The following is a 167,760-nucleotide window of genomic DNA, read 5'->3' on the forward strand; positions in this document are numbered from 1 at the left end:
TGATGGCCGCTGAACGTGCTTTGAAGCCCGGCGGGCAACTGGCTGTTGTCACTTTCCACTCCATTGAAGACCGAATGGTGAAACGGTTTTTCCAGTCCCGCGCGGGCAAGACGGGGCGCGCGAACCGCTATGCGCCCGAGATTGAACAGGAACAGCCGCAATTCACACTGAAGACCCGCAAGGCGGTGGGGCCAGATGAACAGGAATTGCAGGAAAACCCGCGCGCGCGCTCGGCCAAACTGCGCGTGGCGATCCGAACCGATGCTCCGGCGGGGGAAATTGAAGCGCGGGCCATCGGCATGCCGCAACTGGGGGGAAGGGCAAGATGAAGAGTGTTTTGTATGTGTTGACTGCTCTGTCCGTGTTCGGGTTGGCGTTGTGGGCCTATCAGGAAAACTACCGAACCCAGCAAGTGGTAAAGGAAACCCAGTCTTTGCAGCGCGAGATCGGAATGGCACAGGTGCGCTTGGCCGTTCTGAACGCGGAATGGGCCTATCTGAACCGCCCGGACAGGCTGCGCGAACTGGCCGACCTGAACTTTGAACGCCTTGGCCTGCTGCCGTTGCGGGCCGAGCAGTTCGGACGCGCGGATCAGATCGCCTATGCCGAAGACCCGGACCTGCCCGTCGTTGATCCGATTGAATTGCAGGCCATCACCGACATTCAGGCTTTGGGCGAGGTGCAAATTCCATGACCCGCACCCCTCTGCGCCCCCTGGCCCGAATCCTGGATGCCCGAGCGCGGGGCGAAAACCCCAAGGCAATCGAGCGTGAGAACATCCGCAAGCGTCACGAGGATATGAAAGATCGCGCCCGCGCCCGTGCCGAAGGGCGTCTGCTGGTACTGGGCCTGTTCTTCTTCTGCGCTTTTTCCGTTGTCGGCTTCCGCATGGGCATGCTGGCGACCTCGGAAGCACAAGAGCCTCTGGCCAGCGCGCCGGGCGCAGCGATTGCCATGCAGCGCGCCAACATCGTCGATCGCGAAGGGCGCATACTGGCCACCAATCTGGACACCTATTCCGTTTACGCGCAGCCCCCTTTGATGATCGATCCCGTCGCCGCCGCAGAGCAGTTGGTTGCGATTTTTCCTGATCTGGACAAAGAGCGGCTGATCAAGGACTTCACCGGCAACCGCAAATTCCTGTGGATCAAGAAACGCATTTCGCCCGAGCAGAAGCAGGCCGTGCACGACATCGGTGATCCCGGCATTCTGTTCGGTCCGCGTGAAATGCGGCTTTACCCCAACGGGCGACTGGCCGCTCATATCCTGGGCGGGTCCGGTTTTGGTCGTGAAGGCGTCAGCGCCGCCGAAGTGATCGGCGTGGCTGGTGTGGAAAAGCAGTTCGACGATTATCTGCGCGATCCGGCCAACGGTAACAAGCCGCTGCAACTGTCGCTGGACCTGACGATTCAAGCCGCAGTTGAACAGGTTCTTTACGGCGGTATGAAGATCATGAATGCCAAGGGGGCCTCGGCCGTTCTGATGAACGCGCATACCGGCGAGGTTATTTCCGCTGCTTCGCTGCCTTCTTTTGATCCGAATGACCGTCCGCGCCCGCCGACATCGGGCTTTGACCCCTCGGACAGCCCGCTGTTCAACCGTTATGTGCAAGGCGTGTATGAACTGGGATCTGTTTTCAAGATTTTCACCGCGGCACAGGCCGTTGAACTTGGGTTGGTGAATTCTAACACCATCATCGATACGTCCGGGCCGATGAAGATCGGCCGCTTTCCAATCGGCGAATTCAACGGCAAGAATTACGGCAAGATCAGCGTGGCGGATGTGATCGTCCACAGCTCGAACCGAGGCACGGGGCGACTGGCCCTGCAAATCGGGGCCAAACGGCAGCAGGAGTTTCTGGACGCGCTTGGCATGTTCGATCCGACCCCATTCGAGATTGTCGAGGCCAAGGGCGGTGTGCCGCTGAAGCCGAAGAAATGGGGCGAGCTCAGTACCGTGACAATTTCCTATGGCCATGGCCTGTCGACCAGCCCGATGCATCTGGCCGCGGGATACGCGGCGATTGCCAATGGCGGGCATTACGTCAGCCCGACCATTCTGCGCCAGAACGGCCCGCAATACGGGCCCCGTGTCATGTCGCAGAACACTGCACGGCAAGCGCAAAAGATGCTGCGCAAAGTGGTAACGGACGGCACCGCCAGTTTCGCCGAGGTCAAGGGCTATGACGTGGCGGGCAAGACCGGTACGGCCGACAAGCCCAAACCGCGCGGCGGTTACTATGATGACAAGGTCATTGCCACCTTCGCGACGATCTTCCCGGCCTACGATCCGCAATACGTTCTGATCGTGACGTTGGACGAGCCTTCGATCGTGGCCTACGGTGAAAAACGCCGCACGGCCGGTTGGACCGCCGTGCCTGTTGCCGCCGAACTGATCGGACGCGTCGCACCGTTGTTGGGGTTGCGTCCCCGGCTTGAGCCTGAGGCGGGCGCTGCTATAACGCTGACCTCAAACTAGGCTGTCCGGCAAGAGGTGGGTCATGGGCACAAGGACGAAGAAACTCAGCCAGCTGGCCCTGACCGCAAGAGAGGGCGCAAACCCGGATATCACTGGTCTGGCCGTTGACAGCCGCGAGGTGAAAGAGGGCTTCCTGTTTGCCGCGCTGCCCGGGTCCCGTGTTCATGGCGCAGAGTTCATCCAGTTCGCCCTGCGCATGGGGGCCGCTGCGATCCTGACCGATGCCGAAGGGGCAGAGATCGCCGAGGCCGAACTGGCAGCCTCGGACGCAGCGCTGGCCGTGGTGGAAGACCCGCGACAGGCGCTGGCCGGTGCCGCGGCGCTGTGGTTCGGCGCGCAGCCGCAAACCATCGTGGCCGTTACGGGAACGAACGGCAAGACATCTGTTTCCACCTTCGTCCGGCAGATCTGGTCCGCGCTTGGCCACGCCGCCGTCAACCTCGGCACCACCGGCGTTGAAGGTGCGTGGACAGCGCCGCTGGCCCATACCACGCCCGAGCCGATCACCTTGCACCGCTGTCTGGCCGAGGCGGCCGAGAACGGCGTGACCCATGCCGCAATGGAGGCTTCGTCCCACGGCCTTGAACAGCGCCGCCTTGATGGCGTTCACCTGACCGCCGCCGGTTTCTCGAACTTCACGCAGGACCATCTGGATTACCACGAAACCTTCGAGGCCTATTTCAACGCAAAGGCCGGTCTGTTCGACCGGGTTTTGCCGCAGGATGGAACGGCCGTCGTCAACCTGAGCGATCCGAAAGGGGCCCAGGTCCGGCGGATCGCCGAGATGCGCGGCCAGTCGGTGCTGACGGTGGGGCTGGGCGATGCCGACCTGTGTCTGATCAACCAGCGGTTCGATACCACGGGGCAAGACCTGCGCTTTGCGTGGCAGGGCCGAACGTTCCAGACCCGCCTGAACCTGATCGGCGGGTTCCAGGCCGAAAACATCCTGCTGGCCTGTGGGCTGGTGATTGCTGCCGGGGACAGCCCTGAAAGCGTGTTCGAAACTCTGCCCCATCTGACGACGGTTCGCGGGCGGATGCAACTGGCAGCCACGCGTGACAATGGAGCGGCGGTGTTTGTGGATTATGCCCACACGCCTGATGCTGTTGCCACGGCACTCAAGGCGCTGCGCCCGCATGTGATGGGCCGTCTGATTGCCGTTATCGGTGCGGGCGGGGATCGCGACGCCAGCAAACGCCCCTTGATGGGTAGGGCGGCAGCCAACCATGCAGACGTGGTCTTTGTCACCGATGACAACCCGCGCAGCGAAGATCCCGCAGTCATCCGCGCGGCCGTAATGGCAGGCGCGTCAGAGGCAGCAGGTGACGCCAGCGTGACCGAAGTCGGCGACCGCGCCGAGGCCATCCTGCGCGGCATCGATGCGCTGCAACCCGGTGATGCGCTGCTGATCGCCGGAAAGGGGCATGAAACCGGTCAGATCGTGGGGGATCAGGTTCTGCCCTTCGACGATGTGGAACAGGCCAGCATTTCCGTTGCAGCGCTGGACGGGAGGGTCGCATGACGCTCTGGACTGCATCCGAAGCGGCCGCGGCGACGGGCGGTCAGGCGACGACCGACTGGACCGCAAATGGCGTATCCATCGACACCCGCACTCTTCGACCCGGCGATCTGTTCGTGGCGCTGAAAGCGGCACGGGACGGGCATGATTTCGTGGCACAGGCGATGGAAAAAGGGGCAGGCGCCGCACTGGTTTCCCGTGTTCCGGACGATGTGCCCGAAGGTGCCCCCCTGCTGATCGTCAAAGACGTTCAGGCGGGGCTAGAGGCCCTGGGGAAAGCAGCGCGGGCCCGAACGGATGCGCGCGTGGTCGGCGTGACAGGCAGTGTGGGTAAAACATCGACCAAGGAAATGCTGGCGACAATTCTGGAAACCCAAGGGAAAACCCACGCCAGCGTCGCCAGTTACAACAACCATTGGGGCGTGCCCCTGACCCTTGCGCGGATGCCTCGCGACATCGAATTTGCGGTGATCGAGATCGGCATGAATCATCCCGGTGAAATTGCCCCGCTCGCCGAACAGGCCCGCCCGCACGTGGCGCTGGTGACGACCGTGGCGGCAGTGCATCTGGAGGCTTTCGAGTCGGTGGCTGGTATTGCCCGGGAAAAAGCGGCGATCTTTGAAGGGCTTGAGCCTGGAGGGGCTGCGATCGTCAATGCAGATATCGACCACGCGGACATCCTGCGCCAGACAGCGCAGGCGCAGGGGGCCGGGATTGTTGATTTTGGGCGCAGCGCGGCGGATTACCGGCTGACCGATGTTCAACCCGAGTCCAACGCCGTGAAGGCCAGCGCATTGGTCGGTGATCAGGTGATCCAATTCAAGGTGAACTCCGCCGGCACGCATTTCGCGATGAACGCGCTTGGCGCTTTGGCGGCCTGCGTCGAATTGGGGGTCGATCTGGATCAGGCCATCGCGGGCCTGCCTGCGTGGTCACCCGTCAAGGGGCGTGGGGTACGCGAAAGCGTGCCATTGTCAGGGGGCGGGCAGATCGAGCTTTTGGATGACAGCTACAACGCCAACCCGACCTCGATGGAGGCTGCTCTGGATGTCTTGGCCGCCTCCAAAGGCACCCGCCGCATTGCGTTTCTGGGTGACATGAAGGAACTGGGCGCCCAGGAAGAGGCCATGCATGCCGCCATGGCGGATATCGAGGCGATGGCGCGGGTGGATCAGGTTCATTGCATCGGGCCGTTGATGCAGGCGATGCATCGCGCGCTGCCCGAGAAGAAACGTGGGCTCTGGTTCGCAACCAGTGCGGAAATGGCGGAACATCTGCCTGCCTTGATCCGGGATGGAGACACGGTGCTCGCCAAGGGCTCACTCAGCATGGCGTTGGCCGCGATTGTTGACGGTCTGCGCAAAATGGGGCAAGGGGGCGCGCTTGATGGGTGAACTTGCCCGCGCGTCTCGTGTGAGAAAGGTATTGTCATGCTGTACTGGTTGACCGCTCTGTCGGACGGAGGGGATTTCTGGAACCTCTTCCGGTATATCACCTTCCGCGCAGGCGGTGCCTTCATGACCGCGCTGATCTTTGGATTCATCTTCGGAAAACCCCTGATCAACGTGCTGCGCAAGAAACAGGGCAAAGGCCAGCCGATCCGTGACGACGGCCCCGAAGGGCATTTTTCCAAGGCAGGCACACCGACGATGGGCGGATTGCTGATCGTCGGAGCTCTGGTCACGTCAACCCTTGTCTGGGCGCGGTTGGACAACCCTTATGTCTGGATGGTTCTTTTTGTGACCTTGTCTTATGCGGCCATCGGGTTTGCGGACGACTATGCCAAGGTTTCAAAACAGAATACGCAAGGGGTCTCGGGCCGGATGCGTCTGGCGTTGGGCGTGATCATCGCCGTGCTGGCCTCGCTTTGGGCGACGTTGCACCATCCCGAAGCCTTGCAGAACCAGCTGGCTGTACCCGTCTTCAAGGACACGCTGGTCAATTTGGGCATCTTCTATATCCCCTTTGCGATTGTCGTGATCGTGGGGGCCGCCAATGCGGTGAACCTGACCGACGGTCTGGACGGGCTGGCCATCATGCCGGCGATGATCGCAGCCTCGACTCTGGGCGTGATCGCCTATGCGGTCGGTCGGGTCGACTTTACCGAATATCTCGATGTGCATTACGTGCCAGGTACCGGTGAGATCTTCATATTCACCTCCGCGTTGTTCGGGGCCGGCCTCGGGTTTCTCTGGTACAACGCCCCCCCGGCGGCGGTGTTCATGGGTGACACCGGATCGCTGGCCCTGGGCGGCGCGCTGGGTGCCATCGCCGTAGCCACCAAGCACGAGCTGGTTCTGGCCGTGGTCGGCGGCCTGTTCGTGGTCGAGGCGCTGAGCGTGATCATTCAGGTCCTCTACTTCAAGCGCACGGGCAAACGGGTCTTCCTGATGGCCCCGATCCATCATCATTACGAGAAAAAAGGCTGGGCCGAGCCGACCATCGTGATCCGCTTCTGGATCATCTCGCTGATCCTGGCGATGATCGGTTTGGCGACGTTGAAGGTAAGGTAGAGGAATACAAAAGATGCATTTTGACTTCACAGACTCGAGCACAAACTCAGGCCGGGTTGCAAATTTCGCTCGTGGATTTGGGGGAATGCTGGGGTTCGGCATAGCAACGCTTTGGTTTGCTGAAAAATTTGCCTTTTCTTTGTATGGTGCGGCTTGTGCGTTTGGCGCTTTTATTTGTTTTGCCGGTTTTCTTTTGAGCCTTGCCTATACTTATGATTCCGGTCTGAAAGTTTTGAGCAAAGGCGAGAGCTTAGAACTGCAATTCGTGAACTACATGGGGTGGAGGTCGCTCGCGATAGTAGTGTTTACTATTATTTCCATAGTAATCGTACTCGTCAGGTACTTCGGTGACTAACAAATGATCCCGGTCAAAGGCTTTTCAGGACAGAAAGTGGCCGTTCTGGGGCTGGGCCGGTCCGGTCTGGCCACTGCACGTGCGCTGCGCGCGGGCGGGGCGGAACCGGTGTGCTGGGATGACAACCCGGCCGCCCGTGAAACCGCCGAAGACGAGGGTTTCACCTGCGCCGACCTGCGCAAGCATGGGGCATTTGACGACATCGCCTCGCTGATCGTCTCACCGGGCATTCCGCATCTCTATCCTGAACCGAACCCCGTGGTGGCGGCAGCCCTGGATGCAGGCGTGCCGGTGGACAATGACATCGGCCTGTTCTTCCGCTCCTTTGCCGGACCGGAATGGAACAACTACGACACGCCTCCGCGCGTGATCGCGGTGACGGGCTCGAACGGCAAATCGACGACTGCCGCTTTGATCCATCATATCCTGACCGAGGCCGGGCGCGAGGCGCAGTTGGCGGGCAATATCGGGCGCGGGGTTCTGGATATCGATCCGGGCGGTGATGGTTCGGTCGTGGTGCTGGAGCTTTCCAGCTATCAGACCGAGCTGGCCCGCGCTCTGACCCCCGATGTGGCGGTGTTCACCAATCTGTCGCCCGATCATCTGGACCGCCACGGCGGCATGGGTGGATATTTCGCGGCCAAGCGGCGCCTCTTTGCCGAAGGCGGCCCGGATCGCGCGATCATTGGCGTCGACGAAACCGAAGGTGCGTTTTTGGCCGGGCAACTGTCCGAAGGGCCATCGGATGACCGGGTGATCCGTATCTCGGTGGCGCGGAAGCTGACCGGGCCGGGCTGGCAGGTCTTTGCGCGCAAAGGGTTCCTGTCGGAATACCGCAAGGGGCGGCAGGCGGGGTCTATCGACCTGCGCGCGATCAAAGGTTTGCCCGGTGCACACAACCACCAGAATGCCTGCGCGGCCTACGCGGCCTGCCGGTCGCTGGGCCTTGCGCCGCGCGTGATCGAAGATGCGCTGCATTCCTATCCGGGCCTGCCGCATCGCAGCCAGATCATCGCCGAGGCCGATGGGGTTACCTATGTCAACGACTCCAAGGCGACCAATGTCGACAGCGCCCTGAAAGCGCTTATGGCGTTCAAAAAGATCCGATGGATTTGCGGCGGTCTTGAGAAAGAGGGCGGCATATCAGCCGTGAACACGGCGACGGGCGAGGTCATCAAGGCATATGTCATCGGACGCGAAGCCGCGAGTTTTGCGATGCAGCTCGAGGCTGATACGCAGGTCTGTACGACGATGGAGGCCGCCGTGGCGCAGGCCATGGAAGATGCCGAGGCAGGCGACACTGTGCTGCTGGCCCCGGCTGCTGCCAGTTTCGACCAATATGACAATTTCGAACAGCGCGGCGAGGATTTTGCAGCGCAGGTCAAGCGCAGGCTGACAGAATAGCCATTTGCAATAGACCGCCGGCTGGGCCAAGCTTGGATGCTATCAGCTTGACGCGGCACCATTATTGGTTTTGCCTGCCAGCAGATTCAACACGAGGTTATGACCATGCCATTTCGTAGACTTTCTCTGATCCTGCCTGCCATTCTTGTTGCTGGGGCCTGTACGAACACGGGTGCCAACTATCAGCCCATCGTGGACGGCCCGGTCGGTCCGAACTACAACGTGGACCTGCAGCAATGCCAACAACTGGCGGCATCGCAGAGCAGCGTTGATGGCTCTACCGCAGGGAACGCAGCAATTGGCGCAGCGGGTGCCGCGGCCGTTACCGGGATCGTTCAGGACAGCAGCGACAATCTTGGTCGCGCGGCTGTGGCAGGTGCCCTGGTTGGCGCTGGCGCAGACGTCATCAATAAAAACCAGAACAAGGAAGTGATCGTGCGCAACTGCATGCGCGGGCGCGGCTACAACGTCGTAGGCTAACACCCTGCGGCAATTGCAACACCTGCGGCATGGCCTGACGACCATGCCCACTGGAAGTTGTAGCCGCCCAACCAGCCGGTGACATCCACCGCTTCACCAATCGCATAGAGGCCGGGGACATCCTTGGCCTCCATCGTTTTCGAGGACAAGTCATCCGTGTCGATCCCGCCCAAGGTGACTTCGGCGGTGCGATACCCTTCGGTTCCCGACGGCACCAGTTGCCACGCGGACAAGGCCGCGGTCAGCTCGGCCAGTTTCGCGTCCGACTGATCCGCCAGCTTCCCGGACATCGGAATGATCCGGCACAGGTGATCGACCAGCCGGGCCGGCAGATGCCGCGCCAGTTCAGTGGTCAGCGCCTTGCGCCCTGCGCTTTGCCGCTGTGTGCGCAACAGATCAAGCAGAGGCAGATCGGGGATCAGGTTCACCCGGATCGGCTCACCTTCGCGCCAGTAAGACGACAATTGCAACACTGACGGTCCGCTGAGGCCGCGATGGGTGAACAGCAGCGCCTCGTCGAAGCTGGCGCGATCATTCGACAGTCGCACGGGCAGTGAAACACCGGACAGGTCCTTGAACCGCCCGTCCGAGAAGGTGAACGGCACCAGCGCCGCCCGCGTCTCGGTCATCCGCAATCCGAACTGGCGCGCGATGTCATAGGCCAGCCCGGTTGCACCCATCTTGGGGATCGATTTTCCGCCCGTTGCCAGCACCAGATTGGTGCAGGTCAGGTGCAGCCTTTGCCCGTCACGCTCCACCTCCAGCGCAAAGCCGCTTTCGGTCTTGCGCAAATCGCGCAGCGAGGTTTGAACCCACAGCTCTGCTCCTGCACCGCTCATTTCATCCAGCAACATCCGGATGATCTGTTTCGAAGAGCCATCGCAGAACAACTGGCCCAGGGTTTTCTCATGCCAGGCGATGTTGTGACGTCCGACCAGATCGATGAAATCCCATTGGGTGTACCGTGCAAGGGCGGATTTGCAGAAATGCGGGTTTCGCGACAGGAAGTTGCCCGGCCCGGCATAAATGTTGGTGAAATTGCAGCGCCCCCCGCCCGAGATGCGGATTTTCTCGCCGGGTGCCTTGGCGTGGTCAATCACCAGCACGCGCCCACTGCAATGGGCCGCACACATCATGCCGGCAGCCCCGGCCCCAAGGATGATCGTGTCGTAGGTCATGCGCGGGGGATGGCGTGGATTAAACAAGATGGCAAGAGCCAATGCCGAAGTCGTGCGGCGCGCGCTCGCCGCGTTCTCGCAAATTCGAGGTCGGCTGACAGGGCGATTGCCAGAATTTCAGCGCACTGACATGCTGCGGCCATACCGCAAAGAGGTTTTGACAAGACAAACTGGCAAAAGGAACTCTGAATGCAATTCCCCGAATTTATTTCGTCATTTCCGAAACTGGATGTGCCTTTTCCTGAAGACGTGGTGCAGACGGCCGTCATTCGATCAGATGCAGGGCTGGTTGCTTTCTTCACTTTTCTCAAAGACATGGAGCTTCCCCTGCATTCGCATGGTGCCCAATGGGGGACGGTGGTTGTGGGTGAAATTGAACTCACGATCGGTGGCCAGACCCGCATCTACCGCCCCGGCGACAGCTACTCGATCCCAAGTGGAGTTGAGCACGGAGGGACCATCAAGGCGGGGTCCCGTGTCATTGACGTGTTTGAGGAACCCGACCGATATCCGATCAAGGAATAATGCATAGCGACCCGCCTTGTGGATCAACGCGCGCCACTCCGCTGAGCGGCGTGTCCAAAGCTGCAACAACCACAGGCCGCCACGTGCAGCCGGGGGTGCTTCGGGCATGGAAGGTCGATTTCTGCCTTGTGGCTTCATCCTACTAGCCCAAACACAAAAATCCCTGTAGAGTCTTAACCAGACCCCGAAAACGGGGCGTTGACGAGGCAGAGAGTGGCGGTATCTCATGACTGAGATGGTGTATGGCGCGGTCCAGGACCAGCGCGGAGAACCGATTCTACCGAAATGGTGGCGCACAATCGATCGCTGGACGATGTCCTGCGTTCTGATCCTGTTTGCCATCGGTCTTTTGCTGGGGCTGGCGTCTTCGCCACCGCTGGCCGGGCGAAACGGGTTCGATCCGTTCCATTATGTCGAACGTCAGGCCATCTTCGGCGGATTGGCGCTTATTGCGATGCTTCTGACCTCGATGATGTCGCCGACGCTGGTGCGCCGTTTGGCGGTGCTGGGTTTCCTGGGGGCCTTCGTGGCACTGGTTTTCCTGCCCGTGTTCGGGACCGATTTCGGCAAGGGTGCGGTGCGCTGGTATTCGCTGGGGTTCGCCTCGCTTCAGCCGTCCGAGTTTCTGAAGCCCGGCTTCATCGTCGTTGCTGCATGGCTGCTGGCGGCTTCACAAGAGATCAACGGCCCGCCGGGGCGGATCTGGTCGTTTGCCCTGTGCATGGCGATTGTCGGCATGCTGGTGATGCAACCTGATTTCGGTCAGGCCTGCCTGATCCTGTTCGGCTGGGGGGTGATGTATTTTGTCGCCGGGGCGCCGATGCTGCTGCTGGTCGGAATGGCCGGGTTTGTTGTTCTGGGCGGTATGTTCGCCTATTCCAATTCTGAACACTTTGCCCGCCGTATCGATGGCTTTCTGAATCAAGAGGTCGATCCGACCACCCAGTTGGGCTATGCCACCAACGCCATCCGCGAAGGGGGTCTGTTCGGCGTCGGTGTGGGTGAGGGGCAGGTCAAGTGGTCGCTGCCGGACGCACATACCGATTTCATCATCGCGGTCGCGGCCGAAGAATACGGCCTGATCCTGGTACTGATCATCATCGCGCTTTATTCGTTGGTCGTGGTACGCTCGTTGCTGCGCCTGATGCGGGAACGCGACATGTTCATCCGGCTGGCGGGCACCGGTCTGGCCTGCATGTTCGGCGTACAGGCGATGATCAACATGGGTGTTGCGGTACGTCTGTTGCCCGCGAAGGGCATGACGCTGCCTTTTGTCAGCTATGGCGGCTCATCCCTGATTGCAGGGGGTATTGCGATCGGAATGCTGCTGGCCTTCACCCGAACCCGCCCACAGGGCGAGCTTGGCGAAATTCTGCGCGGACGAGGATAATGGGGACTCCATACCTGTTGATTGCGGCTGGCGGTACCGGGGGGCACATGTTCCCGGCTCAGGCGCTGGCCGAGGCGATGCTGAACAAGGGCTGGCGTGTGCGCCTGTCTACCGACCCGCGCGGCGCCCGCTATACCGGTGGTTTCCCGCATTCGACCGAGATCGTAGAGGCATCATCGGCCACTTTCGCGCGTGGCGGTCTGGCGGCCAAGGCCATGGCCGGCCCCAAGATTGCCGGTGGCGTGGCTGGCATGGTGTTCCAGATGATGCGGGACAAGCCCGACGTCGTTGTCGGTTTCGGCGGGTATCCCTCGATCCCGGCGCTGAGCGCTGCGACCATGCTCAAAATCCCCCGCATGATCCACGAACAGAACGGGGTGCTGGGGCGTGTGAACCAGTTGTTCGCCACCCGTGTCGCGCAGGTGGCCTGCGGTGTGTGGCCCACGGACCTGCCCGAGGGCGCGCATGGCATCCACACCGGAAACCCGGTCCGGTCCGCCGTTCTGGACCGCGCCGCGGCCGGTTACATTCCGCCCGGTGATTATCCGATGTCGGTCCTTGTCATGGGCGGGTCGCAAGGCGCACGCATCCTCAGCGATGTGGTGCCCGGTGCCATCGCCGCACTGCCCGAAGAAATCCGCACTCACATCCGCGTGGCACATCAGGCCCGGGACGAGGATGGCGAGCGCGTCACAGCCTTCTACAACGAACACGGCATCCGCGCCGACGTGCAGCCCTTTTTTGATGATGTCCCCCGTCGCATGTCGGATGCCCAACTGGTGATCTCGCGGTCTGGCGCGTCCAGCGTCGCCGATATCTCGGTCATCGGGCGCCCGTCGATCCTGATCCCCTTTGCCGCCGCCGCCGGAGATCACCAGACGGCCAACGCACGGGGCTTGGTGCAGGCGGGCGGGGCCATCATGATCCCGGAAAAGGCTCTTGACGTTCCCGCGCTGACACAGCAAATCACCACGGTTCTCACGAACCCCGAAGCCGCACAGAAAATGGCCCATGCCGCCTTGTCCGTCGGGGCACCTGACGCCACCGAGCGTCTGACCGCTCTTGTCGAACAATTGGCGCAGAAGGAGACCACATGAACCCAGCAACCAAACTGCCGCAGGACGTAGGGCCGATTCACTTTGTGGGGATCGGCGGGATCGGAATGTCAGGTATCGCCGAGGTGCTGCTCAATCTGGGGTACCAGGTTCAGGGCTCGGACCTGAAGGCATCGAAGATCACCGACCGGCTGGCAGGTCTGGGGGCCGAAATCTTTGTCGGTCAGCGCGCGGAAAACCTTGAAAACGCGGCCGTTGTGGTGGTCTCGACCGCGATCAAACCGGGCAACCCCGAGCTTGACGGCGCCCGTGCCCGCGGCCTTCCGGTGGTGCGCCGGGCTGACATGCTGGCCGAACTGATGCGGCTGAAATCCAACATCGCCATCGCCGGGACTCACGGCAAGACCACCACGACCACGATGATGGCCGAACTGATGGTGGCGGGGGATTTTGACCCGACCGTGATCAATGGCGGCATCATCCATGCCTATGGCTCGAACGCCCGGATGGGGCAGGGCGAATGGATGGTGGTCGAGGCCGACGAATCTGACGGCTCGTTCAACCGCCTGCCCGCGACCATCGCTATCGTCACCAATATCGACCCCGAGCATATGGAGCATTGGGGCGATTTCGACAAATTGCGCGCGGGTTTCCATGAATTCGTCTCGAATATCCCCTTCTACGGGCTGGCTGTGTGTTGCACCGACCATGCCGAGGTGCAGACGCTTGTCGGCCGCATCACCGACCGCCGCGTGCGCACCTATGGCTTCAACGCGCAGGCCGATGTGCGGGCCGAGAACCTGACCTACAAGGGCGGCGTCGCGCATTTCGACATTCACCTGCAATACGAAGACAAGGTGATCGAAGGCTGCACCCTGCCGATGCCCGGCGACCACAACGTCTCGAACGCTTTGTCCGCCGTGGCTGTTGCCCGCCATCTGGGAATGAAAGCCTCGGAAATTCGCGACGCGCTGGCCAATTTCGGTGGCGTCAATCGCCGCTTTACCAAGGTCGGAGAAGTCGACGGTGTCACCATCATCGACGACTATGGCCACCACCCCGTTGAAATCACCGCAGTCCTGAAGGCCGCGCGACAGGCGACCGAAGGCCGCGTGATCGCCGTGCACCAGCCGCACCGCTATTCGCGCCTGTCCAACCTGTTTGACGATTTCTGCACCTGCTTCAATGACGCCGACGTCGTGGCCATCGCCGATATCTTCGCCGCCGGAGAGGACCCGATCGAAGGCGCATCGCGCGACGATCTGGTGCAGGGCCTGATCCGTCACGGCCACCGCCACGCCCGCGCGCTGTTTGACGAAAACGATCTTGAGCGGCTTGTGCGCGAGCAGGCCCGCCCAGGCGATATCGTCGTCTGCCTCGGGGCCGGTACAATCAGCGCCTGGGCCAATGGTCTGCCTGAGAGATTGCAACGAAAACAAGCTGTTTGACTTCTCTTCTGTTTGGTGCACAACCTGAAGGTGTAGCAAATGCCCGCAGCCGCCGCATGTCCTCGGAGGGGACAGATGGACTATTCGATGATCCTTGCCGCCCTTTGGGTGATCTGCGCCACGATCGTGGCGTTCTTGCCGATGCGAATGCAGTTTCCACCGGGCGTGACCCTGCTGATCTGCGCTCCGGTTCTGATCGTCTGGCTGGGTTATGATCACGGTTGGTTCTGGTCGGTTTTCGCCTTCGGCGGATTCGTTTCGATGTTCCGCAACCCCATCCGGTATTACTGGCGAAAATGGGTGCGTGGGGAGGTCATGGAATGAACTGGTCCATCGTTCTTGCCGGTCTGTGGGGTGTTTCCGCGAATCTGCTGGCAATGATCCCGAGCAAAGACAACCACTGGACACGCGCCTATATCCTGATCGCCGTGGGCATTCCGATTCTGGGGTATGTCACCTATCAGAACGGCCCGTGGATCGGCTTGCTGGTGCTGGCCATGGGTATGTCCGTGCTGCGCTGGCCCGTGATTTATCTGACCCGTTGGACAAAAATGAAAATGCAGGGCATGAAGGCGGCTGACGAATAACCGGCCAGTTTCAGGAGGTCCGCCATGGCGTCCGTCGCCACATTTGCCTATCTGCCAATTCTTTCTTTCCTGCTAGGTGCCGCCGCCGGTTTCACGGCGGGCCGTTGGCTGGGCCTGCGCGGCTTGTTGTGGCTGATCGGTCTGGCCTCGGCCGTCGGGCTGGCGTTGATCGTGGTGCTGGCCGGTATTGGCACCGACGAAGAAGAACAGGCGTTCGGCCCGCTGGTCTGGCTGACCGCCGGCGTTCTTCCCTTTCTGTTCGCTGCAATCATGGGCGGTGTGGGCGGACGTAGCCTGGCGGTGCGTGCAGACGCATGACAACGTTTCCCGTTCCGAAAGGTCGCCTGTCTCGGGCGCGGCCTCTCTCTGAGCTCACATGGCTTCGCGTTGGCGGCCCGGCCGATTACCTGTTCCAGCCTGCCGATATCGAAGACCTGCAAGCGTTCCTGCGGGAACTGCCGGCACAAACCTCGATCTTTCCGATGGGTGTCGGTTCGAACCTGATCGTTCGGGATGGGGGGCTGCGGGCCGTGGTGATCCGTCTGGGGCGCGGGTTCAATAATATCTCGGTCGAGGGCAACACAGTCACCGCAGGAGCCGCTGCGCTGGACGCGCATGTTGCGCGCAAGGCGGCGGATGCCGGTGTCGACCTGACCTTTCTGCGCACCATTCCGGGCTCGATCGGCGGCGCGGTGCGGATGAACGCGGGCTGTTACGGCAGCTACACGGCGGATGTTCTGCGCAAGGCCACGATTGTCACCCGGCAAGGCGAGCTTGTGGACCTGACACCCGAAGAGTTGAATTTTCGTTATCGCCAGACGGACCTGCCGGAAGGCGCAGTGCTGATTTCGGCTGTGTTCGAGGGCCCTTCAGGCAATCCCCAAGATCTCCATGCCCGTATGGCGGCGCAGTTGAAAAAGCGCGACGAAACCCAGCCGACCAAAGATCGCAGCGCGGGGTCGACCTTTCGCAATCCAGCCGGGTTTTCTTCGACCGGGCAGGCGGATGACGTGCATGATCTCAAGGCGTGGAAAGTGATCGACGACGCCGGAATGCGCGGCGCGACGCTTGGCGGTGCGCAGATGAGCCCGAAGCACTCGAATTTCCTGATCAATACCGGCGCGGCAACCGCTGCCGACCTCGAAGGTCTTGGCGAAGAGGTGCGAAAAAAGGTTTACGAAACAAGCGGCATCACGCTAGAGTGGGAAATCATGCGGGTCGGTGATCCGCTGACAGAATAAAGCCCCAACCGTCAGACCATAACAGGCAAATTCAGGCGACGGATCAAAGGCATAAACGCAGTACGGACCACGACATAAGGTCCGGGGACATTGAGGCGCACATTGGGTATGTCGAGCAGGACAAACCCCAAAGTGGCGGTATTGATGGGTGGACCCTCGGCGGAACGCGAGGTGTCTCTCAGCTCTGGGCGCGAATGCGCGGCCGCCCTTGTGGGAGAAGGCTTTGAAGTGGTCGAACTGGACGCAGGTCCCGACCTCTGCGCGCGCCTTGTGGACATCAAACCGGATGTGGTTTTCAACGCCCTTCATGGCCGCTGGGGCGAAGATGGCTGTGTGCAGGGCCTGCTGGAGTGGATGCGTATCCCTTACACCCATTCCGGTGTGCTGGCCTCGGCGCTGGCGATGGACAAGCAGCGCAGCAAAGAGATTTACCAGACCGAAGGGCTGCCCGTCGTACCGAGCGTGATCGTGCCCAAGGTCGAGGTGGTCGAAGCTCACGTGATGGAGCCACCCTATGTGGCCAAGCCGAACAACGAAGGCTCCAGCGTTGGGATTTACATCGTCCACGAAAATGCCAACGGCCCGCCGCAGCTGGACGAGGCGATGCCCGATCTGGTGATGGTCGAGAAATACGTGGCAGGCCGCGAGTTGACCGTGACCGTGATGGGCGACCGCGCCCTGACCGTGACTGAAATCATGACAGATGGCGGCTGGTACGACTATGACGCCAAGTACAAGCCCGGCGGCTCGTGGCATGTCCTGCCCGCCGACATCCCGCAGGACATTTTCGACCGCTGCATGGACTACGCTGTGCGGGCGCATAATGTGCTGGGGTGCAAGGGTGTGTCCCGCACGGATTACCGCTGGGATGACAGCAAGGGTGCCGATGGGTTGTTCCTGCTGGAAACCAATACCCAGCCCGGCATGACGCCAACCTCTCTGGTCCCGGAACAGGCCGCTCATCTTGGAATGACATTCGGCCAGCTCTGCGCCTGGATGGTGGAGGACGCCTCATGCGACCGCTGACCGCCAGCCGTTCACTGGAAATCCACCGCAGCAAACCACTTGCGGGACCGGATGCCGATTTCGCCTCGGCCGACACGGACTCGCACGAGGCCGAACCGCTTTTGCGCCTGCGCGGTGCGCGTGTGTTTTCCCGCTCCGCAAGACGCAGTGACCCTGCGCCGTCCCGTCTCAGCTATCGGCTGCAACGTTGGATGCTGACTCCGGGCATTCGCCTTGGTGTCAAGGTTGGCCTGCCGATCTGCGCCATCGCTGCGGCGCTTGGCATCTTCTTTGCCTCGCAGGACCGTCGCGACGCACTTGCCGCTTATATCGCCGATGTGCGCACTTCGATTCAGGAGCGCCCCGAATTCATGGTCAACCTGATGGCTATCGACGGGGCCGGAACCGACCTGTCCGAAGATATCCGCGAAATCGTGCCGCTGGATTTCCCGATCAGTTCCTGGGATCTGGATGTGGAACAGATCCGCGACACGATCACCGGGCTGGACCCGGTGAAATCCGCAACCGTCAGAATCCGCCCCGGAGGCATCCTGCAAGTCGATGTCGTCGAGCGTCAGCCGGTGATCGTCTGGCGAACGCGCGAGGGGCTTGAACTGCTGGATGAGACAGGCGCGCATGTCAAGGAAGCCACCTCTCGCAAGGATCACGCCGATCTGCCGCTGATCGCGGGGACGGGCGCCGACGATCACGTCGGAGAAGCACTGGAGCTTCTGCTGACTTCGCGCAGCCTGGGCAATCGCGTGCGCGGCTTGGTGCGCGTGGGAGAGCGGCGCTGGGATCTGGTGCTGGACCGTGGTCAGCGCATCATGCTGCCGACCGAACGCCCGGTGCGTGCGCTGGAACGCGTGCTTGCCGTGAACGAGGTGCAGGACCTTCTGGAACGTGACGTGGCCGTGGTCGACATGCGCCTAGGGCAGCGCCCGACCATCCGAATGACCAAAGCCGCCAGCGAAGACTGGTGGAACACAAAAGTGACAGTGAGTAACGGGCAGTAACGACCATGATGACCGATCTTTATCAGTCCCAACGCGCCATGCGTCAGATGCGGCGACAGGCTTTGCAACGCGGTGTGATTGCGATTCTGGATGTGGGCAGCTCGAAAATCGCCTGTCTTGTGCTGCGCTTTGACGGAACTGGTCGGCTGAGCGAAGACAATACCATCGGTTCCATGGCGGGGCAGACGGGCTTTCGCGTCATCGGTGCCGCGACCACCCGGTCGCGGGGTGTCCAGTTCGGCGAAGTCACAGCCATGCAGGAAACCGAACGTGCCATCCGCACCGCGCTTCAGGCCGCACAGAAGATGGCCGACATCCGCGTCGACCATGTGATCGCCTGTTTCTCGGGCGCGAACCCGCGCTCTTACGGGCTGGATGCGCAAGTCGATCTGGACGGTCAGATCGTGACCGAGGCCGAAGTGGGCCGGGTTCTGAACGCTTGCGACGTGCCGGATTATGGTGACGGGCGCGAAGTGCTGCATGCTCAACCGGTGAATTTTGCGCTCGACAACCGGTCTGGCCTGATCGACCCGCGCGGGCAGATGGGCCAGAGCCTTGCGGTCGACATGCATATGCTGACCGTGGATTCGTCAGCGATCCAGAACATCGTGCGCTGTATCAAGCGCTGCGATCTTGAACTCGCGGGTATTGCCAACTCGGCCTATGTCTCGGGCATCTCGGCGCTGGTCGAAGACGAGCAGGAACTGGGCGCGGCCTGTATCGACATGGGCGGCGGCACCACAAGCGTGTCGATCTTCATGAAAAAGCACATGATCTATGCCGATTGCGTGCGCATGGGCGGCGATCACGTGACCGCCGATATCTCGATGGGCCTGGGTGTGCCTGCCGCCGTGGCGGAACGGATCAAGACATTCAATGGTGGCGTTCATGCCACCGGGGCCGACGACAGGGATATGATTGATATCGGTGGTGATACCGGCGACTGGGAACACGACCGCCGCACCGTCAGCCGCGCTGAACTGATCGGCATCATGCGCCCGCGTGTCGAGGAAATTCTTGAAGAGGTCCGCGTCCGGCTGGACGCCGCCGGGTTTGAACATATGCCAAGCCAGCAGATCGTGTTGACCGGCGGCGGCAGCCAGATCATGGGGCTGGACGGGCTGGCCACGCGCATCCTCGGTCAACGCGTTCGCCTGGGCCGCCCCTTGCGAGTGCATGGGCTGCCGCAATCAGCCACCGGGCCCGGATTCTCGTCCGCTGTCGGCCTCAGCCTGTTTGCGGCCCATCCTCAGGATGAGTGGTGGGATTTTGAAATCCCGGTCGACACCTATGCCGCGCGCCCGTTCAAGCGCGCCGTACGGTGGTTCCGTGACAACTGGTAGAGTCCTGCGCGGGGGTGCTCTGTGCGCGGCGCTGCTGCCTTTCTGGGCCTCGGCCCAGACCATGATCACGCCCGAAGCGTTTCTGGACGCGGCGGTCGGCAAAACTCTGACATTCTACGAAATCCGCAGCGGTGGCCTGGTGGGAACCGAACAATTCCTGAACCGCCGCATGTCGGTCTGGCGCGAAGAGGGGCAGGGCTGTGTCTACGGGCAGATCACGACGCCGAACGGCCAGTTGTGTTTTCTGTACGACAATGACCCGGACGGCATTCCGGTCTGTTGGTGGCCGTTTTTGCATGAAGGTCGTTTGATGGTGCGGCTTGCTTCATTCGTCGATGGGGAAATACAGGAAGTGCGTTCCATGACTGACCGCGGCCTGGACTGTCCAAATGCACCGCTCAGCTGAAGAAACCGGTTGCAGCGTTTCGATTTATCCCGCAAGATATCCACAAGGCCCGAAAGAGGCCTCGCGGCAGGACCTGAGCAGTTTTCCGCAATGTAGATGACAGTCGATCAGAGCGCGATGAACGAATGTGTCCTCGCGTTCATGCCGGTTGTCTAGTGATGGTCGCCGTTGTTTCCGCTATATCTGGCATGGCCTGCGAAATGCCGCCGGTTTCTGCCTTATTTCCTCCATATTTTGTGGGAAAACGCGATTTTTGACGTGACCTTTTGGCATCAGGCCGTTAGAATCGTACAAGGATAGGTAAGAAAAACACCGCTTTGGCGGAACATAAATACAGGCGGACAGAGCATGACATTGAATCTTTCGATGCCCGGGCACGACGAACTGAAGCCTCGGATTACAGTATTTGGCGTTGGCGGTGCAGGCGGGAACGCCGTCAACAACATGATTGAAAAACAGTTGGACGGCGTTGATTTCGTGGTCGCCAACACCGACGCGCAGGCACTGCAACAAAGCCAGTCTTCGGCGCGGGTGCAGCTGGGCGTGAAAGTCACCGAAGGTCTGGGGGCAGGGGCCCGCCCGACCGTAGGCGCAGCCGCCGCCGAGGAAAGCATCGAACAGATCGTAGACCACCTTGCCGGCGCTCATATGTGCTTCATCACCGCCGGTATGGGCGGCGGTACCGGAACGGGGGCGGCTCCTATCATCGCGCAGGCCGCGCGTGAGCTGGGTGTTCTGACCGTCGGTGTCGTCACCAAGCCCTTCCAGTTCGAAGGTGCCAAGCGGATGCGCCAGGCCGAAGATGGCGTCGAGGCGCTGCAGCAGGTTGTCGACACGCTGATCATCATTCCCAACCAGAACCTGTTCCGCCTGGCCAATGAAAAGACCACCTTTACCGAGGCGTTCTCGATGGCTGACGACGTTCTGTATCAGGGCGTCAAAGGCGTGACCGACCTGATGGTGCGCCCCGGCCTGATCAACCTCGACTTTGCCGACGTTCGCGCCGTGATGGACGAGATGGGCAAGGCGATGATGGGCACCGGCGAGGCAACAGGCGAAGACCGGGCCATCCAGGCGGCGGAAAAGGCCATTGCAAACCCGCTGTTGGACGAAATCAGCCTCAAGGGCGCCAAAGGCGTGCTGATCAACATCACCGGGTCGCACGACTTGACCCTGTTCGAGCTGGACGAAGCCGCCAACCGCATCCGCGAGGAAGTGGATCCCGAGGCCAATATCATCGTCGGCTCGACGCTGGATACCGCCATGGAAGGCGGAATGCGCGTGTCGGTTGTTGCGACCGGCATCGACGCCAGCGAAAAAACGACCGAAGTCCCGGTGGCGCGCCGTTCGATGTCCGAACCGCTGACCCGCACGGTTTCGGCTGAAGAGCATGTTCAGGAAGAAGCCCGGGTGGTTGCCGACGCAGCAGAGCCTGCCCCGCAGCCGGAAGAAAACCGCGAACCTTCGCTGTTCGAAGCCGCCGAAGAACCGGCGCAGCCGCAATTCCAGCCGCGCGACGAGCGTGACGATGATGGCCTGCCGCCACCTGCTTATCAGCCGCGTGTGGCCGAATTCGAACCGCAGCCCGAGCATGTCGAGCCCGCGCCCGAGGCATTTGTGGCACCGCGCGGGCATGCTGCTGGCACCCCGTCGCCCGAAGCATTGCAGCGTTTGCAGGCCGCTGTGCAGAAGGTTCCGTCGGCGCCACAGCGACCGGCAGCGCCTCGCCAACCCGAAGCGGTTTCGCAACCGGAACCCGAGGAGCGGTCGCGTTTTGGCTTCAATCGTCTGATCGATCGGATGACCGGCCATGCCTCGGATACTCCGGCCCAACCGCCGCGGCAGCAGCCCGTTTTGCGACAGTCCGAGGCGACCGCGCCGCTTCAGGAAGAGGCCGATCCGGATCAGGACCGTATCGAAATTCCGGCCTTCCTGCGCCGTCAAGCCAACTGATCGCGGTAACAAAATCCACTCAAAGGGCTGCCATTTGGCGGCCCTTAATTGTTTATTAACAGTAACTTGCAACTATGTGAGCAGGGTTTTGCCGATCTGTTACATACATGTTTCAATCGGTTGCAAAGAGTGAGTTGAGCCTTGACGCGGGCTTCCTTAACTCAGTGTCCAACACGGCCCAAGCAGGCTGGACACTACTCACTGAGGCCCATTTTGCAACATACGCTCAAATCTCCGGTCACGTTTAAAGGCGTCGGGCTACACAGCGGCAAGCCGGCGACCATGGTCCTGAAACCGGCGGCGGCTGGTCATGGCATCTGGTTCAAGCGGACGGATATTCAACTGGGCGACGCGATGATCCCGGCGATCTACTATGCGGTTGAACGGACCCCGCTTTGTACGCGTCTGGTGAATGATGCCGGTGTATCGGTTTCCACCGTCGAACATATCATGGCTGCATTGGCCGGATGTGGCGTGCACAACGCGCTTGTCGAGATCGACGGCCCCGAAGTTCCGATCATGGACGGCTCTTCGATCGAATTTGTGCGTGGCATTATGGCCAGAGGCGTGCGCCGTCAGGCCAGCCCGGTATTGGCCTATGAGGTTCTGAAAACCGTCACCGCATCCCGCGAAGGCGCGAGCGCCAGCCTTGCGCCCGCTGACGGGCTGATCATCGACTTCCATATCGATTTCGAAGACGGTGCCATTGGCAGCCAGAGCAAAACGCTGGACATGCGCAACGGTTCCTTCGCGCGTGAACTCAGCGATTGTCGCACCTTCTGCCGTCGCACGGATGTCGAGGCGATGCGCGAAAACGGGTTGGCTTTGGGCGGCACGCTTGAAAATGCCGTGGTCGTTCAGGGCGTCGAAGTTCTGACACCGGGCGGTTTCCGCCGGGTCGACGAGGCGGTGCGCCACAAGATGCTGGACGCCTTGGGTGATCTCTATCTGGCTGGTGGGCCGATTTTGGGTCACTTCACCGGAAACAAGTCGGGTCATTCGCTGACCAACACATTGCTGCGCAACCTGTTCGAAACGCCGGGCGCCGTGCGCCCGGTGCTGTGCACACCGGAACAGGCCGCGCGCCTGCCGGGGCAGGGGCTTGTTGTCAACGAAATTCCCGAAGTTGCTTGATCAGATCAACTCTGACGACATTTGCGCCAGAAGTCGCATAAGGCGTTTTGCACCGGAATTTTCTGTGCTAGACCATGGCTCAAATCGGGGCAAACCCCATTAAGCAAGACGACAAGGATGGGCGGTATGGTTGGCAGCAAAGCGGCAGTCAGATTCGCGGGTGCGATTCTTCTGGCAGCAGTTTTGACGGCATGCGGCAACGCCGGCGGCCTTTTTGGCAACAAGGGCGCGGACCGTGAACAGAACCTGGAAGGGTTCACGCCGGAACAGATCTATACCCGAGGTGAATACGAACTGTCGCAGAATCGCTCGGACGACGCGGCGTGGTATTTCTCGGAAGTCGAACGTTTGTATCCATATTCGGATTGGGCCAAGCGCGCGCTGATCATGCAGGCGTTTTCGTTCCATTCGGACCAGAATTACGAAGAAAGCCGCGCGGCGGCGCAGCGCTATATCGACTTCTATCCGACGGATGAAGATGCTGCTTATGCGCAGTATCTGCTGGCGCTCAGCTATTATGATCAGATCGACGAAGTCGGGCGTGACCAGGGCCTGACCTTCCAGGCGCTGCAATCTCTGCGGACCGTGATCGAGGTCTATCCCGACAGCGAATACGCCACATCGGCGGTTCTGAAGTTCGATCTGGCCTTCGACCATCTGGCAGGCAAGGAAATGGAGATCGGGCGCTACTACCTGCGTCAGGATCACTATATCGCGGCGATCAACCGGTTCCGAGTTGTGGTCGAAGACTTTCAGACCACATCCCACACCGCCGAAGCACTGTATCGTCTGGTCGAGGCCTATCTGTCGCTTGGCCTGCTGGACGAGGCGCAGACCGCAGGTGCCATTCTTGGCTACAACTACCAGTCCTCGGAATGGTATGACGATGCGTACAAACTGTTGACCTCTCGCGGGCTTGATCTCAAGAGCCGCGGTAACAACTGGCTCAGCACGATTTATCGTCAGACCATCAAAGGTGAATGGTTGTAATCGCGATGGCCTTTGGTCCGGGACGCTGAAGACCACATGCTGCGCGCCCTTGATATCCGCGATATGCTGATCATCGACCGGCTGGAACTCAGCTTTCAGCCGGGCTTGAACGCCTTGACCGGCGAGACGGGTGCGGGCAAATCGATTCTGCTGGATTCGCTTGGCTTCGTGTTGGGCTGGCGAGGGCGCGCGGAACTGGTGCGGCAGGGGGCCGCGCAGGGTGAGGTCGTCGCCGAATTCGAACTCTCTGCCGATCATCCCGCACATGCGATTCTGGCCGAAGCCGGCCTGCCGGGGGGGCAGGAACTGATCCTGCGTCGCGTCAACACGGCCGAGGGCCGCAAGACCGCCTGGGTCAATGACCGCCGCTGCTCGGGCGAAGTTCTGCGGGCGCTGTCCGAGACCCTGGTCGAACTGCATGGTCAGCATGATGACCGCGGTTTGCTGAACCCACGTAGTCATCGGGCAATGCTGGACGAATTCGCACAGGTCACGGAGCTGCTGACAAAGGTGCGAACCGCCTGGGCCGCGATGTCCCGTACCCGCAAGGCGCTGGCCGAGACCGAGGCCGCTCTGGCTGCCGTCCGCAGCGAGGAAGAATTCCTGCGTCACGCGGTCGCCGAACTTGACCAGCTTGACCCGCAACCCGGTGAGGATGCCGAACTGGATGCCCGCCGCCGCATGATGCAAGGGGCCGAGCGGATTCGCGACGATGTTGCGCGTGCCTTTGCCCTGTTGTCCGGGGACGGGGCGGAAGGGGCCATGTCCGACGCCATCCGCTGGCTGGAAGGCGTCTCGGACAATGCGGGCGGCCAGTTGGAAGAACCGATAGCAGCGCTCGGGCGCGCGATGATCGAGTTGGGCGAGGCGCAGGATGGCGTGAATGCCTGCCTTCAGGCGCTGGACTTCAACCCGGTGGAATTGGAACAGGCCGAGGAACGCCTGTTTGCCATCCGTGCGCAGGCCCGCAAACATGACGTGGCCTCGGATGATCTGGGTTCGTTTGCCGAAACTCTGCGTGACCGGCTGAACCGGTTGGAGGCAGGGGATGCCGACCTGGCAGACAGGCGAGCAGCCGTGGACGCGGCGCAACGGGCCTATGACGCCGCCGCAGCCGACCTCAGCGCTGCGCGCAAGGCCGCCGCCGGGCGGCTTGACGCGGCCGTCATGGCGGAACTGGCCCCGCTCAAGATGGAACGTGCCGTATTCCAGACCGAGATCACCCCGGCTGAACCCGGCCCCGAAGGCACCGACGCGCTGGCCTTCACCGTGGCCACCAACCCTGGTGCGCCGGCGGGGCCGCTGAACAAGATCGCCTCGGGGGGTGAGCTCAGCCGCTTTCTGCTGGCCCTCAAGGTCTGCCTGTCTGGCGACGACAGTGCCCGGACGATGATCTTTGACGAAATCGATCGCGGTGTCGGTGGGGCAACAGCCGATGCCGTCGGGCGCAGGCTGGCCTCGCTGGCGCAGGGCGGGCAGGTTCTGGTTGTCACCCATTCCCCTCAAGTCGCCGCACGGGCGGCGCATCACTGGCGGGTGCAGAAACAGGTCACCGACGGACAAACCCTATCCACCGTCATTCCTCTGGCCGAACCGGATCGGGTGGACGAAATCGCGCGCATGGTGGCCGGCGACACCATCACCGAAGAAGCCCGAGCCGCCGCACGGGCTCTGTTGCAGGCCTGATGCGGCGATGGCGTGAATTGGTGCTCACACTGTCGCTATCTCACTTTTATATGGGCGCTCCGTGGCTTACTAAGGGTTAAGTGATGATCCCCGAGGGCCAATGACCCAATCGACCCGCACCGTTCTTCGCAACCAGTTCAATCAGGCTCTGGCCGCGATCAAGGATGCGTGGCGGGTCATGCTGCGCCGGGGGCCAAGCCAGATCCAGTTCTGGTTCATTGCGCTGGCCATCGGGATCGCGGCCGGTTTCATGGCGCTTGGCTTCCGCAAGGCCATCCGTGCGCTGCAAGCCTATCTTTACGATACCGATGACATCCTGCTGCTGCACAGCCACGCCGAGAAACTGCCATGGTTCATGGTTCTGATCATTCCCATCTTCGGTGGCCTGGTCGTCGGCATCATCCTGAACCGGTTCACCAATGACGGCCGAGTCCGGTCGGTTGCCGACGTGATCGAAGGTTCGGCCATCACCGACGGGCGGGTCGAGGTCAAGGCGGGCATCGCGTCGTTTTTTGCCTCGCTGATCACGCTCAGTTCGGGCGGATCGACAGGCCGAGAGGGGCCGGTGGTGCATATGGCCGGAGTGATTTCCACATGGGTCAGCAACCGCATACACGCGGATGGGATCACGGGACGTGACCTGTTGGGATGTGCCGTTGCCGCGGCCGTGTCGGCCAGCTTCAACGCCCCCATTGCGGGGGCCTTGTTCGCGCTCGAGGTCGTGCTGCGCCATTTCGCCGTTCACGCCTTTGCCCCGATCGTCATCGCCTCGGTCGCGGGAACGGTGATCAACCGGCTGGAATATGGCGACGTCACCGAGTTCACGCTGGAGACGCCGGGATCGCTGCAATTCTATGTCGAGCTTCCGGCCTTCCTGATCCTGGGCCTGATCTGCGGGCTTGTCGCGCTGCTGCTGATGCGGTCGATTTTCTTTGCCGAGGATATCGGCAGCCATATCCAGAACCGCCTGTCGATTCCGGCCTGGCTGCGCCCTGCGGTGTCCGGGGCGATGCTGGGGCTGATGGCCATCTGGTTTCCGCATATCATCGGCGTGGGGTACGAGACGACAATTCGCGCCCTGACCGGTGATCTTGTGCTGACCACAGCCATCCTGTTTGCGGTGATCAAAACGGTCGCGGTGGCGATTACCATGGGCGGGCGCATGGGCGGTGGGGTGTTCTCTCCGTCTCTGATGGTCGGCGCGTTGACCGGGCTGGCCTTCGGTCTGATCGCCACCGGGTTGCTGCCGGATGTGTCGGGCACGCATACGCTTTATGCCTTTGCCGGAATGGGCGCCGTGGCCGCGGCCGTGCTGGGCGCGCCCATCTCGACCACTTTGATCGTTTTTGAACTGACCGGCGATTGGCAGATCGGCCTTGCCGTGATGGTCAGCGTGTCCATGTCCACGGCCTTGGCCTCGAGACTTGTGGACCGGTCTTTCTTCCTGACGCAGCTGGAACGGCGTGATGTCCACCTGGCCGCGGGGCCGCAGGCTTATTTGCTGGCAATGCTTCGCGCCGGAGCGGTGATGCGCCCGCTTGGGGATCCGCGGTCGATCACGAAGGAAGAGGCGCAGGGGCTGATCGACCAGGGCCTGTGCATTCAGGCCAGCGCCACGCTGGAAGCCGCCATGCCCTATTTTGATCGTGACGACATCCCCTGCATTCCGGTTGTCATTCTGGAAAACGACGGCTCTGAAACACCGGTTGGGGCGCTCTATCACGTCGATGCGCTCAAGGCATATAACAGGGCGCTTGCGGCCACGGCTGCCGAAGAGCATTCCTGAGTTTCACTCACCAAAAACGCTGGCTGCGTCGCCCATGTAATTGTCCCACGCAAACCAGTACGATATATGCCCGGCGACCCGAGGCAAACGCGTGCCATCCGGCCCGATCAAAGCCTCTTCCGTGACGGTCCAACCATTCCCCGCGCTATCCTGCAATCCGTCTTGCGTCGCCCGGAACACATGAGATTTTCGTTCATAGGCCCGCACGCTGCGCTCTTTGGGATCGCCAATCAGAACCAGAGGTGTCTGGCCGATTGCATCGTTGATCACCGGTTTGCCCTTGAACGCATCCAGAGGCCAGGCGCGGGCGGCACCAAACTGGCGCACGGCAAAGATGTAATCCTTCTGCCGATGCCGGGACTGATCCACAGTGGCCGGGAACATCAGCTCGCTCGAGGCGAAATAGTCGCGATAAACCACCCCTGATCCGTAATTGCGCCGATGCCCGGTGTTCAGCGACAGAACACGGGTTTTGGGATGCGAGGTCCTCCAGCTGTCCCATGTCGTGATCACAACCGGGCGCTGTTTCAACGTGATGCCGCTGTTGGCCAAAGGCCCGACCACAGGCTTGCCGGTATACTGGTTCCACAGCGAATGCGTTTCGCGGTCAAACATCAGCTTGTTCGAGCGATAGAGGAAACCTGACGACCCGAAAATGAACGGCTTTCGCCGCCCCGCCACCTGAGTTTCAAACAGGATGCCCGACCCGCAAAGCGTGCAATAGGCCAGCGCCACGGGCACGCCTCCGATCACCTCGTTGAACATCTCGTGCCATCCCATGATCCGAAGGGGATAGGCGCGCTCATCGCCGTTGATGGCGACGCCGAACACCAGATCATCGCCCTTCAGATACCCCGCATTCGAAGCCGAGATCAGGGTTGGGTTGTCCAGCGACGGAATGCCATCCTTGTACACACCGCCCCAGGCGATCTCTTCCAGGCGGATCTTCATCCTGCCGCGTTGCAGATACTCAGACCGCAGGAACAGATCGAAATTCGGGTCGATCCCCAACAGAACTTCGCGCTTGAACGGGATCAGCGAAGGATGAGGGACAATCTGCGGGTTTCGTTCCTGCCACAGCATCCACGCGAACCAGTCGTTGCCATGACGCTGCCCGGTCAGGGCCTCCATCACCTCGACAATCTCATCCCGCCGCCTGTCGGCATAGCGCATCGCGGTCAGCAACCCGGCCACAACATCCGGCTGGCCGCGGTCCTTCAGATACGCCATCTGCGCCTCAAACGCGGTCCGACGCCCGTTCAGCGTGCTGCGCAACGCCTCCAGAACCGGATCCTGCTGCGCCCACAGCACACCGGGTGCCATTGCACCAGCCCCGATCATCCCAGCAAAACCGCGACGTGAAATCGACATGAAAGCCTCCGGTGTTACCCCGGAGCAAGTGTGCCGCAAATGCCGTTCACGTGCATGCCACAGCTGCGTGAGGTGGGCGCGGGGGGTGGTGTTAAATCTGCTCCACCTTTACCGATTCAGCCGGATAGAATGCCAGATGGTCCTTGATCTCGGCCACTGCCTGAATCGGATCCTCATAGCTCCAGACCGCGTTGTCTGTCACGGATGACTTGTTGACTATGGAAAAATGCGTCGCGTCGCCCTTGCCGGGGCAGTGGGTCACCTTGTCGGTCCGATCCAGAAACGCCATCGCAATATCGTTGCGCGGGAAATAGATCACGGGATCCTTGTCGCCTTCAAGCAGTTCCAGCGCGTTGTTCGTTTCGCCCAGGATCGCACCGCCCGAGCGGACAGTCCATTTGCCCGGCGCTTTCCGGATCGTGATCTCAGCCATTCCTCTTCCTTCCGTCGTCGTATCAGGGCCACCCCTCTGCCTGTTTTATGTAACAGACCAGTGTCAGATTGGGGCAGTTGCGGCATCCAACCACAGTTGTGCGTCATGTCCCAGCCTTGGGCGGATTTTTTCCGCAACGTCGCGGTGATAGGCATTCAGCCAGTCGCGTTCGTCGGTCGTCAACATATCGGCCATGATCAGTCTGCGGTCAATTGGTACATAGGTCAGCGTGCGCCAGTTCAGCATCGCGCGTTCGGCATCGCTATCGGGAAGCAGAGGAGCGTCTTCCACCACCACAAGGTTTTCGATGCGGATGCCAAAGGCGCCTTCCCGGTAATACCCGGGTTCGTTTGACAGGATCATGCCGGGTTGCAGCGGTACATGGCTGACTTTGGACAGCCGTTGCGGCCCTTCATGCACGCTCAGATAGGCGCCGACCCCATGTCCGACCCCATGGTTGAAATCCTGTCCCGCAGACCACAGCGGCACGCGGGCCACACATTCGATATCCCGCCCGGCAAGGCCCGCAGGCCAACGCAGCATTGACATGGCAATCATGCCCTTCAGCACCCGGGTGAAGCAGGTTTTTTCCTCGGTTCCGACGTCACCGATGGCGATGGTTCGGGTGATGTCGGTGGTGCCGTCCAGATACTGCCCGCCACTGTCCAGCACCAGAATATGGCCGTGTTCCAGGCGGCTGTCGGTCTCTTCCGTCACGCGGTAATGCATGATCGCACCGTTCGGACCCGTGCCTGCAATGGTATCGAACGAGATGTCCTGAAGCGCATTGTCCTTGCGCCGGTTTTCTTCCAGCCGGGTGACAACCTGTGTTTCGGTCACGCTGCCCGGGGCTTGCTGGTCCAGCCAGCATAACGTTTCGATGACCGCCACCGCATCGCGCAAATGCGCCTCGGCGCTGCCCGCGATTTCAGCCGCATTCTTGCAGGCTTTGGGCAGGGCGCAGGGATCGCCTCCATCCGTCATCGCGTCACCCAGCGCATCGGCCACGATCTGAGGTACCGAAGCGGCATCCACCTGCACCGGACCGGCCAGTGTCGCAACCGCATCCAAAAAATCGCCCACAGCGCGCAAGGTCACCTGAGAGCCCAGATGATCCCGTACCCCGGCCAGTTTTTCTGCCGCCATGAACAGATCGACCTGACCTCCTGCATGAAGAATGGCAAAGCCGTGGGCCACCGGGTTATAGGCGATATCCGACCCACGGATATTCAACAGCCACATGATGGAATCCGGCAGGGTGATCACCGCTGCCTTGTGCCCGGCCCGTCGAAGGTCTTCGGCCAGACGGGCGATCTTGCTGTCCGCACCTTCCCCGGCAAATTCGATCGGATGCGCCTTGACCGGGTTCATCGGCGGTGCCGGTTGATCGGCCCAGATCCGGTCCACAAGGTTTTCGCATCTCACCAGTTCGATGCCCGATCCATCCAGATCACTCAATGTGCCGGAAATCTGCCCCGCCGCGTGCAGCCACGGGTCAAATCCGATCTTGCCGCCGTTGGGCAATTGCTGTTTCAGCCAGGCGCTCAGGCTTACCTCGGGCCAGGGGACCGGGGTGAAATCTGCGGCAACTTGTGCCTTGACTTGGGTGCGATACCGCCCGTCGATGAAAACTCCGGCCACGTCGCGCAGGGCGGCGCAAAACCCGGCCGAGCCCGTGAACCCGGTCAGCCAAGCCAGACGTTCATCGCGCGCTGCGACATACTCTCCCTGATGCGCATCCGCCCGCGGGATCAGAAACCCGTCCAGCCCTTCTTGCACCATCTGTTCGCGCAAGGCGGCCAGCCGCGGTGGCCCCTGTTCCGGGCGGGCGGTCACTTCGAAGGATTGGAACATGGGCGGCCTCATTCACATCATTTGAGCGTGACCCTGAGGCGCATTTCAAAAAATGTCCAGACGGGAACACCCCGCCTGAACAAGCCGATGATCAGCAACGAAAAACACTTCGCCCTCGGGGAAATGCGCCCGCCGGGCAGAAGATCAGCCTCAGCCGGCCTTTCTCATCCCCATGACCCGCGCCCGCGCCCGCGGGTCACTGTCAAACAGAGCCGCCAGTTGTTCGGTCATCGCGCCGGCCAGTTGCTCTACATCGGTAATCGTCACCGCCCGGTCATAATACCGGGTCACGTCATGGCCGATCCCGATGGCCAAAAGTTCGACCATCTTGCGTTTTTCGACCATCGCGATCACGTCGCGCAGGTGTTTTTCCAGATAGTTGGCCGGGTTCACGCTCAGCGTCGAATCATCGACCGGCGCACCGTCCGAGATCACCATCAGGATCTTGCGTTGTTCGCGCCGTGCCAGCATCCGGCGATGAGCCCATTCCAGTGCTTCACCGTCGATGTTTTCTTTCAGCAGGCCCTCTTTCATCATCAGACCCAGATTGGGCCGCGCACGACGCCAAGGGGCGTCCGCGCCCTTGTAGATGATGTGGCGCAAATCGTTCAGGCGCCCGGGCTGTTGTGGGCGCCCGTCGTTCAGCCACGCTTCGCGCGCCTGACCGCCTTTCCACGCCCGCGTGGTAAAGCCCAGAATTTCGACCTTTACGTTGCACCGCTCCAGCGTCCGCGCCAGAACATCCGCGCAAATGGCGGCGATCGAAATCGGACGACCCCGCATCGACCCCGAATTGTCCAGCAGCAGCGTTACCACCGTGTCGCGGAACTCGGTGTCTTTCTCGACCTTGAAGCTCAGCGGAGTGGTGGGGTTCGCGACCACACGTGCCAATCGGCCCGCATCCAGAATGCCTTCCTCGCGATCGAATTCCCAGCTGCGGTTCTGCTGCGCCTGCAAGCGACGTTGCAGTTTGTTGGCCAGACGCGATACCGCGCCTTTCAAGGGCTCCAGCTGCTGATCCAGATAGGCCCGCAGACGTTCCAGCTCGGCCGGTTCGGCCAGATCCTCGGCGGCGATCTCTTCGTCATGGGTGTCCAGATAGACCTTGTAATCCGGGTCCGCTTCGGATGCCGGCGGTGGGGCAGGCGGCTCCAGAGGCGCCTCGCCATCCGGCATCTCAGCCTCGTCACCCATCTCGTCTTCGGCCATTTCGTCCATCGAGACCTGGGCCTGAGACTGATCCTGCTGCTCTTCCTGCGTCTGCTCAGGGGTCGCGTCGGCGTCCTGTTCGTCCTGATCATCCTGACCGGTGCTGTCCGGATCGGGCTGTTCCTCGGCGTCGTCCTCGGCCTGGTCTTCCTGCTCGTCGTCCAGCTCATCGGGGTCATCCCCAAGCTGGTCGCCATATCCCAGGTCCTTGATCACCTGACGGGCGAATTTGGCAAACTCCGCCTGATCCGAGAGAATCTCGTCCAGATTCTCCAACGTCCCACCCGCTTGCTCTTCGATGAACCCACGCCACAGGTTCATGATGTTTTCGGCGGCAGAGGGCATATCACGCCCGGTGGCCAGATGCCGGATCAGGTAGCCTGCCGCAACCGAAAGAGGAGCATCGGCGGGTTGCTTGCACTGATCATACCCACGCCGGATTGCTTCATGCCCGATCTTGACGTCAATATTGCTGGCGGTGCCCGGCATGTCCCGCGCGCCCATTGCCTCGCAGCGGGCGGTCTCCATCGCCTCGTACAGATCCCGCGCCATATCGCCCGGGGGCGCATAGCGCGCATGGGTCGCGTCGTCATGATACTTGCGATGCAATGCCAAGGCGTCTGCCGTGCCACGCGCCAACAGCACTTCTTCGCGCGTCATCCGACGCGAGACCTGAGGCAGCCGCATCGACTCGCCCGTCATGCCCGAAGGATCCACCGTATAGGTCACCGACAGTTCGGGATCATCGGCCATGACCTTGGTGGCCTCGGCCAAGGCCTTCTTGAACGGATCGGCGGGGTTGTCGTTCTTCTGTGCCATGTCCTTAAGCCCTCATAGTACTGGCCTACCCGGCGTCGAAAACAGTAACGGATCCGTCTTCATCTGGCCAAAAATATCCCCGCCGGAGGCATTGCGCCCGCTCCGGGCGCAATTCGGGTGCTTACCCCAAGCTTGCACTCGCGGCGCTTTCAGGCAACTCCTCATCGAAGCAGCGCTGATAGAACTCGGCCACGGTCTGGCGCTCCAGCTCATCGCATTTGTTCAGGAAGGACAGGCGGAACGCATAGCCCACGTTGCGGAAAATCTCGGCGTTCTGAGCCCAGTTGATCACGGTCCGCGGACTCATGACGGTGGACAGATCGCCATTCATGAAGGCGGTCCGTGTCAGGTCGGCGACGGTTACCATCTGGCTGACGGTCTTGCGTCCCTCGGCGGTGTTGTAATGCGGTGCCTTCGACAGAACGATCATCGTCTCGGCGTCGTGGCTCAGATAGTTCAGGGTCGACACCAGCGACCAGCGGTCCATCTGCGCCTGGTTGATCTGCTGCGTGCCGTGATATAGACCCGTGGTGTCGCCCAGACCGACCGTGTTGGCGGTGGCAAACAGGCGGAAGTTGGGGTTCGGGGTGATGATCTCGTTCTGATCCAGCAGGGTCAGCTTTCCGTCATGCTCCAACACACGTTGGATCACGAACATCACGTCTGCGCGGCCCGCATCGTATTCGTCGAACACGATGGCAACCGGGTTGCGCAACGCCCAGGGCAGGATGCCTTCGTGGAACTCGGTCACCTGCTTGCCGTCGCGCAGTTTGATCGCGTCCTTGCCGATCAGGTCGATCCGGCTGATATGGCTGTCGAGGTTCACACGCACGGCGGGCCAGTTCAGACGGGCAGCGACCTGTTCAATGTGGGTCGATTTGCCGGTGCCGTGATAGCCTTGGATCATCACGCGACGGTTATGGGAAAAGCCCGCCAGAATCGCCAGCGTGGTTTCCGGATCGAACTTGTAGGTATGATCGATCACCGGCACCCGGTCGCTGCGCTCGGCGAAACCCTTGACCGCCATGTCGCTGTCAATGCCGAACACGTCACGGACCGAGATATCCTCGGTAGGTTTTGCGTTGATATCGATCGATCCGTCAGCCATGCGCCTAGTCCTTATCCTTTGGCCCGTTCACCGGGTTTGAACCCGTGTGTGGTGCAACATATTGCGGGCAAGGGCAAGGGAAAGCGAAAGGTGCCCAGAGGTGCGCATGTTTTTCTTGCAAACTGGCCCTATCGTTGCGCGTGGGGTGTCATTCCAGAGTGATGACCCACGCTACGATTTGGCACCTCGCGTTAACAAGCTTTGAGGCCGATTGCGCATAACCCAGAAGTCCTCGGTGAAAGGCTGGCAACAACCTTTGTGCCTCGTTCAAATGCAAACATTAACATACTATCATTGAAATGCTGCTTCGGCGCGTTAACATGTCTTTTAGATGTGGTTTTTGGCGTTCTTTGTGAGTTTGTGAGGTCTGTGGTGTTCTGTTCAGTCAACACACGGAGGGAACTTGTTCGTTGCGAGTTCCCTTTTGGTCCAACCTGCTTGGCGGATACAACGTATGTCGTTTGATGTCTTACTTCATTCGGTCAACACAAGCGGGCAAGGCGACTTGATCGTCCAAAACATGACCGATCCAGCCACTGTCTCGGGTCAAACGATTTCGATCAACGGTGGTCCGTTCGTACCCTACACGTATCTCGGACAAGGTAACTACAGAGGTACCGGCGAATCTGGTGAATTTATTCAGGTTGGAACCGAAATCTATGCCTGGGACACCAACAACCCCACCGGGCCAATGACAACCGGAAACTGGCAAATCACAACCGGAGATCTTGATCCAAACAATCCGCCCTGTTTTGTTGCTGGAACCCTGATAGAGACCGAGGCCGGTCCACGCCCGGTCGAGAACCTGATGATCGGTGACAGAGTTTGCGTGTCAGGTGGGAAAACGCTGCCGATTTTGTGGATCGGGAAAAAAGTGCTGAGTGCACAAACACTGGCTTTGCAACCAAAATTTAGACCCGTTCGCATTCGGCGCGACGCGATTTGCAAGGGTCAACCCAACCAGGATGTTTTTGTGTCCCCGCAACATCGGATCATGCTGGAAGGCTGGCGCGCCGAGTTGTTGTTCGGACAAGATCGGGTCTTTGTTGCGGCAATCCACTTGGTGAATGACGGAACAATTCAGCAGGTGCATACAGGTGAAGACATCACATATTACCACATTGCCTGCTCTCGACACGCGGTACTGCACTCGCAGGGGCTACGTAGCGAAAGTCTTTTTCTGGGCGACACAGCGCTGAAGTCTTTCTGTCGTGGAGACGTCGAAGAACTGCTCGCACTGTTCCCCGAATTGCGTGACGGCACCGCAGAGTCGCAGCAAACTCGCTTAAGCTGTTTGAAGCGCCGGGAAGCAATTGCATTGCGAAGCTCATACCCGGACTAAAGCGCGAATAGTTGTAATCCGAACCGCCCCTGGTTTGATCCCTGGCCTCAACAAACCCCTTCAAATGTGTTCTCTCAGATCGGTTGCCATAGGCAATTTCTCAGTGCAGCACCGTTGTGATGGCCTCACACATCTGTGCCTTGGGTCAACCGTTGCTTGGCTATAGCGAAAACCAAAGCTCGTCTTTGCGAAAGCCACCTTTTACCAGACGATCCGCGTTCAACACATCCGGAAACTCGTCTACCCAATCCCGAAACCGGTCATTTGTGACGATGCGTGCCTGGCTATCCCGCGCCGCCTGCAATATCAGCGGGTCCGCAGATGTCCCTTTGGGGGCCACCATGACCTGCTTGGATCGTAGGCCCAGGGCGCGGCTCAGCTTCCGGTCGTCCATATAGTTGCCTTCGACTTTGTACCCGACATTCGCATCGAACATGACGCCCGGTTTGAACCCTGCGTGCTTCAAAGTCTCAAGGACCTTCTTCAACGTACCCAGATCCGGCGTGCCATCTTTCCAGTGCATGACGTTCGAGCCGTCCACGATGATCCATGTATTGGCCCGGCGCCACCTGAACCAGGCCCGTATGAACAGGATTGTGCTGGCCATCACGCAAATCAGCGCCAAAAGGAACAGCCAATCCGCGTCAGTCGGAATGAAACTGGCAGCGATGAGCCCGCTTAGCGAGACGAGCAACAGGCAAATGGATGTGCGCACGAAACTGATCCCTGGAAACTCCTGTCCCAAATCCTCCATCACTTTCGTGTGGAATGAAACAGGGTTCCATACGGAACTTGCGCAGTTTTTTCAGGTTGTGTCGTCTGCGGTACCCAACCATTCAGGCAGAGCGCGCCGCGAACGCAAAGCAGGGAAAGCCGTCCCCTTACTTGAAGTTCCGGCTGTCCTTGATCTGATCCCAGGCCCAGACAACTTCCTGCAACTGCTCTTCCTGCGAGCGGTCTCCGCCGTTCATGTCCGGATGCAGCACTTTGATCAGCTTCTTGTACGCTTTGCGAACCTCGGCCTTGGTCCAGCTGTCATTGGCCTCGAGAATCTCGATCGCACGGCGTTCGGTCGGCGGCAGGCGTCGTCCGCCGCCACCCGTCGTGCGGCCTTTGTTCTGCGTGCTGTTAGCACCAAGAACCTGATGCGGATCCTCGATCCCCAAACGGGCCCAGGCACGTGCTTCGGGGTCGCCCATCGGCTTGGTCTCGCGCTCCCAAACCTTGTCTTTCGAACGCTGTGCGTTCAGCTCGGCTTCGGTGGTGCCGTCAAAGAAATTCCACTTCTGATTATATTCCCGCACGTGTTGCTGGCAGAACCAGAAATAATCATCCAGGACATCCGGTGCTTTTGGCGCGCGGAACTTTCCCGGCTCTTCACATCCCTCGTGGTCACAGATCCGGACCGAGGTTTCAGAGGCACCCGACATGCCCCGGCGTCCCCGCGGATTCTTCTTTTTGGCGCTGGAAACGGACATATCGAATCCGAAGGGGTCTGATTTCGCCATGCTCTAATCCTCAAGAACGCGTCTTTTCGACTCGGAGGCAGCAGTTTAATCTAAGCAGCCGAAAGTAGAAGAGGGGTGCGGCAATATTTTTACCGCTAAGCAAAAAAATGAGTGTGACCGACGAGATCCGAACCCGCCTGCAAGCCGCCTTTGATCCGCGCGAGCTTGAAGTGATCGACGACAGCGAAAGCCATAGGGGCCATGCAGGATATCAGGAAGGTGGTGAAAGCCACTTCAACGTTCGTATCCGCGCCAGCGCATTCGAAGGCAAATCCCGCGTCGCCCGCCACCGTGCCGTGCACAAGGCGCTGGGCGACATCGTGCCGCGCATCCACGCGCTGGCCCTGGATATCGGCGTCTGAAGACCTTTACGTGTCAATCCGCCTCCATCTGCGCGGACGGCGTAGATGCCGAGATGGCGTATTCCTCTTGTGTCATGACCTCTTCGATTCCCTCGAACAGGGGGGTCGACAAGTATCGCTCGCCGGTGTCCGGCAACATGACCAGCATGACAGTGCCTGCCGGCGCGGATTCGGCCAGCTTCATGGCTACCGCAAAGGTCGATCCGCCCGAAATCCCGGTGAATATCCCTTCTTCGGCTGCAAGCCGGCGCGACCATGCGATCCCTTCGGGTCCGGGAATGGGGATCAACTCGTCATAGTATGAATTGTCGATGGCTTCCTGAAGAACCCAGGGGATGAAATCCGGTGTCCAGCCCTGAATCGGGTGGGGCTCGAAATCGGGGTGGCTTTCGGTCGGCTGATGGTCAGCGTTGCGCGTATTGACGTAACCTGATGATACGATTGCGGCATTTGCCGGTTCGGTCAGGATGATCCTGGTGTCGGGCCGCTCTTTCCGCAAGATACGCGAAACACCCGAAACGGTGCCACCGGTCCCATAGCCCGTCACCCAATAATCCAGCCGTTGCCCTTCGAAATCGGCAAGAATTTCCCGCGCCGTCGTGTTTTCGTGAATATCGGCGTTGGCAGAAGTTTCAAACTGGCTGGCAAGGAACCATCCGTTTTCCTCGGCCAATTCCTTGGCCTTGGTATACATGCCGAACCCTTTTTGCGCCTTGGGGGTCAGAACAACCTTGGCGCCCAGAAACCGCATCAGCTTTCGCCGTTCGACCGAGAAGCTCTCGGCCATTGTCACGACCAGAGGATATCCCTTGGCCGCACACACCATGGCCAGCCCGATCCCGGTGTTGCCGGATGTCGCTTCGACAACGGTTTGTCCGGGCTTCAGCCGCCCGTCACGTTCCGCCGCCTCGATGATGTTCAGCGCCAGTCTGTCCTTGACCGAGCCTGCCGGGTTGAAGGCCTCGAATTTCACATAGACGGTCACATGCTCGGGCGCGATCCGATTGACCCGAATGCAGGGCGTGTCACCGACCGTGTCTAGAATGCTGTCATACAGGCGTGTCCGCCCTTGTGTCTGCCGAATAGCCATTTCGATGTCCCTCCAGAATATCCGGCTAACATGCCACAGATTTCCCGAGGGTGTAGCCCTTATTGCTTTCCAATGTGGTTGGGTCGTCCCGGCTCGACTTGACGTATGTCAGAGCGAACACGGATGTCCTGCACAAGGCCACGGGGCATTTGCAATCGTTCTGGCGGTCGTACCAGCCCCCAAGCCTATGTTTTCGAAGGGCCGTTTTCATCAACGGCGTCATCAGACCGCTTCAACGACAAAGGCGGCTCGTCCGTCTCTGCAGCAATTGGTTTCGGGGCCTGTACCTCTTCGGGACCCGGAATCGGCTGGGCCAGCGGGGTGTCATCCATCTCAGGTACTGCGCCGACCCACGAGGCATCGATTTCCTCTTCCACCACGCGGCGGAACACCAGCACATTGCGCCAATTCGTGGTCGATCCGGTCAGACCCGAGCGTTCCTCGCTGGGCAACAGCTCGGCCCGCTGGTATTCCCAGCCATCCTGACCCATCTGATTCAGCAGTTGCTCGACCGAGACGGCAAAGCGGCCCTCGGCCGTTTTCACGCCTTTGGCTTTTACACCTTTTTGCGGGGCGGGGATGACCTTGTATTCGTAGCGCTTCATCTACTGTTCCTAAATGCGTTTCCGCGCCAACTTAACACGCTGCCCCCCGGGTGAAAGAGCCCTTGCCCATCCGGCGGAATTCAGCTCTGACCATTCGCTTCGGCCTGTGCCGCCTTGGCCACAACCGACAGACACAGTTCCGTCGCCAGCGCCATGTCCTGCACTGAAATCCATTCCAACGGGCCGTGAACGCATTGCATCCCGGTGAAGATGTTGGGGCAGGGGGTGCCGAATTCGGTCAGGCGGGATCCGTCCGTGCCGCCCCTGATCGGTACCGACAGCGGCTCAACCCCCAGTTCGCGACACGCATCCCGCGCCAGCTCGACCGGAGTCATGTCGTTTTCCAGCCAATACCGCATGTTGCGGTACTGGTGGCTGATGTCGCAGGTGATGGTCGCGCGCGGCTCCGTGGCCTGCACGGCGGCGCAGACCTGCCGCACGATGTTTCGTTGCGCCTCCAGCCCGTCCATCTCGAAATCACGCAGGATCAGCTTGATCTCCATCTCGGATGATCCGCCGTTCATGTCAGTGACATGGATGAAGCCGTCGCGCCCGTCCGTGGTTTCCGGCGTCATGGTGGCCTGAGGCAATGTCTGCACGATCTTTGCCGCCAGATGCGTGGCGTTCACCATCTTTTCCTTGGCCAGGCCGGGATGGATCGATACACCCTCGATCCGGATCACGGCGCGGTCGGCCGAGAAACTTTCATACTCGATCTCGCCCACTTGCTGCCCATCCAGCGTATAGGCAAAATCCACGCCCAGATCCTTGGGCAGTTGTTCCGTGACGCCCCGGCCGATCTCTTCATCCGGCGTAAACGCGATACGAATCGGGCCATGTGGAATGTCCTGATTTTCGATCAGGTGCCGCGCCATCGTCATCAGAATCGATACACCGGCCTTGTCGTCCGCGCCCAGCAGGGTTGTGCCCGACGCGGTGATCAGGTCGTGGCCGATCTTTTCGGCCAGATAGGGGTGGTCTTCCGGAGAAAGAACCAGATCCGGGTTGTCCGGAAAGGTAATGTCGCCACCGTTATACCCCTTGATCACCCGCGGCTTGACGCCGGTTGCGTTGAACTGAGGGGCCGTGTCGACATGGGCCAGAAAGCCCACGGTCGGCCCCGGCGCCGTTCCGGGAATGGTCGCGACGACAACACTGTCGCCCGTCATCTCAACATCCTGCGCGCCGATCTGGATCAGCTCATCGCGCAACAGGTTCAGCATGTCGAACTGGATCCGAGTGCTCGGGGTCGTCGGGGATGTCTCGTCACTTTGACTGTCGATGGCGGCATAGCGCACCAGCCGGTCTTCGAGTTCCTGATCAAATCTGCTTTGCATAATACCTCACCTCTCTGTGGCGGAGGAAAGGGCGCGAACAGCAGGAAGTCAAGCCGATGGCTTGACCCCAAGTCTTGAGATTTCGTGAGAAACCGGTTTGTACAAACCCGCCAAAGCTTGCCGGCAGGCTTGTACAAAACGAAAGGTTTACGAGCCCAGCTTCTTGCTGACCAGTTCGTTGACGGCTTTCGGGTTCGCCTTGCCGCCGGTGGCTTTCATGACCTGACCCACGAACCAGCCCGCCAGTTTCGGGTTCACCTTGGCCTTCGCGACCTGCGCCGGGTTGGCGGCGATGATCTCGTCCAGCGCGGCCTCGATCGCGCCGGTGTCGGTCACCTGCTTCATGCCGCGTTCCTCGACGATCTGCGCCGGGTCGCCGCCTTCGGTATAGACGATCTCGAACAGCTCCTTGGCGATCTTGCCCGAAATCGCGTCCGAGGCGATCAGGTCGATGATCCCGCCCAGCTGCGCGGGCGAAACCGGCGAGCCGGTGATGTCGCGGTCGTCTTTCTTCAGGCGGCCGAACAGCTCGTTGATGACCCAGTTCGCCGCCAGTTTTCCGTTGCGGCCCTTGGCCACTTCCTCGAAATAGGCGGCGGATTCGACCTCGGCGGTCAGCACAGATGCGTCATAGTCGGTCAGGCCGAAGTCATTGATGAAACGCGCCTTTTTCTCGTCGGGCAGCTCAGGCAACCTGGCGGCGATATCATCGACCCAGGCCTGCTCGATTTCCAGTGGCAGCAGGTCGGGGTCGGGGAAATAGCGGTAATCATGCGCTTCTTCCTTGGAACGCATCGAACGGGTTTCACCCTTGTCCGGGTCATAGAGGCGCGTTTCCTGCTCGACCTCGCCGCCGGCCTCGACGATGGCGATCTGACGACGGGCTTCGACCTCGATCGCTTGCTGGATGAAGCGCATCGAGTTCATGTTCTTGATCTCGCAGCGCGTGCCCAGATGCGAAAAATCCTGTGTTTCCTGATACTTCTCATAGGCGCCGGGCAAACAGATCGAGACGTTCACATCGGCCCGCAGGTTGCCGTTCTGCATGTTGCCGTCGCAGGTACCCAGATAACGCATGATCTGGCGCAGCTTGGCGATATAGGCCGCGGCCTCTTCCGGCCCGCGGATGTCGGGGCGGCTGACGATCTCCATCAGGCAGACACCGGTGCGGTTCAGGTCGACGAAGGACATATGCGGATCCATGTCGTGGATCGACTTACCCGCGTCCTGCTCCATGTGGATACGCTCGATCCGCACCTTTCGCGCGGTACCGTCGCCCAGTTCGACCAGCACTTCGCCTTCGCCCACGATGGGGTGGTAGAGCTGGGAAATCTGATACCCTTGCGGCAGGTCGGGGTAGAAATAATTCTTGCGGTCAAAGGCCGATTTCAGATTGATATCCGCCTTCAGGCCCAGTCCGGTGCGCACTGCCTGTTCCACGCAGTATTCATTGATCACCGGCAGCATCCCCGGCATCGCCGCGTCCACGAAGGCCACGTTTGAATTCGGCTCGGCCCCGAATTGGGTGGATGCACCCGAAAACAGCTTGGCATTGGATGAGACCTGAGCATGCACCTCCATCCCGATCACCAGTTCCCAATCGTGCTCGGCCCCAGCAATGGTTTTGGGTTTGGGCATTTCGTATGTCAGATCGAGCATGGCGCGCCTCATTTCCGCAGAAGTCTAAGCCTGCGTATTAGGCCCGGGAGGGCCTAGGGGCAAGGGGGAATCCTGTCGTGTTCAGTTCTGGGAAAACCGCAGGCCCGACGGTGTGAATGTCACATCCATACCGCTGCGCAGTTCTTCCCGGAACAGATCCGAGATGGCGCGCAAGGCATCGCGCTGACCGCGCGCTGCAAATCGTTCGGGAGAGTTTATGCGGACGGAATTGTTGAAACCGTTGGCCGCATGCGCCCAGATTAACGGGTGCAATTCCGTCAGGTGATCGCGTATAAGCCGGTTTGCCGTGTCACGCATCTGCGAACGGACAAGGTCGGCCTGATCGTTCAGGCCAAATCCGTTCTGGACAGTGATCGCGCAGTAGGATGACAGCATGTTGATCATCTGCTGATCGGGCCGCAGGCGCAGAATATCACGCAGACCTTCAAGGAAATACTCGATATCGACGCGGGCACAGGCCTCTTCGTCCAATGCGATGGCGTCGAACTGAACCCATGTGTATCCGCCCGCGCCCCAGATATCCTGTGTCCTGGCGGCTGTACGCAAGGCTTGCAACTCCAGCTCTTCGTAGCTGCCGAACCACCGGGGCAGAAGGTGGCTGCCCATCGCGCGCATGTGGCGCTGATTGCATGGATCCAGCGTGATCAGCCGTTCGTATTCTTCGGCCACCCGCGCGTTGGATTTGCGCTGACCAGCCAGCAGCGCACATCCGGTCGCTGCAATCAGGGGGCTGTCGGGAGCATCCTTTCTGCATTTGGGCAGGATTGCTGCGGCCCGGTCGAAATGCGCGGCGCAGCGTGACCGGTGCAAAGGTGGCAGCGTCGCGTCCGAGGCCGTTCCACGCCATGCCCAAGCCAGATCGATATGGGCAAGGGCAACGACGGTGGCGATCATCGGGTCATCAGGGTTGTCCGCCATCTCGCCTTCAAGTTCCGAGATGCCACCCAACAGGTCGTAATCCGAGATGGCCGCGCCATCCGAGAGCGCATGTTCAGCGGCCAGAACAACGTCAGATCTGGCACCGAACGCCAGCAGATCGGCCACCGGCATACCATCTGCAACGGCGGCGCGGTCCTGATCAGCCACGCGCATTTCCTGCGACAGCTCTGCCCAGCGGTCCTGCCGGGCGAGGTAGCGGCCATGTGCGATCGTGGAATGTCCGATCAGATCATCGCGGTCGGGTTTTGCAACGGGAATATTGAGCTGACCCTGCTCGGGCAAGGCGGCCGCAAGCGCGGATTTCGTCGCGCACAGGTCTGCTGAAGCAATTGTAGGAGTAGCTGTGGATGGGGCGAACAGTGCCCTTAGCGACCGAAACATGGCGATACTCAAAACTGTAAAAACGTATAACTGACACCAAAGTCTGGCGGGATATCGGGTTCAAATCAAGTAAATTGCCTATTAATTTCTTTCTTTTGTGTCCAATTCGCCCCTCAAAGGTCCAGTGTTTCAAAAAACAGTGAAATGATGCCGTTCTACGCGAAATCCGGCTTGTTTCAGAAGGGTTTCCAAATCCAGATGCGCCGGAAGCGACTCATCCGGCAGACGGATTCGTTTGCCGGAATGCAAAACAATCGACACTCGAACTGAGAAATCCCAACGGGTGTCAAACCGGAAATGGTCGATGTCGCGCAGCGCGACCTCTGCCTGCCGGTTCCCCGTGAACCAGCTTAGCGCATCCTGATCCAGTTGCATGCCCGCGCTGGTGTTCTGAACCACGTCCCAAAGCGCGGGCAGGGTGGCCAAAGACAGCAGCCCCGCGATCCACCAGGCCGCGTCAAACAGGACAACCAGCGCCAGCAACGCCGCATAAACACCGGCCAGGATGGCCAGCGTTCGCAAACTCCGGTTGCTGCGGGCAAAGCTGTAAGGCGTCATGCGCCGAGGATGCGGGACACCATTTCGGTCGTGTCCCGCGACAGGTTCGGTGTTTCCGCGATGCGGGAAAGCTGCGCACGCATCAGGGCCTGACGATCCGGATCATACCGTTTCCAGGTCTGGAACGCCGAGCACATTCGGGCCGTGGTCTGTGGGTTCACCGGGTCCAGACGGATCAGCCAGTCGGCCAGTAGGGCGTATCCGGCGCCATCCGGCTGGTGAAACCCTGCGTGGTTCATCGCCAAGGCCCCCATGACGGCGCGGAACCTGTTCGGGTTTTTCCAGTTGAAATCCGCATGCTCGGTCAGGGTCGCGGCAATCGCGGGCGTCGCCTCGGGCGCCGCCATCGCGACTTGCAGGCCAAACCACTTGTCCATGACCAGCCGGTCGTGCTGCCACTGGTCGGAGAAGGCATCCAGCTGCGCCTCGCCCTTGCGGGCGCGTAAAAGGCAAGACAGCGCCGTCAGTTGCAATGTCATGTTGTCTGCCTTGTCGTACTCCTCGGCCGCCATCGCCCCGCCGTCAAGACGAGAGGTCAGTGCCAGCGCAGCGCTGCCAAGTGCCCGTTTGCCGGACTGCTCGGCGTCCGGGCTGTAGGGGCCGTCCACCAAAGCCTCACTGTGCAGGCGGGGCAGCAAATCCTGTACGGTCTGGGCTGTTGCCTGCCGCAACGTTTCCACCGCGGCCCAGATCGCCATGGGGTCGGGCGTGTGGCCACGGTCATGCAGGGCCGCTGCCAATTCCGATTGTGTCGGCAATCCCAGCATCAACGCACGATAGGCCGGGTCCAGTTCGTCATTGCGCAGCACAGTCAACAATCCGTCAAGGTAATCGGTATCCGGTACCGCATCCTGAAGGATCATCCGCATCAGGGTGTCCTGCGCCAGATCCCGTCCTGCCTGCCAACGGTTGAACGGGTCCGTGTCATGCGCCAGTAGAAACGCGCGTTCCGCGTTCGACTGGTCATGTTCCAGAATGACAGGTGCCGAGAAATCGCGCAGGATCGATGCTGTGGGTTTCGCCGCCAGGCCAGTGAACGCAAAGCTCTGTTCGGCCTGCGTCAGTTCCAGCACTTCGGTCGCGCGAACCTCATCGCCGTTGGGCCCAAGCAGGCCGACTGCAACCGGGATGACCTGAGGCAGTTTCTCCTCCTGTCCCGGCGTGGGATCGGTTCGCTGTTTCAGCGTAAGCGTATAGGTGCCGTCGGCCCAGTCTTCCTGAACCCTGATGCGCGGAGTGCCCGAGTGGCTGTACCAACGTTTGAATTGTGTCAGATCGCGCCCGGTGGTGTCTTCGAAAACCTTCAGCCAGTCCTCGATCGTGCAGGCCTGACCGTCATGGCGTTCAAAATACAGATCAAGCGCCTTGGCATAGGCCGCATCCCCGACCAACCGTTTCAGCATGCCGATGACCTCGGCGCCCTTCTCATAGACGGTGGCGGTGTAGAAGTTGTTGATCTCCTGAAAGCTCTCGGGGCGCACTGGATGCGACAACGGACCGTTGTCCTCGGGGAACTGTCGGGCACGCAGGTCTATGGCATCGTGGATGCGCTTCACCGGGGCCGAGCGCATGTCCGAGGTGAATTGCGCATCCCGGAATACTGTCAGACCTTCCTTGAGGCACAGCTGGAACCAGTCGCGGCAGGTGATGCGGTTGCCGGTCCAGTTGTGGAAATACTCATGCGCAATGATCGCCTCGATCCGTTCGAAATTGGCGTCGGTCGAAGTTTCGGGGCTGGCCAGAACGGCCGACGAGTTGAAGATGTTCAGCCCCTTGTTTTCCATCGCGCCCATGTTGAAGTCATCGACGGCCACGATGTTGAAGACGTCCAGATCGTATTCACGGCCATAGACGTCCTCGTCCCATTTCATCGACTTCTTCAACGCCTCCATGCCGAATGCGCATTTCCCCTCGTCTCCGGGACGGACCCAGAGATTCAGTTCGACGGTGCGACCTGACCTGGTAGTGAACTGACCGGGATGTGCGATCAGGTCTCCGGCGACCAGAGCGAACAGATAGGCGGGTTTGGGCCATGGATCGACCCATTCGGCCCAGCCTTCACCCTTGCCCGACGGGTTGCCGTTCGACAGCAGAACCGGCAGGTCGCCGTTGATCCGAACGGTGAAGGTGGACATCACGTCCGGCCGGTCGGGGTAAAAGGTGATCTTGCGGAACCCCTCGGCCTCGCACTGGGTGCAGTACATGCCGTTCGACATGTACAGACCTTCCAGCGCAGTGTTGTTGCCGGGGTCGATTTCAACCTCGGCTTCCCACAGGAACGGCGCGTCCGGGACATCTGCGGTTAGTCCTTTGTCGGTCACGTCCGGCGTGATCTCGGCCCCGTCAATGGCGGCGCGGATCAGTTTCAGTTCTTCGCCGTGCAGAAAGAATGTGCGGTCAGTGGCGTCAGGATTGGGCCGGAACGCAATGCGCGAGGTGACGCGCGTGGCGTGCGTGTCCAGATCAAAGGTCAGGTGCACGCTGTCCACCAGATAGCCAAACGGTGTGTAGTCTTTCAGGTAGATCGTGGTGGGGGCAGCGTCGCGCATCTTGGGCCTCGTATCTGTTCGGGACTGGCGCGACGTTAGGGGCTTCGTTCGGGCGCTGCAACCGGCCCCGCCATTGCCTTGAGGTTTTTGAAACAGCTTCAAGCCGAAGCGAATGCCCCAAATGACGGGATGAAAGTTGCCTATCGGAAACTTTCCGCCTAAGTCACAATGCATACAATGGCGCACAATCGCAGGAGAGCAGGAATATGACGGACAGACAGACCCTGAGCGGACTGCAAATCGATCCGGTTTTGGCTGAGTTCATCGAGACGCAGGCGCTGCCGGGTACGGGCGTCTCTTCGCAGAAGTTCTGGGCCGGCATGGCGCGGATGGTGAACGAACTGGGGCCGAAAAACCGCGCGCTGCTGGCCAAACGGGCCGAGATCCAAAGCCGCATCGATGGGTGGCACATGTCCCGAAAGGGGCAGAACACCGATGCCGCTGAATATGAGGCTTTCCTGAAAGAGATCGGGTATCTGGTCGAAGAAGGCGACGAATTCCAGATTGAAACGGCCAATGTCGACCCCGAGATCGCCCTGACCCCGGGCCCGCAACTGGTTGTTCCGATTACCAATGCACGCTTTGCCCTGAACGCGGCCAACGCGCGCTGGGGCAGCCTTTATGATGCGCTGTACGGAACGGATGCAATGGGGGATCTGCCGGCAAGCGGTGGCTATGATGCGGCGCGCGGCGCGCGGGTGATCGCATGGGCCAAGGCGTTTCTGGATGATGCCGTGCCTCTGGCGTCGGGATCATGGGCGGATGTCACCGAATTGGGTATCACCGACGGTGCGCTGACCCCTGCGCTGGGCGATCCCGCCCAATTTGCCGGGTTTGGCGGTTCGGCGAACAAGCCCGATTTTGTGCTGTTGAAAAACAACGGTCTGCACATCCAGATCATGATCGACCCCACAAGCAACATAGGCGCGACCGATCCCGCGGGCATCGCGGATGTCCGGCTGGAATCCGCGCTGTCCACCATCATGGATTGCGAAGATTCGGTTGCCTGCGTCGATGCTGCCGACAAGGTCGTGGCCTATGGCAACTGGTTGGGCCTCATGAAAGGCGACCTGACCGAAGAGGTCACCAAGGGCGGCACAACGTTCACTCGGAAACTGGCCGAGGACCTGAGCTTTACCACTCCGTCGGGTGATCAGGCCAGGCTGAAAGGCCGGTCACTGATGCTGGTGCGCAACGTGGGTCACCTGATGACCAACCCGGCCGTGCTTGACGCAGAAGGGCGCGAGATCGGCGAAGGCCTTATGGATGCTCTGTGCACCACCCTGATCGCCATGCACGACCTGAAGCAAGACGGGGGCAATTCTGTCGAGGGCTCTGTCTATGTGGTGAAGCCCAAGATGCACGGACCCGAGGAAGTCGCGTTCTCGGTCGAGATATTCGACATGGTCGAAGACATTCTGGGCCTGCCGCGCAACACGGTGAAACTGGGCATCATGGATGAGGAACGCCGCACCTCGGTCAACCTCAAAGAGTGCATTCGCGCCGCAAAATCACGGGTCGCCTTTATCAATACGGGTTTCCTGGACAGGACAGGCGATGAAATTCATACCTCGATGGAGGCCGGTCCGATGCTGCCCAAGGGCGACATCAAGAATACGCCATGGATTGCGGCCTATGAAGATCGCAATGTCGATATTGGTCTGGCCTGTGGCCTGAAGGGCAAGGCGCAGATCGGCAAGGGCATGTGGGCCATGCCGGATCGTATGGGCGATATGCTTGAGGCCAAGATCGGCCACCCGATGGCCGGAGCGACATGTGCCTGGGTGCCGTCGCCCACGGCCGCGACCCTGCACGCAACGCATTACCACAAGGTCGATGTGCTGGCCCGTCAGGACGAGCTGGCCGCAGGCGGCGCACGTGGTACGTTGAAGGATCTGTTGACCATCCCCTTGCTGGCTGGGCGCAATCTGAGTGACGAGGAAATCACGCGTGAACTTGAAAACAATGCGCAGGGTATCCTCGGCTATGTCGTGCGTTGGGTCGATCAGGGCGTGGGCTGTTCCAAGGTGCCCGACATCAACGATGTCGGCCTGATGGAAGACCGCGCGACGTGCCGGATTTCGTCGCAGGCACTGGCCAACTGGCTGCATCACAGCATCGTGGATGAAGCTCAGGTCATGGCCGCACTGCAAAAGATGGCCGCCGTCGTAGATCGCCAGAATGTAGACGATCCGAATTACACACCGATGGCGCCGGGATTTGACGGTATCGCCTTTCAGGCGGCCTGCGATCTGGTGTTCAAGGGCCGGGTTCAGCCGTCGGGCTATACCGAGCCGGTCCTGCATGCGCGCCGTCTGGAATTGAAAGCCAGCCAAAGATAACACCGAAAAAAGCCCACAGACCGATCGTTTGTGGGCTTTGTCGAACTTCAATCTGACGAGAGGACCTTCAGATGTCAGTTTCCCTACGCAAGGCCCGCACCATCATCCGAAAAACCCTGGAAAAGGGCCGAGAGATGGAGTTGAGGCCGCTCTCCGTCGTGGTTCTGGACGCCGGTGGGCATGTCATTGCGTTCGAGCGCGAGGATGGTGCAGCACCGGGCCGGTTCGGGATTGCGCAGGGCAAGGCCTATGGGTCGGTCATGCTGGGAATGGCGGGCACTGCGCAGATGCAACGCGCCGAAACACAAGCCTATTTCATGGCCTCTGTAAATGGCGTCTATGGTGGTCAGGTCGTGCCTGTTCCGGGTGGCGTGCTGTTGCGTGATCGCAAGGGGGCCGTGATCGGCGCCGTTGGGGTTACCGGAGACACATCAGACAATGATGCGCTGGCCGCAATGGCGGGAATTGAGGCAGCCGGCCTGATCGGTGAGATTTAACGAGAGCGTTGTATTAATACGTCTTTCCATCTGAGTGGGGAAATTATTCCCTCGCGTAGCTGTTTGTTGGAAAATTTTTCCAATTGAGCTGGGCAGGCCAGAACGTACAGTGCGTCTTCGAACACGTCCCTGCGCTTTCATGCAGGGCGTGTATTCTTGCACGTTAAATCCGCTGCCGCTAGCTTCCTTGACAGGCACAACAACAGCAGGGAAAGCGGAATGTCTCGGCCTGTCGTCGGTATCATCGGCAACTCGTACCTCATGAACGACCAATACCCCACACATGCGGGGGGAACGATGAATTCGGATGCCGTGGCCAATGTGTCAGGATGTCTTCCGTTGTTGATACCCGCAGATCCGCGTTACGTGTCGGTCGATGAGTTGCTGGAGGTCTGTGACGGCTTTCTGCTGACAGGCGGTCGCCCGAACGTGCACCCGGAAGAATACGGGGAACCTGCAACCGATGCACATGGCGAATTCGACCGGGCACGCGACGCCATAACTCTGCCGTTGGTTCGCGCCTGCGTTGAAAGGGGACAGCCGTTTTTGGGCATCTGCCGGGGGTTTCAGGAAGTTAACGTTGCCATGGGCGGAACGCTTTATCCCGAGATCCGCGATCTGCCGGGGCGGATGAACCACCGGATGCCGCCCGATGGAACCCTGGAGGAAAAGTTTGCTCTGCGCCATGTGGTGACACTGGAAAACGGCGGCGTTTTCCACAAACTGTTCGGCGCAACCGAGGTCATGACCAACACCTTGCACGGTCAGGGCATCAAAACGATTGGGCAGCGCGTGGTCATTGATGGCCATGCTCCGGACGGGACGCCCGAGGCGATCTACATCAAGGATGCACCCGGCTTTACCCTGTCGGTTCAATGGCACCCGGAATGGGACGCGATCAATGACCCGGTCTCTCGCCCCCTGTTCGAAGCCTTCGGCGATGCGGTGCGTGGATGGGTCGCTGGAACGGTTCATCAGGCAGTTCAAAAATCTGCCTGAATGACACCGGCCCGACGAGGGGTAAATCGGGCCGGTGCCGTGCGATCAGACCAGCAGGTTGAACTGATTGATCAGCGGAAGGGAACGTGCGCGCTTGCCCGTCAGGTCGAATAGCGCATTGCCAAGTGCCGGCATCGAAGGCGGTGTTCCGGGCTCGCCCGCACCGCCCATATGCCGATTGGTTTCCAGCACGCGCACCTCGACCTGCGGGGCTGTGTGCATCCGCATCGCGTCATAGTCGGGGAAGTTGAACTGCTCGACTTCGCCTTCCGCAAAGGTGATCTCGCCGAAACATGCGGCAGACAGGCCGTACATCATGCCGCCGGACATCTGCGCCTTGACGTTTTCCGGGTCCAGCGCCAGCCCCATGTCGCAGGCAATCCAGGCCTTGCTGATGCGGATGGCGCCGTCTTCGTCGACCACTTCGATGACCTGAGCCACCGGGGTGCCGAAACTGTATGTGAAGGCCACGCCCCGGCCGACGCCTTCGGTCGTCTGACCCGTCCAGCCTGACATTTCCTTCACGGCTTCCAAACATCCCGCCGACGGCGCGTGTTCGTTCTTCATCAGGTCCAGCCGGAACTCCAGCGGGTCACGGCCTGCGGCATGAGCCATCTCATCCATGAATGTCTCATGAAAAAAGCCGTTATGGCTGTTGCCGACCGAGCGCCAAAACCCCACGGGAACAGCCAAATCAGCAATGTGGCCGCTCATGCGGTAATTCGGTACCGCGTAGGGCTGGTTGAAGAAACCTTCGACCAGCACCTTGTCAGGGCCGCCGCCGGGGAACCCGGTGTAGCGCTCGACCGCCTGTTGGGTCGGAGATTGGGCTGCGACCTTCCCGTCAACGAGCACGGCCTTGCCGTCCTGAACCGCGCCGCGCATCCGGGCGATGGCGCCGGGGCGGAAATAGTCGTGACGCATGTCCTCTTCGCGGCTCCAGGTTGTCTGAACCGGTGTGCCGGGCATGGCCATGGCAACCTTGGTTGCGATTTCGCCGAAATCCAGTTCGCCCCTGCGACCAAACCCGCCGCCCAGATAGGTGGTGTGGATTTGGACGGCTTCGGTATCCAGACCGGCAGTGTTGGCAACGCGGAACTGAATCAGTGTGGGGGCCTGGTTGCCGCACCAGAGTTCCAACGCATTTCCCGTGTAGAGCGCGGTGGCATTCATTGGCTCCATCGTTGCATGGGCCAGATAGGGCACGCGATACTCGGCGGTGATTTCAGTGGCGTTCTCCGGGCTTGCGCTGACATCGCCGTCGTCGCGCATGGTCGAGTTCGGTGCGTCGTCAAACGCCTCGGCGATCCTGGCAAAGATGTCTTCGGTTTCCGGCGGATAGGGCGCGTCGCCCCAATCGACATCAATGGCCTCGACTGCCTGGTTGGCCAACCATGTGTTGCTTGCGATCACGGCCACGCCTGTGCCCAGATCGACGACCTTCTCAACCCCGGGCATGGATCTTGCGGCGCTGTCGTCAAAGCCGTTCATCGCGCCGCCCAGTTTGGGGTTCATTCGCACGCTGGCGAATTTCATGCCCGGCAGGCGGACATCGACGCCGAATTCAGCGGTGCCCGTCGCCTTGCCCACCATGTCGAGACGCGGTTGGCTTCGGCCCAGATAGCGCCATTCAGACGGGTCGCGCAACGGCACCTCAACGGGTTCCAGCCCGGCGGCATCCTCGGCAAGCATTGAATAGGCGATCTTGTCGCCGTTGGGGGCAATGACATGGCCTGACGCCGTTTTCAGATCCGAGGGGTCGACGCCCAACCGGTCTGCGGCAGCGCGTTTGAGTGTTTCACGGGCCGAAGCACCGGCTTGCCGCATCCGGTCGAACCCATCTTTCATCGAGGTCGAGCCACCCGTGACTTGCAGGCTGAGCGTCTTGCCCAGAACACCCAGTGCCTCGCCCAGATTGTGCTGGAAATTCGAGATATCGTACCCCTTGTTCGGCAATCCTTCGCCTACAAGGGCCGAGTTGTAATAGGCCGCCGCAGCGGGGCCGTGCAGAACGGTGATCTGATCCAGATCGACATCCAGTTCCTCGGCGATCAGCGCGGCCCATGTGGTTCGGACGCCCTGACCCATTTCCGCGCGGGGCGCGAACAATGTGACGCCGTTCTGGTCAATCAGCACAAACGGGTTCAGTGCTGCCTCTCCTTCCCGGGGTTTCAAGGGGTTGGCCGCGGGGCGGGTAACGTAATAGGCCCCGAAGGCCACGCCGCCAACGATCGCGGCAGAGCCGATCAGGAACGTACGGCGGAGGATTTTTCCAACGGAAGCCATTGCTTACGCCTCCTTCAGCTTGGATGCCGCGTCATGGATTGCTGCGCGGATAAGGGGATAGGTGCCGCAGCGGCACAGGTTGCCCTGCATCGCCTCGTCGATGTCTGCGTCAGAGGGGGCCGGGTTTTCCGCCAGCAATGCCGCGGCCTGCATGATCTGGCCCGACTGGCAGTATCCGCACTGCGCGACCTGATGATCGATCCAGGCCTGTTGGATCGTGGCCAGCGCGTCCGGCGAGCCGAGCCCTTCGATCGTGGTCACGTCACCCCAGACATCCGACAGCGCCACCTGGCACGAGCGTACGGCCTCGCCATCGATATGCACGGTGCAGGCCCCGCATGCGGCCACGCCGCAGCCGAACTTGGTGCCGGTCAGCCCGACCTCGTCCCGCAGAACCCAAAGAAGGGGGACGTCATCAGGCAGATCCACCTGATGTTGCTTGCCGTTGATCTTCAGGGTCGTCACCATGGCGCACCTCGTGTTGCTGTGGCTGGTTTCTGACATAATTGTACGAAAGTGTCAGGGTGTCAATTGACAAATTGAACAAGAAATGTCAGGGCTTCGAATATGAGAGACAATGGTGACGGCTCACGGCAACAGGCGATCCTGAACTCGGCGTTTCAGGCGTTTTCCACTTATGGGTATAGAAAGACCTCGATGGACGATATCGCGCGCGGCGCGGGGATGTCTCGGCCGGCGGTGTACCTGCATTACAAGAACAAAGAGGCGATCGTCAGCAAGCTGACCGAGCTGTACTATGCCGAAAAGAGCGTTGCGGTGGCCGAAGCGCTGGCGACGCAAGGGTCGGTGCCTGAGGTTCTGACCCGCGCAATTCAGGCGCAGACCGAGGGGATGGCAAAAATTCTGGCCTCGCCCCACGGGCTTGAAATCCTCGACAACACAAAATCCCTGTCTGCGGAAATCATCGCGGCGGGTGAGGCCAAGCTGGCCGCGCTCTATGCGGACTGGCTGACGCAACAGGAAAAGGCGGGCCGGGTTTGCCTGCTGGCTGACGCGGCAGAAACCGGTCGGACAATCACCGCCACGCTCAAGGGGCTGAAGCTGATTGGCGCCGGCGCCGAGGTCTATGAACAGCAGGTCGCACAGGTCGCGGCGCTTTTCGGCGCCGGACTCGAAGTCAGGTAACGCGCTGACGGATCCTGTATTCGGGCGTGTCCCACAGGCGGTTCTGCATGATATCGGCCATAATCCCGACGGCGCGTTCGACATCGCCTTCGTCGATATACAAAGGTGTAAAGCCGAACCGCATTATGTCGGGTGCTCGAAAATCTCCGATCACGCCACGGGCGATCAGGGCCTGCATGGCGGCATACCCTTCCTTGAAACGGAACGAGATCTGGCTGCCGCGCTGCTGCGGATCACGGGGGCTGGCCAGTTGCAGATCCGGGCAGGTTGCCTCGACGCGTTCTATGAAAAGCTCGGTCAGTTCAATCGATTTGGCCCGGACGTCGGCCATGTCCGCCAGATCCCAGATGTCCATCGCAGCCGACAAGGCCGTCATCTGGATGATGGGCGGCGTTCCCACCCGCATCCGTTCAATGCCGCTGCCGGGGCGGTAGTCGAGATCGAAGGCAAACGGCGCTTCGTGCCCCAGCCATCCGGACAGGGCGGGGCGTGCGCGTTCCGCCAACCTCGGCGCGACATAGATGAAGGCTGGCGCGCCGGGGCCGCCGTTGAGGTATTTGTACGTACACCCGACCGCGAAATCGGCGTTGCACCCTGAAAGGTCCACGGGGATGGCCCCCGCGGAATGGGCCAGATCCCAGACCGTTATCACGCCGTTGGCATGCGCCAGTTCGGTCAGGGCCTTCATGTCGTGCATCCGACCCGAGCGGTAATCCACCTCGGTCAACATAAGAACAGCGACCTCTTCGGTGATTGCGCCGGCCACGGCTTCGGGATCAACGACGCGCAACTCATACGCGTCCCCAAGCGAGCGCAGCAAGCCATCCGCCATATACAGGTCCGAAGGAAAGTTGCCGTTATCCGACAGAACCACTTTGCGATCCGGATTCAGTTCAAGGGCCGAGGCCACGGCCTGATAGACCTTGATCGACAAGGTGTCTCCGGTCACCACGCTGCCGGGCTCTGCTCCGATCAGGCGGCCAATCCGGTCACCAAGCGCGGTGGGCAGGCCCATCCAACCAGCCTTGTTCCATCCGGTGATCAGCATCTGGCCCCATTCGTCCGTCAGCATCCGTTGCACTCGGGCACCGGCTGATTTCGGCAGGGGGCCCAGAGAATTGCCATCCAGATAGATGACGCCCTCTGGCAGGTCGAACATGGCTTTGGTTGCCGCAAAATCAGTCATGAAGGCTCGCTAACTCGTGTGAACGTCGGTGATTGCTTTTGAGGTAGTCGATCCGCGATAATGAGTCCATGCGATGCGACATACTGGTCTTTTGCCATTTTGGCTCAAAAGCGGTAGGACATCGCACAGAAGCGACATGTGCTTGATCTTGTCGTCATTCAATGAGGGCTTTGCATGCGCTGGATGGACGTTCCGCCGGTTTGGTTGATTGCTTTTGCAGCTCTTGCCTGGTTGCAGGCCAGGTATCTGAATCTGGGCCTGTCGCTTGAGGGTGGTTTGACGGATCTTCTGAGCGGGGTGTTGATCGGAGGCGGAATCCTGATGGCTGTTCTGGCGGTGGTCGAATTCCGCCGTCACAAGACAACCGTCATCCCGCACGAAACCCCGTCAACGATGGTGCAATCCGGCATCTACAAGCGCAGTCGCAATCCGATCTATGTGGGCGACGTTCTGATTCTTGCGGGTCTTGTCCTTCGGTTTGATGCCGTCCTGTCCCTGGTTCTTGTGCCAGTCTTCGTCTGGGTGTTGGAGCGTCGGTTCATCCTGCCGGAAGAAGACCGCCTGCGTCGTACCTTTCGCGCCGACTTCGCGCGTTACGAACGCAAGACACGGCGCTGGATCTAGGGTGGAGTCCGCAATGACATCACGTCAAAAATGCTGCGCTTGCGAAATAATGTTGCGCAGGATACATCTTTGCTTAACAAAGAATACCGATCACCCGCTCAGACCGAGTAAGAATTAGGGGGACTGCCAGTGAAGATAGGCACGCCAAAGGAAATACTGGACGGCGAGAACCGGGTCGCGATGACACCGGACTCGGCCGTGCAACTGCAAAAACTGGGCTATGAGTGCCTGATCGAAAAAGGCGCAGGTGCTGCCGCCGGTTTTTCGGACGCGGCGTATGAGGCTGTGGGCGTTGAGGTTGTCAAAACCGCGGCATCGCTGTGGAAGGCCGCAGATATCATCGCCAAGGTTCGTATCCCGACCGAGACGGAACTGAAGCGTCTGACCAAGGGCAAGACGCTGATTTCCTTCTTCAATCCTGCCGGAAACGAAGAAGGAATGGAACTTGCCAAGTCCAAGGGCGCAAACGTGATCGCCATGGAAATGGTGCCGCGTATTTCACGCGCGCAGAAGATGGACGCGTTGTCGTCGATGGCCAACATTGCCGGCTACCGCGCCGTGATCGAAGCCGGCAACAACTTTGGCCGTTTCTTCACCGGTCAGGTGACTGCGGCTGGCAAGGTGCCGCCAGCGAAGGTTCTGATCGTCGGGGCCGGTGTTGCCGGGCTTGCCGCGATCGGGACGTCGACCTCGCTGGGTGCAATGACCTACGCGTTCGACGTGCGCCCCGAGGTGGCCGAACAGGTCGAATCGATGGGGGCCGAGTTCGTCTATCTGGATTTCGAAGAAGAACAGCAGGATGGTGCGGCCACCGGCGGGTATGCGTCCGTCCAGTCAGAAGAGTTCCGCAATGCGCAGCTGGCCAAGTTCCGAGAGCTGGCCCCGGAAATGGATATCGTCATCACGACGGCCCTGATCCCCAACCGTCCGGCGCCAAAGCTGTGGCTGGAAGACATGGTCAAGGCAATGAAGCCGGGCTCGGTCATCGTTGACCTTGCGGCCGAGCGTGGCGGGAACGTCGAAGGTACCGTGCCGGACGAGAAGGTCGTGACGCCCAATGGCGTGACCATCATCGGCTATACCGACTTCCCCAGCCGGATGGCAGCGCAGTCTTCGTCTTTGTACGCGACAAACATCCGTCACATGATGACCGATCTGACGCCTGAAAAGGACGGTCAGATCAACCACGACATGGAAGATGACGTGATCCGCGGCGCGACAGTGACCTATGAGGGTGAGATCACCTTCCCGCCGCCGCCACCCAAGGTGCAGGCGATCGCGGCGCAGAAAAAGCCCGAGGTCAAGGAACTGACCCCGGAAGAAAAGAAGGCGCAGGAAATCGCGGCCTTCAAGGCGCAGACCAAGCAGCAGTTCACCCTGCTGGGTGTCGGTGGCGCGCTCATGCTGCTGGTGGGGCTGATCGCTCCGGCCAGTTTCATGCAGCACTTCATCGTCTTCGTGCTGGCCATCTTTGTGGGCTTCCAGGTGATCTGGAACGTCGCACACAGCCTGCACACTCCGCTGATGGCGATCACCAACGCGATTTCGTCGATCATCATCGTCGGGGCTTTGATGCAGATCGGATCGGGGTCGTTCCTGGTCATTCTGCTGGCGGCACTGTCCGTGTTCATGGCCGGGATCAACATCTTCGGCGGCTTCCTCGTAACCCGGCGCATGCTCGCCATGTTCCAGAAATCTTAAGGAGGCCGGGCACATGGATTATGGCTTCACCACTGCCGCCTATGTTGTTGCGGCTGTCCTTTTCATCCTTTCGCTCGGCGGTCTGTCGAACCAGGAAAGCGCCAAGCGCGCGGTCTGGTATGGCATCGTCGGTATGGCGCTGGCGGTATTCGCCACGCTGGTTGGCCCGGGCTCGGGTCTGTGGCTTCTGTCGCTGCTGCTGATTGCGGGCGGTGGTTTCATCGGCCAGTATGTTGCGCAGCGAGTCCAGATGACCGAGATGCCGCAGCTTGTTGCGGCGATGCACTCGCTGGTCGGTCTTGCGGCCGTGTTCGTTGGCTTCAACGCGCATTTCGAGATCGGCAACGTGGCGCAGGTCATGGCCATTGCTGACAGCGCCAGCCAGGCGGACCTGTCCGATCTGGGGTCTTTTGCCAAGCTGATTGCCAAGAAAACCCCGGCTGAGCTGGCAATCCTGCACGTAGAATTGTTCCTGGGCATCTTCATCGGTGCGATCACCTTTACCGGGTCGGTCGTAGCTTATGGCAAGTTGGCGGGCAAGGTGACCTCGGCAGCGACCAAGCTGCCCGGTGGCCATGCGTTGAACGCGGCGGCAGCGGGTCTCTCGCTGATCTGCCTGATCTGGTACACATCGACAGGTGGTCTGTTCCCGCTGATCCTGATGACGCTGGCGGCGTTATTCATCGGCTATCACCTGATCATGGGCATCGGCGGCGCTGACATGCCGGTGGTGGTGTCGATGCTGAACAGCTATTCGGGTTGGGCGGCTGCGGCGATCGGTTTCTCGCTGGGCAACGACCTGTTGATCGTGGTCGGTGCGCTGGTGGGCTCGTCTGGTGCGATCCTGTCCTACATCATGTGCAAGGCGATGAACCGCCACTTTGTCAGCGTGATCCTTGGCGGTTTTGGTGGCCCGCAGGGCGAACAGATGGCTGTTGAGGGCGAACAGATCGCCATCGAGGCCGATGGCGTTGCTGCGGCTTTGAACGACGCGGACAGCGTGATCATCATTCCGGGCTATGGCATGGCCGTGGCACAGGCGCAGCAATCGGTTTCCGAACTGGTGCGCAAGCTGCGGGCCAAGGGCAAGAACGTTCGTTTCGCAATCCACCCTGTGGCGGGCCGCTTGCCGGGCCACATGAATGTTCTGCTGGCCGAAGCGAAGGTGCCGTATGATATCGTTCTGGAAATGGACGAGATCAACGACGACTTTCCGGACACCGATGTGGCCATCGTCATCGGTTCGAACGACATCGTGAACCCGGCAGCGCAGGAAGATCCCAACAGCCCCATCGCCGGAATGCCGGTTCTGGAATGCTGGAAAGCCAAGCAGGTGTTTGTCTCGAAACGTGGTCAGGGCACCGGGTATTCCGGCATCGAAAACCCGCTGTTCTTCAAAGAGAACACCCGAATGTTCTACGGCGACGCCAAGGAGTCGCTGGACAAGCTGCTGCCGATGATCGATTGATCGTCGCGTTTGATCAGATTGCAAAGGGCGCCTTTGGGCGCCCTTTTCTTTTTGAGTGTGTATGGGGGCGTTGCCCCCAAACCCCCAGGATATTTCCAGCCAGATGAAGCAGGCGGAGTGTGGTAGTCTGGAGTGGCGGCACAGATGGCAGGAGGTCGAGGATGGAGAAAGTGAATGGTATTGGCGGTGTGTTCTTTCGCGCCCGCGACCCTAAAGCGCTGAGCGCCTGGTATGAGAAGCACCTGGGCGTCAATCATTATGACCCCGTGCCCTGGAAGCAGCGTGAAGGCTATACGGTCTTTGCGCCATTCGCGGAGGACACCGAATATTTCGGACGGGCCGATCAGCAGTGGATGATCAATTTTCGTGTCGACGACCTGGCCGCGTTGACGGCGCAGCTTAAGCAGGCTGGAATCACGGTGGAAACCAATCCTGACTGGGACAGCGAAGTTGGAAAATTTGCCCGCATCCATGATCCCGAAGGCAACCCCATCGAGCTGTGGCAGCCAAATCAATGAGATAGCAGGGTTGTATACCGTTGTATCCCTGTAAGTATATGAAATAAAAAGATAATTGATGTATCAATTATGTACCGTATAGTGCGCGTGACGAGGCGGAGCCATACATGACACCGATAGACGACCATCCCCTTCGCTATGCGCTGGCAAATGAACTGCATGCTCGACCGTTCCCGGTCGCGTCAATGCCCTGTACGGTGGCCTTTATTGCGATCAAAAAGCCCGAGGCCGCCGTGGCGCGCGATCGACGTGAGGATTTGGCTCATTTGATCGACCTGCTGGATCGCCACGGTGCGCAGCACCCTCGGCCGGACGCCACGCATTACGCGGGCCAGATTGGGCGCCACTGGTTGAAGTGGGAGCAGCATACCGAATTCGTGACCTACACGGCGATAGCGCAGAATGTGAGTGAACGCGCCTTTGATCCGGCTGACTTTGAGGTCTTTCCGCCCGATTGGTTGATGGCCTGTCCGGGCCAGAGGGTTACATCAGTATTGTTGCGCGTCGTTGAGCGCGACAGTGACGACGTGGTGAAGTCGAAACTGCTGGATTGGTTCGAGCCGGAAAGTCTGGCCGTGTCCAGGGTATTGGACGATGCCGCAGTTTGTGCCAGTGATTTTCGGATCGATCCGGCCGGTCACATGCGCTTTGCCTTGTTCGTGGCCGAGGGCACCGGACGGCGCCGGACGGGACGGATCATTCAGCGACTTTGCGAAATTGAAACGTACAAGGCGATGTCGATGCTGGGTTTCGCGCGCGTCAAGCAGCTGATGCCGCGTATCGGAGAGCTGGACGGGCAACTCACCCGATTGATGGGGCAGATGACTGGCAACTCGACGCAGCCTGACGCGCTGTTACAGGATTTGCTGGCAACGTCGATCGAGCTCGAAACACTGTCGGCCCGGTGTTCTTTCCGTTTCGGAGCTACGGGGGCGTATGAGGCCATCGTCAACCAGCGGATCGAAGTATTGCGAGAAGAGCGTTTCGAAGGTGGTCAGAATTTCGCCGATTTCATGATGCGCCGATACGACCCTGCAATTCGCACAGTGAAATCCACGGAACGCCGGCTTCAGGCCTTGTCTGACAGGGCGATCCGTGCCGGTGAGTTGCTGCGGACAAGAGTGGATGTGGAGCGCAGCGCGCAAAATCAGGCGTTGCTGGAAAGCATGGACCGTCGGGCTGATCTTGCACTGCGCTTGCAACATACGGTCGAGGGGCTTTCCGTGGTTGCCATCAGCTATTACGCGGTTTCGCTGGTCAGCTATCTTCTGTATCCGCTGACGGCCTCTGGCATCAGCAAGGGCATGCTGACGGCGGCGGTTACGATCCCGGTTGTCGCCGGGGTGTGGTACTCGGTGCGACGCATTCGCAAACGGCTCGGTTGAGTGGCAATTGCCAGGTTTCCTCTGACCTGTAGAACAGGGGCATTGGGCAAGCAGAGCGAGGGCTTGGGATGATAAGCATAGTTGCAGCATGGCGCGCTGTCGCCGCCATGTTCATTCTGAATGGCGCCCTGTTCGGAATCTGGGCATCGCGCATTCCCGCCATACGTGACCGCTTGGAACTGTCCCATGAGGCGCTTGGATATGGCCTGTTGTTCATGGCTGCGGGGGCTGTCTGCTCGTTCCCGATAACCGGGCGGCTTACGGATCGTTTCGGCGCTGTTGCAATCACCCGGATCATTGCGGTTCTGTACACCGGGTCGCTGATCCTGCTTGCCATGGCTGATGGGCTTTGGGGGCTGGCAGTGTTTCTGTTTGTCTTTGGCGCATTCCACGGGTCGATGGATGTTGCGATGAATGCATGGGCCGCCGAGGTAGAGCAGGCATATGACAAACCCGTTATGTCCTCGTTCCACGCAATGTGGAGCCTTGGTGCCGGTCTTGGCGCGCTCAGCGGATATGCCGCGGTTCAGATGGGGCTGACGGTTCTTGTGCACTTCCTTTTGGCGGGTGGCGTGGTTGTTGGCCTTGCGCTTGCATCATCCTGGGTAAGCTGGACTTCGCGCCGATCCCAAGGGCCTCAGAGTACGGTTTTCGCCCTGCCATCCGGGGTTTTGATACTGGTTGGCATAGCCGCCTTGTGCGGAGCATTGGGCGAAGGGGCCGTCGCAGACTGGAGCGCGATATATCTGCGTGACATCACGGGGGCGTCCGAAAGCGTCGCTGCCTTGGGCTATGCGGTATTTTCAGTGACCATGGTGGCGTTTCGACTTGCAGGTGCGCTTGTCATCACCCGGTTCGGTCCGGTCGTTTCTGCCCGTTTCGGCGGTATTTGCGCGGCTTTGGGCGTTTTCACGGTGGTTTCAACAGCAACGATCCTGCCCGTGCTGGCCGGTTTTGCCTTGATGGGAATAGGTTATGCCATGATCATGCCGCTGGCATTCAGCCGGGCGGCCAGCGATCCGAATGTGCCGCCGGGACAAGCCATCGCAAGTGTGGCGACATTGGGGTATGGAGGGCTGTTGATCGGTCCGCCTTTGATCGGCTTTTTGGCGGAAGTGTTCGGCCTGCGTCTGGCCTTCGCCGTGCTGCTGCCATTGGCCGTTCTGATCGTGCTGTTGGCCGGCGCGATGAAGCGCGCCGACTGAGAGTGTTCAACGACCGCGGATCCGCGGATCCAGAGCATCGCGCAGACCGTCACCCAGATAGTTGACGCTCAGTACGGTCAGCGAGATTGCCAGACCAGGCCAGAACACACGCTCGGGGTATTGCTGTAGATAATCGACTCCGTCGAACAGCAGGCGGCCCCATGTCGGGAAGTCGGGCGGAAAGCCCAGACCAAGGAAGGAAAGCGCGCTTTCGGTAATGATCGCCGTCGCAATCCCCAGCGTCGCCGATACCATGATCGGAGACAACACGTTCGGCAGGATATGCCGCGTGATGATCTGAGTGTTGCTGGTGCCGATGGACCGGGCCGCCAGAACGAATTCACGCTCTTTGATGGCCAGCACGTCACCCCGTACGATCCGCGCCGTAGGCATCCACGAGGTGATGCCGATGGCGCAGACGATCAGGATGAAGATCCCGCGCTCCAGCCCGAACGCGGCCGACAGGGGCTCGCGGAACAGCAGCATCATGACCAGCAGCAAGGGCAGGAGGGGCAGGGCCAGAAACAGGTCCGTCAGACGCATGAGCGGACCATCCAGCCGTTTGAAGAACCCGGCCAGAACGCCGATGAACGATCCCAGAAACAGTGCCAGCAGCATCGCGGTGATGCCCACCGATACCGAGGTTTGACCGCCCGACATCATGCGCGCCAGGATATCCCGGCCCAACTGGTCGGTGCCGAAGGGATGCGCCCAGCTTGGCCCCTGATTGCGGGCCCGGATATCGATCTGCGTTGGATCAATGCTCCAGAGATAGGGGCCCAGATAGACGCCTGCCACGATCAGGATGAACAGCACCGCACCCACCATGGCGCCCTTGTGCGTCTTGAACTGATCCCAGACGTCGCGCCATTGGCTGCGCGGCGGGGTCGTGAGTTCCTCCATCACATCAGCGGTTGGCAGAGCGGTGGATGCCGGGGCCAGACCTTCGTCGGGGATCAGCGTGTCTGATTTGTCGTGATCAGTCATAGCGAATCCTCGGGTCCAGAATGCCATACAGGACGTCCGCGATCAGGTTGAACAGCACGATCAGCACGGCAAAGATGAAGGTCAGGGTTTGTACCATCGGCAGGTCGTTGGCCTGAATGGCGCCAATCAGCAACTGGCCGATGCCATTCACCTTGAAAACCTGCTCGGTGATGATGGCGCCGCCGAAGATGGCCGGGATACCCAGTGCAATGACCGTGACCACGGGGATCATCGAGTTCCGCAGAACGTGGACCATGACGACCGTGTATTCGCTGAGCCCCTTGGCGCGTGCGGTGCGGACGTAATCCTGGTTAAGATTGTCCAGCATCGAGGCGCGCATGAAACGGCTGAGCTGTGCCGTGATCTGCAACGCCAGCACCATGACCGGCATGATCATCTGTTTCAGCTGCACGACGAAGCTGTCCCAGCTGTTGACCACATGCGTGGTGTCATAGATCGACGGGAACCAGCCCAACTGGACTGAAAAGATCACGATCACCAGAACGCCCGAGAAAAACGGAGGGACCGAGAAGCCGACCATCGACACGAAGGTGCCCATCTGGTCGAACCAGGAATACTGGCGATAGGCCGAATAGATGCCGATGGGCAGCGCGATCAGGATGGCGACAACATAGGCGGTGCCGACAACCCACAGGGTCTGCGGGATACGCTGAACGACGATGTCCATGACGGGCGAGCGGGTCTGCCAAGATATCACGCGCAGGTCGCCTGCGGAAAAACTGGTGCCGAAGATGTGGTCGATCAGAACCTGCGGTTCGATCCAGAAGAATTGCACGATCCATTTCCAGAACCGGATATGCATCGGCTGGCCAAGGCCGAGCGCCTCGCGCATCTTTTCCTTGACTTCGGGGGGAACGGTGAGCGGAACCTGTGCCATCGGATCGCCGGGTGCGAGTTCGAGGAGCAGGAAGATGACGAGGCTGATGAACAGCAGCGTTGGAACGGCCAGCACCAGTCGTCTGATTGTGAAATTAAGCATTAAGAGGCGCCTTTATATGCGTCTTCTTGTTGGGGTGGGATGCAAATGACCGCGCCCCGATAACGATCGGGGCGCGGTTTTGCAAGGTCAGTGCTTAGGAACCGGTTTTGCGGTACCAGTCCGCAATGTTCCACAGCTCGCTGTCCCAAACGTTCAGGACAACGCCACCCAGTGTGTTTGCATGTGCCGACAGGCGACCACGGTGAACCAGCGGGATCATACCACCATTCTGAACCATGATGTCATTCAGCTGCTTGGCGATTTCCGCACGCGCTTCCAGACCAGCGGTTTCGGCCAATTGAGCGTGCAGCTTGTCGAACTCTTCGTTGCAGAAGCGGCTGATGTTTTCGCCCTGCCACTGCGTCTCGGGACGCGGTGCCTTGTCGCACAGACCATTGCCCAGATAGGATTGCGGGTCGGTGCCGTTGAAGGTGTTGGCGTACATTTCAACGTCGGCATAGAACTTCTGGAACGTGTCGGGCGAGCCCGGGTCACCACCGAAGAAGACCGATGCGTTGATGTTGCGCAGTTCGGTTTCAATGCCGATCTGGCTCCACCATTCCTTGATCAGTGCCTGGAAGTCCTGACGGACAGCGTTGGTCGAGGTCTGATAGACGATCTTCAACGGAACGCCATCCTTCTCGCGGACGCCGTCGCCATCGGTGTCGACGATACCGGCATCATCCAGCAGTTTCTTGGCGCCTTCGATGTCCTGGGTGTCGCAGGTCATCGAGGTCGAGTTGAACGCGGCAGGGGCCGGAACCCAGTTGCAGGTCACTTTACCAGCCTGACCATAGCCGATTTCCACCAGCAGCGGACGGTCGATGGCCATGGACATGGCTTTGTAAACGGCCGGATCCTTCAGGAACGGGTGCGGATGCTTGGCCGTCGAACGCTCGCCTTCCGGCAGCTCGGGCGACGGGTTGGTCTGGTTCAGCATGATTCGCTCGACCAGCGGACCGAAGCCCGCAACCGGCGTACCTTTGCCACCTTCCTGCATCTGTGCGATCACTTCCGGAGCCAGTTGCAGGTTCCAGGCATAGTCAAATTCACCGGTTTCCATGACGGCACGACCTGCAGCCGTCGCGTCACCGCCGCCTTTGAAGGTCACGGTAGCGAAGGCAGGTTTTGCCGGGTCACGATAGTTGTCGTTGGCCTTGAAGGTGATCACGTCGTTCGGTTTGAACTCGGTGACGACAAAGGGGCCGGTGCCGATCGGGTTGAAGTTCTGTTCGGTGCATTCCGGGGCTTTGGCGCCCATGCAGTTTTCGAACTGGGCCTTTTGAAGGATCGGGCTTTCACCGCCGACGAACGGGCCATAGGGGAAGGGGGTCGGTGCGTCGAAAGTGACCTTGACGGTCAGGTCATCAACAGCTTCGACCGAGGTGACGCCTTCGAACTTGGTCACCTGCGCGCAGCCACCTTCCGGGTGCATACAGTAATCGGCGGTGAACTTCACGTCAGCAGCGGTGAACGGAGAGCCGTCAGACCATGTGATTCCCGGTGCGATTTTCCATGTGATCGACGTCAGGTCTTCGCTGACACCGCCATTTTCCACGGTCGGGATTTCAGACGCCAGATATGGCACCATGTTGCCGTCCTGGTCGTAGCGGGCAAGCGGCTCGATCACCAGCGAGGCTGATTCCACGTCTTTTGTACCGCCGGACAGGAACGGGTTCAGGATCGACGGGGCCTGCCAATAGATGATGCTGACATTGCCGTCCGAACCGCGCTCGGCAAAGGCCATCGGGGCCATTGCCGTGCTTGCGATCGCACCTAGCAAAAGGGTTTTGATTTTCATAAGTCACTCCCGAATTGGACACGTTCGTGTCTCGATTATCTCCGCAAGGCCTGCGGGTTTGGCGTTGCCGCTTCGGGGTAAGTTTTTGATCAATAAAGATAATAGCGCTAACGACATAAATCGGCGCTGCCTCCCCAAGGCGGTTACGTTGGGTATCGAAACAGAACTTGAGAAAAATGCAAGTGGTGCCGTCGCGAAAATGTGTAATGGGTTTGACTTTTCCCGGTGGCCCGCCGTAGCGTTCGGCATTCAGAACAAGAATAACCTCGTCAAGGGAGCGCGCACGTGCTGGATCAGCCTATTGCTCAAATCAAAAAACTGCGGGTGGAGTTTCAGACAAAGGACGGTCCCGTTGTTGGTGTTGAGGACGTCTCGTTCGAGGTCAAACCAGGCGAAACCGTTTGTATCGTTGGCGAATCGGGCTCGGGGAAGTCGGTTTCATCTTTGTCCTTGATGCGTCTGGTCGAGTTCGGTGGCGGCGAAATCGCTGGCGGTGAATTGCTGTTTGATCGTCGTGATGGCGAAGAAATGGACCTGGCCAAGGCCGATCAGGATCTGATGAAGCAGATTCGCGGCAACGAGATCGGGATGATCTTTCAAGAGCCGATGACCGCGCTGAACCCCGTTTTCACCGTGGGCCGCCAGTTAACCGAAGGTCTGCGCATCCACAAGGACATGACGAAAGCGCAGGCCGAGGAAAGGGCGCTGGAATTGCTGCGTCAGGTCCGTATCCCAGAGCCCGAGCGCCGTCTGAAACAATATCCTCATGAGTTGTCGGGCGGGATGCGCCAACGTGTTGTCATTGCGATGGCGATGGCCTGTGAGCCGCGCCTGTTGATTGCCGACGAACCCACCACGGCGCTAGATGTGACAATTCAGGCCGAGATCTTGGCCTTGATGGACCGCCTCAAGCGGGAAACCGGAACTGCGGTGATGTTCATCACCCACGACATGGCCGTGGTTGCCCAGATGGCTGACCGCGTTGTTGTGATGTTCCGCGGCAACAAGGTCGAAGAGGGCACGGTCAAGGAGATCTTTGAAAACCCGCGGCACGACTATACCAAGGCGTTGCTGGCCGCGGTGCCGAAACTGGGCGAGATGCAGGGTAAATCTGCGCCCGAGCCGATGAAGCTGTTGGGGGTCGAAGGGCAGAATATCGCGCCAATTCCGGGTACGGAAGAGGTTCTGCTGACCGTCAAGAACCTGACGACACGGTTCCCGGTCAAAGGCGGGCTTTTGCGGCGCACGATTTCGAACGTTCATGCGGTCGAGGATGTCTCGTTCACTCTGAACAAAGGTCAGACGCTCAGTCTTGTCGGGGAATCCGGGTGCGGCAAGTCTTCGGCGGGGCGTTCGATCCTGCGGCTGGTTGAGCCGTTGGCGGGCGAGATTGATCTGGACGGCATCGATATCATGAAGCTTGATCCATCTGGTTTGCGCAAGGCGCGGTTGGACATGCAGATGATTTTCCAAGACCCGTTCGCGTCCTTGAACCCGCAGATGCAGCTGGTCGACCAGGTGGCCGAGCCGATGCGCAATTATGGTGTGGCGTCGGGATCCGAACTTCAGGATCGCGTGGCACAATTGTTCGACAAGGTGCAATTGCCGCGCAGTTTCATGCGTCGCTTCCCGCATGAAATGTCGGGCGGTCAGCGTCAGCGGATCGCCATTGCCCGCGCTTTGGCCCTGAACCCCAAGCTGATCATTGCGGATGAGGCGGTCTCGGCTCTTGACGTGTCGGTTCAGGCGCAGGTTCTGAACCTGATGATGGAGTTGCAGTCCGAGCTGGGCCTGTCATACCTGTTCATCAGCCACGACATGGCCGTTGTCGAACGGGTCAGCCACTATGTCGGGGTCATGTATCTGGGGCGCATTGTCGAACTTGGGCCCCGGGCGCGGGTGTTCGAGAACCCGCAGCATCCCTATACACAGGCGCTGATGAAGGCGGTTCCGATCGCGGACCCGAACAAGCGGAAATCGGAAAAGGATCTGAATTTCAAACCGATCCCTTCTCCTATTCACCCCACCAACTACACGCCGGAACCTTCGCAATATCAAGAGGTTGAGGCAGGGCACTTCATTCTGACCACGGACAGCGGGTATTGACCCCAATGGCGAAACGCCTGACCCCGCTTGAGATCATGACACAGCTGATCTCATTTCCGACCGTAAGCCGTGATACCAATCTGCCGCTGGTGGATTGGGTTCAGGACTACTTGCAGGGCCACGGAATCGAAAGCCACCGCTGGCCAGATCCGGACCAACCGCACAAGGCCGCGATCTTTGCGCATGTTGGTCCATCCGAAGAAGGCGCGGTGGTTCTGTCCGGTCACACGGATGTCGTGCCGGTGGACGGTCAGCCGTGGGACACTGATCCTTTCACTGTGACCGAGAAAGACGGCAGATACTTTGGTCGCGGCACCTGCGACATGAAGGGGTTTGACGCCCTGGCCATTTGGGCCCTGGTCGAAGCACACCATGCCAATATCAGCCGGCCGCTTCAGCTGGCGCTCAGCTTTGACGAAGAGGTCGGATGCACCGGTGCGCCGCCCATGATTGAAGCAATGCAACAGGTTCTGCCCAAGGGATCGGCAGTAATCGTGGGTGAGCCGTCGATGATGCAGGCGGTGACGGGGCACAAAGGCGGATTCGGCATTGATACACATATCGTCGGGTTCGAAGTGCACAGCTCGATCATGCATACTGGCGTGAACGCCATCATGGCGGCGGCGCCTTTGATCGATTGGGCAAATCACAGAAATGCCGAAAGCATGGCTGCTGAGCCGAGCGAAATCGCGGCTGTATTTGACCCGCCGTGGACAACCTGTCATGTCGGCATGATTGAAGGCGGGACAGCGCACAACATCACCGCCAAAGACTGCACTTTCATGATGGATTTCCGCACGGTGCCGGACGAAACGCAGGCTGAATGGCGCGATGCCTATGTCGAACAGGTCCGCCGGGTCGAAGCTCGGATGCAGGCCGTTCACCCCGATGCGCGCATCGAACTCTCCGAGCATTTCGCGATCCCGGGGCTGGTGCCCGAACAGGACGGAGAAGCCGAAGCTTTGGTGCGCGCCCTGACCGGGGACAACGCCAGCCACGTCGTCAGCTATGGGACCGAGGCGGGGCAGTTTCAGGCGGCCGGGTATTCAGCCGTGATCTGCGGCCCCGGCGATATCGCGCAGGCTCATCAGCCGAACGAGTTCATATCGATCGCGCAGTTCGAAGCTGGGCATGGGTTCATGCAACGTTTGGTTGAAAGGCTGAGCGCGGCGTAACATTCAACGTGGCTTCAGTGGTTCAGGGGAGGGTCTAGAGATGCCTGTCAAAAACAGACTTGCAGAGATGCATGGCGATATTACCAAGTGGCGCCGCCACCTGCACGCACATCCTGAACTGATGTATGACGTGCATGAAACGGCTGCTTTCGTTGTCGAGCGTCTCAGGGAATTTGGTGTGGATGAGATCACGCCGGGAATTGGCCGGACGGGTGTCGTGGCCGTGATCCGGGGACGGCAGGATACGACCGGGCGCGTGATCGGGTTGCGTGCTGACATGGACGCATTGCCGATCGAAGAAGCGACGGGGTTGGACTATGCCTCGACCGTATCGGGCAAGATGCACGCCTGCGGGCATGACGGGCATACCTCGATGCTGCTTGGGGCCGCCCACTACCTGGCTGAAACCCGAAACTTCGATGGCACCGTTGTTCTGATTTTTCAGCCCGCCGAAGAAGGTGGCGCAGGCGGTTTGGCCATGTGTCAGGACGGCCTGATGGATCGCTGGGGCATTGATGAGGTCTATGGCATGCACAATATGCCGGGGTTGCCGGTGGGCGAATTCGCGATCCGACCCGGCGCCTTGCTGGCCTCATCTGATGAATTCGAAATCACGATCACCGGCAAGGGCGGACACGCCGCCGCACCGCATGATGCGGTAGACACCACGCTGGTGGCCTCGCATATCGTCGTGTCGTTGCAATCCGTCGTAGCGCGCACCGTCGATCCGATCAAACGCGTGGTGCTGACCGTGGGTACGTTTGAAACGGACAGTGTCGCGTCGAACGTGATCGCGCATACCGTCCGCTTGCAGGGGACCGTCCGGACGCTCGACCCCGAATACCGCGCCATTGCGGAAGAACGCGTGCGCAGGATCGCCGAGGATACGGCCTCGGCCTTTGGCGCAAAGGCGGATGTCGTCTGGACGCCCGGCTATCCTGTGACTGTGAACTCCGAGGCCGAAACGGCATACGCTGCCGAGGCGGCTGAGGCCGTGGCGGGCAAGGTCAATGACAGCACTGATCCGATCATGCCGTCGGAAGATTTTGCCTATATGCTTGAAGAACGGCCCGGAGCTTACATCTTTATCGGGAACGGGGACACGGCGATGTGCCATCACCCGGAATACAATTTTGACGACAATGCCATTCCCGCCGGTTGCAGTTGGTTTGCCGAGATCGTGGAACGACGATTGCCCGTGGCATAATTTGAGGGAGAGTGACATGCCGATCAAAAACCGCCTCGCAGAGATGCACGAAGAGATCACAGGCTGGCGGCGTGACATTCACCAACATCCGGAAATTCTGTACGACACGCACCGCACCAGCGCGCTGGTGGCGGAAAAGCTGAAGGAATTCGGCTGTGACGAGGTCGTTACAGGCATCGGTCGCACCGGCGTGGTCGGGGTCATTCGGGGAAAGAGCGACACGCAGGGCCGGGTGATTGGCTTGCGCGCCGACATGGATGCGCTGCCGATGCAGGAACAGACCGGACTGGACTATGCCTCGAAGACATCAGGCGCGATGCATGCCTGCGGGCATGACGGGCATACCGCCATGGTTTTGGGGGCGGCAAAGTACCTCTCTGAGACGCGCAATTTCGATGGCACTGCAATCGTGATCTTTCAGCCCGCCGAAGAGGGCGGGAATGGCGCCGAGGCCATGTGCAAGGACGGTCTGATGGACCGGTTCGGCATTCAGGAAGTCTATGCGATGCACAACGTACCGGGCCTGCCGACCGGGCAGTTCGCGATCCGTTCGGGCCCTTTGCTGGCGGCAGCGGACGAATTTGATATCCATCTTGAAGGGCGCGGAGGTCACGCTGCAAAACCCCATGAAACGGTCGATACGACGGTGATGCTGTCGCAAATGATCGTGGCATTGCAGACGATCGTGTCGCGCAATGCCGATCCGATCCTGCAAGCCGTGCTGTCGGTGACGTCCGTCGAGACGTCATCGAAAGCGTTCAACGTGATCCCGCAATCGGCGCAGATACGCGGCACGGTCCGGACCCATTCCAACCAGATGCGAGATCTGATCGAACAGCGCCTCAAAGAGGTCGCCGAAGGGATTGCAGCAACATTCGGTGGTTCCGTGAACGTCAATTACTCGCGCGGCGTTCCGGTGACGATCAATGCAGAAACTCAGACGGGATATGCGGCAGAGGCCGCAGTCTCGGTCGGGGGCAGCTGCATCGAGGCGCCGATGGTGATGGGGGGCGAGGATTTTTCATTTATGCTGGAGGAACGGCCCGGAGCCTTCATCGTTCTGGGCAACGGTGACAGCGCCGGGTTGCACCACCCTGAATACGATTTCAACGACGAGATCATCCCGATTGGATGTTCGTGGTTCGCAGAAATGGTCGAGCGCCGAATGCCGGCGGCTTGAACTGAATTAGGAGAGAATAGACATGCCAGTCAAAAACCGCTTTGCCGAATTGCAGGATGAGATCACCGCCTGGCGACGGGATCTGCACCAAAACCCTGAAATCCTGTTCGAAACGCACCGCACCAGCGCAATGGTGGCCGAGAAGTTGCAGGAGTTTGGTTGCGACGAGGTCGTTACCGGCATCGGGCGTACAGGCGTTGTTGGCGTGATCAAGGGCAAATCGGACAGCAGCGGCAAGGTGATCGGTTTGCGGGCGGATATGGATGCGCTGCCGATCCATGAGGCGACGGGGTTGGACTATGCCTCGAAAACGCCGGGCGCCATGCATGCCTGCGGCCATGATGGCCACACGGCGATGCTGCTTGGTGCGGCGAAGTACCTGTCTGAAACCCGAAATTTCGATGGCACGGTTGTTGTGATCTTCCAGCCTGCCGAAGAGGGCGGCGGTGGTGGTCGTGAAATGTGCGAAGATGGCATGATGGACCGCTGGAATATTCAGGAAGTCTACGGCATGCACAATTGGCCGGGACAACCTGTGGGCAAGTTCGCCATCCGTCCCGGTTCCTTCTTTGCCGCAACCGATCAGTTCGACATCACTTTCGAAGGGCGCGGCGGTCATGCTGCCAAGCCGCATGAAACAGTAGATACCACGGTACTGGCCGCGCAGGCGGTGTTGGCGCTTCAGACCATTTCCTCGCGCAATGCCGATCCGATCGATCAGGTCGTGGTGTCGGTGACGTCGTTCGAGACCTCGTCGAAGGCGTTCAACGTGATCCCGCAGACTGTTCAGATCAAGGGTACCGTGCGCACCATGAGCAAGGATATGCGGGATTTGGCCGAAAAGCGGATCCATGAGATCTGCAATGGTGTGGCGGCAACGTTCGGAGGCACCGCCGATGTGACCTACATCCGCGGGTATCCGGTGATGGTGAACAGTGAAGAGCAGACAGAGTTTGCCGCAGCTGTTGCCCGGTCGGTATCTGGTGATTGTGATGATGCGCCTTTGGTCATGGGCGGCGAGGATTTTGCCTTTATGCTGGAGGAGCGCCCAGGCGCCTATATTCTAGTGGGTAACGGCGATACGGCCATGGTTCACCACCCGGAATACAACTTCAACGATGAGGCGATTCCCGCTGGGTGCAGCTGGTGGGCAGAGATCGTCGAGCAGCGGATGCCGGCGGCCTGATGGGGCGGGTGGGGGCTCTGCCCCCACACCCCCGGGATATTTTTGGCCAGATGAAGAAGGATCCCGCCTACTTACGTCAGGTCGAGCGAACGGCACAGCGTTTCCACGACGGAATCCAGTGCGTTGCTTTGCGTCTTGACGCAGGATTGGGCGGCGCTGCGGGCCCGGGTCAGGGCTTGGTCGTCTGAAAGCCAATGGTCGACCGCCGCAGAGAGATCTGTTTCGGTTTGAACCTCGATGGCGCCACCGGTTTTGATCAACGGCGCGAATGTTTCAGCAAAATTGAAGTATCCGGGACCGGTTATCACGGCGGCTCCGGCCTGGGCGGGTTCGAAAGGGTTGTGGCCGCCGATATTTTTAAGGGAGCCGCCCAGGAACACGATGGGAGACAGAGCGTACCATGTGCCGGTCTCGCCCAATGTGTCGGCGACATATACCTGGGTTTCGGTTTTGATCGGGGAACTTTCTGATCGGAACGCGGCGTTGAGATCGGAGGCGTCCAGTAGTTTTGCGATATCGCCGCGGCGCTCTGGGTGGCGGGGGATCAGCAACAGCAGCAGATCGGGCCAGCGTTCCAGAAGTGATTTATGCGCGGCCAGAACGATTTCCTCTTCACCGGCATGGGTTGAACTGGCGATCCACACAGGTCTGCCAGAAATCTGAGAACCGATGTCTTCGAGCGTGCCGTGGTCTATGGGAAGAGGGTCTGACATGGCCTTGAGATTGGTGCCGGGCCGGACGCGACCGGCAGGGGCACCCATGGCTGCCAGGTTGGCTGCGGTTTTGTCGTTTTGCGTCAGGAACAGGTTGAACTTGTTCAAAACGAACCGCGCTGTTCTGGGGCGTTTTTTCCAACCGGCAACGGACTTGTCCGACAGTCGTGCATTCAGAAGGGCCAGCGGAACGGCGTGTCTGGCGCTTTCGACGATCAGACGCGGCCAAATCTCACTTTCGACGAAAACCCCGCCCTCTGGTTGCCAATGGTTCAGAAAGCGCCGGACCGGGCCTGCCGTGTCAAGCGGCGGGAATTGATGCCGTGTACGGGGCGGCAGGCGTTTTTCGATCAGAGCCGCTGAGGTCGGGGTGCCCGAGGTGATCAGAAACTCTGCCTCGGGCAGGCGATCTGCCAGCCGTCTGATCAGGCTGAGAACCGAAAGGCTTTCGCCGACGCTGGCGGCGTGGAACCAGACCAAACGCCCATTCGGTCTGGGCAGGCTGGCATGGCCAAGGCGTTCTTGTTGACGCTTGTCAGGTACGTTTGCTTCCCGCAGCTTGTTCCGAACGACCCGCCATATCAGGGGCGCTGCCAGAGACGTAAGGGCGCTGTAAACATGGTACAACGCCGTGGGGCGGCCGTCATAATCCGGCATATCAGCCGCCTGTATGGCTCATGTGACGGCTCATCCGGCCATCGACGGCTTGGCGGGAATAGTCGAAGTCATGCCCTTTGGGCTTGAGATTGATCGCAGATCGGATCGCGTCTTCAAGTGGCTGTTCGGTGTCGGGATGATCGCGCAGGGCACCGCGCAGGTCGGCCATGTCTTCCTGACCCAGGCACATGTAAAGTTCGCCCGTGCAGGTCAGGCGGACCCTGTTGCAGCTTTCACAGAAATTGTGCGACAGTGGCGTAATAAAGCCGATTTTCTGGCCGGTTTCCTCGAGGCGCACGTAACGGGCCGGGCCACCGCTGCGTTCGGCCAGATCGGTGACCGAATAGTGGTTTTCGTATTCTTTCCGCACGTCCTTGAGCGACCAGTACTGATCCAGGCGGTCTTCGTTGCCGATATCGCCCATGGGCATGACTTCGATCCAGGTCAGATCCATATCCCGCTGGGCGCACCATTCCGTGATTTTAGGAAGTTCGGGCTCGTTGAACCCTTTCAGGGCAACGGCGTTTATCTTGATCCGCAGGCCAGCTTTTTGCGCGGCGTCGATTCCGTTCAAAACCTGTTTCAGGCGGCCCCAGCGCGTCACCTTGGCGAACTTGTCATCATCCAGAGTGTCCAGCGAGACATTCACCCGACGCACACCGGCCGCATACAGGTCTTCGGAAAATCGGTGCAGTTGCGAACCGTTGGTTGTCAGCGTCAACTCCTTCAATGCACCGCTGTCCAGATGACGTGTCATCGAATTGAAGAACGTCATGATGTTGCGACGCACCAAAGGCTCACCACCCGTAATGCGCAGCTTTTCGACCCCCATTCTGACGAAGGTCGAACACATCCGGTCCAGTTCCTCCAATGTCAACAGGTCTTTCTTGGGCAAAAAGGTCATGTTCTCGGACATGCAGTACACGCAGCGAAAGTCGCAGCGATCCGTGACGGAGACGCGGAGATACGTGATGGCGCGGGCAAACGGGTCGATAAGCGGAGCTGTCATGCCATATAGGTAAAGCTGGAACATGGCCGCGACAAGTGCGAACTGCGCTTTGCGCTGGAACAGGTGGGCGCAGGGTTGTAGGTTTCCGGCATGAAGAAAATACTTGTTTTGACATGCGCAATGACGGCCGGATGCGACGCCGTGCAGTCAACGACTGATCGAGTGTTCGGCGGGGGCGACGCGCCCGCCCAGACGGTGCCTGACACGGAAACGGGCACAGCAGTTGCCGAAGAGGTGTTGCAACCTGAACCGGTTTCCGCGCGCCCGAACTGGGTTGGCGCGAAAACCACCATCGCCGGGCTTGGGGATCCGACCACTCCGGGGCGCTGGATGCAGACACCGCTGGTAGACAGCGAAGTTACGGCGCGTGTCGTCGTGCCACGGACCGGGGCGCAGGCCTATATCACGTTGGTCCCGGTTTCCGGTCCGGACAGCAGCGGCAGCCGCTTGTCGCTGGACGCCATGAGGGCCCTGCTGGTGCCCTTCGACGAACTTGTCGAGCTTGAGGTCTATGTGAACTGATTTTTCAGGTATTTGCCTGCTTCGCGGCGGGCAAACGGCTTCATGGCATCACCGTGTTGTTTCAGAAAGGCGATCACGCGTTCCGGGTCATGTTTGGACAGTTCGCGCAGCCACCAGGCGATGGATTTCTGGATGAACCAGTTGCGGTCCGAAACATATCCCGCAGCCCAGCCAAGGATGCGGTCACGGCGGTGCAGATCGTCAGGCTTGGGGTGGTTCTGTTTGGTCCAGGGCAGGGTTGCGACCAAGGCCGCGCGCCGGGTCCACATGTGATCAGATCGGGTCCACAGTTCGACTTCGTCCAACCGTTCGGGATCTGCTGAAAGCCGTTTTTGCATCGCCATGCACGCGTGGTCCGCAACGGCCCAGGCATCGAAATCCGGCAGCCAGCTTTGAAGCAAATTCCAAACCGCCGCATCCGGTCGGATGCGTGCCTGAGTCAAAAGTTTGGATGCGGCAAGTCGCCCCTCGTGGATGTTGCTTTGCCATAGCCCGTCCGCCAATGCGACCCGCGCCGGCACGTCCAGTTCTTTCCGCCACGCCTTGGTCAGGTCGTTGAGAACCGGGTTCGCGACGCCCAGATAGATGCGATCCGCCTTGTGGTAACTGGCCATCTGGGTCGCCCGCTCGGGGTCACCGTGCGCCTTGATCTGATCGAGATATCCATTCAGCATCGGACTCACATCGGTACGCCGGTTGGCTTTCCATCAATCGTATGGCTGTTTCTTTCCACCCAATACGAGCGGATGTCCTCGTCTGATTTTCCATCCACCCATTTCTGCATTGTATCGCGGTCAGATTGGAACTCCATGAAAGGCACGGCATAGCCGCAAGAGGTCTGTACCATGTCGATCGACTGGTCATAGATCTGCCGTGCGCTTCGGTGATTTGGGAACAGGCCGGCAAGGTCGTCCCAGCCATCATCCCCGACATGCAGGCAACGTGCGGTGCCATAGGTGCGCAGGATCATCGGACGTGTGGTGAAGGAACACCACATCAGCGTCATCCTGTTGACCTGCAAAATATGCCCCGCCGTTTCATTGCCACTGCCGGTCAGGTTCATCCAGACAATGCGGTTCGGCCCCAGTACCCGCAGCGAATCCATTCCCTTGGGGGAAATATTGACCCGACCTTCGGCCCCGGCGGTGCCGACGAAGAACATACGCTGATCTTCGATGAACTTTTGATGCACTTCCTCAAGTTGCGGGAACTGTTTGGCCATAATTCACTCTACCGTGACCGACTTGGCCAGATTGCGCGGCTGATCCACATCCGTGCCCTTGGCAACCGCCGTGTGATAGGCCAGCAATTGCGCGGGAACCGAATACAGGATCGGTGCAAGGCTGGTGTGAACATGCGGCATGCGGATGGTGCTCCATACTCCGTCGCCGGCCTCGTCAATGCCGTCATCGTCAGAGACCAGGATCACCTTGCCCTTGCGCGCCATCACTTCCTGCATGTTCGACACGGTCTTGTCGAACACGGTGTCACGGGGTGCCATGACAACCACGGGCATATGTTTGTCGATCAGGGCGATGGGGCCGTGTTTCAACTCTCCTGACGCATAACCTTCGGCGTGGATATAGCTGATTTCCTTCAGTTTCAGCGCGCCTTCCATTGCCAGCGGGTACATCAGGCCACGGCCCAGAAACAGGACGTCGCGCGCCTCGGACAGGCGTTGGGCGGCTTTGCGGATCGCCCGGTTCTGATCGAGCGCGGCGTTCAGCACGGTCGGCAACCCGCGCAGGGCGGCGGCATGATCGGCGATGTCCTCATCCGTCATCGTGCCCCGGTCTGCCGCGGCCTTGAGCGCCAGCATCAGCAGCACGCTCAGCTGGCAAGTGAAGGCTTTGGTCGACGCCACGCCGATTTCGACACCGGCATGGATCGGCAAGGCGATATCGCTTTCGCGAGCAATCGAGCTTTCGGGCACGTTGACGACCGAAACGATCTTGTCTGCCTTGCCCTCACAATATCGCAACGCGGCCAGCGTGTCGGCGGTTTCGCCCGACTGGCTGACGAAAAGCGCCAGTGTTCGATCCGTGATCGGAGGCTCGCGATAGCGGAACTCGCTGGCGATATCGACTTCAACGGGCATCTTCGCCAGTTGCTCGAACCAGTATTTCGCGGTCAGGCAGGCGTAAAACGCGGTGCCGCAGGCCACCATGGTCAGACGATCCAGCTTGCTGAAATCCAGATCCGTGTCCGGCAGGACCACGCGGTCACCGCCCGTGGGCAGGTAGGACCGGATTGCTTCGGCCACAACGATGGGCTGTTCAGCGATTTCCTTGGCCATGAAATGCTTGTGCTCGCCCTTGTCCGCGCGCGCATGATCCAGCTTGATCTTGCGCTTTTCCCGGTTGGCCAGCTCACCGGCTTCGTTGCGGATTTCAAGCGACGTTCGGGTCAGAACCGCGCGGTCGCCTTCTTCCAGATATGTGATCTGGTTGGTCAGAGGCGCCAGGGCGATGGCGTCAGAGCCCACATACATCTCGCCATCCCCGTGACCGATGGCCAGTGGCGATCCCTTGCGGGCCGCCACGATCAGATCGTCCTCACCGTCGAACAGAAAGGCCAGCGCAAAGGCGCCCTCCAACTGGTCGATCGTCTTGAACGCGGCCTCAACCGGGGACAAGCCCGAGTTCAGGTGGTGTTCCGTCATGAGGGCAACCGTTTCCGTGTCGGTTTCGGTTTGGAAATCAACACCATGTTCGGCGAGTTCGGCCCTCAGGTCGCGATAGTTTTCGACGATGCCGTTGTGAACGACGGCCACTGGGCCCGCCTTGTGCGGATGTGCATTGTTGACCGACGGGGCGCCATGCGTGGCCCAGCGGGTATGGCCTATGCCGGATTTTCCGGGAAGAGGATCATGCACCAGAAGATCGCTGAGGTTGACCAGCTTGCCCACCGCGCGCCGCCGGCCCAATGCGCCGTCGTTGACGGTTGCAATCCCGGCGCTGTCATAGCCGCGATATTCCAGCCGTTTCAGGGCTTCTACCAGAATGGGGGCGGCCTCGTGCTGCCCTAAAACACCTACTATTCCACACATATCTCAGGCCTTTTTATCGCGGCGAGCCTTTTTCGCCTTCAACATATCAAACAATTTGCGCGCATATCCGGGCTTGTTTTCCTGCTTGGCGCGGGCAACGGCCAGCGCATCGGGGTCCACATCCCTGGTCACGACAGTGCCCGTCGCGGTCATCGCGCCGTCGCCCACTGTGACCGGCGCCACCAGCATGGTGTTCGAGCCGACAAAGACATTCTCACCAATCGTGGTCTTGTGCTTCATCACGCCGTCATAGTTGCAGGTGATCGTGCCCGCGCCGATGTTGGTCGCTGCGCCAACCGAAGCGTCCCCGATATAGCTGAGGTGATTGACCTTTGCGCCTTCGGCGATTTCGGCATTCTTGATCTCGACGAAATTGCCGACCCGCGTGTTTTCGGCCAGTTCGGCACCGGGGCGCAGGCGCGCGTAGGGGCCGACGACAGCGCCCCGGCTGACATGGCAGCCCTCAAGATGCGAAAAGGCGCGGATCGTTGCGCCGCTTTCGACCGTGACGCCCGGGCCGAACACCACATTCGGTTCGATCACCGTATCGCGCCCGACCACCGTATCCGCGGCCAGATACACCGTGTCAGGCGCCATCAAGGTGACGCCCAGATCCAGCAGTTCGGCCCGGGCGCGCGCCTGAAATACGGCATCGGCGGCCGCCAAATCAGCGCGAGAGTTCACGCCCAGCGTCTGCGCCTCGTCGCACGAAACGGCAGTGACCTTCAGGCCGCGGTCGCGCGCGATCTCGACCACGTCGGTCAGGTAGTATTCGCCCGACGCGTTGTCGTTTCCGACCGCGTCGATCAGGTCGAACAGAGTGCCTGCGTCACAGGCCAGAAGGCCCGAGTTGCAGAAGGTTATGGCGCGTTCTTCATCTGACGCATCCTTGAACTCGACGATCCGCTCCAGGGCGTCGCCCTTCATCACCAAACGGCCATACCGGGCCGGGTCGGCGGCCTCGAAGCCCAGGATCACCAAATCGTTGTCAGCCCGAGCGGCGATCATCCTTTCCAGCGTGTCGGGCTGCAAGAACGGGGTGTCGCCGTAAAGAACAACCACATCACCTTCGAAGCCGCTCAATGCGCTTCGGGCCTGTGCGACCGCATGGGCGGTACCCAACTGGTCTTCCTGCACTGCGATCTGCGCCCCTTCATCCTCGGCCCGTGCAACCTTTGCCACGGCTTCGGACCCGTGGCCGGTGACGATCACGGTATGTTCGGGCGACAGGACAGATCCGGCGCGCATCGCATGGATCAGCATCGGAACCTGAGCGATGGGATGCAGAACTTTGGGAAGGTCCGAATTCATCCTGGTGCCTTTTCCGGCGGCAAGGATGACAAGGGCAGTGGTCATGAATTCGTTTTCTCTTTGTGTTTTGTTGCCGTCCGTTTTATCCGCTGAGGTCAAAGGCGCAAGCCGTTCGGCCATCAAACAAGATTGCCGATTGAAACAGGATACGGCGAAAACCTGCCGAGCAAGGGGGCGAAATGCGCACCGTCATCTTCGATCTGGACGGCACTTTGGCGGATACATCCGGTGATTTGCTGGCGGCCGCGAACCATTGTTTCCGCAAAATGGGGCACGGGGATGTACTGGTCCACGGGCCGGATTCCGGTGTGGCGCTGCGAGGTGGGCGCATGATGCTGACCCACGGGCTGAAACGTGTAGGGGCCTATGACGAGGATACGGTGCAGGCCTATTATCCGGTTCTTCTTGAGGCCTACGCGCAGGACATCGACACCCACACCAGTTTCTATCCCGGCGCACTACAGGCGGTCGAGATGCTGAGTGACGCGGGTTACGGTGTGGGCATTTGCACGAACAAACCGGAACATCTGGCCGAATTGTTGCTGACTCGCTTGGGGGTGCGGGACCGTTTTGCATCTTTGGTCGGGGCCGATACGCTGCCGGTACGCAAACCGGACCCGGCGCCGTTGCGTGAAGCCGCGCGCCGTGCCGGGGGAGATCCGGACTTGTGCGTACTGGTCGGAGACTCGGATACCGACCGCAATACCGCCAGGGCGGCGGGCGTTCCTTCGGTGCTGGTTACCTTCGGGCCATCGGGGGATGACATGGCGGCGCTGGAACCCGAAGCCCTTCTGCATCATTTTGACGACTTGCCCGGCCTCGTGCCTGATCTGATCGGTGCGGCAGCCTGAAACCTTGACCGGACCCTTTCGGAGCCTCAGAACAAGACCATGACCGACGTATTCTCTGGCAGCTTTACGCAGCAGGAACCCCTTCCGGAAGATGCAATCGAGGCCGCACTGGCCGTTCTGCGCCATGGGCGTCTGCATCGATACAATGTCGTCCCCGGAGAGTTGGGGGAAACGGCCCTGCTTGAGCAGGAATTTGCGGCGCAGATGGGGGCCAAATACTGTCTTGCGGTTTCGTCTGGCGGTTACGCTCTGGCCACGGCCCTGCGCGCGGTCGGCGTGCAGTCGGGCGATCCGGTTTTGACCAATGCGTTTACGCTGGCCCCGGTGCCGGGGTCGATTGCCTCGGTCGGAGGGCGGGCAGTTTTTGTCGGAGTGACGGAAGACCTGACCATCGATCTGGATGATCTTGAGGGCAAGCTGGATCAAGCGCGTGTTCTGATGCTCAGCCATATGCGCGGGCATCTGTGCGATATGGACCGGCTGATGCAGATGTGTGACGCGGCCGGGGTGATCGTGATCGAGGATTGCGCACATACGATGGGTGCAGCCTGGCGCGGTCAGTTGTCAGGACGGCAGGGCGCGATCGGGTGTTATTCCTGTCAGACCTACAAGCATGTCAATTCGGGCGAAGGGGGCTTGCTGGTCACCGATGACGAGGAGCTTGCGGCAAAGGCTACGATGTTGTCGGGGTCCTACATGTTGTACGAACGCCATCTTGCGGCGCCGGGGCCGGACGTGTTCGAGCGGATCAAATACACCACGCCCAACGTCTCGGGCCGGATGGACAATTTGCGCGCGGCGATCCTGCGCCCGCAATTGCGGGATCTGGACCGACAGGTGGCCCGGTGGAACGAACGTTATCGCGAGATCGAAACCGGGTTGCGGGGTACGTCGGGCCTGACGATCGTCGAACGGCCCGAAGAGGAAACCTATGTCGGGTCTTCGATTCAGTTCCTGCTGCTGGATTGGGCGCCTGAACGGATAGCCGAAGTGATCAACCGTTGCGCGGCGCGTGGGGTTGAGCTGAAGTGGTTCGGCGGTGCCGAACCGACAGGATTCACGTCGCGCTATGACAGTTGGCGATATTTCGATAGCGAGCGGATGCCTAAAAGTGACCGCGTTCTGGCCGGCGTTATGGATATGCGCGTGCCTTTGACGTTTTCCCTGGAGGATTGTCGATTGATCGCCCGGATCATCCGGGCCGAAGTGAGCGCGGTTTATCAGTCTTGACCAAGCGGAGTGCGCCTGCGGCGCACGCTCGATCTTTTGAAACGCCGCCCTTTGTGGGGCGGCGTTTTCCATTTCGGACGCGCTGTCACAAAGATTGACCGGCAGCAGATTCGCTGCTAGAGATTTATTGAACACTTGTTCATTAAAGCGGAGGGAAGACGCAGATGTTCATGGCCACGATGAAGTTCGATCTGGGTGAGGATGTGAATGCCCTGCGCGAGATGGTGCATCGCTGGGCGCAGGAGCGTGTCAAGCCGATGGCGGCCGAGATCGACGCCAACAATGCCTTTCCGAACGAGCTGTGGAAAGAGATGGGAGAGCTTGGTCTGCTGGGTGTTACCGTGCCGGAAGAGTACGGCGGTGCAGGCATGTCTTATCTGGCGCATACGATCGCCGTCGAAGAGGTCGCGCGCGCTTCAGCTTCGGTTTCTTTGTCATACGGGGCGCATTCGAACCTGTGCGTGAACCAGATCAAGCTGAACGGCAATGAAGAACAGAAGCAAAAGTACCTGCCGCGGCTGATCTCGGGCGAGCATGTGGGGGCGCTGGCCATGTCGGAACCTTCGGCCGGGTCGGATGTGGTGTCGATGAAGCTGCGCGCGGAAAAGCGGAACGACCATTACCGTCTGAACGGCAACAAATACTGGATCACCAACGGGCCGGATGCGGATACTCTGGTGGTTTATGCCAAGACGGACCCCGATGCCGGATCGAAGGGTATTACCGCATTTCTGATCGAAAAAGAGATGAAGGGTTTTTCAACCTCGCCCCATTTCGACAAGCTGGGTATGCGCGGGTCGAACACGGCTGAGCTGATCTTTGAAGATGTAGAGGTTCCGTTCGAGAACGTGTTGGGCGAAGAGGGCAAGGGTGTTGCCGTGCTCATGTCGGGGCTGGATTATGAGCGGGTCGTGCTGGCAGGCATCGGGACCGGCATCATGGCCGCCTGTCTGGACGAAGTGATGCCTTATCTGGCTGAACGCAAGCAGTTCGGCAAACCTATCGGCAGCTTTCAGTTGATGCAGGGCAAGATTGCCGACATGTACACCGCGATGAACTCTGCGCGGGCCTATGTCTATGAAGTCGCCAAGGCGTGTGACCGCGGTGACGTGACCCGACAGGATGCGGCAGCGTGCTGCCTTTACGCGTCGGAACAGGCGATGGTTCAGGCCCATCAGGCGGTTCAGGCGCTGGGCGGGGCGGGCTTCCTGTCGGATGCGCCGGTCAGCCGGATTTTCCGGGATGCCAAGCTGATGGAAATCGGCGCAGGCACCAGCGAGATTCGCCGGATGCTGATCGGCCGCGAAATGATGAATGAAATGCTCTGAAAGAAAGAACGCCCTGCGGACGAGGTAACCGCAGGGCGCTTTGGAAACAGGATCAGAACCGATGGACGTAGGAAACACCGACCAGCCAGGGATCGATTTCCGCGGTGCCGATGGGGGCGCCGTTGAGCGAGACGTCCGAGTCAATGTCGAACCAGCGCACGTTCAGGCGGATCGCCCCGTTGTCGGTGACCATGTAATCCAGACCGGCCTGCAACGAGACGCCGAAGGAGTCATCGACCTTGATGTTGCCCAGGGGCGATTGCTCGTCGAAGAAGATCGTATAGTTGAGACCGGCGCCGACATAGGGTTTCCAGGCGCTGTTGGTCGGGAAGTGATAGTTCAGCGACAAGGTGGGCGGCAGGTGCTTGACCGTTGCCGCGTCCGTACCGCCAAGGGCCACGGTGTGTTTGAACGGGGTCGCAGCCAGAAGCTCGATGCCCAGGTTGTCGCGAATAAAGTACTCGGCGGTGAAAATCGGGCGGGTGTCCGCGTCGATCGTCGCTGGTGCACCGGCCAGCGTGCCGTTGTCGGATTTCGGGTCCAGATAGCCAACACCGATACCCAGCGTCCAGTCCCCTTGCGACTGGGCCAAAGCCGGAGCCGCCAGGGCGACCAATGCGGTAGACAGTGTCAAAGCGGCGAGTTTCTTTGTCATATTCTTGCCTTTGGTTATGTTGATGCTCTTGGTTTCGCAAGGGCGGTGTCCGGCCACTCTGATCTGCATCAAGTTTGCGTGATGTGTCTGCCCAAGGTCAGATCGCGAAGCATCAGGAAAACAAGGGGAATTCGCGTTGCTGCACGCTGAGCGCATACCGGGTTTGCGCTCAGGAGGAGGCTGGGACATACCGGACCGGCTGAACATGGCGCAGCAATGTCTGAACCATCCAGGTGATCAGGTGGCGCTTATCGATCTGACCGGATCAGGGCAGCGGCTGATAACCTTTGGGCAACTGGCGCAAATGGCTGATGGGATCGCCCGCGCCCTGCTGGCCCGCGTCTGGCCCGGTGATCGGGTCGGAGTGCTGCTGAGCCAGTCACCCTGGTGTGCGGCAGCTCATTTGGCGATCTGGAAGATCGGCGCGATTTCGGTGCCCTTGTTCAAGTTGTTCAAGCAGGATGCGCTGCGGTCGCGGGCGGGCGATGCAGGCGTTCAGATCGTGCTGACCGATGCTGAAGGAGCGGATCTGCTGGGCGATCTGGCCGAACCTCTGATCGCATCCGAAATTGGCGTGACCGGTCCAGCGCTGCCCTATGCCGCGACAGGGCCCGAGGATCCTGCCGTATTGATCTACACCTCTGGTACAACCGGCAGCCCCAAAGGCGCACTGCACGGGCATCGGGTTCTGACCGGGCATTTGCCGGGTGTCTCGATCAGCCACAATCACCTGCGCGAAGGAGACTGCCTGTGGACCCCGGCGGATTGGGCGTGGATCGGCGGGTTGTTCGATGTGCTGATGCCGGGCCTTGCGCTGGGTATCCCGGTTGTCGCGGCACGGCTTGAGAAGTTCACCCCCGAAGCCTGCGCCGAGATCATTGCGCGGGGCGGGGTGCGGAATGTGTTCTTTCCGCCAACCGCACTGCGGATGCTCAAGGCGGCGGATCAGGCGATCCCCGGTTTGCGCTCGGTTGCGTCCGGGGGTGAGCCGCTGGGGGCCGAGATGCTGGCCTGGGGCCAAGGTGCGTTTGGTCTGACGATCAACGAATTCTACGGCCAGACCGAATGCAACATGGTCGTATCCTCCTGCGCCGAGGATTTCCCTGTTCAACCCGGCTGTATCGGCAAGCCGGTGCCCGGGCATGAAGTCGCGGTGATCGACGATGACGGCATCCCGACCACCGAGGAAGGCGATGTCGCCATCCGGCGGGGTTCGGCCTCGATGCTGCTGGAATACTGGAACAATCCGCAAGCGACGGCCGAGAAGTTCCGGGGTGATTGGCTGATCACCGGAGATCGCGGCGTGTGGGAAGGCGACTATCTGCGCTTTATCGGTCGGGATGATGACGTGATCACCTCGGCGGGTTACCGCATTGGCCCGGCCGAGATCGAGGATTGCCTGCTGACCCATCCGGCGGTGGCCACCGTGGGCGTGGTCGGCAAGCCCGACCCGCTGCGGACCGAGATCGTGAAGGCGTATGTGGTGTTGAAACCGGGGGCCGAGGCCACGGGTGCCGAGTTGCAGGATTGGGTCAAGGATCGGTTGGCCCATTACTCCTACCCGCGCGAGGTGGCGTTTCTCGAGGAGCTGCCGATGACGGTGACGGGGAAGGTGATCCGCAAGGAGTTGAAGGCGCGGGCGGCGGGGGAGACTGCAATTTCAACTAATGCGGGAATTGATGCTTTGGCTGAAGCACCGTATTCGTTTGGTACACAACCACAAAAACACGAAAAAGGAATAAAATGAGAGCCTTAATCTCAACTATAGTTTTCAGTGTGTTCAGCGCGTTTCCAGCGGTAACACTCGCTCAACCGTTGCAGTCTATTGATGACTTTGATTCCGAGACTCATCTCAATTTGGCTGAGTGCTTCAATTGGGAATACTCTGACCAACTGACGTGCTTTGAGCACGCCCTAAGTCGCTGCAATCGGTTTACACAAAATCTCTCTACGGCGGGTGGCGCATATTATTGTAGCTACGCCGCATTCGAGGAAATTGATGCAAAGCTCAATGAGATTTACCCCATTTATTTGGCGGCTGCACGAAACAACGCCTATGGTTCTGAACGGACTGCCGAAAGTGAAGAGATGTTGCGAGCGGCGCAAAGAGCCTGGATCGAGTACCGAGATGCGATGTGTGAGATTGAAGCGACTTGGAATGCCATTAACTCCGGCTACGGCGCAGTCGTAGGCGATTGCAAATCGCGGCTTTCACTCATGCAGATGCAAACGCTTCAAGCTGAATTGGGTGGTTTTGTCGACAAGCAATAAATCAACCAAGTCGCAGGTTGGACCAAGATGCTTCGGCCTGCGCAGCTTACTTGTAGTTTATCGAACGGATAACGGGATAGCACTGATATGAAACTCACATCCAAAGCCATGCCCGCTTCCGAGGGCTTTAGAGCAAACCGCGCGGCCCATCTTGACGCGCTGGTCCAAATCTCTGCCGCCGCCGAAGCGGCCCGCATTGGCGGAGGAGAGAAGTCCCGCGCGCGGCATGAATCCCGCGGCAAGATGCTCCCCCGCCGAAGGGTGGCGAACCTGCTTGATCCGGGGTCTCCGTTCCTCGAAATCGGGGCGACGGCGGCGCATGGGATGTATGGCGATGTCGCGCCCTGTGCTGGCGTCATCGCGGGCATTGGACTTGTGCAGGGGCAGCAGATCATGGTGGTCTGCAACGACGCCACTGTGAAAGGCGGCACCTACTATCCGATGACGGTCAAGAAACACCTCCGCGCGCAGGAGATTGCCGAGGAAAACCATCTGCCCTGCATCTATCTGGTCGACAGCGGTGGCGCGAACCTGCCCAATCAGGATGAGGTCTTTCCCGACCGCGATCACTTTGGCCGCATCTTCTACAACCAAGCGCGGATGAGCGCGAAGGGCATCCCTCAGATCGCCGTGGTGATGGGATCCTGTACGGCCGGCGGGGCCTATGTACCCGCGATGTCGGATGTGACGATCATCGTGAAAGAGCAAGGCACGATCTTTCTGGCCGGACCGCCTCTGGTCAAGGCCGCAACCGGAGAAGTTGTCAGCGCCGAGGATTTGGGCGGAGGTGACGTCCACACCCGCCTGTCTGGGGTGGCGGATTATCTGGCCGAGGATGACGCCCACGCGCTGGCCTTGGCCCGCCGTGCGGTCGGATCGCTGAACTTGCGCAAGCCGCAGACGGTGGATTGGGCCAGCCCCGAAGACCCGGCCTATGACCCCGAGGAAATCCTGGGCGTCGTCCCCGCTGATCTGCGCACGCCCTATGACATCCGTGAAGTGATTGCGCGTCTGGTCGATGGGTCTCGGTTCGACGAATTCAAACCGCGCTTCGGCGAAACGCTGGTCACGGGGTTTGCCCATGTCAAAGGCTGCCCCGTGGGGATCATCGCCAATAACGGCGTGCTGTTTTCCGAGGCGGCGCAGAAGGGTGCCCATTTCGTCGAGCTTTGTTCGCAACGCAAAATCCCGCTTGTGTTCCTGCAAAACATCACCGGCTTCATGGTCGGTCGCAAATACGAAAACGAAGGCATCGCGCGGCATGGGGCCAAGATGGTGACGGCGGTGGCGACCACTTCGGTGCCCAAGATCACGATGCTGGTCGGCGGCTCGTTTGGTGCTGGAAACTACGGCATGGCCGGTCGTGCATATCAGCCGCGCTTTCTGTGGACTTGGCCGAATTCGCGCATTTCGGTGATGGGCGGGGAACAGGCTGCGGGCGTTCTGGCCACCGTCAAACGCGACGGGATAGAACGGCAGGGTGGCACCTGGTCCGCCGAAGAAGAGGCCGAGTTCAAACGCCCGACGCTGGATATGTTCGAGGAACAGTCGCACCCGCTCTACGCCTCGGCGCGGCTGTGGGATGACGGCATCATTGACCCGCGCAAAAGCCGCGATGTGCTGGCCCTGTCGCTCAGCGCCGCTCTGAATGCCCCGATCGAGGAGACACGTTTCGGCGTGTTCAGGATGTGAGATGAGCGAGAGTTTGAAAGACATAATCGCCCGCTATCCCGGTGCACAAACCTTCAAATTCGGCGACAACCCCGTGCTGAGTTCAGAGCTTCTGGCCTTGGTCCGTTCTGGCCGTAAAACAGCGACCTGCGACGCGCTCAGAAACTATCCTGATGACAGCCTTGAGATGCCCAAGTCCGGTCGCCGCGATATTGCGCTGAACTGGGATGACACTCCGGCGTTGGTCATTGAAACCGTTGATGTTTCGATCCAGCGTTACTGCGATGTGACCGAGGAATTCGCCTTGGCGGAAGGTGAAAATGAAACGCTTGAAGGATGGCGGGAAGAGCATCGTCGATATTTCCAGCGAAACGGCGGCTTTGATCCCGAGATGAAACTCGTGTGCGAACGGTTCCGTCTCGTCGAAGATCTGGCATTGGAAGGGTGAAGGCCATGTTCAACAAAATTCTGATTGCCAACCGGGGTGAGATCGCCTGCCGCGTCATGGAAACGGCCCAGTCCATGGGCGTGTCCTGCGTTGCTGTCTATTCCGATGCGGATGAGGCCGCAAAACATGTTCAGATGGCGGATGAGGCGGTTCATATTGGCGGCCCCGCCCCGGCGGACAGTTATTTAAAGGGTGATGTGATCATTCAGGCCGCGCTGAACACCGGCGCACAGGCGATCCATCCGGGGTATGGCTTTCTGTCCGAGAACCCCGATTTCGTGGATTCCGTACAGGCGGCGGGGCTGACGTTCATCGGCCCCTCGGCTGATGCGATCCGCAAGATGGGCCTCAAGGACGCGGCCAAGGTTCTGATGGAGAAGGCCGGCGTTCCGGTCGTGCCAGGTTATCACGGCGACAATCAGGACCCCGAGCATCTGGCAGGTGCAGCGGATGCCATCGGCTATCCGGTTCTGATCAAGGCCGTTGCGGGCGGCGGCGGCAAGGGGATGCGCCTTGTTGAACGCCCCGAGGATTTCGCGACCGCGCTCGACAGCGCGCGGGGTGAGGCCCGGACCGCCTTCGGCAATGATGCCGTGCTGGTCGAAAAATTCGTGGCAAAACCCCGCCATATCGAAGTGCAGGTGTTCGGCGATGGTACCCATGCCGTTCATCTGTTTGAAAGGGACTGCTCGTTGCAGCGCCGCCATCAAAAGGTGATCGAAGAAGCCCCCGCCCCAGGCATGACGTCTGAAATGCGCGAGGCTATGGGTCAGGCCGGCGTGCGTGCCGCCGAGGCGATCGGCTATAAAGGCGCGGGCACGGTCGAATTCATCGTCGATGCCTCGGACGGGCTGCGCCCCGACAGATTCTGGTTCATGGAAATGAACACGCGCCTTCAGGTGGAGCACCCGGTGACAGAGGCCATCACGGGGATCGATTTGGTCGAGTGGCAGCTTCGCGTGGCCGCAGGCGAGAGCCTTCCCAAGAAACAGGATGATCTTGCGATCTCTGGCCATGCCTTCGAGGCTCGTTTGTATGCCGAGGATGTGCCGAAAGGGTTCCTGCCCGCGACGGGAACGCTGACTCATCTGGTTTTCCCCGGCAACTGTCGCGCCGATAGCGGCGTTCGCGCCGGGGACACGATCAGCCCGTGGTATGACCCGATGATCGCCAAGGTGGTGGTGCATGGATCGACGCGTGCCGTTGCGCTTGAGACGTTGAACCGGGTGCTGCAACAGACCGAAGTTGCAGGTACTGTTACCAATCTGGCCTTTCTGGGCGCGTTGACGCGTCACGAAGGATTTGCCTCGTGCGATGTCGATACGGGGCTGATCGGGCGAGACCTTGAAACGTTGGTGCAGGAACCCGAGCCGTCGGATGTTACCGCGGTCGCGGCTGCGATGACGGCATTGGATCTGGTGGATGTCGATCCGGAAACCGGGTTTTCGCTGTGGGCGCCGCTGCATCGTGCCGTGCAATTGTCCCGTCGCGACGACGTGCTGGATCTGGATGTGCAGGTCGATGGCCCGGATCGCCAGATTTGGCAGGTTGGCGAAAACCGCGTCGTTGCCGAACGCACCGCCGGGCGCTGGATGTTGAACGGCACGCCGATGCCTCGCGTTGCCGCACATAACGGGACCCTGACGGTTTTCACCGATTACGGTCAGAGCTTCGACGTCATCGATCCGCTGGACCGGGATACCAGCGCGACCGGCGACACCAATGTGATCGAGGCGCCTATGCCCGGTCTGGTCAAAGCCGTCTTTGCCACAGCGGGACAAACCGTACAGAAAGGCGATCGTCTGGCCATTTTGGAAGCGATGAAGATGGAGCATTCGCTGCTTGCGGCGCGGGACGGGATCGTTGCCGAAGTGCTGGTCGAGGATGGTTCGCAGGTCGAAGCCGGGGCTGCTCTGGTGAGGTTGGAGGACGAAGCTTGATCTGTACCCGCGCAACGCGGCGTGCCAAGGTCAGACGATAATTGCTTGAAACGACGACAATCCAGAAGGGGGGCGGACATGGGTGAGCTGGTCGAAATCTATGAGGTCGGGCCGCGCGACGGGCTGCAAAACGAAAAGCGCGAAATACCGGTCGCGGACAAGATCGCCTTGATCGACTGTCTCAGCCGTGCGGGGTTTCGCCGGATCGAAGTTGCAAGCTTCGTGTCCCCGAAATGGGTGCCGCAGATGGCGGGTTCCGCTCAGGTGCTGGGGGGGATCACGCGTGCGAATGGGGTGCGCTATGCCGCGCTGACGCCGAACATGCATGGCTATGGCGACGCGCTGGCGGCCAAGGCGGACGAGATCGCCGTGTTCGCCTCGGCCTCCGAAGGATTCTCGAAGGCCAATATCAATGCCTCCATCGCCGAGTCGATCGAGCGGTTCACGCCGATTCTGGAGGCGGCGCGCCATATCGACCTGCCGGTTCGTGGCTATGTCTCATGCGTGACGGATTGCCCGTATGACGGTCCGACGCCGCCCGAAAAAGTGGCTGAGGTTGCTGATCGGCTTTTCGCGCTGGGCTGTTACGAGGTTTCGCTGGGCGACACGATTGGGCAGGGAACTCCGGACAAGGTTGCACATATGCTTCTGGCAGTGCGCGAAAGGGTTCCGGTGACGCGGCTGGCGGGGCATTTCCATGACACCAACGGGCGCGCGATCGACAACATTGATGCGGCATTGGCGCTGGGCGTGCGGGTGTTCGATGCAGCCGTGGGTGGGTTGGGCGGTTGCCCTTACGCCCCGGGTGCGGCCGGTAACGTGGCCACCGAGGAAGTTGCGGCGCATTTGCAGCGGCTGGGGTATGAAACTGGCCTGGATATCGACGTTATTGAAGAGGCCGCGCAGATGGCCAGGGCTTTGAGGGGCTGACATGTTTGAAACGATCACGATCTCGACGGATATGCGCGGTGTCGCGACGCTTACCCTGAACCGGCCTGAAAAACACAATGCCATGTCGGGGCAGATGATCACGGAATTGACCGACGCCGCATCGCAACTTGGTCAGGATGACGCGGTCCGGGCGGTCGTTTTGGCCGCGGCGGGCAAGACGTTTTGTGCCGGCGGTGATCTGGGGTGGATGCAGGACCAGATAGCGGCTGACAAAAAGACGCGTTTTGTCGAGGCGCGCAAGCTGGCCGAGATGTTGCAGGCTCTGAACACGATGCCAAAGCCTCTGATCGGGGCGTTGCAGGGCAATGCCTTTGGGGGCGGGGTGGGCATGGCGGCCGTGTGCGATGTCGCGATCGGGGTCGACAGTCTGAAGATGGGGTTGACCGAAACGCGCCTGGGGCTGATCCCCGCAACAATTGGCCCCTATGTCATCGCCCGCATGGGCGAAGCCCGCGCGCGCCGGGTGTTCATGTCTGCCCGTTTGTTCGATGCGTCCGAGGCCGTTGATCTGGGCCTGCTGGCGAAAACCGTTTCGGCAGATCGGCTTTCGGACGCGGTTGAGGACGAAATTCGCCCCTATTTGTCTTGCGCGCCCGGGGCGGTTGCCTCTGCCAAAGCGCTGGTACGCGCTCTGGGTCCGCGCATCGACGATGCCGTGATCGATCAGACCATAGGCGAGTTGGTCGAGCGCTGGGAAACACAAGAGGCACGCGAAGGGATCGCGGCGTTTTTTGAAAAACGAAAACCTGCATGGAATAAGTAGGTTTTACCAGGTTCCGCCAAGCCAAAGTCAAACGCCGGTGCTGCGATTCTATGCCGCGCTGTCAAACGCAGGTTTGATCGCGAAGGGGGCTGTGTTCGGTTGACCCTCTGACCCCGCAGAGATAGAGAATGTCCAGTCAACACGCCAATTGACGGCGCACCCGACAAGACATGTGCGCAGGAAAGGAGCTATTCGTGGAAGACCTGCTGCGGGAGTACCTCCCGATTCTGGTGTTTCTGGCCGTTGCCGTGGGCCTTGGGATCGTCTTGATTCTGGCCGCCGTCGTACTGGCCGTCCGCAATCCCGACCCCGAAAAGGTCAGCGCATATGAGTGTGGTTTCAATGCCTTCGACGATGCGCGGATGAAATTCGACGTCCGATTCTATCTGGTTTCGATTCTGTTCATCATCTTCGATCTAGAGATCGCTTTCCTGTTTCCGTGGGCCGTGGGCTTCAGAGACATCAGCGATGTCGGGTTCTGGTCCATGATGGTGTTCCTGGGTGTTCTGACCATCGGCTTTGCCTATGAATGGAAGAAAGGGGCGCTGGAATGGGAGTGATGACAGGTGCCAACACTGCCGATGTCGACAAGGAAGTCGCCACTCAGGCCCTGAACGCCGAGTTGCAGGACAAGGGTTTCCTGCTGACCTCGACCGAAGACATCATCAACTGGGCCCGCACCGGCTCGTTGCACTGGATGACCTTTGGACTGGCCTGCTGCGCGGTTGAGATGATGCATACTTCGATGCCACGTTATGATGCGGAACGGTTCGGCATCGCGCCCCGGGCGTCTCCGCGCCAGTCGGACGTGATGATCGTGGCGGGAACGCTGACCAACAAGATGGCCCCGGCGTTGCGGAAGGTCTATGACCAGATGCCCGAGCCGCGCTATGTGATCTCGATGGGCTCCTGCGCGAATGGCGGGGGGTATTACCACTATTCCTATTCCGTCGTACGTGGCTGTGACCGGGTTGTTCCGGTGGACATCTACGTGCCCGGCTGCCCTCCGACTGCTGAGGCACTGCTTTACGGTTTGATGCAGTTGCAACGCAAAATCCGCCGCACGGGAACGATTGTGCGATGAGTGATCTGGTTGTCAGGCGCTGGGAGGCTGTGGTTGCCCGAGACGATGTTGCCGAGTGGGTCGGTACTTTTCGGACACGTGCGCTCCCCGGCATGCGCGCCGTGGATGGGTTTGAAAGCGTGTCCTTCCTCGTCCGGCGCGATCAGGATCCCTGCCAAGTCATGGTACTGACCAAATGGCGTGACATGGCCGCTGTTGCGAATTATGCGGGCGAGAACGTCGCAAAGACGGTTATGCCCGACTTTATGGCGAAGTTGTTCAAATCTTACGACGCAGAAGCTACGTTCTATGACGAAGTTTTGCAGGAGGGCCGCAATGAGTGAAGCACTCAAAGAACTCGGCGCACAGCTGGAGCTGAAACGGTCTGATTGTGTTCTGTCGTGGGATGTGACCCATGGCGAACTGAACGTGGACGTGGCACCGTCGAATCTCGTGGAATTCATTGAGTTCCTGAAATCTGATCGCAGCTGCCAGTTTTCGACCCTTGTGGACATCACTGGCGTGGATTACCCCGAGCGCGCCAAACGGTTCGACGTGGTGTACCATTTCCTGTCGATGTACCAGAACCAGCGTATCCGGCTGCGGGTCTCGATCCGTGAAGACGACATGGTGCCGTCGATCGTTGACGTGCAACCCTCGGCCAATTGGTTCGAGCGTGAGGTGTTCGACATGTTCGGCATCCTGTTCTCGGGCCATCCGGACCTGCGGCGCATCCTGACCGACTATGGGTTCCGTGGTTACCCACTGCGCAAGGATTTCCCGACCACCGGCTATACCGAGGTCCGCTATGACGAGGCGCAAAAGCGCGTGGTCTACGAGCCGGTCAGCCTGGTGCAGGAATACCGTCAGTTTGATTTCATGTCCCCGTGGGAGGGTGCGAACTACATTCTGCCGGGGGATGAAAAACAGGAGACTGAATAATGGGTGGCATCTGGTGGCTGATCCTGTCTGCGCTGACCATCATTCCGATGGTGAAGATATTGCCGTTCTTCGGGATCAACAAATACTGGTGCCTGCTGTGTCTGGTTCCCTTTGGCACGATCGCCTTGCTGTGGTGGGTCGGGCTGAAACTGCAAGAGTTGGAGCGCCGCTGAGATGATGGGTGAGTTGATCATTCTGGGCGCGTTGGGGGTTCTTCTGGCCGGGGCCGCAGCCAAAGCGGCCGAGGCGGAAAAGGTTCGGGTTCGGGCCGATGCGAAAAAGAAACGAGGGCGTTGATGGACGGCTCAAGATACGATGACGGCAGCACGGACGCGCTGAGCGGAGAACAGAAGATCCGCAATTTCAACATTAACTTCGGCCCGCAACACCCTGCGGCGCACGGGGTTCTGCGCCTTGTGCTGGAACTCGACGGTGAGATCGTCGAACGGTGCGATCCGCATATCGGCCTGCTGCACCGCGGCACCGAAAAGCTGATGGAAAGCCGGACCTATCTGCAAAACCTGCCGTATTTCGATCGCCTGGATTACGTGGCGCCGATGAACCAGGAACATGCCTGGTGCCTGGCCATCGAAAAGCTGACCGGGGTTGAAGTGCCGCGTCGGGGTTCGCTGATCCGGGTTCTGTATTCCGAGATCGGCCGCATCCTGAACCACCTGCTGAACGTGACCACGCAGGCTATGGATGTGGGCGCGCTGACCCCGCCGCTCTGGGGTTTTGAAGAGCGTGAAAAGCTGATGGTGTTCTACGAGCGTGCCTGCGGCGCCCGTCTGCACGCGGCCTATTTCCGCCCCGGTGGTGTACATCAGGACCTGCCGCTGGAACTGCTGGACGATATCGAGGCCTGGAGCCACGAATTCCCCGCCGTTCTGGACGACATTGACGGTCTGCTGACCGAAAACCGCATCTTCAAACAGCGCAACGCCGATATTGGTGTCGTGACTGAAGATGACATTCAGAAATTCGGTTTCTCGGGCGTGATGGTGCGCGGGTCGGGCCTTGCATGGGACTTGCGCCGCGCTCAGCCCTATGAATGCTATGACGAGTTTGAATTCCAGATCCCCGTCGGCAAAAACGGCGACTGTTATGACCGCTATTTGGTGCGCATGGAAGAGATGCGCCAGTCGCTGTCGATCATCCAGCAGGCCATCGTCAAAATCCGCGAATGCCCCGGTGACGTGCTCGCGCGCGGCAAGATCACCCCGCCGAAACGCTCGGACATGAAGACCTCGATGGAAAGCCTGATCCACCACTTCAAGCTGTATACCGAAGGCTTCCACGTTCCCGCAGGCGAGGTCTATGCCGCGGTCGAAGCCCCCAAGGGCGAGTTCGGCGTCTATCTGGTCGCCGACGGCACCAACAAGCCCTACCGCGCCAAGCTGCGCGCGCCCGGTTTCCTGCACCTGCAAGCCATGGACCACGTCGCCAAGGGCCACCAACTGGCCGACGTCGCCGCCATCATCGGCACCATGGATGTCGTATTTGGAGAGATTGACCGCTAATGCTCCGCCGTCTTCATCCCGAACAACCCGAAAGCTTTGCCTTCACCGCTGCCAACCAGCAATGGGCCGAAGCGCAGATCACCAAATACCCCGAAGGCCGCCAGGCCAGCGCGGTCATTCCGTTGCTGTGGCGCGCGCAAGAACAGGAGGGCTGGCTCAGCCGCCCGGCGATTGAATCCATCGCCGACATGCTGGGCATGGCCTATATCCGCGTGCTTGAGGTGGCGTCCTTCTACTTCATGTTCCAGCTGCAACCGGTTGGATCCGTGGCGCATATTCAGGTCTGCGGAACGACATCCTGCATGATCTGCGGGGCCGAAGATCTGATCGCGGTCTGCAAGGAAAAGATCGCCGCGAAGCCGCATGAACTTTCGGCCGATGGCAAGCTGAGCTGGGAAGAGGTCGAATGCCTCGGGTCCTGCACCAACGCGCCGATGGCGCAGATCGGCAAGGATTACTACGAGGATCTGACCGCCGAGAGCTTCGGCAAAATCCTCGACGATCTGGTGGCGGGCAAGGTGCCGACGCCCGGCCCTCAGAACGGGCGTTACGCGGCCGAGCCGTTGAAAGGGCTTTCCAGCCTGTCCGAATATGAAGCCGGCAAGCCGAAATACAACGCAAGCGTTGAGCTGGCGACGGAGCTTGGAGACACGGTCAAGCGTATCGACGGAACCGAAGTTCCGATCCTGACACCTTGGCTTGGCAAGGATGGCAAAGCCGAAGCTTCCGGATCCGCTCCTCAACCGCCGAAAAAGCCGGAGCCCGGCAAGACGGCGGCACAACAGAGTGGAACCAAAAAATCGACCCATACCGAACCGGCATCTCCCGAGGGCGCTGCAGCAAAGTCGGATAGCCCGGAAGTTCAGGAGACCCAGCCTAACACTCTAACCGCGGCACGCGACGGCAAGGCCGATGACCTGAAACTGTTGAAAGGCGTCGGCCCCAAGCTGGAAGAAACGCTGAACGAGCTGGGTTTCTACCACTACGACCAGATCGCGGCTTGGACGCCCGAACAGGTGGCCTGGGTCGATGCGCGTTTGAAGTTCAAGGGCCGGATCGAACGCGATGGCTGGATCGAGCAGGCGGCCAAGCTTGCTGCGGGTGAGGAAACCGAATTCGCCAAACGTGCCAAATCCGAGGGCACATACGAAGACTAGACGGATGCCCGTTCCGGGCTTCGGGGGAAGATGGACAAGGACAAGGAACAGGCCATAGCCCGCAAGGGCCGACATATCGGGGTGGTCATCGCCGTGACCATGCTGATCTGGCTTGCGATGAACCTGTTCATTGGCCCCGCGCTGGGTTTGACAGCCCGGCATGCGCTGCTGTTTGATTTCGCCGCTCTGGCGGGTTTCATCTATGCGGGCATCAACATTTTTCAACTCTGGCGCATGCGTCAGGACAGCTGAAGGTAACACGCGATGCTGAAGGATCAGGACCGGATCTTTACCAACATCTACGGGATGCATGAACGCACGCTGAAAGGTGCGCAGGCCCGCGGGCATTGGGACGGCACTGCTGGCCTGATTGAAAAAGGGCGCGACTGGATCATCCAGACGATGAAGGATTCCGGGCTGCGCGGACGCGGCGGCGCGGGTTTCCCGACTGGTCTCAAATGGTCGTTCATGCCCAAGGAAAGCGACGGGCGCCCGTCCTATCTGGTGGTCAACGCGGACGAATCCGAACCCGGCACCTGCAAAGACCGCGAGATCATGCGCCATGATCCGCATACGCTGATCGAGGGCTGCCTGATCGCGTCTTTCGCCATGAACGCCCACACCTGCTACATCTATCTGCGTGGTGAGTACATCCGCGAACGCGAGGCGTTGCAGGCCGCGATTGACGAGGCCTATGACGCGGGTCTTCTGGGCAATAACGCCGCCGGCTCGGGCTGGGATTTCGACCTGTTTCTGCACCACGGGGCAGGCGCCTATATCTGTGGCGAGGAAACCGCGCTGATTGAAAGCCTCGAAGGTAAAAAGGGCATGCCGCGGATGAAGCCGCCGTTCCCCGCAGGTGCGGGCTTGTATGGCTGCCCGACGACCGTGAACAACGTCGAATCCATCGCCGTCGTGCCCACGATCCTGCGCCGTGGGGCGGATTGGTTCGCAGGTTTCGGTCGCCAGAACAACGCGGGCACCAAGCTGTTTGCGATCTCGGGTCACGTCAACAACCCCTGCGTGGTCGAAGAGGCGATGTCGATTTCCTTCGAGGAGCTGATCGAGACCCATTGCGGCGGCATTCGCGGCGGCTGGGACAATCTGCTGGCCGTGATCCCCGGTGGATCCTCGGTTCCGTGTGTGCGCGGTGAGAACATGCGCGACGCGATCATGGATTTCGATTATTTGCGCAACGATCTGGGCTCGGGGCTTGGAACGGCGGCGGTGATCGTGATGGACAAGTCCACCGACATCATCAAGGCGATCTGGCGCCTGTCGAAATTCTACAAACACGAAAGCTGCGGCCAGTGCACGCCCTGCCGCGAAGGCACCGGCTGGATGATGCGGGTCATGGACCGCCTGGTGCGCGGCGAGGCCGAGCTGGAAGAGATCGACATGCTGTTTGATGTGACCAAACAGGTGGAAGGTCACACGATCTGCGCCCTCGGCGATGCGGCCGCCTGGCCGATCCAGGGCCTGATCCGGAATTTCCGGGAAGAAATCGAAGACCGCATCAAGGCTCAGAAGTCGGGCCGTATGGGTGCGATGGCGGCGGAGTGATCGGGATGGACATGTTTGCGGAATACAGCCACGCGATTTCATCGGTTGTGCTTTTCACACTGGTGGTTCTGTTTCTGGCCCCGTTTTCAGCACTGGCCAAACAGGGCAAGGGCCTCGCACCGGGGGCAACCCCTGAGCAGGACTATTCCGACCAGGCCTATCGACTGAACCGGGCCTATCTGAACGGAACGGAAACGCTTCCGGCGTTTGTGGCCGTAGTGACTGCGGCGGTATTGCTGGGCGCTAGCCCGTTCTGGGTCAATCTACTGGCGTCTGTCGCATTGCTCGCGCGGTTGGTGATGCTGCTGGTGCACATCAAAGGCATAGGCAAGCCGAACAGTGGTCTTCGGTCCGTGCTGTATGTGTTGGGCTGGGCCTGCATGTTTGCAATTGGGCTTATGGCATTGGTGGCGGCGTTCTGATGGCGTCCCGGCGGATGAGAACACGAAGAGGGATAGCATGAAGGCCCCAAAAACCCTTGTAGTCCTGCTGGCACTGGCAAGCGTGTCCGCCTGCGGCATCATCAAGCCGTCGGAAGATCGTATTCTGTTCGATGGAAAGGCGTTCAAGGCAAAGGCGAAGGCGGTCGACAAGAAAGCATCGCCAACGGACTTTACCGTTGTGGTGAAGGGTGCGTCCGCATCGCTGGACGGCGCACGTGAGGCCGGCCGCCATGAAGGAACCAAGTTTTGCGTGCAGAATTTCGGGTCTTCGCGGATCGATTGGAAAGTGGGGCCGGATACTGAACCGCAGAACCTGCGCATCAGTGATGATCAATTGACCTTTGCGGGAAAATGCCAACGACCATGACGCGCGGTTTTGCATATCACGACACGGATTGCCGGCCGCTATTGCCTAGCAAGACCGGACCGGTTCGTTTTGGTGCGTCCAAAACGAAGGGAAGATCCATGTCTTTTGCCAAAACACTCACCCTGGCTGCCTTGATCACATTGCCTGCCGTCGCAAATGCGAAGCCGCCCTTGAGGGATGTCAAAGAGATCGACAACGAACTCTATTACATCGCCATCGCAAATGAAATTTCGGAATATTGCCCCTCGATCAGCGGGCGTCGATTGAAAGCGATCAGTGTGATGTGGGGGCTGCGGTCCAAGGCGAACAAACTGGGGTATTCGGACACCGAAATCCGCTCTTACGTCGAATCGGATGCTGAAAAAGACCGGATGCGCGCCAAGGGCGAGGCGTATCTGGCTTCGAATGGCGTGACCTATGACAACCCCAACACATTCTGCACTCTGGGGCAGAAGGAAATCCAAAGAAACAGCGCCATTGGCGTTTATTTGAGGGCGAATTGAAAGCCATGTCTGACCTCCGCAAGATCAATATCGACGGACAGGAAATTGAAGTCGATGGCGCGATGACCCTGATCCAGGCTTGTGAACAAGCCGGGGTCGAAGTGCCGCGCTTTTGTTATCACGAGCGTCTGTCGATCGCTGGCAATTGCCGGATGTGCCTGGTCGAGGTCGTCGGCGGGCCGCCGAAACCTGCGGCCTCCTGCGCGATGCAGGTGCGTGACCTGCGTCCGGGGCCTGAAGGCCAGCCCCCGGTGGTCAAGACGAACTCGCCCATGGTCAAAAAGGCCCGCGAAGGTGTGATGGAGTTCCTGCTGATCAACCATCCGCTGGATTGCCCGATCTGCGATCAGGGTGGCGAATGCGACCTTCAGGATCAGGCGATGGCCTATGGCATGTCGGGATCCCGCTTCAAGGAAGCAAAGCGGGCGGTCGATGACCTGGATCTTGGCCCGCTGGTTGGCACCGCAATGACCCGCTGCATCAGCTGCACGCGCTGCGTGCGCTTCACCACCGAAGTTGCCGGGATAACTCAGATGGGTCAGACCGGGCGCGGTGAGGATGCCGAGATCACCTCGTATCTGAACCAGACGCTGGATTCGAATTTGCAGGGCAACATCATCGATCTGTGCCCTGTCGGGGCGCTGACCTCCAAGCCGTATGCCTTCACCGCGCGTCCGTGGGAATTGACCAAAACCGAAAGCATCGATGTGATGGATGCGTTGGGATCGAACATACGCGTCGATACCAAAGGTCGTGAAGTCATGCGTTTCCTACCGCGCAATCATGACGGCGTGAACGAGGAGTGGATCAGCGACAAGACACGTTTCGTCTGGGATGGCCTGCGCCGTCAGCGTTTGGACAAGCCCTATGTCCGTGAAAACGGAAAGCTGCGCCCGGCCTCTTGGTCCGAGGCGCTGACCAAGGCAGCAGTGGCGCTGAAGGGCGCCGAGAAACCTGCCGGTATCGTGGGCGATCTGGCTCCGGTCGAGGCGGCGTTTGCGCTGAAACAGATGATCGAAGGGCAGGGTGGTGTTGTCGAATGCCGTACCGATGGCACAAAGCTTCCGGCGGGCAATCGTGGCGCTTACGCTGGTACCTCCGCGATTGAAGACATCGACACCACGGAACGCATCCTGCTGATCGGTACCAACCCACGTGACGAAGCGCCTGTCCTGAACGCGCGTATCCGCAAGGCGTGGGCGCATGGGGCCGAAGTCGCTTTGGTCGGTCCTGCGGTCGATCTGACATATGAGTATCACCATGTTGGCGATGATCGAACAGCGCTGCAAAAAGTTGTCGACATGGGCGGAGATGATGAGATCAAGGGCAAGCGTTCGTTGGTCATAATCGGGCAGGGCGCTTTGCAGGAAGCGGACGGCGCCGCCGTGCTGGCTGCTGCGCAAGCCATCGCGGCCAATACGGAAAGTGGTCTGATCGTTTTGCACACTGCGGCGTCGCGCGTCGGTGCGATGGATGTGGGTGCCACGAACGAAGGCGGAATGGACGCGATCAGCGCCGCCGATGTAATCTACAACCTTGGCGCGGACGAGGTCGAGATCGGCGAAGGCGCCTTTGTGATCTATCAGGGCAGCCATGGTGACCGGGGCGCACACCGCGCCGATGTGATCCTGCCAGGCGCGGCCTATACCGAGGAAAACGGCGTGTTCGTAAACACCGAAGGTCGCCCTCAACTGGCGATGCGGGCCGGTTTTGCGCCGGGTGAGGCGAAGGAGAACTGGGCCATCCTGCGCGCCTTGTCGGCCGAACTGGGCGCAACACTGCCCTACGACTCTCTGGCGCAGTTGCGCACGGCCTTGATCGAGGCGGTTCCGCATCTGGCCCGCATCGACGAAGTGATCGAGAACGAAGTGAAAGCTCTCGACACCGGTACTCTGGGCAACGCAACTTTCCGCTATGCGATCAAGGACTTCTACCTGACCAACCCGATTGCACGGGCTTCACAGCTGATGGCCGAGCTGTCGGCACAGGCGCAGGCCCGCAAATCCGAGAAGATCGCGGCGGAATGACCCAGACCTGTTTCATATCGCAGGCAAAAGCGGCTGCCGGGTGGCAGTTCGCCGCGCCAGATTTGCATGTGAAACCGAATATTAAGGGTGGCGCAATGGCGGCAGATGCTGTTTACACCAACGCGCCGACCCAGCCGCAATTTGCGCAGGCTTCTGGCCTTTGCATCGCGCGCGGAAAACGGAATACCCACGGTGTGAGGACCAATGGCTGAATTCTTTAACACCCCAGGCGGAATAGCCATCATCATTTTGGCGCAAGTGCTTGCTGTTGTTGCCTTTGTGATGATTTCACTGTTGTTCCTTGTTTACGGCGACCGCAAGATCTGGGCTGCTGTCCAGATGCGCCGCGGCCCCAACGTGGTGGGCGTCTATGGCCTGCTGCAATCGGTGGCGGATGCCCTGAAATATGTGGTGAAAGAGGTCGTCATTCCTGCGGGCGCCGACCGGACGGTCTTTATCCTCGCACCGCTGACATCCTTCGTTCTGGCCATGATCGCCTGGGCGGTGATCCCGTTCAACGATGGATGGGTTCTGTCGGATATCAACGTGGCCATCCTCTATGTATTCGCCGTGTCCTCGCTCGAGGTTTATGGCGTGATCATGGGCGGTTGGGCGTCGAACTCAAAGTACCCGTTCCTAGGCTCGCTGCGCTCGGCCGCGCAGATGATTTCCTACGAGGTTTCGATCGGCCTGATCATCATCGGTGTGATCATTTCGACCGGCTCGATGAATTTTGGTGACATCGTGCGTGCTCAGGACGGCTCGTTCGGGTTCTTCAGCTGGTACTGGCTGCCGCATTTCCCGATGGTGTTCCTGTTCTTCATCTCGGCCCTGGCCGAAACCAACCGCCCGCCCTTCGACCTGCCCGAGGCGGAATCGGAACTGGTCGCCGGTTATCAGGTCGAATACTCGGCCACGCCTTTCCTGCTGTTCATGGCAGGCGAATACATCGCGATCTTCCTGATGTGCGCGCTGACCTCTCTGCTGTTCTTCGGCGGCTGGCTGTCGCCGATCCCGGGCCTGCCCGATGGCGTGCTGTGGATGGTCGCCAAGATGGCGTTCTTCTTCTTCATCTTCGCGATGGTCAAGGCGATCACGCCCCGCTACCGCTATGACCAGCTGATGCGGCTGGGTTGGAAAGTGTTCCTGCCATTCTCGCTGGCTTGGGTGGTTTTCGTGGCCTTCGCGGCGAAATTCGACTGGTTCTGGGGCGCATTTGCCCGTTGGAGCGTAGGAGGCTGATATGACTCAAATTGACTATACCCGCGCTGCCAAATACTTCCTTCTGCAAGACTTCTGGGTCGGCATGAAACTGGGGCTTAAGTATTTCTTCGCGCCCAAGGCCACGGTGAACTATCCGCACGAAAAGGGGCCTCTGTCCCCACGTTTCCGCGGCGAACACGCTCTGCGCCGCTATCCGAATGGTGAAGAACGCTGCATCGCCTGCAAACTCTGCGAGGCGATCTGCCCGGCGCAAGCCATCACCATCGACGCCGAACCGCGCGAAGACGGCAGCCGCCGCACCACGCGGTACGACATCGACATGACCAAATGCATCTATTGCGGATTCTGTCAGGAGGCCTGCCCGGTCGATGCCATCGTCGAAGGCCCGAATTTCGAATTCGCGACGGAAACCCGCGAAGAGCTGTTCTATGACAAGCAAAAACTGCTGGACAACGGCGAACGCTGGGAAGCCGAGATCGCCCGCAATCTGGAATTGGACGCGCCTTACCGATGACTGACAGCCCGACAAATCCGTTCGAGCTGATGATGAAGCAGGCTCAGGACATGGCCAAGGCGATGAACCCGGCGATGGAAAGCTTCTCGCCCAAGGGGTTCGAGGCGCTGTGGCCGACCATGCCGAAAGAGGTCATGGAGATGATGTTCGGCAACACCGTCAACAAGGACGGGCTGGATGCCAAGACCCGCCTGCTGCTGACGCTGGCCGGGCTGACCTGTCAGGGCGCTCAGGCTGATTCGGCAGTGCGCCAGACCGTGCGTCATGCTCTGGAAGCTGGTGCCAAGAAACAAGAGATCGTGGAAACGATCGGTCAGATGTCGGTCTTTGCCGGCATCCCAGCCATGACCCGCGCGCTGGATCTGGCGCAAGAGGTCATGGGCGACAACGAGGATGAGGATCAATGACCGTCTTTGCCTTCTATCTGTTTGCCATCAGCGCCATCACCGGCGGGCTGTTCACGGTGATCAGCCGCCAGCCGGTGCACTCGGTGCTGTGGCTGATCCTGGCGTTTCTATCCTCGGCGGGGCTGTTCGTGTTGCTGGGGGCCGAGTTCGTGGCGATGCTGCTGATCATCGTCTATGTCGGTGCGGTCGCGGTGCTGTTCCTGTTCGTGGTGATGATGCTGGACGTGGACTTTGCCGAGCTCAAGGCCGAGATGGCGCGCTATATGCCGCTGGCCCTGCTGATCGGTCTGGTCATCCTGATGCAGTTCGTCATGGCCTTCGGGGCCTGGGACAGCGCGCAGGGCGCAGCGGCCAATCTGGCGCAGCCGGTCCCGGCGGACCGTCACAACACCGAGGCGCTTGGCGTCATTCTTTACGATCAATACTTCCTTCTGTTCCAACTGGCGGGTCTGATCCTGCTGGTGGCCATGATCGGTGCCATTGTGCTGACCCTGCGCCACCGTCAGGACATCAAGCGTCAGGACATCGTCGGCCAGATGATGCGCGACCCGGCCAAGGCGATGGAATTGAAGGACGTGAAACCGGGGCAGGGACTTTGAGACCATGATCGGACTTGAACACTATCTTACGGTCGCCGCGACGCTGTTCGTCATCGGCATCTTCGGTCTCTTCCTGAACCGCAAGAACGTCATCATCCTGCTGATGAGCATCGAACTGATGCTGCTGGCGGTGAATATCAACCTCGTGGCGTTTTCCAGTTTCCTCGGCGATCTGGTCGGGCAGGTGTTTACGCTGTTCGTTCTAACTGTGGCGGCGGCCGAGGCGGCGATTGGTCTGGCCATTCTGGTCTGCTTCTTCCGCAACCGTGGCACCATCGCGGTTGAAGACGTCAACATGATGAAGGGGTAAGGGATCATGGAAACCACAATCCTCTTTGCCCCGCTGGTGGGCGCGCTGATCTGCGGCTTTGGCTGGAAGTTCATAGGCGAGAAAGCGGCCATGTGGACGGCCACGGGCCTGCTGTTTCTGGCCTGTCTGCTGTCATGGCTCGTGTTCTTCTCGTTTGACGGGCACACACAACAGATCGAGATCATGCGCTGGATAGAAAGCGGATCGCTCTCGACCTCGTGGGCCATCCGTCTGGACCGACTGACCGCCATCATGCTGATCGTGGTCACCACGGTTTCGGCGCTCGTGCATCTCTACAGCTTTGGCTACATGGATCACGACCCGCAATGGCGCGAGGGCGAAAGCTATAAGCCGCGTTTCTTCGCCTATCTGTCCTTCTTTACCTTCGCCATGCTGATGCTGGTGACGGCGGACAACCTTGTGCAGATGTTCTTTGGCTGGGAAGGCGTGGGTGTCGCATCCTACCTCCTGATTGGTTTCTACTATCGCAAGCCTTCGGCAAATGCGGCGGCGATGAAGGCGTTCATCGTCAACCGTGTCGGCGACTTCGGCTTTGCTCTGGGCATCTTCGCGCTGTTTTTCCTGACCGACAGCATCAACTTTTCGGACATTTTCGCATCGGCACCCGCGCTTGCTGAAGAAGAGCTGCATTTCCTGTGGGGCGAATGGACCGCGGTCGAGGTGATCTGTGTTCTTCTGTTCATCGGTGCGATGGGTAAATCCGCGCAGCTGATCCTGCACACCTGGTTGCCCGACGCGATGGAAGGCCCGACGCCGGTGTCGGCCCTGATCCACGCGGCCACCATGGTCACAGCGGGCGTGTTCTTGGTCTGCCGCATGTCGCCGCTGATGGAGTTCGCGCCGGGCGCGACCGGGTTCATCACCTTCCTTGGGGCCTCGACTGCGTTCTTCGCGGCGACCGTGGGTCTGGTACAGACCGATATCAAGCGCGTCATTGCGTATTCGACCTGTTCCCAGCTGGGATACATGTTCGTGGCCGCGGGCGTCGGCATGTACTCGGCGGCCATGTTCCACCTGTTCACGCACGCTTTCTTCAAAGCGCTGCTGTTCCTGGGCGCCGGTTCCGTGATCCACGCCATGCATCACGAGCAGGAGATGACGGAATACGGTGGTCTGCGCAAAAAGATCCCTTACACCTTCTGGGCAATGATGATCGGAACGCTGGCCATCACAGGTGTCGGCATTCCGCTTACCACAATCGGTTTTGCCGGGTTCCTGTCTAAAGACGCGATCATCGAAAGCGCCTATGCGGGTGGAACCGGGTACGCCTTCTGGATGCTGGTGATCGCGGCGATGTTCACATCGTTCTATAGCTGGCGTCTGATCTTTCTGACCTTCTATGGTAAACCGCGTGGCGACAAGCATACGCATGACCACGCACATGAAAGCCCGATGACCATGCTGGTGCCGCTGGGCGTTTTGTCGCTGGGTGCGGTGTTCGCCGGGATGATCTGGTATGGCAATTTCTTTGGCCATGCGGACAAGGTCGGCAAGTTCTACGGTATTCCGGTTGCCGAAGCGTCAGAACATGCCGAGGCCGGTGATCATGCGGCGGCGGATGCTTCGCACGGCGAAGACAGCCATGCGGATGAAAGCCACGCGGCTGACAGCCATGCCGATGAAGGTCATGGTGAGAAGGATGCCAAGGGTGGCGATCATCACTATGTCTTTTCGGGCAAACCGGGCGAGGGCGCGCTTTACATGGCGCCGGACAACCATGTTCTGGACGATGCGCATGCGGCTCCGAAATGGGTCAAGGTTTCACCCTTCGTCGCCATGTTGCTTGGCTTTGTCGTGGCCTACTGGTTCTACATCGTGAACACGTCGCTGCCGGCACGTCTGGCTGCAAATCAGCGTCCGCTGTACCTGTTCCTTCTGAACAAGTGGTACTTTGACGAAATCTATGATGCGGTCTTCGTAAAACCCACTGTAGCGCTTGGCCGCTTGCTGTGGAAACGCGGTGACGGCAATACAATCGATGGCTTCCTGAACGGAGTAGCAATGGGCGTCGTTCCCTTCTTCACCCGCCTCGCTGGCAAAGCGCAGACCGGGTACATCTTTACCTATGCCTTCTGGATGGTGCTGGGCATCGCGGCCCTTGTGACCTGGATGTCGATCGGCGGAGGGGCCCAGTAATGGATTATATCCTTTCGATCGTCACGTTTATCCCCGCCATCGCCGCAGGCATTCTGGCCTTGTTCCTGCAGGGTGACGATGCGGCGGCACAGCGGAACGCCAAGTGGATTGCTCTGCTGGCCACCACGGTAACCTTCCTGGTTTCCATCGGCATCTATACCGGCTTTGACCCGTCGAACCCCGGCTTCCAGATGGTGGAAGAGGGTGAATGGCTGATGGGCCTCAAATACAAGATGGGTGTTGATGGCATCAGTGTCCTGTTCGTTCTGCTGACGACCTTCATCATGCCGCTGACCATTCTGGCCAGCTGGAATGTCACGGACCGAGTCAAGGAATACATGGTCGCCTTTCTGCTGCTGGAAACGCTGATGCTGGGCGTCTTCATGGCGCTTGATCTGGTACTGTTCTACCTGTTCTTCGAGGCAGGTCTTATTCCGATGTTCCTGATCATCGGGATATGGGGCGGCAAGGATCGGATCTACGCCAGCTTCAAGTTCTTCCTCTACACCTTCCTTGGCTCGGTCTTGATGCTGGTCGCCATGGTTGCGATGTATGCGGATGCGGGCACCACGGATATTGCCGCGCTGATGACGCACCAGTTCTCGTCCGAGGGCTTCAGCGTGCTTGGCATTTATGTTGTCGGTGGGATGCAGACCCTGATGTTCCTGGCCTTCTTTGCTTCGTTCGCGGTGAAAATGCCGATGTGGCCGGTGCACACCTGGTTGCCGGACGCCCACGTTCAGGCGCCCACGGCGGGATCGGTCGTACTGGCGGCGATCCTGCTGAAGATGGGCGGCTATGGCTTCCTGCGGTTCAGCCTGCCGATGTTCCCGGTGGGTTCGGCCGTGATGACCGATCTGGTGCTGTGGATGTCTGCCATCGCGGTTGTCTATACCTCGTTGGTGGCGCTGGTGCAGGAGGATATGAAGAAGCTAATCGCCTATTCCTCGGTCGCGCATATGGGCTTTGTGACCATGGGTATTTTCGCGGCAAACCAGCAGGGCATCGATGGCGCGATCTTCCAGATGCTCAGCCACGGGTTCATCTCGGCGGCGCTCTTCCTCTGTGTCGGCGTGATCTATGACCGGATGCACACCCGCGATATCGAGGCCTATGGCGGTCTGGTGATCCGGATGCCCGCATACGCGCTGGTCTTCATGCTGTTTACCATGGCCAATGTCGGCCTGCCGGGCACATCGGGCTTCATCGGCGAATTCCTGACCCTGATAGGCGCGTTCCAAGTCAACACCTGGGTAACGGCGGTGGCTGCGACCGGTGTGATCTTCTCGGCGGCTTATGCGCTGTGGCTCTACCGTCGGGTCGTGTTTGGCGATCTGATCAAGGAAAGCCTCAAGGCGATGACCGACATGAGCGCGCGCGAGCGGTTGATCTTCGCCCCTCTGATCGTGATGACCATCCTGCTGGGTGTCTACCCGTCGCTGGTAACCGATGTGATCGGGCAATCCACAGCGGCTCTGATTTCGAACTATGACACGGCTCTGGCCGCGGCTGAGGCTGCGACCCAGACAGCCGCTTCGCATTAAGGGAGCTTTGGGGACATGATCCAGGCTGATCTGACAATCATCCTGCCGGAAATCGTTCTGGCGCTTTATGCGATGGCGGCGCTGCTGGGGGCTGTCTACACGACAAAGGACGGGCTGGCGCCTCTGCTGGTCTGGACCACGGCAGGTCTTATGGCCCTTCTGGCAATCTGGATTGCAACTCAGGGCGGGGGTACAAACGTGGCCTTCAACGGCATGTTCGTCGATGACGGCTTTGCTCGCTTTGCCAAGGTTACCATCCTGCTGTCGGCGGGTGCCGTACTGGTCATGAGCCAGGAATACATGGCGCGCCGTGATCTGCTGCGATTTGAATATCCTTTGCTGGTGGCACTGGCCGCCGTGGGGATGATGATGATGGTCAGCGCAGGCGATCTGATGTCGCTTTACATGGGGCTCGAGCTGCAATCGCTGTCGCTATATGTCGTGGCTGCTCTGCGTCGTGACAGCGCGAAATCGACCGAGGCAGGTCTGAAGTATTTCGTGCTGGGTGCGCTGAGCTCGGGACTGCTGCTTTATGGCGCATCGCTGGTCTATGGCTTTACCGGCACCACGTTGTTCTCGGGCATCATCCAGACAGTTCACCATGGCGATGTTTCGTTGGGGCTGCTGTTTGGCCTGATCTTCCTGATCTCGGGTCTGGCCTTCAAGGTCTCGGCCGTACCGTTCCATATGTGGACGCCGGACGTTTACGAGGGGTCTCCCACGCCGATCACGGCCTTCTTTGCCACGGCCCCCAAGGTTGCGGCGATGGCGTTGTTCGCGCGCCTGTTGCATGACGCGTTCGGTGGCGTTGTCGAAGACTGGCAGCAAGTGATTGTCCTGCTGTCCGTATTGTCGATGTTGCTGGGGGCCGTGGCCGCGATCGGGCAGCGCGACATCAAGCGTCTGATGGCGTTTTCGTCGATTGCCCATATGGGCTATGCGCTGATTGGTCTGGCCGCCGGTACCGAGCTGGGCATCAAGGCGATGCTGATGTATCTGGCCATCTACGTGACCATGAATATCGGCACCTTCGCCTTCATTCTGATGATGGAGCGTGACGGCAAACCCATCACCGACATTGACGCTCTGCGGCAATACTCCAAGCGTGATCCGGGCAAGGCCCTGGCGGTGCTGATCCTGATGTTCAGCCTTGCGGGCGTGCCTCCGATGCTTGGTTTCTTTGCGAAATTCGGCGTCTGGCAGGCGGGCGTCAGTGCAGGGCTGACCGGTCTGGTCGTCGTCTCGGCCATCGCTTCGGTCATCGGTGCCTTCTATTACCTGCGGATCGTGTTCTACATGTATTTCGGGGCCGAGAACGAAGAGCCGATCGAAACCCGGTCGACCCCTGTTCTGTGGGTGGCATTGATGGGGTCTGCGGCCCTGATGCTGGTCGGTATCTTCTATCAGTTCGGCGTCGAGGGCGCGGCAGCTGCCGCAGCGGCCACGCTTGTCAACTGATCGTTTTGCACAACCGGAAAGAGGGGCTCGGTCGCGCGACCGGGCCTTTTTGATATGACAAAATGGCCCCAAGGCTATGGCCTGCACGAGGTGCAGGAAGTCGACAGCACGCTGAATGAAGCGGCGCGGATTGCTCCGAATGCGCGTGGTCCCGTCTGGATCATGGCGCATCACCAGACGGCGGCGCGCGGGCGGCGCGGACGAAGCTGGGCCAACCCGATGGGCAACCTGGCGGCGACCTTGCTGATGCGTCCTCAGGGCGCGCCGGAGCAGGCGGCTTTGCGCAGTTTCGTGGCGGCGCTGGCCCTTTTTGACGCGTGTGTCGCCGTTACCGGGCGGGCTGCCGGACTGTCGCTGAAATGGCCCAATGACGTGCTGCTGAACGGCGGCAAGCTTGCCGGTATCCTGCTGGAAAGCACGGGGCAGGGGCATGGCGTGGCGCATCTGTCCATCGGCATCGGAGTGAACCTGGCCAATGCCCCGGATGCGGACGCGGTAGAGCCCGGCGCGGTTCGTCCCGTGTCACTTCTTTCGGAAACCGGGGCGCATGTCTCGCCCGAGGATTTTCTTACCGAACTGGCCGCGGCCTACGCCGCGTATGAAACCCAGTTCGTCACCTATGGGTTCGAACCGATCCGCACCGCCTGGCTGTCCCGCGCGGCCCGATTGGGCGAGGTCATCACCGCGCGGACCGGTACGTCGGAAACGGTTGGAACCTTCGAAACGGTGGACGCAAGCGGTAACCTTGTCTTAAACACCGCCAAAGGCCGCGTGAGCATTCCTGCGGCGGATGTCTATTTCTGAGAGGGGCGCGGATGCTTCTGGCCATCGATTGCGGCAATACCAATACCGTCTTTTCGATCTGGGACGGTGAGGAGTTTTTGTGCACCCTGCGCACCTCGACCCACCATGCGCGCACGGCAGACGCTTATTTCACCTGGTATTCGACGCTGGTGAAGCATTACGGGATCGAGGCGGATATCACCGATGTGATCATCGCCTCGACCGTGCCGCGCGTCGTGTTCAACCTGCGCATCTTCGCCGATCGCTTTTTTGGTTGCAGACCATTGGTTGTGGGCAAGCCCGATTGCCTGTTGCCTGTCCCGCCGCGTGTGGATGAAGGTACGGTGCCTGGCCCGGATCGACTGGCCAATGCCGTGGGCGCTTTTGACCGCCACGGTGGCAATGTGGTTGTCGTGGATTTCGGAACCGCAACGAATTTCGACGTTGTCGCCGCCGACGGCGCATATGTGGGGGGCATTATCGCCCCCGGTGTGAACCTGAGCCTTGAGGCCCTGCATCAGGGCGCCGCAGCGCTGCCGCATATCGATGTCTCCCGACCTGACAAGGTGATCGGTACGAATACGGTTGGTTGTATTCAATCGGGCGTGTATTGGGGATATTCCGGTTTGATCGAGGGGCTGATCGCCCGGATCAAGGCCGAGTATGGAATGCCGATGAAAGTCGTTGGAACCGGAGGGTTGGCCCCCTTGTTCGATCAGGCCGACGTGGGGTTCGACGCAATCGAAGATGATCTGACGATGCACGGTCTGACCGTGATCCATCGCTACAACAAGGATAATGGCTCCGTATGAGCAGTGAAAGATTGATCTACCTGCCGCTGGGTGGCGCGGGCGAAATTGGCATGAACGCCTATGTGTATGGCTACGGTGAACCGGGAAAGGAACGCCTGATCCTTGTGGATCTGGGCGTCACTTTTCCCGATATGGACACAACGCCGGGCGTTGATCTCATCTATGCTGACATCTCATGGCTGAAAGAGCGTGCCGACCGGCTGGACGGTGTTTTCATCACGCACGCCCATGAAGACCATGTCGGTGCAGTGGCCCATTGTTATGAAGCTTTGGGCGCGCCGGTCTATGCACGTGCCTTCACGGCCAATATCGCGCGTCGCAAGATGGAAGAACACGCACACCCGGCCGAGGCGGTCACGACCGTTTCCGCCTGGCCTGAACAGGTGTCCGTGGGGCCGTTCACGGTTGGCTTCCTTCCGGTTTCGCACTCGATTCCCGAAAGTGCCGCGTTGGTCATCGACACACCCGCAGGGCGTGTCGTGCATTCGGGCGACTTCAAGCTGGATGCGGCCCCAGTCGTTGGAGAGGCCTTTGACCCTGACCTGTGGGCCGAGGTCGCCAAGCCCGGCATCAAGGCGCTGGTCTGTGACAGTACGAATGTGTTTTCGACCCATCCGGGGCGTTCGGAATCCGAAGTTGGCCCCGAAATCGTCAAGCTGGTCGAAGGCGCGGAAGGTATGGTCGTGGCGACCACCTTTGCGTCAAACGTCGCGCGGGTCAAAACGCTGGCCGAGGCGGGTGCGCGGGCCGGGCGTTCCGTCGTCCTGCTGGGTCGCGCGATGCGTCGGATGATCGAAGCCGCGACCGAAACCGGTATTCTTGCGGATTTTCCAAAGGTGGTCAGCGCCGAAGAGGCTCTGGAACTTCCGCGCCAGAACCTGATGCTGATCGTGACCGGCAGCCAGGGGGAACGACGGGCTGCAAGCGCCCAACTGGCCCGAGGCAAATACCGTGGTCTGGAGCTGGCCGAGGGCGATCTGTTCCTGTTTTCCTCGAAAACCATTCCCGGGAACGAGCGGGGCGTGATCTTCATCATAAACCAGCTCAGCGAAAAGGGCGTGGATGTCGTCGATGACAGTTCGGGCCTTTATCATGTCTCGGGCCATGCGAACCGGCCGGACCTCGAGAAAGTGCATGCACTGACCGATCCGCAATTCGTGATCCCGATGCATGGCGAACACCGGCACCTGCGCGAGCATGTCAAACTGGCAGAGCAGGGCGGCAGAACCGGAGTGCTGGCAGTGAACGGCACCATGCTGGATCTCAGCGGCAATGCGCCTGTGGTCGTCGATTATGTTGAAACCGGCCGCACATATCTGGACGGTACCGTGAAGATCGGCGCCCTTGACGGCGTGGTGCGGGATCGTATCCGCATGGCTTTGAACGGCCATGTTACGGTGACGGTGGTTCTGGACGAAGAAGACGAACCGCTGGGCGAGCCGTGGTGCGACACCATGGGGCTGCCCGAAACTGGCACGTCCCGTGCCGCGTTGGTCGAAGTGCTGGAAGAGGATCTGAACCAGTTCCTGATGCGGGCCGCCGCCAAGACCCTTCGCGATGACGACAAGCTGGAAGAAGAAATGCGCCGCATCGTGCGGCAGACAGCCAAAGCCGAAATTGGCAAAAAGCCCGAAGTGACGGTGGTGGTCAGCCGGATGCGGTGAAACCGATCCGTCAGTCGTGGGTTGGCATCGGATAGCCCCTGAGACGCAGGAACAGGTTGGCTTCTTCGTTGTTTTTGTAGAATGGAACCGACGATGGCGGCTCGGGGGACGTAACCCGGGCCGCTATTTCCGCCAGAACGACCTCGGTGATAAACGGCAGATCCAGATCCCGTGCCCGATCCAGTGGCACCCATTGCAGGTGCGACAGCTCATCCGAGGCGTGACTGAAATCATCCACATCACCTTGCAGAGCGTCGGCGTCGACCAGAAAGAACCGCGCATCAAACCGGCGAGGACGGCCCGGTGGAGTTACCGCCCGAAAGACGAACTGAAGCGCAGCCGCAGTTGGCAGGTAACCCAACGCGGCAAAGCTTTGCCAATCGTCAGGTACATGACCGGGCCATGTACCCGGCTGGCCGAGAACAAGACCGGTTTCTTCCCAAAGCTCGCGTATGGCGGCCGCGGCGAGGGCGTGTTGAATCCCCGGCTCGGCCTGTTCGCCCAAACGTTCAAAGCACAGATCCGGCAAATCCGTTGCCAATGGAACATCCGCGTCAGCCGGATCAACCGCGCCACCGGGAAAGACGAACTTGTTCGGCATGAAGGCCGCTTTGGACCCGCGCTGCCCCATAAGGATCGAGGGGTTTGTCCATCTGTCCCGCAGCACGATAACCGTTGCTGCGTCCCGGATGGCTGTTTTGTCGGCTGTCATGTCCAAACTGGTCAACTGGGTCGGGTCACGCGGTTTTTCCAAAGCCATGCATGCGGCGTGCCCACTGATATGCCACCACCGCACCTTTCAGGCGTGGCAACAGGTACAGGGACAGGGCGACGCAGGCGACGGAAAAGCCGATGGCCATGGTCCACGGATCGGGCCGCCAATGCACATAGGACACGTGCAGAGCAGGCGCCAGCAGATGGCCGACCAGCAGGATTGTCAGGTAGGCGGGCCCATCATCTGCGCGATGGTGAAACAACTCCTGCCCGCAGTTCAAGCAGGTGTCATTGACCTTGAGATAGCTGTGCAACAGCTTGCCTTCCCCGCAGTTGGGGCATTTGCAGCGAAACCCCTTGACCAGGGCTGGCCATGTCTCACGCTCATCTTCAGAGGTCGTCTCGATCGTCTGATCCGTCATAATGTAACTCGCGCAGTAATCTTTTGCGGATAATGGGCCTGATCGTGGAAATTTAAAAGGGGGGTGCGTCGCTTTGCAACGTCTGCCCGGCACGTCGGCTTGGGCCGGTCCCGAACCTTTCAAAAAATAATATCGATTTCAGCGACGGAATTCCTGGCGCGGCCCGTTTGAATGGGTATGAGCGGCGGCACTCGGGCCGCGTCAACAAAAGGAAACGGAAATGAAAAACGTTACATTCATCTCGGCCATTGTCATGTCGGCGGTTGCGATTACCGGTACTTCTGTTCTTGCCGCTGGCCCGGGTGGCCGCGAGCCGGTGTCCTTTCAGGAACTGGACGCCGATGGCGATGGTCAGGTGACGCAACAAGAGATGGAGGCGCATCGCACCGCTCGTTTCACCGAGGCGGACACCAATGGGGATGGAAAGCTGAGCCAGGAAGAAATGCAGGCGGCCGCCCAGAAGAAAGCCAGCGATCGGGTTGCCAGGATGTTCGAAAACAACGACGCGAACAAAGATGGCTTCCTCAGCCGGGATGAGTTGCCGAAACCGCGCCGGGCTGACAAGATGTTTGATCGGATGGATGCGGACAACAGTGGCGGAATCTCGGAACAGGAATTTGCCGATGCCAAAGATCGGATGGGACGGCACCATAAGAAAAAGCATCAAAAATCGAATACAAGCGATAACTGATGCAGGATGGAGGATCTGACCTCCCACCCACAAGATGTTCGCGGCGCGGATTGCGCCGCGAACACACTCAGCGACGATGCGTTGCTGAGGCAATTCGCCGACGGCGAGGCGGGGGCGGCACGGATCCTGACCGATCGTTTGGGGCCACGCTGTTACTCGGTTGCTTTGCGCATGTTGGGCAATCGGGCCGAGGCGGAAGACGTGACGCAGGATGCGATGATGCGGTTATGGCAGATGGCGCCGAATTGGGTGTCGGGTCAGGCCAAGGTTTCGACCTGGCTGTATCGGGTGACGCTGAACCTGTGCGTGGACATCAGGCGGAAGAAGACACCCGACAGGTTGTCGGACGTTCCCGAGCCCGAAGATGGCAAGGCCAGCGTTGTTGACCGCATGCAGGACGAGGCGCGCAAGGATGCCTTGCAGTCGGCTTTGGCAGAGCTGCCCGAGCGGCAGCGACAAGCGGTCGTGCTGCGCCATATTGAAGAGCTGCCCAACCCCGAGATTGCCGGGATAATGGGCATTTCGGTAGAAGCAGTTGAAAGCCTGACCGCAAGAGGCAAGCGCAGCCTGACCGCGATCTTGGCCGGACGACGCGAAGAACTGGGGTATGACAATGGCGGATGAAGACCTGGAACTTGATCATTTGTTTGCACAGGCACAGCGGCAGCGACCGACACTGCCGGACGATCTTGCCGTGCGCATCCAGACGGATGCTGAAACTGTTCGCCTCAGTCGTCTTGCGCCTGCACCGCAGCCGATGCCTTCGATATGGAACAGGTTGATAAGCAATGTAGGAGGATGGCAGGGCCTTGGCGGGCTTGTCGCCGCAAGTGCTGCCGGGGTCTGGATCGGGTTTTTCGCACCGGCCTTTCTGCCGGACCCGGCCAACCTGTTGACGTCAGAGGAGACACCCTTCCTCGTGGCCGACCTTGGATTTGACTCGAGTTTTCTGGAGAGCACGGAATGAACGCTGATCCCAAGCCCAAACGCAGGTGGGTGCCTGTCGTCCTGGCCCTGTCACTGGCGCTGAACCTGCTGGTTGTCGGTGTCGCTGTTGGAACGGTATTGCGCCTGCGAGGTGGGGATCATGCCAAATCACCGCCCGGCTTCGGCCCCGCGTTGTACCGGGCCCTACCCAAGGATGATCGAAAGGCGATGCGGGGCGAGCTGACGGGCCTGCACAAAAAGGGATCCAAGGGTCGTGCTCAGGATTTTGAAGCGCTCAGTCAGGCGTTGCGCGCAACGCCCTTCGACCCGGTCGCCGTTCAGGTTCTGTTGCAACAACAAGCACAGGCCACCGCCGATTTGCAGCAGGCCTTGCAAACGCAATGGTTGGCACGTGTGACCGCCATGAGCGATGAGGAACGGCAGGCCTATGCAGACCGATTGCAGGAGGTCGTCAATCGCGGGCCGCATGGGCACAAGAAAAGAGACTGAACAGATCAGGCGGCACTTTGCCTGATACTCACCTGATTGCGCCCTGCCTTCTTCGCAGCATAAAGCGCTTTGTCCGCGGATTTGATCAGGTTTTCCACGCTTTCAGCCGCACAGTCTTGCGGGGCGAAACCGACCTGAGACAACTTCAACCCGATACTGACCGTCACATCAACTTGTGCCCCATGGTCCGGTAACAGGAACGGGGACTGACAGATGCTGTCACAAACGGTTTCGGCCAGGTTCAACGCCTGTTTGGGCGATACATCGGGCACGCCGATTATGAACTCTTCCCCTCCGATGCGGGCGACAAAGCCACGGGATCCCAAGGCATTTTGCATACGTTCCGCCGCTTGCGCCAAAACGTAATCGCCGCTTGCATGGCCATGGCCATCATTGATTGCCTTGAAGTGATCCAGATCGGCCAGCATGATCGCAAAACTGCGCCCCGTTCTGGCGGATTGGCGCGCGATCTGATCCAGCGTGCGCATGGCATAGCGGCGATTGTGCAGCCCGGTCAACGGGTCGATCCAGGATTCCGCGATGCCTCTTTTGAGAGAGACCCGCATCTGATCCAGTCGCGCTTTGCGGGCAATCTGGTTTTCAAGCCGCAGCAGGATCTCTTGCGCGCAGAACCCGCCCAGACAGACAGCATCGGCCCCTCGGTCCAGTGCTTCCGAAGCCTGTCCGGCGTCTTCGTCCTTCAGCACCCCGATCAAAACCGTGTGCCGGGTCACGCCGCGTGATCTGAGGTCGGCAAGGATATTCAGCCCGGCCGGGCTCGAGTCCAGTTCAACAACGATCGCATCAGGAACGTAGCCGGACAAAACACCCCGCAGGTTTGACTGAAGATGCCAATTCAAATCAAATTGACGTTGATCGTCCAGCGCCTTTTGCCAAAGCGCGCCGGTTCGGGCCGTGTGGGTCAGAATATCAACGCGCGCCGCTTTGGACGGTCTGATTATCGGTTGGGCCGGCTCTGCGAAGCCAATCGGTTGCGATCCGTTGCCGACCTGCAAATCCTGAGTGGCCGCACGAGCACGCAAAAGACTGCGAATTCGCGCCAACAATAAGGTGTCTTTGAACGGGTGCGTCAGAACATCATCCAGCCCGTCCTTCAACGCCCGCAGCCGGGCGCCCCGGTCATTTTGCGCGGCAATCACCACGACCGGAACGTCGTCAAGGCCGGGTTCCTTCGCGATCGCCTTCTTCACATCCGCAGCCGTTCCGTCCGGCAACGTCTGGGCCGTCAGAACCAGATCCGGTTGCGTACGCCGCACGAGTGCGGGCAACCCTTCAAGCTTTTCCCCCTGCACCACGTGATACCAGGCCGCCGTCAGCTGTACCTTCAGCATGATGCGATTGGTCGATACCCCGTCGAGGACAAGGATGGTTCCCTGCACAGACATAGTTGTTCACCGTTGATTGCATGCGTGAACAAAGTGTTTATGACTCTGGTTAACAAACCCTTTCCAAGACCGGATCTGACCCAAGTTTATGCCGATATCCTCTGATTCCGCCGAAACTCTTGCGCTGACGGCCCTGGCCTGGCTGGTCAGCAATGACGAGCTTTTGCCTGTTTTTCTGGGCTCTACGGGCGCATCGATCGAGGATGTGCGCGATCGGGCAAGCGATACCGAGTTTCTGGCATCGGTTCTTGATTTTCTGGTGCTTGACGATTCGTGGGTCATGGCGTTTTGTGACGCCAATTCACTCGCCTATGATCTTCCCGCCCAGGCAAGGGCGGTATTGTCCGGCGGCGCTGAGATACACTGGACATAACCATATTTTCCGCAGGAGCACCGGATGCCGATAGATGCGATCATCTTTGACAAAGATGGCACGCTGTTTGACTTTGCCAATACGTGGGGAGGGTTCGGACGCTCGATGCTGTTGCGCCTGTCCAACTGGGACGAAGATCGCGCCACCGAGCTTGGCCGTGTCATCGGATATGATTTCGAGCAAGGGAAATATACCGAAGACAGCATTGTAATCGCCGCCACGGTCGAGGAAATCGCAGAAGTTCTGATTGCCCATGTCGATGGCGTGACCTTGCAGGAGATCATTGATTTGATGAACTCCGAGGCCGCCTCGGCCCCGCAGGTGCCCGCCGTGCCATTGGTTCCTTTCCTGGAAGGTCTGCAAAATGCCGGAATCAAGCTGGGCGTTGCGACGAATGACAGTGAACATCCCGCTTTGCAGCATCTCGAATCTGTCGGAATAAGGGGGCATTTCGATTTCGTCGCCGGGTATGACAGTGGTCACGGGTTCAAGCCGGGACCGGGCCAGTTGCTGGCCTTTGCCGCCCATATCGGGGTCGAGCCATCTCGTATCGCGATGGTGGGTGACAGTCTTCATGACTTGCAGGCCGGGCGTGCGGCGGGGATGACCACGATCGGTGTTTTGACCGGTTTGGCCGAGGCCGATGCTTTGGCTCCGATGGCGGATGTGATTTTGCCGGATATCGGACATATTCCCGAATGGTTGGCCAAAATTTGATTTTCAAATCCGGGATTCGACAAAACGGAATGAAAAACCGACATATTCTGTCGCAGACGGAGCGGCCATAGGCGTCTCTTCGGGGCTTGCTTGACGAAAGCAAGAACAGGAGGCACCGATGGCCGAGACCAAGACACGCAAGCGCCGCGGAGGAGGGCGCGCAGGGGCAGCTGCGCGCAGGGGCAGTGCAGCGATTGACCAGATGCCCTGGGATCCGCCGGTCAATATCGATCGCCCCACAGAACCTTTGGATCAGGCCGGTATCGAAGCGATCCATGAAGGGGCGATGCGCATCCTCGAAGAGATCGGGATCGAGTTCTACAACGAAGAGGCAATAGGCATCCTGCGCGAGGCGGGTTGCACCATCGACGGCGACAATGTCCGCATGGGGCGGGACTTTGTCATGGAGATGATCGCCAAGGCTCCCAGCCGTTTTTCGATCACCCCTCGCAATCCGGATCGCAAGATCGAAATCGGCGGGAAGAACATCCTGTTCGGCAACGTCTCCTCCCCGCCGAATTACTGGGACATGGAGATCGGGAAAAAAGTGCCGGGCAATCGCGAGATGTGCCGGAACCTTCTGAAGCTGACGCAATACTTCAACTGCATCCATTTCGCCGGCGGATACCCGGTCGAGCCGGTCGATATCCACGCCAGCGTGCGCCATCTGGATGTGCTGTACGACAAGCTGACCCTGACCGACAAGGCTATGCACGCCTATTCGCTGGGCAAGGAACGCGTCGAAGATGTCATGGAAATGGTGCGCATCGCAGGCGGTTTGAGCCACGAGGAGTTCGAAGCCGCGCCGCGGATGTATACCAATATCAACTCGACCTCGCCGCTGAAACACGATCACCCGATGATCGACGGGTGTCTGCGCCTGGCGCGGCGCGGTCAGGCGATTGTTGTCACGCCCTTTACGCTGGCGGGTGCGATGGCCCCCGTAACCATGGCGGGTGCCGTGGCGCAGTCCTTGGCCGAGGCGCTGTGTGCCATTGCGCTGTTCCAATACGTGCGCCCCGGTATTCCCTGTGTGATCGGTACATTCACGTCGAATGTGGATATGAAATCCGGCGCGCCGGCTTTTGGAACGCCGGAATACATGCGTTCGACCCAGATGACCGGCCAGATGGCGCGGTTCTATGGTTTGCCCATGCGGTCTTCGGGTGTTTGTGCGGCAAATGTGCCTGACGGGCAATCGGTGTGGGAGACTTCAAACTCGCTTTGGGCCGCCGTGCAATCGGGCACCAATATGGTCTACCACGCAGCCGGTTGGCTTGAGGGCGGTCTGATCGCCAGCCCGGAAAAGTTTATCATGGATTGCGAAATCCTACAGCAAATTCAACGCTATATGAACCCCGAGTTGACCGCCACAGGGCCGGACGAGATTGCACTGGATGCGATCCGGGCAGTCGGCAATGACGGTCATTTCTTTGGCATTCAGCATACGCAGGATCGCTATACCACGGCCTTCTATCAACCCTTCCTGAGTGATTGGAAAAACTATGAAGGATGGGAGGTCGCCGGCGGTATCTGGACGGCAGAACGCGCGCATCACATGTTCAAGGAGATCATCTCGAGCTTTGAAGCCCCCCCGATCGATGAAAGCATTCGCGAGGAGCTGGCCGCTTTTGTCGAACGCCGCAAAGCGGAAGGCGGCGCGCCCACGGATTTCTGACCGGACAGGTGGTATCGCGCTGATACTCGGTTGAATTAGCTACAACTCAGGGTGGATTTTGGCTATTTGTTAAGGTTTTTCCGGCCACAGTGCACAGGACACCAAACTGGGGCAACTGATGCATGGTCTGATCAATCGGGCGATACAGTCCTTTGTCTGTGCGACCTACGGGCGATCCTGCTGGTTGCGCGTGACCGAAGCCGCGCGGCTGGGGTTTGTCGAGTTCGAGGCCATGCTCGTCTATGACGATGACATGACGTCCAAGGTAATGGAGGCGCTGAGCGCCGACCTCGATCGGCCGCAAGCCGAAGTGTTTGAGGACCTGGGAACGTATCTCGTGTCTCATCCGAATATGGAAGGGCTGCGCCGACTTCTCAGGTTCGGCGGCGTCAGTTACGTGGAATTTCTTCATTCGCTCGACGATCTGGCGGACCGCGTGCGGCTGGCCGTGTCTGATTTGACCCTGCCGGCCTTGGAACTGAGAGAGCTGTCAGCCACGGAATTTCAGCTGAGTTGCTCTCCGGGCCTGCCAGGGTATTCCAATGTCATGGTTGGGGTCCTGCGCGCAATGGCGGATGACTATGGTGCGCTGGTGATGCTGTCACACGAGGGGCAGCGGCAAGGCAGTGACGTCATTTCTATCATGTTGGTTGAAAGCGCTTTTGCTGAGGGGCGGCATTTTGATCTGGGGGCTCGGAACGGATGACAGATACCCAAGAACTGGCAGGTCTGCTGGAAACGCTTTGCCCGATGTTCCTGTTGGTGGACCAAAACGGGCATATTCAGCAAGCAGGTCCGACCCTGCAAAAGTTGCGACCTGAACTGCCGCTGGTGGGGCAGGGATTTCTGGATGTGTTTGAACTGATCCGCCCCAGAACGATCACCACCATTCCCGCCCTGATGTCAATGGCGGGGGCGAAGCTGCATCTGAGGTTTCATGATGAACCGCGCACAACCCTCAAAGGCTTGGTCGCTCCTTTGCCGCATTCCGGTGGCGCGGTCATCAATCTGTCATTTGGTATCTCGATTTTGGATGCGGTGCGGGACTATGCGCTGACAAGTGCGGATTTCTCGGGCACGGATCTGGCGATTGAGCTGTTGTATCTGGTCGAAGCCAAATCCGCCGCGATGGAGGCATCCCGCTCTCTCAACCTTCGGCTACAGGGTGCGATGCTTGCAGCCGAAGAGCAGGCCTTTACCGACACATTGACCGGACTGAAGAACCGCAGGGCAATGGATCACTTGCTCGAGCATTTGATTTCGGGAAATTCCACCTTCGCGCTCATGCATCTGGATCTGGACTTTTTCAAATCTGTAAATGACAAGCTGGGCCATGCGGCGGGTGACTTCGTCTTGCAGCAGGCCGCCCGCATCATGCAGCAGGAAACACGAAGCAACGACACCGTGGCCCGGGTCGGGGGGGATGAATTCGTCATTGTTTTCAATGATCTGACGCGGGAAGATACACTGGCCTGCATTGCTGGTCGTCTGATATCAAGGTTGAATGAACCGATGACCTTTCAGAATCAGAGTTGTTCGATCTCGGCCAGTATTGGCACTGCCTTGTCCACGCAGTTCGACTGCGCCAATGCCGCCGACATTCTTCACGCAGCAGATTTGGCCCTTTATCAGGCCAAGCGCGACGGCCGGTCTTGCCATCGCATGTATTCAGCGTTGAGCAAGGCGCAAACCTGAATGCGTTCTGAAAACACGATGGGCACGTATCGGGGCTTCAGGCTGAACCGAATGCCGCATTTATCTTTTTCGCAATCTGTTGCCGGATCGGAGGCAACTCTCCCACCACCGGCAGGACCACGCCTGAAAACCCTGCGCGATCCAGCTCTTGCGGGACGTCTTCCTGCACATGCCCTCCGGCACAGGCAAAGAACGGAAGGCACAGCGCCTGACCTTCGGTACCGTTCGCAGCGTCAGATATGGAAGGTGGCTCTTCGACGAAACCGACGCGAACGGATTTGAACGCAATCAGTTCTGCAAGCTGTTTCGCAAACTGCAACGCCACGGTCGACGGGTTCCGGCTGCGCCCGGAACCATGCGCGGCAATGACCAGATCGGTGGACCGAGCGGCCCAGTGTTTGTCGGACAATTCCGATCGCAGGGCCTCTGCGGTCAGGGCCGGCAGGTCCGGGTCAATTCCAAGCGGGTCCAAAATCCGTGCCGGATGGTGCCCAAGCCGTTTGGGTAGCGCGCTGGTGACAAACCACCCTTTTGCCATGAATAGTGGATAGATGACCGCGTTTTCGGGCGCGCGGTCCAGCTTTGCATCCAACGCACCCGGCGCAGCCAGAGTGGCTGAATGTACCGCTACATGCTCGGTAAGCGCGTTGACCTTGGCGGCGAATGCCGCAAGTGCAGCTTCGGCCGGTTCCGGGTCTGACGGTTGGCCATGAGCGACAATTATGGCATGTGACATTCGGATCTCCTGCTGCGTTGCGCGATAGGTGTTTCACATCAACCTGAAGTCAACACCTCAGTTAGCCCAGAAGTGTCAGCCATAGCCAGACGGTCAGAATGGACGAGGCCGTTCCGATAAGTACCGCCGACGCTGCGACCCGTTTTGCACGACCATACATGTTGGCGAAGATATAGGCGTTGAAACCCGGAGCCATGGCCGCATTCAAAACCCCCGACCGAAACAGATCCTGCGGCAGGCCCGTGGATTTGCCGAACACCCACACCAGGCTGGGATGCAGCATCAAAGAGATACAGCAAACATAAGCAATGGTGCGCAGGTCGCCCTCGGGCTTGTATTTGACCAGCACACCGCCCAAGGCAAACAACGCCCCGGGCAGGGCAGCACGGGTGATCAACGCCAGCGCTTCGTCGACCACGGCAGGGATCGCCAGGCCGGACAGGTTGACCAGAAACCCAAGGGCGATACCAAGGATCAGCGCGTTCTTGAACATTGCGGACAAAACAGACCGTGCCATGCGCACGCCACCATGACCGCGATTTCGCACGACCTCCATCACCGTGATCCCGACGCCGTAACAAAACGGAGAATGGAAGGCGATGATCGCGTAGTTGCCGGTCAGGTTCTCGGGCCCATATGCGCGTTCGGTTATCGGCAAACCCAACAGGACAGAGTTTGAGAACAGGCAACAAAACCCGATGGCAACGCAATCTTCCCAATCGCGCCCGAAAATGATGCGTGCGCCGAACAGGCCTGCTGTGAAACACAGGGCGGCAGCGGAATAGAAACTGGCCAAAAGCCGGGGGTCGAAACTGGCGCTGAGGTCCAGATGCGCGATGGCCAGGAACAAAAGGCAGGGAATCGCAAAGCCTTGGGTGAACTTCATCAGCCCATCGACATGCGCTTCTTTGAAGTACCCTGTGCGTGTTGCCGTATACCCGGCCCCGATTACAAGGAAAACCGGAAGAATGACGTCGATCAGGCTTTGCAGCATGTGGCCCCCGTGCGACGGGCCTGCTGCGATATCATGCGGGCGACGGGCAGCGGCCTACTGCGACTGATGGATCACCATCCCGTCGAAGGCGGGGGTGATGTGGTCGGGGGTTTCCGCATCGACGGTCGCATAGTCGAGATCGATATGCATGTTGGTCAGAACCGCGCGCTTCGGTTGTAGTTCTTCGATCCATCCAAGCGTCTTTTCCAGATGGGTATGCGTTGGATGAGGTGAACGGCGCAGGGCATCGATGACAAGGCAGTCCAGCCCTTTCATTTCGGGCCAGGCATCGTCGTAGATCTCGGCGACATCCGGAAGATAGGCGAGTTGCCCAATGCGGAATCCCAGGGAATCGATCGAACCGTGATTCACTTTGAAAGGACGAAACGGAATCGGGCCGCCGGGGCCGTCGATTTCAAATGGACCGTCGATGGACTTGAGCTCGAGTATCGGAGGATAAGGAGAGCCTTCCGGCTGAATGAACGCGTATCCAAACCGCCCCAACAAGGCGTTCTGGGTGTCGCCATCCGCCCAAACGGGAACGCGGGTTTTCATGTTGAACACGATCATGCGCAAATCATCGATTCCATGCACATGGTCTGCGTGAGAGTGCGTATAGACGACCCCGTCCAACCGCCCTGTACCCGTGTCCAGCAACTGGCTGCGCATATCCGGCGTGGTGTCGATCAGAACCGAGGTTGTCCCATCTGGCCCGTCGCGTTCGACCAGCATCGAACAGCGGCGCCGGATGTTCTTGGGGTTCGCAGGGTCACAATCGCCCCACTGACCGCCCAGCCGCGGCACGCCGCCAGAGGACCCGCAGCCCAGAATTGTAAATCGGAAGCCGGTCATGCAGCGGCCTTGTATGATGCCGCTTTGGTAAACAGCCGGTCGAAGTTCGTCTGTGTCTGGTCAGCAAAGGCGGAATAGTCCATGCCAAAGATTTCGGCCCCCTTTTGGGCCGTGTGCACAGTATAGGCCGGCTCGTTTCGTTTGCCGCGATAGGGCGGCGGGGCCAGATAGGGCGCATCAGTTTCCACCAGAATCTTGTCCACCGGGGCGTTTGCGAAGATATCGCGCAACTCCTGACTTTTGGGAAAGGCTGCGATGCCGGACATGGACAGATAAAACCCCAGCTCCAGCGCGGCTTTGGCCAATTGAGCAGACGATGAGAAGCAGTGCATCACGCAGGAATAGGGTGCGTTGCGATATTCTTCAGCCAGAATGCGGGCCATATCTTCATCAGCTGCGCGGGCGTGAATGATCAGGGGCAACCCGGTGCACTGGGCCGCTTCGATATGGATGCGAAGTGTCTGTTTCTGCACTTCGGCACTGTCGGCGGTATAGTGGTAGTCCAAGCCGGTTTCACCAATACCGACGAATTTAGGATGCCGTGTCAGGGCGACCAGATCATCGACCGAGGCCAATGGCTCGTCCGCGGCGCTCATCGGGTGTGTGCCGGCGGCATAGAAGACCGGCGCGTGGGCTTCGGCAATCGCACGGACGGCGGGTTCGTTGCGCAGTTTGGTGCAGATCGTCACCATCCGGGTCACGCCAGCCTGGGCAGCACGCGCGATGATGTCGTCCAACTGGCCTTCGAAATCCGGGAAGTCCAGATGGCAATGGCTGTCGGTAATCTGGGGGGTGTCGCTCATCTGTTCTGACCGGCAGTTTCCTGTATCTTGAACACCGTATCTAGGACCAGAGCGGCAGGGTCAAGGTTGACTGCCTGACCATGTCGCGCTCGAGCTGTGATCGTTGCGGAGACCTCGGCCCAGCGACGGGCTTGATTTGGTGATGCTGACAGACGCGCCAGTGTTTCACCCTCGTTGGGGGCGGCTTCCGGAAGGGGGGGCGTGCCCGTTGCCCCGGTCAGGGCCAGCCGTGACAGAGCGATGTCGATCAGGGTAAGCAAAAGTTCGAACCGGTCCGCCGCGCCGCGCTGTGCTGCCGCTTCGGCCAGGGCCAGCGCGCGCTGGCGGTCCATGCGGGGCAGGGTGCCTAGAATGGCGATCAGTTCGGCATAGATGTCCAGACCACCCAGATTGATCAAACGCAAGGCGTCTCCGACTGAACCTGCGGCAAGCGCGGCAAGGTGTTCTGTCTGCGCGGGAATTTCGGTTTCCGTTTGTGACAGGGCGGCTTGCATGTCTTGCGCGTTCAGCGGACCGAGGCGCAGCGTGCGACAGCGCGAACGGATGGTTGGCAACAGGCGTGAGGGTTGATGCGATACCAGCAAAAGGGTGGTGCGGGCAGGCGGCTCTTCCAGCATTTTCAGCAATGCGTTGGCGGCGCTGACGTTCATTTCGTCTGCTGAATCCACGATCACGACGCGGCGGCCGCCGTCCGCAGAGGACAGGCCAAAAAATTTCCCGAGCTTGCGGATGTCATCCACGACGATCTCACTGCGCAGCCGTCCCTGATCGTTCAGCGACCGGGTTATCGCCGCCAAACCCGGTTCTGCCCCGGCCTGAATGCGATGGGCCACCGGGTGATCGGGATCGATATCGAGCGTCTCGGGCGGAGGCGGCGCTCCGAACAACCCGCCATCCTCGGCCGGCGGCGTGGCAAGCAGAAACCTTGCAATTCGCCAGGCAAGGGTCGCCTTGCCGACACCGCGTGGCCCTGTCAGCAGCCAACCGTGATGCAAACGGTCCGAGGTGTAGGCGATCAGGAATGCCTGTTCAGCCGCATCCTGGCCAAAAAGCCGAACAGTTTCGCGCGGATGTGGTGCGCCCGGCACCTGATCCGGAGAAGGGATATCGTCGTTCATCGTCTACCGCAGTGCTGCCTGGACGATTTCTGTCACATCCTGCGCAACGCTGTCCATGTCCCTGTTGCCATCCACGATGTGAAACCTGTCGGGGAACTCATCGGCCAGCGCCAGAAAGCCGGCGCGCATCTTCTTTTGCAATTCCGGGCCAAAATCCTCGAACCGTTCTTCGGTGCCTTGTCGCCCCTTGGCGCGTGCCAGGCCCGTTTCAGGGTCCATATCGATCAGCAGCGTCATGTCCGATTCGCGCCCGATCATCAGGCTGTGCAACTGATCCACCAGATTTCGCAGGTCACCCCGGGACAAGCCCTGATACATACGTGTGCTGTCAGCAAAGCGGTCGCAGATCACCACCTTCCCTGCCGCCAGCGCGGGCTCGATTGTACGCTCCAGATGGTCGCGGCGGGCTGCTGTGAACAGCAGGATCTCGGTCTCGGCCGACCAGCGATCCGGGTCGCCCTCCAAAACCAGGCTGCGAATTTCCTCGGCCCCCGCAGAACCGCCGGGTTCGCGCGTCAGTACCACCTCGTGACCCTGCGCGCGCAGATGTTCCGCCAGCATCCGCGCCTGTGTTGACTTGCCTGAACCGTCAATGCCTTCGAAGGTCAGAAATAACCCCGCTTTCGTCACATCGACTCCAGCGGGTTGTTGATCACGTCCTTCAATACGATACCGCCGACGGTCAGCATACGCACTACAAACCCGCCAATCGCAACATCATCGGCTGCCACCAGCGCGCGCCGGATTTCCGGCAACCCTTCGGGCTTGATCACCAGTTCGGCCAGTTGCTGACCTTTCTTGACGGGCGCGTTGATCGGGCCCTCATAGACCACTTCGGCCTCGACATTCTGGGTGCCCAGAACCGGGAAAAGCACATTCAGATCACCTTCGGGAACAAGCCCCACGGTCTTTTTCTCGCCCATCCACAGCTTGGCTTCGGCTATCGGCGTTTCCGCGGTGGCAACTGTCCTCTCGACAAAATTTCGAAACGACCAGTTAACCACGGCCTCAGCCTCCTCTGCCCGCTGGCCGGTGCTGTCGAGACCCGTCAGCACAAAGATCACGCGCCTGTCGCCTTGTTTGGCGGACCCGACAAGGCCATAGCCCGCTTCTTGTGTATGGCCGGTTTTCAGGCCATCTGCGCCGATATCCAGTCGCAGCAACGGGTTGCGGTTGCGTGCGTTCGAGGGCGCGCGGCCATCGAATTCGAAAACTTCTTCGGCGAAAAGGGGATAGTATTCCGGAAAGTCGGTGATCAGCCGGTCCGCAAGAACGGCCAGATCATGAGCCGACATCATATGCCCGGCGGCGGGCCAGCCGTTCGAATTTGCGAAGTTCGAATTGTTCATACCCATCTGCTTGGCCCGCTGGGTCATGTATCGCGCAAATCCCGCTTCGGTGCCATCCGGGCTGAGCGCTTCGGCAATGACGACGCAGGCGTCATTACCCGACAAAACGATAATGCCGCGCAGCAGATCTTCGACACGAACGCGATCCTGCGTATTCAGGAACATCGTAGAGCCGCCATAGCTCATCGCGTGTTCCGAAACAGGCAGAGTTTCGTCCAGCGTCAAGCGTCCGTCCCGCAATGCTTCGAACGCAACATAAAGCGTCATGAGCTTGGACATCGACGCAGGCGGCAACGGTTGGTCGGCTTCTTTCGACAGCAGCACGGTACCGGTGGTTTGGTCGATCACGTAAGCCGCGCGGGCGGATGTATCAAAAGCCTGGGCTGGTATCGCCAGAACGGCAAGCCCGAGAGCCAGAACAGATGTTCGTATTGAGGACAGCATGTTACGCCTCCCTGAATTAGTCGGTTACCGTGAACGCATCTTTGAAGCCAAGGTCTTTCACGTCCTTTTGAAAGGCTTTGCGCTCGGCCCGGGTTGTGGCGGGGCCGACCAGCACGCGCCAGACTGTACTATTCGCTGTTTTCAGTTCCCGAACAACTGTGGGCAATCCGTTGCGACGCACCTTTTGGGCTGCTGACTTGGCGTTTGCCTCAACGCTGAAAGTTCCAATCTGAACATACGGTTTGCTCAAAGATGTCGCCGACGTTGTGGCTGCTGCAACAGGCGTGGCGTCTGACGCATCAATTGCTGCTGCGGCCCCCTCTACCGGGTCCAGCGGTGTTTCGGTGATCGCGGCGGGGTCTTTCTTTTGCCACCATTTCCGCTTGGCAGGTTTTTCGGCAGGTGGCGTGACCGTTGCATCCGACAAAGAGGGCGACGCCACGGCCGCAGCGGCTTCGGCGGCTACCTCTGCGCTTTCGGTTGCTGTGTCTGCCGCGGCCACGGCCGTTCCCGCAGCCGCAGCGACGGGGGCTTTCTTCTGCCACCATTTCCGCTTTGCAGGTTTTTCGGCAGGTGCATCGGCCTGATCGTCGGTTGATGTGGTAGTCTCGGCATCTTCGCTTGCGGTCTGGACGTCTTCAGCCGTTTCATCGGATGAACTGGCCGCACCTGCTGCCACCGCAGCCGTACCAGCCGCAGCGGCTGGTTCCTTTTTCTGCCACCACTTCCGTTTGACAGGTTTTTCCGGCTCTGCGGACGCTTGCGTGTCGGAAGCTCCATCGGCAACCGCAGCGGTGGTTTCGGCTGCCGATTCTTCTGCCTCTGGCGTATCCTCCGACGACGGTTCTTCCAGCTTCTCCCGGCGCAGTGCGACGACACTGACTTTTGTCGGCGCGCCCGCGAGCATTCCCAGCTCTTTCGCGGCAGCGGACGAGACCTGAAGCGCAGGCCCGGGTAAGTTGCGCTCGCGCCGGAATAGGGCGCCGGTCACCGATTTGTTGTTGGACGTGTTTTTGATCACGACACGCTCAGGTTGGAACGCATCCGGGTGCGCAACCCATATCCCGCCAAGAGAAGGCCGGCCATCCCAAAGCCCTGCTTCGGTTGTCTGAAAAACCTCAGGGGCCTCGACATCACGCTGAGAGCCGGAAGTCACCTCGGGCAGGAGTTCTGTTTTTCCCGAATTGTCTTCCGGTTTTTCAGTCGATTCAGAAGTTGACAAAACTTCTTCGCATCCGGCCAGTATCGTCAAAGTCAACGCCAGATACGCCAGCCGTTTCGGCCCCGGGCGTGTCTCGATCGCTCGCTTCATCTGCTTTTCCCTTGCCTGAAGGGGTTTCGTTTTCCGAACCCCACTGCCGATCTGCTGGTTCTGTTTGCCAGCCTGTTGCGGTCTTTCGTACGGATCATAACGTGGCTGAAGTGTCATGGAAAGACCGCTGCATGGGCTTCGGCAAGATTTCCCGATTTCGACTTGCCTCTGCGCGAACTTCGCCTTAGACCCTGCTTTCGACGGGGAGGTGGCAGAGTGGTCGAATGCGGCGGTCTTGAAAACCGTTGGGCGTGAGAGCGTCCCCAGGGTTCGAATCCCTGTCTCCCCGCCACTCATACCTGTCTCACTTCAGTTGTGTTTTCTGACCCGGAATTGTGCCGCAATTCCCGCGAGTTGGCGCATGCGCTTTCAATCAGAGACGGAGCAGATCGCACACTCAGAGCGCAATTCCGGCCGCAGTCTCTGTGGCGCATTTTGGCGGGGTCGCTTTGGGCGGGATTTCCCTGATACCCGGCAATTTACAGGGAATTTTCGTGAAACAGGTCTGAGTTCCGTCATTTCTCCTATCGGAACTGCATGTTTTCCAGAGGTTTATGTTGCAAATTCCCTAAAAGGTGGAACAGGGAATTTTCTCGTGGGAACAGGGAATTGTGCCTACGGATCAGGGAGGGCAAACCCTGTAACAGGGACGAAGGACTTGGAGATGTCAGAAGCCGAACAGGCGTTCCTGTTCAGACCAGTCTAGTGGGTGGGTCACGCTGACAAGACGCTTGAGTGTGAATTCGGTCGGCTGAGCGCCGTCGAGAATCGCGACCTGAATCTTCGGTGAAAGAAACGCGAGCTGAGCACGGGTACGGATGAAGGCGCCGGGGAGGTTTTCGCGGCGGGCAATTTCCATCAGTTGAACGCCGGCTTTTAGATCACGCGCCCAGCCATGAGCGCGGATCAGCATGGACCGGAGGTGGGGATCGGGTTGGGGTGCCATGTCTCCAGCGATGACCTTGGCCTCGACGCCGCGTCGTCGCAGATCGAAGGATGAGGTGATGTGTGTGAGATCCGGGTTCAGATGATCGGCCGCGATGCCAAGTGCGCTTGCCAGAGTTTTAGGGTTCAATTCGAGGTCGATCTGTCCGCGTGCAATTCTGCCGTTGGCCAGAATATCAGCACCGACCTGAGCGCCTTGGCCTCGAAGCCGAGTTACTAAATCCGCAGCTGAAGTCTGAACTGCCTCCGTTGACCCGGCCTCCGGTTGCGCCAGCACCTGGTGCGCGGCGGCGGCGTCTTGCAGATGTCTGACGATGACATCAATGACTGCGTGTTCCAGCGCCGGGCCGGGCAGTCGCCAGCCGGAGATATCCTTGCCACCCGAGATCAGTCGATTGGAGACGTAATAGCGCAACCGTCGGCCTTTGCGCGTGGTGTGGGTTGGCGTCAACCGATTACCTGTTTCGTCCTGCAGCAGACCGGTGAGCCAGGCGCCGGGGTCATTGGAGTGTTGGCGCGTATCGGAGCCGCCGCGTGCACGGGAGCGATTGGAGGCCTGTCGCATTTTTTCCTGTACCCGGTCCCAAACGCCTTGGTCGATGATCGCCGTATGTTGTCCGTCCCAGATCTTATTCTTGTGGCGAATTTTTCCGAGATAAACCGGGTTGCGTAGCAGGTAATAGATCTGACCCCGTGACAGCAGATAATCCCCTTTTATGCTGCCATCCGACCGAACAGCCCGTTTTGATCGCAGGTCTTCTGCTGTTGCCCGTTCTTCTACTTTGCGCAGGCAACCCAGCTCGTCATAAAGCCCAAAGAGATGTCGGACCGTTCTGGCCTCCTCCTCATTCACCACCAGCGTTCTTGCTTTTGGATCGGGGTGGCGGTCATAGCCGAGAGGCAGGTTGCCACCCATCCAAAGCCCCTTTTTCTTAGACGCTGCAATCTTGTCGCGAATACGTTCGGCGGTGACTTCCCGTTCAAACTGAGCAAAGGACAACAGCATATTCAGGGTCAACCGGCCCATGGAAGATGAGGTATTGAAGGCCTGTGTAACCGAAACAAAGGAACAGTTTGCCTGTTCCAGCCGGTCGACCAGCTTGGAGAAGTCGGTAAGCGACCGGGTCAGCCGGTCAATCTTGTAGACCACCACCATGTCAATACGCCCGGCATCGATCTCATCAAGCAGGCGTTGAAGGGCAGGGCGTTCGAGTGTACCGCCGGACAGGCCGCCGTCATCGTAGCGCCCGGGCAGTAGGGTCCAGCCTTCGTGTCGCTGGCTGGCGACATAGGCTGCGCAGGCCTCATATTGCGCGTCCAGCGAATTAAAGTCCTGATCCAGACCATCTTCGGAGGACTTGCGCGTGTAGATGGCGCATCGGGTTTTGCGGCGCGGGCTCATTTGGCCCCCTTGCCAGAGAGTCCGAAGAAACGCGGCCCTGACCAATGCGCGCCGGTAATCTCTCTGGCGATGGCCGAGAGCGAGCGATGGGACCGACCGTTCCAAGTGAAGCCGTCATCTGTAACGTCGACTACATGGGTCACGCCATTCCACTCGCGCAGTAGGCGCCCGCCGGGTTTTAGGGCAGGGCATGTAGGCCGGGGCTTCTTCATAGAGCCCTTTTCCAGCGTGACTTTGACCTGCCGGGGTAGCCCGCCATGACGGCGGGACTGCATCTCAAAGGCAATGAAACGGCGCATGAAGGGTTGGCTGAGCATGGCGGGGGCTTGTTGATCAAACAGTTGCTGCCAAAGCGTGACCAGAGCCGATCGACCCATGGCGGCGAGATCGGCGACATCGCTGGTCTTGGTCATGTCTCTTCTCCTGTTCCCGCCGTCAGGTGATATATGGATGGTCCATTTGGTTTGTCGGATGTCCGCCGTTCAATCGTTGCGCCTTTTTTCCGCAGACCGCTTAGAGCTGCTCGGACCGAATGAGGCTGCCACTCCGTTGCTTTGCAGAGCGCCTCAAGGCTGGCGCCGCTCGGGCGACGCAACAAAGCTTGCACCCGGTCAATTTTGGTTTGATTGGATTTGGACATATATTGTCTCCTCTGATCTGGGGCTGGCGGAATGCCGAACCCTGGTACTGAGGAGCGCCCGAATGGCTCGGGCGTGGATCCAGTGATGCGTGGTTCACAGCAACAGTCCAGCTCTTTCTTGGGCAATCCGAAGAGGGCTGTGTTATGCCGGGTGTTGCTGCTGTACCCCCGATTATTCGTCAACAATCTTAATTGGTTACTTTTTGCTTGGGGGTTGCAATTGCAAAAGCCCGCGCATAGATTCTAGCCAGCCCTGCAAGGGACAAGGTCCCACGGGGAGGTGAATACATCTCCCAGGCAGCATTCGGCGCCGCATTTGTGAAGCGGATAAGACCGAGAGCATTCGAAGGGGCAACGAACCGGATCGATTGGTCCGGAGAGTTGCTAGTCGTGCTCTCTCCGATTTTCCAGCGCGATCCCTCCATCTCGACGTCCGCGCGGCGTCACGCAAAAGGAGGCGGTTATGCCTGCCAACAAAACACAAAGTGACGCTCTGGCGTCCAATACGCCGATCTGGATGGCGGAGAAAGTCATCCAATTGAAGATCAGCCAGATCAAGCCCTACGCCAACAACAACCGCGTGCACGCGGCCAAGAATATCGACAAGCTCAAAGCTTCGGTGGCCCAGTTTGGGTTTGTCACCCCGATCCTGTTGGATGGTTCGGGCACAATCATCGCGGGCCATGGCCGCTATGAGGCCGCCAAGGCTCTGGGGTTGACGTCCGTGCCGACGGTTGTCGCGGGTCACCTGTCAGATGCAGAAGTTCGTGCTTTGCGCATCGCGGATAACAAGCTGGCGGAACTGTCGGACTGGAACCAAGCAGCGCTGCAGATCGAATTTGCCGAGCTGACGGACCTCAGCCTTGATGGTGAACTGGACTTTGATCTGGATATCACCGGGTTCGAAACGCCGGAGATCGACATTATCATCGATGGCACGGATGAGGCCACGAAGACTGAAGCGGAATCTGTTGAGACGCCTGACCCCGCGGTACCGGCAATTACGCAGCCGGGCGACCTCTGGATTCTTGGAGATCACCGCATCTTCTGCGGGGATGCTTTACAAGCTCAGAGCTACGAGATGCTCCTGGATGGCGAGAGCCCGCAGATGGTGTTCACCGATCCTCCTTATAACGTACCGGTCAATGGGCATGTCCGCTGTGGCACCGGCGGCGATCATCGCGAATTTGCCATGGCGTCGGGAGAAATGTCGGACAGCGAGTTCCGCAACTTTCTCACCGACGTGATCAACCGGCTGTTTGACTGCTTGCCGGACGGAGGCATTGCGATGATCTGCATGGACTGGCGTCACATTGAAGAGTTGATTGCGGCCGGCAAGGCAGGTGGATTGGAACTCATCAATCTCTGTGTCTGGAATAAGACCAACGGAGGCATGGGCAGCCTTTATCGGTCCAAGCACGAGCTGGTTTGCATCTTCAAGAAGCCCGGTGCGCCACATGTCAACAATGTCGAACTGGGAAAACATGGTCGCAACCGGACCAATGTCTGGGACTATGCCGGTGTGAACAGCTTTGGGGCAGGGCGTGAAGCGGATCTCGCTGATCATCCCACGGTGAAGCCAACGGCCCTGGTCGCGGATGCCATCATGGATGTGAGTCATCGCGGCGATGTCGTGCTGGACGCCTTTGGCGGGTCCGGTGCAACCTTGCTGGCCGCTGAGAAAACCGGACGCCGGGCGCGGCTTATTGAGTTCGACCCTGTTTACGTCGACGTCGCCATCCGTCGTTGGCAGGAGATGACCGGTGAGAGCGCCGTGCATGCCGTCACGGGGCAAACGTTCGATGCGCGTTCTGCGGCCAGCGACACCGCCTCGAAGCAGGAGGCGGATCATGTCTGACGATACGAAAGATTACGAAGTGGGCTACGGCAAACCGCCTAAAGCAACCCAATTCAAGAAAGGCCGATCCGGCAATCCGAAAGGGCGGCCGAAAGGTGCCAAAGGGGTGAATGCCAGCTTGAAACGTGAATTGGAAACCAAGATTACGGTTCGCGAAGGCAGCCACGAAATCCGGATTTCCAAGGCGGAGGCAATTGCCAAGCGGCTCACGGCTGGCGCGTTGAAGGGCGACACGAAATTGTTGATGGCGCTGCTGAAGCTGGACGCAGATCTGTTCAACACAAGTGACATGGACGCGCAAGAAACCGTCCGTGCGGTTGAGCCGGACGCTGTCGACTACGACATCCTCCGGGATTTCTTTTCCAGTCACCCGGATGGTGACGGCGGTCCTGAAGATGAGGAGGCCAATGATGTCAGCTCCTGATCCCAAAATGGTCCGTCAGGTCGCTCGCGAGGTTTGCCGGGATAATTTCTTTCCCTTCGTGTGGCGTGTGTTTGGCACGCTGCACCAGGGGACTGACCGCGGCTTTGATCCGGCCTGGCATGTGCGTGCTATGTGCCATGAGTTGGACAACGTACGCATCGGCGAGAACAAGCGATTGATCATCAACATTCCGCCGCGGTGCCTGAAATCCGTAACAGTGGCTGTTGCGTATGTTGCCTATCTTCTGGGTCATAACCCCAGCGCCAAAATCATTGTTGCCAGCTACGGGCTGGATCTGGCGCGTAAACATTCCGAGGATTGTCGTCGGATCATGTCTGCGCGCTGGTACCGGGAAATGTTCCCTGAAACGGTCTTGGCTAAAAAGGGCAACACCTCAGAAGAAATCCGCACCACAAAGGGAGGCAGCCGTAAGGCTGTCTCCATCGGAAGTTCTGTCACCGGTCATGGCGCTGATTACATCATCATCGATGACCTGCTGAAAGCTGGAGATGCGGGCTCCGAGGCCGAGCTGGTCAAGGCACAGGAGTTCATTGAGGGGACCTTGCTGTCGCGCTTCGACAACCCGGCCGAAGGGCGCGTGGTCATGGTTGCACAACGGCTGCACGAGATGGATCCGCCGGGTTATCTGCTTGAACGTGGGACCTATCGGCATCTGAATCTGCCTGCCATCGCCGAAGAACATGAGAAGGTGCCTCTCGGGCGTGGAAGGGTCATGTGCCGCAAACCGGGTGATCTCCTGTGCCCGTCCCGTTTGGATCAGGACACGCTGGATACCAGGCGTCGTGAAATGGGCGCAGCTGTGTTCAATTGCCAGTATCAGCAGAACCCGGTTGCGCCAGACGGATCGCCGCTGCGCTGGGAATGGTTCGGGACCTACGAGACCATCGAAGATCGTCGCTGGTTCCAACTGGTTGTTCAAAGCTGGGATACGGGGATGTCTGCGGATCCGCGATCCGACTTCTCGGCCTGTACGACCTGGGGGTTCCGAGAAAATGCGTGGTATCTTATCGACGTCTGGCGCGGGCAGGTAGACTACCCAGACCTAAAAGCCAAGGCACTGCAGCTTGTCGGTCGTTGGGATCCCGATCGTGTTCTGATCGAAGATGCTGCCTCAGGCAAACCGCTATTGGACGAGCTGTTTCGTGATAACCGTCGGCGCTACGAACGCATTAAACCCGACAAAGACAAGGAAACCCGGTTCCAGTCCGCTTGCGGTCCTGTCGAAGAGGGCAAGGTGTATCTGCCTGCAGACGCACCCTGGCTACCGGTATTCAAACGAGAGCTTCAGTCCTTTCCACGCGGGCGCAACGACGATCAGGTCGACAGCTTTGCCCATTTTCTGAACTGGTCCAAGGGACCGGGCTTCTACCGGGCATTGGGCCGGGACCACCGGATCAACATCGAACGTCGGGAGCGCAATCGAGAGAGGGTCAGACGGCGGTAGAACCTCAGCGTCAAGCTTGAAAACTCGTTGAATATTGCTGGGAGGGCCGATGTCGGACCAATCCTGAGAGCGGCCCCAATGACCGCTCGCAACCACAAACCAGTCTCATCGCCAATGCCGTCGGATGACTGCTTCGAGCCCAATGCGGACTTTCGAAATGTCATCTTGCTTATGTCGAGAAGAAGGCAAAAGCAGTTTATAGGGCTACTTCTCGAACCAGCGTGCAATAGCGGCCCAGCCGAGTGCGATGTTTTCTTTTTCCGTGCACAGTATCAACGGCTGCTATCCGGCGGATTGAAGTGCTGGTTCGTCTCGTCCGCAGGGCAGTTGACCACTCAACCAGAGATCGCTTCTCATTATACCCATACAGCGACGTTCGCGGTTCGTTACCGTGCTATCAATCATCCAACGGCTGCGATATCTGGCGCTCGTTCTGTCGCTCTCCGTCGAATGCAAAGCGGACAACGCTGACCTTTTCAGCGCTCACTTCGATGCGAGGTTTCTGAAAATGATTGCACAACGCAACAACAGTGCCCGGACCTTGTACTTTACCAATCTGGAAAACGTGTCGTGACGTAGCTGGGGAGTCGGTCTGTAAACAGCCGTTTCAGCGCGGATCTTAAGACGATGCCCGCTGTTGTTTTCGCGGGGCTTCCGTTCTTTGGAGAGTAGCCAATCGCTTGCCGCGTTTCGGTGATATCCCAGCGCATACCTGGGTTATCTGACATTAGGTTCAGGGCTGCGAAGGAAATATCCTTGGCATCGATTGCGGCGCGCATTCCGCCTAGAAAGTCCCGATCACTCAACCACATTTCCTGACCCCACCGGCCCATCGCCATGTGTGTGCCGGGTTGGTTGCCGTGAGTCCATTGCGTCCAGCCGATGCGCAAGCAGATGACCGACAGTCCGTGATGCTCGGCGAAATAGGCCCCTGTCCGTTCACAGAATAACTTTGACATGCCGTAGGCGTTTACTGGCCCTGGTGGTGTCGCGCTGTTGAGCACCTCATGCGTGAACCTTTTGTCGCCGTGAACCCAGTTGGAGCTGGCAAGAACCACGCGGCTGACGCCCATGGCTGCCGCATGGTGATAGAGAGAAAGCGTTGCATCCATATTGTGTTTGATCGCGGAGGCCCAAGTGGCGGAGGGCTCTCGGTCACCAGCTAGATGCACGATAACGTCCACTCCCTTTAGCAAACTGACCCAACTGCTGTCGTCGGACAGGTCTGCGGTGTGAATGTCGGGATGATCAACGGGGCGAATGTCGATGCCAGAAACGGTGTAGTCGGGGTCGCTTTCTAGCGCGTCAAAAAGTTTGCGGCCGAGATGCCCACCAGCGCCTGTAATCAGGACATGCATGACAGGAACTCCTTGTTGTTTGTGAGCCCCAATGGCATTTGGGTTGCATCTTCATCCGTCAAGACGCGGAACGTCTGCCGAAAACTCAGCGTTTCATTTGGTGCAAGCTTGCGTGCCGGGGAGTGCCACTCCGCTTCGCAATAGGCGTAATCGGCTGAATTAAAGACCTCAAACGGATAGTCGTGTGCAAATTGATCGCCCTTTTGAGGTTCTGGTACCGAGCACATTAGCAACGGGGCATCAGCGCCGCACCGTATCAATGTACGACCGTTGGGGTTCGGTAGCCCGACCTTGAATTCCTGCTGTCTGTTGCAATCCACGACAATGCTTTTGCCGTGCGTAGCTATCATCCCTTCGGAAGAGCCAAAAACAGGATAAAACGCGGGGTCTTCCAACTCGACACCGATCTTGGCAGTGGTGTTAAGCATCATGACTGACCAAATGCCGGTAAGGCGAGAGGAGGTCCCATGGTTGACCACGATGTGTTCTATTTCCCAGCTTTCCGCCGAGGTCAGCGTGATGCGGCGCGACACTGACAAGTGCGAGGTCGGGCATACTGCGCTGGTCATGTCGATACGAGTGCTGCTTCTTGAAGTGATCTGGTAAGAGCCGCTGTCCAACACGGGAAACGGAGCGCCGTTTACCCAGGATGCATCTGGGGCGATCCACGTCTTCTCTCCGCCCCAGAGCGGAAAACCAAATTGTGGAGAGCGTGTGGGCAGATCAGTAAGCCGTGTGTCATCGACATCCAAACCGTCGAGATCTGCGTTCTGAAATAGGAGGGAGCGACCTTGGAAGTTTATATCCCATAGGCGGCCCCCGATGCCGGGCAGGAGTGTCAGTTGCAGATCGTTTTGCTGCAGGTGAAGAACGCTCCATCTGTCCGACATGTACCCCCTCCTATCGGGTTCCCGGCGCGATCGAATGCGCCGGGACAATCGCTTAGGTGTGTTTGAACTGGACGACGTTTTCGGCCGTAATCGGCATAACCCCGGTCTCAACGCGCTCCGGCAAAGGGTTGATGCCAGCCGCCTTCCAATCGGGCAAGACCTTCAGCGCGTCTGTGTTCTGCCAATGCATCATGTGGAAGGCTAGAAAGATCTCAAGATAGGATTTCTGTGCCACAGCGCCGTGAATTGTGCCGTCTTCGATATAGGGAAGCATATCATCATTTCGGTCCATCGCGACGATCTTGATGTCCTTGCGTCCCGCCTCATTGACGGCAATTGCAGCGCCTTTGCCGCTGTCGCCGTCCGTGCCGCCAATTCCAACAATATCCGGGTTCGCCTGAATTGCCTGAAGGTAGGCTGTCGGCGCATAGGAAGGGTCGGCCTTATCGTTGACGACGTCGACCACTTCGATATCCGGGTATTTCTCAGCAAAGATTTGTTTGTACCCCTCGACCCGCTCCAATGTGGAGGGGGCAGGGAAAGTGCCGAGGATAACCTTGCCTTTCCCGCCAATCGCTTGCGCGAGCATTTCGCCGCCGACACGTCCTGCCTGAACGCCATTGATACCAAGGAATGTGGACCGGGGGCTGTCGGGAATATCGCCAATACAACATGTGACCGGAATGCCCGCCTCGACCGCACGTTCGACGCCGGGGGCCAGAGTGGCCGGATCACCGGGGAAGATAAGGATGCCTGCGGGACGTCTTGCGATCAGTTCATCCAATTGGCGCGCTTGTGCGGCCGTGTCGAAATCCAAGGGGCCCGTGAATGTGGCCTTGATGCCCATCAGTTCCTCAAGGTCTTCCATTGCATTTCGATAGTCCACCCAGAACGGCACCTGCGTGACGATGGACAGGAACACATACTCCTTGCCGGCCGCTTGCGCCATGGCTTCTTTGGACAGCATGGGCAGTCCGAACGCTGCGGCCAATCCAGCGGTGGTGCCCGCTGTCAGCAGCCTGCGCCGATTCACGTTCAATTCAGTCATCGTAGTCTCCCTGTTTTGGATCTTTGGTTGTTGTTGAGTTTTGGAAAGCTTCGGGATTAGCCCCGTTTGCTTCGGATCAGCATGTCCAAGGCGACCGCTGTAACGAGTACACCGCCGATGACGATCATCTGCCAGTAGATCGATACAGCCAGCATCGTCATAGTGTTGTTGATCAACGCAACGAAAACGACGCCGAGGAAAGCACCAAGAATAGTACCTTCGCCGCCGCGTAGGGATGCGCCACCGATGACAGCCGCTGCCAGAACCTGAAGTTCGATACCGTTTCCTGCCGTGGGCGTGCCGCTCATCAGGCGGGAGGCCAGCAATACACCCGCCAAAGCAGCCAGAATACCGGTCAGTGCGTACAGAATGATACGTACGCGTGTGACATGGATGCCTGACAACATCGCGGCCTTTTCATTGGCGCCGATGAAATAGACCTGACGGAAAAAGCGCGTATGGCGGACGGCCAGGTCAAACAGAACGACGAGCAGAATGGTGAACAAGACGATTACCGGAAAGCCGCCTATGTCAGCTTTGCCGATCCAGGCAAATGATGCCGGCAGGCTTGAGACAGAAAAACCTTCGGTCAGGACAAGAGCGATGCCTCGCGCGATCGACATCGTGCCGAGGGTCGCGATAAGCGGATTGATCCCGAGGCCGGTCACGAGCAAACCGTTCACTACCCCGACAATTCCACCCAACACTAATCCGCATACCACAGCGAGCGGAATTGGCATGCCAGTCAAAAGCAGCATGGCTACGACGGTAGAAGACAAAGCCATAACCGATCCAACGGAAAGATCGAACCCGCCGGATGCAAGTAGGATCGCCATACCGATCACGATGATCGCGGTGGGGGCCATGCCCACGGCCACGGCTCGAAAGTTCGAGAAGCTGAGGAAATAGGGATTAACGTTGGACATCACGATGATGATGGCGGCGATCAGAACGATCAGCGTCAGTTCACGAATATCGACAAAAGCTTGTAGAACACGGCGCAGCAGCGGACGCTTCATGGGCAAGTTGGCTTGAGCGGTCATGGTCACGTCGCGACTCCTGATTGATTGGTTTGGGGTGCGTCCACAATTGGAACGGAATTTCCAGCGGCCATTTGAAGAAGCGTGGTTTCGGTTGCCTCAGCGGCTGCGATGTCTCCCATGAGGCGACCGTCGTGGACGACAAGGATGCGGGTCGAGAGAGAGACCAGTTCGGGAAAATCGGATGACACGACGAGGATGGCCATTCCCTCGGCTGCTCGACGCAAAAGTTCCGTGTGGATTTGGAATTTGGCTCCGACATCGACCCCTTTTGTGGGCTCCTCAATGATCAGAAGAGCTGGTGCGCGTTTGAGCCACTTGGCCAACATAATCTTTTGCTGATTGCCCCCTGAGAGATCACCAACAAGTTCGTTAATCCCGCTGGTTTTGACACTGAATGCGTCAATGGCTGTTTGGCTGGCTGCTTTGATCGAGCCCGAACGCATGAACCCAGCAGACGCATGATCGGAAAGACTGGCCGCGATCAGGTTGTCGCTGAGTGATTGTTCCAGAAAGAGGCCTTCAGTCTTGCGTTCCTCGGGAACAAACCCGACCCCAGCACGCATCGCCTGCCGCAAGGACGCAAAGTTAACAGGCTTGCCGTGCAGTCTGATCTCCCCGGTCGCGCCATGCATCAACCCAACAATCGATCGAACAATCTCGCTGCGGCGAGCGCCCATCAACCCTGCCATCCCTACAATCTCTCCGGCTTTAATGGAGAAAGAAATGTCTTCGAATTCATCTGGATGGGTTAATTCTTGGACATGCAAAACCTCTTCGCCGTTAACCTTACCTGACCGCGTGACATCACCGGGGTGAGCGCCGCCGATCATCTCGGCGACGACTTGTTCCTGAGAAGTTTCCGAAACCGGTAAAGTGCTGATGTGGCGCCCATCTCGCAAAACGGTAATGCGATCCGAGATCTGGAAAATCTCGGCCATATGGTGGCTGACATAGACGATGCCAATCCCTTTCTTTGTCAGGGACTTTAGGACTTCGAATAGTGCGTCTACTTCGTCGGGTGCCAATGCCGATGTCGGTTCATCCAGCAAAAGGACGCGGGAATTCAACGACAGAGCCTTGGCGATTTCAACAATCTGGCGGGAGCTGATCGGCAAGTTTTCCACGGGTGTTGAGACGTCGATATCCAGACCGAATTCCGCCAGCAACGCCCCCGCTCGGCGGCGCAGTTCGGGCCAGTCAACTACGCCGAACCGGGTGGGTACGCGGCCCGCGTAGATGTTTTCTGCAACAGAGAGCGCGCCAGCGAGGCTGAGCTCTTGGAAAACACAGCCGATGCCCAGGGATTGCGCATGCGACGGGCTTTCGACCCGCTGTTCCTTGCCGTCGCACAGGATACGCCCAGCAGAAGGTTGGTGAAGTCCATAAAACAGGCCGAGACAGGTGGATTTTCCGGCGCCGTTTTCCCCGCATAGCGCGTGAACTTCGCCGGGTCTCAATTCAAAGTCGACGCCATCCAAAACAATGTTCGTGCCGAAGCTTTTGCCAACCCGATCCAGCTGGATCAGTGGCTGTAGCCCCGGTGAGTCAGGTTTCATTGCTGGCGTCATACAAGCTTCCTCCCGCCTTTTGATTGGCATCTGATATCTCAGATGTCAACTGAAAAAGAAAAGACCGTGAGGTGCCCAAAAGAAAGGGGCGGCGCCGTTCTAGCCCGCCCCCGTCACAACGAAGCTACGTTTTTGCTAGGATGCGGTCGCTCCTTCGAGGACGATGGCGGCGCTTTTGTAGGCTTGTCTGGTGCGGTCAATATGCGCTGTGAGAAGAGATTTGATTTTGGCCATGTCACCTTCGCGAACGGCAATAGCGATTTTCAAATGCTCGTCGAAGGAGAGCTCAGTATGCTGTGGCAGCTTCGCCAAATGGGTTCGCAATGCGGCAATCTTACCGATGTAGCGTGTATAGCTGGCCGTCAGATAATCGTTACCGGCATGTTCAAAAATCAACTGATGAAATGAGGTATCCAGTGAAAGGTAGCCCTTTTCATTACCTCGCCTGCGTTCCTTCTCCATGTCCTTCACGACACGCTGCATGTCGCTGGCAAGACCTTCCGGGTTCCGCAACAACGCAAGTTCAAAGGCGGCAGTTTCGATAGCCTGTCTGAAATCGCAGATCTGAGTCACTTCCGGCTCAGACAGCGAAAAAACGCGTGCGCCTTTTTGAGGCTCGATACTGACCAACCCTTCGTCACGTAATTGAGCGAGTGCTTCGCGTACTGGCGATTTTGATACGCCCAGTTCTTCGGAGATTTTTCGCTCCGACAAAACCTGACCCATTTTCAGGGAGCCATCGATAATACTATTCCGCAAATGTTCCAGTGCGAGTTCACGCAAAGACTTGGGTCTCTCAAGCGCCATCTGAGGATATCTCCAAAAAAAGGTGTTGCCAGATGCAAGATATCTGATACACCAGATTAGGCAAGCTGGTATATCAGATATCAGAATGTATTTGGGAGATCAAAAAGTGCGCGCAGAGTTGGTCGTCGATTGTAAGAACCAGCACGGGGAAGGGATTTTCTGGAATCCCGCCGATGGTCTTGTCTGGTGGACCGATATTGAAGGCTGTGCGCTTTGGTCATTTGATCCTGCAACGTCAGACACCGCCTCTCATGAGATGCCGGAGCGCGTGTGTTGCTTCGCGCCGCGCGCGTCTGGCGGTCTGATTGTTGCTTATGCGGATCGAGTTGTCTTGTTCGATTCGCCGAATAGCGAGCAAACCCTCGTGGCACGATTCGAGCCGAACAACCCAGAAACACGGCTGAACGACGGGCGAACCGATCGCCAGGGGCGATTGATTGTCGGAGGCATGAATGAAGTTTCTGGTAACGCCGACTCGTCGGTCATCTGCGTGGATAAGGATTTGAGTGTACGGACGATTATCGAAGGAGTGTCTTGCGCCAATTCGACTTGCTTTACGTCCGACGGTGAGACGATGTTCTTCGCCGATACCCCGGATCGGGAAATCGTCGCATTTGATTACGACACCCGCAGTGGAACCGTTTCGAACCCTCGGCAGCACGCTTCTTTTAATGATGAACCTGGCTTGCCTGATGGGTCCTGTGTTGATGCCGAAGGGGGTGTCTGGAACGCCGAATGGGAAGGCCATCGCATTGTTCGAGTCGCACCTGACGGCACGATAGATCGCGTGATCGAGGTGCCTGTCTGGAAGCCCACCTGTTGCGCTTTTGGTGGCCCTGATCTCGACACGCTGTTCATCACGACCTCAAGGCTGATGAGTGACGAAGCAACTTTAACAAAAGAACCGGAATCCGGCGGCCTCTTTGCTGTGAAACCCGGCGTTCGTGGCGTGATCGATGCGCCATTCAAAGGATAACCAACGAAATTCTGGAGGAGAAAACTATGTTGAAAACGCTAATGACCACTACGCTTGCCGCAGGGTTCGCCACGCTGGCAACGGTCGCTCTGGCGGAAAATTATCCAGCGCCGGTTCCACTTGAGGACGGGGCGCAAGCGCCGATCGATGCGATAGAACCCAAGAACGAAACGTTCCGGATCGCGTATATGCCGCCGGCGACCGAGTTCAACTACTACATCGCCATCGGTGAAGGCATCAAAGCGGTTGCTGCTGAGGCCGGGGTCGAAGTGTTCATGCTTGCGCCCCAGTCCGGTGCGGACATCAACGGCCAAATGGGCATGATCCAGGATGTGCTGACGCAGGACGTGGATGCGATAATCTTTGGAACACACGATGAATTTGCTGCGGCACCACTGCTGAAGCAGGCCGTCGACAAGGGCATGGCAGTTCTGATGATCAACTCGGACATTCCGAACTTCCCGACACCCATTCATGGCGTTGTCGGGTACTCTCAGCGCAACGGCACGCATGCTATCGCTGACTGGGCCATTGAGACTTATGGCGATAAACCGTTGAAGGTCGGCATTATCGAAGGGCAGCCTGGCTATCACTCAACCGAGCGTGTGGGTGGCTTCCTCGATGGTATCGAGGGCAACGAAAACTTCGACGTTGTGGTGTCTATCGACGGTAAATGGAACGTTGAGGGCGGCAACACTGCTGGTATGGACATCCTGCAGTCGAACCCCGATCTCGACATGATCTTCGCGGCGAACGACTACATGATCATCGGGGCATCCTTTGCTGCGAAGGCACTTGGCCGCAATGACATCGTTCTTTTGGGTAACGATGGCGACACGTCCGGCCTCGAAGAAATTGCGGCTGGCAACATCACGGCAACCGTCAACACCTCACCGTTTTTGATGGGTAAGGCGGCTATGCACGCAACCATTGATGCGCTCAACGGGTCCTATCCCGGCGGCTGGATCGAAACGCCCACATCAATTGAAGACAAAGACGGTGCGATCAACGTGCTGCAAGAGCCAGAAAAGCTCTTCCCGCAGCCGTCCAAAGAGTACTGAGCTTTCTCCCCGCTTCCCGGTGGCGCGTGCGCGTGCTGCCGGGTCGCAAACCGACCGAGTTTCACTTTTGTCGAGGCAATCGCAATGACACCCGCAACGCCACTTTGGGAGTTTGTCGATATCACCAAGGCCTATCCTGGGGTACTGGCGAATGACAAGGTCAGTATCCGGCTTATGCCCGGTTCCATTCATGGGCTGCTGGGTGAAAACGGCTGTGGCAAGTCGACTATGATCAAGACACTGTCCGGCGTGCAGCAACCCGATAGCGGTCAAATCCTGCACAATGGCAAGCCGGTCACGATCAGCGACCCGCAGGCGGCACGTGAACTGGGCGTCGCAACAGTTTTTCAGGAATTCTCTATCGTGCCCACCTTGTCGGTTGGCGAAAACATCTTCCTTGGCAATATGCCTAGGTCCCGCTTTGGCGTGATCGACTGGGCCAAGGTCCACAACGAAGCCGCGCGCGTTTTGGCGGAAATGGATGTCGATGTTTCTCCCGAAACGATCACCGGCTCGCTATCGGTAGGCGAGCAACAACTGGTCGAGATCGCGAAAGCCGTCGCGATGGACGCCCGCATGATCATCCTGGATGAGCCAACGGCGGCATTGGGTGAAGATGAAATTGAACGCCTGCACCAGTTACTGCGCAATATGCGTGAACGCGGAACCGCTATTCTCTATGTGTCGCACAGGCTGGATGAGGTTGAACGGATCGTTGATGAAGTGACGATCCTGCGCAACGGCTGTGTTGTGCGTGCAAGTGGCGAGACCAAGATCAACGTCTCTGAAATTGTCAGCGCAATGGTCGGTGAGGACATTGGTGAGCACTATCCCAAGGAGCAGAACGCGACCAAGGATGTTGTGCTGGAAGCGGCAGGTTTGGGCACCAATTCGGGCGTGAAAGATGTATCGTTCTCGTTGCACCGGGGTGAAGTTCTGGGCTTGGGTGGTGTATTGGGCAGTGGCCGCACAGAGATTGCCCGCGCCCTATTCGGGACAGATGAGCTAACCGCCGGGCAGATATCACTGAACGGCAAACCGGTTCGCTTTCGCCGGGAAATTGATGCGATCCGTGCGGGTTTGGCTCTTGTTCCAGAGAACCGAAAGTTTGACGGGTTGTTCTTCAATTTCCGCGCAAGCGGGAACGTAACCGCAGCCTCCCTCGGCGGGCTTAGTCGGTTCGGCGTGTTGAATCTCAAGGCGGAAGAGCAAGCCACCCATGACCTGATCCGCGATTTGGAAATCTCGACCCAGGCTGAGGAAAAGACGGTCAACTTCTTGTCTGGTGGTAATCAGCAGAAGATCGTGATTGCACGTTGGCTGTTCTCAGCTTCTGACATCCTGATCCTTGATGAACCGACGCAAGGGATCGATATCGGCGCTAAGATCGCTGTTTACAAGCTGATTAACAGGCTCACGCGGGCGGGAAAATCGATCATTCTGATCAGTTCAGACCATGATGAGTTGCTTGCGATGAGCGATCGAATTGCCGTCGTGCAGCACGGAACGATAGTGCGCACGGTCGATGCATCCGACCTTACTCATGACGACCTTGTGCGCGCATCCGCCGACACTCCTCAATCCAAGCCTAAGGAGGCTTTCGCATGAAGCGGATCTTTGACACCCAGTTGATCGGACCATTTGCAGCAATGGTGATCGTCGCACTGATCGTGGCACTTACGACGGAACGCTTCCTGAACCCGGGTAACCTTTCAAACCTGTCCCTACAGGTAAGCATCGTGGCCTTGATCGCAATCGGGTCTACTATCGTGATCTTCGCTGCGGGCATCGATCTGAGTTCCGGGTCTATGGTGGCGTTGCTGACCATGATCCTTGCGCAGATGTTGAAATTTGTTGGCATTCCACTGGTACTGGCATTGCCACTCATTCTTCTCATGGGCGGATTGCTTGGTCTGTTCATTGGGCTGATAACAGCCTACGGGCGTATCCCGTCTTTCATCACAACATTGGCAGCGTTGATTGCCTTCAGGGGCCTTGCGCTGACCTTCAACAATGGATCGCCGATCTTTTCGCTGGATCCGGCGCTTGAGCCAATATTTTACGGCAAGCTGTTCGGCGTTCCGATGCCTTTCTTCTACCTCGTGTTCTTCTACGTCCTTGCCGCGTTCACTATGAACTTCACGAAACTCGGCCGTGAGATCTATGCCGTGGGTGGCAACCCAGCCGCTGCCGTTCTGACGGGCATCAACGTACGTAAAGTTCAGACGACGACATTTGTCATCGCAGGTTTCATGACTGCGGTTGGTGCGATCCTGATGTCAGCGCGCCTCAACTCTGGTTCACCCAACTATGGCCAGACGCTGGAACTGCAGGCCATTGCCGCTGCTGTAGTTGGCGGAGCCAGCCTTGCAGGCGGCCGCGGCAACATCCTCGCCACGCTGATGGGGGCGATGACAATCGTTATCGTCCAGAATGGTTTGAACCTGAACGCTGCGCCATCTTCGGTTCAGAACATCGTGCTGGGCCTGATCATTCTGTTGGCCGTCGGCATAGACATGTGGCGCGCGGAAATTTCGGGCTTGATGGGTCGAATGTTCGGTCGCCCTTCATCGCAGCAGTCATCTAACGTTAAGAAGGAGGCCTGAGATGGATCTGGGGCTCAAAAATAAGCTGGTTCTGGTGACTGGCTCAGGTTCCGGCATCGGCAAAGCCACTGCCCGGGTCTACCTGGAAGAGGGCGCGCGGGTCATCGTGCATGGCCTGACCGAGGCGGAAGTGTCCGACTGCGTCGACGACCTATCATCTTTGGGCGAAGTTGAGGGCATTGCGGCCGACCTAACCAAGACCTCAGATGCAGAAACACTGGCGGATTTTGCGCGAGCTCGCGGTGCCGTAGACGTTCTGGTGAATAATGTCGGCATCTTTTCGGTTAAGCCGTTTGAGGATCTCACGGATGACGACTGGATGCATTACTTCAACATCAATGTCCTGTCCGCCGTTCGCATGAGCCGAATTTTCCTGCCTGACATGCTTGGCCGGGATAAGGGATCTATCATCAACATGGCCAGCGAAGCGGCAGTGAAACCACTACCTCAGATGGTGCACTATTCTGTCACTAAAACTGCCATGTTAGGTCTAACACGTGGCATGGCAGAATTGACAAAGGGGACAAAAGTCCGGGTTAACTCGATCCTGCCTGGTCCAACCTGGACCGAAGGTGTCGAAGCCTATTTTGACGGCCTCGCCGATCAAAAGGGTGAGCCGCTCGACGCGATCGTAGACAATTACTTCAAATCAGATGAGCCCACATCGCTCATACAACGCTTTGTCCAACCAGACGAAGTCGCCCGCATGATCGTCACGATCTCTGCAAGCACAGCCTCCAATGGTTCTGCGCATCGGATCGAAGGCGGCATCGTTCGCAATATTCTTTAACTGCTAACTGGAGGAGCCTGCTATGGCCGCTCTTACTTTCTCTCACATTGGCATCACAGTTCCCGACCTGGAAAAAGCCGTGGAGTTTTATTCCAAGGCATTCGGCCTGTACGTGCTGATGGAACCAACTGAAATCCTGCATGACGAAAGCGCCATCGGTCAGATGTGCGACGATGTGTTTGGGGAAGGTTGGGGAAGCTTCCGTATCGCGCACTTGTCAATGGGCGACGGTGTTGGCATCGAATTGTTTGAGTTCCCGAAGACCGTCGAAGAAGAACGCCCGTTTGAATATTGGCGGCGTGGCTTGTTTCATTTCTGCGTACAGGACGAGGATCTGGAAGGTCGCATCAAGGTTATCGAAGACCTGGGCGGACGCCAGCGCATGAGCCAAGTGCGCAAGTATTACCCAGGTGAAAAGCCTTATCGCATGGTCTATATGGAAGACCCGTTTGGCAACATCTTCGAGCTCTACAGCCACTCGTACGAATTGACCTATTCGGCGGGTGCTTATGACTGATCGCGCCGACTTTCCCCCCAGAACGGACAAACCCAAGGTTGTGATAACCGATTACGACTTTGGTGATGTTGCCGTTGAGACGGAAATCCTGGAAGCCGCAGGAGCCGAGGTGATCGCGCTTCAGGCCAAGCGCCAGGAAGACCTGTTTGATCTCGCGCCGCATTGCGCAGCGATGATGAACCAATATGCCCGGATCGGGAAGGAAACGATTACGCGGATGCGGAACTGCGAGGTCATCGCGCGTTATGGCGTAGGCGTAGATATTGTGGATGTCGGCACAGCAACGGAAAAAGGCATCCTCGTTACCAACGTGCAAAACTATTGCACCGAGGAAGTTGCCGATCACGCGATTGCCCTTTGGCTGACCTTGGCGCGCAAGTTGCCCGACTATGATCGGGCCACTCATGCAGGGGTCTGGCAGTGGCAAAGCGGGCAGCCGGTCTATCGGTTGCGTGGACGGACGATGGGTGTCGTCTCGCTGGGAAAAATAGGGCAAGCCATCGTAGCGCGGGCGCAATCTTTCGGAGTTACGGTCATCGCCTACGATCCGTATTTGCCAAGAGAAGTCGCGGCAAAGATTGGGGTCGAGCTGGTGAGTAAGCCTGAATTGCTGGCAAGGTCCGACTATATCCTGATGCAGGCGCCGATGACGCCGAACACGCATCACTTTTTGTCGGATGCCGAATTCTCGGTCATGAAACCCGGTGCGATACTCGTGAACACTGGACGCGGACCAACGGTCGACAACAAAGCCCTGTTCCGGGCGCTGACCGAAGGCCATCTGGCTGCTGCAGGGCTCGACGACCCCGAAGAAGAGCCAGCCAAGCGCGCCAACTGGACGCCTGATGACAACCCGTTGTTCACACTGCCCAACGTCCTCGTAACACCACATGCCGCCTACTATTCCGAGGAATCAATACACGCAGCGCGGGTTACCGCGGCTACGCAAGTGGCCAAGGTCCTGACAGGACAAAAACCCGACTACACAGTCAATGCCGACGCATTGGCCGTATCTACCGCATAACAGGAGACAAGAATGCCAGACGTCAGCACGGACCTCAGGGTTTTCAATGATTTTGAAAGAAACCCGGAACTTCTCAAAAAATTCGACAAGGTGTTGGAGGCGTACTCTGCCGCTGCCATTTTTGCGGATGTGCAGTACCGAACAGGCGTGATGGACAGCGCCATCAAACCCGCCTTCCGCGCCAAGGTGACAGGCCAGGCCGTGACGGTTCAGCTTTCAAAAGGCGACCTGGTCGACCCATTGCGAGCGCTTGAAATGGGACAACCCGGGGACGTGATCGTTGTGGACGCGGGTGGAGATCGTCAAACGTCGGTCTGCGGCGGTTTGATGGGTGGTCTGGCCAAGAACCGTGGCATTCGCGGTATGATCGTCGATGGCACTGGGCGCGACACAGATGAGTTGGAAGACATCAACTGGCCAATCTGGACGCGCGCGATCACGCCGCGCGGAACGCACACGATGTTCTCGGAACGTAAAGAAGAACTTTCGATTAATGTGCCCATTGCCTGTGGGGGCGTCGTCGTAAACCCCGGAGATTTCATCGTAGCTGATCTTATGGGCGTCGTTGTGGTTCCACAGGAAATTGCCGAAGAAACCGTGCGCCTTGCTCAAGAGCAGGCTGACCGTGAAGAGGAAACCCGTAAATGGGTGGCCCAAGGCAAAACCGTTGAGGATCTGCTGAATGAATTCGGTCGCATCTGAGCCAGCGCTGATCGGCGTAGATTGGGGCACGTCATCGTTCCGTGCATTTCTAATCGGTGCGGAGGGCGAGGTGATCGATGGGGTCTCGTCGCCTGAAGGCATCATGCAGGTTGCGGGGCAAACCTTTGACGCGGTCCTTGATCGTCTCATCGGCCCTTGGGTCTCCAACACTAACCTGCCGATCCTGGCATCCGGCATGATCACCAGCCGCAATGGCTGGGTCGAAACGCAATATGCCGAAATGCCGCTGGGTGCTGGCGGTCTGGCGCGGGCGTTGGTCCCCCACGAAGCGGCCAACGGAGCGCGCATTCACTTTGTGACTGGTGCGTCGACAGAACATGCCGGAGGACCCGACGTAATGCGCGGCGAGGAGACCCAGATTATCGGGGCATCTTCGCTCGGCTTAAGCGAAGGTATGTTCGTGATGCCGGGAACGCACAGCAAATGGGTTCAAGTTGCGGATGGGAAGATCGTGGATTTCTCGACCTACATGACAGGTGAGATCTTTTCGGCGCTGAAAGAACACACGATCCTTGGCACCTTGATGAAAGAGGACGCCTTCAGCGAAGACGCCTTCGTGATGGGCGTCAAGGCGGGCCTCAGTGGTGAGTCGAACCTGCTGCACAGCCTGTTTCACGTTCGGACGCTTCCTCTCATGGGTAAAATCCCAAAGGTTGCCACGGCCGACTACTTGTCGGGCTTGTTGATCGGGACCGAGGTTGCTGCCGCGACCGGCGCATTAGAAGACGTCGGAACGATCACTGTTGTTGGACGAAGTGATTTGTCTGACCGATACGAAATAGCGCTTCGAACTGCTGGTTTCGACAGCCGTCGCGCGCCTGACGATATCGTTGCGAAAGGGCATTTTCTGATTGCTCGCGCTGCGGGGTTGGTTGGATGATTGACCTCACCGCAGCTCTTGCCGAGAACCCGCTAATTGCGATTTTGCGGGGGCTGGCACCAGAAAATGCGCGCCCGGTGTCTGATGTACTATTCGATGCAGGGTTTCGGATAATCGAAGTGCCGCTCAACTCACCGGACCCGCTGGAATCGATAGGGCAGATCGCCGTGAAACATGGCGCTCAGACCATCGTCGGCGCTGGCACAGTGTTGACTGTGGATCAGGTCGCGGCGGTTGCTGATGCAGGCGGGCGTATCATCGTGTCGCCCAATATGAACCCGGACGTCGGGCGCGCGGCTGTCGCTCGGGATCTTTATTGGTGTCCAGGAGTCATGACCCCCTCCGAGGCCTTTACGGCGTTGGATATCGGAGCATCGGTCCTCAAATTCTTTCCGGCGGAAATGGTGCCGCCAGTTGCCATTTCTGCCATGCGCGCCGTATTGCCTGCAGACGCAGTCGTCGCTGCGGTAGGGGGCATAACGCCGGATACGATGGCGCCGTATCATGCCGCGGGTGTAGATGGATATGGGCTGGGATCCGCACTGTTCAAACCGAGCTATACATTGGATGATATCGGCAGGCGCGCGCGCGCCTTCACCAGTGTATTGGAGGAACTTGGATGAAACAGGCCTTTGTAACGGGCGGTACGCGAGGGATTGGTGCGGGTGTTGCACGGTCGTTGGCAGACGCAGGTTGGTCCGTCATTGCCGCATCCGCCTCCCAATCCGAATTGGATGCATTCGAGCCTCGGGACGGGTTAAAGGTGCAGCTCTTGGATGTCACCGACCAGACGTCCATCAATGATGTATTCGGCGAACTCACGGGTCTCGATGCCTTGGTGAACTGCGCAGGTATTCTTTTGCGTGGCGAAGAATATGACATCGACGTCTTCGCCAAGGTGCTCGATGTGAATCTGACTGGCACCATGCGCTGCTGTCTTGCCGCGCATCCATTGTTGGCTGAAGCGAGTGGGGCCATCGTCAACACCGCCTCTATGCTCAGTACCTTTGGTGGGCCTTTGGTTCCGGCGTATTCCGCTTCTAAGGGCGGCGTGGCACAGTTGACCAAGGCGCTCGCAGGTCGCTGGGCCGAAGACGGTATCCGGGTCAATGCCATAGCGCCGGGTTGGATTGAGACAGAGATGACCCAGGGCCTCCGGGAAGACCCTGAACGAACAGCGGGGATCATGGCGCGTACGCCAATGAAGCGCTGGGGGAAACCCGAAGAAGTCGGTGCGCTTGTGCAATGGCTTTTGAGTGAAAACGCCAGTTTTGTGACCGGATCGATCTATCCGGTCGACGGCGGCTATCTCGCTATGTGAGGAAAATCTATGAATGACGATGACACCGCCCGAATGCCATATCAATTGCCATTCCCCAAGGATGCGCAAGACGAGATCGTGATCCCGAATGCCATGAGTGAGGACGACAGACTGTGGGTTCCGCAGGCAGAGAACGTCTGGTTCCGACCGCTCTGCCTGAACCGCTCGCAAGGTTATTGGATGAACCTTCTCAAAGTACGCAAAGCTGGTGTTCTTTCGCGGCACCGCCATCCACAGCCAGTCCACGGCTTCGTCCTGAAAGGGCGCTGGCATTATCTGGAACATGATTGGGTTGCGGAAGAAGGGGGATATGTCTTTGAGCCGCCGGGTGAGACACATACCTTGGTCGTTCCCGACGATGTCGAAGAGATGGTAACCTATTTCCAGGTCAATGGCGTGATGTGCTATGTTGATCCGTGGGGCGAGGTTACTGGCTACGAAGATGTCTTTACCAAGATTGATCTGTGCCGAAAACACTTCGCGGAAGTCGGTCTTGGAGAAGATTACGTTGAACAGTTCATCCGGTGATGCGCCGCGTTTCGCCCTCGTAGCCCATGATGCGCGAAAGGACGAAATCGTTGAATGGGTGGGTCTGCAATTGGCCCGCCTGTCCAGAGTACAAATCTTTTCGACAGGGACCACCGGCAGCCGCATTAAGCAAGCCTATCCACAACTGGATGTGACCTGCCTGAAAAGTGGACCACTCGGAGGCGACCAACAGATCGGCGCTATGATCTGCGAAGAGAAACTGGATGCATTGATTTTCTTTGTCGACCCTCTCTCACCCATGCCACATGACGTCGACGTTAAGGCTCTGACCCGTCTCGCAACGGTATATGATCTGCCAATGGCATGTTCGCGCTCAACTGCGGATCTGATCGTCAAGGGGCTGATTGACGAGGATGAAAACGCGCCTGCGTGATACGCCACGCGCCGCAAGCGCCGATCAGCTGGTTCTCAGAAGGTGCTCTGCCAGACTGCCGAGGTTTTCGCTACCAAGCTGGCTCATGTTGGCCTCAATGTCAGCTTTCAGGATGTGAACGAGATGGTCGATCCCTCGTGCTCCGAACGCTGCAACAGCATATTGAAAGGCGCGCCCGACCATGACGAAATCTGCACCTTTCGCCAGGGCACGCATGATGTCCAATCCCCAGGCAACGCCAGAGTCGTAGATCAGTGGCACATCTATACCGACCGCCTCGCGGATGTTCGGGAGTTGGTCAATCACGGCGGGCCCGGCTTCGAATTGACGCCCGGAGTGGTTTGAGACCCAGATGCAATCCACGCCCTCGGCCACCATTTTTTGCGCGTCCTCCGGCCGTAGAACACCCTTGACGATCAGGTGACCCTCCCATTCCTGCCGTAGTTCGCGCAGGTAGTCCCAATCTGGAATCCCACGGATCAGAGCGCCTGCATGGGTAAAACTTTCTCTTCCGCGGGTCGGGACGTAATCGTCAAAGAACCGCATACGTGGCATGATGCCCTCGCGAAGATGTGCAAGGCACCAGGCGGGTCGTGACGCCATTTCTGTCAGCGTGCGCAGGTCAGCTTTTGGAGGCACCGTCAGATTGGCGCGGCGTTGTCGTTCGCGCCGACTCTCTTCTGGAACGTCCACCGTGATAATCAGCGTATGAAATCCCGCTGCCTTAATCCTCGGCAGCATGGCGCGACGCAGATCGCCGGAGTTCACCGGGTAATGCTGAAACCATCCGTTTTTTCCAATGTAAGGTGCCACATCTTCCGGTGAAGCAACCGCCACGCTGGACAACGAAAACGGAATATTGTGAGCAACCGCAGCCTTTGCAAGCATCCGCTCTGCTCCTGCCCACATCAGGCCGGACATACCTACCGGTGCTATTCCGAATGGCAGATCGTAAGTTCTACCCATCAATGTAGTCTGTAGGTCGGCCTTTGTTCGGCCGCATAGTACACGCGGCATGAATCCGATGGCATCAAGTGCGTCCCGGTTGACCTTCAACCCCAGCTCCCGGCCGGTCGCGCTGTCGAGGTATTCGAAGGCAAACTTCGGAATGCGCTTTTGTGCGGTTTTCCGAAGGTCTTCTATCGACGGGTGGGAAAGGTCGAGATCCATCCGGGTCCTCTGTTCGTTGTCTAACGTTTGAAGCTCCTCAGTCGGTCACCAAAGGGATGGCAGGGCCAAGGAAATTGCGGGCACATAGGTGATGAACATCAACAAGATCAGCATGCCGACAAAGAATGGCAGGATCGCCCGGCTGAGGCTTTCGATGGAAACCTTCGAAATGCTACTGGCCACGAACAGGTTCACACCCAATGGCGGTGTGCAGAACCCAATGGCCAGGTTGACCGTCAAGATGACACCAAAAACGATCGGATCGACACCTAGCGCGGTTGCAACCGGCAGCAGGATCGGCGTCATGATGATGATCGACGAAATCGTCTCCATGAACATTCCGATCACCAACAACAGCAGATTGATCAGCAACAGGATGATGACTGGGTCGTCGGACAGGCTGGTGATCGTTGTTGCGAGCTCTGTCGGGATTCTTGCGAGCGTGATCAACCTGCCAAAGGCGGTCGCCATGATCACCAATATCAGAATGGTCCCGCTGGTCTTTGCACTGCCCGCCAAAACCTCTGGCAGGTCCTTGAGGGTGATGTCGCCATAGACGAATATGCCGATGAAAGCGGCATAGACTACGGCCACGGCACCGGCTTCGGTTGGGGTGAAGATACCGCTGTAGATGCCCCCAAGGATAATTACCGGCACCAATAGCGCCCAGATGGAAGACCGGAAGCTCTGCCAGACGCCTGGGCTTGAGAACGTAGTCGTCGATTGCTGAACAACCTCGTCCTTTCGCAGCAGAACACGAGCGACCAACATGAACATGAGGGCAAAAAGGATGCCAGGAACAACGCCTGCAAGAAACAGTTTGCCGATCGAAACCTCGGCAGTAACACCATAGATGATGAAGGGAATACTTGGCGGGATCATTACACCGATCATTCCTGAGGAGGCTGTCAATGCGCCGCTGAATTTGCGCGTATAGCCGACCTTTTCCATCTCTGGGATCATGTTCGACCCGATGGCGGCTACGGTCGCAGGAGATGAGCCGGATATGGCTGCAAAAAACACACAGGCGAGCACGTTCACATAAGCCAGCCCACCCCGGATATGACCGATCAGCGCATTGGCAAATCCAACCAGTCGGCGAGACATTCCGCCGTGTTGCATCAGGTCGCCTGCCAATATGAACAGAGGGACAGCAATTAGAGGAAAGGAGTCCGCGCCTGTTACCACCGACCGTGCCAGAAGAACCATGGGTGGTGTGCCATCTACAAAGACCATCACGATCATAGTGGCCAAGCCCAGACAGATGCCAATAGGCACGCTGAAGAGCAACAGGGCAAAGAGCGTCAAGAAAAGCGTTGTTGCAAGCATGCAGGGTTCCTCACGCTTTGGTTCCTGCGATCAGACGCAGGGTTCGGAACAGATGTTGAGTGACGCGGATCGCGGACAGGCCCGCGCCAATCGGCGCCGAAGCATAAAGGATCGGAATCGGTAGCCCCAAAACGACCGAAGTCTGGCTGGCGACAAAAGGCTGTCGGATAAGCTTGATGCATTCAATTGTCAGAACGATCAGAAACCCAAGGACAAGAAGCGCGATCACAACATCCGCGTAAAGCCTTGCGCGCTCGCTTAGGACATCACGCAGGACCGTGATACGCACATGATCGCCTGTGTGGAATGCATAGCTGACACCAAGCCAGACAAACCATACAAACAGCCAAAGCGTTAGCTCTTCGCCCCATGAAAGAGAGGCATTCAGAATGTAGCGCATGAACACATTGCCAAAGATCAACAAGACAATCGCGGCCAAAAGTGCACTGGCTAAGACCTTTTCGGCATTCATATCGATCCATTTGATAACCGACACCGTTCACCTCCCCTTGAACGAAAGGGGCACCCGAACCTTAATGGCACGGGTGCCCGTATTGGCTGAGTAGTCCGAGGGTCAGCTTCCGCTCGCTGCGGAAACCGCTGCTACCCAGTCGTCATAGGCTTCGGCGCCAACCTCGTCGCGATACTGCAGACGGACGCTTTCGGTTTTGTCTGCAAAGGCTTGTCGCTGCTCGGCAGTCAGTTCCAGAATCTCGACACCAGCAGCACGGATCTGTTCCAGCTGTTCCGCATCTTCGCTTGCGACCAGTTCCGCCTGATAGTCACGTGCGGCGGCCATCGAGTCCCGCACCAGTTGCTGATGCTCTGCGGACAGCGAGTCAAAGAACGGTTTGGAGATGACGGGCATATAGACCGCAAAGACATGGCCCGTGGTCGAAAGGTATTTCTGCACCTCGTAGAAACGCTGTGATGTAATGATCGCCAGGGGGTTTTCCTGGCCGTCGATCACGCCTTGCTGGAGAGCAGAATAGACCTCACCAAAGTTCATTGGCGTCGGGTTGGCCCCGAGCGTCTCGAAAGTCGCCACATGCGCCGGAACCTTCATAGTACGCAGCTTAACACCCTCAAGATCTGCGGGGGTTGCAACCGGACGGACATTGTTGGTCACATTGCGTACACCCAATTCAAGCCAGCCAAGACCTACCAATCCCTGGTTTTCGACCCGTGCAAGCATGCCATCACCAGCATCACCATCAAGAACATCAAAGGCGATGTCCTTGGAGGAATACATGTAGGGCAGTTCAATTACTGCAAAAGCCGGATCCCAGCCCGCGAAGAAAGAGGAAGGAGGAATGGCCATTTCCAGAACGCCGGTTTGAACACCTTCGATCATTTCGCGATCAGGGCCCATCTGCGACGAAGGGAATATCTGTACGTCGATCTCACCATTCGAGCCAGCTTCGACCAGTTCTTCAAATTTCAGTAGCGCGCGATGCATATGAAACGCTTCTGCTGCGCCATGCCCAACCTTAATGACTGTTTCAGCGGATGCTGCAAAAGCAAGCCCGGCTGACATGACGACGCCAAGCGCCAATGTTGATTTCTTGAACAAGGTTTCCTCCCATGGATCTATTTTTTCGATCTATTATCTGAGATATCAGATATAATATAGAAATCAAGCTTACTTGTGCTATTGTGTTAGAGAGACGAAATAGGACGAAGTGAAAATGACCGAGATTTTGCAGATTAAGCGACCGGATTCTTTGAGTAAAACTGCTGAAGAGCATATACGAAAAGGCATTATCAATGGCACGTTTCAATTGGGTGAATCGTTGCCGGAAGTGAAGCTGTCAAATGCCATGGGCATCAGCAAAACTCCGATTCGCGAAGCGCTATCGGCTTTGAATCTTCAGGGGCTCGTTCAGATCTTTCCTCATCGAGGAGCGTTTGTATTCTCTCTTTCTCAAGAGGACGTGGTGCAGCTTTGCCAGTATCGGCTCATCCTAGAATCTGCAGCTTTGGAGCAGGCGCTTGAAAAGAACCCGTCGGTTCTGATCAATGAGCTGGCTACAATTGTTTCTAAGATGTCAGAAGCGCAGGAAGCGGATGAATTCGAGCAGTATTTGGAACTTGACGCCGAGTTTCACGACGCGTTTTTCAGGTCCTGCGGAAACAGTTATCTGCGGGATGGATATCAAAAAGTCAGTGATATCGTCCAAACTATGCGGACACATCTGTCCAAGCGTTCCAATCGAACGAAGAAATCTTACAAGGAACATCAAGCGATCACATCGCTATTGGGCGAGGGTAAAGTAAAAGCAGCAACGAACACCCTCAAACGTCAAATCACTCGCGGTGAGCGTTCTTATTCCGATTTGGTTGGTCTGAAGCAAGTATAGTTGTTCTGCCATCTGGGTCTTGTCAGAAGAACTTTGCTTGAGCGGGGCAGGGCGGTTGCGTAGCTTTTGCCCATGATCAGGCCTGCCTCTTTTAAGTACTTCAAAACCAGTCCCGAGATCATCCGCCTTGCGGTGATGCTGAACATCCGGTTCCCGCTCTCGCTTCGGAATGTGAATGCTCTAAAAGATGACTAGGTGGGTGTCCTTACCCAGTTCGCTGAATATATGCGTGGAAGCCAAGGAACATATCTCGATTCAGATCCTTACTCCGACCGCCGCCAAGGCAATTATCGACCCGAACGACCAAGAGGGGAAAATCGCATGCGGTTCTGACGCCGCGCGAGGGCGCTTTTGACCGAGCTGTGCGTGGGTATGAAATCTTCGACCTCAAACGTCTGCGATGAAGCGCAAAGCTGCCATTTTCGCTAATTGCAGCGAAGGTCTGCGCCGAGCCCATACCTACCAAATGCTGCACACTGCACGAATGGCCACTTTCGAACCAACCTACGCCCGAATCTCTTCACGCATAAACTCCACAAAGGCCGTTACACGCGGCTTTCGAAAGGCCGAAGGTAACTGCACGCTTTGGATCGGCAAAGTGCGGGAATGGAACTCCGGAAAGAGTTGCACAAGACGTCCGGTTTCAAGGTCGTCCCCCAAAAACACATCTGGGCATATGAAGATGCCGCTCCCGGCACGCGTCGGTACGAGGCAGGCGGGAGGACTATTTGCTAGAAATGGGCCAAAGACAGGCACCTGCACGGTTTGCCCTTCGATCTGGAATGGCCAGCGGTTTGGATCGGGGTTGTTCGCATCTCGAATGCAAATGTGGTCCGAGAGTTCCGCAGGATGTGAAGGTGCGCCATGTTCTTCAAGGTAGGAAGGAGTCGCGACGACTTTCATATGCGTTTCACCGAGCTTGCGAACGATCAAACTGGAGTCACTGAGCGCGCCGATCCGTATTGCGATATCGAAACCGCCCTTGGCCAGATCGGCATAATTATCCGACAAGTCCAATTCGACTGTGACGTCCGGGTGTTGCTCTACGAAACGGCTTGCTGCTTTAGCCACCGCCGTGTCGCCATAGGTAAGGGGCGCAGCCACACGAACGATGCCCTTCAAGCCCTCTGAAGCGTCAAACTCAGTCTCCAACTGCTCCAATTCAGCCAGCACCCGTCGCGCTCCTTCCAGATATCGCTCCCCCTCGTGGGTCAGCGACATAGACCTGGTGGTGCGATGGAGAAGATTCAGCCCAACCGTGTATTCGAGCTGTGCGACACGTTTGCTGACCAGCTTGTTTGAAATGCCAAGCCGTTGTCCGGCGGCGGCAAAAGAACCGGATTCCACAACAGCCACGAAGCTCTGCATCCCGTCGATCCGGTCCATATCATTGTCTCCATTTGCGCGATACATACTCGCTCTTATCGCCATTTCATGGAGAAAAGACCATCGCTAAGTTCCTCTCAAGCTAAAAAGCAGGAGAAAAGAACATGGCAACGTCAGACGCCCCCATCTCAATAGGTCAGGTCGCCCTGACGGTGCGCGATCTGGATAAGACCGCCACCTTCTATGAAGACGTGATTGGCCTCGGCCTGATCGAACGCAACGGTGAAAGCGCATTCCTCGGCACCGAGGCCGGAACGCTGATCGAGTTGCGCCAGGACCGAAACGCTAGACCCTTTCCTAAAGAGGCGGGGCTGTTTCACACCGCATTTCTGTTGCCGTCCAAACAAGACCTCGGCGCATGGCTGATCTACGCGGATGAGCGCGGTGTTCGCCTGGATGGCGCATCCCACCACGGTGTCAGCGAGGCGCTGTATCTGAACGATCCCGAAGGAAACGGCATCGAAATCTATCGTGATCTGCCTCGCGAAGCGTGGAAACGCCAAGGCGATACCATCCATATGACAACGCACCCGCTCGACCTGAAATCACTAACGGAAGATGCCGCACAGTGGCAAGGCGCACCGCAAGGCACAGTCATCGGACACGTTCATTTACGTGTCGGTAATGTCAGCAAGGCAGCCAAGTTCGTTACTGACGAGCTGAGTATGGTTCAGACATTTGAGCTGCCCTCAGCCCGCTGGTTCGGGTCCGGTGGCTACCATCACCATCTTGCGGCGAATGCTTGGCAATCAAAGGGGGCAGGCCCGCGCTCTGTCGAAACCACAGGTCTCGCGAGTGTTGAGCTGTTGGCTGACGCCGCAAGTCTCACGCCCGGCCAGAAGGTCGATCCCTGGGGCACAGAATTCACCATCACCTCAGTGCAGGCTTGCGCCGCGTGAATGTCGTCAAATCAAACCAAGAGAGGACTACAACAATGACACCTAAAGAACTCGTAATGGAGGCCGTAGCCGCCATTTTTGTCAACTTCGACGCAACTGCCGCCGAACAGCTGCTGGCAAAGGACTATATCCAGCACAACCCAGCCGTCCCCACGGGGGCTGCGCCGATCCTTGGCTTCATTCCTGGTCTGAAAGAAAGCGGGATCGAGGTGGATATCCACCGGGTGATCGCGGAAGGCAACATGGTTGTCCTGCACACCACCTACAACAACGCTCAGGCGTTTGGTGCCGACACTCTGGTGGGGTTCGATGTTTTCCGCGTCGAAGACGGAAAGGTTGCAGAACACTGGGACAACCTGACCCCAATTACCCCGCCAAATCCTTCGGGGCACACTCAGACCGATGGTCCAACTGAGATCACCGATCTGGAAAAGACGTCCGAGAACAAGGCTTTGGTCACCGACTTTGTGAACACGATCCTGAAAGATGGCGATGTTGACCGGATCACGGATTTCCTGTCCGCGGAGACCTATATCCAGCACAACAGCAACATTGCTGACGGCCTGGACGGTTTGGGTGCGGCACTCGCTGGCATGGCCGAGCAAGGCATCCAGATGATATACTCGGATGTCCACATTGTTGTGGCCGAGGGCAACTTTGTCTTCAGCGCCTCTGAGGGCACGTTTGCCGACAAGCCGACGGCCTTCTATGACCTGTTCCGCGTCGAAGACGGCAAAATCGTTGAGCATTGGGACGTGATCGCAGATATCCCTGCGGAAATGGCTCATGACAACGGCAAGTTTTGATCGGGGGCGAACATGAGAGCATTCCTGATCACCCTCACGATGATGCTAGGAGGCACAGCTATGGCTCAAGAAACTGGTGTAATCGAGATTGTGACAATGAACCTTGCCGAGGGTGTTTCAGCTCAAGCGTTCGAACCGGTCGACAAGGCCATTGAGGACGAGTACGTCAGTAAACAGCCTGGCTTCATCTCCCGGCAAGCCGCCTTCGCAGACGGCAAATGGGCGGTTGTCGTCAATTGGGAAAGCGCGGAGGCAGCGCAAGCATCCATGGACAGCTTTGCCTCTGCTCCGGCTGCTGAGAAGTTTATGAGCATGATCGATGCATCTTCTATGTCGATGAAGCGCTACCAACTGGCACGGTAAGAGCCTTCATACTAACCAAAGCGCCCATGGAAACATGGGTGCTTTGTTGCATTTTTATCATCAGCATTCATCACCGGACAATCGGGCTATCCAGGCGGACGGCAACTCCGTCCGCACAGTGGACATTCAAGCAAGTTGCAGCAAACGACCGGTATGCGGACAAAGCGGACGTCCACTGGGTTCGATTGTGAAGGCACAACAACGATGGTCGGCGTGTGTGATTCCTAAGGTTGAAACAACCGTACGGACAAATCAGAACCGAACACTTAAATTCGCACCTAGGCCATGTTCTTGGCCATTGGAGCGGACAGAATAGCTATATCCTGCTGTTAGTCTTGCCAGATCAGAAATCTGATAGCCCAGTCCAAGCCCAAGAACGAAACCATTGGCGCCTCGGTTTTGTCCGACTTGTGTGAACGTGCCAAATATCGGGCTCGTTACAGTGATTTCGTGCTCACTGTCCTTGTTGGCGAAGAAGTCATACTCGTAACGAGCAAAGGCGATTGGGGTTAGCAAACCATGCTCTGTCAAGAAGTCGCGTTGATAATCAACTCCAATGGAAGCAACCAGAGACTCTGCGTTCGCTTTTTCAATCGAGTAGTTGAAATCACCACCGCCCGTCTCTGTGCCTGAACCTTGTTGAATACGCCCGTAGTTCAATCCAAAAACCGTAGAAACCCTTGCACCGCTGTCCAGGTTAAACAGCTTCCGTGCCTGGATACCGGCATGGATGCCCTCTTGGTCCAAATCAGACTTTGCCTCGCCTCCCGTAAAGCCATCAACAGAAGGGTTATTTCGCTTGGCGTCGGTTTCACCGAACATGTAACCGACCAGCCCGGAGAACTCCCAAGTTCCGGTTGTTGTGCGCCCATAGACGCCCACATGATAGCTGTCGGTCGAAAAGTCCTGATCGACTTGATCGTGTTCATCCATGGAGGATGTCCCAAAACCTGCGTACACGCCGACCACACCTCTATCGGTGCTTGCGACATCCGCTCCGACCAAAATCGTGCCCAGCGAATAGTCGAAGGTCTTGTCAGAAGAACTTTGGTTGAGCGAGTTAGGGTTGTTGCGTAGCTTTTGCCCATGACCAATCCGGCCTCTTTCAAGTACTTCAAAACCAGCCCAGAGATCATCCGCCTTGCAGTGATGCTGTACATCCGTTTCCCGCTCTCGCTTCGGAACGTCGAAGATCTGTTGCACGAGCGAGGCATCGACGTGAGCCACGAAACCGTCCGATATTGGTGGAACAGGTTTGGTCCAATGTTTGCAGCTGATTTCCGACGGAAGCGTGTTCAGCAACTGCGCGCCTTCTCCAAATGGAAGTGGCACGTTGACGAGGTTTTCGTGAAGGTGAATGGCAAGCGGCATTATCTTTGGCGGGCTGTTGATCACGAAGGTGAGGTGCTGGAAGCCGTTGTCACCAAACGCCGAAACAAAGCTGCAGCACTGAAATTCCTCAAGAAATTGATAAAGCGGCACGGTTGCGCCGAAGAGATCGTCACAGATCGCTTCGCTTCCTACAAGGCTGCGCTCAGAGAAATGGGCGCGCTCGAAAAACAACAGACGGGCAGGTGGCTCAACAACCGCGTCGAGAATTCGCACCTGCCGTTTCGACGACGCGAACGCGCGATGCAACGTTTCAGGCGCATGCGAAGTTTACAGAAATTCGCCTCCGTCCACTCTTCCGTCTACAACCACTTCAACCAGCAAAGATCGCTAAGCAGCAGAGATACCTTCAAGCTGACACGCACCGCCGCTCTCGCCGAGTGGCGTCAACTTTGTTCCGGATAGGTTCGCGGTTCCCGCGGCACACTGAGACTGGTTCGAATTCGTCTGACAGCACCCGGACCGACGCGTTCACGACCGAAAAGCATAATGCCGAGGAAGCCCGCCTCGAGGAAAAAGGCTGTCATGACCTCGTAAGCCATCAAGGGCCCGATTACAGGGCCTGCAATATCCGAGAATGTGCTCCAGTTCGTACCGAATTGGTATGACATCACGATGCCGGATACGATACCCATCGCAAAACCAACTGCGAAGATCTTTTTCCAGTAGTTGAAAAGGTTGAGGTAAGTCTTGTCCTTGCGCCATAGCCAGAGGCCATTGAGAACTGCCAAGAAGCTTGCCAAGCCGATAGAAAAGGCCGGGAAGATGATGTGAAACGACACAGTAAAGGCAAACTGGATGCGTGCCAGGGTTTCTGCGTCAAAGTTTGCGAATAAGTTCATTGCCGTTTCCTTTGGCATTGGGTTGCAAAGTGCGGCAGTGAACAGAAGTACCTCGACTGCCGGCTCGTCGATGTCATTCAGGTGAGCCAGACTTGGGTTGGTGCCGGTTTCAGTTCGTTTGGGATCTGGACGGTTGTTTTTGGGTTTTGGACAAAACCGGGGGCGAGATTGGCGACTATCCAAATGGAAGTGGCACGTTGACGAGGTTTTCGTGAAGATGAATGGCAAGCGGCACCATCTTTGGCGGACTGTTGATCGCGAAGGTGAGGTGCTGGAAGCCGTTGTCAGCAAACGCTGAAACAAAGCTGCAGCACTGAAATTCCTCAAGAAACTGATGAAACGACAAGGTAAAGCGGAAAACGTTGTCACAGATCGCTTCGCATCGTATCGGGCTGCCCTCAGAGAGCTTAGAGCTACCAAAAAACAAAGGGCGGGTCGGTGGTTAAACAACCGCGTCGAGAATTCACACCTGCCGTTTCGACGACGCGAACGTGCAATGCAGCGTTTCAGGCGCATGCGAAGTTTGCAGGAGTTCGCCGCCGTCCATTCCTCCGTAAACAACCACTTCAACCAGGAAAGATCGCTAGCCAGCCGAGACACCTTCAAGCTGACACGCACCGCCAATCTTAGCGAGTGGCGTCAACTTTGTTCCAGGTAGGTTCGCTGTTTCCTAGTCACACTGAGACTGGTTCGAACTAGTCTGACAGCACCGATGGCGAAGCCAGAGAAGAAGGCAGGGGCAAACGCTCTTTCTGATTCACAGGCTTGTTTCCAAAAGCAGCCGCCTCCGCGCGCCGGAATTATCGGGAAGTACCAACGCCGAATTTGCTGCGAAACGGCCCGTATAGGGACCACTGAACAAAACCCGCCGGTCTTGAAACGGCGCAAGGTTCAGGTTTCTTGCAAAACTGTGCCCCAATCCGGCGATCCGAAAACCGGGAGCCGCACTGGTTGGTTCCAACCAGCCTTCGACAGACAGTGATTTGAGCGGCCCCGCAGCGCCGGTAAAGCGGTCAAATTCAATTTTCTGCACGTCCATCGCGCCCTTCGTCGTATCAAAGCGTCCAAGAACCGTCGCAAACCGCCCGTTTTGCCCCAGTGTGGTTGCCCCGCTGGAAAGCTGCACACCCGAGACATAGCCACGACCAACTGTTCCCGCCACCAAATCCAAAGGGCCTGGAGCCTTGGAAATGCGACTGGCAACGACAGTATCCCCGCGCCACAAACCAGAAACAGCCACTCGGTCTCCAATGCCAAACCCCGTTATCCGCGTTTCTACGAAAACAGCGACACCGTTGACCGCTAGCGTGCCCTCGCTGGGGTCAAGCGCGGTCACCGCCCCGACAAGCGGGTAAGTAAGCTCGACCCGCCGCGCGATCACCTTGCCCGAGGCGAAACGCTCGGCCTCAACTGTCAGGCTGTCCCCCGCACGTAACTGATCAACGGACAATGGTCCAAATCGCGTCGCGACGCGGGTCTGTTCTTCTGTTTGAACGTTCTGACCCGCCAGTATCAAACTTCCAAAACCCAACAGAACACCAACAATCCCAGTGCCCCCAAGACCACCTTCGACATCGCGCTTTGTCGACTGCGCCCTCCCTGCTCCCGGCAACAGAGTTGCACACAACCCGGAAGACATGAATGTTCTGCGATTGGGGCGACAACTGGTCATCGTAGCAAACTCACTCTTCTTCGTCTTCTCGATAAAAATAAATGCCAAATCGAAAACGGTGTGTGGCCGACTTTTTTTCGTGGTCGACCTGTTGATATGCGGCGGCCTCTTGCGCCACTTTGCGCAGCGCCTCTGCGCCGGTCTTGCGGGCCTCAGCCTCGAGCGCGTCCAATGATGTTTCTGCAAGGCAGTTGAAGAATGTGGCCCTTTCGAAATGTGGCGGGGTCTCAGCCAAAAGGTTATCGACCGCGGCCTCCATATGATCACCAAGGTTACGGGCAAAAAAATCGAGCTTCTGATCCAGATCTTCGGGGCCGAAAACGGCCTTGGGATTAAGCGCAAGGGAAGCGTCGTCATCGGTTACAAGACCCTGACGCTGAAGTACGTCTAGAATAGTTCTGGGGCGAATGTCGCGGTTGGTTTGGGCGGCCAGCTGTTCAAACTCGGCCCGCGTCATCGGCCTTGGAAGGCCCGATTCATCCGTGAGTTTCGGATCGGTCATCCAGCGTCCAACAACAGTCGCCAAAGTAGAAACGCGCCGCTGAACCGGTTTGATGTCGGACGTATCATGGTCTCGCATCGCCTTGACGTCGCGACGATGAACACCTGTCATGACGCTGACCCGACTGCCAGTTGCCTCGGGGCCCAGCTCTTCTACCGCAGTGTCTACATAGCTTTGTTTTACAAAGCGATAGAGCTGTGGCGCGGTCACCCCCTGCGCAATCAGCGCACGCGTCAATGGGCGCAATAGCGCCTTGATCGCATGTTCGAACAGAACCGACTTGGTAAGAGAACGCTTGCCGCTCATGATGGAACACTAAGGCTTCGTGTGAAAAAATTCCACGCTTCCACTTGTCATTTTTCAGCATCGCGACATTTCGTCCGTCAACTGTGGGAAAACTACACACGATCCTTGCACGCACTCGGAGGAACAAATGATGGCGACGTACTCATTCACCGCTTTTGAAAATGCAGACCTTTTTGGGTCAGGACGCATCGAACTGAATGCGGAATTCACGTTGCCACTCAGCCCGACGGTGGAAATCTCGGTTTCCGACAATGACGAGAACCTTTCAGGCGATGCGATGTTCAATGAATTCGGGGATGACTTGTCTGGGCAAACCGCAACGCTGACCAGAGCCGACAGCGAAGAGACCGTCGGCTACAACGGCCGTATCTACGCCGAGAACGTGTGGAAGCTTTCGGGCGAAGATGGTAAGATCTACAAGCTGGTGGAAGTCGAACAACCCGGATTTTTACCTGACAATTTCACCTTTCTCGGCAACGTTCCTCCTGCGGGCACATCTTTGACAGTTGTCAGCGCGTCGAACGTTAAAGGGGCCGGTTTGGCCTATGACGATCTTGGCGCAGGCGATATTTCCCCCAACATCGTTGACATCGCGGCCGGGTCGGATGACTTCAACATCCTTGTGATGGCCTTGCAGACGGCCGGTCTGGACGCCCTCGTGCGGG

Annotated in this window: 164 protein-coding genes, 1 tRNA gene and 4 pseudogenes (1 of these 169 cut by a window edge); 112 read left to right on the plus strand and 57 right to left on the minus strand. The window is 58.8% G+C overall.

The window, feature by feature from the left end:
- The 9 genes from rsmH to ACR0A2_RS08675 all read left to right on the plus strand — a co-directional run.
- A protein-coding gene (rsmH, locus tag ACR0A2_RS08635) for a 16S rRNA (cytosine(1402)-N(4))-methyltransferase RsmH (RefSeq protein WP_480834846.1) crosses the window boundary here: on the plus strand, positions 1–329 show its 3' portion. Its footprint begins 667 nt before the window's first position; 329 of the gene's 996 nt are visible here — the last part of the coding sequence; its start codon lies off the left edge, out of view; its stop codon occupies positions 327–329.
- Complete coding sequence (ftsL, locus tag ACR0A2_RS08640) at positions 326–694, plus strand: cell division protein FtsL (RefSeq protein ID WP_152458671.1); 369 nt, start codon at positions 326–328, stop codon at positions 692–694. The genes rsmH and ftsL overlap by 4 nt, the downstream gene beginning before the upstream one ends.
- Positions 691–2,478 carry a peptidoglycan D,D-transpeptidase FtsI family protein gene (locus ACR0A2_RS08645; RefSeq protein WP_480834745.1) on the plus strand — a complete coding sequence of 596 codons (1,788 nt, stop codon included), beginning with the start codon at positions 691–693 and terminating at the stop codon, positions 2,476–2,478. Before ftsL ends, ACR0A2_RS08645 begins: the two co-directional genes overlap by 4 nt.
- A 22-nt stretch (positions 2,479–2,500) precedes the next feature.
- Positions 2,501–4,000 (plus strand): UDP-N-acetylmuramoyl-L-alanyl-D-glutamate--2,6-diaminopimelate ligase, encoded by a 1,500-nt coding sequence (locus ACR0A2_RS08650; protein ID WP_480834746.1) that lies wholly within the window; start codon positions 2,501–2,503, stop codon positions 3,998–4,000.
- Positions 3,997–5,391 (plus strand): UDP-N-acetylmuramoyl-tripeptide--D-alanyl-D-alanine ligase, encoded by a 1,395-nt coding sequence (locus ACR0A2_RS08655; protein ID WP_480834747.1) that lies wholly within the window; start codon positions 3,997–3,999, stop codon positions 5,389–5,391. The genes ACR0A2_RS08650 and ACR0A2_RS08655 overlap by 4 nt, the downstream gene beginning before the upstream one ends.
- A gap of 36 nt (positions 5,392–5,427) precedes the next feature.
- On the plus strand, positions 5,428–6,510 hold the full coding sequence (gene mraY, locus ACR0A2_RS08660) for a phospho-N-acetylmuramoyl-pentapeptide-transferase (protein ID WP_152458667.1): 1,083 nt from the start codon (positions 5,428–5,430) through the stop codon (positions 6,508–6,510).
- A gap of 13 nt (positions 6,511–6,523) precedes the next feature.
- Positions 6,524–6,865, plus strand: coding sequence for a hypothetical protein (locus ACR0A2_RS08665; protein ID WP_171639104.1), 342 nt, complete (start codon positions 6,524–6,526; stop codon positions 6,863–6,865).
- Between the two features lie 3 nt (positions 6,866–6,868).
- The gene (gene murD / locus ACR0A2_RS08670; protein WP_480834748.1) at positions 6,869–8,269 is read left to right on the plus strand and encodes a UDP-N-acetylmuramoyl-L-alanine--D-glutamate ligase; all 1,401 of its coding nucleotides are present in this window, start codon (positions 6,869–6,871) and stop codon (positions 8,267–8,269) included.
- Positions 8,270–8,374: 105 nt separating this feature from the next.
- The gene (locus tag ACR0A2_RS08675) at positions 8,375–8,749 is read left to right on the plus strand and encodes a glycine zipper family protein (protein ID WP_245217959.1); all 375 of its coding nucleotides are present in this window, start codon (positions 8,375–8,377) and stop codon (positions 8,747–8,749) included.
- Here ACR0A2_RS08675 and ACR0A2_RS08680 read toward each other — a convergent pair.
- Positions 8,746–9,927 carry a BaiN/RdsA family NAD(P)/FAD-dependent oxidoreductase gene (locus ACR0A2_RS08680; protein WP_480834749.1) on the minus strand — a complete coding sequence of 394 codons (1,182 nt, stop codon included), beginning with the start codon at positions 9,925–9,927 and terminating at the stop codon, positions 8,746–8,748. The genes ACR0A2_RS08675 and ACR0A2_RS08680 overlap by 4 nt on opposite strands.
- Before the next feature lie 189 nt (positions 9,928–10,116).
- Between ACR0A2_RS08680 and ACR0A2_RS08685 the strand changes: the two genes are divergently transcribed.
- The 17 genes from ACR0A2_RS08685 (at position 10,117) to ACR0A2_RS08765 (ending at position 27,492) form a co-directional block, all read left to right on the plus strand.
- Positions 10,117–10,452: a cupin domain-containing protein gene (locus ACR0A2_RS08685; protein WP_480834750.1), complete on the plus strand. Its 336-nt coding sequence runs from the start codon at positions 10,117–10,119 to the stop codon at positions 10,450–10,452.
- A gap of 226 nt (positions 10,453–10,678) precedes the next feature.
- Complete coding sequence (ftsW, locus tag ACR0A2_RS08690; RefSeq protein WP_152458661.1) at positions 10,679–11,842, plus strand: putative lipid II flippase FtsW; 1,164 nt, start codon at positions 10,679–10,681, stop codon at positions 11,840–11,842.
- The gene (locus ACR0A2_RS08695) at positions 11,842–12,939 is read left to right on the plus strand and encodes a UDP-N-acetylglucosamine--N-acetylmuramyl-(pentapeptide) pyrophosphoryl-undecaprenol N-acetylglucosamine transferase (protein WP_152458660.1); all 1,098 of its coding nucleotides are present in this window, start codon (positions 11,842–11,844) and stop codon (positions 12,937–12,939) included. The genes ftsW and ACR0A2_RS08695 overlap by 1 nt, the downstream gene beginning before the upstream one ends.
- Positions 12,936–14,345, plus strand: a complete 1,410-nt coding sequence (gene murC / locus ACR0A2_RS08700) for a UDP-N-acetylmuramate--L-alanine ligase (protein ID WP_480834751.1) — start codon at positions 12,936–12,938, stop codon at positions 14,343–14,345. Before ACR0A2_RS08695 ends, murC begins: the two co-directional genes overlap by 4 nt.
- Before the next feature lie 75 nt (positions 14,346–14,420).
- Positions 14,421–14,669 carry a DUF2484 family protein gene (locus ACR0A2_RS08705; protein ID WP_152458658.1) on the plus strand — a complete coding sequence of 83 codons (249 nt, stop codon included), beginning with the start codon at positions 14,421–14,423 and terminating at the stop codon, positions 14,667–14,669.
- Positions 14,666–14,932 (plus strand): DUF2484 family protein, encoded by a 267-nt coding sequence (locus ACR0A2_RS08710; protein WP_152458657.1) that lies wholly within the window; start codon positions 14,666–14,668, stop codon positions 14,930–14,932. The genes ACR0A2_RS08705 and ACR0A2_RS08710 overlap by 4 nt, the downstream gene beginning before the upstream one ends.
- A gap of 24 nt (positions 14,933–14,956) precedes the next feature.
- Entirely contained in the window at positions 14,957–15,250 is a 294-nt protein-coding gene (locus tag ACR0A2_RS08715) for a hypothetical protein (RefSeq protein ID WP_480834752.1), read from the plus strand.
- Positions 15,247–16,173, plus strand: a complete 927-nt coding sequence (gene murB, locus ACR0A2_RS08720; protein WP_480834753.1) for a UDP-N-acetylmuramate dehydrogenase — start codon at positions 15,247–15,249, stop codon at positions 16,171–16,173. The genes ACR0A2_RS08715 and murB overlap by 4 nt, the downstream gene beginning before the upstream one ends.
- 108 nt (positions 16,174–16,281) lie before the next feature.
- Positions 16,282–17,199 carry a D-alanine--D-alanine ligase gene (locus ACR0A2_RS08725; protein WP_480834754.1) on the plus strand — a complete coding sequence of 306 codons (918 nt, stop codon included), beginning with the start codon at positions 16,282–16,284 and terminating at the stop codon, positions 17,197–17,199.
- On the plus strand, positions 17,187–18,194 hold the full coding sequence (locus ACR0A2_RS08730; RefSeq protein ID WP_171227904.1) for a cell division protein FtsQ/DivIB: 1,008 nt from the start codon (positions 17,187–17,189) through the stop codon (positions 18,192–18,194). Before ACR0A2_RS08725 ends, ACR0A2_RS08730 begins: the two co-directional genes overlap by 13 nt.
- A gap of 8 nt (positions 18,195–18,202) precedes the next feature.
- Positions 18,203–19,537 (plus strand): cell division protein FtsA, encoded by a 1,335-nt coding sequence (gene ftsA / locus ACR0A2_RS08735; RefSeq protein ID WP_170344711.1) that lies wholly within the window; start codon positions 18,203–18,205, stop codon positions 19,535–19,537.
- The gene (locus ACR0A2_RS08740; RefSeq protein ID WP_480834755.1) at positions 19,524–19,943 is read left to right on the plus strand and encodes a hypothetical protein; all 420 of its coding nucleotides are present in this window, start codon (positions 19,524–19,526) and stop codon (positions 19,941–19,943) included. The genes ftsA and ACR0A2_RS08740 overlap by 14 nt, the downstream gene beginning before the upstream one ends.
- Before the next feature lie 348 nt (positions 19,944–20,291).
- Positions 20,292–21,896, plus strand: coding sequence for a cell division protein FtsZ (gene ftsZ / locus ACR0A2_RS08745; RefSeq protein ID WP_480834756.1), 1,605 nt, complete (start codon positions 20,292–20,294; stop codon positions 21,894–21,896).
- A gap of 213 nt (positions 21,897–22,109) precedes the next feature.
- A complete protein-coding gene (lpxC, locus tag ACR0A2_RS08750; protein WP_171231262.1) occupies positions 22,110–23,030 on the plus strand; it encodes a UDP-3-O-acyl-N-acetylglucosamine deacetylase in 921 nt (306 codons plus the stop codon).
- 126 nt (positions 23,031–23,156) lie between these two features.
- Positions 23,157–24,020 carry an outer membrane protein assembly factor BamD gene (locus ACR0A2_RS08755; RefSeq protein ID WP_171114936.1) on the plus strand — a complete coding sequence of 288 codons (864 nt, stop codon included), beginning with the start codon at positions 23,157–23,159 and terminating at the stop codon, positions 24,018–24,020.
- 36 nt (positions 24,021–24,056) lie between these two features.
- Positions 24,057–25,706, plus strand: coding sequence for a DNA repair protein RecN (recN, locus tag ACR0A2_RS08760; RefSeq protein ID WP_480834757.1), 1,650 nt, complete (start codon positions 24,057–24,059; stop codon positions 25,704–25,706).
- Positions 25,707–25,806: 100 nt separating this feature from the next.
- Positions 25,807–27,492: a chloride channel protein gene (locus ACR0A2_RS08765; protein ID WP_171114940.1), complete on the plus strand. Its 1,686-nt coding sequence runs from the start codon at positions 25,807–25,809 to the stop codon at positions 27,490–27,492.
- A gap of 3 nt (positions 27,493–27,495) precedes the next feature.
- Here ACR0A2_RS08765 and ACR0A2_RS08770 read toward each other — a convergent pair whose 3' ends face one another.
- From ACR0A2_RS08770 to cobS, 5 genes are all read right to left on the minus strand, one after another.
- The gene (locus ACR0A2_RS08770; RefSeq protein ID WP_480834758.1) at positions 27,496–28,863 is read right to left on the minus strand and encodes a DUF3179 domain-containing protein; all 1,368 of its coding nucleotides are present in this window, start codon (positions 28,861–28,863) and stop codon (positions 27,496–27,498) included.
- Positions 28,864–28,954: 91 nt separating this feature from the next.
- Positions 28,955–29,296: a DUF427 domain-containing protein gene (locus tag ACR0A2_RS08775; protein ID WP_152458645.1), complete on the minus strand. Its 342-nt coding sequence runs from the start codon at positions 29,294–29,296 to the stop codon at positions 28,955–28,957.
- A 63-nt stretch (positions 29,297–29,359) separates the two neighbouring features.
- Entirely contained in the window at positions 29,360–31,150 is a 1,791-nt protein-coding gene (locus tag ACR0A2_RS08780; RefSeq protein WP_480834759.1) for an aminopeptidase P family protein, read from the minus strand.
- Positions 31,151–31,300: 150 nt separating this feature from the next.
- Positions 31,301–33,178 (minus strand): cobaltochelatase subunit CobT, encoded by a 1,878-nt coding sequence (gene cobT / locus ACR0A2_RS08785; protein ID WP_480834760.1) that lies wholly within the window; start codon positions 33,176–33,178, stop codon positions 31,301–31,303.
- Between the two features lie 121 nt (positions 33,179–33,299).
- Positions 33,300–34,286 carry a cobaltochelatase subunit CobS gene (gene cobS / locus ACR0A2_RS08790; RefSeq protein ID WP_152458642.1) on the minus strand — a complete coding sequence of 329 codons (987 nt, stop codon included), beginning with the start codon at positions 34,284–34,286 and terminating at the stop codon, positions 33,300–33,302.
- A gap of 520 nt (positions 34,287–34,806) precedes the next feature.
- Between cobS and ACR0A2_RS08795 the strand changes: the two genes are divergently transcribed.
- On the plus strand, positions 34,807–35,628 hold the full coding sequence (locus ACR0A2_RS08795) for a Hint domain-containing protein (protein WP_480834761.1): 822 nt from the start codon (positions 34,807–34,809) through the stop codon (positions 35,626–35,628).
- A gap of 160 nt (positions 35,629–35,788) precedes the next feature.
- Here the strand turns inward: ACR0A2_RS08795 and ACR0A2_RS08800 are convergent, their stop codons facing one another.
- A complete protein-coding gene (locus ACR0A2_RS08800; RefSeq protein WP_480834762.1) occupies positions 35,789–36,382 on the minus strand; it encodes an NYN domain-containing protein in 594 nt (197 codons plus the stop codon).
- 127 nt (positions 36,383–36,509) lie between these two features.
- Positions 36,510–37,136 (minus strand): J domain-containing protein, encoded by a 627-nt coding sequence (locus ACR0A2_RS08805; protein WP_152458640.1) that lies wholly within the window; start codon positions 37,134–37,136, stop codon positions 36,510–36,512.
- A 107-nt stretch (positions 37,137–37,243) separates the two neighbouring features.
- Here ACR0A2_RS08805 and ACR0A2_RS08810 point away from each other — a divergent pair, with 107 nt between their 5' ends.
- On the plus strand, positions 37,244–37,498 hold the full coding sequence (locus ACR0A2_RS08810; RefSeq protein ID WP_171167246.1) for a BolA family protein: 255 nt from the start codon (positions 37,244–37,246) through the stop codon (positions 37,496–37,498).
- A 13-nt stretch (positions 37,499–37,511) separates the two neighbouring features.
- Here the strand turns inward: ACR0A2_RS08810 and ACR0A2_RS08815 are convergent, their stop codons facing one another.
- From ACR0A2_RS08815 to pepN, 7 genes are all read right to left on the minus strand, one after another.
- The gene (locus ACR0A2_RS08815) at positions 37,512–38,588 is read right to left on the minus strand and encodes a PLP-dependent cysteine synthase family protein (RefSeq protein WP_480834763.1); all 1,077 of its coding nucleotides are present in this window, start codon (positions 38,586–38,588) and stop codon (positions 37,512–37,514) included.
- 185 nt (positions 38,589–38,773) lie between these two features.
- The gene (locus ACR0A2_RS08820; protein WP_480834764.1) at positions 38,774–39,193 is read right to left on the minus strand and encodes a DUF4177 domain-containing protein; all 420 of its coding nucleotides are present in this window, start codon (positions 39,191–39,193) and stop codon (positions 38,774–38,776) included.
- A gap of 80 nt (positions 39,194–39,273) precedes the next feature.
- Complete coding sequence (pepT, locus tag ACR0A2_RS08825; RefSeq protein WP_480834765.1) at positions 39,274–40,530, minus strand: peptidase T; 1,257 nt, start codon at positions 40,528–40,530, stop codon at positions 39,274–39,276.
- Between the two features lie 147 nt (positions 40,531–40,677).
- Positions 40,678–42,189: an Asp-tRNA(Asn)/Glu-tRNA(Gln) amidotransferase subunit GatB gene (gene gatB / locus ACR0A2_RS08830; protein WP_480834766.1), complete on the minus strand. Its 1,512-nt coding sequence runs from the start codon at positions 42,187–42,189 to the stop codon at positions 40,678–40,680.
- A gap of 81 nt (positions 42,190–42,270) precedes the next feature.
- Positions 42,271–43,530: a hypothetical protein gene (locus ACR0A2_RS08835; protein ID WP_480834767.1), complete on the minus strand. Its 1,260-nt coding sequence runs from the start codon at positions 43,528–43,530 to the stop codon at positions 42,271–42,273.
- Positions 43,531–43,659: 129 nt separating this feature from the next.
- The gene (locus ACR0A2_RS08840; protein ID WP_480834768.1) at positions 43,660–44,088 is read right to left on the minus strand and encodes a hypothetical protein; all 429 of its coding nucleotides are present in this window, start codon (positions 44,086–44,088) and stop codon (positions 43,660–43,662) included.
- Entirely contained in the window at positions 44,085–46,637 is a 2,553-nt protein-coding gene (pepN, locus tag ACR0A2_RS08845; protein WP_480834769.1) for an aminopeptidase N, read from the minus strand. Before pepN ends, ACR0A2_RS08840 begins: the two co-directional genes overlap by 4 nt.
- A gap of 206 nt (positions 46,638–46,843) precedes the next feature.
- On the opposite strand from pepN, the gene ACR0A2_RS08850 reads away from it, so the two are divergent.
- From ACR0A2_RS08850 to ACR0A2_RS08860, 3 genes are all read left to right on the plus strand, one after another.
- Positions 46,844–48,979 (plus strand): malate synthase G, encoded by a 2,136-nt coding sequence (locus ACR0A2_RS08850; protein ID WP_480834770.1) that lies wholly within the window; start codon positions 46,844–46,846, stop codon positions 48,977–48,979.
- A 71-nt stretch (positions 48,980–49,050) separates the two neighbouring features.
- Complete coding sequence (locus ACR0A2_RS08855) at positions 49,051–49,476, plus strand: GlcG/HbpS family heme-binding protein (RefSeq protein ID WP_480834771.1); 426 nt, start codon at positions 49,051–49,053, stop codon at positions 49,474–49,476.
- 219 nt (positions 49,477–49,695) lie between these two features.
- On the plus strand, positions 49,696–50,475 hold the full coding sequence (locus ACR0A2_RS08860; RefSeq protein WP_480834772.1) for a gamma-glutamyl-gamma-aminobutyrate hydrolase family protein: 780 nt from the start codon (positions 49,696–49,698) through the stop codon (positions 50,473–50,475).
- Positions 50,476–50,520: 45 nt separating this feature from the next.
- On the opposite strand, the gene ACR0A2_RS08865 is transcribed toward ACR0A2_RS08860, so the two are convergent.
- Both ACR0A2_RS08865 and ACR0A2_RS08870 read right to left on the minus strand, forming a co-directional pair.
- Positions 50,521–52,761 carry a xanthine dehydrogenase family protein molybdopterin-binding subunit gene (locus ACR0A2_RS08865; RefSeq protein ID WP_480834773.1) on the minus strand — a complete coding sequence of 747 codons (2,241 nt, stop codon included), beginning with the start codon at positions 52,759–52,761 and terminating at the stop codon, positions 50,521–50,523.
- A 3-nt stretch (positions 52,762–52,764) separates the two neighbouring features.
- On the minus strand, positions 52,765–53,229 hold the full coding sequence (locus tag ACR0A2_RS08870; RefSeq protein WP_480834774.1) for a (2Fe-2S)-binding protein: 465 nt from the start codon (positions 53,227–53,229) through the stop codon (positions 52,765–52,767).
- Positions 53,230–53,328: 99 nt separating this feature from the next.
- On the opposite strand from ACR0A2_RS08870, the gene ACR0A2_RS08875 reads away from it, so the two are divergent.
- Positions 53,329–53,907, plus strand: coding sequence for a TetR/AcrR family transcriptional regulator (locus ACR0A2_RS08875; protein WP_480834775.1), 579 nt, complete (start codon positions 53,329–53,331; stop codon positions 53,905–53,907).
- On the opposite strand, the gene kynU is transcribed toward ACR0A2_RS08875, so the two are convergent.
- A complete protein-coding gene (gene kynU / locus ACR0A2_RS08880; protein WP_480834776.1) occupies positions 53,900–55,093 on the minus strand; it encodes a kynureninase in 1,194 nt (397 codons plus the stop codon). The two genes, ACR0A2_RS08875 and kynU, sit on opposite strands and share 8 nt — an antisense overlap.
- 174 nt (positions 55,094–55,267) lie before the next feature.
- On the opposite strand from kynU, the gene ACR0A2_RS08885 reads away from it, so the two are divergent.
- The 6 genes from ACR0A2_RS08885 (at position 55,268) to ACR0A2_RS08910 (ending at position 61,994) form a co-directional block, all read left to right on the plus strand.
- Entirely contained in the window at positions 55,268–55,717 is a 450-nt protein-coding gene (locus ACR0A2_RS08885; protein WP_480618022.1) for a methyltransferase family protein, read from the plus strand.
- 129 nt (positions 55,718–55,846) lie between these two features.
- Positions 55,847–57,418 (plus strand): Re/Si-specific NAD(P)(+) transhydrogenase subunit alpha, encoded by a 1,572-nt coding sequence (locus ACR0A2_RS08890; protein WP_480834777.1) that lies wholly within the window; start codon positions 55,847–55,849, stop codon positions 57,416–57,418.
- A 13-nt stretch (positions 57,419–57,431) separates the two neighbouring features.
- Entirely contained in the window at positions 57,432–58,886 is a 1,455-nt protein-coding gene (locus ACR0A2_RS08895; protein ID WP_152458621.1) for an NAD(P)(+) transhydrogenase (Re/Si-specific) subunit beta, read from the plus strand.
- A 161-nt stretch (positions 58,887–59,047) separates the two neighbouring features.
- Positions 59,048–59,404, plus strand: a complete 357-nt coding sequence (locus ACR0A2_RS08900; RefSeq protein ID WP_480834778.1) for a VOC family protein — start codon at positions 59,048–59,050, stop codon at positions 59,402–59,404.
- A 107-nt stretch (positions 59,405–59,511) separates the two neighbouring features.
- Positions 59,512–60,789 carry a DUF3422 family protein gene (locus tag ACR0A2_RS08905; RefSeq protein WP_480834779.1) on the plus strand — a complete coding sequence of 426 codons (1,278 nt, stop codon included), beginning with the start codon at positions 59,512–59,514 and terminating at the stop codon, positions 60,787–60,789.
- 68 nt (positions 60,790–60,857) lie between these two features.
- Positions 60,858–61,994, plus strand: coding sequence for an MFS transporter (locus tag ACR0A2_RS08910; RefSeq protein WP_480834780.1), 1,137 nt, complete (start codon positions 60,858–60,860; stop codon positions 61,992–61,994).
- Between the two features lie 6 nt (positions 61,995–62,000).
- On the opposite strand, the gene ACR0A2_RS08915 is transcribed toward ACR0A2_RS08910, so the two are convergent.
- The 3 genes from ACR0A2_RS08915 to ACR0A2_RS08925 form a co-directional block, all read right to left on the minus strand.
- Positions 62,001–62,981: an ABC transporter permease gene (locus ACR0A2_RS08915; protein ID WP_152458617.1), complete on the minus strand. Its 981-nt coding sequence runs from the start codon at positions 62,979–62,981 to the stop codon at positions 62,001–62,003.
- Positions 62,974–63,981, minus strand: a complete 1,008-nt coding sequence (locus ACR0A2_RS08920) for an ABC transporter permease (protein ID WP_171114986.1) — start codon at positions 63,979–63,981, stop codon at positions 62,974–62,976. Before ACR0A2_RS08920 ends, ACR0A2_RS08915 begins: the two co-directional genes overlap by 8 nt.
- A gap of 94 nt (positions 63,982–64,075) precedes the next feature.
- On the minus strand, positions 64,076–65,782 hold the full coding sequence (locus tag ACR0A2_RS08925) for a peptide ABC transporter substrate-binding protein (RefSeq protein ID WP_152458615.1): 1,707 nt from the start codon (positions 65,780–65,782) through the stop codon (positions 64,076–64,078).
- 285 nt (positions 65,783–66,067) lie between these two features.
- Here ACR0A2_RS08925 and ACR0A2_RS08930 point away from each other — a divergent pair, with 285 nt between their 5' ends.
- Genes ACR0A2_RS08930 through ACR0A2_RS08950 form a run of 5 tightly spaced genes read left to right on the plus strand, consistent with a single transcriptional unit; the run spans position 66,068 to position 72,636 of the window.
- Positions 66,068–67,888 carry an ABC transporter ATP-binding protein gene (locus ACR0A2_RS08930; RefSeq protein ID WP_480834781.1) on the plus strand — a complete coding sequence of 607 codons (1,821 nt, stop codon included), beginning with the start codon at positions 66,068–66,070 and terminating at the stop codon, positions 67,886–67,888.
- A gap of 5 nt (positions 67,889–67,893) precedes the next feature.
- Positions 67,894–69,063, plus strand: a complete 1,170-nt coding sequence (gene argE, locus ACR0A2_RS08935) for an acetylornithine deacetylase (RefSeq protein WP_480834782.1) — start codon at positions 67,894–67,896, stop codon at positions 69,061–69,063.
- Between the two features lie 40 nt (positions 69,064–69,103).
- Positions 69,104–70,270, plus strand: a complete 1,167-nt coding sequence (locus ACR0A2_RS08940; protein ID WP_480834783.1) for a M20 aminoacylase family protein — start codon at positions 69,104–69,106, stop codon at positions 70,268–70,270.
- 16 nt (positions 70,271–70,286) lie between these two features.
- Positions 70,287–71,450 carry a M20 aminoacylase family protein gene (locus ACR0A2_RS08945; RefSeq protein WP_171231288.1) on the plus strand — a complete coding sequence of 388 codons (1,164 nt, stop codon included), beginning with the start codon at positions 70,287–70,289 and terminating at the stop codon, positions 71,448–71,450.
- Between the two features lie 22 nt (positions 71,451–71,472).
- Positions 71,473–72,636 carry a M20 aminoacylase family protein gene (locus tag ACR0A2_RS08950; RefSeq protein WP_480834784.1) on the plus strand — a complete coding sequence of 388 codons (1,164 nt, stop codon included), beginning with the start codon at positions 71,473–71,475 and terminating at the stop codon, positions 72,634–72,636.
- Between the two features lie 71 nt (positions 72,637–72,707).
- Here ACR0A2_RS08950 and ACR0A2_RS08955 read toward each other — a convergent pair whose 3' ends face one another.
- Both ACR0A2_RS08955 and moaA read right to left on the minus strand, forming a co-directional pair.
- Positions 72,708–74,006: a 3-deoxy-D-manno-octulosonic acid transferase gene (locus ACR0A2_RS08955; protein WP_480834785.1), complete on the minus strand. Its 1,299-nt coding sequence runs from the start codon at positions 74,004–74,006 to the stop codon at positions 72,708–72,710.
- 1 nt (position 74,007) lies between these two features.
- Positions 74,008–75,015: a GTP 3',8-cyclase MoaA gene (gene moaA / locus ACR0A2_RS08960; RefSeq protein ID WP_171231291.1), complete on the minus strand. Its 1,008-nt coding sequence runs from the start codon at positions 75,013–75,015 to the stop codon at positions 74,008–74,010.
- A 90-nt stretch (positions 75,016–75,105) separates the two neighbouring features.
- Between moaA and ACR0A2_RS08965 the strand changes: the two genes are divergently transcribed.
- The gene (locus ACR0A2_RS08965; protein ID WP_171231292.1) at positions 75,106–75,537 is read left to right on the plus strand and encodes a hypothetical protein; all 432 of its coding nucleotides are present in this window, start codon (positions 75,106–75,108) and stop codon (positions 75,535–75,537) included.
- Here the strand turns inward: ACR0A2_RS08965 and ACR0A2_RS08970 are convergent.
- The 4 genes from ACR0A2_RS08970 to glmU are packed head-to-tail and all read right to left on the minus strand — an operon-like array spanning position 75,525 to position 79,942.
- Positions 75,525–76,211, minus strand: a complete 687-nt coding sequence (locus ACR0A2_RS08970; RefSeq protein ID WP_480834786.1) for a DNA alkylation repair protein — start codon at positions 76,209–76,211, stop codon at positions 75,525–75,527. The two genes, ACR0A2_RS08965 and ACR0A2_RS08970, sit on opposite strands and share 13 nt — an antisense overlap.
- A gap of 5 nt (positions 76,212–76,216) precedes the next feature.
- Positions 76,217–76,759: a pyridoxamine 5'-phosphate oxidase family protein gene (locus ACR0A2_RS08975; RefSeq protein ID WP_480445677.1), complete on the minus strand. Its 543-nt coding sequence runs from the start codon at positions 76,757–76,759 to the stop codon at positions 76,217–76,219.
- A gap of 3 nt (positions 76,760–76,762) precedes the next feature.
- Positions 76,763–78,586, minus strand: a complete 1,824-nt coding sequence (gene glmS, locus ACR0A2_RS08980) for a glutamine--fructose-6-phosphate transaminase (isomerizing) (protein WP_480445675.1) — start codon at positions 78,584–78,586, stop codon at positions 76,763–76,765.
- Between the two features lie 3 nt (positions 78,587–78,589).
- The gene (gene glmU, locus ACR0A2_RS08985) at positions 78,590–79,942 is read right to left on the minus strand and encodes a bifunctional UDP-N-acetylglucosamine diphosphorylase/glucosamine-1-phosphate N-acetyltransferase GlmU (protein WP_480834787.1); all 1,353 of its coding nucleotides are present in this window, start codon (positions 79,940–79,942) and stop codon (positions 78,590–78,592) included.
- A 134-nt stretch (positions 79,943–80,076) separates the two neighbouring features.
- On the opposite strand from glmU, the gene ACR0A2_RS08990 reads away from it, so the two are divergent.
- The 3 genes from ACR0A2_RS08990 (at position 80,077) to ACR0A2_RS09000 (ending at position 83,306) form a co-directional block, all read left to right on the plus strand.
- A complete protein-coding gene (locus tag ACR0A2_RS08990) occupies positions 80,077–80,748 on the plus strand; it encodes an HAD-IA family hydrolase (RefSeq protein WP_171227943.1) in 672 nt (223 codons plus the stop codon).
- 39 nt (positions 80,749–80,787) lie between these two features.
- Positions 80,788–81,978 (plus strand): DegT/DnrJ/EryC1/StrS family aminotransferase, encoded by a 1,191-nt coding sequence (locus ACR0A2_RS08995; RefSeq protein ID WP_480834788.1) that lies wholly within the window; start codon positions 80,788–80,790, stop codon positions 81,976–81,978.
- Between the two features lie 164 nt (positions 81,979–82,142).
- The gene (locus ACR0A2_RS09000) at positions 82,143–83,306 is read left to right on the plus strand and encodes an isovaleryl-CoA dehydrogenase (RefSeq protein ID WP_480445669.1); all 1,164 of its coding nucleotides are present in this window, start codon (positions 82,143–82,145) and stop codon (positions 83,304–83,306) included.
- 52 nt (positions 83,307–83,358) lie between these two features.
- Here the strand turns inward: ACR0A2_RS09000 and ACR0A2_RS09005 are convergent, their stop codons facing one another.
- A complete protein-coding gene (locus tag ACR0A2_RS09005; protein ID WP_152458599.1) occupies positions 83,359–83,961 on the minus strand; it encodes an OmpW/AlkL family protein in 603 nt (200 codons plus the stop codon).
- A gap of 136 nt (positions 83,962–84,097) precedes the next feature.
- On the opposite strand from ACR0A2_RS09005, the gene ACR0A2_RS09010 reads away from it, so the two are divergent.
- From ACR0A2_RS09010 to ACR0A2_RS09160, 31 genes are all read left to right on the plus strand, one after another.
- Positions 84,098–85,708: an AMP-binding protein gene (locus ACR0A2_RS09010; RefSeq protein ID WP_480834789.1), complete on the plus strand. Its 1,611-nt coding sequence runs from the start codon at positions 84,098–84,100 to the stop codon at positions 85,706–85,708.
- On the plus strand, positions 85,705–86,232 hold the full coding sequence (locus ACR0A2_RS09015) for a lysozyme inhibitor LprI family protein (RefSeq protein WP_171329734.1): 528 nt from the start codon (positions 85,705–85,707) through the stop codon (positions 86,230–86,232). The genes ACR0A2_RS09010 and ACR0A2_RS09015 overlap by 4 nt, the downstream gene beginning before the upstream one ends.
- 87 nt (positions 86,233–86,319) lie before the next feature.
- Positions 86,320–87,924, plus strand: a complete 1,605-nt coding sequence (locus ACR0A2_RS09020; protein ID WP_480834790.1) for a carboxyl transferase domain-containing protein — start codon at positions 86,320–86,322, stop codon at positions 87,922–87,924.
- A 1-nt stretch (position 87,925) separates the two neighbouring features.
- Positions 87,926–88,351: an ASCH domain-containing protein gene (locus ACR0A2_RS09025; RefSeq protein ID WP_480834791.1), complete on the plus strand. Its 426-nt coding sequence runs from the start codon at positions 87,926–87,928 to the stop codon at positions 88,349–88,351.
- 5 nt (positions 88,352–88,356) lie between these two features.
- Positions 88,357–90,291 carry an acetyl/propionyl/methylcrotonyl-CoA carboxylase subunit alpha gene (locus ACR0A2_RS09030; RefSeq protein WP_480834792.1) on the plus strand — a complete coding sequence of 645 codons (1,935 nt, stop codon included), beginning with the start codon at positions 88,357–88,359 and terminating at the stop codon, positions 90,289–90,291.
- Positions 90,292–90,369: 78 nt separating this feature from the next.
- On the plus strand, positions 90,370–91,221 hold the full coding sequence (locus ACR0A2_RS09035; RefSeq protein ID WP_171231304.1) for a hydroxymethylglutaryl-CoA lyase: 852 nt from the start codon (positions 90,370–90,372) through the stop codon (positions 91,219–91,221).
- 1 nt (position 91,222) lies between these two features.
- Positions 91,223–92,005, plus strand: coding sequence for a crotonase/enoyl-CoA hydratase family protein (locus ACR0A2_RS09040; protein WP_171725634.1), 783 nt, complete (start codon positions 91,223–91,225; stop codon positions 92,003–92,005).
- A gap of 194 nt (positions 92,006–92,199) precedes the next feature.
- Positions 92,200–92,565, plus strand: a complete 366-nt coding sequence (locus ACR0A2_RS09045; protein WP_068335558.1) for an NADH-quinone oxidoreductase subunit A — start codon at positions 92,200–92,202, stop codon at positions 92,563–92,565.
- The gene (locus ACR0A2_RS09050; RefSeq protein WP_480834793.1) at positions 92,556–93,089 is read left to right on the plus strand and encodes a NuoB/complex I 20 kDa subunit family protein; all 534 of its coding nucleotides are present in this window, start codon (positions 92,556–92,558) and stop codon (positions 93,087–93,089) included. Before ACR0A2_RS09045 ends, ACR0A2_RS09050 begins: the two co-directional genes overlap by 10 nt.
- The gene (locus tag ACR0A2_RS09055) at positions 93,086–93,412 is read left to right on the plus strand and encodes an antibiotic biosynthesis monooxygenase (RefSeq protein ID WP_480834794.1); all 327 of its coding nucleotides are present in this window, start codon (positions 93,086–93,088) and stop codon (positions 93,410–93,412) included. The genes ACR0A2_RS09050 and ACR0A2_RS09055 overlap by 4 nt, the downstream gene beginning before the upstream one ends.
- Positions 93,405–94,010 (plus strand): NADH-quinone oxidoreductase subunit C, encoded by a 606-nt coding sequence (locus ACR0A2_RS09060; protein ID WP_480834795.1) that lies wholly within the window; start codon positions 93,405–93,407, stop codon positions 94,008–94,010. The genes ACR0A2_RS09055 and ACR0A2_RS09060 overlap by 8 nt, the downstream gene beginning before the upstream one ends.
- Entirely contained in the window at positions 94,010–94,183 is a 174-nt protein-coding gene (locus ACR0A2_RS09065; protein ID WP_010442775.1) for a hypothetical protein, read from the plus strand. The genes ACR0A2_RS09060 and ACR0A2_RS09065 overlap by 1 nt, the downstream gene beginning before the upstream one ends.
- A gap of 123 nt (positions 94,184–94,306) precedes the next feature.
- On the plus strand, positions 94,307–95,530 hold the full coding sequence (locus tag ACR0A2_RS09070; RefSeq protein WP_480834796.1) for an NADH-quinone oxidoreductase subunit D: 1,224 nt from the start codon (positions 94,307–94,309) through the stop codon (positions 95,528–95,530).
- Complete coding sequence (locus tag ACR0A2_RS09075) at positions 95,530–96,687, plus strand: NADH-quinone oxidoreductase subunit E (RefSeq protein ID WP_480834797.1); 1,158 nt, start codon at positions 95,530–95,532, stop codon at positions 96,685–96,687. The genes ACR0A2_RS09070 and ACR0A2_RS09075 overlap by 1 nt, the downstream gene beginning before the upstream one ends.
- A 30-nt stretch (positions 96,688–96,717) precedes the next feature.
- A complete protein-coding gene (locus tag ACR0A2_RS09080; RefSeq protein ID WP_480834798.1) occupies positions 96,718–96,939 on the plus strand; it encodes a DUF5337 domain-containing protein in 222 nt (73 codons plus the stop codon).
- A gap of 12 nt (positions 96,940–96,951) precedes the next feature.
- Positions 96,952–98,250: an NADH-quinone oxidoreductase subunit NuoF gene (nuoF, locus tag ACR0A2_RS09085; protein WP_480834799.1), complete on the plus strand. Its 1,299-nt coding sequence runs from the start codon at positions 96,952–96,954 to the stop codon at positions 98,248–98,250.
- A gap of 5 nt (positions 98,251–98,255) precedes the next feature.
- Positions 98,256–98,672: an MAPEG family protein gene (locus ACR0A2_RS09090; RefSeq protein WP_480834800.1), complete on the plus strand. Its 417-nt coding sequence runs from the start codon at positions 98,256–98,258 to the stop codon at positions 98,670–98,672.
- Positions 98,673–98,709: 37 nt separating this feature from the next.
- On the plus strand, positions 98,710–99,060 hold the full coding sequence (locus ACR0A2_RS09095) for a hypothetical protein (RefSeq protein ID WP_152458585.1): 351 nt from the start codon (positions 98,710–98,712) through the stop codon (positions 99,058–99,060).
- A 98-nt stretch (positions 99,061–99,158) separates the two neighbouring features.
- Positions 99,159–99,563, plus strand: a complete 405-nt coding sequence (locus ACR0A2_RS09100) for a DUF5333 domain-containing protein (protein ID WP_480834801.1) — start codon at positions 99,159–99,161, stop codon at positions 99,561–99,563.
- Positions 99,564–99,568: 5 nt separating this feature from the next.
- Positions 99,569–101,590 (plus strand): NADH-quinone oxidoreductase subunit NuoG, encoded by a 2,022-nt coding sequence (nuoG, locus tag ACR0A2_RS09105; RefSeq protein ID WP_480834802.1) that lies wholly within the window; start codon positions 99,569–99,571, stop codon positions 101,588–101,590.
- A 204-nt stretch (positions 101,591–101,794) separates the two neighbouring features.
- Complete coding sequence (gene nuoH / locus ACR0A2_RS09110; protein ID WP_152458581.1) at positions 101,795–102,832, plus strand: NADH-quinone oxidoreductase subunit NuoH; 1,038 nt, start codon at positions 101,795–101,797, stop codon at positions 102,830–102,832.
- 1 nt (position 102,833) lies between these two features.
- Positions 102,834–103,328 carry an NADH-quinone oxidoreductase subunit NuoI gene (gene nuoI, locus ACR0A2_RS09115; protein WP_152458580.1) on the plus strand — a complete coding sequence of 165 codons (495 nt, stop codon included), beginning with the start codon at positions 102,834–102,836 and terminating at the stop codon, positions 103,326–103,328.
- Positions 103,325–103,735, plus strand: a complete 411-nt coding sequence (locus ACR0A2_RS09120; RefSeq protein ID WP_152458579.1) for a carboxymuconolactone decarboxylase family protein — start codon at positions 103,325–103,327, stop codon at positions 103,733–103,735. Before nuoI ends, ACR0A2_RS09120 begins: the two co-directional genes overlap by 4 nt.
- Complete coding sequence (locus ACR0A2_RS09125; protein WP_171115048.1) at positions 103,732–104,334, plus strand: NADH-quinone oxidoreductase subunit J; 603 nt, start codon at positions 103,732–103,734, stop codon at positions 104,332–104,334. The genes ACR0A2_RS09120 and ACR0A2_RS09125 overlap by 4 nt, the downstream gene beginning before the upstream one ends.
- A 4-nt stretch (positions 104,335–104,338) precedes the next feature.
- A complete protein-coding gene (gene nuoK, locus ACR0A2_RS09130) occupies positions 104,339–104,644 on the plus strand; it encodes an NADH-quinone oxidoreductase subunit NuoK (protein WP_005984024.1) in 306 nt (101 codons plus the stop codon).
- A 6-nt stretch (positions 104,645–104,650) separates the two neighbouring features.
- Complete coding sequence (gene nuoL, locus ACR0A2_RS09135) at positions 104,651–106,801, plus strand: NADH-quinone oxidoreductase subunit L (protein ID WP_480834803.1); 2,151 nt, start codon at positions 104,651–104,653, stop codon at positions 106,799–106,801.
- Positions 106,801–108,345 carry an NADH-quinone oxidoreductase subunit M gene (locus ACR0A2_RS09140; protein WP_480834804.1) on the plus strand — a complete coding sequence of 515 codons (1,545 nt, stop codon included), beginning with the start codon at positions 106,801–106,803 and terminating at the stop codon, positions 108,343–108,345. The genes nuoL and ACR0A2_RS09140 overlap by 1 nt, the downstream gene beginning before the upstream one ends.
- A gap of 15 nt (positions 108,346–108,360) precedes the next feature.
- The gene (nuoN, locus tag ACR0A2_RS09145) at positions 108,361–109,803 is read left to right on the plus strand and encodes an NADH-quinone oxidoreductase subunit NuoN (RefSeq protein WP_480834805.1); all 1,443 of its coding nucleotides are present in this window, start codon (positions 108,361–108,363) and stop codon (positions 109,801–109,803) included.
- A 54-nt stretch (positions 109,804–109,857) separates the two neighbouring features.
- Positions 109,858–110,607: a biotin--[acetyl-CoA-carboxylase] ligase gene (locus ACR0A2_RS09150; protein WP_171227962.1), complete on the plus strand. Its 750-nt coding sequence runs from the start codon at positions 109,858–109,860 to the stop codon at positions 110,605–110,607.
- A gap of 11 nt (positions 110,608–110,618) precedes the next feature.
- Positions 110,619–111,398, plus strand: a complete 780-nt coding sequence (locus ACR0A2_RS09155) for a type III pantothenate kinase (RefSeq protein WP_152458573.1) — start codon at positions 110,619–110,621, stop codon at positions 111,396–111,398.
- Positions 111,395–113,062, plus strand: coding sequence for a ribonuclease J (locus ACR0A2_RS09160; protein WP_480834806.1), 1,668 nt, complete (start codon positions 111,395–111,397; stop codon positions 113,060–113,062). Before ACR0A2_RS09155 ends, ACR0A2_RS09160 begins: the two co-directional genes overlap by 4 nt.
- 10 nt (positions 113,063–113,072) lie before the next feature.
- On the opposite strand, the gene ACR0A2_RS09165 is transcribed toward ACR0A2_RS09160, so the two are convergent.
- Positions 113,073–113,774 carry an NUDIX hydrolase gene (locus tag ACR0A2_RS09165; protein WP_480834847.1) on the minus strand — a complete coding sequence of 234 codons (702 nt, stop codon included), beginning with the start codon at positions 113,772–113,774 and terminating at the stop codon, positions 113,073–113,075.
- 25 nt (positions 113,775–113,799) lie between these two features.
- Complete coding sequence (locus ACR0A2_RS09170; protein WP_152458571.1) at positions 113,800–114,198, minus strand: DUF983 domain-containing protein; 399 nt, start codon at positions 114,196–114,198, stop codon at positions 113,800–113,802.
- 220 nt (positions 114,199–114,418) lie between these two features.
- Between ACR0A2_RS09170 and ACR0A2_RS09175 the strand changes: the two genes are divergently transcribed.
- The 4 genes from ACR0A2_RS09175 to ACR0A2_RS09190 are packed head-to-tail and all read left to right on the plus strand — an operon-like array spanning position 114,419 to position 116,326.
- Positions 114,419–114,889, plus strand: coding sequence for an EF-hand domain-containing protein (locus ACR0A2_RS09175; protein ID WP_480834807.1), 471 nt, complete (start codon positions 114,419–114,421; stop codon positions 114,887–114,889).
- 6 nt (positions 114,890–114,895) lie between these two features.
- Positions 114,896–115,513 carry an RNA polymerase sigma factor gene (locus tag ACR0A2_RS09180; protein ID WP_152458569.1) on the plus strand — a complete coding sequence of 206 codons (618 nt, stop codon included), beginning with the start codon at positions 114,896–114,898 and terminating at the stop codon, positions 115,511–115,513.
- Positions 115,503–115,856: a hypothetical protein gene (locus ACR0A2_RS09185; protein WP_480445643.1), complete on the plus strand. Its 354-nt coding sequence runs from the start codon at positions 115,503–115,505 to the stop codon at positions 115,854–115,856. The genes ACR0A2_RS09180 and ACR0A2_RS09185 overlap by 11 nt, the downstream gene beginning before the upstream one ends.
- A complete protein-coding gene (locus tag ACR0A2_RS09190) occupies positions 115,853–116,326 on the plus strand; it encodes a periplasmic heavy metal sensor (protein ID WP_480834808.1) in 474 nt (157 codons plus the stop codon). The genes ACR0A2_RS09185 and ACR0A2_RS09190 overlap by 4 nt, the downstream gene beginning before the upstream one ends.
- Before the next feature lie 5 nt (positions 116,327–116,331).
- On the opposite strand, the gene ACR0A2_RS09195 is transcribed toward ACR0A2_RS09190, so the two are convergent.
- On the minus strand, positions 116,332–117,732 hold the full coding sequence (locus ACR0A2_RS09195) for a diguanylate cyclase (protein WP_480834809.1): 1,401 nt from the start codon (positions 117,730–117,732) through the stop codon (positions 116,332–116,334).
- Between the two features lie 88 nt (positions 117,733–117,820).
- On the opposite strand from ACR0A2_RS09195, the gene ACR0A2_RS09200 reads away from it, so the two are divergent.
- The 5 genes from ACR0A2_RS09200 to ACR0A2_RS09220 all read left to right on the plus strand — a co-directional run bounded on the left by ACR0A2_RS09200 (position 117,821) and on the right by ACR0A2_RS09220 (position 122,195).
- Entirely contained in the window at positions 117,821–118,105 is a 285-nt protein-coding gene (locus tag ACR0A2_RS09200) for a DUF3572 domain-containing protein (RefSeq protein WP_152458565.1), read from the plus strand.
- A gap of 24 nt (positions 118,106–118,129) precedes the next feature.
- Entirely contained in the window at positions 118,130–118,822 is a 693-nt protein-coding gene (locus tag ACR0A2_RS09205; protein WP_480834810.1) for an HAD family hydrolase, read from the plus strand.
- A gap of 118 nt (positions 118,823–118,940) precedes the next feature.
- On the plus strand, positions 118,941–120,500 hold the full coding sequence (locus tag ACR0A2_RS09210) for a trimethylamine methyltransferase family protein (RefSeq protein WP_171205475.1): 1,560 nt from the start codon (positions 118,941–118,943) through the stop codon (positions 120,498–120,500).
- 118 nt (positions 120,501–120,618) lie between these two features.
- Positions 120,619–121,206, plus strand: coding sequence for a heme NO-binding domain-containing protein (locus ACR0A2_RS09215; protein WP_480834811.1), 588 nt, complete (start codon positions 120,619–120,621; stop codon positions 121,204–121,206).
- Positions 121,203–122,195 (plus strand): diguanylate cyclase domain-containing protein, encoded by a 993-nt coding sequence (locus tag ACR0A2_RS09220; RefSeq protein ID WP_480834812.1) that lies wholly within the window; start codon positions 121,203–121,205, stop codon positions 122,193–122,195. Before ACR0A2_RS09215 ends, ACR0A2_RS09220 begins: the two co-directional genes overlap by 4 nt.
- A gap of 37 nt (positions 122,196–122,232) precedes the next feature.
- On the opposite strand, the gene ACR0A2_RS09225 is transcribed toward ACR0A2_RS09220, so the two are convergent.
- The 8 genes from ACR0A2_RS09225 to ACR0A2_RS09260 all read right to left on the minus strand — a co-directional run bounded on the left by ACR0A2_RS09225 (position 122,233) and on the right by ACR0A2_RS09260 (position 129,803).
- A complete protein-coding gene (locus ACR0A2_RS09225; RefSeq protein WP_480834813.1) occupies positions 122,233–122,931 on the minus strand; it encodes a CbiX/SirB N-terminal domain-containing protein in 699 nt (232 codons plus the stop codon).
- Between the two features lie 61 nt (positions 122,932–122,992).
- On the minus strand, positions 122,993–123,925 hold the full coding sequence (locus ACR0A2_RS09230) for an AEC family transporter (protein WP_480834814.1): 933 nt from the start codon (positions 123,923–123,925) through the stop codon (positions 122,993–122,995).
- 54 nt (positions 123,926–123,979) lie between these two features.
- Positions 123,980–124,777: an MBL fold metallo-hydrolase gene (locus ACR0A2_RS09235; protein ID WP_480834815.1), complete on the minus strand. Its 798-nt coding sequence runs from the start codon at positions 124,775–124,777 to the stop codon at positions 123,980–123,982.
- Positions 124,774–125,580, minus strand: coding sequence for a TatD family hydrolase (locus ACR0A2_RS09240; RefSeq protein ID WP_480834816.1), 807 nt, complete (start codon positions 125,578–125,580; stop codon positions 124,774–124,776). Before ACR0A2_RS09240 ends, ACR0A2_RS09235 begins: the two co-directional genes overlap by 4 nt.
- Positions 125,577–126,698 (minus strand): DNA polymerase III subunit delta', encoded by a 1,122-nt coding sequence (locus ACR0A2_RS09245; protein WP_480834817.1) that lies wholly within the window; start codon positions 126,696–126,698, stop codon positions 125,577–125,579. Before ACR0A2_RS09245 ends, ACR0A2_RS09240 begins: the two co-directional genes overlap by 4 nt.
- Before the next feature lie 3 nt (positions 126,699–126,701).
- A complete protein-coding gene (gene tmk, locus ACR0A2_RS09250; RefSeq protein ID WP_480834818.1) occupies positions 126,702–127,328 on the minus strand; it encodes a dTMP kinase in 627 nt (208 codons plus the stop codon).
- A complete protein-coding gene (locus ACR0A2_RS09255; RefSeq protein WP_480834819.1) occupies positions 127,325–128,491 on the minus strand; it encodes a D-alanyl-D-alanine carboxypeptidase family protein in 1,167 nt (388 codons plus the stop codon). The genes tmk and ACR0A2_RS09255 overlap by 4 nt, the downstream gene beginning before the upstream one ends.
- Before the next feature lie 16 nt (positions 128,492–128,507).
- Positions 128,508–129,803, minus strand: coding sequence for an SPOR domain-containing protein (locus tag ACR0A2_RS09260; RefSeq protein ID WP_480834820.1), 1,296 nt, complete (start codon positions 129,801–129,803; stop codon positions 128,508–128,510).
- 202 nt (positions 129,804–130,005) lie between these two features.
- On the opposite strand from ACR0A2_RS09260, the gene ACR0A2_RS09265 reads away from it, so the two are divergent.
- Positions 130,006–130,095: transfer RNA gene (locus ACR0A2_RS09265), tRNA-Ser, on the plus strand.
- Positions 130,096–130,470: 375 nt separating this feature from the next.
- Here the strand turns inward: ACR0A2_RS09265 and ACR0A2_RS09270 are convergent.
- From ACR0A2_RS09270 to ACR0A2_RS09280, 3 genes are read right to left on the minus strand one after another with little or no spacing between them, the layout of a single operon-like run.
- The gene (locus tag ACR0A2_RS09270) at positions 130,471–132,150 is read right to left on the minus strand and encodes a recombinase family protein (protein ID WP_480834821.1); all 1,680 of its coding nucleotides are present in this window, start codon (positions 132,148–132,150) and stop codon (positions 130,471–130,473) included.
- Complete coding sequence (locus ACR0A2_RS09275; RefSeq protein ID WP_170800027.1) at positions 132,147–132,563, minus strand: DUF2924 domain-containing protein; 417 nt, start codon at positions 132,561–132,563, stop codon at positions 132,147–132,149. The genes ACR0A2_RS09270 and ACR0A2_RS09275 overlap by 4 nt, the downstream gene beginning before the upstream one ends.
- Positions 132,560–132,790, minus strand: a complete 231-nt coding sequence (locus tag ACR0A2_RS09280) for a DUF3489 domain-containing protein (RefSeq protein WP_170612265.1) — start codon at positions 132,788–132,790, stop codon at positions 132,560–132,562. Before ACR0A2_RS09280 ends, ACR0A2_RS09275 begins: the two co-directional genes overlap by 4 nt.
- Before the next feature lie 463 nt (positions 132,791–133,253).
- Between ACR0A2_RS09280 and ACR0A2_RS09285 the strand changes: the two genes are divergently transcribed.
- Genes ACR0A2_RS09285 through terL form a run of 3 tightly spaced genes read left to right on the plus strand, consistent with a single transcriptional unit; the run spans position 133,254 to position 136,537 of the window.
- Positions 133,254–134,648 carry a site-specific DNA-methyltransferase gene (locus ACR0A2_RS09285; RefSeq protein ID WP_480834822.1) on the plus strand — a complete coding sequence of 465 codons (1,395 nt, stop codon included), beginning with the start codon at positions 133,254–133,256 and terminating at the stop codon, positions 134,646–134,648.
- Complete coding sequence (locus ACR0A2_RS09290; protein ID WP_170612267.1) at positions 134,641–135,072, plus strand: DUF5681 domain-containing protein; 432 nt, start codon at positions 134,641–134,643, stop codon at positions 135,070–135,072. Before ACR0A2_RS09285 ends, ACR0A2_RS09290 begins: the two co-directional genes overlap by 8 nt.
- The gene (terL, locus tag ACR0A2_RS09295; RefSeq protein ID WP_480834823.1) at positions 135,059–136,537 is read left to right on the plus strand and encodes a phage terminase large subunit; all 1,479 of its coding nucleotides are present in this window, start codon (positions 135,059–135,061) and stop codon (positions 136,535–136,537) included. Before ACR0A2_RS09290 ends, terL begins: the two co-directional genes overlap by 14 nt.
- 548 nt (positions 136,538–137,085) lie before the next feature.
- On the opposite strand, the gene ACR0A2_RS09300 is transcribed toward terL, so the two are convergent.
- From ACR0A2_RS09300 to ACR0A2_RS09325, 6 genes are all read right to left on the minus strand, one after another.
- Entirely contained in the window at positions 137,086–137,895 is an 810-nt protein-coding gene (locus tag ACR0A2_RS09300) for an NAD-dependent epimerase/dehydratase family protein (RefSeq protein WP_480834824.1), read from the minus strand.
- Positions 137,883–138,785 carry a hypothetical protein gene (locus ACR0A2_RS09305; protein ID WP_480834825.1) on the minus strand — a complete coding sequence of 301 codons (903 nt, stop codon included), beginning with the start codon at positions 138,783–138,785 and terminating at the stop codon, positions 137,883–137,885. The genes ACR0A2_RS09300 and ACR0A2_RS09305 overlap by 13 nt, the downstream gene beginning before the upstream one ends.
- A gap of 52 nt (positions 138,786–138,837) precedes the next feature.
- On the minus strand, positions 138,838–139,833 hold the full coding sequence (locus ACR0A2_RS09310) for a substrate-binding domain-containing protein (RefSeq protein WP_010437236.1): 996 nt from the start codon (positions 139,831–139,833) through the stop codon (positions 138,838–138,840).
- 56 nt (positions 139,834–139,889) lie between these two features.
- Positions 139,890–140,876: an ABC transporter permease gene (locus tag ACR0A2_RS09315; protein ID WP_174818509.1), complete on the minus strand. Its 987-nt coding sequence runs from the start codon at positions 140,874–140,876 to the stop codon at positions 139,890–139,892.
- Between the two features lie 2 nt (positions 140,877–140,878).
- Positions 140,879–142,474: a sugar ABC transporter ATP-binding protein gene (locus tag ACR0A2_RS09320; RefSeq protein ID WP_480834826.1), complete on the minus strand. Its 1,596-nt coding sequence runs from the start codon at positions 142,472–142,474 to the stop codon at positions 140,879–140,881.
- A 105-nt stretch (positions 142,475–142,579) separates the two neighbouring features.
- Positions 142,580–143,251 carry a GntR family transcriptional regulator gene (locus ACR0A2_RS09325; RefSeq protein WP_480834827.1) on the minus strand — a complete coding sequence of 224 codons (672 nt, stop codon included), beginning with the start codon at positions 143,249–143,251 and terminating at the stop codon, positions 142,580–142,582.
- 85 nt (positions 143,252–143,336) lie between these two features.
- Between ACR0A2_RS09325 and ACR0A2_RS09330 the strand changes: the two genes are divergently transcribed.
- From ACR0A2_RS09330 to ACR0A2_RS09390, 13 genes are all read left to right on the plus strand, one after another.
- The gene (locus ACR0A2_RS09330; RefSeq protein ID WP_480834828.1) at positions 143,337–144,227 is read left to right on the plus strand and encodes an SMP-30/gluconolactonase/LRE family protein; all 891 of its coding nucleotides are present in this window, start codon (positions 143,337–143,339) and stop codon (positions 144,225–144,227) included.
- 26 nt (positions 144,228–144,253) lie between these two features.
- The gene (locus ACR0A2_RS09335; protein ID WP_117868122.1) at positions 144,254–145,288 is read left to right on the plus strand and encodes a sugar ABC transporter substrate-binding protein; all 1,035 of its coding nucleotides are present in this window, start codon (positions 144,254–144,256) and stop codon (positions 145,286–145,288) included.
- A gap of 84 nt (positions 145,289–145,372) precedes the next feature.
- A complete protein-coding gene (locus ACR0A2_RS09340; protein ID WP_117868124.1) occupies positions 145,373–146,896 on the plus strand; it encodes a sugar ABC transporter ATP-binding protein in 1,524 nt (507 codons plus the stop codon).
- Positions 146,893–147,894, plus strand: coding sequence for an ABC transporter permease (locus tag ACR0A2_RS09345; protein WP_050606102.1), 1,002 nt, complete (start codon positions 146,893–146,895; stop codon positions 147,892–147,894). Before ACR0A2_RS09340 ends, ACR0A2_RS09345 begins: the two co-directional genes overlap by 4 nt.
- A 1-nt stretch (position 147,895) precedes the next feature.
- A complete protein-coding gene (locus ACR0A2_RS09350) occupies positions 147,896–148,684 on the plus strand; it encodes an SDR family NAD(P)-dependent oxidoreductase (RefSeq protein WP_480834829.1) in 789 nt (262 codons plus the stop codon).
- Between the two features lie 22 nt (positions 148,685–148,706).
- Positions 148,707–149,201 (plus strand): lactoylglutathione lyase family protein, encoded by a 495-nt coding sequence (locus ACR0A2_RS09355; RefSeq protein ID WP_108861949.1) that lies wholly within the window; start codon positions 148,707–148,709, stop codon positions 149,199–149,201.
- Positions 149,194–150,225, plus strand: a complete 1,032-nt coding sequence (locus tag ACR0A2_RS09360; RefSeq protein WP_170663096.1) for a C-terminal binding protein — start codon at positions 149,194–149,196, stop codon at positions 150,223–150,225. The genes ACR0A2_RS09355 and ACR0A2_RS09360 overlap by 8 nt, the downstream gene beginning before the upstream one ends.
- Positions 150,226–150,237: 12 nt before the next feature.
- Positions 150,238–150,927 (plus strand): RraA family protein, encoded by a 690-nt coding sequence (locus tag ACR0A2_RS09365; protein ID WP_108861947.1) that lies wholly within the window; start codon positions 150,238–150,240, stop codon positions 150,925–150,927.
- A complete protein-coding gene (locus tag ACR0A2_RS09370; protein WP_170596886.1) occupies positions 150,908–151,828 on the plus strand; it encodes a 2-dehydro-3-deoxygalactonokinase in 921 nt (306 codons plus the stop codon). Before ACR0A2_RS09365 ends, ACR0A2_RS09370 begins: the two co-directional genes overlap by 20 nt.
- Positions 151,825–152,451 (plus strand): 2-dehydro-3-deoxy-6-phosphogalactonate aldolase, encoded by a 627-nt coding sequence (locus ACR0A2_RS09375; protein ID WP_480834830.1) that lies wholly within the window; start codon positions 151,825–151,827, stop codon positions 152,449–152,451. The genes ACR0A2_RS09370 and ACR0A2_RS09375 overlap by 4 nt, the downstream gene beginning before the upstream one ends.
- Positions 152,448–153,149 (plus strand): SDR family NAD(P)-dependent oxidoreductase, encoded by a 702-nt coding sequence (locus ACR0A2_RS09380; protein ID WP_117868134.1) that lies wholly within the window; start codon positions 152,448–152,450, stop codon positions 153,147–153,149. Before ACR0A2_RS09375 ends, ACR0A2_RS09380 begins: the two co-directional genes overlap by 4 nt.
- Positions 153,150–153,158: 9 nt before the next feature.
- On the plus strand, positions 153,159–153,677 hold the full coding sequence (locus ACR0A2_RS09385; RefSeq protein ID WP_170596888.1) for a 2,4'-dihydroxyacetophenone dioxygenase family protein: 519 nt from the start codon (positions 153,159–153,161) through the stop codon (positions 153,675–153,677).
- Positions 153,658–154,071: a methylglyoxal synthase gene (locus tag ACR0A2_RS09390; protein WP_117868137.1), complete on the plus strand. Its 414-nt coding sequence runs from the start codon at positions 153,658–153,660 to the stop codon at positions 154,069–154,071. The genes ACR0A2_RS09385 and ACR0A2_RS09390 overlap by 20 nt, the downstream gene beginning before the upstream one ends.
- A gap of 24 nt (positions 154,072–154,095) precedes the next feature.
- Here ACR0A2_RS09390 and ACR0A2_RS09395 read toward each other — a convergent pair whose 3' ends face one another.
- The 4 genes from ACR0A2_RS09395 to ACR0A2_RS09410 all read right to left on the minus strand — a co-directional run bounded on the left by ACR0A2_RS09395 (position 154,096) and on the right by ACR0A2_RS09410 (position 158,143).
- The gene (locus ACR0A2_RS09395) at positions 154,096–155,241 is read right to left on the minus strand and encodes an alpha-hydroxy acid oxidase (protein WP_480834831.1); all 1,146 of its coding nucleotides are present in this window, start codon (positions 155,239–155,241) and stop codon (positions 154,096–154,098) included.
- A gap of 45 nt (positions 155,242–155,286) precedes the next feature.
- Positions 155,287–156,549, minus strand: coding sequence for a TRAP transporter large permease (locus ACR0A2_RS09400; protein ID WP_480834832.1), 1,263 nt, complete (start codon positions 156,547–156,549; stop codon positions 155,287–155,289).
- Between the two features lie 31 nt (positions 156,550–156,580).
- Positions 156,581–157,066 (minus strand): TRAP transporter small permease, encoded by a 486-nt coding sequence (locus ACR0A2_RS09405; protein ID WP_170347550.1) that lies wholly within the window; start codon positions 157,064–157,066, stop codon positions 156,581–156,583.
- Positions 157,067–157,144: 78 nt separating this feature from the next.
- Complete coding sequence (locus tag ACR0A2_RS09410) at positions 157,145–158,143, minus strand: TRAP transporter substrate-binding protein (protein ID WP_170546565.1); 999 nt, start codon at positions 158,141–158,143, stop codon at positions 157,145–157,147.
- A gap of 115 nt (positions 158,144–158,258) precedes the next feature.
- Between ACR0A2_RS09410 and ACR0A2_RS09415 the strand changes: the two genes are divergently transcribed.
- Together ACR0A2_RS09415 and ACR0A2_RS09420 are read left to right on the plus strand one after the other, a co-directional pair.
- Positions 158,259–158,930 carry a GntR family transcriptional regulator gene (locus ACR0A2_RS09415; RefSeq protein WP_170596893.1) on the plus strand — a complete coding sequence of 224 codons (672 nt, stop codon included), beginning with the start codon at positions 158,259–158,261 and terminating at the stop codon, positions 158,928–158,930.
- A 72-nt stretch (positions 158,931–159,002) separates the two neighbouring features.
- Positions 159,003–159,113 (plus strand): annotated as a pseudogene (locus ACR0A2_RS09420) (IS6 family transposase); the annotation flags it as partial.
- A gap of 321 nt (positions 159,114–159,434) precedes the next feature.
- On the opposite strand, the gene ACR0A2_RS09425 reads toward ACR0A2_RS09420, so the two are convergent.
- Entirely contained in the window at positions 159,435–160,316 is an 882-nt protein-coding gene (locus tag ACR0A2_RS09425; protein WP_480834833.1) for a LysR family transcriptional regulator, read from the minus strand.
- Positions 160,317–160,420: 104 nt separating this feature from the next.
- Here ACR0A2_RS09425 and ACR0A2_RS09430 point away from each other — a divergent pair, with 104 nt between their 5' ends.
- Genes ACR0A2_RS09430 through ACR0A2_RS09440 form a run of 3 tightly spaced genes read left to right on the plus strand, consistent with a single transcriptional unit; the run spans position 160,421 to position 162,384 of the window.
- Complete coding sequence (locus ACR0A2_RS09430; RefSeq protein ID WP_480834834.1) at positions 160,421–161,215, plus strand: VOC family protein; 795 nt, start codon at positions 160,421–160,423, stop codon at positions 161,213–161,215.
- Between the two features lie 35 nt (positions 161,216–161,250).
- Entirely contained in the window at positions 161,251–162,021 is a 771-nt protein-coding gene (locus ACR0A2_RS09435; protein ID WP_480834835.1) for a nuclear transport factor 2 family protein, read from the plus strand.
- A 12-nt stretch (positions 162,022–162,033) separates the two neighbouring features.
- Positions 162,034–162,384 carry an antibiotic biosynthesis monooxygenase family protein gene (locus ACR0A2_RS09440; RefSeq protein WP_480620981.1) on the plus strand — a complete coding sequence of 117 codons (351 nt, stop codon included), beginning with the start codon at positions 162,034–162,036 and terminating at the stop codon, positions 162,382–162,384.
- A gap of 252 nt (positions 162,385–162,636) precedes the next feature.
- On the opposite strand, the gene ACR0A2_RS09445 is transcribed toward ACR0A2_RS09440, so the two are convergent.
- The gene (locus tag ACR0A2_RS09445; RefSeq protein ID WP_480834836.1) at positions 162,637–163,587 is read right to left on the minus strand and encodes an autotransporter outer membrane beta-barrel domain-containing protein; all 951 of its coding nucleotides are present in this window, start codon (positions 163,585–163,587) and stop codon (positions 162,637–162,639) included.
- Between ACR0A2_RS09445 and ACR0A2_RS09450 the strand changes: the two genes are divergently transcribed.
- Entirely contained in the window at positions 163,471–164,178 is a 708-nt protein-coding gene (locus ACR0A2_RS09450) for an IS6 family transposase (RefSeq protein ID WP_480834837.1), read from the plus strand. The two genes, ACR0A2_RS09445 and ACR0A2_RS09450, sit on opposite strands and share 117 nt — an antisense overlap.
- A gap of 50 nt (positions 164,179–164,228) precedes the next feature.
- Here ACR0A2_RS09450 and ACR0A2_RS09455 read toward each other — a convergent pair.
- Positions 164,229–164,615: pseudogene (locus ACR0A2_RS09455) on the minus strand (cytochrome ubiquinol oxidase subunit I); the annotation flags it as partial.
- 178 nt (positions 164,616–164,793) lie between these two features.
- On the opposite strand from ACR0A2_RS09455, the pseudogene ACR0A2_RS09460 reads away from it, so the two are divergent.
- Positions 164,794–165,273: pseudogene (locus ACR0A2_RS09460) on the plus strand (IS6 family transposase); the annotation flags it as partial.
- Between the two features lie 99 nt (positions 165,274–165,372).
- On the opposite strand, the gene ACR0A2_RS09465 reads toward ACR0A2_RS09460, so the two are convergent.
- Both ACR0A2_RS09465 and ACR0A2_RS09470 read right to left on the minus strand, forming a co-directional pair.
- A complete protein-coding gene (locus ACR0A2_RS09465; protein WP_480834838.1) occupies positions 165,373–166,254 on the minus strand; it encodes a DUF5666 domain-containing protein in 882 nt (293 codons plus the stop codon).
- A gap of 43 nt (positions 166,255–166,297) precedes the next feature.
- Entirely contained in the window at positions 166,298–167,095 is a 798-nt protein-coding gene (locus tag ACR0A2_RS09470; RefSeq protein WP_480834839.1) for a DUF6502 family protein, read from the minus strand.
- Between the two features lie 130 nt (positions 167,096–167,225).
- Here ACR0A2_RS09470 and ACR0A2_RS09475 point away from each other — a divergent pair.
- Positions 167,226–167,760 (plus strand): annotated as a pseudogene (locus tag ACR0A2_RS09475) (hypothetical protein); the annotation flags it as partial.

This window comes from Ruegeria sp. H8 (genome assembly GCF_056532905.1).

What these genes read in the sequence shown, in the direction of transcription:
- ACR0A2_RS09020 (WP_480834790.1), top strand. Translation starts at nt 86,320, where the DNA reads ATGAAACTCACATCCAAAGCCATGCCCGCTTCCGAGGGCTTTAGAGCA.
- ACR0A2_RS09125 (WP_171115048.1), top strand. Translation starts at nt 103,732, where the DNA reads ATGACCGTCTTTGCCTTCTATCTGTTTGCCATCAGCGCCATCACCGGC.
- ACR0A2_RS08795 (WP_480834761.1), top strand. Translation starts at nt 34,807, where the DNA reads ATGACCGATCCAGCCACTGTCTCGGGTCAAACGATTTCGATCAACGGT.
- murC (WP_480834751.1), top strand. Translation starts at nt 12,936, where the DNA reads ATGAACCCAGCAACCAAACTGCCGCAGGACGTAGGGCCGATTCACTTT.
- ACR0A2_RS09255 (WP_480834819.1), bottom strand. Translation starts at nt 128,491, where the DNA reads ATGCTGTCCTCAATACGAACATCTGTTCTGGCTCTCGGGCTTGCCGTT.
- ACR0A2_RS08820 (WP_480834764.1), bottom strand. Translation starts at nt 39,193, where the DNA reads ATGAAGCGCTACGAATACAAGGTCATCCCCGCCCCGCAAAAAGGTGTA.
- ACR0A2_RS08940 (WP_480834783.1), top strand. Translation starts at nt 69,104, where the DNA reads ATGCCTGTCAAAAACAGACTTGCAGAGATGCATGGCGATATTACCAAG.
- ACR0A2_RS09415 (WP_170596893.1), top strand. Translation starts at nt 158,259, where the DNA reads ATGACCGAGATTTTGCAGATTAAGCGACCGGATTCTTTGAGTAAAACT.
- ACR0A2_RS09040 (WP_171725634.1), top strand. Translation starts at nt 91,223, where the DNA reads ATGTTTGAAACGATCACGATCTCGACGGATATGCGCGGTGTCGCGACG.
- argE (WP_480834782.1), top strand. Translation starts at nt 67,894, where the DNA reads ATGGCGAAACGCCTGACCCCGCTTGAGATCATGACACAGCTGATCTCA.
- ACR0A2_RS08725 (WP_480834754.1), top strand. Translation starts at nt 16,282, where the DNA reads ATGTCGAGCAGGACAAACCCCAAAGTGGCGGTATTGATGGGTGGACCC.
- ACR0A2_RS09185 (WP_480445643.1), top strand. Translation starts at nt 115,503, where the DNA reads ATGGCGGATGAAGACCTGGAACTTGATCATTTGTTTGCACAGGCACAG.
- ACR0A2_RS08945 (WP_171231288.1), top strand. Translation starts at nt 70,287, where the DNA reads ATGCCGATCAAAAACCGCCTCGCAGAGATGCACGAAGAGATCACAGGC.
- ACR0A2_RS09225 (WP_480834813.1), bottom strand. Translation starts at nt 122,931, where the DNA reads ATGTCACATGCCATAATTGTCGCTCATGGCCAACCGTCAGACCCGGAA.
- ACR0A2_RS09095 (WP_152458585.1), top strand. Translation starts at nt 98,710, where the DNA reads ATGAAGGCCCCAAAAACCCTTGTAGTCCTGCTGGCACTGGCAAGCGTG.
- ACR0A2_RS09465 (WP_480834838.1), bottom strand. Translation starts at nt 166,254, where the DNA reads ATGTCTTCCGGGTTGTGTGCAACTCTGTTGCCGGGAGCAGGGAGGGCG.
- mraY (WP_152458667.1), top strand. Translation starts at nt 5,428, where the DNA reads ATGCTGTACTGGTTGACCGCTCTGTCGGACGGAGGGGATTTCTGGAAC.
- ACR0A2_RS09375 (WP_480834830.1), top strand. Translation starts at nt 151,825, where the DNA reads ATGATTGACCTCACCGCAGCTCTTGCCGAGAACCCGCTAATTGCGATT.
- nuoI (WP_152458580.1), top strand. Translation starts at nt 102,834, where the DNA reads ATGACTCAAATTGACTATACCCGCGCTGCCAAATACTTCCTTCTGCAA.
- ACR0A2_RS08950 (WP_480834784.1), top strand. Translation starts at nt 71,473, where the DNA reads ATGCCAGTCAAAAACCGCTTTGCCGAATTGCAGGATGAGATCACCGCC.
- ACR0A2_RS09030 (WP_480834792.1), top strand. Translation starts at nt 88,357, where the DNA reads ATGTTCAACAAAATTCTGATTGCCAACCGGGGTGAGATCGCCTGCCGC.
- ACR0A2_RS08655 (WP_480834747.1), top strand. Translation starts at nt 3,997, where the DNA reads ATGACGCTCTGGACTGCATCCGAAGCGGCCGCGGCGACGGGCGGTCAG.
- ACR0A2_RS09380 (WP_117868134.1), top strand. Translation starts at nt 152,448, where the DNA reads ATGAAACAGGCCTTTGTAACGGGCGGTACGCGAGGGATTGGTGCGGGT.
- pepT (WP_480834765.1), bottom strand. Translation starts at nt 40,530, where the DNA reads ATGCAAAGCAGATTTGATCAGGAACTCGAAGACCGGCTGGTGCGCTAT.
- ACR0A2_RS09215 (WP_480834811.1), top strand. Translation starts at nt 120,619, where the DNA reads ATGCATGGTCTGATCAATCGGGCGATACAGTCCTTTGTCTGTGCGACC.
- ACR0A2_RS09015 (WP_171329734.1), top strand. Translation starts at nt 85,705, where the DNA reads ATGAGAGCCTTAATCTCAACTATAGTTTTCAGTGTGTTCAGCGCGTTT.
- ACR0A2_RS08715 (WP_480834752.1), top strand. Translation starts at nt 14,957, where the DNA reads ATGGCGTCCGTCGCCACATTTGCCTATCTGCCAATTCTTTCTTTCCTG.
- ACR0A2_RS08925 (WP_152458615.1), bottom strand. Translation starts at nt 65,782, where the DNA reads ATGAAAATCAAAACCCTTTTGCTAGGTGCGATCGCAAGCACGGCAATG.
- ACR0A2_RS09035 (WP_171231304.1), top strand. Translation starts at nt 90,370, where the DNA reads ATGGGTGAGCTGGTCGAAATCTATGAGGTCGGGCCGCGCGACGGGCTG.
- ACR0A2_RS09335 (WP_117868122.1), top strand. Translation starts at nt 144,254, where the DNA reads ATGTTGAAAACGCTAATGACCACTACGCTTGCCGCAGGGTTCGCCACG.
- ACR0A2_RS09320 (WP_480834826.1), bottom strand. Translation starts at nt 142,474, where the DNA reads ATGCCAATCAAAAGGCGGGAGGAAGCTTGTATGACGCCAGCAATGAAA.
- ACR0A2_RS09290 (WP_170612267.1), top strand. Translation starts at nt 134,641, where the DNA reads ATGTCTGACGATACGAAAGATTACGAAGTGGGCTACGGCAAACCGCCT.
- ACR0A2_RS08675 (WP_245217959.1), top strand. Translation starts at nt 8,375, where the DNA reads ATGCCATTTCGTAGACTTTCTCTGATCCTGCCTGCCATTCTTGTTGCT.
- ACR0A2_RS08805 (WP_152458640.1), bottom strand. Translation starts at nt 37,136, where the DNA reads ATGGCGAAATCAGACCCCTTCGGATTCGATATGTCCGTTTCCAGCGCC.
- ACR0A2_RS09220 (WP_480834812.1), top strand. Translation starts at nt 121,203, where the DNA reads ATGACAGATACCCAAGAACTGGCAGGTCTGCTGGAAACGCTTTGCCCG.
- ACR0A2_RS09240 (WP_480834816.1), bottom strand. Translation starts at nt 125,580, where the DNA reads ATGAGCGACACCCCCCAGATTACCGACAGCCATTGCCATCTGGACTTC.
- ACR0A2_RS09090 (WP_480834800.1), top strand. Translation starts at nt 98,256, where the DNA reads ATGGACATGTTTGCGGAATACAGCCACGCGATTTCATCGGTTGTGCTT.
- ACR0A2_RS08840 (WP_480834768.1), bottom strand. Translation starts at nt 44,088, where the DNA reads ATGACGCCTTACAGCTTTGCCCGCAGCAACCGGAGTTTGCGAACGCTG.
- ACR0A2_RS08915 (WP_152458617.1), bottom strand. Translation starts at nt 62,981, where the DNA reads ATGACTGATCACGACAAATCAGACACGCTGATCCCCGACGAAGGTCTG.
- ACR0A2_RS08645 (WP_480834745.1), top strand. Translation starts at nt 691, where the DNA reads ATGACCCGCACCCCTCTGCGCCCCCTGGCCCGAATCCTGGATGCCCGA.
- ACR0A2_RS08650 (WP_480834746.1), top strand. Translation starts at nt 2,501, where the DNA reads ATGGGCACAAGGACGAAGAAACTCAGCCAGCTGGCCCTGACCGCAAGA.
- ACR0A2_RS08780 (WP_480834759.1), bottom strand. Translation starts at nt 31,150, where the DNA reads ATGTTCCAATCCTTCGAAGTGACCGCCCGCCCGGAACAGGGGCCACCG.
- ACR0A2_RS09245 (WP_480834817.1), bottom strand. Translation starts at nt 126,698, where the DNA reads ATGAACGACGATATCCCTTCTCCGGATCAGGTGCCGGGCGCACCACAT.
- ACR0A2_RS09275 (WP_170800027.1), bottom strand. Translation starts at nt 132,563, where the DNA reads ATGACCAAGACCAGCGATGTCGCCGATCTCGCCGCCATGGGTCGATCG.
- ACR0A2_RS09140 (WP_480834804.1), top strand. Translation starts at nt 106,801, where the DNA reads ATGGATTATATCCTTTCGATCGTCACGTTTATCCCCGCCATCGCCGCA.
- nuoF (WP_480834799.1), top strand. Translation starts at nt 96,952, where the DNA reads ATGCTGAAGGATCAGGACCGGATCTTTACCAACATCTACGGGATGCAT.
- ACR0A2_RS09210 (WP_171205475.1), top strand. Translation starts at nt 118,941, where the DNA reads ATGGCCGAGACCAAGACACGCAAGCGCCGCGGAGGAGGGCGCGCAGGG.
- ACR0A2_RS08990 (WP_171227943.1), top strand. Translation starts at nt 80,077, where the DNA reads ATGCGCACCGTCATCTTCGATCTGGACGGCACTTTGGCGGATACATCC.
- ftsW (WP_152458661.1), top strand. Translation starts at nt 10,679, where the DNA reads ATGACTGAGATGGTGTATGGCGCGGTCCAGGACCAGCGCGGAGAACCG.
- ACR0A2_RS09000 (WP_480445669.1), top strand. Translation starts at nt 82,143, where the DNA reads ATGTTCATGGCCACGATGAAGTTCGATCTGGGTGAGGATGTGAATGCC.
- cobT (WP_480834760.1), bottom strand. Translation starts at nt 33,178, where the DNA reads ATGGCACAGAAGAACGACAACCCCGCCGATCCGTTCAAGAAGGCCTTG.
- ACR0A2_RS09200 (WP_152458565.1), top strand. Translation starts at nt 117,821, where the DNA reads ATGCCGATATCCTCTGATTCCGCCGAAACTCTTGCGCTGACGGCCCTG.
- ACR0A2_RS08920 (WP_171114986.1), bottom strand. Translation starts at nt 63,981, where the DNA reads ATGCTTAATTTCACAATCAGACGACTGGTGCTGGCCGTTCCAACGCTG.
- ACR0A2_RS09005 (WP_152458599.1), bottom strand. Translation starts at nt 83,961, where the DNA reads ATGACAAAGAAACTCGCCGCTTTGACACTGTCTACCGCATTGGTCGCC.
- cobS (WP_152458642.1), bottom strand. Translation starts at nt 34,286, where the DNA reads ATGGCTGACGGATCGATCGATATCAACGCAAAACCTACCGAGGATATC.
- murB (WP_480834753.1), top strand. Translation starts at nt 15,247, where the DNA reads ATGACAACGTTTCCCGTTCCGAAAGGTCGCCTGTCTCGGGCGCGGCCT.
- ACR0A2_RS09050 (WP_480834793.1), top strand. Translation starts at nt 92,556, where the DNA reads ATGGGAGTGATGACAGGTGCCAACACTGCCGATGTCGACAAGGAAGTC.
- glmU (WP_480834787.1), bottom strand. Translation starts at nt 79,942, where the DNA reads ATGACCACTGCCCTTGTCATCCTTGCCGCCGGAAAAGGCACCAGGATG.
- ACR0A2_RS09150 (WP_171227962.1), top strand. Translation starts at nt 109,858, where the DNA reads ATGACAAAATGGCCCCAAGGCTATGGCCTGCACGAGGTGCAGGAAGTC.
- ACR0A2_RS08975 (WP_480445677.1), bottom strand. Translation starts at nt 76,759, where the DNA reads ATGGCCAAACAGTTCCCGCAACTTGAGGAAGTGCATCAAAAGTTCATC.
- ACR0A2_RS09160 (WP_480834806.1), top strand. Translation starts at nt 111,395, where the DNA reads ATGAGCAGTGAAAGATTGATCTACCTGCCGCTGGGTGGCGCGGGCGAA.
- ACR0A2_RS09270 (WP_480834821.1), bottom strand. Translation starts at nt 132,150, where the DNA reads ATGAGCCCGCGCCGCAAAACCCGATGCGCCATCTACACGCGCAAGTCC.
- ACR0A2_RS08815 (WP_480834763.1), bottom strand. Translation starts at nt 38,588, where the DNA reads ATGGCTATTCGGCAGACACAAGGGCGGACACGCCTGTATGACAGCATT.
- ACR0A2_RS09385 (WP_170596888.1), top strand. Translation starts at nt 153,159, where the DNA reads ATGAATGACGATGACACCGCCCGAATGCCATATCAATTGCCATTCCCC.
- ACR0A2_RS09080 (WP_480834798.1), top strand. Translation starts at nt 96,718, where the DNA reads ATGGACAAGGACAAGGAACAGGCCATAGCCCGCAAGGGCCGACATATC.
- ACR0A2_RS08800 (WP_480834762.1), bottom strand. Translation starts at nt 36,382, where the DNA reads ATGGAGGATTTGGGACAGGAGTTTCCAGGGATCAGTTTCGTGCGCACA.
- ACR0A2_RS09120 (WP_152458579.1), top strand. Translation starts at nt 103,325, where the DNA reads ATGACTGACAGCCCGACAAATCCGTTCGAGCTGATGATGAAGCAGGCT.
- ACR0A2_RS09155 (WP_152458573.1), top strand. Translation starts at nt 110,619, where the DNA reads ATGCTTCTGGCCATCGATTGCGGCAATACCAATACCGTCTTTTCGATC.
- ACR0A2_RS09180 (WP_152458569.1), top strand. Translation starts at nt 114,896, where the DNA reads ATGGAGGATCTGACCTCCCACCCACAAGATGTTCGCGGCGCGGATTGC.
- ACR0A2_RS08705 (WP_152458658.1), top strand. Translation starts at nt 14,421, where the DNA reads ATGGACTATTCGATGATCCTTGCCGCCCTTTGGGTGATCTGCGCCACG.
- nuoN (WP_480834805.1), top strand. Translation starts at nt 108,361, where the DNA reads ATGATCCAGGCTGATCTGACAATCATCCTGCCGGAAATCGTTCTGGCG.
- moaA (WP_171231291.1), bottom strand. Translation starts at nt 75,015, where the DNA reads ATGACAGCTCCGCTTATCGACCCGTTTGCCCGCGCCATCACGTATCTC.
- ACR0A2_RS09280 (WP_170612265.1), bottom strand. Translation starts at nt 132,790, where the DNA reads ATGTCCAAATCCAATCAAACCAAAATTGACCGGGTGCAAGCTTTGTTG.
- ACR0A2_RS08905 (WP_480834779.1), top strand. Translation starts at nt 59,512, where the DNA reads ATGACACCGATAGACGACCATCCCCTTCGCTATGCGCTGGCAAATGAA.
- ACR0A2_RS09435 (WP_480834835.1), top strand. Translation starts at nt 161,251, where the DNA reads ATGACACCTAAAGAACTCGTAATGGAGGCCGTAGCCGCCATTTTTGTC.
- ACR0A2_RS08695 (WP_152458660.1), top strand. Translation starts at nt 11,842, where the DNA reads ATGGGGACTCCATACCTGTTGATTGCGGCTGGCGGTACCGGGGGGCAC.
- ACR0A2_RS08685 (WP_480834750.1), top strand. Translation starts at nt 10,117, where the DNA reads ATGCAATTCCCCGAATTTATTTCGTCATTTCCGAAACTGGATGTGCCT.
- ACR0A2_RS08885 (WP_480618022.1), top strand. Translation starts at nt 55,268, where the DNA reads ATGCGCTGGATGGACGTTCCGCCGGTTTGGTTGATTGCTTTTGCAGCT.
- ftsA (WP_170344711.1), top strand. Translation starts at nt 18,203, where the DNA reads ATGACCGATCTTTATCAGTCCCAACGCGCCATGCGTCAGATGCGGCGA.
- gatB (WP_480834766.1), bottom strand. Translation starts at nt 42,189, where the DNA reads ATGCTCGATCTGACATACGAAATGCCCAAACCCAAAACCATTGCTGGG.
- ACR0A2_RS09300 (WP_480834824.1), bottom strand. Translation starts at nt 137,895, where the DNA reads ATGCATGTCCTGATTACAGGCGCTGGTGGGCATCTCGGCCGCAAACTT.
- ACR0A2_RS09305 (WP_480834825.1), bottom strand. Translation starts at nt 138,785, where the DNA reads ATGTCGGACAGATGGAGCGTTCTTCACCTGCAGCAAAACGATCTGCAA.
- ACR0A2_RS09165 (WP_480834847.1), bottom strand. Translation starts at nt 113,774, where the DNA reads ATGACAGCCGACAAAACAGCCATCCGGGACGCAGCAACGGTTATCGTG.
- ACR0A2_RS09340 (WP_117868124.1), top strand. Translation starts at nt 145,373, where the DNA reads ATGACACCCGCAACGCCACTTTGGGAGTTTGTCGATATCACCAAGGCC.
- ACR0A2_RS08850 (WP_480834770.1), top strand. Translation starts at nt 46,844, where the DNA reads ATGACGGACAGACAGACCCTGAGCGGACTGCAAATCGATCCGGTTTTG.
- ACR0A2_RS08755 (WP_171114936.1), top strand. Translation starts at nt 23,157, where the DNA reads ATGGTTGGCAGCAAAGCGGCAGTCAGATTCGCGGGTGCGATTCTTCTG.
- ACR0A2_RS08865 (WP_480834773.1), bottom strand. Translation starts at nt 52,761, where the DNA reads ATGGCTTCCGTTGGAAAAATCCTCCGCCGTACGTTCCTGATCGGCTCT.
- pepN (WP_480834769.1), bottom strand. Translation starts at nt 46,637, where the DNA reads ATGCGCGACGCTGCCCCCACCACGATCTACCTGAAAGACTACACACCG.
- ACR0A2_RS09470 (WP_480834839.1), bottom strand. Translation starts at nt 167,095, where the DNA reads ATGAGCGGCAAGCGTTCTCTTACCAAGTCGGTTCTGTTCGAACATGCG.
- ACR0A2_RS09395 (WP_480834831.1), bottom strand. Translation starts at nt 155,241, where the DNA reads ATGGATCTCGACCTTTCCCACCCGTCGATAGAAGACCTTCGGAAAACC.
- nuoK (WP_005984024.1), top strand. Translation starts at nt 104,339, where the DNA reads ATGATCGGACTTGAACACTATCTTACGGTCGCCGCGACGCTGTTCGTC.
- ACR0A2_RS09060 (WP_480834795.1), top strand. Translation starts at nt 93,405, where the DNA reads ATGAGTGAAGCACTCAAAGAACTCGGCGCACAGCTGGAGCTGAAACGG.
- ACR0A2_RS08710 (WP_152458657.1), top strand. Translation starts at nt 14,666, where the DNA reads ATGAACTGGTCCATCGTTCTTGCCGGTCTGTGGGGTGTTTCCGCGAAT.
- ACR0A2_RS08955 (WP_480834785.1), bottom strand. Translation starts at nt 74,006, where the DNA reads ATGCCGGATTATGACGGCCGCCCCACGGCGTTGTACCATGTTTACAGC.
- ACR0A2_RS09315 (WP_174818509.1), bottom strand. Translation starts at nt 140,876, where the DNA reads ATGACCGCTCAAGCCAACTTGCCCATGAAGCGTCCGCTGCTGCGCCGT.
- ftsZ (WP_480834756.1), top strand. Translation starts at nt 20,292, where the DNA reads ATGACATTGAATCTTTCGATGCCCGGGCACGACGAACTGAAGCCTCGG.
- ACR0A2_RS08995 (WP_480834788.1), top strand. Translation starts at nt 80,788, where the DNA reads ATGACCGACGTATTCTCTGGCAGCTTTACGCAGCAGGAACCCCTTCCG.
- ACR0A2_RS09235 (WP_480834815.1), bottom strand. Translation starts at nt 124,777, where the DNA reads ATGACCGGCTTCCGATTTACAATTCTGGGCTGCGGGTCCTCTGGCGGC.
- ACR0A2_RS09325 (WP_480834827.1), bottom strand. Translation starts at nt 143,251, where the DNA reads ATGGCGCTTGAGAGACCCAAGTCTTTGCGTGAACTCGCACTGGAACAT.
- nuoL (WP_480834803.1), top strand. Translation starts at nt 104,651, where the DNA reads ATGGAAACCACAATCCTCTTTGCCCCGCTGGTGGGCGCGCTGATCTGC.
- recN (WP_480834757.1), top strand. Translation starts at nt 24,057, where the DNA reads ATGCTGCGCGCCCTTGATATCCGCGATATGCTGATCATCGACCGGCTG.
- ACR0A2_RS08730 (WP_171227904.1), top strand. Translation starts at nt 17,187, where the DNA reads ATGCGACCGCTGACCGCCAGCCGTTCACTGGAAATCCACCGCAGCAAA.
- terL (WP_480834823.1), top strand. Translation starts at nt 135,059, where the DNA reads ATGTCAGCTCCTGATCCCAAAATGGTCCGTCAGGTCGCTCGCGAGGTT.
- ACR0A2_RS09175 (WP_480834807.1), top strand. Translation starts at nt 114,419, where the DNA reads ATGAAAAACGTTACATTCATCTCGGCCATTGTCATGTCGGCGGTTGCG.
- ACR0A2_RS08900 (WP_480834778.1), top strand. Translation starts at nt 59,048, where the DNA reads ATGGAGAAAGTGAATGGTATTGGCGGTGTGTTCTTTCGCGCCCGCGAC.
- ACR0A2_RS08860 (WP_480834772.1), top strand. Translation starts at nt 49,696, where the DNA reads ATGTCTCGGCCTGTCGTCGGTATCATCGGCAACTCGTACCTCATGAAC.
- ACR0A2_RS08775 (WP_152458645.1), bottom strand. Translation starts at nt 29,296, where the DNA reads ATGGCTGAGATCACGATCCGGAAAGCGCCGGGCAAATGGACTGTCCGC.
- ACR0A2_RS09350 (WP_480834829.1), top strand. Translation starts at nt 147,896, where the DNA reads ATGGATCTGGGGCTCAAAAATAAGCTGGTTCTGGTGACTGGCTCAGGT.
- ACR0A2_RS09065 (WP_010442775.1), top strand. Translation starts at nt 94,010, where the DNA reads ATGGGTGGCATCTGGTGGCTGATCCTGTCTGCGCTGACCATCATTCCG.
- ACR0A2_RS08765 (WP_171114940.1), top strand. Translation starts at nt 25,807, where the DNA reads ATGACCCAATCGACCCGCACCGTTCTTCGCAACCAGTTCAATCAGGCT.
- nuoG (WP_480834802.1), top strand. Translation starts at nt 99,569, where the DNA reads ATGTCTGACCTCCGCAAGATCAATATCGACGGACAGGAAATTGAAGTC.
- ACR0A2_RS09190 (WP_480834808.1), top strand. Translation starts at nt 115,853, where the DNA reads ATGAACGCTGATCCCAAGCCCAAACGCAGGTGGGTGCCTGTCGTCCTG.
- ACR0A2_RS09370 (WP_170596886.1), top strand. Translation starts at nt 150,908, where the DNA reads ATGAATTCGGTCGCATCTGAGCCAGCGCTGATCGGCGTAGATTGGGGC.
- nuoH (WP_152458581.1), top strand. Translation starts at nt 101,795, where the DNA reads ATGGCTGAATTCTTTAACACCCCAGGCGGAATAGCCATCATCATTTTG.
- ACR0A2_RS08835 (WP_480834767.1), bottom strand. Translation starts at nt 43,530, where the DNA reads ATGTTTCGGTCGCTAAGGGCACTGTTCGCCCCATCCACAGCTACTCCT.
- ACR0A2_RS09070 (WP_480834796.1), top strand. Translation starts at nt 94,307, where the DNA reads ATGGACGGCTCAAGATACGATGACGGCAGCACGGACGCGCTGAGCGGA.
- ACR0A2_RS09285 (WP_480834822.1), top strand. Translation starts at nt 133,254, where the DNA reads ATGCCTGCCAACAAAACACAAAGTGACGCTCTGGCGTCCAATACGCCG.
- ACR0A2_RS09230 (WP_480834814.1), bottom strand. Translation starts at nt 123,925, where the DNA reads ATGCTGCAAAGCCTGATCGACGTCATTCTTCCGGTTTTCCTTGTAATC.
- ACR0A2_RS09100 (WP_480834801.1), top strand. Translation starts at nt 99,159, where the DNA reads ATGTCTTTTGCCAAAACACTCACCCTGGCTGCCTTGATCACATTGCCT.
- ACR0A2_RS09260 (WP_480834820.1), bottom strand. Translation starts at nt 129,803, where the DNA reads ATGAAGCGAGCGATCGAGACACGCCCGGGGCCGAAACGGCTGGCGTAT.
- ACR0A2_RS09365 (WP_108861947.1), top strand. Translation starts at nt 150,238, where the DNA reads ATGCCAGACGTCAGCACGGACCTCAGGGTTTTCAATGATTTTGAAAGA.
- ACR0A2_RS08665 (WP_171639104.1), top strand. Translation starts at nt 6,524, where the DNA reads ATGCATTTTGACTTCACAGACTCGAGCACAAACTCAGGCCGGGTTGCA.
- ACR0A2_RS08855 (WP_480834771.1), top strand. Translation starts at nt 49,051, where the DNA reads ATGTCAGTTTCCCTACGCAAGGCCCGCACCATCATCCGAAAAACCCTG.
- ACR0A2_RS08970 (WP_480834786.1), bottom strand. Translation starts at nt 76,211, where the DNA reads ATGCTGAATGGATATCTCGATCAGATCAAGGCGCACGGTGACCCCGAG.
- ACR0A2_RS09075 (WP_480834797.1), top strand. Translation starts at nt 95,530, where the DNA reads ATGCTCCGCCGTCTTCATCCCGAACAACCCGAAAGCTTTGCCTTCACC.
- ACR0A2_RS08770 (WP_480834758.1), bottom strand. Translation starts at nt 28,863, where the DNA reads ATGTCGATTTCACGTCGCGGTTTTGCTGGGATGATCGGGGCTGGTGCA.
- ACR0A2_RS08875 (WP_480834775.1), top strand. Translation starts at nt 53,329, where the DNA reads ATGAGAGACAATGGTGACGGCTCACGGCAACAGGCGATCCTGAACTCG.
- ACR0A2_RS09025 (WP_480834791.1), top strand. Translation starts at nt 87,926, where the DNA reads ATGAGCGAGAGTTTGAAAGACATAATCGCCCGCTATCCCGGTGCACAA.
- ACR0A2_RS09425 (WP_480834833.1), bottom strand. Translation starts at nt 160,316, where the DNA reads ATGGACCGGATCGACGGGATGCAGAGCTTCGTGGCTGTTGTGGAATCC.
- kynU (WP_480834776.1), bottom strand. Translation starts at nt 55,093, where the DNA reads ATGACTGATTTTGCGGCAACCAAAGCCATGTTCGACCTGCCAGAGGGC.
- ACR0A2_RS09345 (WP_050606102.1), top strand. Translation starts at nt 146,893, where the DNA reads ATGAAGCGGATCTTTGACACCCAGTTGATCGGACCATTTGCAGCAATG.
- ACR0A2_RS09330 (WP_480834828.1), top strand. Translation starts at nt 143,337, where the DNA reads ATGTATTTGGGAGATCAAAAAGTGCGCGCAGAGTTGGTCGTCGATTGT.
- ACR0A2_RS09440 (WP_480620981.1), top strand. Translation starts at nt 162,034, where the DNA reads ATGAGAGCATTCCTGATCACCCTCACGATGATGCTAGGAGGCACAGCT.
- ACR0A2_RS09355 (WP_108861949.1), top strand. Translation starts at nt 148,707, where the DNA reads ATGGCCGCTCTTACTTTCTCTCACATTGGCATCACAGTTCCCGACCTG.
- ACR0A2_RS09055 (WP_480834794.1), top strand. Translation starts at nt 93,086, where the DNA reads ATGAGTGATCTGGTTGTCAGGCGCTGGGAGGCTGTGGTTGCCCGAGAC.
- ftsL (WP_152458671.1), top strand. Translation starts at nt 326, where the DNA reads ATGAAGAGTGTTTTGTATGTGTTGACTGCTCTGTCCGTGTTCGGGTTG.
- ACR0A2_RS09360 (WP_170663096.1), top strand. Translation starts at nt 149,194, where the DNA reads ATGACTGATCGCGCCGACTTTCCCCCCAGAACGGACAAACCCAAGGTT.
- ACR0A2_RS08895 (WP_152458621.1), top strand. Translation starts at nt 57,432, where the DNA reads ATGGATTATGGCTTCACCACTGCCGCCTATGTTGTTGCGGCTGTCCTT.
- glmS (WP_480445675.1), bottom strand. Translation starts at nt 78,586, where the DNA reads ATGTGTGGAATAGTAGGTGTTTTAGGGCAGCACGAGGCCGCCCCCATT.
- ACR0A2_RS08965 (WP_171231292.1), top strand. Translation starts at nt 75,106, where the DNA reads ATGAAGAAAATACTTGTTTTGACATGCGCAATGACGGCCGGATGCGAC.
- ACR0A2_RS09205 (WP_480834810.1), top strand. Translation starts at nt 118,130, where the DNA reads ATGCCGATAGATGCGATCATCTTTGACAAAGATGGCACGCTGTTTGAC.
- ACR0A2_RS08910 (WP_480834780.1), top strand. Translation starts at nt 60,858, where the DNA reads ATGATAAGCATAGTTGCAGCATGGCGCGCTGTCGCCGCCATGTTCATT.
- ACR0A2_RS09430 (WP_480834834.1), top strand. Translation starts at nt 160,421, where the DNA reads ATGGCAACGTCAGACGCCCCCATCTCAATAGGTCAGGTCGCCCTGACG.
- ACR0A2_RS09195 (WP_480834809.1), bottom strand. Translation starts at nt 117,732, where the DNA reads ATGTCTGTGCAGGGAACCATCCTTGTCCTCGACGGGGTATCGACCAAT.
- ACR0A2_RS08810 (WP_171167246.1), top strand. Translation starts at nt 37,244, where the DNA reads ATGAGTGTGACCGACGAGATCCGAACCCGCCTGCAAGCCGCCTTTGAT.
- ACR0A2_RS09170 (WP_152458571.1), bottom strand. Translation starts at nt 114,198, where the DNA reads ATGACGGATCAGACGATCGAGACGACCTCTGAAGATGAGCGTGAGACA.
- ACR0A2_RS08870 (WP_480834774.1), bottom strand. Translation starts at nt 53,229, where the DNA reads ATGGTGACGACCCTGAAGATCAACGGCAAGCAACATCAGGTGGATCTG.
- ACR0A2_RS09310 (WP_010437236.1), bottom strand. Translation starts at nt 139,833, where the DNA reads ATGACTGAATTGAACGTGAATCGGCGCAGGCTGCTGACAGCGGGCACC.
- murD (WP_480834748.1), top strand. Translation starts at nt 6,869, where the DNA reads ATGATCCCGGTCAAAGGCTTTTCAGGACAGAAAGTGGCCGTTCTGGGG.
- ACR0A2_RS08680 (WP_480834749.1), bottom strand. Translation starts at nt 9,927, where the DNA reads ATGACCTACGACACGATCATCCTTGGGGCCGGGGCTGCCGGCATGATG.
- ACR0A2_RS09450 (WP_480834837.1), top strand. Translation starts at nt 163,471, where the DNA reads ATGACCAATCCGGCCTCTTTCAAGTACTTCAAAACCAGCCCAGAGATC.